The organism is Agrobacterium bohemicum, assembly GCF_002896715.1.
In the GTDB taxonomy this organism is placed as follows: Bacteria; Pseudomonadota; Alphaproteobacteria; order Rhizobiales; family Rhizobiaceae; genus Agrobacterium; species Agrobacterium bohemicum.
The window spans coordinates 57,672-288,357 of the sequence record NZ_PGEL01000022.1; the positions used below are offsets into that span (position 1 = coordinate 57,672).

Sequence of the window (230,686 nt, forward strand, 5' to 3'; positions counted from 1 at the left end):
CGGCAAGCTCGTTCCTTTGGACGTCAAGGCTGGCGACCGCGTTCTGTTCGGCAAGTGGTCCGGCACCGAAGTCAAGCTCGACGGCGAAGACCTTCTGATCATGAAGGAATCCGACATCATGGGCGTTATCGGCTGATCTGGCCGGTTCTTCTCACTTTTCCATGACAACCAATGGGCAATGAGCCCGGGAGTTTGCTACAATGGCAGCTAAAGAAATTAAATTCGGCCGCACAGCGCGCGAAAAGATGCTCCGTGGCGTCGATATTCTCGCAGACGCAGTGAAGGTAACGCTTGGTCCTAAGGGCCGTAACGTCATCATCGACAAGTCCTTCGGCGCACCTCGCATCACCAAGGACGGCGTTTCTGTCGCCAAGGAAATCGAACTTGAAGACAAGTTCGAAAACATGGGCGCACAGATGGTCCGCGAAGTTGCTTCGAAGACCAACGACATCGCCGGTGACGGCACCACGACTGCGACCGTTCTTGCACAGGCCATCGTTCGCGAAGGCAACAAGGCTGTTGCAGCCGGCATGAACCCGATGGACCTTAAGCGCGGTATCGACCTCGCAGTGACCGAAGTTGTGAAGGACCTTCAGGCCAAGGCCAAGAAGATCTCCACATCGGAAGAAGTTGCACAGGTTGGTACGATCTCTGCAAACGGCGACAAGCAGGTCGGTCTCGACATTGCTGAAGCCATGCAGAAGGTTGGCAACGAAGGCGTCATCACGGTTGAAGAAGCCAAGACCGCCGAAACCGAACTTGAAGTCGTTGAAGGCATGCAGTTCGACCGCGGTTACCTGTCGCCTTACTTCGTCACCAACCCTGNAAAGATGGTTGCTGACCTGGAAGACGCTTATATTCTTCTCCACGAGAAGAAGCTTTCGAACCTTCAGGCCATGCTGCCTGTTCTCGAAGCTGTCGTTCAGACCGGCAAGCCACTCGTCATCATCGCTGAAGACGTCGAAGGCGAAGCTCTTGCAACGCTCGTCGTCAACAAGCTGCGTGGCGGCCTGAAGATTGCTGCCGTCAAGGCTCCTGGCTTCGGCGATCGCCGCAAGGCAATGCTCGAAGACATCGCGATCCTGACCGGCGGTACCGTTATCTCCGAAGATATCGGCATCAAGCTTGAAAACGTCACGCTCGACATGCTCGGCAAGGCGAAGAAAGTTTCGATCACCAAAGNAAACACAACGATCGTTGACGGTTCGGGCCAGAAGTCCGACATCGAAGGCCGCGTTGCGCAGATCAAGGCCCAGATCGAAGAAACATCTTCCGATTACGACCGCGAAAAGCTGCAGGAACGTCTTGCCAAGCTCGCTGGCGGTGTTGCCGTTATCCGCGTTGGCGGCTCCACGGAAATCGAAGTGAAGGNAAAGAAGGACCGCATCGACGACGCTCTCAATGCGACGCGCGCTGCTGTTCAGGAAGGCATCGTCGCTGGCGGCGGTACTGCTCTTCTGCGCTCTTCCACGAAGATCACCGTAAAGGGTGCAAACGACGACCAGGAAGCTGGCATCAACATCGTTCGCCGCGCTCTTCAGTCGCTGGTTCGCCAGATTGCTGAAAACGCTGGTGACGAAGCTTCCATCGTTGTTGGCAAGATTCTCGACAAGAACGAAGAGAACTACGGCTACAACGCCCAGACTTCTGAATATGGCGACATGATCACCATGGGTATCGTTGACCCGGTCAAGGTTGTTCGTACAGCTTTGCAGAACGCAGCTTCGGTTGCTTCCCTGCTGATCACGACAGAAGCCATGATTGCTGAACTTCCTAAGAAGGAATCGGCAATGCCACAGATGCCTGGCGGCGGAATGGGCGGTATGGACTTCTAAGAAGTCCTATCTTCTGAAATACGGAAAGGCGGTCCTCACGGGCCGCCTTTTTTTGTTGTGGCTTTACAAGCAATGATGAAAACGCTCACTGTCTTCAAATAGTGAACAATTAGTCTCTACTTGTTCATCTATTCCGAGGCGGCAATTTGGCGCATATGTCGGGCATACATTCATGCCATCCGGCACCATCTTTGGAGACTTCCATGTCCAGCAGCCAGAACGCACTCGTGCTCATTGCACGCATCCTTCTTTCCTTCATCTTCATTCTCTCGGGCTTCGGCAAACTGACCGATCCTGCGGGCACTGCCGGTATGATCACCGGCGCTGGTTTGCCCGCGGCGACAGCTCTGGCCTATCTTGCAGGCGCGTTTGAGCTGGTCGCCGGTCTTGCCATCCTCGTTGGCTTCCAGACCAAGGTTGCCGCTTGGGCGCTTGCCGTCTTCTGCGTCTTCACCGGTCTCGTTTTCCACAGCGGCACGGTTGTTGTTCCAGGCTGGCCGGATGCGGCTCTCGGCTGGATCAACACGCTGAACGGCATCATGCTGATGAAGAACATCACGCTTGCCGGTGCTTACATCCTGCTCGCAACTTTCGGCGCAGGCGCTTACTCGCTCGACGCCCGCCGTGGCCTCAGCCTCGCTCGCGCATAAACTGATCTTCAATTCGTAAAAAAGGCCGCTGGATTGCTCCGGCGGCCTTTTTTCATCCCGTGTAGTCTTTTTCGTAACCCGGTAGATGCTCGATATCGGCTAACCAATCCACGGCGGAACGGGTCCATATCTGCGCCTTGGGGACCAGCGCGTTGCGCTCATTGATGCTGCCCCAGCGAATGCCCCATTCCTTTGCCTCATCACCCTCGCCGCTGGTGAACAGAGGCGAACCGCACTCCGGGCAAAAATGCTGGTTGCGCGGGCGGCCGTTATCGCCGGTTTTCCGATAGACCTTCGGCTGATGATTCCCGATTTTAAGGTCGGAGCGTTTGACCAGCAGCGTGACCCGAAAGGGCGAGCCGGTCAGCCGCTGGCAATCCGTACAATGGCAAATGCCAACGCGATTGGGATCGGCTTCTGCCTCAAACTGGATATGGCCGCACTGGCACTGGCCTGTAATATGCATCATGACACTCCTTCTCCAAGGAGACCATCATAAAGCAGCCCCTGAATAAACCAAGGATTAGACGGCGGATTGAACGCGCGCGATGATGTCTTGTACTACCGCGTCACCCTCATGTTCTGGCTTTCGCGCCCGCACGAAGCAGGCTTCCGAGCGCAGAATGATGCCATCGGTCAGGATTTTCAGGTGGTTTGCCTTGAGCGTCGAGCCTGTGGAGGTGATATCAACGATGATATCCGCCTGCCCTGCCGCCGGTGCACCTTCTGTCGCGCCAAGGCTTTCGACAATGCGGTAAAGCTGGATACCGTGCTGGCGGGAGAAGAACTGTTGCGTCAGCCGCCAGTATTTCGTGGCGATGGCAAGGCGGCGTCCGTGGCGGGCGCGAAATTCGGCGGCGACATCGCCCAGATCGGCCATGCTGTCCACATCCAGCCATATCTCAGGCACGGCCACGACGACATCGGCATGGCCAAAACCGAGGCGGGCGCAGAACTCGACGCGCTTATCCACATCACTCAAATCTTCACGCACGAGGTCTTCGCCGGTGACGCCGAAATCCACGGTGCCGTTGCCGATCTCGCGGGCGATTTCGGAGGCCGAGAGATAGGCGATCTCGATATCGTCGCGCCCTTCGATACGGCCGCGATAGGAGCGGTCATTGCCGATGGCAACGACCTTCAGCCCTGCGCGCTCCAGAATGGCGGAGGCGTCTTCCTTCATGCGACCCTTGGAGGGCAAGGCAATGGTGATGGTCATGGTTTGGCCCTCACGGCTTCGATACGATCCAGCCAGAGTGAAAAACCGACCGCCGGGATTTTGTCTTTTGCGCCGAGCAACGTCATCAGCCGGTCGAACCGACCGCCACCTGCCAGCACTGCCCCCTCACCTTGCACGCTCACTTCGAACACCAGACCGGTGTAGTAATCCAGCGGACGCCCGAAGGCTGCGCCATAGGTGATCGTATCCAGATCGACACCACCATTGGCAAGCGCTGCAACGCGGGCGTCGAAGGCAGACAATGCGGCCTGCAATTTCAGCTTGGCCTTGTCGGCAAACTCGGCAAGCGTCTGCGATGCCTGCGACAGCGGTGCCTGGAGGCTCAGAAACTGCTTTAGCAGCTCGAAACTTTCATCCGGCAGGCGCGTGGCGGCCAGCGCCAGCTTTTCGCGCAGACGGCGGGCGATTTCTTGCGGGGAGCGGCTGGCATTGGTGGAATAGCCGGTGTCTTCCATGACACTGTCGATATAGTCGACCAGCACCTTTTCCTCACCCGTGGCCAGCAGGCCCGCAACGCGCGCGTCAAGTCCTGTCATCGGCTTGGGGCTGACGAGGCTTTGCAGCAGCGCTTCCAGTTGCGCGATATCGCCAAACGCCTGCACCAGCCGCTTCTGCCAGCCGAGCGGCAGACCGAGGGCTGCCACAACGGCTTCGAACACCTGCTGATCGCCCAGCGTCACAGTTAACTTGCGTCCCGGAAGAAGGCGGGTCAGAATTCCGATAGCATCGCTAACGGCGCGAGCATCGGCGGCNGCGATATCCGTATCGCCCAAATCCTCGATCCCAGCCTGATAGAACTCGTTTGCACCTTCGCGACGCTGGCGGAACACTTCACCCAGATAGGAATAACGTTTCGGTGTGCCTGTTGCGGTTTCGATGTGACGCAGGCAGACCGGAATGGTGAATTCAGGGCGCAGGCACAGGCTTGCTCCCGTTTCGCTCTCCGTCAGGAAAATCCGGCGACGCAGGTCTTCCCCAGCCATATCCAGAAACGGTTCTGCGGGCTGGATGACCGGTGTGTTGACGCGGCTGGTGCGGCGCGCACGGAATTCATCCAGAAGCTCACCGGCAAAATCCGGCATGTCTATCATGGGCATGAGATGGCTCCTGTACGGCGAGTGACATANCCCCCTCTGCCCTGCCGGGCATCTCCCCCACAAGGAGGGAGATCGGCAAGACGCTTAGCCCCCGCTCTTCCCGCAGCGTTACCGATGGGCGAGAGGTTACCGCGATTCAATCTCCCCACCTGTGGGGGAGATGCCCGGCAGGGCAGAGGGGGGCGGGCTAGGCTCATCGGCTTAATTGCCTTGCGCCCGCAGCCGATCCTCGGCCTGAGCCGCCAGAATCTCTTTCACCTTGGCAACCAGTTCCGCTTCCGGCACCGTTTCCTGCGCCACGCGGGCCTCGCGCCATGCGGCGTTGTCCTCGATTTCGCCGGACAGACGCTTGCCTTCGATCAAATCCTTGATCTGCACAATCCCGGCGGCACGCTCGTCGCTGCCCTGAATGATCGCCAGCGGCGCGTCCATGCGGTCGGCATATTTCAGTTGGTTGCCGAATTTCTTCCAGTTGCCCTGGTACATTTCAGCACGAATGCCTTCATTGCGCAGCGCCTGCGTGAAGCGCTGATAACGCCCCATGCTCTCCACATCACCATCCATGACGGTGACGAGGACGGGCGCGAGCGGCTTTGTCTGGCCAAGCTTGCCGAGATTCTTCAGCGCCGTCATCAGGCGCGAAACGCCGATGGAGAAGCCAGTTGCCGGAACTGGCTGACCCATGAAGCGCGACACCAGACCATCATAACGACCACCGCCGCCGACAGAACCGAAGACGACCTTTTCGCCCTTTTCGTTGGTAACGTCGAAGGTGAGTTCAGCTTCGTAGACGGGGCCGGTGTAGTATTCGAGGCCTCGGACGCAGGACAGATCAATCTTGATTCGATCATTGCCGTAGCCAGCGGAGCTAACAAGTCCACTAATATCGAACAACGCAATTAGGGGGCTAAAATCGACGTCAGTGCCGTCAATAGGATCAGATAAAAGCATCATAATGGGCATCAGCCAATCGAACGCGCCTGACTGGACCTGTTCATCATCTAATATGGGCTTTCCGTCCCGACGGAAATCGGAGAAGAATTCTCTCCGTGATTTCGGCCAACTAACTGTCTCTTGGCCGATTGTAATTCTAAGTGGTTCGTCATCTCGACTATCAACGACAGGATTTGCGAAGAGCCTGTATAATGCTTTAGCTTGATCGCTCGATAGTCCGGCGCCTTTTGTGAAATCACCGCTTTCATCTTTACGGCCGGAAGTAAGCAGCTGAAAAACACCATCCCAACCGAACTTATCAAACTTATCCAAGCTTCTGAGAACGTTGACCTTCTGCGACTCGTTCACGCCTCTAGCGGCTAGAACAGAATCCAATAATGCTCGGTTGTTCACGCGGATCACGTAATCGCCGCGCTTGATGCCCAGAGCTTCCAGCGTATCCGCCATCATCATGCACATTTCAGCATCGGCCTGAACGCCGAACGCTCCAATGGTATCGGCATCGAACTGCATGAACTGGCGGAAGCGGCCGGGGCCGGGCTTTTCGTTGCGGAAGACATAGCCGGCGCGATAGGTGCGGTATGGTAGCTGTATCTCGTTGAAGTTTTCAGCGACATGGCGGGCGAGCGGTGCGGTGAGGTCGTAGCGCAGGCTCATCCACTGGTCGTCGTCATCGGTCAGCGAAAACACGCCTTCATTGGGGCGGTCGCTATCGGGCAGGAACTTGCCGAGTGCATCGGTATATTCGAACAGCGGCGTTTCAATGGGGTCGAAACCGTAGAGTTCGTAAACGCCACGGATTTTCTCGATCATTTCATTGGTGGCATGGATATCGGCAGCCGAACGGTCCGTGAAGCCGCGCGGCAGGCGGGCTTTCAGTTTCTGAGGCTTCTTCTGTTTTTCGCTCATGATTGCCGATCCGGTATTCTTGAAATTCAAGCCGCCGTATTAGAGGATGAAGCCCTGTGCGGCAAGGCCGCAGGCGCTGGTTTTGCTAGCGCAGCAACGGAAGCTGTGCTATCTGGGATACACGCATCCCAATCGCCTACGGGGACAACACAGCCATGAGCAAACAAACCGCCATCCGCCTGCCTGACGAAACATTCGACCGCCTGAAAGCGCTATCCGAGCGCACGGGCCGAACATCCGCCTATTATATCCGCGAGGCGATCGNAAAGCACATTGAGGATATGGAGGATTTGTATCTGGCAGAAGAGGCGACGCGCCGAATTCAGCGTGGTGAATCGAAGATGGTAAGCGCAGAGGCGATGTGGCGTGACCTGGAAAATTGAGTACCACTCGGATTTCCAGACNAAAGTCGGAGACATCGATCCAAGTCTTCGCCATCACATCCGCTCGTTTTTACATGAGCAGGTGGCGGTGTTAGACGACCCGCGCAAAATCGGCACAAATCTCGGCACCTACTGGCGATATCGGGAACGCGGCTTGCGGCTCATTTGCGACATCCAAGATCAAAAGCAGTCTATACTCGTCATCGAAATCGGCCACCTGCCCGAGAAGTCCATCGCTGAACCATGATCCTCGAAGCCATCAATTACGCCGCGACCTATGCGAAGACGCCGCCGGAATTTCGGCCCCATGTGCGCTATTCCATCAATCTCTGGGCGCGGGCGAACCGCTGTAAAAAAGCGTGGGCGGAACATGAGGAGAAAAGCAAACGCTTCATCCTCTCCACCGTCAACAAGCTAAAGCAGAGACGCACCGCCGTCGTGTTGGGCTCTGGCTTGTTGCGGGACGTGCCGCTTCAACAGTTGGCCGGGGCATTCGATACCGTGGTTCTGGTTGATCTGGTGCATCTGGCCAGCATCCGCGCCAGGCTTTACGCGCGCCACAGCAGAACGGTCGTTCTGAACCATCGAGACCTCTCAGGCTATGCCGATCTGGAGGCGGGACGACAGCCGGAACCCTTGGCATTCCTGCGGCTGGTCCCGTATCTAGACCTCGTCATCTCGGCCAATCTTCTGTCGCAGATCGGCACCGGCGTTCGCAACCGGCTGGAAAAACAACCTGACAATGGAATGCCTGATGATACGCTGCCGCGCCTCGTCCACGCGCATCTGGATGGGTTATCGGGCCTTCCCTGCAAGGCATGCCTTATCACCGACAGGTCGTTTGAGGTTATCGACAGAAACGGCAGCATACGCCAGCAGGAAGATTTGCTGCATGGCGTGGCGGTTCCCAAAATCGCCCGAGGTTGGGACTGGCCGGTGGCGCCATTTGGCGAGGAGAGCCGCGATTACCAGATCATTCACAAAGTTGTGGCCAGCGAACTGACATAAAGCCATTTTCCTGTCCGGTTTAAGGGGCTAAGCTCCGCGACATGCGCTTCATCATCCGCACATTGATGTTTATGGCCTGTATTCTGCAAAGCGCGATGCCCTTGCAGGCAGGGCTGGCGATGTCCGTGCCCGTGACAGCACAAATCCATGTCTCAGCCGGAAACGAAGCTGATCATGGCGATCACAGCATACCCGTGGCCGGGTCTGAAAGCACTGAAAGCGCCGATCCCTGCCCGCACCGGGGCACCATGATCCACGCGCCCCATTGTGCAGCCTGTCTCGTACTGATCCCCGAGCTGAACTTCGCGGAAAAAGGGCGCGCTCTTGACCCTTATCCCATCCCTGACCTGCAACAGGCTTTTCTGAGCAATGGTCTGGCACCACCCGTGCCACCTCCCCGCGCCTGAAAGGCGAGTTTTGCGACAATCCATCAAAATTCTGCAAGACAGAGGAAGGATAATCCATGTCTATGNAAACCATTTCCATCACCATGGCTCTCTTCAGTGCATTTCTGACATCAGCACATGCGCAAGACCACGGCGCTCACACGGGCCATGTGACCAAGAGCGAGGCAAGCGAAAGCGCCTCCACCAAGGCCTATCGAGAGGCCAGCAAGAAAATGCATGGCGATATGTCTGAAAACTATACCGGCGATGCCGATGTGGATTTCGTGCGGGGAATGATCCCGCATCATCAAGGTGCCATCGATATGGCAAGGGTACAGTTGCAGTATGGCAAGGACCCTGAAATCCGCAAGCTGGCCGAAGAGGTGATCAAAGCCCAGGAAACCGAAATTGCCACCATGAAAGCGTGGCTGGCGTCCAAGGGTCAATAACGTTTTAACAGGAGAGGCAGCTTATGGCTGCTTCTCCACTGTAATGGCGTAGTTTGCGCCAAGGCCGCGACGGGATGAGCTGAGCACGAGGATGGGGCGGATCAGCCATTCCGTATCCGCCTTCGGCGTCAGCACCGCCGTGTTCTTACCCGCATCGCTGAAGAAGATCGCGTCGTCTTCCGGCTTGGCGAAATCGAAAATGGCCATCACCACGAATTCGCTACGGCTGGCGAGTGTGACGTTCAGCGTCTCACCCGCCTTGACCTTGAGGCGGTAGACATCGCCCCTGCCCTGCCTCGTCCAGCCGTTCAGTACCAGCGGGCCGGATGCGGGCATGGCGGCGGGCTTCAAAGTCTCGCCATCATCCAGCCAGATGCCATCGACATTGCGGCTTTCCGCATGGGCGGGAGCCACCGCCGATAGGGTGAGAAGAGACGCCAGAAGAATGTTTGAAAATCTGGTCACGGGCGTGAAAACTCCAGCCTTCGCGTTTCAATGCGCGGGCGGCAATGGCAACCCTCGATGTGGTCATTGACCATGCCCATGGCCTGCATGAATGCGTAAATCGTTGTGGGCCCGACAAATGTCCAGCCGCGCTTTTTCAGGTCTTTCGACAGGCGCGTAGAGGCTGGCGTGATCGGATTGGCGCGCAGCGTCGCGTAATCGAAGACCAGCGGACGTTCGTTTTCCTTCGGTTCGAAGCTCCAGAAATAACGGGCGAGCGAGCCGAACTCGTCGCGCATTTCGATGGCACGGCGGGCGTTGTTGATGGTGGAAACGATTTTGCCGCGATGGCGGATGATGCCCTTATCTGTCACACAGCGCTCGATATCGGCCTCTCCAAATTGAGCAACCTTATCGAAATCGAAACCGCAGAATGCGGCGCGAAACGCCTCGCGCTTTCTCAGCACCGTCAGCCATGACAGGCCGGACTGGAAACCCTCCAGGCAAATCNTTTCGAACAGGCGCGTGTCATCCTTGACCGGACGACCCCATTCCTCATCGTGATACAGCGCGTAATCCGTCAGCCCCTGTTGCCAGGAGCAGCGGATAACGCCGTCGTCGCCTGTCGAAAGTCCGGTTTCACTCATGGCGTCAATGCCTTTTTTCGTCGTCTGCCGGTGATTACCATTGATTCACCCTGTTTCAAAACCGTGTGCTAACCTTATTAAAAGCTTTCGGCCAAATCGCGGCTTTTCATGAACTGCCATTTACCATTCGCTGTCGCGGAGGTGCGAACGTGACTGTCATGTTCCGGTGTCATGTAGAGAGTTCACCCGATGTCGATGAAATCCGTTTTTCTCGCGCTGAGCTTTGTCTCCGCGATGTCCATGCCAGCGCTTGCCAATGATCGATACCGGGAGCGCCCGCCTGTTGTCGTCAGCCCCGATTTGACGGCGCCTTGGGTCATGCAGCTTGGTGGTGCTCAGGTTCGCCCGGTTGTCTACCCGCAGCGGCCCGTTCGTCCCTCGCTGTTTCAACAGCCGCGTGCACGAGCCGTGGCCGTAAGACCAAATACGCCAAATATGCGGACGCCCCCGCAATTCCTGCCGCAGATGGTACAGTACCAGGGCAAGGAAGCACCGGGTACAATCGTCATCGATACGCCAAACCGCCTTCTTTATCTCGTCATGGCAAACGGAAAGGCGCGGCGTTACGGCGTTGGCGTCGGCAAGCCGGGCTTCGAATGGGCCGGTACGCATACGATTACACGTAAGAACGAGTGGCCGAGCTGGACGCCGCCGCAGGAAATGATCACCCGCGAAGCCGCAAAGGGCCATTACCTGCCGGCCTTCATGGAAGGCGGACCGCNAAACCCGATGGGCGCGCGCGCCATGTATCTCGGTTCCACGCTTTACCGCATTCACGGCACCAACCAGCCATGGACCATCGGCAGCAACAATTCCTCCGGTTGCATCCGCATGCGCAATGAAGATGTGACCGATCTTTACGAGCGCGTGAATGTCGGCACGCGTGTGATTGTGATCTGATAGCAACGCTAATATAAATCTTCACGCCGAAGAGTTGCAATCAGGCCCGAACGTGCTTGCTGGCTTGAATGAATGATCTAAGGTCCGGCCATATACTTTTGGCGGGGGACGCCAGGGGGCGGCAAGCACTTTTACGAGTGCCAACCGATGAGAGACGGGCGGTGATCAGACCGCCCGTTTTTTATTGCGTCATCGCGATTTTCTTTGGCCTGCTACCGCCATAAGCCCAATCCAGCAATTCGATCGTGTGGAGAATTGGCATCGCCGTGCCACTTGCGATCTGCGTCATGCAGCCGATATTGCCGGTGGCTATGATATCGGCCTTTGTCGCCTCGATATTCCTGACCTTACGCGCCTTCAACTCCGCCGAAATTTCCGGCTGGAGAATGTTGTAAGTTCCAGCCGAGCCGCAACAGAGATGCCCCTCTGCCGGATCACGCACTGTAAAACCTGCCGCCTTCAGCAGAAGTTTCGGCACGGTCGTGATCTTCTGACCATGCTGCATGGAACAGGCGGAATGATAGGCCACCGTCAGACCATTTCGCTCCAGAGACGGCAGATCAAGTCCGCCCAGATATTCGGTGATATCCTTCGCCAGCCCGGAAACAGTCCGCGCTTTTTCTGCGTAGGTGGCATCCAGCCGTAGCATATGGGCATAATCCTTGATGGTGGTGCCACAGCCCGATGCGGTGATGATGATGGCATCCAGACCACCCTTGTCGATCTCGCGCATCCACACATCGACATTGTGCCGCGCCGACGCTAGCGCCTGCTCTTCCCGACCCATATGGTGCACCAGCGCCCCGCAACAGCCCTCCCCTTCCGGCAGCACCACCTCGACGCCAAGCCGGGTGAGAAGCCGGATCGTTGCGTCGTTGATACCAGGATCGAGCACGGGTTGGGCGCACCCTGTGAGGATCGCGACACGTCCACGTTTTTCGACTTGAGGGACTTGGGTGCTGGGATTGGCAAAGGCCGACGGTGCCGGAGTGGTTTTCGGTGCCAAATCTAGCATTGATGCCAAAGGTTTCAGTGTTTTGATCTTGTGAAGCAATGGCGCAAATGGCTGACCGAGGCGGGCGAGCTTGAGAGCTACTCGAAACCGTTTCGGATAGGGCAGCACCAAGGCCAGCAGATCGCGGATGAGCCGATCCATCAGCGGCCGCCGGTAGGTGNTTTCGATGTGAATGCGGGCGTGGTCGACCAGATGCATATAGTCGACGCCCGAGGGACAGGTGGTCACGCAGGCCAGACAGGACAGGCAGCGGTCGATATGCGTCACCACTTGCGCATCCGCCGGGCGGTCGTTTTCCAGCATATCCTTGATGAGATAGATGCGTCCGCGCGGGCTATCCAGCTCATTGCCCAACGTCACATAGGTGGGACAGGTGGCCGTGCAGAAACCGCAATGCACGCATTTGCGCAGGATTTTCTCGGATTCGGCGACGTTTGGATCGGCGAGTTGCTGAGGCGTGAAGGAGGTTTGCATTAGTGGAGACCTCGGGCGTGGGTGCGGATGCGNCCCCCTCTGGCCTGCCGGACATCTCCCCCACAGGTGGGGAGATCGGCTGGGCGCAAGGACGTCGCTTCACCTTCGGCGTCAGAGATGGGCAGAAGGTCACCGCAAATCGATCTCCCTTCTTGTGGGGGAGATGTCCGGCAGGACAGAGGGGGGTGAGCCACGAATTCGACCATCATGATATTCCCATCTTCCCCGGATTAAAAATCCCCGCCGGATCAAGCTTCCCCCTAACCCGCCCAGAAAGCACAGCTTCCACCGGCGAGAGTGGCTCAAACGCCGCAATGACCTCCCGGACTTCCGAGCGTATTAATGTGGCATGACCACCACCGACCGCTTTGACGTAGTGCCGCAAAAGCTCCGCTTCCGGCTGAGCGTCCATCTGCATCCAGACCAAGCCACCCTGCCAATCGTAGAACGCATCGATGCCCGCTTCCAGCCGCAGCGCTGCCACCAGCTTGTGGCCTTGGGAGGGGGCGACCGAGACTCGCCAGAGCGGTTTTGCCGGATTGGCCGCGTAGGGCGTCACATCGCGGATTTGCTGCCACAGCGCCTTGCTTTCGTCCTCACCGAGAAACACCGAAGCGCCAAGTGCTGACAGGATCGTTTGCAGTTTCTGCGACCGCGCCTCAACCGAAGCACCGAGCCCTTCCAGCCGCAGCACGGTGGCTGCGCCATCGGGCAGCGATCCGTTGAGAAACCGGGATTTCACGCTCTCCGGCAGATGCGCGGCACCGGAGACCTCGACGCTGGTCGCCATGGCGGCGGCCATGGCATGGGTAGCGGCCTCGTCTTCGAGGCCGGATATAACGAGCGTGGTTTGTGCAGGCGGAACCGGCAGGATGCGGAAGGTGACTTCCGTCAAAAAACCGAGCGTTCCATAAGAGCCCGCCAACAGCTTGACCAGATCGAGCCCGGTGACATTCTTCATCACCCGTCCGCCCGCTTTTATGGCCTCGCCCCGACCATTGACGAAGCGGATGCCGAGCAGGCTGTCGCGCGCAGCACCTGCCACGTAACGGCGCGGGCCGGAGATATTGGCGGCAAAAACGCCGCCAATTGTCGGCTCACCCACAGTACCCATCACGGCGCGGTGGTCCATGGGTTCGAATGCCATCATCTGGTTGGCAGCAGACAGCGCCGCCTCCACCTCAACCACCGGCGTTCCGGCTTTCACCGTCATGACCATTTCAGCGGGGTTATAGGCCACGATGCCGCTGATTGATCGAGAGGAGAGCGCCGCTTCAGCCGCAACGCGATTGCCGAAGCCGGAGCGCGTATTGCCGCCAAAGATTGCCAACGCCCGGCGGGCATCCGCGTGATCGCGAATGATATCGGCAGCTTCAGTCTCGGNTTTAGGCAGATGCATGTCGTTCATGTCGCAGGCCGTCCGTCCAGCGGGAAGACCTTGGAGGGATTGAGTATCCAGTCTTCATCGAAGGCAGCGCGCACCGCCATTTGCTGGTTCAGATCGGCATCTGAATACTGGTGGCGCATCAGGTCGCGCTTTTCGATGCCGACGCCATGTTCTCCGGTCAGGCAACCACCCGCATCGACGCAGAGCCGCAGGATTTGATTGCCCGCCTCTTCAGCTTTCGCGGCCTCTTCTGGGTCGTTGGCGTTGAAGAGGATGAGCGGGTGCATGTTGCCATCGCCCGCGTGGAAAACATTGGCGACACGAAGCCCGAGGCTATCGACAATTTCGCTGGTCNTTTTCAACACATAGGACAGTTGGCTGAGCGGGACCGTGCCGTCCATACAGATATAATCCGAGATGCGACCTGTCGCACCGAATGCGGATTTGCGGCCTTTCCAGATGGCGGCGGCTTCCATGGCGGACTGACATTCACGCACGGTTTTGACGCCATGTTTTCGAGCGATGGCAACGATGTCGGTCAGCATGGCGTCCATCTCGTCTTCCGACCCCTCCACCTCGACAATCAGCAATGCGCCTACATCCAGCGGATATCCGGCCTTGGCAAAGGCCTCGCAAATCTCGATGGCCGGCTTGTCCATGAACTCGATGGCGACGGGAATGATGCCCGAGCCGATAATATCGGCAACGCAGGAGCCTGCCTCCTCGGAGGTTTCGAAACCGAACAGAACCGGCCGCGCGCCTTCCGGCTTGGCAATCAGTCGCACCGTGGCTTCGGTCACGATGCCAAGCTGGCCTTCCGAACCGCAGACGAGGCCGAGCAGGTCGTAACCGCCCGCGTCCAGATGCTTGCCGCCGATTTCCAGCACCGTGCCATCCACCAGAACCATCTTTACGCCGAGCAGATTGTTGGTGGTTACACCATATTTCAGGCAATGTGCCCCGCCGGAATTCATGCCGATATTGCCGCCGATGGTGCAAGCCAGTTGGGAGCTTGGGTCAGGCGCATAGAAAAACCCTTGCGAGCCTGCGACATCAGAGATCGACAGATTGGTGACACCTGCCTGCACGGTGGCGGTGCGGTTGAAGAAATCCATCTCGAGAATCTGTGCCATCTTCGAAAGGCCGATCACCACCGCATCCTCCTGCGGAATAGCACCGCCGGACAGAGATGTGCCCGCCCCGCGCGGCACGATGGGAATGCCGTAACGATGGCAATATTTCATGACGGCGGAAGCCTGTGCCGTCGTCTTCGGCAGCGCGACGGCCAGCGGCACTTTTCGGTAAGAAACGAAAGCATCCGTTTCGAATGGCACGAGCTCTCGCAACTCGTGGACAAAACATTCCGGCGGCAGCAGATCGGCAAGGTCGGCCACGATCCTTGCCCTGNTTTCAAGAACCGACAGGCGGGGTTTCAAAAACTCTATGGCTTGCGACATGATTGCTCCACACGCCTCCTCCTGCGATGCAGGCCATGATGTTACGAATATTTCGCCAATGGACGCAAGCGAGCTTGAAAAACATCGGCCCTACAATAAGTGCCACAACTGCGACGCCCGTGAGTAATTTTATCTCTTTTTAATGGAACTTTTTCCGCAAAGCGCACTTTCCCCTAGGTTGCCTGGAAATTTTTATTACGATGGGACGCTATGATTACCACGAGCGAAACTGAACGCTATCCACGGATAGCACTCATATCGACACATGGCTACGTAGCCGCACAGCCGCCATTGGGCGCCGCTGACACCGGAGGACAAGTCGTTTACGTGCTGGAACTGGCGCGCAAACTCGGCCAACTCGGATACACCGTCGATCTCTACACGCGCCGCTTCGAGGACCAGCCGGAAATCGATGACGTTGATGATCGCGTGCGGGTCGTTCGAATTCCTTGCGGTGGCAAGAACTTCATCCCGAAAGAATATCTGCATCGCCATATGATGGAGTGGTGTGAAAATGCACTTCGTTTCATCAAGAAGAATGATCTCAATTATACATTCATCAACAGTCACTACTGGGACGCGGGTGTCGCAGGCCAGCGTCTTTCGGAAGCATTGNAAATTCCGCATCTGCACACGCCACATTCCATCGGCATCTGGNAAAAACGTCAGATGGAGACTGACTACCCGGNAAAGACGGATACGTTCGAGTTGGAGTTCAATTTCAAGGAACGCATCCAGCATGAGCTGATCGTCTATCGCAGCTGCGACATGGTGATTGCAACCACGCCGGTGCAACTGGACGTACTGATCGAAGACTACGGCCTGAAGCGCAAGCACATCCACATGATTCCGCCTGGTTACGATGACAACCGGTTCTTCCCGGTGTCCGAGGGATCGCGGCAGATGCTGCGTCAGCGCTTCGGATTTGAAGGTAAGACGGTTCTTGCCCTGGGGCGCCTCGCGACGAACAAGGGCTACGACCTGTTGATCGATGGTTTCTCGGTGCTGGCGGAAAGAGAGCCTGAGGCCCGTCTTCACCTAGCTGTTGGCGGCGAGAACATGGACGAGCAGGAAACAAATATCCTCAACCAGCTGAAGGATCGGGTAAAATCCCTCAAACTGGACGATAAGGTCGTCTTTTCCGGTTACGTGGAAGACGAAGACCTGCCGGATATCTACCGTGCAGCGGATCTGTTTGTGCTGTCCAGCCGTTACGAGCCCTTCGGCATGACGGCTATCGAGGCGATGGCAAGCGGTACGCCAACGGTGGTCACTATTCATGGCGGACTGTTCCGCGCCATCAGTTACGGGCGACACGCCCTGTTTGCCGACCCGTTTGACAAGGAAGATCTCGGCATCACCATGATGAAGCCATTCAAGCATGACCGCCTTTACGGTCGGCTGTCGCGGATGGGCGCACACAAGGCACGCAGCCTGTTTACCTGGACCGGCATTGCGCAACAGCTTCTTGCCTTGGTCGAAGGGCGTACAATGATGCCTGTACTGGAAGAAGCCGATTGGGCCGAACCATGGAATGATGGCGATTGAAACCGATTCGTCTTTTCTCAACCGATCTTGATGGGACCGTCGTTGGCAACAACGACGCGACGGCCCGCTTCCGTGATTTCTGGCAATCCTTGCCACAAGAAACCCGTCCGCTGCTGGNTTTCAACAGCGGACGCCTTCTTGATGACCAGTTCGAATTGATGGAGGATGTGCCTCTCCCGAACCCCGACTACGTTATCGGCGGCGTGGGCACGCTTCTTTCCGGCCACGATCAGCCATCGCTAAAACAGGCCTACGCGGCGTCTCTCGGACAGGCATTCGACACACATAAAATCGTATCGGTGATGTCGTCCGTGTCCGGCGCAAGCGTTCAGCCTGCGCGATATCAACATGATCTGAAGTCTAGCTGGTATCTCCACGATGCAAGCGGTGCCGACATATCCGATATCGAACGGCGCCTCGTCGATAACGAAATCGATGCCCGCATCGTCTATTCCAGCAATCGCGATCTGGATATTCTCCCGCGCGCCGCCGACAAGGGTGCTGCCATCCAATGGTTGTGCATTCATCTCGACATCGGTCTCGATGAAGTCGTCGTCGCCGGGGATACGGGCAATGATCGCGCCATGTTTGAATTGCCAGGTGTTCGGGGTATCGTCGTGTCAAATGCCTTGCCGGAATTGAAGGGGTTGGCCGTGGACAAGGACCATGTCTTCTGCGCGCCAGACGCGGAGGCAGATGGGGTCATGTCGGGCTTGAGACATTGGCTGTCTTTGTAAAGACGTCGATTTTGATCACATAATATTATGTGTTGAACATCAAATATACTGTCGCTTTGGCTGTGAGCTTATTGACCTTGGTCACGAACAGCCGGACAATCGAACGAATCATCCCATATTATTGTGCGGCGATATGGCGTGACCAATCTGGTCATAACATTAGATTTTTCGTACATAACAAATTGCATTTGAAGGACATAAACTCATTGAACGTGCTCACCCGATTGGCAACTGACGTCTGCTTGATGCTGCGCCGCCCACCGCGCCAGCAATATGCGGCGCTTTGCTATCGCAGGAAAAAGGGTGCGCTGGAAGTTTTGCTGCTGACGAGCCGGGACACCGGCCGCTGGGTCATTCCCAAGGGCTGGCCGATGAACGGCAAGAAGGCACATGCCGTTGCCGCACAGGAAGCTTTCGAGGAGGCTGGTGTTCGCGGCAACGTTGNAAAGGACCATTTCGGCTTTTTCGATTACGACAAGAAACTGCGCAATGGCGTGAAAGTGGTCTGCCGTGTGCAGGTACATCTGCTCGAGGTTGTCGATCTCGTGAAAAACTTTCCAGAACGCGAAAGTCGGACACTTGAATGGGTGACTGCAGAGGAAGCATCGCGTCGCGTCAATGAGCCCGAATTGAAAGAACTTTTCCTTTCCTTCGACAAGCAAATGGCGCAAACTCAAAAGCGACCCATTCAAAAAGACGTCAATTTGTAAGACCCAGACAACGCCGCTCCAACGCCTGCACACGCGGCTAAAGCCGCAGATGAAAGCAGATCGATGGTGCGACCACCTTCCAACCGCATGAAGCCGACACTGGATAAGGATCTGGATCGGGTTACGCGTGTCGAGGAGGCGACGTTCCACATCACAGACCGTTTGACGGCACCCGGCATCGGTCTGCTTTTTCTGATCATGGCCGCCTTGCTGGCGAATGCCTTTGTCGGCGGCACACCGGGCGCGGTTATCGTCGTGGCTGCGGCGATTATCGGTGCCTACATGGCCCTGAACATCGGCGCTAAGGATGTGGCCAACAATGTCGGTCCGGCTGTTGGTGCCAAAGCCCTACCGATCGGCGCTGCACTGATAATGGCCGCTGTCTGCGAAGTGCTGGGGGCGTTGATCACCGGCGGCAACGTGGTGGAAACCATTTCGCGCGGCATTATCAGCGTCGAAACCATTCCTGATACCGCAATCTTCACGCTAGCCATGCTGGCCGCATTGATCACCGCGGGTCTGCTGGTGAACCTGTCGAACATCGTCAAGGCACCGGTTTCGACCACCCATACGATTGTCGGCGGCGTCGCGGGTGCCGGAACAGCAGCCTATGGGTTCGGCGCGGTCGACTGGNTTTCCCTGTCAAAAATCGCGCTGGCCTGGATGGTAACGCCCTTCATTAGCGCCTTTTTCGCCGTTGTTTTTCTTGCTTTCATCAAGGAATTCATCATCTACCGCGACGACAAGATCGAAGCAGCACGGTTGTGGGTTCCGGTTCTGATTGGCGTCATGAGTGGCGTTTTCACAGCCTATCTCATATGGGTCGGCCTTCACAATATCGTGTTCGTCTCACTTGGCACCGCAAGTCTGCTGGGTTTGGCTATTGGCCTTCTCAATTGGCGTCTCTGCGTTCCGCTCATCCGCAAACAATCGGAAGGGCTGGNAAATCGCAATCAGTCGCTGCGCAAGATGTTTCAGTGGCCTCTCATTCTGGCCGCCGGATTGATGTCTTTCGCCCACGGCGCCAATGATGTCTCCAATGCCATCGGCCCCGTCGTGGCGATTGTGCGTGCCACTCAGGGTCAATTCGTCGGCGATACCGCTCGTGCACCGGAATGGGTGATGTTGATCGGCGCCTTCGGCCTGTCCTGCGGCATCTTGCTGTTCGGTCCACGCCTCATCCGGCTGGTCGGAGAACAGATCACTAAGCTCAATCCGATGCGCGCCTTTTGCGTGTCGGTTTCCACTGCGCTCACCGTGCTGGTGGCGTCACGGTTGGGAATACCGGTCAGCACGACTCACACCGCTATTGGCGCCGTCTTCGGCGTTGGCTTCTTCCGTGAATGGTACACGCATCGCTCCCGGACACGCGTTGATGCCGCCCGCGCTGAAAGCGACGTTGTCAACCAGACAAGCAATGAGGACGATGAAAACTCCTCCGAGGTGCGCCGTCGCTACCTGGTGCGCCGTTCGCACTTCATGACAATCGTCGCTGCCTGGATTATTACCGTTCCCACCAGCGCCGCGCTGGCGGCAGCACTCTATGGAATTATGTATATTCTGTTTATCTAGGCTTGAGTGACGACGATCCAACCCAAAATCAAAGAGCAACATGCGCGCCAATTTTCGAATGCAACGGCTTTTCGTCAGCCAGCCCCTCAAATCGGGTGAAGCTGTCGAGGCCACCAGCGACCAGTATAACTATCTCGCCAATGTTTTGCGCATGACTGATGGCGCGGAAATTCTCGTGTTCAACGGGCGCGACGGTGAGTGGAGAACCACACTTTCCTTTCCCACCCGCNAAAAAATCCTGCTAACCGCCACCGAACAGACGAGAGCACAACCTCAAACGCCGGATCTGCACTATCTGTTTGCGCCTCTTAAAACCGGGCGCATGGATTATCTGGTGCAAAAGGCGGTTGAAATGGGCGCGGGCGTCCTCCAACCGGTCATGACGCAGCATGTTCAGGGCNAAATCACCAGTCTCGACAAGCTGCGGGCCAACGTCACCGAAGCCGCTGAACAGTGCGGCATTCTGGCCATCCCGCAGGTTCTGGAGCCTATAAAGCTCAGGGATTTGCTTGACAGTTGGGATGCCTCGCGGCGTATCANTTACTGCGACGAAGGTGACGAAGGTCAAAACCCTTTGCCGATACTGAGCCGTATCGAGGNAAAGCAGATCGCCCTTCTGGTAGGCCCGGAAGGTGGCTTTTCGGACGAGGAACGCCAATTGCTGCGTGACCACGCGGCTGTCACACCCATTCCACTGGGGCCGCGTATTCTGCGGGCCGATACAGCGGCCGTTGCTGCGCTTGCCGTTATTCAGGCAACTCTGGGTGATTGGAACTAGAGGTCTGCGAAGCACGGCGATGGAGCAAAACAATTGCCTTTGGCCATGCTTGAAAGAAATTCATTTGCCTAAGCCAGTGCCGCGCCCTATCAGCGAATTCAACAAGCCAAAAAGCCAAACATCGACCATAAGGTAACTCCATGGCCCGCGATACCACCGACCAGACTTCCATTTCCTCCGTACAGGATTTGACCGACTATCTGGCGGGTGGATGCAAACCCGTTGAGAAATTCCGCATTGGCACCGAGCACGAAAAGTTTGCCTTCTTCCGGGAAGACAACTCGCCGGTTCCCTATTTTGGCGATGCCAGCATTTCCGCTCTGCTGAAGGGCATGCAGGAAAAACTGGGCTGGGAACCGATCATCGACGAGGGTAACGTCATCGGTCTCAGCGAACAGAGCGGCATGGGCGCCATATCCATTGAGCCCGGCGGACAGTTCGAGCTTTCTGGCGCGCCGCTCGAAAACCTGCATGAAACCTGTAAGGAATCCAACCGGCATCTGGCGACCCTGCGCGAAGTCGCAGAACCCATGGGCATTCGCTTTCTGGGCATTGGCGGCAGCCCGCTGTGGACCTATGAAGAGACGCCGCAGATGCCGAAATCGCGCTACGCGATCATGACCCGCTACATGCCCAAGGTCGGCACACAGGGTCTCGATATGATGTACCGCACCTGCACGATCCAGGTTAATCTCGACTTTTCGTCGGAAGACGACATGCGCCGCAAGATGCGCGTTTCGATGAAGCTGCAATCGCTGGCGACGGCCCTGTTTGCCTCCTCGCCCTTCACAGAGGGAAAGCCGAACGGACTTCTTTCCTGGCGTGGCGATATCTGGCGCGATACCGACAATCGTCGCTCGGGCGTGTTGCCGTTTACCTTCGAGCCTGATTTCGGGTTCAAGGATTATGTGGAATGGGCGCTGGATGCGCCGATGTATTTCATCGTTCGCAATGATAAATATCGCGATTGTACCGACATCACCTTCCGCCAGTTCATGAACGGCGCGCTGAAAGGCCAGATTGCCGATTGGGAGCCCAACCTGGGCGACTGGACGAACCATCTTTCCACGCTGTTCCCTGACGTTCGCATGAAGCGTTTTCTGGAAATGCGTGGCGCGGACGGCGGCCCATGGCGCCGCATCTGTGCTCTGCCTGCTTTCTGGGTGGGGCTTCTCTATGATGACGCAGCGCTGAGCGCTGCTGACGAATTGACGAAGAACTGGACCGTCGAAGATGTCATCGCCATGCGTGACACGGTTCCGGCTTTGGGGCTTAAGGCCATGGTGGCTGGCCACGGACTGATGGATATCGCCCGCGAAACCGTATCGATCGCCCGCGATGGCTTGCGCAATCGCAAACGTCTGAACGATGACGGGCAGGACGAAAGCGTGTTCCTCAACCCGCTGGATGAAGTTCTGGCGAAGAAGGCCACCATGGCAGAGGATTTGCTGGCGCTTTACAACGGCCGCTGGGGCAAGTCGGTTCTGCCGGTTTTCGACGAATATCAATACTAAGGCGCATNAAAAAGCCCGGTGCAGCTTGAGGGCAGACACCGGGCAAAGGCAGGGTTTATTGGCAAATCACCCTGCGGGGAAATGATTTAAGGCTTGCGGACGCTTACAACGCCTTCGCTGCAGCCACTCTGGCCATGCGCGCAAGCCGGGTCGTCGGATCTTCCATGATGCCTGTGTCGAGGGCAGTCTTCAAATCGCGGCGCGTCAAACCAATGTCGGCAAGTTGATGGTCATCCATCTCAACAAGGCGATTGGCAGCGAGGCGATTGGAAATGCGGCGTAGAAACGTCACGAAACCTTTGCTCACGCCCGTCGCAACCTGTTCAAAGGTCGCCGTCCGTGGTGCGATCAAACCCAGTTCCATCTTCCGTTCTGCCGTGCGCATGACACTATCCCTTCATTTAGGCACGATGAGGCACCGCCTCCACACCCATGCGTGAAGGCCGCCGGTCTGGCCACCTGACGGGTGACAAATTGGTTATTTGCTGCTTCTGGCGTCAAAATGTCGCAAGACCATTGATCAGTCCAACGAATGTTTCTAATGTGAGCCATCAATCATTCTTATGGATGTTCTGCCCATGTCCGCACCTCTCGACATCGACCAGCTACACACATTTATCGCCATCATTGACGCTGGCAGCTTCACCAAGGCCGCAGACCGGGTTTTCAAGACGCAATCTGCTGTTTCCATGCAGATGCGGCGTCTTGAGGAGCGATTGGGAAAGCAGCTTTTTGCCAAGGATGGACGTGGCAACAGGCTGACGGCAGAGGGCGAAAAGCTGATGCATTATGCCCGCCGCATTATCCGTCTCAACAACGAAGCCGTCGCCGCCTTCGACGACAACCGGCTGGAAGGTACGCTGCGCATCGGCACGCCCGACGATTATGCCGACCGGTATATGCCTGAGATCATTGGCAGGTTTGCCAAGACGCATCCGAATGTCGAGCTCTACATCGTCTGTGAACCATCAGTCAGCCTTGCGGNAAAAATGGCACGTGGAGAGCTGGATATCGCTCTCGTTACTCATAATCCTCGTGCGCGCGCGTCCGACATTGTGCGCACCGAACCGCTCTGCTGGGTGGCGTCCGCCAACCATCCGCTGCGCGACGACGTGCCTGTACCGCTGGCGGTAGGACGTCGAGATTGCCTGTGGCGCCAACTGGCCACTTCGGCGCTGGATGCCGATGGCCGTGACTATCAGGTTCTGTTCACCAGTTGGTCATCCACCGTCATCGCCGCAGCCGTTCTGGCCGGGATGGCTGTCTCGGTTCTGCCGGAATCGACGCTGCGGACAGGCATGAAGGTGCTGACATCGGCAGATGGCTTCCCGCCCCTGNCCCCCGTGCAGATCGGCCTGATGAAGCGCCCCGGCCTTTCGCCGTCGCTCATCAACGCCATCACCGATCACATCACCGCCTGCCTCGACAACATATCGCTGGCATCCCCGCCCGATGAACTGGACGAGGATATCAAGGCGTTTCCAAGGCTTGCGCGGGTGCGGACAGGACAACTGGCACCGGGATGGTGAGGTAGTCGCCGGAGCGGAATAGACTGGCCCTCACCGGTGACGATTACCCCAAATTCTTGCGAAAGAACTCAATCGTCCGCCCCCAAGCGAGGTCTGCGGCGGCCTTGTCGTAACGGGCGCTCGATGTATCGTTGTTGAAGGCATGGTTGACGCCGTCATAGACGAAGATTTCAAACGACTTGCCGTTGGCTTCCAGAGCGTTGCGATACGCACCTATGCCAGCATTGATACGCTCGTCCAGACCGCCATAATGCATCAGCAGTGGGGCTTTGATGGCGGGCACATCGTCGCCCGGCGGCTGCGCACCGTAATAGGCGACGCCTGCGTTCAACCCTTGGGATTTCGTTGCAAAGCGGTTGACCAGACCGCCGCCCCAGCAGAACCCGACGGCGCCGACCTTGGTGTTTGAACCATCGCGTTTCGTCAGCCACACACGCGTGGCTTCCGCATCGGCAACGGTTGCCGCCATGTCCATGCCGGAAAACATCTGGCGTGCCTTCTCCTCATCTGCTGGCGTACCGCCTTGCGATGATAGNAAATCGGGTGCAAGCGCCACGAAACCTTCAAGCGCCGCCCGGCGGGCGACGTCACGAATATGGGCGTTGAGACCCCGGTTTTCGTGAATGACGATGACCGAACCAAAGGGTTTCGCGACATCCTTCGGCGCGACGAGATAGCCCTTCATTTCGCCGTTTGCGCCGGGATAGGTAACATCCTCCGTAATCAGACGGTCGTCTTTTTCGGCAACGATAGCGGCCTGCGCAGCGGTGGCACCCAGCATCGGCGCTATCGCGGCGGCGGCGGCACCCGACCCGGCCAGCAACGTCAGTTTTTCCATGAATTTGCGGCGGTCGAGGCTGAGATGCGTATACTCATCATAGGCATCGATCATCGCCTGTGTGATATCCGGCTTGTCTGTCATCATGCTCTCCATGTGGACGCTGCGTTGAACAATAACGCAAAGTGCGGAAAAGCGATGCAGGACGCGGATTTCAGCGAAACAACTTTTCGCGATCCCGACCTAGAGGTCAGCCGTTTTCCAGCGCCAGCCACACGATCATCCAGCCCCACATCAGCACAAGCGCTGCGAAACTAATGGCAAAGGCAGGGGCGCGGTAACGCAGCCTGTTGCTGGTCACATGCACATAGGAATGCGCGTAACGGCCAACCACGAATATCCAGGCAAGGATAATGGTGGCGATATTGTCGGCATCGGTGATGTAGAGAAGCAGACACACCGCATGAAACAGCATGGGCATTTCGAACTGGTTGGCGATGTTCTTGTTGACCAGCAGGCTTTGCTGCGCCTCTTCGCCCGCATCACGAAAGCGCTTGAAAGCATCCTTGTTCGTGAAGGTAAATTTCTTCCGACGAATGAAAAGCAGGACATAGAGACCAAAGACCAGAAACGCGTGGGCGATCATGGGCCAGAACATTGCGGTCGTCGGTGACATCGTCGTGCTTCCTTTCAACAAAACGCTCTCCGAACGTGGTGTTCGGAGAGCGTCCATGTATTGCCATGTTACCTGTCTGGACGAAAGATCAAACTGCGCCGGGATAGTTCGGGCTTTCGCGGGTGATCGTCACATCATNGGCGTGGCTTTCACGCAGGCCAGCGCCCGAAATGCGAACGAAGGTCGCGCGCTCCTGGAATTCCGGGATCGTGCCGCCGCCGACGTAGCCCATCGCAGCCTTCAGGCCGCCAGCGAGTTGGTGAAGAACGCCGGATACCGGGCCCTTATAGGGCACCTGACCTTCAATGCCTTCAGGCACCAGCTTCAGCGTGTCGCGCACCTCCGCCTGGAAATAACGGTCTGCCGAGCCGCGTGCCATGGCACCGACGGAACCCATGCCGCGGTACGCCTTGAAGGAGCGACCCTGGTAGAGGAACACCTCGCCCGGGCTTTCATCCGTGCCTGCCAGCAACGAGCCGATCATCACGGCAGATGCACCCGCAGCGATAGCCTTAGCGAAGTCGCCAGAGAACTTGATGCCACCGTCTGCGATGACCGGAATATCGGCATCACGGGCGGCTTCAACCGCAGACATGATAGCCGCAAGCTGCGGAACGCCCACACCGGCCACGATGCGTGTGGTGCAGATCGAACCGGGACCGATACCAACCTTGACGGCATCTGCACCGGCATCGATCAACGCCTTGGTGCCATCAGCCGTTGCGACATTGCCTGCGATGATGCGAACCGAGTTCGACATCTTCTTGACCTGCGTGACGGCATCGAGAACGCGCTGTGAATGGCCGTGGGCGGTGTCCACCACCAGGAGATCGACACCGGCTGCAATCAGACGCTCTGCGCGCTCGATGGCATCGGCACCCACGCTGATGGCGGCGGCGGCACGAAGACGGCCCTGCGCATCCTTCGTCGCGTTGGGGTTAAGCTGCGACTTTTCGATGTCCTTGACGGTGATGAGGCCAACGCAATTTCCAGCGGCATCGACAACCACCAGCTTTTCAATGCGGTGCTTGTGCAACAGGCGGCGGGCTTCCTGCTGATCAACGCTGCTTTCCTTGACCGTCACGAGATTTTCGCGGGTCATCAGTTCGTAAATCTTCTGGCTGGGATCAGACGCNAAACGTACGTCACGGTTTGTGAGAATGCCCACCAGACGTCCCGACTTATGACCTCCGGAACCGCCATTTTCGACAACCGGAATGCCGGAAATGCTGTAGGTCTTCATCAGCGCCTGCGCTTCGGCAAGCGTGGCATCCGGGCCGATCGTGACAGGGTTGACGACCATTCCGCTTTCGAACTTCTTGACCTGACGGACTTCTTCGGCCTGTTCGACCGGCGAAAGATTGCGGTGGATGACGCCGATGCCACCCGCCTGCGCCATGGCAATGGCAAGACGACCTTCGGTGACCGTATCCATCGCAGATGAAAGGATTGGCAGGTTCAGTTCGATATCGCGGGCAATGCGTGTGGCGATATTGGTCTGACCCGGCATGACTTCGGAGTGCCCGGGCTGAAGCAGCACATCATCGAATGTCAGAGCGTCAAGACCGGTAGGAGTCTGAATAATACGTGCCATGGCCAAATTCCTGTATTGAAAATGCAAGCCGTCCCGGAAGGAAAAGTCCACCGGCGGCCCTGCAAAGGATTGCTTGGAAGTTGGCGAGGGCTGGTAACACGTTCATGACAGGAAGGGAATAGAAAAAACCCGGAAACGCGTTCCGGGTCTTGTTGTTGCAGCTATGCAGCAGTGTCAAATGTCGAACTGGTACGACTTCGGCACGAAACGATAACCCTCACTCTGCTTCTCGGCATAGCCAACGGCCGGGAACGGCATGTGATAACCGAGAAAGGCCACGCGGTCGGTCGCGATCATGTCGAACACCTTCTTGCGGCTGGCGGCAGCAGCGGCCTTGTCCATGTCGAATTTCACTTCCCAGTCCGGGCGCTGAAGCGACAGCACGAAGTGGTTGGCGGTATCGGCTGTCAGAACCAGTTGTTTTCCTTCCGATTCGACGTGGAATGTCATATGACCCGGAGAATGGCCGAATGCGGCAGCGCTGGTAATGCCTGATACGACGGTTGCGCCGTCTCCGATGAAGGTTGCCTTTTCGGCGAGCGGCTTCACATTGGCAAGTACGCCTTTTTGGCCGCCTTCCGCAGGTGTGCCGACCCGTTTGGCGTCCGTCCAGAAATCATACTCCACCTGGCCCATGACATAACGGGCCTTGGNAAAGGCAGGAGCGCCCTTTTCCATCAAGCCGCCGATGTGGTCTCCGTGCATATGCGTCAGCACGACCACGGTTACGTCTTCCGACTTGTAACCGGCAGAGGCTAGACCTTCGAGCAGGCGACCGTTACCGGCTTCGCGACCGCTCTCACCAAAGCCTGTATCGAACAGCACGAGGTCCGAGCCTGTGTTGATCAACACAGGCGAAAAGCTGTTGACGAACTGGTCTTTCGGCAGAAAATTCTTGTCGAGCAATTCACCAACCGTCTCGGCGCTCTGGTTCATGCCAAATGTTTCATTCGGCTTGCCAGACGGTCGCGAACCGTCCTTGACGACCAGAACCTCGAATTTTCCAAGTTTGAAGCGGTTTGTTTCTGGTGGCATGGCGTGATCGACCTTCATGGATGTTTGTGGCTGGGTTGACTGTGCAAATGCAGTGCCGCGCAGGACGAAAGGTGCCGCAATGGCGCCCATCCCCGCAGTCACAAATAAACTGCGCCTATTCATCTTCAAAAAACTGCTCATGAAATCCTCCAGCATTATTGTCCTACACCCGAACGCAGTATCACCGGTAAAGTGCCGAGAATGTGTAGAAAAAATCGATCTCACACAGACGTGATGGAAAGCGTAAACTTGCCGAATGTTTAGTTGGCAAACTGCGCGCACGGGCGTAGTTAGGACTTATCGACTTTCTCAGGATGCGGCCCGCCGCAATCACCACATGAACCGCATCATTCCGCTGATACTCGCTGTCGCCCTCTTCATGGAGCAGATGGATTCAACCGTCATCGCGACATCCCTGCCCGCGATTGCCGCCGACCTGAATGTCGGCCCGATCACGTTGAAGCTGGCACTCACCTCCTACATGGTGGCGCTGGCGATCTTCATTCCCATCAGCGGCTGGATGGCCGATAAATTCGGCGCAAAGAAAATCTTCCGTATTGCCATTGCCATTTTCGTTATCGGCTCGATCTGCTGTGCGGTGTCTTCGTCCGTGGTCGAATTCGTCGTCTCGCGCTTCCTGCAAGGCATGGGCGGCGCGATGATGACGCCGGTGGGCAGGCTTGTTCTTTTGCGAACGACGAAGCGTACCGAACTCGTCTCCGCCATGGCTCTCTTAACGATTCCCGGCCTAGTGGGACCACTGACCGGCCCGCCCATCGGTGGCTTCATCACGACCTATTTCTCGTGGCACTGGANTTTCCTCATCAATGTGCCGATCGGCGTTATCGGCATATGGCTTGCGACGATCTTTCTACCGGAGATCGAGACCACCAATCCGCCACCGATGGATACGAAGGGCTTCATCCTTTCGGGCGTTGCCGCATCGGGCGTCGTCTTCGGCGTCTCGGTGGTCAGCCTGCCCGCCCTGCCACCCATTGTCGGCATCGCGGCGACCATCGTCGGTTTCATCTGCGGTTTCTGGTACTGGCATCACGCAAAACGCCATCCAGCGCCCATCCTCGACTTCAAGATTTTTCGCAATGCAACGTTCCGCGCGGCATCGGTTAGCGGAACGATCTTTCGTATTTCAACAGGTGCCATTCCCTTCCTCATGCCGCTGATGCTGCAGATCGGCTTCGGATTAAATCCGTTTCAATCCGGCATGATCACCTTTGCGGGCGCCATTGGCGCCATCACCACCAAATTCATGGCGCGTCGGGTTTTTGCGGCGACCGGCTTTAGAAGTATATTGATTGGTGCCGGCATCGTGGGTGCCTTTACCACGGCAGCCAACGCGCTTTTCACTCCGGATACGCCTTACCCGCTGATCATGANTTGCCTGGTGACAGCGGGTTTTGCCCGTTCATTCTTCTTCACCGGCGCCAATGCGCTCGGCTATTCGGACATCGAGGACTCCCAAGCCAGCCAGGCGACGTCGATGGCTTCAGTGCTTCAGCAGATCAGCCTAGCCTTGGGTGTGGCATTTGCAGCCACCATCCTCGAAGTCAGCAGCTACATGTCCGGGGCACATTTGCAGCTGTCTGATTTCCACACGGCGTTTACGGTCGTGGCCGCGGTATCGCTCATCGCCATCTTGCCGCTGATTGCCATGGATCGAAGTGCTGGAGCAGCGGTTTCCGGCCATCGTGGCAAGGCTTCGCAACCGGCGGAATAGAATATTTGCGTAGTATTCAGCNAAAAATTCTATTCCGTTCCACCTGTCTTATTCGATGTCTGAAGCAACGGGTTCAACCGGCTTGCGGCCCTTGAAGTGTTTGGCAAGCAAGAACATTTCCACCGATTCCGAGCGCGATGAAGCCGGTTTTATGTGGATGACCTGCTTGAAGTTTTGCTTCAGCATATCAAGCAGCGCTTTTTCCGTACCACCCTGGAAGGTCTTGGCCAGGAAGTGGCCACCTTCGGCCAGCACCTGCACGGCAAAATCCGCTGCGACCTCGCACAGATGCATCGTGCGGATATGGTCGGTTTTCTGGTGACCGGTCGTGGGCGCTGCCATATCCGACAGGACCAGATCCGGTGTCCCACCGACAGACTTGATCAGAAGGTCAGGTGCGGTGGGATCGAGGAAATCGAGGTGGAGAATCTTGACGCCGGGAATAGCCTCGATCTCAAGGAAGTCGATGGCCGCAACGCGGATATCGTCTTCGGTCGAGTCTGTGACCTTGGCGGCAATCTGCGACCAGCTTCCCGGTGCAGCACCCAGATCGATGATGCGGCGCGCATCCTTCAAAATCTGATGTTTGTCATTGATTTCCAGCAGCTTGAACGCCGCGCGGGCACGGTAGCCCTCCAGCTTCGCGCGCTGCACATAGGGGTCGTTGATGTGACGCTCGATCCAGCGGCGCGAAGACGGCTTCAACTTTGCCTTCTTTACCTTCTGGCCGATCTTGCGTCCGGTACGGTTGGTACTAATGGGCGCCTTGGTCATATCAAACTTTCCGTTCCGGTTTGCCTTGCATCTGTGCCCGGCGAATTCGTGTGCGACGCCATGCGCCATCATCTGCCATCATATCCGTCAAAAGCCCTTCGCGAAGCCCCCTATCGGCAACCCGCATGCGCCGTGACGGCCAGCGCTTGCGAATGGCTTCCAGAATGGCGCAACCCGCAAGCACCAGATCGGCGCGATCCGGCCCGATGCAGGCGTTCGCTGCACGCCCTGCAAAATCCCAGGCCAGCAACTTGTCCTGCATGGCAGTGACTTCATCATCCGAAAGCCAAAGGCCATCGACTTTTCTGCGGTCGTAACGGGGGAGGTCGAGATGCACGCCGGCAAGTGTCGTCACCGTCCCCGATGTGCCGATCAGATGAAAATCCTCAGTAGCGATCTCACCCAGAGGCGGGCAATGAAAGCCATCCAGCAGGCCTTCGACTTCGCCCACCATCGCTGCAAACACCGCGGGCGTCACGTCACGCCCGCCATGCCGTTCAGACAGCGTCACCACGCCGACCGGAAGCGATGTCCAGTGGGTGATGTGGTTGGCCAGCCGGTTGGAACGATTTTCGCCCACGTGAATGACGGCGATCTCCGAAGAGCCTCCGCCGATATCGAACAACACGACCGAACGCGCTTCACGACCGACAAGCGATGCGCAGCCAGAGACGGCCAGACGGGCTTCGGTCTCGCGGCTGATGATTTCGAGTTCGAGACCTGTTTCGCGTGTCACACGCTCCAGAAACTCTTCGCCGTTAACAGCCGCGCGGCAGGCTTCTGTCGCGATCAAGCGCATGCGGCGTATGGTGCGCCCCGAAAGTTTGGCGGCACAAACCCGAAGGGCCTCGACCGCACGGTCCATCGCATCATCAGAGAGACGACCGGTTGACACCAGCCCTTCCCCAAGGCGCACGATGCGCGAAAAAGCATCCACGACGCGAAATTGGCCAGGGCGCGTCGGCTGGGCAATCAGCAGTCGGCAATTGTTGGTGCCGAGATCGAGCGCGGCATACATGTCTGCGCTGCCATCAAAGCCTGAATCCCGATAAGGCGTTTGCGCTCGCGCGTGAACATGGCTCCTCTGATCGGCTGTGAGAGGCGGATGTGCAGGCGACGCCGCACCANTTTGTCTCGCAGCAGGCTTGGGCGCATGTGTCGGGACCAGCGGGCGACCTTGTGGTCCACGATGGTTACGCTTCCCACCACGGGCGCTACGCTTGCCCTGAGATGGCGGCGTGTGCGTTCCCTGTTCGANTTTTGCACTGACGGCGGGTGCAGCCTGACCGCCGCCCTGCCCGCGAGAACGCCTGCGGCGCTTGCGCTTGCGCGGCTCCGCATCTGGCTCAACACTACCAATGGATGAGGAATCTGGTGGGGAATCGGCACTGCGTAGATGTGACGGAGAAGCAGCGTTGCGGGGCTTCCCGTTACGCCTGCTCTTGCCACGACGGGAACGCTTCGCATCCCCTTTTTCCACCGCCGACGNCCCTGATTCCGACGGCGTTGTGCCGTTGCCGGGGTCAGTCACTGTTTTATCCATTCCGCCGCGCGAAAGCTGAAAGCGATGCTGCTGGCGTCCATAAGTTACGTTGACGCAATCATACCAGCGCCCGACATTTTAGCCAACCAGTTTTTGAAGACGAAGAAAGCGCGCGTAAATACACGCCCCATAGCAACATCTGCGGCGCAAGGATCAACGGTAAACAACTGGAGAATAAGTGTNAAATGGTACGGTTGGCTGGAATCGAACCAGCGACCTCAGGATCCACAAACCTGCGCTCTAACCAACTGAGCTACAACCGCACATCAAACGCCATGTCGGCGTCACGGGGGCTCACATACGGGGAGTTTTTCCGTTTTGCAAGTCCTTCGGTAATTTTTGCGAAAAAAGCTTTGGAAAGCAAGAGGGTTTTCCCAGGCGACGGTGATCGGCAAAAAGTCTTGGGATTGAGGTGCGCAAACAGACATTGACGATTGCAAAAAGCAGCTGATCAACCCACATTCGATGGTATGCGCAGATCTTGCTCGGGCGCTTGGTAAATTAACTGTAATTGGCATTTCCTGCCGCAGATGATGGACCTATCCACCCTGTGAAGTTATTTAAGATTCTGTTAACATCGAGCCGATGCAGGCTGTATGGCACCTCATGATGAGGTCTTGCGGTTGTTTGAGGTCAGGTCGTGCCCAGAATAGGTCCCCACATGCCCGCCGTTCAATATCCATTTATAGACATAGCAGTACATGAGCGCGTTCGAGACCATTTCGGTCGCGGCGAAGCCATGGCGCTGTTCTCGATGGACCTCAAAAGCGTGCTCTGGGCCAACGGTCGTGGTGCGGCTTTGTTCGGTACGCCGATGATCTACGACTTTCTGGAACGCGGGCCAAAACAACGGGATGTAACCTTTCGGCAGCTCTCTGCGACGGTTACGCGCCTGACGAAAACCGGTGACAGCGCCCAATTTACAATTCGCATTCATTCCGGCTTCAAAAGCGTGTCGATTGTCGCGACCGCTGAGATCATCGAAGCCGAACCGGGCCAGCCGGCTATTTTGTTCACGGCGCCTGTCGATCAGACAATGCCCTCCCTGGAAGAACGCTCCCGCCGCATGATCGAGGGTTTTGACGACCCTGATATTCACATGGCTGTGCTGGATGCCGACAGTAGGGTTTTGGCGGCATCGCCAGGNTTTGCGGCTCTCGGTATAACTCCGGTGACGACAAGAACGCTTATTTCGATGGCGTCGACGCAGCCGGGAAAACTGGTCAAGAGACCAGTGCCTGCGGGCAAGGGCTATCTGCCAGCCGCTGCCGGGCAATTGTCGCAAGAGCCTGAATTGAACCTGCTTTTTGTCGTAGAAACTATGATCGGCACTCTCGATCCATCCGCAGAGTTTACCCAGGCAAAGACGGAACCCCAGCCGGAGATCAGTCATCCCGTTGCGACTGCACAAGACGATCACGTAGAAACGGAGCGTCAGGAATTTACCACCGTACTCGAGTCGATTGCGGACATAGAAGAGGTTGTTGAACCGCAGAACGAGAGCGACGATATTGACATCGTTTCCGAAGCAGCCACGCTTCCTGACGTTCAGCCTGNAAAAGAAGATGAGCAGGTACCAGCGGAAGATCAGGACGAGATCGTCCTTGACGAGCCGGAGGCGCAGCAGGCCGAGACAGAACCCGCGCTGCCCTTGGTTACACAGCCTTCACCCATCGAGATCGAGCAGGTCGAACAGGTCGAACAGGTCGAACAGGTCGAACAGGTCGAACAGGTCGAACAGGTCGAACAGGCAACCACAACCGCTGGTGAAGACAAGTCTTTTGTTTTCGATCCGAATCGGCGCGCCTCTCGTTTCGTCTGGAAGATCGATGCCGCCGGTCGCTTCAGCTCCATTTCGCATGAATTTGCCGAAGCGGTCGGACCGAAAGCTGCCAATGTCGAAGGCATGAGCTTTGCCGACCTTGCAGCATTGTTCAGCCTTGACCCGGATGGAAAGATTGCTGAGCTTTTGAACCGGCGTGATACGTGGTCCGGCAAGACCATTCACTGGCCGGTCGAAGGCACATCGCTGACCGTGCCGATTGATCTGGCCGCGTTGCCGACCTATACGCGCTCACGCGAATTCGATGGTTTCCGCGGCTTCGGCATCGTGCGCATTGCCGATGCGGCGGAAGATCCGAATGCCGTTGGCCTGACACTGGCAGGTGAACCGCACGCGGCGTTGGAGACGGACGAAGAGGCGCATGTCGATGAAAAAGCGCTGTTGGTGCTTCCAGACCAAGAGGAAGCCAACGCCGAGGTTTCGCCGTCCGTTATTCCGGAAGCGATGAACGAAAACGTTGCAGAGGACGACAGGGGGCAGCTGGACGAGACCACCAGTTACGCTCCGCCTGAAACCGAAGTCCCGGTTCTGAAGATCACCGAAACGCCAAACCGGCGTCATTCCGACAAGGTGGTACAGCTTGAAGACCGCCGCAGCAAAGGCAGGGACCAGCTGAGCGCCAGCGAGCAGGCGGCATTCCAGGAGATTGCGCGCGCTCTAAAACCTGTCGTGGCGGATACGGTCGAGACGAAAGAAACCGAAGAGGCGGATACGCTGGAGATGGCCGACATTGCCCCTGCGCCTGAGGCTTTGGATGAACCGACGTCTGCGCCGGAAGAACTCGCTGTCGAAGACAGCCAACCCGCGATTTTCGCGACAGAAGACGACGATGANTTTGCCGATTATACACGTGGCGATGAAGTCGTAAGTTTCGTGGCGCCGCAAAATCCGGTTCGCATAGCCGACAGTGAAAGCTTGGCTGAAGCGATTTCCGAGGCGCCTCGTGCAAACGCCACGTTGAATGCAGAAACGCTTGACCAGATGCCGGTTGCACTTCTGATCCATAGTGGTGACCGGCTGATCCATGCCAATCCCGAGTTTCTGAGGCTTACCGGCTATGCGACGGTGGACGAGTTGGCGGAAGTCGGCGGTCTTGATGCGCTGTTGCAACGCGATGAACTCGACACTGTTTCTGAACGGTCCGGCGGCATGGTTGCTGTCAGTTTCGAGAACGAGCTGATCCCTGTCAAGGCAAGGCTGCAATCCGTTCGCTGGGACGAGGCTGGCGCATTGATGCTGTCGCTGATCCCCACCGCTGAGAGCATCGCGAGCCCCCTGCCCGCCAATGAAAATATGCAGACGGACATTGCGCAGAACGAAACGGATATCGAACTCGGCGCGCTCCAAGGACAGGTCGAGGAGCTGCATTCCATCTTGGAAACGGCGACAGACGGTGTTGTGCTGCTTGCCGAAGACGGTTCCATCCGCTCATTGAACCGTTCGGCCAGTGCGCNTTTCAATTATGACAATGACGAGATATCCGCCAAGCCCTTCGTTACGCTCTTCGCCCATGAAAGCCAGCGGGCCGTGCTGGATTACCTCTCTGGTCTTGCCAATAATGGCGTAGCAAGCGTTCTCAATGATGGCCGCGAAGTGATTGGCCGTGAGGCCTCGGGCGGTTTTCTGCCTCTGTTCATGACCATCGGCAAACTGAAGTCCTCCAATGGATATTGTGCCGTCATCCGCGACATCACCCAGTGGAAGCGGACCGAAGAGGATTTGCGTAACGCCAAGCGCGCGGCAGAAACGGCAAATGCGCACAAGACGGATTTCCTGGCACGCGTCAGCCATGAGATTCGCACGCCACTCAATGCCATTATTGGCTTTGGCGACATCATGGCCACGGAGCGCTTCGGGCCGATCGGACATACGCGTTACATTGAATATTCCAACGACATTGTGCGCTCTGGTCGCCACGTGCTGGATATCGTCAACGATCTCCTGGATATTTCGAAAATCGAAGCAGGACAGATGGATGTCGATTTCAGGGCGGTTGCCTTGAACGATACGATCGCGGAAGCGGTATCCATCGTGCAGCCGCAGGCGAACAATCAGCGCGTCATCGTGCGCACGGCGCTGTCGCAATCGGTGCCACAGATCGTTGCCGATCTTCGCTCGATCAAGCAGATCATGCTCAACATTCTGTCGAATGCCATCAAGTTCACGCCATCAGGCGGACAGATTGTGGTGTCCACGGCTTATGAGGCCAATGGTAGCGTGGTCCTGCGTATCAGAGACACAGGCATCGGCATGAACCGCGCGGAACTGGAACAGGCGATGAAGCCGTTCCGACAGGTTTCCGCTTCCAGCAACCGTGTCCGCGGCGATGGCACGGGCCTGGGCCTGCCGTTGACCAAGGCGATGGTGGATGCCAACCGTGCCAATTTCTCCATCACGTCGGCACCGAATGAGGGAACGCTGGTGGAAATCAGCTTCCCTTCGCAGCGCGTGCTTGCGAACTGAACACTTCCGGGATTAGCAATGTCCAAGGGCATAATCGCCCTTGGAGATTTTCGATCTACGCATCGGTCCCGCCGATGACGGAAGGATAGAGCATTGCCGCTGCCCCAAAACTCTGACGCCGCCTGGATCGTCCCCGGATCGAGGCCTTCGGGACTTTCCATCTGGACAGTTTTGCTGGCTTGCGCAGTTGCCATGCCCCTGATTGCGANTTTCTGTATCGCTGCCACCGGTGGAACGGATGGCTGGCGTCATCTTCTGGTCAACGTCTTGCCACGTGCGGGCGAGCAGACTGTGATGCTTATAGGCCTGACCGGATTGATGACCGCATGTTTTGGCATCCTCACGGCATGGCTGGTGAGCACTTTTCAATTCCCTCTGCGCCGCCTCCTGGCTTTTGCGCTGGTACTGCCGCTTGCCATTCCGTCCTATCTGGCAGCCTATGCNTTTGGCGAATTTCTCGATTTCACGGGGCCGGTTCAAACTGCTGTTCGCACCCTCTTCGGCTATCATACGGTGCATGATTACTGGTTCCCGGATGTCCGCTCGCTGGGTGGTGCGGTGCTGGTCTTGAGTTCCGTTCTCTACCCCTATGTCTACCTGTCCGTCAGAGCGGCTTTTGGGCTACAGGGACGCTTTGCAACCGAAGCTGCGAGAACACTGGGCGCCGGTTCTTTGCGAATATTCCTTTCCGTGCAATTGCCAATGGCCAGACCTGCCATCATCATTGGCCTTGCTCTCGTCATGATGGAAACCTTGAACGACATTGGTGCAGTCGAATATCTCGGCGTTCGCACACTGACGTTTGCCATCTACGAAACCTGGCTCAATCGCGGCAATCTGGCGGGCGCAACGCAGATCGCTTCTGTGCTGGTGATCATCGTCGCCGCTCTCATCATCATCGAGCGAAAGTCGCGCAGCCGACAACGTTTCACCGCCGCCAAATCCACGGCCATGACGCAGCGCTTTGGGCTGAAGCAACTGCCGGCCGGGCGTGGATGGGCCGCAACGGCATTCTGCTTGCTGCCTATCCTGTCTGGTTTCGCGATTCCGGTCTTGGTGCTTGGGGGTTACGCCTTCAAACGCATCGACGCGCTGTCTGATACCAAACTGCTCAAGGCGTTGGCGCACAGTCTGGAAGTGTCGATGTCGGCAGCACTCATAACGCTCGTCTGCGGTTTCATTTTCGCTTATGTGCAACGGGCCAACGCCTCGTCCGCATCGCGCTCCATCAGCCGCATCGGCTCGCTTGGTTACGGAATACCCGGCACGGTGCTGGCCATTGGTGTGCTATTGCCGCTATCAGCCTTCGACAACGCGCTGGACGGATTTCTGCGGCTTCATCTCAACTACTCGACCGGGCTGCTGCTTTCTGGAACTGCATTTGCCATTGTCTACGCCCACAGCGTGCGGTTCATGACGCTGTCAGAAGGGACAATCGACGCAGGTTTTCAGAAATTGTCGCCACATCTGGACATGGCAGCGAGAACGCTTGGACGTAACCGCCTTCAGACACTGGTCAACGTGCTGTTGCCGAATATTCGCCCGGCAGCGGTTACCGCAGCATTGCTGGTCTTCATCGAATCGCTGAAGGAACTGCCCGCCACTATCATGCTGCGTCCTTTCAATTTCAACACGCTTGCAACACTGGTCTATGAGGACGCTTCACGCTCCAAGGTGCAGGATGCCTCCATTCCCGCCCTGATCATTATCTTGGCAGGGCTTATTCCTGTCCTGCTCGTGTCGCGATCTCTCGACCATGACCACGCTCAAGAAAAAAGGCAGCCGAAGCTGCCTTGAAAGTTTGTGCTTATAACGAGAGTAGGAATAACAACATCATGTCTTTGGCCACCGGCCCAGTCACCCTCTCATTGAGTGCACTCACGTTGAGATATATGTGAAGCAGTGCCGTTTAATAAACAGTTAAGGCGGCACGACACCATTTAGGGGCGATAAATCCTAATCGATACCGTTGATTTCGGCGCAGTGACCCCACCCGATATCGATCAGCCCTTGGCAGCCGCGTGTTCATCGCGCATGCGCTGCAATTCGGTTCGCTTGGATGCGATGGAAGCACAGATGACGCCGACCGTGACCAGCGCAATCAGAATGGTGCAGATGGCGTTGATCTCGGGCGTTACGCCAAGGCGAACCTGCGAATAGATCTTGATCGGCAGCGTTGTTGCCCCNGGCCCNGTGGCGAAGCTGGCAATGACGAGATCGTCCAGCGACAGTGAAAAAGCCAGCATCCAGCCCGCAACCACGCCCGGCAGGATAAGCGGCAGGGTGATGCGGAAGAACGTCTTGACCGGTGGGCAACCGAGATCAAGTGCTGCCTCCTCCAGACTGCGATCAAAGGTCAGCAGGCGTGATTGCACAACGATCGCTACGTAGCACATGGTGAAGGTGGTGTGGGCTATGACCACCGTCCAGAAACCGCGGTCAACACCGATGGACACGAACAGGAGCAGCAGTGACAGGCCAGTGATGACTTCTGGCATAACCAGCGGCGCATAAATCATGCCGGNAAACAGCATGCGCCCCGGAAAGCGGGTAAAGCGCGTCAGCGACAAGGCTGCCAGCGTGCCGAGAATTGTGCCGATGGTAGCGCTCAACAAGGCTACCCTCACCGTGATCCACGCAGCATCCATCAGGCCCTCGTTGGACCAAAGGGAGCTGTACCAGTGCAGTGAAAAACCGCCCCAGACAGTGACGAGCTTCGACGCATTGAAGGAATAAACCACCAGAATGATAATCGGAATATAGAGAAACGCGAAGCACAGCGTGAGAATGGTCGTGTCGAANTTTCCACGCTTCATGGCTATGCCACCTTCTTCTGCTGGTTCTGGAAGATGGCAATGGGCACGACAAGCACCAGTAGCAGCAACACCGCGACGGCGGAAGCCAAGGGCCAGTCTCGGTTGCCGAAGAACTCCGTCCAGAGCGTCTTGCCGATCATCAGCGTCTGCGCACCGCCCAGAAGATCTGGGATGACGAATTCACCGGTGATGGGAATGAAGCAGATCATCGAGCCAGCGATGACGCCCGGCAGCGACAGCGGGAAGGTGATTTTCCAGAAGGCTTTCCACGGCGGGCAACCGAGATCGGCTGCTGCTTCAAGCAATGTGGCATCCAGTTTTTCCAAAGCGGCATAGAGCGGCAGCACCATGAAGGGCAGATAGGAATAAACCATGCCGATGAAGACGGACGTATCTGTACGGAAGATGTTGACCTGCTGGTCAGGCCCAAGAATGCCAATGGTCTGAAAAAGCACCGTCAGCAGCCCCTCCGGCTTCAAAATCCCGATCCAAGCGTAAACGCGGATCAGAAACGAAGTCCAGAACGGAAGAATAACCAGCATGACCAGCGTCGGGCGAATGGTGCTGGGCGCACGCGCCATGGCCAGCGCCATGGGATAACCGATCAGCAGCAGCAGACCTGTAGAGATTGCTGCTATGCGCAGGGAAGACAGATAGGCTTCGACGTAAAGCGGATCTTCTGTGAGGAAGATATAGTTCTCGAAGTCCAACTGAGAAAAGAAGTCGCCAATCCGACTGAAACCATCGAACACAGGCACGTATGGCGGCATTGCGATAGCGGTATCGGACAGCGAAATCTTGACGATGATCAGAAAGGGTGCCGCGAAAAACAGCGCCAGCCAGATATAAGGCACCGCAACCACCAGCCAACGCATAGGGCTTTGCCGGTTTTCAGGAGACGAAATCGCCATGTTCAACACTCCCTCAGCGTGTGAGAACCAGACCGGAATCGGCTTTCCAGTTCAACCAGACCATATCCCCGAAAGTGATGGGCCGATCTACGAGGCGTGACACATTGGCTTGCGCTGCGCGCATGGTTCTGCCATCCGCCATCTGAACGATGAAGACCGAGAAGTCGCCGAGATAGCCGATGTCCCAGACTTCGCCGTGTGCGACGTTGATCGAGGTATCGTCCGGCTGATCTAAGGAAATGCGGACCTTTTCCGGGCGGACAGCGAAGACCACCTTGTTACCGGCAATCGTTGCGCAATCCTGCTCCACCGCCACTTTCAATCCGTCGCAATCTAACAGCACCGTTGAGGGTTTGCCGTCTGCCGCTGTGTTGGATGTGATCTCCGCCTCAAAAATATTGATGTCGCCAATGAAATCCGCGACGTAGCGACTGTTGGGCGCTTCATAGATTTCCGCAGGCGTCGCCACCTGTACGACCATGCCCTTGTCCATGACGGCGATGCGGTCAGAAACCGTCATCGCCTCTTCCTGATCGTGGGTGACGATGAGAAACGTCAGACCGAGCTTCGTCTGAATGTCCATCAGTTCGAACTGCGTTTCCTCGCGCAGCTTCTTGTCCAATGCGCCTAGCGGCTCATCCAGCAGCAGAACTTTGGGACGTTTGGCGAGGGACCGGGCAAGCGCCACACGCTGACGCTGACCGCCGGATAGCTGGTTGGGCTTGCGTTTGGCAAACTGCTCCAGCTTGACCATCTGCAGCAGTTCTTCGACACGGGTCCTGATCTCCGCCTTGGGCAAGCCATCCTGTTCCAAGCCAAAGGCAATGTTCTTTTCCACCGACATGTGGGGGNAAAGCGCATAGGACTGAAACATCATGTTGGTGGGCCGCTTGTACGGCGGCACGCCCGAGATGTCCTTGCCCTGCAACAGAATGCGCCCCTCCGTCGGCTCCTCGAAACCGGCCAGCATGCGCATCAGCGTTGTCTTGCCGCAGCCGGATGGCCCGAGCAGCGAGAAGAACTCCCGCTCATATATATCCAGCGTCAGATTATCGACGGCGACGAAATCGCCAAATCTCTTGGTGACATTCTCGAAGCGAATGAACGGAGCCGACGCCGGATCTGTCCAGGGGGAGAATTTGCGTTTAACCGGGCCAAGAGATTTCGCCATGAACTGTCCCATTATTGAAGAAGAGGCCGAATGAGAAAGGGGCAGGCGTTTCCACCTGCCCCTTGTGNAAATCCGGTCAGCTGCCGGTTTTTATCTGGGTCCAAACGCGGTTGAGAACGCGCTGCTCCTTCGGTCCATAGGGCGAAATAGTGAAGAGCTTCTTCATCGTTTCGGCATCCGGGTAAACGCCCGGATTCTTGGAGACGGCTTCGTCCATCAGTGGTTGCGAGGCCAGATTGCCGTTGGCATATTGCACATAGTCGGACGCCTTGGCGGCAACATCAGGCTTCATCATGAAATTGATGAAGGCATGTGCGGCATCGACATTCTTGGCGTCTGCCGGAATGGCAAAGGAATCCATCCAGATATAGGTGCCTTCCTTCGGAATGACGTAGTTCACTTCAACGCCATTTTTGGCTTCTTCGGCGCGGGACTTTGCCTGAAGAATATCGCCGGACCAGCCGATGGTGATGCAGCTATCGCCATTGGCGAGTTCATCGATATAGGCAGACGAATTGAACGTCTTCACCGAAGGACGGATCGCCTTGTAAACATCGCCGCCTGCTTCCAGATCAGCGGTTTCCTTGCTATCCGGGTTCTTGCCGATGTAGTTCATGGCAATAGCGAAGGTTTCGTCGGACGCGTCGAGGATGTTGATGCCGCAGGACTTCAGCTTGGCTGCATTCTCCGGCTTGAAGAGAATATCCCAGCTATCGACTTTCACGTCACCCAGGGCAGCTTTGATCTTCGCCACGTTGTAGCCGATACCGGTGGTGCCCCACATGTAGTTGACGGCATATTCATTGCCCGGGTCATATTGCGAAAGGCGCGTGGTGATTTCCGGCCACATGTTCTTGAGGTTCGGTAGCTTGGACTTGTCCAGCTTCTGGTAGACGCCAGCCTGAATCTGACGTGCCAGGAACGGCGATGTCGGCGCGACCACATCATAACCAGAATTGCCAGCCAGCAGCTTGGTTTCCAGAACCTCGTTACCGTCATACACGTCATACACGACCTTGATGCCGGTTTCCTTGGTGAANTCTTCCAGAAGGGCGGGATCGATATAGTCGGACCAGTTATAGACGTGGACGACCTTTTCCTGCGCAAAGGCGGTGCCAGCACCAAGAACGGCTGCGGCGACGGCGAGGCTGAAACGAAGCGAACGATGTTTCATGATATCTCCTGTTTGAACGCGCTGTGGGAAGACGCGTGATCCCCTTGNTTTGCCAGAGACTAGAAAGGAAAAGTTGTGTCGGCAAGCGGGAAATGTGCGGCGCGGCAATTTCAAACAATTGTGTTGAAAGCCACTACTGNAAATCGAAAACGCTGAGACCCGTTACCATTTCATCCAGCCCCAGCGGACGCGTCAGCGGTGCCTCCGCCCGCGAAAGACAGCCTTGCCGCTCACACAGCCGACAGGATGGGCCGATGGCAATGCTGCCCGCCTTGATGCCCACCACATCACCATAGACAGTTTCCTTTGCCATCGCCGCATCGCAGGCCACCATGACAGCGGTGCGGCGAATGCGTTCTCCGAAACCCGCCTGTGGCCCATCCAGAGAGCGAGCGATGGTGAGATAAGCGCCGCCATCCGGCATCTCCACCTGTTCGGCCAGCACCTGCCCCGGCTGGGAAAAGGCGGCGTGAACGTTGAGCTTCACACACAGCCCGCCAAACTTCGCCTGCGGAAATCCTTGAGCGCCCGCCTTGCGAAAGCGGTTTCCGGCGCTATCGATTTCCATCAGGAAAAACGGAATACCTGAAACACCGGGACGCACCAGCGTGACGAGACGGTTGGCCGCCTGCTCGAAGGACACATTGAAACGCCCGCGAAGGATATCGATGTCATATCGCGCACGCTGGGCGGCGGCCAGATATGCGCCATAGGGCATCATCAGCGCATGGGCGGCATAGCGGGCAAGCTCGAAGCGGGCGATGCGCTTTGCCTCCTCACCCGACAGTGCAAGGGCTTGCAATTCCGTGCCGATTTCCTCCGTCAGCGCCAGAAGACAGGCTTCCATTGCCATTTCCCTCAACTGATCCTGCGGGGACAGGCGTTCGGAGAGAAACAGCCGCATGGAATGGCGGTCATAACGTCTGCGAAGGTTGGGCATGGCGTGAACGGGCATGGAGCGCACGACGATGCCGTGGTTTTTCTGAAGCCAGCTTTTCAGCGCCTGCGCCAGATCATCGCCCGGCTTGAGGACGGCATGAAACCCTTCAGCCGCCAAATCAAGCTGAGCAAAATGGGCGGGCCGCCGCTCAAAGATTTCCCGCACTTCATCAATCGGCAGGCGCGCGGAGGATAGCGTGGTTTGATGCCCTTCCCGTGCCAGAAGGTCTGATAGATCGCTCAGGCGCTGCGCCTGTTCCTTATAGGCCCGATAAAGCTTGGTGATGCCGCTTGCCGCATTGGGTGCCGCTTCCGCCACCTCGACTAGCTCCTGCCCCGAAGGCACCTCGCCCGCCAGCAGCGGATCGGCAAACACTTCGCGCAACTGGCTGGCAATGCCCCCGCTTTCGCCCTGCAAGTCATCCAGATCGATCTTATAGACGGAGCTGAGCTTCAGCAGCAGTTGCACAGTGAGCGGACGCTGGTTGCGCTCGATGAGATTGAGATAGGATGGCGAGATCGACAGCGCATCGGCCATGGNCGTCTGCGTCAGACCCAACCCGTTGCGTACGCGCCGCACCCGCGGCCCTGCAAATATCTTGGCCTCCACCAAATCTCCTCCCTTTACNAAATCCATACAAAATACGGCGTGTTCTTCNTTTACAAAATTTACAGTTTTACAACTCCACCCTGTCAAAGACGATACAGCATGACCTCTTTCAAGTCACTGATTTTCCTTTTTATCTGGCATAAAAATCATCGAAACTGTAAATTCAGTCACATCGGAGCACACATCATATTGTAGTATAGATGTGTGGAAGGATTTGCATTTCTGATACGGGAGAGAGACATGACTGATTTTTACAAACTGGTTCCAAACGCGCCACAGGGTCGGTTCGATGGTATCGAGCGCACCTATACGGCAGCCGATGTGGNAAAACTGCGTGGCTCCGTCATCATCCGGCACTCGCTGGCAGAAATGGGCGCGAACCGGTTGTGGAAGCTCATCAATGAAGAGAGCTATATCAACGCTCTAGGAGCGCTCTCCGGCAATCAGGCCATGCAGATGGTTCGGGCCGGTCTGAAGGCGATCTATCTGTCCGGCTGGCAGGTTGCGGCGGATGCCAACACCGCATCTTCGATGTACCCGGACCAATCGCTATACCCGGCCAATGCAGCACCGGAACTGGCAAAACGCATCAACAAGACCTTGCAGCGCGCCGACCAGATCGAAACCGCCGAAGGCAAGGGCCTGTCCGTCGATACATGGTTTGCACCCATCGTTGCCGATGCGGAAGCCGGTTTCGGTGGCCCGCTCAACGCCTTTGAGATCATGAAAGCCTTTATCGAGGCGGGGGCTGCGGGCGTTCATTACGAAGACCAACTGGCGTCTGAAAAGAAGTGCGGCCATCTGGGTGGGAAGGTTCTGATCCCGACAGCCGCTCACATCCGCAACCTGACAGCGGCGCGTCTTGCCGCAGACGTCATGGGAACGCCGACACTGGTCATCGCCCGCACGGATGCGGAAGCCGCCAAGCTTCTGACCTCTGACATCGATGAGCGCGACCAGCCCTTCGTGGATTACGATGCCGGACGCACGGTCGAGGGCTTCTATCAGGTGAAGAATGGACTGGAACCCTGCATCGCCCGCGCCAATGCCTATGCGCCATACTGCGATCTTATCTGGTGCGAGACATCCAAGCCGGATCTGGAGCAGGCGAAAAGGTTTGCAGAGGGTGTACACAAGGTGCATCCGGGTAAGAAGCTCGCCTATAATTGCTCGCCGTCCTTCAACTGGAAGAAACATCTTGATGACGCAACAATTGCCAAGTTCCAGCGCGAACTGGGTGCCATGGGCTACAAGTTCCAGTTCATCACCCTTGCCGGGTTCCACCAACTCAACTACGGCATGTTCGAACTGGCACGCGGCTACAAGGACCGGCAGATGGCCGCCTATTCGGAGCTTCAGGAAGCGGAATTCGCCGCCGAGATCAACGGCTACACTGCCACCAAGCACCAGCGCGAAGTTGGCACCGGCTATTTCGATGCGGTCTCCGTCGCCATTTCGGGTGGCACTTCATCCACCACGGCGATGAAGGAATCGACCGAACACGACCAGTTCCGCCCTGCTGCGGAATAAGAAACAACCCATTGAACGGAGGAAAAACAATGGCTTCGATTTCAAGAGTTAAAGAACGCAGCGAGGAGCAATCCTCATCTATGAGCCAGGATCAGCAAAGCGCCATCCGCATGCTGGCCAATGACTTGCACCGTCTCAACCAGGCGGTCATGAACGCCGTCGAGGCCGGTGTCTCGGTCGAACTCGTCCGCTCCGCCCGCCACCACGGCGGTGACGGGAACTGGGGAGATTTGCTGATCCCTGTTATCGTCGCACAGGGCAAGGCGGCGGCTTAAGAGCTGCCCATCAAACATCCGTCATGCCGGGCTTTATCCGGTATGGCGGAACGGGAATATTAGAACAGCAGCACCAGAAACGCAGCAATAGCGCCAGCCGAAATCAGGCTCAGGCGGAAGGCGTAAACGGCGTTGTCATTGGCGGTGCGAGCGATCGCGATGGCGCGGGGGCGNTTTTTGGACATCATCATGAGCGGCTTCCTGAACGAGAAACATAACCGATCGATGCCGGGTTCCGGCGTCCAGCTGGACATCATGTATCAACTTACGTTGTGCTGGCATTCGATCAGCATGACTCCGCGGCTCTTAATAAGGCATTAAGATGTCGAGGGTTCAAACAGATTCCCCGGCAGCGTGGCCGGATGCCCATGCCCATTGGAAATTATAGCCGCCGAGCCAGCCTGTCACATCCACGCATTCGCCTATGAAATAAAGGCCNGGGATGGTTTTCGCCTGCATGGATTTGGAGTCGAGATCGGTCGTGTCCACGCCGCCGAGCGTGACTTCGGCTGTGCGGTATCCTTCGGAACCGGAGGGCTTTATGGACCATTCCTGAACGGCGGCGGTCAGCGTAGACAGTGTCTTATCCGACATGTCGCCGAGATTGCCGGTAACGCCTGCCCGCTCCACCACATGCTGTGCCAGACGCTTCGGCAGGATTTCGCCAAGCGCGGTTTGGGGAGACTGGCGGCCGTTGGTCTTTTTTGCCGCCTTCAGATGGCCAAGAATATCCAGATCGGGCTCCATCTTGAGGCGAACCTCGTCACCCTCGCGCCAGTAGGATGAGATTTGCAGGATCGACGGGCCGCTCAATCCTCTGTGGGTGAAGAGCAGCGCTTCATTGAACGATGTCTTGCCGTGGGAAATTTCAGCTGGAACGGCGATGCCGGACAGCGCGGACAGCTTTTCCAACTGCGTCGGTTCGAGCGTCAGCGGCACGAGGCCCGGGCGGGTTTCGATAATGCCGAGGCCGAATTGCTCGGCAATGCGGTAGGCAAAGCCGGTCGCGCCCATTTTGGGAATGGACTTTCCACCGGTGGCCNAAACCAGACTGTCAGCCTCGATGACGTCCGCGGAAGTCGATACGCGGAAGCCGCCGGTTGGAATGGCTTCCACCAACGTAATGTCCGTTTGCAATTTGAGTTTTGCACCAACGGCCTGCATTTCGGCCAGCAACATGCGGATGATATCCTTGGCGCTGTCATCGCAGAACAATTGGCCGAGCGTCTTTTCGTGAAACGCAATGCGGTGCTTTTCGACAAGGACGATGAAATCGCGTGGCGTGTAACGGGCCAGCGCCGACTTGGCGAAATGGGGATTGTTGGAGAGATAGTTTTTCGGGGCCGCATGCACATTGGTGAAATTACAGCGCCCGCCGCCGGAAATGCGGATTTTTTCGCCCGGCGCCTTGGCGTGATCGAGGATAATGACGGAACGGCCGCGCTGACCGGCGCGTATGGCACACATCATGCCAGCGGCCCCCGCCCCCNAAATCAGCACGTTACATTTTTCCGTCATGGAGTTTCCCTAGTTTCGGTGTACTTCCTCTTTTAGAAGTCAGGTCCGTTGTCAATGGCGCCCCCCCTTTTGCCAAATGACAAAGTCTGGCTATGATAGTGTCAATCGAAACACAAAGCCGGTGATTTATGCCTCCCAAGAAAACCATGCTCCATCCGAAAAAACCGGCAAACATGGCGAAGAAAATACAAGTTGATGTCTCTCCGACACGCGGTTGCTCCACATGGCGTGAGGCCGCACAGTGGCTCAAGGCTCGCGGCATCGAAGACATCGAATGCATCACCCCGGATCTTGCGGGCGTTCCTCGCGGCAAGATGATGCCGACATCCAAATTCACCGGCGATACATCGCTGGCACTGCCGTCCGCGCTCTACCGTCATACGATTTCTGGCGAATACCCCGACGAAACTGCGAACTTCCGTTATGAGCCACGCGATAGCGACCTGAAGCTGGTGCCCGATCTTTCCACGCTCTGCGTCGTGCCGTGGGAAAGCGATCCCACCGCGCAGGTCATCTGCGATGTCGTGGATCAGGAAGGCAATTTCGTTCCCTACACGCCACGCAACGTGCTCAGAAACGTGCTCGACCTTTACAAGGAAAAAGGCTGGAAACCGGTCGTCGCCCCGGAAATCGAGTTCTATCTCGTCGCCATGAATGACGACCCGGATTACCCGTTGCATCCGCCAAAGGGCCGCTCGGGCCGCTCCATCGTCGGTGGGCAGAGCTATTCGATTGCCGGTATCAATGAATTCGACGAGCTGATCGACGATATCTACCACTTCTCGGAAAAGCAGGGTCTGGAGATCGATACCCTCATACACGAAGAAGGTCCGGCGCAGCTGGAAATCAACCTGCGCCACGGCGATCCCATCGAGCTTGCCGATCAGGTGTTCCTGTTCAAGCGCACGATCCGCGAAGCGGCGTTGAAGCATGGCATCTATGCCACCTTCATGGCCAAGCCCATGCAGGGCATGCCAGGTTCGGCCATGCATATTCACCAGTCGGTGGTGGATATCGAGACCGGCGACAATGTGNTTTCCAACAAGGATGGCAGCCCGTCCAAGGAATTCTTCGCCTTCGTCGGCGGCATGCAGCGTTATGTGCCGAATGCGTTGGTTATGCTGGCGCCTTACGTCAATTCCTACCGCCGCCTGACGCCTGACATGGCTTGCCCGGTCAACAATGCCTGGGGTTACGATAATCGCACGACGGCGTTTCGCGTGCCGATCTCCGGCCCTTCGGCGCGGCGTGTGGAAAACCGTCTGCCGAGTTCAGACGCCAACCCATATCTGGCGATTGCGGCCTCACTGGCCTGCGGCTGGCTTGGAATCGTCAACAATATCGAACCGACTGAGCCGACCTATGAGACGGCAAACGAAGGCTCAATCGAGTTGCCACGCGGGCTTTTGGAAGCAGTGGCTCTGCTAGAAGGCGAGCCGCAGCTGGAGCGTGNTTTCGGGCATGAATTCGTTGGCCTCTACGCCGGATTAAAGCGTGGCGAATTCGAGACCTTCATGCAGGTGATCAGCCCGTGGGAGCGGGAATTCCTGCTGTTGAACGTATGAGGGTTTGCACATGACATGGCAAAGCCCGATTGCGCCCGGCATGTCCTGGTATCAGGACAGTCTGAGCGAGCGGCCCGAATATGCCGCAATGGATGGTTCGCGCACGGTGGACGTAGCCGTGATCGGCGGCGGCTTCACCGGTTTGCAGGCGGCCTATAATCTTGCAAAGGCTGGCGTTTCGGTCGCGCTTGTCGAAGGTTATCGTTTCGGCGATGGCGCATCCGGTCGCAATGGCGGACAATTCGGAACCGGCCAGCGCGCATGGCCGGATGATCTGGNAAAGGACATAGGCTTGGAGCGCTCCAAGACGCTGTTCGATATCGCGGAACGTGCCAAGCACTATGTGCTGGATTTCGCCCGCGAACATGACATCGACATGGAGTTCCTGCCGGGCCAATTGAATGTGCTGCACAAGGCGTCTTACGAAAAAGACTATCGCAAAAGCGTCGAAGCCATGACAAGCCGCTACGGTTACAGCCACGTCTCCTTCATGGAAAAAGCTGAAACAGCGGAACGGTTGGGTTCAGATCATTACCATTTCGGCGTTCGCGACACCGGCACCGGCCACATCCAGCCGCTGAAGCTCATCGTCGGTCTGGCAAAAGCTGCACAAGCGGCAGGCGCACAAATCTTCGAGATGACGCCCGCCAAATCCATCCGCCAAACGGGTGGCAAGACGCTGATCGAAACGTCTTCCGGCACCATCACGGCTGACCGCGTGCTGATCGCCACCAATGCCCATATCGGCAATCTGGAGCCGGTAACGGCGGCGCATGTGATGCCGATCCGCTCCTTCATCGGCGCGACCGTGCCGCTGGACGATTTTCCGAACATCATTCCCGGGAAGGAAGCGGTTGCCGACAGCCGTTTCGTGGTGCGCTATTTCCGCAAGACGCCTGATAACCGATTGCTGTTTGGCGGGCGTGAGGCCTATACGGCGGATTCGCCGCGTGACATTTCCAAACACATCCGCAAGCAGATCGCGGAAATTTATCCCGCTTTGGNAAACATCGAGATGACCCATGCCTGGGGTGGGTCTGTCGGCATTACGCTCAACCGCCAGCCCTTCGTGCGTGAAGTGATGGCGGGCGTCATGTCCATTGGCGGTTATTCCGGTCATGGTGTGATGCTGTCCAACTATTGCGGCAAACTTTATGCGGATATGGTTGTCAACCGGGACAAGGCACTGGAGCAGTTTTCGTCTCTGGACGTACCATCGTTTCCTGGCGGCATGGCATTGCGTGCGCCACTGCTTTTCCTTGCACTTTCATGGTATGCTTTACGAGACAGGTTCTAATGAGACTGACGACCATAGGCAGCCATGCTTAAGGTTAGAAAAAACAATGCCTTATAAGCAAAATTCATAATTTTTTACAACATGTCTGGCATTTTTAAATCGATTAGATTATGGATGCCTTCAACACGGAAAGATCGAGAGAATCGGTATGAGCAGTCAAATCATTCCAGTAGAGCCCTTCGATTGCGTCGTCTTCGGCGGCACTGGCGATCTGGCCGAGCGCAAGCTTTTGCCTGCACTTTACCACCGTCAGGTCGAAAACCAGCTGACAGAACCGACCCGCATTATTGGTGCGTCGCGCTCGGTCATGACCCATGAAGAATACCGCAAATTCGCGCAGGATGCTCTGAAAGAGCATCTGNAAAAGGGTGAGTACGACGACGCGCAGGTCGCGAAGTTCTGCGCCCGCCTTTATTATATCCCTGTCGATGCGAAATCCGACGATGGTTGGGATAAGCTGAAAAAGCTGCTGGACGAAGGCAAGGACCGCATTCGGGCCTTTTATCTCGCCGTTGCGCCTGGCATCTTTGGCGATATTGCCTTCAAGATTCGCGACCACAAGCTGATTACCAAATCCACCCGCATCGTCGTGGAAAAGCCGATTGGCCGTGATCTGGCCTCTGCGCTGGAGCTCAACGACACGCTGGGTAACGTCTTCAAGGAAGAGCAGATCTTCCGTATCGACCACTATCTCGGCAAGGAAACCGTGCAGAACCTGATGGTGCTGCGCTTTGCCAATGCACTTTACGAACCGCTGTGGAACTCCGCGCATATCGACCATGTGCAGATCACCGTTGCCGAATCCGTCGGTCTCGAAGGCCGTGCCGGTTATTACGACAAGGCCGGTGCGCTGCGTGACATGGTGCAGAACCACATTCTCCAGCTGCTATGCCTTGTGGCTATGGAACCCCCCTCCTCCATGGATGCGGAAGCCGTGCGTGACGAGAAGGTAAAGGTTCTGCGTTCGCTGAAGCTGATCGACCAGTCCAATGTCGAAAAGCTGACAGTGCGCGGCCAGTACCGCGCCGGTGCGTCCGCTGGCGGCCCGGTCAAGGGCTATCTGGAAGAGCTGGAAGGTGGCGTTTCCAACACCGAGACCTTTGTTGCCATCAAGGCGGAAATCGCCAACTGGCGCTGGTCTGGTGTGCCCTTCTACATCCGCACCGGTAAGCGTCTTGCGACCCGCGTGTCCGAGATCGTCGTTACCTTCAAGCAGATCCCGCATTCGATCTTCGATGATGCGGCGGGCAAGGTCGAAGCCAACAAGCTGGTCATTCGCTTGCAACCGGATGAAGGCGTCAAACAGTCGCTTCTCATCAAGGACCCGGGTCCAGGCGGCATGCGCCTGCGTCAGGTTTCGCTTGATATGAGCTTTGCACAAGCCTTTAATGTGCGCAGCCCCGATGCGTATGAACGACTGTTGATGGATACCATCCGCTCCAATCAGGCCCTGTTCATGCGCCGCGACGAAGTCGAAGCGGCATGGAAATGGGTCGATCCTATCCTTAAAAGCTGGGAAACCGTGAGCCAGGGCGTTCAGGGTTACACGTCCGGCACATGGGGACCAAGCGGCTCTATTGCTTTGATCGAACGCGATGGCCGCACATGGCACGAAGCCGATTAAGGGGATATGCAGATGATTGGACAGGAGCATATCTTCGCAAATGGCGCCGAGCTGGCGGAAACGCTTGCAAAAAATGTTGCAGAACGCCTTGAACGGGGTGTTGCAGAGCGGGGGACGGCAAGTATCGCCGTTTCTGGCGGCTCAACGCCAAAGCTTTTCTTTCAGGCACTTTCCAAACATGAACTGGACTGGAAGAACATCAGCGTAACGCTGGTGGACGAGCGTTTCGTACCGCCGGAAAGCGACCGTTCCAACCATAAGCTGGTGGTCGACCACCTGCTGCAGAACGCAGCGACTTATGCCTATTTCGTGCCGCTCTATCAGTTTTTCGCAACGCCTGATGACGCTGCGACGCTGGCGACCGTTAAGACGGAAGCGATCTGCGATCCCTTCGATGTCGTCATCCTCGGCATGGGCACGGACGGTCATACCGCCTCGTTCTTCCCCGGTGGTGACAATCTCGAAGAAGCACTCGATCTGGATGAAGAACGCGCAGTGCTGCCGATGGCGGCCGAAACGGCTGGCGAAGAACGGCTGACGTTTAATCTCTCCGCGCTTCACGATGCCCGTTTTCTGGTGCTGCACATCGAAGGTGCCGTGAAGAAGGAAACGCTTGAAAAGGCCAAGTCCGATCTGGACGAAGAGGACATGCCCGTCCGGGCCGTTCTTAACCGTGCGGAATCACCCGTGCATATCTACTGGGCGCCATAGGCTTCTCCGCTTTGCGGGAGCCGCGCCCAGCGCTTGAAACAGCAACATGATCACCGGCCGACGTTCCCAAGCTCCCGGCCGATGGTCTTCAGAAGGACAGGATAACGCCCATGGCTGCCGACCCTCGTATTCAGGCTATCACGGCCCGTATCGTCGAGCGCTCGAAACCTTACCGCGAGATTTATCTCGAAAGGCTTCGGCTTCAGGTCACCAAGGGCGTACATCGTTCCGTCCTGTCCTGCGCCAATCTGGCGCACGGATTTGCGGTCTGTTCCCCCGCCGACAAGGATATCCTTGCCGGCGATCGGGTCGGCAATCTCGGCATCATAACTGCCTATAACGACATGCTCTCAGCCCATCAGCCCTTTGAGGTTTACCCGGCCATGATCCGGGATGCGGCCAAGCAAGCGGGCGGCATTGCGCAGGTTGCGGGTGCCGTTCCAGCCATGTGTGATGGCGTGACGCAGGGCCAGCCCGGCATGGAGCTGTCGCTGTTTTCGCGTGATGCGATTGCCATGGCGGCAGGCATCGGCCTGTCGCACAATATGTTCGATGCAGCTGTCTTTCTCGGCGTTTGCGACAAGATCGTGCCGGGTCTGGTGATTGCGGCTCTTTCCTTCGGCCATCTGCCATCCATCTTCATTCCAGCCGGACCGATGACCTCTGGCCTGCCGAATGACGAGAAGTCGCGCATTCGCCAGCTTTACGCCGAAGGCAAGGTCGGGCGCGCCGAGTTGCTGGAAGCCGAATCCAAATCCTACCACGGCCCCGGCACATGCACCTTCTACGGCACTGCCAATTCCAACCAGATGCTGATGGAAATCATGGGCTTCCATATGCCCGGGTCGTCCTTCATCAATCCCAACACGCCGCTTCGCGATGCGATGACGCGTGAAGCGACGAAGCGGGCGCTGGCAATTACTGCGCAGGGCAACGAGTTTACGCCTGCGGGCGAGATGATCGATGAACGTTCCGTGGTCAACGGCGTCGTCGGTCTGCATGCCACAGGCGGCTCCACCAACCACACGCTGCACCTCATCGCCATGGCGCGGGCAGCCGGCATCGTGCTGACATGGCAGGATATTTCTGATCTTTCGGATGTGGTGCCGCTTCTGGCGCGGGTCTACCCGAACGGTCTGGCAGACGTAAACCACTTCCACGCAGCTGGTGGCATGGGCTTCCTCATCAAACAACTTCTGAAACAGGGCTTCGTGCATGATGATGTGCGCACCGTGTTCGGGCATGGGCTAGAGGCCTATACGATTGAGCCGACACTGGATGAAAACGGTGCCGTGGCCCGCACATCCTCGCCGGAGGTAAGCCATGATCCAAAGGTTCTGGCCAGCGTCGAAACGCCGTTCCAGCCCACCGGCGGCCTGAAGATGCTGACCGGCAATCTCGGCAAGGCCGTCATCAAGATTTCTGCCGTGAAGCCTGAGCGCCACATCATCGAAGCGCCTGCGATCATTTTCCACGATCAGCAAAGCCTCCAGACTGCCTTCAAGGAAGGCAAGCTGAACCGCGACTTCGTAGCTGTGGTTCGTTTTCAGGGACCTAAGGCCAATGGCATGCCTGAACTACACCAACTCACACCACCGCTTGGCGTGTTGCAGGACCGTGGCTTCAAGGTGGCTTTGGTCACAGACGGCCGCATGTCCGGCGCATCCGGCAAGGTGCCTGCTGCCATCCATATGACGCCGGAGGCAGTCGATTGCGGTCCGATTTCTCGCATTCAGGACGGCGATATCATCAGGCTCGATGCGATCACCGGCACGATTCAGGTGCTGGTATCGGCCACGGAGCTTGCGGCCCGCGCACCCGCAACGGCAGATCTATCCGNAAATGAATGGGGCATGGGCCGCGAGCTGTTCGCGCCTTTCCGCCGCAGCGTCGGAGCGGCTGACCATGGCGCAAGCGTCTTTTCGAATTGAGTTTGGACATGAATCCGCAGGACGCAGCCTACCCTGTCCAGATGCAGTTGGAGGCGTATAACGCTCGCGATATCGATGCCTTCATGCCGTGGTGGGCAAGCGATTGCCAATATTACGTCTTTCCAGATCAACTCGTCGCCAAGAGCGCTGAGGAAATACGTGACAGACATATAGAGCGCTTTAGGGAGCCAAATCTGCACGGCAAGCTGCTGCACCGCATCGTGCTGGGCAACACTGTGGTTGACCACGAAACGGTAACGCGCACTTTCCCTGATGGACCAGGAGAGCTGGACGTTATCTGCGTCTATGAGATAGTGGATGGCAAAATCGCCAAGGCGTGGTTCAAGATCGGCACTGCCAGATTGTACAGCTGACGTTCCAGCCTACCAGGCCCTGATATCGAGCTTGCGGTCGCGGTGTTTCGGGTGGGTGCTGAACACGAAAATGCGATCCATGTCCTTCTTGCTAAGGATATGCAGGAATCGGACCTGAATGGTGTTGTTCGGATTGACCTTCATCAGTACGCAACCAATCTTGGTAATACGTGCGTCTGGAATATCGAGATAAAATTGTCTCGGCAGATTATATTGCGTCAGAAGCGCCAGTACGGCTTCGGACTGGGAAATTTTGAGGACATCGCACCGGCGCGAGGCCATGTTCATGACGGCTTTTTCGGTATATTCGATGCGTGCGGCATTCATCGTATCTTCCATCTTGAACCGCGCCTCGCGGTCATACATGAAAGATTCTTCCTTGCTGAGATAGGTGGGTTTACCGATGTCCGCCCGGGCGTTCACTGCCGCAATCCTCTTTGTTATTTTTCATTGATAAAGACTAGCCAGAAGTCATTAAGAATTCATCTCTGCGTTTCGATATGAAACACATGCCAATTCTGGCTGTGGATAACAACGCCCACTCACCACCAGCATACCCGCACTCACGCCAAACTATTGATCTNAAATCANTTTAGAGCATGTGAAATAATTATGACACAGCTGAACGGCTTCTTTTTATGTTTAATAAACCGTTGCAAAGACCCTTCTAGCGGCGGTAAGTCTGGCCTTCAGCGTCAAAGAGATGCAGCTTTTGGGACGGTGCGGAGAAGCGCAAAATCTGACCTTTTTTGGCCTGAGCGATTCCAGGGATTTTGACGATAATCGGGTCCTGTCCTGCGGGCGCTTCAAGATACAGCAGGGTGACTTCGCCCAACGCCTCCACGATGGAAACCTTGCCCTCGNAAAGATAGTCGTCACCGGTGACAACAGCAAGGTCTTCCGGACGCACGCCGAAGGATGCGGCCTTGCCCTCTTCTCCCGACGGGGTTGCTATATCGACGGACAGCGTCTTGCCGCCAACAAGTTCGATGGCCGTATGCGCGCCCGTTGCCTTGACCGTGGCTGCAATGATATTCATGGCCGGTGAGCCGATGAATTTGGCAACGAAGAGATTGCCGGGGTTCTCGTAAAGGTCCAGCGGTGCANCGACCTGCTCGACACGACCGCCGTTCAGCACGACAATGCGGTCGGCCAGTGTCATAGCCTCGACCTGATCGTGCGTGACGTAGATCATGGTCGTATCGGCCATCTGTTCACCGAGCTTGGCGATCTCGATACGGGTGGCGACACGAAGCGCGGCATCGAGGTTCGACAAGGGTTCATCGAACAGGAAGACCTTGGGGTTTCGGCAAATGGCACGGCCGATGGCAACGCGCTGGCGCTGACCGCCGGAGAGTGCCTTCGGCAGGCGTTCCAGATATTGCGTCAGTTGCAGAATATCGGCAGCGGCGCGCACACGACGGTCAATTTCCTGCTTGTTTTCCTTGGCGATCTTCATGCCGAAAGCCATGTTGTCGTAAACCGTCATATGCGGATAGAGCGCGTAGGACTGGAACACCATGGCGATGCCGCGCCGTGAGGGCGGGATTTCGTTGACCAGTTGGCCGTCGATATACATCTCACCGCCGGTGATCTCCTCGAGACCGGCAATCATGCGCAGCAACGTGGACTTGCCGCAGCCGGAGGGGCCGACGAACACGATGAACTCACCTTGCTTTATATCCAAGTCGATACCGTGCAGGACTTTGACCTGCCCGTAGGCTTTGCGGATATCCTTCAGAATAACGCCAGTCATGTGGTGTTCCTCCCTGTATTTTCAGGCGTAACGGGCGAAAAAAGCGCCCCAAGCCGGTAACTTGACCTCATTGCCACTCAACTCTGACGTAAAGCCGTGGCCGTCTAGAACCTCCCAATCACCGTCCGGCAATGTCGCGTGGGACGGCTCTGCTGAAAGGTTGAAGAGGCACAACACGGTTTCATTGCCAAGCGTGCGCGTGTAGCTGGAAACGGTGCCCTCTACAGGCTGGAACTTTATGCCGCCCTTGGCAAAGGCCGGATGGATCTTTCGAAAGGCGAGGAAGCGGCGGTAATGTTCCAGCACGGAGGTTTCATCGCCCTGCTGGGCGCTGACGGCGCGCTGCTTGTGCTCGGTCGGAATGGGAAGCCACGTCTTGTCAGATGTGGAAAAGCCTGCCTGCGCATGGCCCGCATCCCACACCATCGGCGTGCGGCAGCCGTCACGGCCCTTGAATTCCGGCCAGAACTGGATGCCGTAGGGGTCCTGCAAATCTTCAAAAGCGATATCGGCTTCCGTCAGGCCAAGCTCTTCGCCTTCATAGATGCAGACAGAACCGCGCTGCGTCATCAGAAGGGCCGAGAGAACCTTGGCAAAAGCGTCCTTGTCTTCCACCACATCGCCCCAGCGGCTGACATGCCTGGTGACATCGTGGTTGGAGAAGGCCCAGCAGGCCCAACCCTCGGGCGCCGCTTTGGCGAAATCCGCCTGCACATCGGCCACGCGTTGCGGCGTCAAGGCGTCAGGTGCCAGAAACTCGAAAGCGTAGCACATCTGCATCTTGTCATCGCCGGAGGTATATTCACCGACAATTTCGAGACCACGCTGGCTGTCGCCGACTTCACCGACTGCGGCAATATCAGGGAATTCATCCAATACTGCGCGGAAGCGTTTCAGAAACTCGATATTCTCAGGGCGGTTCTTGTCGTAGATGTGTTCCTGAAAATTATAGGGGTTCACAGCAGGCGCGGTGGACGCATTGCGGCGCTCCGGTGCGAGCGCCGGGTTGTTGCGCAGTTCCTTGTCGTGGAAATAGAAGTTGATGGTATCCAGACGGAAGCCATCGACACCGCGCTCCAGCCAGAAGCGGGTGATGTTCAGCAACTCCTGCTGCACGTCTTCATTGTGCAGGTTGAGATCCGGCTGTGAGGTGAGGAAGTTGTGCATGTAATATTGCATACGCGTCGGATCCCACTGCCAGCCGGAACCACCGAAGATGGACAGCCAATTGTTGGGCGGCGTGCCATCCGGCTTGCCGTCGCTCCACACATACCAATCACCCTTGGGGTTCTGGCGGCTCGAGCGGCTCTGCACGAACCATGGATGCTGGTCGGACGTGTGCGACAGGACGAGGTCGATCATGACGCGGATGCCGAGGCGATGCGCTTCGGCAATCAAGCCATCGAAATCGGCAAGTGTGCCGAACATCGGATCGACATCAACATAGTTGGAAACGTCGTAGCCGAAATCCTTCATCGGTGACGTGAAGAAGGGCGAAATCCAGATCGCGTCTGCGCCAAGTTTGGCAATGTGCTCCAGGCGGGAGGTGATGCCCTTGAGATCGCCGATGCCATCACCGTTCGAATCCTGATAGGAGCGTGGGTAGATCTGGTAGATCACGGCGCCACGCCACCAATCCTTATCGCGCACGAGGGCAGAAGACGTCATTGCAGTATCCTGTGTGGTATGGGCATTCATTGTGGATCAGCCTCCCTTGACCGAGCCTGTCAGCAGGCCGCGCACAAGGTAACGTTGGAGAGCGAAGAATACGCAGAGCGGCACGACGATGGTGACGAAGGCCGACGCGGTGAGGATTTCCCAGTTGCCGCCGCGCGAACCAAGCAGCGCATTCAGCGCTCCGGTCAGCACCAACTCGTCCTTCTGCGTACCGAGAAACACCATCGCGACCAGAAGATCGTTCCATGTCCAGAGGAACTGGAAGATCGAAAAAGAAGCGAGTGCAGGGAAAGACAAGGGCAGGACGATCTTGACGAAGATTTCGAAATCGCTGGCGCCATCGACACGTGCGCTTTCGATGATTTCTTTCGGCAGACCGGCGATGTAGTTGCGCAGCAGGTAGATGGCGAGCGGCAGGCCGAAAGCCGTATGCGCCAACCAGATGCCCGCATAGGTCTTGGATGGCACGCCGAAGACATTGCCGATCCAGTTATAAAGCTGCAGCAANGGGATAAGCGACATCTGCAACGGCACGACGATAAGGCCGACGACCATGGCGATGATGAGGGAGCGGCCTGTAAACTTCATCCATGACAGGGCGTAAGCAGCGAAGGCAGCGATCAGGATCGGGATAACAGTGGCAGGAATGGCAACCGTCAGCGAGTTGACGAAGGACTGGCCAATGCCTTCAGACGCCAGAACGGTGCGGTAGTTATCGAGCGTGAAGATTGGCGGGGTGGCGACGGCGAGATAGACACGTTTGGCACGGGACCCTTCGAAACTGGCGTTCTTGCTGTATTGATAGGTGCCGTCTTCGTTGATGACGAGGCTCTCACCATCACCCAGATCAGCGGCCTCTCCCGCCGGGAAGGCTTCAGGGTCCTGCACGCGGACACCGAAGGCGGAAACCTTGCCGCCGGCACCATTTTCAAAGACGTTGCCAGCGATGATGAAGCGGTCACCTTCCTGTTTTTGTGTCGCAGGATCAGCAAGGCGAAGCGCCTGCGTCTGGCTGGAGCTGGAAAAGGCCGTCCACCAGCCGGAAACGACGAGCTGGTCCTTGTCTCGTAGCGAGCTGACGAGAATGCCGAGCGTTGGCAAAAGCCAGAGCAGAACCACGAACAGCACGCTGATGTGAACGATAAGCCTTGGCAGGCCGACGCGGCGAATGCGGGTTGCAATGCTCATATCAGCGGCCCTCCATCTCACGGTTTGCCTGGCGAATGTTCCAGATCATGATCGGTGTTACCGCCGCCATGATGACGAGTGCGATGACGGCGCTTCGGCCGCTATCCCCACCGCCACGGAACATCCAGTCGAACATGAGGTTAGCGAGAACCATGGTGTTCCACTGACCGTTGGTCATGGTCAGGACGATATCGAAGACCTTGAGAACGAGAATGGTGATGGTCGTCCAGACGACTGCGATGGTGCCCCAAATCTGCGGCACGAGGANTTTCCAGAAAATCTGCCAGCCATTGGCGCCATCGATGACGGCGGCTTCGACGGTTTCTTCAGGAATGCCGCGCAGGGCGGCCGATAGGATGACCATGGCGAAGCCGGTCTGAATCCAGATGAGGATGATCATCAGGAAGAAGTTGTTCCAGAAGGGCATGGAAATCCACACCTCCGGAGTGCCGCCGAAGAATTCGACGATGGCATTCAACAAGCCGATCTGAATCTGGCCTTCGCCGCGATATTCGTAGACGAATTTCCAGATGACGGACGCACCGACGAAGGAAATGGCCATCGGCATGAATACGATGGACTTGGCGATGTTACCCCACCAGATGCGGTCGGTCATAACGGCGATAACGAGACCGAAGAAGGTACAGGCAGCAGGTACGACGGCGAGCCAAAGGATGTTGTTGAAAATGGACTGGCGGAAACCGGCATCGAAAAATGCCCACCGATAATTGTTGAGGCCGACGAAGTTGGCGCCGGTGCGGTCATAGAAAGAGAGGATAAAGGTAGCGACGACGGGGTAGACGAGATAGACGATCAGCAACAACAGTGCTGGGCCGACGAAGAGCCAGGGACGAACCGCAGCCCGTCTGTTCAGATTACGCGACGCATGGATGACATCGCCGTCCTTCAGTGGGAAGATGAATTGCAGCGCCTTGTCCGACAGCCAATAATAAGCGGCACAGGCGAAAACGCCGACGATCATTACGCCGAGCGCTGACACGATCTGGGTCATCACATTCCCTCCCCGTATTCCGTTCTTATATCCAGCCCGGCAGCGGGTATCCGACCGCCGGGCCAATTGGTTGTTTTACTTGAGGCCGTCCCAGGCCTTCTGGATATCGTCACCAACCTGCTGCGCAGATTTGCCGCCGACGAAATCAACCATACCGGTCCAGAACGCGCCGGCACCGATCTTGCCGGGCATAAGGTCGGAGCCATCAAAACCGAAGCTGGTGGCTGTGGTGAGAATTTCACCCTGACGCTTGGTCTGCTCGCTGGCGTAAGCGTCGAGGTTGACCTTCTTATAGGGCGTGAGGAAACCGGACTGTGCCATCCAGACCTCATGCGCAATAGGCGTCTTCAGGAACTCGACCAGTGCGCGAGCGGACTTCGAATCCTTGGTGATGGTGAAGAGCGTGCCAGCACCCAGAACCGGCTTGCCGAGGTCAGGCTTGGACGCGAATGTCGGCATATAGAAGAAATCGACGTCCGTTCCGACCTTGGTACCTTCAGGGAAGAAAGATGGAATGAACGATGCCTGACGATGCAGATAGCACTTCGGCGGAATATCGAAGAGGCCCTTGGGGCTATCGCGGAAGTCGGTTGACGCAACAGCTGCTGCGCCACCCGAGACATATTTGTCATTCTTGGCGAACTTACCAAATTCCTCGATGGCCGCAACAACGCGTGGATCGTTGAACTTCACTTCGTTCGTCGTCCACTTCTGGTAGACATCCAGTGGTTGGGTGCGCAGCATGAAGTCTTCAACCCAGTCAGTGCCGGGCCAACCCGTCGCACCGCCAGAACCGAGACCGATGCACCATNGCGTGCCGCCGTCTTTTACAATCTGGTCGCTGAGCTTGACGAGGTCTTCCAAGCTTTTGGGAACTTCGTAGCCTGCTTCCTCGAAGTTTTCAGGCACGTACCAGACCAGCGACTTCACGTCTGCCTTGAACGGGAAGGCGAAATAAGCCTTCTGGCCGTCCTTGCCGGAATACATGCCGAGATCGACCCAGGACTGGCCCGCGCCGTAATTGTCCTTGACCCAGTTCGCCGTCTCATNCCCCAGCGGCGTCAGAAGACCTTTTGCAGCAAGGTCGGCCAAAAGGCCTGGCTGGGGAAGAATGGCGACATTGGGAGGCGAGCCCGCCTGCGTGTCGATAACGATCTGCTGCTCGTAATTTTCCGAAGACGAATACCGAACGTTCACGCCGGTCGCATCGGNAAAATAGGCCAGAACGGACTGAAACAGTGCTTCGTCCTCACCGCGCCAAGGTCCGAAGATCGTCAGCGTTTCGCCTTTTAGGCTGGCATTGGCGGTTTTGAAGTCTTCGTAGCTCTTCCAGTTGAATTTCGCGTCTTCACCGGGCTTGAACTTCAGGTCTGCCGCAAGGGCTGCACCTGCAAAAAGCGTGGCCACGGCCACTGTCGTCAAGAAAGTCNTTTTCATGTGATTTTCCTCCCATCACATTGTCAGGCTATTACCCGCNAAAAATCTTCAAAGCGCTTTGGCTACCTATTCTTCTCACTGGGATGGAACCGGAGTCAAGTGCCAGACTCAACTTTAGCGCTTTAATAAATGCACTGCAGTGNAGCATGCAAGCTATGCATGAAGAAACCTCACCTTTCCAATTGTGGCTCGATCGAACTCTTGCTATCATCCAAAGCGGTTTGGACGTTTGGAGGAGCAACGCGTCAAACCGACACCTGAATCATGGAGGGCTGCGAAACATGAACTTGAAACAACTGTCGCAGCACCTCGGCATTTCCCAGACCACGATCAGCCGTGCGCTTAACGGCTACCCGGAAGTCAACGCCGAGACCCGTCGCAAGATCATCGATGCTGCGCAGAAGACCGGCTATCGGCCCAATGTCGCAGCCCAACGTCTGGCAACCGGCAAGATGGGCTCCATAGGTCTGGTGATGCCCACCGGCCCAGACTATCAATCCGACGTGCATTTCGGTGAATTCCTCAGCGGCTTGGGAGAGGCTTCGGCCCGCAACGGCTTTCACCTCGTCATCATGCCGACCGATCCGGCCAATGAGGAAAATGCGCTGAAGGAACTTGCCGTCAGCGGCAGCGTCGATGGCATCTATCTCGCCTATATGAAAAAGAACGACCCCCGCATCGAAATGATGAAAGGCCTTTCGATACCCTTCATGGTGCATGGCCGCTCCTGGGGCGTGGAGGCGGATTATCCCTTCCTGGATGTGGACAATGAGACTGCGTTTCACGATGCGACATCGCTTCTGTTGCAGTTGGGCCATCACAACATTGCACTTCTGAACGGCCCGGAAGGTTACGACTTCACCTTTCGTCGCCACCGTGGTGTCGAGGCTGCGCTGGGAGAGAGTGGATATACGCTACGTCAGGACAATGTCAGCCACAGCATCATGAATGATGAAGCGGGATTTCTAAAAATGGAACAACTGCTGTCGCGCGCCGATCGCCCGACGGCGATCATCTGTGCGTCGACAGCATTGGCGCTAGGTGCCGTCCGGTCGCTCAATCACCGAGGCCTGAAGCCGGGAAGAGATATTTCGCTGATTGCCCATGACGATGTCTTGCCACTGCTGAAGCCGGTCAATTTCTCGGTGCCATTGACGACGACGCGGTCTTCGCTAAGGGCCGCCGGGCTGAGAATTGCCGAGCGGCTGATCAAACAGATCAAATCCGGACAGCCTGACAACCAACAGGAATTATGGAAAGCGGAACTTGTCGTGCGCGGATCGACAGGCCCCGCCCGAGTGTAGATCCGTTAGAACTTAGGTGCGGGTTTTCCAACGGCGCGATGCGCGGCGATGACCGTATTTGCCATCAGCATTGCAATCGTCATAGGACCCACACCACCGGGAACTGGTGTGATGGCAGCGGCAACGGCGCTCGCCTCGTCATAGGCCACGTCGCCCACCAGACGAGACTTACCCTCGCCTTTTTCCGGTGCCGGAATGCGATTGATACCGACATCGATGACGGTTGCACCGGGCTTCACCCAATCACCCTTGACCATCTGCGGACGACCGACCGCAGCAACGAGGATATCAGCGGACTTGCAGACCGCAGCCAGATCTTTGGTACGCGAATGCGCCATGGTGACAGTCGCGTTGGCGTTTAAAAGCAGTTGCCCCATGGGTTTGCCGAACAGGTTCGAACGACCGATGACCACCGCGTTGAGGCCCGAGAGATCATCGCCATGAATGCTGCGCACCAAAAGCATGGAACCCGCTGGTGTGCAGGAGATCAACCCTGTCTCGAGGTCACCTGTCGCGAGCTTTCCAGCGTTGAGAACACTCAAGCCGTCTACATCTTTTTCCGGCAGAATGGACTGAATGACAGTATCTGAATTGAGATGTCCCGGCAGTGGCAACTGTACGAGAATGCCATGAAGGGAAGCATCGGCATTCAATGTCGCGACCAGGGCTTCCAGTTCGGCCTGTGTCGTTTCTTCCGGCAGAGTATGCTGAACAGACTTGAAGCCGCATTCCTTGGCCGTTTTGCTCTTGGAGTTTACATAAGCGTGGCTAGCCGGGTCGTTACCCACGATGACCACGGCAAGTCCGGGCTTCACACCCGCCTGTTGTGCAAGACCTTCCGCCGCCTTGCGAACGGTCTCGATTACAGATGCCGCTTTTGCTTTTCCGTCGATCACAACTGCCATATGCCTGCCTCCTGGAAACTAGATAGCTATCTAGCGTCGGAATGCGGCATAGCAAAGTGCATTTTGATTGAAAATCGACGCGTCACGCGCGATTGCGGTTCCGCTCTTCGCGCGCATGTTCGAGCAAACGTGTTCTGAGCACAGCAAGCTCCTGGCGCAATATCCGCAACTCCTCGGTCTCGGCTTGCGCATGGTCTGCGTGACCGGCCAGAGCCGCCGCCAGCAATGGCGGAAGCTTGAACCCTGGCGCCTCTTTTTCCCGCGGTTGAGAGGAAATGGCGTTTTGCATCAAAACCTGGCGTACCCGCTCGTCAAACGGCAAGTCGTTGGCAGCCTCATCATAGGCAGCCTCGGTTTCGATCTCAGCTTCATCTTCGACCTTTGACGAAGACACAGTCTCCAATGTCACCGGTTCTGGCGTCGTTGGANTTTCCACGGACATGTCATCGNAAATACCGGGCTCGATTTGAATCGTCTCGGCAGACGACATCTCATGGACGGACGTGTCTAAGGCCGTTTCAAGCTTGATGACGGTCGGCAACTCGGCAACGTCGCCTGCTTCCTCCTTGCGGCGGTAACTCAAGACGAAAAGGGCGATCAGCAGCCCGGTAGCTCCACCTGCGGCTGACATCGCATTTGCGGTAAAGCTGTCGTAATTGGCAACGCCCGGCTCAGCCGTCACCGCAAGGGCGGCGCTGATGCGCGGTGCGCTGGAGAATGTGCCTGCGGCGTCGCTTGAGATGATGTAATCCGTGCGTGCCTTCTCAAGGGCCGCTTCCAGCCTTGCGAGATCCGCGGGAGCATCCCCAAGGGCATTTAACTGGCTGTCGAGTTCGGCGCGGGTGTTCGCCCGCATTTCCAGTGCTTCCGTTGTGGTCGTTTGCTCTTGCTTCAAGGCTTCCAGCACACCGCGAAGGGTGGGCATGGCTGTCGCCCGCGCCGCATCTACTGTCGTCTGTGCGGCAATCGTGCGCGGATGTCTCGGTCCGTGATCGACGCTGACTTCGGCTAGCGCGAGCTTGGCGGCAGTATAATTCTGGCGGATCGTTTCCAGCGGCGCAAACGCGACCATCGCTGGCAGAGTTCTGTTGAGAACGTCATCCACTTTCATGGAGGCCGCGGCTGAAATGCCGTCCGCGAGTTCGCTGCTCTTGGCAATGAGAGTTGTGGTGGCGGCTTCGTCTTCACGAATTTTTTGCTGCAAGCCCTGAATACGGGAGACGGCGTCGTTACCATGCCGCATCTGGAAGCCCGTTAACGCCGCCTCGGCGCTATCAAGCGCGACACGCGCCTTCTCGACGGCCTGGAGTTCCGGGTCGCGTTGCTCGGCACCAATGTCTTTTACAATGCGAGCGGCGACATAATCCGCGATCTTCTGCGATGCCTCGGGCGTGGCGGCAGTGACATCGATTGTGATCTCATTGCTGGGAAGCGCAGACGAGATAGACACCGCATTTTTCAGCGTCGTTTCCGTTGCGCCCACCAGCGCATCACCATTGTTTCCTCCACCCGCAAGCAGGTCCAGAAAAACGGAGAGATGGCCTTGCGTCTGAATACCGGTGAGATCCTGAGGTTGGAGTTTCAAGTCTGAAACCATCAGGCCAAGCGTCATCGGCGACAGCAGATTTTCACGAAGCTGCGATGTGATGCGCTGCACGCCAGCGGCGTTGGCGTTTGGATTGGAGACTTTGACGCCGGCCTGGGAAACGTAACCTTTCAGGCCGGGCTCCAGAAGCATCGTCGGCAGAAAAAAGCCGGATGCCGTTAGGGAAAGCACTGTTGCGGCTGACAGCAGATATCGTCGCCACGGTGCAGCAACGAGTGTCTCACGAAGAGCGTCCCGATTCGGCATCACCAGTCTCTTGCTCTCAAAAACCATCTCAAACCCATAGGGTTACATACCGCGCAGACCGGAAAGCCCGCTGGTGTAAATATAAACGAAGTCTAAAGCGACAAGGCAAACAAAAGGTTAATACGAACACATTGGCATCTCCCGCCCCACCTCCTCGGCCGTTCGGCAGAAAGCGTCTTCCGCAAGTCCCGCGCAAGATTGTCACCCTNAAACAGGATCAAGTTAAACACGGAGAATTGTCATGCAGCCGATTCAGCTGTTTGCGTTGGCATCCCGGCAGGCCGAATGGCTTTCTGTCCGTCAGGAAGTCGTCGCCGGTAACATTGCAAATGCCAGCACCCCAAAATTCCGCGCAAAGGACGTCGTTCCTTTCGATGCGGAATTGCAGTCGGTCGGCATGCAGATGGCGCGCACCAATTCGGCACACATGGAATTGGCAGTTGCAGGCGGCGGCAAGGTTGCGCTCGAGGATGCTGACCTTACCAACGAAATCGGCGTTCAGGAGTCCGGCAACACGGTGTCCCTTTCCAAGGAAATGGCCAAGACAGGCGAAATCAAGGGGCAGTTCGAACTGAACGCGCAACTCGTTCGCTCTTTTCACAGCATGATGCTGACAGCGGTGGGCAAGTAAGATGGACCCTTTAAAGTCTTCGATGAAAATTGCGGGAAACGGAATGGAAGCTCAGGCCACGCGCCTGCGCATCGTTTCGGNAAACATCGCCAACTCTCGCACCACAGGCGATACGCCGGGTGCAGACCCTTATCGTCGCAAGACCATTACTTTTGCGAATGAGATGGATCGTGTTTCCCAGACAAATCTCGTCGAGGTCAAGAAGCTGGGCGTCGATCGCTCCGACTTCACCCAGGAATACGATCCCGACAGCCCTGCCGCAGACGAAAAAGGCATGGTCAAGCTTCCGAACGTCAACATGCTGATTGAGATGGCCGACCTTCGTGAGGCCAACCGCGGCTACGACGCCAATCTGCAAGTTATCAAGCAAACACGCGACATGGTTGCCTCAACCATCGACTTATTGAAGGGTCAGTGATGATCGACGCCATTAACAGCCTGAAATCACTGACGAACGATGCAACAGACGGACTGAAAGAAGTCACGTCCAGCCTCAGCACGCTTGCTGGAAGCGCCGTTTCAACGGCGGCGAGTGCCGCCACCGGCCCCACCTTTGCCAGCGTGCTGGGTGGTGTGGCAACGGATGCCATCGATTCCCTCAAGAAGAGTGAAGCGATGTCTTTTGCGGGCCTTCAGGGCAAGGCCAACACGCGTGAAGTGGTGGATGCCGTCATGCAGGCGGATCAGACGCTCAAGACCGCCGTAGCACTGCGCGACAAGATCGTCTCGGCCTATCTCGACATCGTGNAAATGCAGATTTGACGCTTAAGGATATAAAAAATGAGAGCACTAGCCATTGCAGCGACGGGCATGGATGCCCAGCAGACAAACCTTGAGGTCATCGCGAACAACATCGCGAACATCAACACGACTGCGTTCAAGCGCGGNCGCGCCGAATTTACTGACCTGCTTTACCAGACCGAGCGTGCACAGGGCGTTATGAACCGCGCCAACCAGTCCGTTGTGCCTGAAGGCGCCAATATCGGCCTCGGTGTTCAGACATCTGCGGTAAGAAAGCTTCACATTCAGGGCGAGATATCCCAGACCAGCAATGACCTCGACGTTGCAATCGTCGGCAAGGGCTGGCTTCAGGTCGATGGCCCCGATGGCAACACGCTCTACACGCGCGCCGGTGCCCTCAACAAGGATTCAACCGGACGTCTGGTCACGATCGACGGTTACGGTGTTCAGCCCAACATCGTCATTCCGACCGACGCGACAGAAGTTACCATCAGTAAGGATGGCATCATATCGGCGCGCATCGGAACCGCAAACAATCTAACCGAACTCGGCCAGCTGAACCTCAGCAACTTCGCCAACGAAGCCGGATTGAAGCCACTCGGCGACAACCTGTTTTCACAGACGGAAGCATCAGGCAACGCTGTAACAGCCGCGCCGCAGACTGAGGGATTCGGCTACATCAAGCAGGGCTACCTCGAAAGCTCGAACGTCGATTCCGTCAAGGAAATCACCGACCTCATTTCTGCGCAGCGCGCATATGAAATGAACTCCAAGGTCATCACCACAGCAGACGAAATGGCGACGATCGTCAGTCAGAACCTGAAGAGGTAGCGTAACATGAAGTTCCGCCCGAAAATCGTGCCTGGCAGTTTCTGCACAATGGCGCTGGCGCTCACGGTCAGCCTGGTGGCGCTTGCGCCACAGGCTGCCCTATCGCAGCAGAAACACGCCGTTGTTCCAACAGCCACTATTTTCCCGGGCGACGTCATCACGCGTGAGCGAGTGACGGAAGTTCTCGTCACCAACCCTAACCTCTCGCCTGGCTATGCAGACGCCGTACAAACGGTCGTCGGCAAGGTTTCCAAGCGCACTCTGATTGCCGGACGGACCATTCCCGTCGGCGACCTTCGTGACCCTTTTGCGGTCCAGCGTGGGGCCTCGATCAGGATCGTCTACAGCGTGGGCGGCATGAACCTTTCAGCATCCGGCACGGCCATTGAAGATGGCATGGCTGGTGAAGTCGTGCGTGTGCGCAATCGCGATACCGGCGTTACCGTTAGCGGAACGGCCAATCACGACGGAACCGTGGAGGNTTTCCAGAAATGAGTTTTCGTCGCGGCTTGATCGCTGTCACCGTAATCGTCGCGACGCTTTTCGCAACGACGCCGATTGCCTATTCCCAAGCCAACGCTCGTGTCAAAGATATCGCTTCGCTGCAGGCTGGCCGTGAAAACCAGCTGATCGGTTACGGTCTTGTCGTCGGCCTTCAAGGGTCCGGCGACAGCATGCGTTCTTCGCCCTTTACCGAACAGTCGATGCGGGCGATGTTGCAGAACCTCGGCATTTCCATGCAAGGCAACCAGACTGGCTCCAAAAACGTGGCCGCAGTTATGGTCACCGCCAATCTTCCGCCATTCGCAAGCCCCGGAAGCCGGCTCGACGTCAATGTCAGCTCGCTGGGCGATGCGTCGTCTTTGCGTGGCGGCACGCTCATCATGACATCCATGTCGGGTGCCGATGGCCAGATTTATGCGGTGGCTCAGGGTTCGGTCATCGTATCAGGCTTCAATGCCGAAGGTCAGGCCGCGCAGTTGACACAGGGTGTCACCACAGCCGGTCGCGTGCCGAGCGGCGCGATCATCGAGCGTGAGTTGCCCTCGCAGTTCAAGGATTCGGTCAATCTGGTCCTGCAACTGCGCAATCCGGATTTTTCGACATCCACGCGCATTGCCGACGCCATCAACGGCTATGCCAAGACCGCCTTTGGCGAACCGATTGCCGAGGCGCGCGACAGTCAGGTCGTCTTCATCCAGAAACCACGGTCGGCTGACCTGACCCGTCTGATGGCGAACATCGAAAATCTTGCCGTAGAGACGGATACACCAGCCAAGGTCGTCATCAACGAGCGGACGGGCACCATCGTGATCGGCGCCGATGTCAGGATTTCACAGGTCGCCGTCAGCTATGGCACGCTGACCGTTCAGGTTACCGAGACGCCGCAGGTCATCCAGCCTCAACCGTTCAGCCGGGGTGAAACCGCCATTCAGGAACAAACCGACATTGCGGCACAGCAGACCGGTGGCCCCGTTGCCATTCTCAACGGACCAAACCTGCGTTCGCTGGTGGCTGGACTGAACAATATCGGCGTCAAGCCGGACGGCATCATCGCTATCCTTCAGGGCATAAAATCAGCTGGCGCGCTGCAAGCAGAACTGGTGTTGCAATGATGGTCAAAATCTCTGAAATCTTCACACCTCGCCGTACGCTGCTTGCCATTTTCGTCATGGCCGCAGCGCTGCCATCCGCAAAAGCTCAAGAGCAGGTGCGGGTGACATCAGGGGATACGAGCGGCCAGGAAATCCAGCAATATTGCACCAATGTGATCGATCAGGCGCGTGACCAGCGTTACATCCTGCAAAAGCAGGATCTCGNAAAGCTGCAACAGGACGTCGACAACCGCATCGCCGTCATGGAAGCGCGCAAGGCCGAGTATGAAGACTGGTTGAAGCGCCGCAACGACTTCATGCGGCAGGCCGAGGCAAACCTCGTCAACGTCTACAAGACGATGAAGGCGGATGCAGCTGCTCCCCAGCTGGCAGAGGTCAACCCTGCCCTTGCCGCCGCGATCATCATGAAGCTGCCGCCTCGCCAGTCTGGCCTGATCCTCGCCGAGATGGACGCCAAAAAGGCAGCCATCGTCGCATCGATCATGTCCAGCGCGACCGACAAAACAACATCAAGAGATCCGTCATGAACAAAGCGCTCATTCTTGTCCTTTCCGCCGCAAGCGTTCTAACCGGCTGCTCCAGCATCACGCAGAACCAGACTCTGAAGGAAATAGGCAATGCGCCGGCCATGAGCCCGATCGGCAGTGGCCTGCAATTCAGCCAGGCGCCGCAACTGGCGTCCTACCCGAAGCAGCCATTGCATACCGCCAGCGGCTACTCACTGTGGAGTGACAGCAAGGCGGCCCTGTTCAAGGATGCCCGCGCGTTGAACATCGGTGACATTCTGACGGTCAACATCCAGATCAACGACAAGGCGACATTCGACAACGAGACTGATCGCACCAAAAAGAACAATCGTGAGACTGGCTGGAAGGCTGACGCCGAAATTCTCGGATGGAAACCGCAGGCCGATTCGTCGCTGAGCTTCGACAATACCAGCGAGTCCAACGGCAAGGGCTCCATTAGTCGTGCCGNAAAGCTGACGCTGCTCGTTGCTGCCGTCGTGACCGGCATTCTGGNAAACGGCAATCTGCTGATCAGCGGATCTCAGGAAGTGCGCGTCAACCACGAAGTCCGTATCCTCAACGTCGCGGGCATCGTGCGGCCGCAGGACGTCAATTCCCAGAACACGATTTCCTACGAAAAGATCGCGGAAGCCCGCATTTCCTATGGTGGCCGTGGCCGTATCACCGAAATCCAGCAGCCGCCGGTTGGCCAGCAGGTGGTGGATCTGTTCTCGCCGATTTGACATGAACCAAGCATACGGCCCGCCGCATCCCGCACGGGCTGTACTCCGAGACAGACGTAAGAAACGATCATGAGCCTCACGACAACCGAACCAGCTGCCCCGAAGAAGCCGTCGATCGTCGTGACCGCGGGTGCCATTGCTGTGCTCTCGCTGCTGGGCCTGGGCGGCGGCTGGTTCGTAGGCAACACATTGCTTGTGCCAGCATCACCCGCTGCCGCGACGCCAGTGCCGGCCCCTGCGGAACTTGCAGCGGCAGCAGTCGAGGGTGCCCACGGCGCACCGGCGGCTGGCGGTGAGCATGGCGCGGCCGGTGCCGCAGCGCCCAGCCTGATCGCGCTCGATCCGATTGTCACCAACCTAGGTTACCCTACAGATAAGTGGATACGGCTTGAACTTGCATTGCAGTTTACAGGCCCGGGCGATACTTCGCTCGCTCAGGATTTGCACCAGGAAATGCTGACCTATCTCAGAACTGTTTCCTTGCAGCAGCTTCAGGGACCACGCGGCTTTCAATATCTTAGGGATGACCTGAGAGAAATCGTTGACCTCAGATCAAAAGGGCGCGTATCCAAGGTTCTCTTCAGAACCTTTGTGATCGAATGATTCGAAAAATTATCCTTCTGCTTGTTCTAGTCCTCATCCCAGGACTGGCCTTCGCACAACAATCGCCGGCTGATTTGCTCAATCTGCCGCTGGATGGTTCTGCGGCTGCTTGGATCATTCGCACCTTCGGTCTGCTGACCATTCTGTCGATTGCTCCCGGCATCCTCATTATGGTGACCAGCTTTCCGCGGTTCATCATCGCTTTTTCTATCTTGCGTTCCGGCATGGGCCTGGGAACCACTCCATCCACCATGATCCTAACCAGTATGGCTATGTTCATGACCTTTTACGTCATGGCGCCTACCTTCGAACGGTCATGGCAGGATGGTATCCAGCCGCTGCTGCAGAGCCAGATCACCGAGGCGGTGGCTCTCGAGCGCGCCGCTGAACCGTTTCGCGGTTTCATGGTAAACAATACCCGCCCCAAGGACCTCGCCCTCTTCGTCGATCTCGCCAATGAACGGGGTCAGGAAACGATGAATGGCACGGTGCCGCAATATCGGGTTCTCATCCCGGCTTTCATGCTGTCGGAGATACGTCGCGGCTTTGAAATCGGCTTCCTAATCATTCTGCCATTTCTCGTCATCGACATGGTCGTGGCCACCATCACGATGGCGATGGGTATGATGATGCTGCCGCCGACCTCGATATCCCTGCCGTTCAAGATCCTGNTTTTCGTGCTGATCGACGGCTGGAACCTGCTGGTCGGCTCTCTGGTCAGATCGTTCTACTGAACGTTTCATTCTGACCGAAACAGATCACCCCACCTGCCGGCTTAAATTCATATTGTGATACCGCTGACGGTCTGAGCTGCCCACGTTACGCAAACGAAAACCGCCCGAACTTGGCAAAGTTCGAGCGGTCTGGATGGCATCAAATCTTCAGTGGCCGGAGCTTGCCGCAGCGGTTGATTTCGGCGGCGGCGGATCGGTATTGACGACAATCTGCTGAGGTTTCTTGTTGGGGTCTCTGGCCTCGATCTCTTCNTTTGAGATGAAATCCATTTGTTCGATAAGGACCTGCTTGACCATTGGCTTTTCAAGTCGGGCGTTCAGCCCATCCTTGATCTTGGCCTTGAAACCGTTCACATCGAATTTGTCGGCAGTCTTCACGTCAACCAGTTTATCGCCGACCAGCAACGTGTAAAGCTCGTCAGTGAGGNAAACGGGGACGGGAACATTGACCTCCTTCAGCGCATCTTCATCCACTTGAAGGCTGGCGCGAAGGATGAAGTAGCCGGACACCGTGCCATCCACCACGACGGGCAACGTCACGGTTTCGCTTTGAACGAAATGCGGTGGGTGAACGACTTCGGTAGCAGGGTTTGCACCCTTATTACCCAAAGTCACGGCGGCATAGACGCCGCCGAGTGTTACGACGAGAATCCATATCCCTGTCGCTACAAGCTTGATCATTGCGCCCCGCTTGCGAACTGTTCCAGCGAGTAGGTGCCGTCATCCTCGGCGCGTCTGGCAGCCGTCTTCAGAAGGTCGACCACTGCCCTGACGGCGTGAAGGTTGGCTTCGANCCGGCGGGTATTGATGGCCAGCTTGGCCTTGATATCAAGAATCTGACGTTTGTGAGCAGCGGCGATCTTGGCCCCGTCTACATCGCGAAGCAACATGCTGAGTTCATACAGGCAACGGCTCTTATGCGCGTTCGACAATTTGAAATCGAATTCCGGATCTTTTCCGATTCGCTGATTTTCGTTGTCGATGACCGTTTCGAGGCGGCCGAGAATGGCCTGGGTTCTGTAGTCGTTATTTACAATTTCCATCANTTTCAGCGCTCCGCCACTTAAGTTTCAGTCTTGTTGGTTTCGGCTACAGAAAAGATGCGCCGTTGGAAGTCCGTCACCATGCTGACTGCAAGGCTTTTACTGTCCTCGTTCGTCGCAGTGGGCGGTTCAGCATTGCGGACCCGTTGCATGGCCTGATTGTAGGCCTGTTCTGCAATGCCGATGCCACCGCGCTTGGAAACGGCATCCGCCATCTGCTCGGCCATCATGCTTTTCCAGAAATCGCCAGCTGAACCCTTGCCGTAAACCTCTTCGCNTTCCTTTGGCATCATATTCTGGAGCATTGTCGACAGAACACTGGCTTCGAATTTCCGATAGGTCTCGGGAATCTTTTCGTCGGTTTTCACGTGATGAATGTTACCTACACCGGCCTTGCCAGCTGCAGTATCGATACTGTTGATGGCAGATTCGAAGCCAGCGTTGCTGGCTGTCAACACCGATGCCTCTTTGGCCGCGCTCACCGAGCGCAGTTTTTCTCTTGCTGCCGTAACCTGTGTCGGGTCCGCTGCATTCACAACATCAAGCACAAGATCGCTTGGAGGAGAAATGGCCACGTCGTCATCCNTTTCCGTTTTTATCGGATGACGGTACCTGCCTAACCTTGCTGGAGGCTGGAGTCTTTCAAGCTCATATGAAGATCGATCAGTTCGTAGACGCTGTTATCCTCGCGGACACGGAGCTCATCTGCACGTGCTGCATCGCGCTTGTCTTCGAGACGTTCACCCTTCTTCGTCTCTTTCATGACCTGCTGCTCCTGCGCTTTCTCGATCGACTCGAGGCGAACATCGCGGGACATGAGTTTGCCATGGCGGGTGGCATAATGCTTGAGCATATGCTGGTGCATTGGGTCGAGCGACGTCAGATACCCGCTCAGCGAATCGATCTTTTCAGCAAGATCGTTGCGTTCCCGGGTGGTGATCGCCAGCTCGTTTTCAGCCATCTTCTTGAGATGCCCTTGAACCTTGGCCAGCCTGTTGAGCTTTTTAGATTTGGAATCGTCCATCCTCGCCCCTCACATATTTGCNAAAACGCGAAAAAAACCGTTCACGAACTGGTTCACCACCGCCGCGATGCCGAAGTAGAGCAACAGCAGCCCACCGCCCAGCGCGTACGGGGTCGATATGAAGTACACGGGTATCTGCGGGGCGAGCTTGTTGATCAGCCCGATCGCCACATTGAAGAGAAACCCGTAGAGAATAAACGGGCTGGCCACGCGAAGCGCAACATTCATGGAGGCAACCAGCGTGTCCGTCAGCGAGATCAGCATACGTTGCACGCTCATCGCGCCGCCCAGCGGGATGGTCGCGTAGGAATCCACGATGGCACGGNAAACCACGTGATGGAAATCGAGAATGAACAGCAACAGCAGTACGCCGTAGGATAACATGCTGGAGAGCTGATTTTCCGATGTGTCTTCGAGAGCGTCCTGCACGGGCGGACCGGTGAAGGAAATTGCCGTGCCCATGGCGGTGGCCGCGAACTGCATTCCCAGCACATAAAGATGGGCGATCATGCCGAAGGTCGCACCGACGAGCGATTCAAAGAAAATGAACTTGAGATAGGTGATCGTGTCGGTTCTCGCCATCGGGTAGATCGTGTCCCACAACAACGGCAAAATGGCCATCGAAAGGGCCATTGCAAGGAGCAACCGGATTTGCATGGGAAGGCGCGCCGAGGAAAAACCCGGCATCACCATCAAGCAGGCACCTATTCGGCAAAATGCCAGAAAGAGCGCCATAACCGTTCCCTGCGGGTCTGAGATCATGAGATCGAGCCGAGTATCTTTATTTCCGTGCCTTTGGCCAATTCGACATGTGACAGCACCGGCAGCGTGCTGAAGAGGCGTTCCGTAATCATACGGACATAAGACCGGGTTTCGGGCAAAGTAACAAGTACGAATGGTAGACCGACATCCATGAATTCACGGATTACTTTGCTCGCCTCGTTGGAGAATTCTTCCACCTGGCGCGGATCGATATCGAATTCGATCACTTCGCCCTTGGGATCGCGTTTGAGGGCCTGCTGGAACACCACATCCCACTTCGTTCCCAGTCTCAAGACGCGCAGGACACCGTTGTCCGAAAGATCGCCGCAGATTTGCTGCGCCATACGGATACGGACATGTTCGACGATCTGTTCGGTTCTGCGAAGATGAGGTGCAAGCTCGGCCACAGCTTCCAGAATGAGGTGGAGATTGCGGATGGAAACGCGCTCCGCCAGCAGCAGCTTCAAAATGGCCTGCAAGCCGGAATAGGACATGTGCGACGAGCAGATTTCGTCGGCCAGTTTCTTGTATTCCGGGTCGAGCCTGTCGATGAGAACCTTGACGTCCTTGTAGGACAGCAACATGGGTAGATTGTTGCGGATGACTTCGCTGACGTGCGTCAGCAAGGCCGAAATATTGTCGATGGGATGGAAGCCCTCGCGCTTGAGATCTTCCACGAAGTTTTCCAAAACCGAAACGGCTGGCATGCCAAACGCGGGTTCCCGCACATCGTCGCCGGGAACGGACGGTCTGCGACCCTTGCCGGTAATGACGAGAACTTCGCCAACCCGCAGCGTGCTGGCCGCAACCGTCGTGCCGTGAATTCTGATCTGATAGGACTTGTCGGGAATGGCGATATCGTCCGTAACCTTGATTTCCGGAACGACGAAACCGTACTGAGTAGCGAACTTCTTGCGCATCTTGCCCACCCGGAAACCAAGTTCCTGGTGCGCGCCAAGCAACCGTGGAGAAACCTGCTTGCCAAGGGCAAGTTCGATTTCAGTCGTGCGCAGGGAGTTTTTGACGGTGTCTTTTTCCGCTTCCTGCGCTTTGTCCGTCTGCTGCTGCTCGGCAGCGCGCTCCGCGTCCTTCACCTGTGCTAGCTGCCTTGGAATGAACCATGCGCCGAATGCGAGCGTCAAACCGAGGAACATGAACGGCACTAACGGCAGACCCGGAACGAGCGAGAGAACGAACATTAGGCCAGCAGCCACACCCAGAGCCTTGGGATATCCGCTCAACTGATTGATCACGGCTGTGTCGGTGGAGCCCTTTGCACCGCCGCGGGTAATGATAAGACCGGCTGCCAACGAGACGATCAGCGCTGGTACCTGCGAAACGATACCGTCACCAACGGAGAGCTTCACGAACACGTCCGCAGCTTCGCCAATCGGCATGCCATGACGGAAAACACCGATAATGATGCCACCGCAAATGTTGATAGCCGTGATCATCAGACCTGCGACCGCGTCCCCACGAACGAACTTGGAAGCACCGTCCATGGCACCGTAGAAAGCGCTTTCTTCCTCCAGCTCACGGCGTCGAAGCTGGGCTTCTTTTTCGTTGATGATACCAGCGGACAAGTCAGCGTCGATCGACATCTGCTTGCCGGGAATGGCATCGAGGGTGAAGCGCGCGCCGACTTCCGCGATACGCGTCGCACCCTTGGTGATGACGATGAAGTTCACCACGATGAGGATGAGGAAGACGATCAGACCGATGACGAAGTCGCCCGACATCACAAGTGTCGAGAAGCCCGCGATGACGCCACCGGCAGCTTCATGGCCCTGGTTACCGTGCGAAAGAATGACACGCGTCGTCGCAATGTTTAGCGCCAAACGGATCATGGTCGAAATCAGAAGAATGGTCGGGAAAGAAGAGAAATCCAGCGGTCGCTGAATCCACAAGGACACCATCAGGATAAGGACAGAAAAGGCAATCGAAAATGCCAGGCCCATATCGATCAGGAAGACCGGAATAGGCAGGAAGAGGATACAGAGGATGGACACGATGCCCACTGCAAACCCGACGTCGCGACCGCCTGGTGCGGCCTTTGGAAGGGGCAATATGCTCGGAGGCGTCGCCATTCTAACTCCATCTCTTCATGAGAAACTGCAGTAGCGTCCCGGCTTTCCGTCATGGAAAAGCCATGCCGACCGACTGGACACAGATCGACGTCGCAGCATTATTGGATCAAGCTTGCGCGAGAGTGGATAAAACAGGCGTTATTATCCCCGGCGGCTGTACCGATGAACGAGTCAAATATTAAGCTTTGGTTCAGATCGAAATTGTAATATATTGAGGAAGTTCTTCGCGCGATGATGGCGTGTATGCTGGCCATGTCTTCCCAAAGGCCAAACTATGCAAGGCTACGTTATGGCGTCGATTTCCACTTATACAAGCTATCTTACCGTCAACCGCGACATAAAGTCGTCGTTGTCAACGGTCGCCAGCCAGTCATCGGTTGCGAAAGATACTGCCTATTACAAGGAGAAAATCGGCGACGTGAAGACGGTCGATGAGTTCCTTGGGGACTATCGCCTCTACTCCTACGCCATGAAGGCCTATGGTCTTGAACAAATGACCTATGGCAAAGCCTTTATGCGCAAGGTTCTGGAAAGTGACCTCACCGACAAGACGAGTTTTGCAAACTCGCTGACCGACAAACGGTATTTGCAATTCGCCGAAACCTTCAACTTTCAGGGCGACAAGAAAACTGCGCAGAATACCGCGCAAGCGAGCGACGTGACGGACGCTTACAAGGCATCGTTTACCAATGAGCAAACAGCTATCAAGACCGAAGGCACCTATTTCGCTGCCCAGATCGGGAAAGTCACCGATATTGATAGCCTCCTCAATAACACCCGGCTTCGCACCTACATGCTGGACGCCGTAGGACTTGATTCCACATACACATCCAAGAGCTATCTCAAGCAGGTTCTGACGAGTGATCTTGATGATCCCGACAGCTTTGCCAATCAGGCCAAAAATCCTGCCTGGAAGGCGCTGACCGCAGCCTTCAATTTCAACACCGACGGCACTATCAACGGCAGCATTCAAACTGCCGACCAGACCGAAGACCTCAATCTGGACTACGTGTACAATAAATCGACATTTCCTTCAGACCTCCTGGCAGATGCCAATAAGCGGTATTGGGACAAGAATGTCGCGACGGCCACCGACGCAAAAGATCTCGTATCGGACAGCCGGATGGTGGAGTACATCAAGACGGCTTTCGATCTGAACCCGACGATTATGGCCAGCAGCGTTGCAAGCCTGATGTCGAGCGAGACTTTTGCGACGACCTACGGCAATACGAAATTGTTGGATTATTTCAATTTCGAAACGGATGGCTCACTGGCCAGCGGCAATACGGCACAGACCGCCACACAGACGGCTGATATCAACAAGCTTTACAGGACAGCTTTTTCCAAAGACCAGTCGACAGCCATCGATGAGGCGGTGACCAACTACGAAACGCGCGTCGTCGGCTTCACCAGTCTCGATGANTTTCTTGTTTCCAACAAAAAGGACGACGACAAGNAAAACGACGACGTCACCGAAGTCTGGGACGTGGCATTGAGAGCATTCNGGATCGATNCCGACGAGGTCAGCCAGTCGGAGCTCAAACGCATCTTGACAAGCGATCTGAGCGACAGAAAAAGTTACGTCAACTCGCTCAAGGACGATCGGTTCGTTGCGTTGAACAAGGCGTTCAACTTCACTTCGGATGGCCAGATCAAAGCGCCGGTTCTCGCACAGGCGGAAAGCGTCTCAGACAAATATGCGGCGGATTACGAAAGCTACAAGGTCAGATCGCTGACCGGATCGGCGAAAGACGCCGCTGTGNAAAAATCGGATGCGGAAGTCCAATATTACAAATCAAAGATGGAGTCCGTCACAGATGTGAAGGATCTGCTGTCTGACACGCGCGTGACCAATTTCATTCTTGAAGCCAACGGCATCGACCCGAAAAGTGTCGTGCCGGCCGACCTCAAGAAGATGTTCGAGTCCGACCTGTCTGACCCGAAGAGCTACGTCAACACGCTTGNAAATGACAAGTTTGCCCAGATCGTCGCCTCTTTCAATTTTGACGCAGAAGGAAAACTGACGGCTGATGCGGTCCGTGGCGGCCAGCAACGCGGTGAAGTTCTGGGAACGACCAACCAGTACGCCCGCCAAACATTGGAAGAGCAGCAGGGCGACAAAAATGCTGGCGTGCGCCTGGCTCTTTATTTTGAACGCATGGCCCCAACGATTTCAAGTCCCTATGGCTTCCTGAGCGATGACGCGCTGTTCCAATTTTTCAAGACCACTTTCAACCTGCCCAAATCCATCGCGAACATGGACGTCACCAAGCAAGCCGATCTGGTCAACTCCAACATCGACATATCCAAGCTTCAGGACCCGGAATATGTCTCCAAACTGCTGAAGCGGTTCACCGCGCTCTACGATGTTCAGAACAACGCTTCGCAGTCCCCTACCCTGTCCATTCTGACTGGTGGCGCCTCCATCAGCGCCGATACGTTGCTGGCAGTCGCCCAGTTGAAGTCAGGGCAGTAAGCACTCGGATCGATCACTGATCAAAAGACAAAGGCCCGAAAATCGAAACGATTTTCGGGCCTTTTCTATTCTCGGATAACGATTCCGGCGACAAATATGCTCAATACTCGTCGTCATCGGGGCGTCTTACGACACCGTCCTCATCCGCCTTGCTCTCATCATCCGCGACGGGAATGGCATAGGAGCCTTTCAGCCAACGCGAGAGGTCGAGCGAACGACAGCGGTCCGAACAGAAGGGATAATCTTCGCGCGTGGATGGTCGTTTACACTCAGGGCACGGCTGGGTTTTGCGCAGGTGTGTGACGGTGGATTTGTTAGGTTCATCTGTCATTACGTCAACCTTCCGGCCAGGCGGATGCCACTTCGAAACCCTCTCCGGTCAGAAGTGACACCGTTTCATAAAGCGGAAGACCCACCACATTTGTATAGGACCCCGTCAGCTTCTGAACGAAACATCCAGCTATGCCCTGAATACCATAGGCACCCGCTTTGCCGCGCCACTGACCCGAGGCGATATAGCTGTCGATCTCGTGCTGGGAGAGGCGTTTGAAGCGCACCTTGGTCTCTACGACCTTCTGGCGCACCTTCCCGCTCGGGGTGACGAGGCAGACGCCCGTATAGACCCAGTGGCTGCGACCCGACAGCAGGTGCAATGCCGCCGATGCATCTTCGATATATTCTGCCTTGCCGACGATGCGACGACCGACGGCCACGACGGTGTCGGAGCCCAGAACATAGGCGCCTTTCCAGGCAAGCTCGCCCTTCACCGCCTTGTAGGCAGCCTCGGCCTTCTGCAAGGACAGACGGCGACNAAGGGTACGCGGATGCTCCAGCCGGGCGGGCGTCTCGTCGATATCCATCGGCATCAGACGTGCGGGCTCGATGCCCACCTGATGCAACAGCTCAAGACGGCGTGGCGACCCGGAAGCCAGAATCAGCTTTTGTTTTGCGTCTGTCATGCTCTGCCAGTCGTCCGGTCTGCCGGGCGATTACTTGAAACGATAGGTGATGCGACCCTTGGTCAGGTCATAAGGCGTCATTTCGACCAACACCTTGTCACCGGCCAGAACGCGGATGCGGTTCTTGCGCATGCGGCCTGCGGTGTGAGCGATGATTTCATGTTCGNTTTCCAGCTTCACACGAAACGTCGCATTCGGCAAAAGTTCGATAACGACGCCCGGAAACTCAAGGACTTCTTCNTTTGTCATATAGTGTTTTTCTTCCTGTTGATAATGCCAGCCAGAACAGGCCGGGAAAATTGCGCGGAAACTACACAATCGCCGCACATTTGTGAACCTAAATTGTCGTTCGTTTTAAAGTGTCTCGGAAAACGGTCTGGCGCGTTGCGGCAGACGCTCCNAAATCAGCTTTGTCAGGTGCTCGCGCACCTCGCGGTAGGCTTCCAGAATCTGCTCCCGGGTACCGGTTGCGACCGTCGGATCCATTGTTGGCCAATAGACGACATCTAGAGAGTTGGATCTGGTCAATTCAAGTGCTTTGTGGTGCGCCTCGGGTGTCAAAGTGATGATGAGGTCGAAAAAGTCATCCTCTATCTCATCCATCGTGCGCGGTTTGTGTTTCCCCAGCGCCAGCCCGGCCTCATCCAGCACTGCATCCACGAAAGGGTCTCGCTCACCTGCGCGCACGCCTGCCGATTGGATATAGATGCCGGGAGCAACGAGCTGTTTAGCGATGACTTCTGCCATGGGGGAGCGGATGGCGTTCATGCCGCACATGAACAATATGGCGCGCGGTACCTTTTCTTTCAAGTCGATGGTTGTCGGGTCCTGCATACCTAGCCCCGCCAATACAACACACAGACAAGTGTGAAGAGACGCCGCGCCGTATCGAAGTCCACTTTCAGTTTCCCGGACAACCGGTCCATCAGAGTTTGCGAGCCATCATTGTGGATGCCGCGCCGTCCCATATCGATGGCCTCGATCTGGCTTGGTGTGGATGAGCGGATCGCTTCATAATAGCTCTCGCAGATCATGAAGTAGTCTTTGATGATGCGCCTGAAGGGCGTCAGCGACAGGATGTGGGTTGCGACTGCCTGCTCGTCTTCGGTCTTGATCGAGAACACCAACTTGGTGTCAACGAGAGAAATATTGAGCTTGTAAGGCCCGCCTGCGTGACCGATCGGCTCGAAACTGNTTTCCTCAATAAGGTCAAAGATGGCAACGGCCCGTTCATGCTCGACGTCAGGCGTGGACCGGCCGATGCTCTCGTCCAGAACCACATCACAGAGCCTGAAAGTGCTCGAACCCATCCCTCACCCTTCCAGATTGAGGCGGATGGCGACGGAGCGCGCATGCGCATCCAGCCCTTCGGAACGGGCAAGCGTAATGGCGGAGGGCGCAAGCTGGCGCAATTGCTCCGGCCCCAGCCGCAGGATGGACGTACGCTTGACGAAATCCAACACCGAGAGACCAGACGAGAAGCGAGCAGAACGCGCCGTCGGCAAAACGTGGTTGGAACCGCCGACGTAATCACCAATCACCTCGGGTGTGTGGCGGCCAACGAAGATAGCGCCCGCGTTGCGAACGCCTGCCATCAGTGCATCAGGGTCATCCACTGCCAGTTCCAGATGCTCGGCGGCGATCCGATTGGCCAGCGGCACAGATGCAGCAAGGTTTTCGACCAGTATGATAGCACCGAAATCGCGCCAGCTGGCCGTTGCAGTTTTAGAGCGTGACAATAGCTTCAACTGTCGCTCGACGGCTTGCTCTACCGCTTTGCCAAGATCGGCATCATCGGTAATCAGAATGGACTGCGCGCCCTCGTCATGCTCGGCCTGTGCCAGAAGATCGGCGGCCAGCCATTCGGGATCATTATTCTTGTCGGCAATGACAAGCACTTCCGATGGTCCGGCAATCATATCGATGCCAACGGTGCCGAAAACATGGCGCTTGGCTGCAGCCACGTAAGCATTACCGGGGCCGACTATCTTGGCAACCGGAGCAATCGTCTGCGTACCGTAGGCTAGCGCCGCGACGGCCTGAGCGCCGCCGATACGATAGATTTCCTCGACGCCAGCAATTCGCGCCGCAGCCAGCACTGCAGGGTTGATGATGCCTCCATTGGCGGGAACGACCATGACGATACGCTCTACCCCAGCAACCCTGGCCGGCACGGCATTCATCAGAACCGAACTTGGATAGCTTGCCGTACCGCCGGGAACATAAAGCCCGACCGCATCGATTGCAGTCCAACGAGAACCGAGGCCGACACCGATGTCATCTTCATAGATATCGTCTTTCGGCATCTGACGCGCGTGGTGCTTTTCGATTCGCGCTGAGGCAAACTTCAGGGCATCGAGAACGGCGGGATCGACCTGCGCAATCGCTGCATCGATTTCCTCTGCCGTGACGTGCATGGAGGTCTTGTTGAAATCCAGGCCGTCGAATTTGAGGGAATAATGCGCCAGCGCCTCATCGCCTCGGCTGCGGACATCATCGATGATATCGCGCACGACAATGTTGACGTCTTCGGACACTTCTCTCTTTGTCGTCAGGAATGCTGCGAAAGCCTGTTCAAAATCTTGAGACGCCTGTTCCAGCCAGATTGCCACGTCACTTACCCTCTTGCGGCCCCATTATGAAAACAGGGCTAAATGCTTTGCCTGCACGCTTTCGCATGCGCTCTTGGGTATGTGGCATAAATTAAAACAGGCGGGCAAGGCAATTCCCTGTCCGCCTGCTTTATAAGATCAGTCTTGCGGGTGGTGCGGTTTCGATGTCGTTTCCCAGCCACCGCTGACATCCGACAGCTGAGCTTCGATGCACTCGACATCGAGCGCGATAGCACCACCGCCGGAAAGGGTCAGCTCAACCGTTCCATCCGGGCCTTCCCCGTTTTGGTTGAACTGCACCGCTAGCAATGCGAGAACCTGTTCCTTGTTATCACGGTCAAAGCCGTAAGAGCGGACATTGCCCACTCGCTTCAGCGCCAGAACGCTTCGGCACCGCTCCTGCGGCTGGCCCTTTTTGCTGCCGTTTTCCCAAACAAAACGGTTGGACGACAGCAGAAACTGGCCGGATTTACGATCAAACGACGCGTCCTTCAATTTGAAAACGCTGTCCTGCATATGGGTCGAGATGACGGAGAGATCTTCGCTGTCCAGCGCCATCAATTTAAGGCCACTCATCGTGTCTATGTCCTCTTTGCGCGGACAACGCCGCTTATATCCAATTGTGACTTGGAGATAGGCAGTCGAAGCCCGCTCTACAACCGTCGGGCTTCGATGAGAGGGCAGTATTAGTCGCTGACGCGCTCAACCTGCGCACCGCAACGGTTGAGCTTTTCTTCCAAACGCTCGAAACCACGATCAAGGTGGTAGACGCGCGAGACCACCGTTTCACCTTCCGCCACAAGACCGGCGATGACCAGCGAAACGGATGCACGAAGATCGGTCGCCATGACAGGTGCACCCTTCAGGCGGGAAACACCTTCAATGCGAGCCATCTGGCCGGAAAGCGAGATTTTTGCACCCAGACGCGCCAGTTCCTGCACGTGCATGAAGCGANTTTCGNAAATCGTTTCAGTGATGTGCGAAACACCCTGTGCGCGCGTCATCAGTGCCATGAACTGCGCCTGAAGGTCGGTTGGAAAGCCTGGGAACGGTTCCGTCACGACGTCTACCGGATGAATGCCATTACCATTACGCACGACGCGTAGACCGGTTTCGGTTTCGGTAATCGTTGCGCCAGCAAGCTTCAGCGTGTCGAGCGCATTTTCGAGCAGCGAAGCACGCGTGCCCTCAAGCAGAACGTCGCCGCCCGTCATGGCGACCGCCATGGCATAGGTGCCGGTTTCGATACGGTCGGGAAGCACGCGGTGACGTGCGCCGGACAATGAGGTCACGCCTTCGATGGTAATCGTGGATGTACCCGCACCTTCGATTTTAGCACCCATTGCTGTCAGGCACTGTGCGAGGTCCACGACTTCAGGCTCGCGTGCAGCGTTATGAATGACCGTTGTCCCTCGAGCCAGAGATGCGGCCATCAACATGACATGCGTTGCACCAACCGAAACCTTCGGGAACGTATAGGTCGCACCGATCAAGCCACCAGAGGGCGCTGTTGCGTTGATGTAACCGCTATCGATTTCCATGGTGGCACCAAGTGCCTCCAGACCTTCGATGAAGAGATCCACCGGGCGCGTGCCGATGGCGCAGCCACCAGGCAAGGAGACACGGGCCTTGCCATCACGTGCCAGCAGCGGACCAATGACCCAGAAGCTTGCGCGCATCTTGGAGACGAGCTCATACGGTGCCGTCGTGTCCACAATGGTGCGGCAGGTAAAATGCACCGTGCGGGAATAACCTTCACCCTGGCTTTCCCGGCGACCGTTCACAGCAATATCGACGCCGTGATTGCCAAGAATGCGGATGAGTTGTTCGACGTCTGCCAGATGCGGCACGTTTTCAAGCGTCAGCGTATCGCTGGTCAACAACGACGCGATCATCAAAGGCAAAGCTGCGTTTTTTGCGCCTGAAATCGGGATGATGCCGTTGAGTTGATTGCCGCCGGTTATTCTGATGCGATCCATACGTCCCTACGGGCTGTGCGCCCGCCTTTCCTGAGTGCTTGCGAAGGATTGGCCTCTCCTGCCATTCCAGTCGATGATGTCCGGTCTTAAATTAGAATGGAGAGGTCCTGCCGCGTAATCCGTTAGGCTACGCAATAGAGGAAACTCCGCGCTATTTCAATTTTCTGATGAATGTTTCTTGTCAGCACGATTCGTCCGTTTTTGCGGCGGGCAGACCAATTGTTTCGTCCGCTTCGCCAGCACGTCGCGCGCGCGCCTGCTGTTTCCGCCGGGCAAGGTTCTCGCGCAGCTTCTTCGCCGCACGTGCCTTACGCTCAGCCTCTGCCCTCTTGGCCCTGTCGCCCGGGCCATTTTGCCCAGAGGAAGCGGCGCCATCATCCGCCNAAAGATCGTCGTCATCGTTCATAAGCGCATCATTAGCCGAAGTCCGGCCTTTTCAACAGCCCCCGCTGGTTTTTGCACGGTGGAACGCCGAAGTCGCAGATTGCTGCTTGCGCTCGTCATAAACCTATGGCAATAGGCCCCAACTTGATGTGAAGCAGATGCTTCGACATCGGATGCTGCGGTAGCTCAGTGGTAGAGCACTCCCTTGGTAAGGGAGAGGTCGAGAGTTCAATCCTCTTTCGCAGCACCANTTTTCCAAAAAATTCTAGCCGTTAAATTAGAGACTTCAGCTCGATCTCATGGTCGTGGTGCGTGGCGGATGTGCTCTTGACTATCATCGGCATTATGACAATTTCAGCGCGCATTTGAGTATTGGAGGGCGACGATGAAATTTGCGGTAGCGACTTTTGGTTTGCTTCTTATCGCCAGCGCTGCACAGGCAGCAACCTGTGAAAAGAACTTCAAAGTATCGGGCGTCCCTTTGATGTCAGCCATGAGCTATAAATCCTGGGAAGAGTTTCCAAAGGCAAAGGCGTCCACTGNTTTGCAGAAACTCGCACAGGCCGTTTCCGCGGAAGGGTTTTCCGGTGTGAAGGTCGACAAGGCCCTGTCATCCATCGATGCATTTCAGAAACGACAGGGTCAGGCAGAATCCAGACGCTGAGAGTTGTTGCCCGCCAGAAGGGCGCTGGTGTCAGGGTGGATATTGNTTTCAATATTCAGGCAGGCCAGGTCACGGACAAAGCCGTCGTGCGCGAAGGGATTTGCAACGTTCTGGCCGGAGCTCTCTGAGCAGATTATGNAAAAAAGTGAGCGTCAAGCGCCTCTAGAGATTTCGGCTAGATCGGTTTAAAAGCCCGACTGAACACGGGAAAAAACCATGTTGGTGAACATGCCGATCTGGGAACCAACGAATGGCGCCGAAAGACCGATTGCCACCATTACAGCAATGATCTTGGGGACGAATGTCAGCGTCGTTTCCTGAATTTGCGTCAGTGCCTGTATCAGCGCAATGATGATGCCGACCGCCATGGCAGCGGACACGGCAGGACCAGATGCAATCAGGACTGTCCAGATTGCATTTTGCATAATGTCGAGAGCGTCGGCCTCGTTCATCTCAGTACGCTCGATCCAATCGGCGTCACGAAGCCGAATTGAGAAATAAAAATTTCAGTGACGCCGTTTCCGTCTACACAGAGCGGTATATGATTCGAGCGATATGGTTAAGCCGGAGTGTTGGCGATTTTGATGCCCTCAGTGATCGCAATTGTGCCACCGGTCGTCGTCGTGGCTGTCAGGCCTTCCGACGTGACCTTTATCGAGGCAACGACACCGGTTGTCTTTTCATCGGCACTCGTCAATGTCTTGCCGATATAGGACGACGCGTTCGACAGAGAATTGACAGACAGCAGGCTTTCAAGATTGCTGTTCATCTTAACCGACTGCTCCACCTGAGAGAAGGTCGCAAGCTGCGCGACCTGCTGAGTGGCATCCATCGGGTCCGTCGGGTCCTGATTTTTCATCTGTGCGATCAAAAGCTGCAGGAAATTATCGTAATCCAGCGATGCTTTCTTTGCATCGGTTTTCGCAGCCGACGTTGTTTGTGAGGTCGCCGCGCTGGACGAGGTGCCAGAAATGCCGTCTACCATGGCGCAATTTCCCGTCTCAGTTCGTTGACCACCGCAGGGGTGATTTCGTGACTGTTGAGAATGATTTCTTCCTTCGCATAAAGGCCGCGAATGGTCTTCAGCGCGTCAAACGGGCGACCAGACGAAACCGTTGCATCGATCCGCTTCAATTCGGAACGAATTTCCTCGTTCTTGAACGTGGTCAGCAACATGGTAATCGATTTGCGGAACAGTGAAAGTGACTGTTCCTTGCCCTCCGGATTGATCAGCATCATCTGGACGATGAAATAAAGCTGCCGCAAAGGTGTCGTCGTATCTTCGAGTTGAAGAACGTGGTTTTCCAAAAGGAACGTCACGTCATTGAGGAACTCCAGAGACACCTTCCTGTCAACGCGCAGAACAGCGCCGTTGATGAAGANTTTTTCTCCGGACTTTAGAGAGATGCGCAGCGTACTTTTCATTTTAATCCATCCTTGATGATGGTTGTAACGTCGATTATGCCCTGGTAATTCGTAGATTTACGTTTGCGTATGTTCTCGCACTCTCTAAGAATCCAGATAGCGATGGAAATCAGGTTGGCTTTTAGTTCAACGGGAAGCGCATTCTCAGGCTGTTTAAGATCATCGATGAGACTGGTCCAAACGCGTCTCGTATAAAAAATTGCTTCTATCCCGTCTTTGCCGTAGTGATCGCGCTCTTTCGCGACAGCAAGAAGCTCAATCGATCTGTCTAGAACCTGTCTTTCTCTATCGCGGGCGATATTNGGGTCATCCTCCATTATCTCCGCATATGAAAACTGGAACATTCATCTTTCCTTCATGGTCTTAACGGCCACCCGTCATAGGCGTTTTCTGTTTTCTTTAGAGATAGTTAACCAGGCTTAGGCCCTGTATTTTCGACGTTATCGAGTAAGATGTCTCGACCTGATTGAGCAGCGTTGTCAGACGCGTGGAGGCCTCATAGGTATCGACGCCAACAAGGTTGGTCAGTTGGGTGTCGATGATCGTCTTCTGAGAGCTCATGTAGGTATTCGCCTTTTCCACTCTTTCCTGGGACAGGCCAATTTTCGAACGCTGGGTGTCTATGCCGGATATTGCGGAACCAGCGAGGCTCGTAGTAGCGTCATTGACGACGGCTAGCGCACTTGCGCTCAATCCTGAGTTTACCAGCTGCGACGATATCACACCCGCAAGCACAAGGCTTTTGAAACCGTCCGCATTAGCGGACACCGATGTAGATACGGTTTCCGAAGTACTAATACGGCTGCTCATGGTTGTATCGGACGCACCTGTCCAGGACGGCCAGTCGAAGCTGTCCTGGTAGTCCGCCAGGAACGTCTTCATATCGTCCGCCGTCACAGCGGAAGGATCAGGAAACTGGGTGGTGAACTGGGCGTTAAAGTCCGCGGCTATATCCGTAATGAACGTATCTGGCAGTGTCTGCGCATCCGTGTTGATGCCGGNAAAGAGATACTCGCCGTTCACGGCGGTGTTCGAATAGCTGACGAAATTTTCCAGTGTCGACATTGCCGTCGTCTTGGCAACGCTGAGGCTGCTTGCATCCGTGTTGCCACTCAGCGCAATGACCGAATTCAACAGGCTTTGCGCCGAGGCCGACATATTCTCCATGGCGAGCTGGGACGCATCCATGCGCTGCTCGGCAATGGAGTTGGCATCCATGATCGACTGAAGGCGGCTACTTTCACGCGTATAGTCCAGGCTCGTGGACGTGCGGGTTCCAAGCTCCAGCCCCACATCCGCGTAGGTGCCGGTGACTGCTTCAGTCTGCAACTTGGTGATTTCCGTCTGCGCGTTGGAGACGGTCAACTGCATTGCAGTGCTAATGGATTGAGAAGAAATGGGTGTGGTCTTCATATCAGTTCGCAGCCTCCATCAGTGTCTTCAAGAGATCATCGATTGTCGACATCAGTTTTGCCGCAGCCTTGTAGGATTGCTCGATATCCAGCATCTGAATGAGCTCTTCGTCGAGGTTGACGCCTGTGGAGTTGGAGTAGGCCTCGGTCGACTTGTTCAGCATCGCCGACGAGCTTTCCGCAGCCGTCGTAGCATTGCTGCGATATTCCTCGACCCAGCCGGCAGAATCCGTTGCGAAGCTCAGCAAGCTGGCATTGGTGGATATCCCAGCCGTCGGATCGAATTCGACCTGCGCGTTGAGATTAGCGGCGTACTTGTAAAGAAGATCGGAGTAACCAGTCGATCTATCGACGTTCGGGCTATCACCCGCAATATCGCCGTCACGAAGCTTGATGGGTGTAGCGGCCGCGTCAGCCGACACGCTGATGAGACCTGCCAGACCTGGAATGATCTCGGGGTTTGAAAAATCAACGTCCGAGCCGTCGTTCGTTGTGAAAAGTCCAGCGATTGCGTCGCCGTTTCCATCTGTTTCCGCAAAGGCACCCATAACACCGCGCGCAATCTCATCCAGTTGCGNCTGATAGCTCGGGTAGACCTGATCACGCAGTTGCAAAAGTGCTGGTAGGCTGCCCTTAGCCGTCGTGTTGCTGCCCGCACCCATCTTCACGGCAACGCCATCGATGTAAATATTGCTACCGGTGGCGTTGGCGTCATACGCAGCCATCGAATCGAACGAGACCTTTCTCGCCTTCGTTTCGAAAAGGGTCGTGCCATCGCTGGTGTAGATGACCATGTCGTTATTGGCGCGCGTGGATGTCGAAACGCCGACGATGCCGGAAATCTGCTTGAGTAAACCGTCACGCTGGTCGAGCGCATTGTTCGGATCGCCGCCCGTGGCCGTCGCAGCGCTCACGGCATTGTTCGCCTGCTCGAATTGGGAGAGCAGCAGGTTGAGCTTTTCGACAGTCTTCGATATCTCGCCGTCGGCATCGGATCTCAGCTTCTGGACCGACTGGGTCGAAGTGTTCAGGGAGTTGGCAACGTCACCAGCAGCACTCACCGCTGCAGATGCCAATGTCACGTCACTCGGCGAAGCCGCATAGGTCTGCAAGGCGTTTTGCAAAGTGGCCAGGTAAGTGGAAGGCGCTGCCGTGTACTCTTGACCGCCAAGAACGACGCTGAGCGAGTTCATGCCATCAAGAAATGTCTGCCGTCCTGCGTCATCGGATGTCGCAGCCAGCGCCTGCTTCAAAAGCGCGGTATCTTCGGTACGCTCGATCTTGACCACAATCGCACCGGTCGTTGCATTGGTGGTCGTGATCGCGGTGCGGCGATTATATTCCGTGGAGCTGGCATTCGAAATGTTGTTCGAAACGACACCAGTCTGAACAGCAGTGTTGCTCAGAGTTGCCTTTGTCGTATTAAGCGCCGAAGCAAGCGACATTCACCTGTCCTTTAAAGCTTTACCGTACCAGATTGATGAGAACGTCCATCAGATCGGAACCGGTCTGGAAGACTTTGGAGTTGGCCGTGTAGCTGCGTTGCGCCTGGATCATTTCAGTCAACTCGGTGGCGATATCCACGTTCGAAGACTCAAGCTGCTTGGAAGCGATCGAGCCAAACCCGGTCTGACCAGCAAAACCAAGCGTCACTACGCCGGATTCTGCACTGGTCTGGAATACGTTTCCTGAAAGGACTGATAAGTTGTCCGGGCTTGCGACATCGGCTAGCGGGATTTGGAAAAGTGCGCGAGCAGAAGACTTTGCATAGGTCGCGTAGACAGTGCCATCGGCTGTGATGGAGATAGACTGTACCTGCTCAGCCGGGTTACCGTTAACCTTGCCCTGCTCCATTGTAGAATTGGTCGCAGCAAATTGTGTCATGCTGGACAAATCGATCGTAATGCTCGTCTCATTGTTAGGGTCGTCGATGACCACATTTGACAGATCGAACGTCTTTGTGTCGGTGTCAAAAGACATCGGTTCACTTACGAGGGGACCCTCAGAATAAGGGAAGGAGCCGGTGCTGGATGCGTATGCCGCATCGTAGACGTTGACTTCCCACTCGTTGTCAGCTGTCTTGGAAAAATAGAAATCATATTTGATTTCGTTGCCGAGAGCGTCATAACCGGTGACTGACGTCTTCAAGGTGCTGATCTGATCGACAACCACGGTAGCATCTTTATCACTTGGGAGGTTCGCGGCATCCACGACCGGAGCGGAATCGCTGAGGTTGCCCGTCAGCGAACCGGAGGTCGAAGGCGTAGCCGTCATACCGTTGGCCGAAACATTGACGGGAACGAGGCCATCATAGCTGTTGATAACGGTCGTTGGCGTCGAGCCGGTATATTCATAGCCAAGAAGCGTGAAACCAGCACTGTTGACAAGGTTACCGTTGTCATCAGCAGTGAACGAGCCGGAACGCGTCAGAAAGACGTTACCCGCGGTATCCTGGACGACAAAGAAACCATCACCGTTGATAGCAAGGTCGGTTGAAGACTGCGTGGCGACGGCTGCACCCTGCTGGGAAATCGAATACCTGACCTGGGTGTCGACGCCGCCGGAATTGTAGTTGCCGCCGCTGGAGGACAAAACGAGCGAGGAAAAAGCAGTCGAGGCGCTTTTGTAACCTGTCGTGCTGGAATTCGCGATGTTGTCGCCGACGGTGCCCAGCTTGTTTGATTGCGCATTCATGCCGGACACGGCAGTTTTCATCGTTCCGAAAAGGCTCATCTCGAATCCTCTGTTCTTATCTGCACCAAAGTTAGGATGTGGGCCTTGCGTGAGGCTGTCTGNTTTTCTCTCTGTGGAATGACCTGACCNAAAAATTAANTTTTGTTCGGAACCATTTTCAGCACTCGCCGTTAGTCTTGAAAATTTAAAGCTTCCGTTGCTGCTTCCGCCCAGGCAGAAACAAATAACGCCGCACTCTTGGTGAGATGCGGCGCGGTACTTGTGGAGCTGATTTCGGAAGAGACTCGAAGATTTAGAGGCAGAAAGTCATGCCCAATCGATGCAGTAGCCAAGAAACCTTTTAGAGTCGATCGGGTCGAAACTCAGCTTCTTGCGGAGCTTCTTACGCAATTTGCTGATGTGGCTTTCGACAACATTTTCTTCGACTTCTTCATCGAAGATGCCGTAGATCGCGTTGAAAATCTGCGCTTTCGAAACGCGGCGTCCACGATTTGCAATTAAGTATTCTAGAATGCGGCGCTCGCGGCGCGGCAATGGAAACACTTCTCCGCTAACCTCTGGATCACGCCCATCCGAGAATACCCGGATAGGTCCAGCATCCGTAAAATGCGTGAGAACCGACAGGCGACGGCGAATAGCTGCCGCGCGAGCGAGGATTTCTCTTGGGTGAACCGGCTTGCGAACGACATCGTCCACACCGGAGTCAAAAAGCGCCAGTGTCGCATCCAAAGAATGATGATCGCTGACCGCAATCACAGGCGCCTGAGAACGATCCCGGATAGCCCGCGGCAACTCGTGAGTTGATTCCGCCTGACCAATCAGGAACGCTTCGATTGCCGCAATATCTGAGTCCGCCGCCGTATTTACCCATTCGCCAAATTCAGCTGGATCAAATCCAGTTGAGGGAATTCCCTCGCGCCCAAAAAGGGCTGTGTACCCGTCCTTAACAAGCTTCCGCTCATCAACTACCACGATCATTCGTCCGCCTCCGAATCAGTGTAGCCAATCTACATGCTAGGGTGTACGAATCGAGGGAATCTCTCACAACTACNAAAAAACACAGGCAAAAATTAATAATTGATTAACCATATTGTTCCGATTTGATCTATATATAGTAGGCATCTTCNAAAAATAGGATATTTTTTCGGGGGAAAAGTGCGAGTCAAGTCACTTAGGGCTTGCCTGCCNTTTTTTGTCAGAATCTCGCCGCATTTGTTTGGGGGCTATCCAGGAGACTTGAAGACCAACCCTTGGTTGTTCATCCCAGGCAGAAATTTCTCGCATTGGCGGTCCATTGACCGTAGCCAGTGGCGATGAGATTGCTGATCACCCTGCAGACATACCGTTGCTGGGCTGGGTCGTTGTTGGGTCCAGCATGGTATCGAGCGACCGCCATAGTCCATGTATCGTGACGATCATGGAGACGTTTCAGGAATTGGGCGGCATAGGCAACGTTCTTTGCGGGGTCGAACATTTCAGCGACGGAGCTGAATTCTGCACCGTGAAAATGGACGTTGATCTGCATGCAGCCTATATCGATCAGCTTCGCCCCGCCACGCTGGGCGTCGCCAACCAGCTTGTAAGCCTCCGGCAAATTTTCAGGGAAATACGCCTTGCCTTCAATGTTGATGGCATAANGGCTCAGCGAGCCCTTGCGTCCCGTCTCGGTCAATCCAACAGAATNAAGGATGCCTTCGGGTATGCCGTATCGATCTGCCGCTGCATGTATCTGCCGCTCACAATCAACTCTGGTGACGGGCTGCGAAGCCTCACAGGTAAACGTGGTCAGGACGAACGCTGGCAGCGCGAGCAGATATTTCAGGCTGTGAAATATTGTCATGGCTATTTGTCTCTTCTCTGGCGTTGCTTCCCGGGCGACGATAAAACTGTTCCTGTGGCNTTTCTTCCTGACCACGCTGCCCTTGCTGCGCGCTTTGCTGACCCGTATCTGCTGGCTGGCGGTTGTTCGTGCCGCTATCCTGGCGGTCCGTGCCGCTGGCCAATGTCACCGTCACATTCTCCACGCTGAAACCCTGAGACTTCAGTGCCTCCAGAATGCTGGAACTATCTTTCTGCAGCTCACTGTAGCCCTTGAGCGTATGCGCAGTCAGCTGCACGCTCAACTCGTCTCCTACCAGCTTCATGGCTGCGGTCACGTGCCCAAGATCAACTGGTGTCATCTGTATCTTCAAGACGTGGACCACCTGTCCGGTGCTTGAAATCATAGGAGACTTGCTTGTCTGGTCTGCCATNGCGCCTGCCCATTGCGGGTCAGTCGCCATCGCCGTCGTTATAGCTGCGGCGTTGGATGTTTGCGCAAGGCCCACAAAACGTCTGCTTTCAACGACTTGCACAACGTCGGAGACATCGCCTGCGGCCTTGGAGACGTCAACCTTCGTTGACCCGTCTTCATTGGTATCGAAATGAAGATCGAGCGCCGGCGCATCCTGCTTTTGCAGTCTCACGACAGTCGAGCCGGTGACAGCACCTTCGGCAAGCGGATCGCCACCAGTCACTGCTCCAGATGCGGTACCCAACACAGAATTTCCATCATCGGGTGACGGAGCAGCCTTCTGCTGAACGGATTGATCGACAGGCATCACGGTTGAAGCGAGCAGCGATAGCAAGTCATTGTCGCCGTTGGAGGTGTCTGTTAATGCAACGTCTGCATCGCCTTTATCTTCTCCGTTGTCGACGGCATCATCCGTCTCGGAGGTCGCCGTCGTGGAAGACAATTTGCTCAGGGCGGTCACGAGCTTCGCCAGATCGCTTATCACGGGCAGTGGCACTGTCTCAGCGGTGGCGTCGGGGAACTGCGTGGCACCGGGCGGAACAGGCTCCGCTGTTTTGGTGTTCTGAAGCCCGTTGAGTTGAGCAGTCAAAGTCGTTTGTGTCGTGGGCTGGCTCGGCGAAACCGCAGCCGCGTCGATAAAGATTGCCGTCGGAGCGATGGTTTTATTGGTTGCCGCAGCGGGCGCGGCACTGACTGGGGCTGCTGACACCTCGGGCTCGGGGACGTCAGCGGGCTGGTCAGCGGTTGCATTCGCATTTGCAGGCTTGCTGGATGCTGAGGGTTTGGGAGGAGCAGCCTTGTCGAGGGAGCCCAGAGTATCGGAAAAGCCCGATCCTNCCCGCTTCGAGGAGCTATCACGGTCTTGACGGCTTGTCTGATTGACGGTTTCGGCATTGCCGGGAACAATAGTCTTTAAGACGTTCATTCTATCTCTCCTCCTGCTCCAACAAAGAATCTATCTCGTTTAAACGAGCTCGGCTCTTGTCAAAGAACTCTCTCAATGGTGCTCCCGCGACGACCTGCCCGGACTGCTTTTGTGCATCGACATCATCATTGCTAGCCGAAAGGACAGTCTTGCCGTCGCCAGCCGGATCGTCGCCTTGACTTGGCGGAGAACCTGAGGCGGCTGGCACTCTCACAATTTGCTCGGCGATCGTTTTTGCCGCGTCGCGCAGTGCGATATCACGCGGCGACAGTTCGTCGTTGGGTATGCTTGCCAGTGTGTCTGTGGCGCTATGGACGGCGTCGCTTGGAACGCCTGCCAAGCCGGAATACAGCTTCGAGAGGGGCATGCGCGACGTATCGCCTGTCTTCGATGTCAGCCCTTCGGCTTCGTCTGTAGCAAAACGTGCCAATTCGACCTGACCGCGCAACGAAGCCTGACGCGCAATGCGCAGATAGATTTCTTCCGCGCGCTTAGGGTCCATCAGATCCGCGATCTCCACGATGTTCTCCTTGGAGACAGCACCAAAGCTTTCGACGACGAAACCAACGAAGAGGTCGGCAAATTGGGAGGCATAGGGCGAGTGCAGAAATCTGACCGCATATTTTCGGACATATTGAAGGGTTTTGTCGGGCTGCTTCATCTGGATCATCGCGATGATCGAACGTCGCAACGCTGCCTCTTCGATGATCGTGCCTGGCGCCGTCAGGCGTGCATCATCGAAGNAAACCAGTGACGCCGCNGGGTCTCTCGTCACGGCAATATTGNCCGCAATCAACATCAGATAAGGACCCAGAACCCCATTGCGGTATTCAGGGAGAATATCGGTGATGATCTTTTCGACCTGCACGCCACGCCCGTTGAAATATTTCTGCAAGATGTTGATGACGCGGGAATCGAAATGTCCCTGCACATCACGCGCAACGAGATAATCGAGCGTCTGCGGATTGCCGCCACTCATGATGTAGGCGAGCGCCGCATCAGCATTTCGGGAATCTTCAAAAATCGAAGCATCGGCCGTTCTCAGCGTCGTATCGATGGTTTCCAGAAGATACTTCTGCATGTNCCGCGCGGAATGATCTCCCATGACGACCGAGTCCTGAACGAACTGGAGGGAGCGCAGGATTTTGGCAGGTGGCAGATCGCTCTGCGCGTATCCGTAACTGGCGCTGGCCAGCCACGAAATGCCCAGAAACAAGACAGCAATGCGGGTCGCTTTCATCATCCGCTGCCTCAACTATCCTCTAGCAATATTTCGATGCGACGGTTTGCACCATTCAGCGGATCGTCGGAGGTTTGCAGACGCCTGTCGGCAAAACCCGACAATTGCTTGATCCGCGTCTCATCCAGACCGCCGCGCGACAACATGAAGTAAGCGGCGTGTGCGCGGTCCATCGACAGCGTCCAGTTGTCTTTTCCGTCACTGCTGTAGGGACGCGCATCCGTGTGACCACGAATGACAACGGCGCCTTTCTGCTTGCTGAGAACCTGACCAATCTTTTCCATCGCAAGAACGAGGTCCTTCTGCGGCACGGCAGAACCGATGCCGAACATGGCAGTGTTGGCCTTTTCAGAAATCGTGATCAACGTGCCACCCTCGGCGGGCGTAACGACAATGCCTTCCGCGAGCTTGCCAGCAACACCGGCAACCTGCTGGGCAATCTCGTCGCGTAGTTCGGCCGTCGTCTCTTCCTGTGCAGCATCTGCCTTGGATTTGGCGGCGGTATGCGCCTTGGCCGTCTTCGTCTTGCTTGGCTTAGAGGACGTTTCACCTATTTCATCGACGGCGCCCGGATCGACTTTCTGCGCCTTGATCTCTGTCGCCTGCAAAGTTGCTGGTGACTCGCTATCATTGATGACACTGGCCATGTCCTGTGGAACAGCAACCGCTTTCGGATCTGTCNTTTTCTGTGCCTTTTCAGGCAGAGCGGTATCCTGGATCGCTACCCCACTTTGATCGGGGCGGACATCGACCTGCTTGCTCCAGAAATCCGGATCGAACGGGTCGCGATAGGCCTCTCCGCCGGACGCGCCGGTTGATGGACCGGAATCGCTTGCACCACCCTCGCCTTTGGCGCTGACATTTGCCTGTTGTCCGACTTCCTGTGCGATTTCGGCCAGAACCGCGTAGGGGTTCTCGAAGAACGCCGCTTCGGAATAGGCCGTCTTGTCGCCGGAGGACGAGGTCATGTCGTCACCGCTTGCAGCAGCGGCAGCGTCATGCGTCTTTTCGGCTTTCGTATCGGACTTTTGCTGGGTCTGCTCGCCGTCGGCAGTTTTTGCGGGCTGCTTCATTCCCTTGTCGGCAGGCTTTTCGTCCGTCAACTTGATGGGATTGAAATAGCTGGCGACGGAAGCCTTCGTTTCCTCGTTTGCAGCATTTACCAGCCACATCACGAGGAAGAAGGCCATCATAGCGGTCATGAAGTCCGCGAAAGCGANTTTCCAGGCACCACCATGCGAGCCTTCGTGACCACCTTTATGGCGTTTAATGATGATGATTTCGTTTTTGCCGTGATGGTGATTTTCGCCTTCACTCATCCGCCAAACCCCGTGCGTTCTGGNAAAACTCTGCCAGTCTCGTCATTAAGACTGAGCTATCCATTTGTACTTTCACATCAATATCGGTCGAAACGTCGTAATCGACCTGATTGTCGACCGCACCCAGACCTTCGCGGATTTTGGACNAAAGATGCTCCGGGCCGGTTATCTTGATCGTACCGGCAAACCCGCCTTCGATCTCGCGGATGATTTGGGCAGAGATATCGGCTGCTGTATCTTTCGCAAGCTCCCGCTCCATGACAACAGAGAACAAACGAAAGCATGCGCTTTCGACATTGTCGGCAATCATCTGCTTCATTGAAATGACCGAGGTGGCGAGATGCGTTGCGATCTCTTCCTCATACCGGACACGCATCGCCTCCAGTTCCTCAACGTGAAGCGCACGCAATGCTTCCAGTGCAGTCTCCTGATTGACGAGCTGTTCCCGCTTGCCAGCCTCTTCCCCCTCGACAAAAGCCTTGCGCTTCTCTTCATCGACATCGATGGCGATTTCGGGTTCAGGCGACCAACTGCTGTCGAAGGCAGAAACCGACGTATCCAACTCAATAATGTCAGCTGCATCAGGCGGCGTGAACTGGCTGAAGTCCTTGAGATATTTTGCCAAAGCTCCGCTCATAGACGCACCCCGTCCGCTATCGTGCTTGTCTTTTCTATGGAGAAGAGAATCATGAAATAATCCGCAAGGCATTCAGAGAGGGCCAGCAGAGCGATTTCGCAGTCTTGATGAGAAAGCGAAAACCCGGCAGCAATTCAGTGTCCTAAAGTAGAGGTTCAAACTTGTGCGAGGATGAACCCCTACCCGACATCACGAAAAGAGAGTGGCAAGGCTCTTTCGGTGGTTGTTGGCAAGTGACACGACTTCGACTGCCAGATCGCGCTGCGTCTTGTAGGCCGTCAATTTGGTGGACTCTTCTTCCATGTCGGCATCAACCAAGCGGCTGACGCTTTTATCCATCGAGTCCTTGAGCGAACTGACGAAGGTGGTCTGCTGGTCCATCCGGTTCGACATCGTACCAATTGAACCACCAAGCTCGTTCAGCTTTTTCGACAATTGGCTGACGACATAGACCATATCATCGAGCTCATCTTTCGTCGTGGTATCGGAGACGGCGATTTCAGTGCCCGTGACCCCAGTCGCTGATCCCGCGTTCAGAAGATAATAATCCCGAGCCGGTGCAGCGGTATCGCCATCACGTGCGCTCGCGTCTACCGCTCCGGTCAGCAATCCGCGGCTTGCGTCACTGGTGTCCACCATCGTCGTTTGCGCCGTGTCGACAGTCAGATGCTGTAGGGAAATACCGCCGGATGCGTCTTTATGAAAGGCAAACGGTACCGATTTTGTTGCCGGAAGCTGCTCGGCCGTATTGTACAGCCAATTGTCGCCGGAGAAGCTGGCAGCCTGCGACACCGATTGCAGATTGNTTTTCAAGGCACTGATCGCACCATTGATCTGACTTCTGTCTGCGCCGGGCTCATATGCTGTCGTCAATTGCGTCATGATCTGATCGACAACGCCGATCAACGACGTCACGGCTTCGTAAGCAGTGTCCGCCTTGGATGCGCCAAGATTGAGGGCATCGCCCACGCTCGTCAACACGCTTGCGTCCGATTTCAGGTTGGTGGCCGTTGACCAATAACCTGAATTATCCGCCGCAGACGCAATCTTGTAGCCAGACGTTACGCGTTCCTGTGTCTTCGACAACGTGTCGTTGCTGAACAAAAGTGTCTGAAGTGCACTCTGCACGGAGCCGGAGGAAATAATCTTGGTCATGGTACCTGCATCGGGCGGAGAGTAATAGGACATGCCAGTTATCTGGCGAAAGCCGCACTCTCATCATGAAGAGGCAAGGATGCGAAGCGTTATGACCGCCGCATGGCTTAGGGTTAACGAAATGTGAACCTCGTTACAAGTCTTATACCCTGCCAAGCTATGGCGAAACTTGCGTGACGAGGTCCAGAGGTAAAGGTTTCTACGATTTCGTATCGACCCTTGTTGAAAACGAAAAAACCGCGCCTCCCTTTGAAGAGGCGCGGTCTTGTCATTGNAATGATGCGACTTACTGGCGGAAGAGCGACATGATGTTCTGAGCGCTGGAGTTTGCAATCGAGAGTGACTGGATGGCCAGCTGCTGCTGTGTCTGGAGCGCCGAAAGCTTGGCTGATTCCTCTTCCATGTCAGCATCGACCAGACGGCTGACGCCTGCTTCCATCGCATCCGACAACTTGGCGGAGTATGCATCCTGAAGGTCGATACGGGTCTGAAGTGCGCCGATGGCCGCAGCAGAGTCCGTCAATCCGCTCATAGCGGTTTCGACGATGGTCATGAATGCGTCGATGTCGCCTTGTGTGGAAACGCTTGTCAGGGCCACGCTCATGACGCTGCCGAGAATACCGCCAGATCCAACACCTGATGTAATCGACTCGAACATGGCATAAGATGCGATGTTAAANTTTGCGGTCGTAACGCTGACGCCGCCGCTTGCGTTACGGATGAAGCCATCGACAACACTTGCCTGAGTGGCGTCGCCGTAGACCATCCAGTTCTCACCGGAGAACGAGGCACCCTGTGCGATTGCGGACAGCTGTTCCTGAAGTTTGCCGATTTCAAGCTGAATCTGGCCCTTGTCGGTAGACTGTTCGCTGGCGGTAACCAGCTTTGCCTTGATCTCATCGACGGCGCTAATGGCGCTTTCCATCGCGGCATAGGCAGTATCAACCTTGGCTGCACCAACGCCCAGAGCGTCGGAAGCGGCATTCAACGCTTTGTTGTCGGAATTCATGGTGGTGGAAATGGACCAGTAGGCTACGTTATCTTTCGCCTGGCCAACCCGGAAACCGGACGATACGCGATCCTGTGTGTTGGAAAGGTCTGTATTGATTGAGCGCAGCGTCTGAAGAGCAGACATTGCAGAGGTGTTTGTCAAAATACTGGTCATCTTCAGGGCGCCCCTTTGGCAATTCTTTAAGAAGAGACATTCCGGTCAAAGCCGGGAAACGCAGCAGGCAGCTTCATGCTTACCGATCTTAAATTGTTCGGTGCGCTGTTTCGATGACCTCAGAAGACAGGTTTATGGTTAATAAAGCTTTAATCGTAGGGATTTTTTCATCTGTGTGAATGGAACATTAAGGCCCAGAGCACCCGTTAATGAAGAATAACTTATTGTTAATATTGCAGATTTTTCTTTTTTATCCCGTTAATTTTTCCCNAAAAAAAGCCGCGCAAATGCGCGGCTTTTCCGTCCGATTTGNAAATTATTAGCCTCTGAAGAGAGACATGATGTTCTGCGAAGAAGAGTTCGCAATCGACAGCGACTGGACAGCCAACTGCTGCTGGGTCTGTAGAGCCGAAAGACGTGCAGATTCTTCTTCCATGTCAGCGTCGACCAGACGGCTTACGCCGGCTTCAATCGCATCGCTCAACTTGCTGGAATAGTCGTCCTGCATGTCGATACGCGAAGACAGCGCACCGAGAGCTGCTGCACCGTTTGTCAGGCCATCAAGAGCGGTCTGCACAGTCGTCAGGAATGTGTCGATTTCGCCCTGTGTCGATACGCTGGTCAGAGCAACAGTCATCACGGCAGACAGGATACCGCCGCTGCCGACGCCGTCGGCAATTGTCGAAAACAGTGCGTAGGAACCGGAGTTGAACGTCGCTGTCGTAACCTTAACCGAGCCGGCAGAGTCACGGATGAAGCCATCAACAACCGTCGTCTGCGAGCCCAGGTCACCCTGAATGGCCCAGTTTTCACCGTTGAAGGACGCGGCCTGACCGATAGCTGTCAGCTGTTCCTGCAACTTGGTGATTTCGAGCTGAACCTGCTCTTTGTTGACAGATGTTTCGCTGGCAGTTGTCAGCTTGGCCTTGATTTCGTTAACGACGTCAATCGCGCTGTCCATGGCTGCATAAGCCGTGTCCACCTTGGCTGCACCAACGCCCAGAGCATCCGTCGCAGCATTAAGCGCTTTGTTGTCGGAGTTCATGGTGGTGGAGATCGACCAGTAAGCGACGTTATCGGCGGCTTTGCCGACCTTTTGACCGGACGAAACGCGATCCTGAGTCGTGGATAGGTCGGAGTTGATCGTGCGGAGAGTCTGCAGTGCAGACATGGCAGATGTGTTGGTCAAGATACTGGTCATAGTATTAATTGCCCCTTTGGCAAGTACATTTGAAGGGACATTCCGGGTTCACCGGTAAACAACGATCAGCATCATGCCTGCCGAATACTATAGTTAACTTTCGGCCGTCGTTTCGATAGACCGATCTAACATCATTAAGGTTAAGGACTTCCAAATATTATATAAAAATTTAGTTAATTTACNAAAAAAATAAGTAATACTTTGTTAACAAACCTAAACAAAAAAGGCCGGACCTTTCGGTCCGGCCTGATTTCTCGNTTTTGGGGTCGATCTTAACGGAACAGAGAGAGAATGCTCTGCGAAGAAGAGTTGGCAATCGACAGAGACTGGACAGCCAGCTGCTGCTGGGTCTGAAGAGACGCTAGACGTGCAGATTCTTCTTCCATGTCGGCATCGACCAAGCGGCTGATACCAGCGTCCATGGCGTCGCTGAGCTTGTTGGAATACTCGTCCTGAAGGTCGATGCGGGTCGAGAGAGCACCGAGAGCGGCTGCGCCCTTTGTGAGTTCGCTCAGCGCGCTTTCAACAGTCGTCAAGAATGTGTCGATCTCACCTTGAGTCGATACGCTGGTCAAAGCGATCGTCATAACAGCCGCTAGTACGCCGCCGCTACCAACGCCATCAGCAATGGTCGAGAACATGGCATAAGAACCAGAGTTGAAGGTGGCTGTCGTAACCTTGACCGCACCACCTGTGTCACGAATGAAACCATCGACGACAGTCGTCTTGGAAGTATCAGAAGACTGAACAGCCCAGTTTTCACCGTTGAACGAAGCGGCCTGACCGATAGCGGTCAGCTGTTCCTGCAACTTGGTGATTTCAAGCTGGACCTGATCCTTGTCGACAGATGTTTCGCTGGCGGTTGTCAGCTTGGCCTTGATTTCATTGACGACGTCAATCGCGCTGTCCATGGCGGCATAGGCTGTATCGACCTTGGCTGCACCGATGCCAAGGGCATCAGTCGCGGCGCCGAGAGCCTTGTTGTCGGACTTCATCGTGGTCGCGATGGACCAGTATGCAGCACCGTCAGAAGCGTCGCCGATTTTCAGGCCGGTGGAAACCCGATCCTGGGTCTTGCCGAGGTTGTTGTTGATGCTGCGCAAAGTCTGGAGAGCGGAGTTGGCGCTGGAATTGAAGTTAATGCTAGACATAAGTTGCCCCTTAAAACGCGGTACAAGAGAGGGACATGCCGGATTACAAGTACCGGCGCGAACGGTTCGGCATCATGCCACTCGGTTCCGTTTTCTTTGGACACCAAACCCGTCACGCAGGGTTCAAAATGCGCGGCAAGCATTTCCAAGTTCTTAATTTCAGCGCCATCGCCAGACCTGTCGATTTTGTTGGTTAACGTTGCGCAAATGGCTGAGAAGCGCGGTTAACCACAATGAAACAGGTGCGATGTGGCGAGACCTGTTTCAAGCAAGGTTCGCGCGGTAACCTCTGTCGAAATTCAAAATCGCCAAGACCTGCGTCCGTCACCGGCTGTCGTCCGGCAAGCAAGACGGCNAAAGGATGAACGAGAAAATGTTAAACGAAATCAGCTATTCCGCCGCATCGAAACACTTCAAAACGGGCCAATATACCGAAGCCCTTTCGACGCTGAACAGGCTGATCGACACCAAACGCGATGCGCGCACCTATGCTTTGCTGGCNAAAACATGCATCCGGATTGGAATGCCCGAGCAGGCCGCGACATCCTACGAGCTTGCATACCAGCAGGACGGTATTGATGCCGAAAGCTATCTCGTCGAAAGCATCAAGCTCTACTTCGACTGCGGGCAAAAGGACAAAGCGCTCGCACTGTCCAACAAGCTGATCCACAAGTTCCACAAGTACCCCGAGATCACCTACATCGTTGGGACGATCCTGCTGGAGCGCGGAGAGCCGAAGATTGCCCGGGCGCTGAAAAGCATCCTGATGAAGAGCGACACTGTCGAGCATATGAAGCTCGGCGCGCGCATCGCCATCACCACCTGGGATCTGTTCGACCCGAAAGACATCGAAACTGCGCGCCTGCTTCTGGCAAAATTGCCACGTCAGCAGGCTGTGCGCCTGATGTATCTGGTCTTCTGCCGGGAACACAGCAAGTTCGATGCGATTGNAAAGCATCAGCCCATGATCGATGCCGCCATTGCATCAGGAGATACGTCTTTCGTTTCGTTCGACGGTACCTTCTTCAACATTCACTGGACCGACGACGAACACATCAATCAGTTGGCACGCAGCAACACCCCGGCCTTTACACCAGAGATGACCGCCAGACGCCACCAGATGGCGCATCAATGGGGTCAGAAGATACGGATCGGCTATATTTCTTCCGACCTCTTCGACAAACATGCGACCATGAAACTGATCCGCCGCGTTCTCGAACTGCATGACCGTGACCGCTTCGAGGTCACGCTGTTTTGCCATTCAGACCCGGACCTGCTGAACACCAACGTCGCAGATCGCACCCTGTGGGGCGATGTCGTGACAATTCGCGACATGACCAACGAAGAAGCGCTTGCAGAAATCAGGGCGCGGAATATCGACATTCTTGTCGACCTGAAAGGACACACGGCAGGAAACCGCACGGCGATCTTCAACATGGGCGCGGCACCCGTTCAAGTCGCTTGGATCGGCTTTCCGGGTTCTACAGTCAATGTCGATCTGGATTACGTCATTGGCGACCATTATGTGCTTCCGGACAGTTCGAAGCCGCATTACTACGAGAAGTTCGTTCGCCTGCCGGAAACCTATCAGCCCAACGATCCCCTCAATCGTCCATTGGCNAAACAAATCACCCGTGCAGACGTTGGCTTGCCGGAGGACGCTTTCGTTTTTGCATCATTCAATGCGAACCGTAAGATTACACCGCGCACGGTGGAGCTGTGGTCCGAGATGCTCAAGCGTGCGCCGAACAGCGTGATCTGGATTCTGCACAACAGCCAAGAGAGCAAAGCAAATATCCTTGCCAAGTTCATGGCCATGGGAATCTCCGCAAAGCGTGTGNTTTTTATGGGCAAGCTGGAATTCGAGCTCCACCTTAACCGCATCACCGTCGCCGATCTTGGTCTCGATACTTTTCCGGTCAACGGCCACACGACAACGTCGGAACAGCTCTGGTCCGGGCTGCCAGTTTTGACGGTGAAGGGCAATAACTTCGCATCACGCGTCAGTGAAAGCCTTCTCCACGCCATCGGAGCACCAGAGTTGATTGCCGAAAATGAAGCAGCTTATGTCGATCAAGCCGTCGGCTATGCTCTCGATCCATCAACGATCCGCGATATTCGCGCACGTATCGATGCCAATAGGTTTACGAAGCCGCTTTTCGATGCGGAACGCTACTGCCGTCACCTCGAAGCTGCTTATGAAACGATGAGCAAACAGGCCAGAGCAGGCATCGCGCCCGATCACTTCGATGTAGCTGCTCTACCCGCCCGCACAGAGCCTTTCCACGGCAACTAAGCCGATCCATCGGCCTGAAAAGTCCTATCTGGTTTTCAGGCCGATATTATTGGATCGCCAAGCTGTCGTTGTTCAGTCTAATGGATATAGCCCATACGAATGGCCTTCGCGATCGNCTGGATGCGATTGACAGAATCGAGCTTGATGGTTGCCGAGCCCAGATAGGCATTCACGGTGTGAACCGAAAGGCCGAGCTTTACGGCAATTTCCTCACTGATACGACCGTCACCAGCGAGCTGGAGACAAGCGACCTCGCGTTCGCTCAACGACTCCGCAGGCGTCACCCGTCGCTCGTCCAAGGCTAGCAGATCGACCATGATCTCGGTGCACTTGATATGCTGCTCAAGGACCATCTCGTTGTCCAGCAGCAGATTTCCACCGCAAAACACCACATATCCATTGCCGATCATCCCCAGGCGAACCGGCAGCGCCAGTCCGGAATAGGAAAGGTCTTCGTTGGCAACTCTGACCATCAGGGCTGGCACGTCGGGTATTTCGGCAAACCCGGTTCCGTTTTCACTCTTCCATATCAATGGTAGCAGCGAGCGCTCCATGTGATCAAGCAACCGCTCTCCCATGGACTGGACAAGACGCAAGCTTTGATCGCTGGCATTGATGCCCCAGNTTTCTATCTCGCAGGACAGCTTCCGCTTGTTGGGCAGTCCTGATGCGATGGCGCGCATGACAACGAAGTTCTTGGCGCCCAGTATGCGCTGTATTGCCACCAGCTTGGGAAAAAGGTCCGACCGACTGGCCGAATTGCCTCGCGCGGAACCGGTATGCTCGGCGCTGGACGTCTCGGACTCCTTGTAATATCCCATCCCGCGCGCCCTCATACAAGATTATTTCGAACCGCATAGGCAATAGCCTCTGAGCGGGTTTTGGTTGCCGTCTTACGCATGACGCTGGTGATATAGTTGTTGATGGTGTTGCGGGAAATTCCCAGGATCGTTGCCATTTCGTCGCTGGTCTTGCCTTCAGCAATCCAGAAAAGGCACTCGAGTTCGCGCTCGGTCAGATCGATGTCGCGCTCGACACGGGATTCAGCAATAATGCCCGAACTTGCGAAATAACCTGCCAGCATGGCAGCTTCGCGCAAGCGGTCGTCTACCGGCACGCCGTCTTCCGCAAACAACAATAGCAGCGAAAAGCGGACGCGGCCGACACAGAAGGTCAACGCACAATATTTGCGATCAACGCCGTGTGGGATAACAGCGTCATCCGGCAGAAACAGCATGCGCGGGCTTAGCAGCGCCAGGCACTTCTCCATCTCGCTGACGCGGTTCTGGTTGTTCGTCAATTCCGCGCCCAACCGTCGCACGAGATCGAACGGCCAATCGGATGTGATTATAAAATTGAGACCTGCTTCCTGGAGCAGATCTTCGCGTGCAAGGAGGTAATGAGCAGCGCCGGCAAAAGACGCAAGCATTTCCACGGCGGCTGTAACGTTGCCGTCCATTGCCGCGACTGAAATATTTCGAATGAGTTGATCGCGCGGCAATGACTTTACCGACCTATCAAACGGCACGGCTGACAGCCTGCGAACATCAACATCCACCTTCAATAGCCTACGCCCTCTTGCTCTCCTTATCGGAGATTATTTAACCGGGATGGAAATCATTTCCATACAGAAACACAATCACAGTCCGTGGTTTGCATGTCTGGCGACCGAATCATTTGCATTTTAGGNAAAGCTACAGGGNAAACCAGAAGCAGTCGAAGGCATCCCCGTATTTATCTCCTGATCATACCACCGAAAGCATATTCATGTTATCGGCGTCGCACAGATTTGATTTCTACTATTCCAACGTAAATTGTCGTCTTGATGAACAAATTGTTAATTTCGTCTCAAATCAGACCATGTGCGCCAATGGGATGCAAGGGATAAAACGGAAGAAGGCCGGTTCGGGACCGGCCTTCTCGTTTCTAAGCTGCTTTTTCGATTGCCCATTTGCGAAGAATTTTGGCGGCGCGCTCTTCGCTGATTTCCACCATCCGCGACAGACGGCGTTCCGGTCCTTCGCGAACCCTGCGATTGAAATCGCCACTGTCGCCATCGCCAGAGAGAAGATCGTCGGTGCTGTCGAAGCCGAAGTCTGCGCCGAAGCCATCCATAAGGCCACCACCGGCACTTGCTCCACCCATGCCCGGAGAGAAGTCCGGCAGTTCGAGACCAGCCGCATCCTGACCAAGCTCCGCTGTCGAAGCAGCACTGCCGCCAGCCATGGAGCGGACGATTGGGCGGACACCGAGCCAGACAACGAGGAAGGCGACGACGACGAAAGCAAGAGAGTTGATGATGCCGGCGGAGTTGCGGCTCATAACTTCCATGAAGCCCGGACCAGCCACTGCCTGGTCGAGAAGCTGCGTTTCAAGGAAGTCCATGGCAGTGATCGTGACCACGTCACCACGATCTGTTGAGATACCTGCGGCAGATGCTACGATCTTCTGCATTTCGGCGAGGTATGCGTCGACNTTTGCCTGATCGGACGTTTCGCCGATCATTTTCGCAAGCCGTCCTTTATTGACGACGACAGCGATGGAAATCTTGTCGACCGTGTAGCCATTACGAACAGTGGCCGTCGTTTTCGAGTTGATTTCGTAGTTGGTCTGCTCTTCCTTCTTTGCCGTCTCGTCCGAAGACTTCGGACCGCCGCCGCCACCCTGTGGGGCCGCCTGCGGAACGTTCTGCTCAACCGTTGCAGCCGAGTCAGGCGTTGTTTCCTGAGACTTCTGATCTTCCTTGGTGGTGCGCACGGACCGTTCGACACGTGATTCGGGATCGAACACGGTCTCCTGAATCTGCTGGCTGTCTGTGTTCAGCTCCGCCGTAACAGTGGAGCGAAAGTTGTCCATGCCGAGAAACGGCGCAAGCGCCTTGTCGATCTTGGTTTCGAGTTCTTGCTGCACGTTCTGGGACAGTGTGAGCGAGCGGTTCAGCGCGCCGTTTCCAACATCGTCGCCGGAAGCCAGCAACTGACCGGTGGAATCGAGCAGCGTCACGTCATCGACCTCAAGGCCGGGAACAGCCGAGGCGACGAGGTGGCGAATGGAGGATGCGGCCTTGCGGCCGGCAGCAGCATTGGCGCGGATCATGACTGAAGCGGTGGGCTTCTGCTCTCCACGGCGAAAATTGCCGACATCCGGCATGACGATGTGTACGCGTGCTGCGGCGACACCATCGATCTGCTGGATGGAACGGCCGATTTCGNCCTCGANGGCGCGGACACGTGTCACTTCCTGCATGAAGGATGTAAGGCCAAGTGAACCGACATTGTCGAAGAGCTCGTAACCGGCATTGGCGCTATCAGGCAGGCCGCGTTCTGCAAGCAGAAGGCGGGCCTTGCTGGTCATACCGACCGGAACTTGAAGGCTCGTACCGTCGGCTCCGACCTGNAAATCAACATTCGACTCTGCAAGAGCGATACTGATCTTGTTCAGATCCATCGTTTCGAGGCCGACATAGAGCGTTTCGTAAGCAGGTTTATTCACGTAGAGCGCAGCTGCAAGAATGATCGCCATGGACAGAACGCCCACACCACCCAGCACCAAAAGCCGCGTCTGCCCGAGAGCCGCGATATTTTTTAAAACCTGAGGGAATTGATTTAACAGATTCATTCTGTCCCGCACCGTCGTTCAAAGAGTCGTGAGACCTTTTGGTCCCAATACCTCACTAGACGGCGAAGCTTGCGCGAGCGTTTCCCTGATGGCTTTTAAAGGGACGGCGCTCGCGCCGTTCATCAAGCGGCGATGTAAACCGAAATGATGGATGATACCTGGGCGGGTGTCAGCGAACCCATGTGGGTGTTCAACAGCGTGTCNATCTGCTGGCTGGACAGGCTGACGAGAGTATCCGTGGACAGACCGGCGACACCTGAGGAGCTGAAGGCAGCGATATCCGCCGTGGAGAATTTCGAAATATTCTCTTTCGAAATTGCCGCGACCTGGTTCGAGGTCAACGCAGCCACCTGTGCCGGCGTCAAGGCCTCGCTCTGGTCCGTCGTCAGAACTGCGATGACGCTTGTGGACAAGCCGGAGACCGCACTCGTGCCGAGAGCCACGATATCCTCCGCAGAGAACAATGCGATGTCTTCCGTTCCCAGTGCCGCAGCCTGAATGGCGTTGAGCGCGTTCAACTGCGTGGTCGACAGGGCGTCCACTTGAGCTGAGCTCAATGCGACGATCTGGTTGTAGCCCAGCGAACCCACCTGCCCAGGTGTCAGTACCTTGATGTCACCCGTCGTCAGTCCAGCGATGATAGCCGTCGACAGACCTCTGATGGAACCAGACGCGATTGCTGCGATATCGGCGGTCGAAAATGTTGACATACCCAGGGTCGTCAGACCCGCCAGACCGTCTGCGCTCAACGCGGCAATCTGGCTCGTCGTAAAGCTGTCGAGCTGGTCTTTGGTCAATGCGGCAACCTGCTTGCTCGTCAAACCGGAGATTCCACCCGTCCCCATAGCCGCCAGTTCGGTGGCTGAAAGAGCCGCGATGAAGTCTGTCGGCAAGCCACTGACAGCCGAGGAGCTGATTGCAGCAATCTGGCCCGAACTGAGTGTATCGAGTTCTTCCGCAGTCAGCCCGGAAACGGCGTCGGAGGTCAATGCAGCAACCTGCGTAGTCGACAGNTTTTGCAGTTGTTCAAGACTGAGAGCCATCACCTGACTGCTTTTAAGACCCGCGATACCGCCTGCGCTGATTGCGGCAATCTGGCTCGTTGAAAGAGACGCAATATCAATGGTTTCAAGCGCCGCAATTTGTTGTGAACTGAAGGCGGCAACCTGTGTGGGCGACAGAACGCTGATCTGATCGACAGTCAGCGACACGACTTGCGCCGTAGAGAGGCCAGAGACACCAAGAGAGCTCAGAGAATGAACGGTTTCGGTGGGAAGTGCGGCCAGGGTTGCCGTCGAAATTCCGACGATGGCGCCTGCAGTGATAGCGGCGAGGTCTGCTGTCGAAAAGGTCAGCAGGTCGTCCAGACCCAGCGCCGCCAGTTGCTTGGACCCAAGGGCTGCAACCTGATCGCTGGTGAACGCTTCCACTTGATCCGTGCTCAAAGCCGCAATCTGGCCGCTCGTCAGGCCGGAAATGCCTGACGGGCTCNAAATGGCAATCCTGCTTGTCGACATGGCGGCAATTGCCGAGGTGGACAGGCCCTGAATGACGTGAGACGGAAGCGCGGCAAGGTCATCGGTGGACAAGACGTCGATATCGTCATTGCCGAGCGCCGATAGTTGCGTCGAGGTCAATGCCGCGACCTGCGCCGGGGTTAGAGCTTCCACCTGGTCTGTCGAGAGAATGCCGACCTGCCCCGTGGATAGGCCCGCAATTGCCGCCGTATTCAGCGCCATGATCTGCGCAGTCGAAAGCACCGCAGCACCCGAGGTTCCAAGAGCCGCGATCTGTTTGGAGCCGAGAGCAGAAACCTGCGCTGTCGTCAGAGCCTCCAGTTGCGCCGTCGTCAGCGACGCAATCTGGGCCGTCGAGAGACCGGAGATGCTGTCCGTTCCAAGAATGGCGACGCGTTCTGTTGAAAGAGCGGCGATCGTGACGGTCGAAAGCCCTTGAATGGCGGTCGAAGACAAGGCCGCCAATTCGGCAGTCGAAAACGCGCCGAGATCATCGGCACCCAGTGCCGCAACCTGCGTGGAGGTAAGAACCGCCACTTGTGCCGTGTTGAGAGCTTCGATCTGCGAGGCTGACAATACGTCGATTTGCCCAGTCGAAAGTCCGGCGATGCCAGCTGTACTCAGGGCCGCAATCTGGCTGGTCGTCAGAGCCCCTGCCCCGACGGTTCCCAATGCGGCAACCTGCTTGGAGCCAAGCGAGGCGATCTGCGCAGTGGTCAGCGCGCCCACCTGAACCGCCGTCAAGGATGCAATCTGGCTGGTGGAGAGACCGGAGACGCTGGCAGTTCCGAGAACAGCTATGCGATCTGCCGAAAGCCCGGCCAGGGTCGAGGAGGAGAGACCGAGAATAGCGTTCGAACTGAGCGCAGCAAGTTCCGCGGTGGAGAATAGGCCGAGATCGGCGGCATCCAGTCCAGCGACCTGGGTGGAGGTCAAAACGGCGACCTGCGTGCTGTTCAACGCTTCGATCTGGCTGGTCGTCAATGCTGCAACTTGCGCCGAAGAAAGACCCGGCACCCCGACAGTGCCCAACGCTGCGACCTGGGCGGTGGACAGTGCGGCGACGCCAACCGTTCCCAATGCCGCGACCTGTTTGGAACCAAGTGCCGAAATTTGAGCCGTCGTCAGCGCACCGATTTGCGGCCCAGTCAAAGCAGCGATTTGCGTCGTTGAAAGTCCGGGAACGCTCGTCGTAGAGAGGGCAGCGATCGTTTGCGGGTCCAGAGCAGCGAGCGTGTCTGTCGAGAGGCCAGCAACCGCGCCACTGGAAAGCGCCATGATGTCCCTGCTGGNAAATACCTTTAGATCGTCAGTGCCCAACGCGCTGACCTGGAGAGAACTGAGCGCCGCGACCTGTGTCGTGGTCAATGCCTCGGCCTGCGCTGTGGTCAATGTAGCGACCTGGCTCGTCGATAAGCCGGCAATGCCGTCAGAGCCGAGGAATGCAACTTGATGACTTGTAAACGCCGCAATNCCTGCAGTTCCCAGAGCTGCCACTTGTCTCGATGTCAAAGACGAAACCTGAGCAGTCGAAAGAGATGCAACCTGACCGGCGGTCAGTGCTGCAACTTGGCTTGCGGATAAGCCAACGATCGCCTTTGTGTTGATGGCCGTTATCTGCGATGGCAAAAGCCCCGCAATCGTAGCGGAAGACAATCCGGAAATCGCTGTCGACGTGATTGCCGCCATAGCTGCGGTGGACAGCGTATTCAGATCATCCGTTCCAAATGCAGAGAGTTGCTGAGAGGTCAATGCCCCTATCTGTTTGGTCGATAGGGCAAATATCTGCCCGGTCTGCAACGCGGCAATCTGGCTGGTGGTCAGGCTCGCGACGGCATCCGTGCTCCAGTAGGCTATTTGCGCGGTCGTCAGGCTGGCAATGGTGCTTGTCGAAAGCGAACTCAATACTGCCGTACTCAGCGAACCAATTTCTTCCGCTGTAAAGGTGGCAATTCCCTCCGCCTTGATCGCAGAGAACTGTGCATAGCTGAGAGCCTCGACCTGTACCTTTGTCAGGGCTTTGGCCTGATCGGCGCTCAATACGGCTATCTGAGCCGTCGTCAAACCGGAGATCCCACCCGTACCAAGTGCCGCGACTTGCTCCGTCCTCAATCCCCTGANTTTATCAGTGCCCAGCACTGCCATCTGTTGGGCGGTGAGTGCTGAAACCTGTTTGGTCGTTAACGCGGAAATCTGATCGGAATTCAGCGATCCTATCTGAGCGGTGCTGAGGCCAGCCACACCCTCGGCGCTCAAGGCCGCAATGTTCCCGCTCGACAACAGTGACAGCACCGCCGTCGAAATGCCGGAAATCGAAGTCGATTTGATAGCTGAAATTTCTTTGGTGGAGAATTTCGCGATATCGTCTGCGCCAAACCCTTCGAATTGTTCGCCAGTCAGCATTGCGATCTGCGTGCTGCTCAGCGCTTCAGTCTGATCGGTCGTCAACGCTGCGATCTGCTTGCTGGACAGACCTGTAATGCCGGATGTGCTCAACGCCGTGATCTGGCCCGGAGTGAGGGCGGCGATCTGCGCTGTGCTCATTACAGAAATCTGCGTCGACGTGAATGCCGCGATCTGTGTTGTGGAAAGAACGGCAAGCTGCGAGGGCGTCAGTGCTGTTAGCTGTGGATCAGTCAGGCTCGTCACGGCGCTGGCGCGCATTGCTGCGATCTGGTCAGCCGAAAACGACGCGATGCTTGTTGGAGTGAGCACCGCGATCTGGGATGAGCTCAGCGCTGCAACCTGAGAGGTTGAAAGCGCCTGAAGTTGTGCAGAACTCAAAATGTCGATCTGATCCGTCGTCAAGCTTGCGACAGCAGCCGTGGAAAGGGCTTTGATCTTCTCTGCCGTCAGCGTCGCAACGATCGCTGTAGGGAGGCCGGCGGCGCCTTTTCCGCTTAGCGCGGCAATTTCCTCGACGGAGAAGGTCGCGAGATCGTCCGTTCCCAGTGCCGCGGTCTGCGTCGACTTGAGAGCCGCGATCTGACGTATCGTCAAGGCATCGACCTGCATCGTTGAAAGCGCCACGATCTGATCGGATGTTAAAGAGCCAACAGCGCCGATGCTCAAGGCCTTGATCTTGTCGCTTGGAAGAGCTGCGATAAAATCAGTCGACAGGCCAGACACACCGTTGGCGCTGATTGCCTGTATCAGGCTCACAGACATCGCAGCGACGTCCTCGGCTTTCATCCCCGCGAGCTGGGACGACGTTAGCGCGGCAACCTGCGAAGGGGTAAGGGAAGCGATCTGCGTAGAGGAAAGATCCGATATCTGATCAGCGTTCAGGCCTGATAGAGCCTTGGTGGCAAAAGCTGGCACCTGAAGCGTCGTCAACGCCGCGATGACGTCCGAAGACAAGGCGGCAATCTGTGTGGAGCCAAGAACTTTGATCTGCGCGGTTGTCAGCGCTGCAACCTGTGATGCCGTGAGTGCAGCGATCTGATCGCCGGTCAGCTTTGCGACCGAGTTGGGATTTAACGCGGCGACTTGCCCTACGCCCAGCGAAGCAATGGCGGCGGTCGAAAGCCCGGAAATGGCTCTGGTGCTGAGAGCGCCGACAGCCGAAGCCTTCAGTGCGGCGATATCGACAGCTTCCAGGGCAGCGACCTGCGCAGAGGTCAGTACCGATACCTGCGCTGAAGACAGTGTGCCGAGCTGGGATGATGTCAGGGCATCGACCTGATCTGTCGTCAACCCCGACACTGCACTGGTGCTGAGTGCCGCAATCTGCACAGATGTGAGGGACGCAACGGCTTTAGCGCTGAGACCCTGAACGGCTTTCGAGCCAATGGCGGCGATATCGTCCGTGGAAAATGTGGCAATGTCTTCCGTTTCCAGCACCGCCAACTGCAAAGAGGTAAGCGCCTTTACCTGCGCCGAGGTCAATGCTTCGAGCTGCGCAGTCGACAACACGCCAATCTGCGCCGTCGAAAGCCCGGCGATGGCTGAGGTGCTGAGAGAGGCGATCTGTTCCGGCGTGAGCGAGCCGAGATATTCCGTCGTCATGGATTTGATCTGTGCAGTCTTGATCGCACTCAACTGCTTGGGCGTCAGGGCCGCCAATTGGTCGCCTGTCAGCGCGCCGAACTGATCAGAGGAAAGAACCGCGACTGTTGCGGTGCTCATTGCTTTGATCTGGTCCGGGGTCAATACGGCTACGACCGCCGTGCTGAGGCCCGCAATGCCCTTGGTGGTGATTGCAGCAACTTCACCGGGAGTGAACGTCTTGATATCGTCCGCACTCAGAGCACCGATTTGCAGCGAGCTGAGCACCTTGATCTGGTTTGAGGTCATTGCCTCGACCTGGTCGGTGGAGAGCGCTGCGATCTGCTCCGTCGTCAGTTTGGCGATTGCACCAGTCGCAAGCGCAGTGATCTGGTCAGGCGTGAGTTCCGCAATGACGTCCAGTTGCAAACCCGAGATTGCCTTGCCTGACAGGGATGCGAAAGACGAGGATGAAAAGGCTACGATATCTGTCTTTGAGATGAGCGCTGCCTGAGCGGACGTCAGTGCCGCAAGCTGGGTCGATGTCAACGCCGCAGGTTGGCTGCTGATCAACGCTGTGAACTGTTCATCCGTCAGCTTGGAGAATGTGCTTGCGCTGATCGAGGAGACCTGCGCGGGGGTGAGTGATCCGATGATGTCAGCGCTTAGGCCTGCCGCAGCAGCACTCGTTATCGCAGCAATATCGGCCGTCGAAAACATTGCTATGTTGTCTGAACTGAGTTTTGCGATCTGCGTCGAAGTCAACGCTTTGACCTGAGCGGATGTCAGTGCCTCGGCCTGCGCTGTGGAGAATGCCTCGACCTGTTCTGCCGTAAGACCACCGATCGATCTCGTACTCAAGGCTGCAATCTGTGTGGCAGTGAGACCCGCAATACTCTCGGTCGGCAAGACTTCAATCTGTGAAGACCTGAGGGCACTGACCTGCTTGGTGGTCAAACCCGACAACTGGTCGTTCGACAGGACTGCAATCTGGGCTGTCGACAGGCTGGCAATTGCCGCCGTGCTGAGCCCGGCAATCGCGGCAGGAGATAGATTGGCAACATAGTCTGCACCGAGCGCACCGATCTGCACCGCCTTCAAGGCAGCGATCTGGGTGGACGTCAAAGCGCCGACCTGTGCCGAAGTCAAACTGCCGATCTGGTCCGTCGTCAATCTTGCAATGACACCTGTTCTCAAGGCCGCAAGCTGCTCGTCAGATAAAGAGGTCAGCGCATCCGTGCTCAAGCCCGGAATAGCCGAGGCGCTGAGGGCTGCGACCTGTTCGGCTGACAGAATAAGGATGGCTCCGGTTGAGAGGCCCGCTATGCCCTTACTGGAGATCGCAGCCATATCTAACGTTGAAAATGTCATCAGGTCATCAAAGTCGAGCGCGGCGATCTGATCGGAACTCATCGCTCCAATCTGTGCCGGCGTCAGGGCTTCGGCCTGATCCGTCGTCAGAAATTGCAGCTNGGAGGTCGTCAAAGCCGCCACCTGACCGGCACTGAAGCCAGCGACCGAAATCTTGTTCAGAACTTCGATCTGGTCCATGGACAAGCCGACGATCGCGCTTGTCGAAATCGCGCTCAGCTGTTTCGTCGACATTGCCTCGACATCTTCAGTTTCTAGCGCTGAGATTTGGTCCGACGAGAGAACGCTGATCTGTTTTGACGATAGAACTTTGACCTGCTCAGTCGAAAGCGCTGCCATATCCTCGGATGACCAACTTGAAACCTGAGCCGTCGAAAGTTTCGAAATTTGGCTGGCAGAGAGAGTAGGTATGATCGACGTCATTTGCAGGCCTTGATCGCGAGTTCAATGATCGNAAACGAATTCGTTGGAGCCAGAGCGCCCCACGCTTGCGGCCCTGGAATAGAAATCAGGGCAGCATTCGACATCGACAATCCTAGGTTTCGTTGCTTGCGCGAGGCTTTCAGTTATTTCGATATGAAAGCCGCCATGGCTCTGCGGCCACAGCAAAGCAGCTCCCTCCCGAAAACAGGAAAGGCTATTACCGGCCTCTTTCGATGTGGTTTGACCCTAATCGGGTTACAGCGGTGGGTTCAGGAATGAGGGCATCGTCTCATCCNTTTCTACCAACGAAAGGAAAAGGCGCGACGTATCGAGCGCTTCGCGGATCGTCACATCCATATCCAGATAACGATAGGTGCCGAGGCGACCGACAAAGGTCACAGCTTTCTCGTCATTGGCAAGCGAGACATATTGAGCGAGCTGCTCTTTTTCCTCGACGAGCCGGATAGGGTAATAAGGAACATCGTCAGGCCCGCATTCGCGTGAAAACTCCCGGTAGCAGACGGAGCTTTCGTGCTTTTCCCAAGGCGAGAAATGCTTATGTTCGGTAATACGGGTGTAGGGAATGGAGACTTCACCGTAATTCATGACCGCGCAACCCTGATAATCGCCATCATAGGTGAAACGTTCGAAATCGAGCGTGCGGTATCCCAGCCTTCCATTGGTGTAATCGAAGTAGCCATCAAGCGAGCCGGAGTAGAACGTATGATCGTAACCGCTTATGTCGGCACGTCCGAAATTGCTGCTCAGGTGAACGCGGATGCCGGGATGATCGAGAATACGTTCCACCATCGGCGTGTACCCGGTTTCCGGCATGCCCTGGAATTTGTGAAAGAAATAATCGTCGTCGTAGTTGAAACGCACAGGCAGGCGCTTGAGGATCGATGCTGGCAAAGCGGTTGGTGAGCAACCCCATTGCTTTTGCGTATAGCCCTGNAAAAATGCCTCATATAAATCGCGCCCCACAAAACGAAGCGCCTGCTCTTCAAAGGTCTGCGGGTCTTCAATGGTCTTGTCGGCCTGTTCATCGATGAAAGCCTTCGCTTCATCAGGGCGAAACGTCTTGTCGAAAAACTGGTTGATGGTGTGCAGATTGACGGGAAGCGAAAAAACTTGACCCCGGCTCGTGGTCTTCACCCGGTTCTTATACGGCATGAAGGTCTGAAACGTATTGACGTAATCCCAGACTTCTGCGTCGTCCGTGTGGNAAATATGCGGGCCGTAGACGTGAACCATCACGCCGGTTTCAGCGTCCCGTTCCGTATGGCAATTGCCCGCAATGTGGTCACGCCTGTCGAAAATATCGACCTGATGCCCCGCTTGTGCAAGCTCACGACCAATAACGGCTCCTGAAAGCCCTGCTCCGACAATTGCGATCNTTTTGGATTGAGACACTCGACCTGCCTTTATGAGGTGTTGGAGCGCTTCGGCTCATAGAGTGAAGCGCCCGGACCGGCTGAAATTGATTGCGCCGTATCAGAATTTAAGACGCAGCCGCGGCGGCGCTTGTCCACAGCCGGTTGTCGGACGGTATCGGAGAATAGTCGTGCCATTCGCGCAGTTTCTGAAGATACCGCTGGCGATAGGCCTGCTCATCGACAAATTCGAGATTTTCCAGCACGAGCTCCGCGCCGATTTCGTAATACACGTCCATATTTCTTAAATCGGGAACGGGCGTTTCTCCGCGCTCGGCTTCTGCCTGCATCTGCCAGAACAGCTCTTCCAGACGACGTGCCAGTGCCGGAATGTCGCGAAGCGCACTTGTGTCGCGGTTGGCCTGAATTTTGTCTCTTAGCGTCTTCAGGGTTGCCGGGTTGTTTGCATAGGAGATGGCCTTGGCAACATAATCGTCAGGGCCATCGCAAATCAATTCCGGCACACCCGTTGCAGCCACAACGCTGCTGCAGAAACGGGCGGCAAAGCTCTTTCCAGGAAATGTCAGAACGGGTAGCCCAACGGTCAGCGAATCCGCTGCGGTGGAATGCGCGCCATAGGGGAATGTATCGAGGAACAGGTCGGCCACGGCAATACGTGCCAGATGTTCGGCATTCTGAGCCTTGGGCGCAAAAAGAATGCGCTCGGCATCAACACCGGCCTCTACGGCCAACTGCCGCAAACGCTGGTCGGCTTTCTCGTTACCGCTGAGCAGCCACAGCACGCTACCGGGGGTCGCCGTCAGTATCTTCATCCATTGATCGAAAGTGCTGGCGTTGATCNTTTGCATGCCGTTGAAGCAGGCAAACACGAAGGCGTCTTTCGGCAGGCCCGCCTGCTCGCGTGTTGGCTTTGCGGCAATGATGCGCTTACGGTCGATTGGCTGATTACAGGCAATCCGCAGCACCTTTTCCGAATAGTAGATTTCGCTTTCCTCGGGCACAATCTGCTGATCGGCGATCATATACTGATGGAAAGGACCACCCATCGAACCCGGATAGCCACAGAAATTGACGATCACTGGAGCCGGACGATAGGCAAAAATCCCGGTTCTGGCATGTTTGGTGTAGCCGTTGACGTCGATGAGAATATCGATCTCATCGCTGGCAATCTGGCGCGCAGCCGCTTCGTCAGACAGCGCACCAAGTTCGTGCCAGGCATCGACCGCAGCTTTCATCCGGNTTTGCGTCGCATCGTTGGAAACCGCATCACCGCAATAATAGGCGTGAATTTCAACGCTGTTTTTGTCGTGTAGCTCGAGAACTTCACGAAGCGCAAAGCCGACCGCGTGGTCGCGCAGGTCAGACGAAACATAGCCGACGCGCAGGCGTGCGCCCGTACCCGATTTCTGCTTGACCTTTGCGCGCGGGAAACTCTTGATATCGAGACGACCAACGAAGCTCTTGCTGTACTGGTGGGCTTTGGCAAGCTGGAACATCGGGTCATCCGAATAGCAACCCAGCGTCAATGGCGATATGGAATCGACCATCTGGCGCGTTGTAATATGGCTGGATGGCATGATGATCGGCCATTTGCACTGGCGCTGACGGATTGCGGTCCAGTGCTGTCCCGACTCCGTCTTTTCGGGCCGCAGTTCCATCGCCTGCCAGAGCACAGCTTCGGCCTCATCGAGCAAGCCTGCGNTTTCCATGACACGGCCGATATGTTGCAATGCCATCAACCGGTAGGAAAGTCGGTCTGGCGTCGTTTCGGATGTACTGTCCACGAAACTCTGCCATTGCTGGATGGCTTGAGGAGCAGCGCCACCGTCTTCATAGGCGCGGCCCATGTTGATGTGGGCAGGACCGAAAAGTGGATCGATTTGCAGCGCGGCGCGAAGGGCGTTCATCGAACCGGGGAGATCGTTGGTCTGGCGCAGCGTCACGGAATAGTTGAAATAGACCATCTGTAGGCCGGGGTGGCCATCATTGAAGGCCAACCATGTCTTGTATAGCTCAACCGCCTCGCTTCTGCGGCCTTCCGCGCTGAAACCCTCGGCGAATTTGAACAGGTCCATCAAGGCGAGGCGTTGCGATTTCGCCAGCTCCAGCAGATTTGGGAAAAGCGAGCTGGNAAAACCACCGTTCGATACACTGTTCATCAATTAAGACCCCGGGACTGGCGCGTCGAACGGCAAAACCGCTCGCTGTTATAAACCGGTGTGCAGATTAATACTTTGAAGCTTGCGCGGCGCTTTACTTGCACNAAAATGGTGCTTCGCCGCTCATTATTTAACAGATTTTGTTTTATGCGGACTTCAGGCAACTGAAATGGTCTTCGGCCAGGGTCAATATTGCCTTGCTATCAGGCGCGGTCGGCGCTCGGTGTTCGACCTAAAACAAATCACAATCGCCGGAGGCCTTGTCCAAAGGTTGCGAATGTCCGTGGCGCAGGCCAGCACCCAGCGCCTTTTGCATTTCCGCAAGTTTGACGAGACTAAGCGCGGTGGACACGTCGACGGCCCAATCAAGCGGAATGGAGCCTGTGATCGTGTCAATGAATTCAGCGAGACCGCGTGTTTTCTGAACGGCAAGGTCGATGCCCTGCAACAACCGCATACCTTCGGTCGTGACAGCGCCATTGGTGGCCTCGAGCAGTTGCGGTTCAATCCGTTCGATAAGATAGGCCACGTCATGGAGTTCGGAAACAACCCGCATCAACACGTCGGGAAGTGCTTCTTCGAACGCTTGAAGTTCAGCGTACTCGGCGATCTGCATAACATACTCCGTGACCAGCGCGCCGAACTGAAACCCTAAAATGTTTTCGGTTCGATGCTGAAACAAAATGAACGAACAGCGAGGCAAACCTGCTTTTGTACGCTGCTTTAGNAAAACTCGATATCGTTGGCCACTGGCTTCGGAGCTGGGGCTGGACGCTTTTCCAGAGCAACCGTCGACTGCGTTTCCGCACCACTGAGAGGATGCTGGCGGGCACGGCCGGAAACCGGCCAGAACTCCACCTTGCGGCCTGAATCTCCTCCGGTTGACTGCCCGAGAAGACGAATACCTTCGTCTTTTAGAAACTGCACCGCGAATGCGGCGTTCTGCTCGCCAACATTCGAGAAGCTGGCAATGGTTTTCGCCCCACCGAAAATCTTTGCTTCTAGACGATCACGGCGTGCCCCCTGCTTGAGCAGGCCGTTGATCAACAATTCCATGAGATGCACCCCATAACGGGTCGCATCTCCANCCCCCGTACCCCCTGTCCCCGGCAGCAGNAAATGGTTCATGCCGCCGACGCCCGCAACAGGGTCTCTGAGACATGCAGCCACGCACGAACCGAGAATGGTCGTTAAAACCACCTCGGGATCATTGGCGANTTTATACTCGCCCTGAATAATATGTACGCGCTTGGCTGCGGTTTCGATCATTTCAAAGATCCAAATACGGCTTCGATTGCCGCCTTCATCTTGTCGATGGAGAATGGCTTGGCCAGAACGTTGTTGGCACCCAGCTGGGCGGCCTTCTGAACCAGCGCACGATCGCCCTGTGCCGTCAAAATAATGAAGGCCGCCTTCTTGGTGGTCGGGTTCGTGCGAANCGCCTGCAAGAAGCCAAGACCATCCATCTTCGGCATGTTGAAGTCGGAGATCACGAGATGATGGGGCTGCTGCTCCATGATCTTCATGCCCTGTTCGCCATCACCAGCAGAGGTGATCTGCTTGAAGCCCAGCTGCGTCAGTGCGTCACTGAGCAACAGACGACTGGTAACCTGATCGTCAACGATCAGAACTTTGANTTTTTCTGCAAGAGACATTAGTCGGAACCTTCTTTTCGGGCAGCAGTAAGTTTCAGAATTTCTTCGCCGATAGCGTTGAGCGGATATTGTTGTTCAACCGCACCAAGCTCATGAGCAACGCGCGGCATTCCATAAACGACGCAAGTTTTTTCGTTTTGGCCGATCGTACGCGCACCTGCATGGCGCATCTTCAGCAACCCGGCAGCACCATCACGACCCATCCCGGTCAGGATAACGCCAACAGCATTGCGTCCGGCGAGCTCGGCCACGGAATCGAACAGAACATCCACGGATGGACGATGGCCATTAACAGGTTCTTTTTCCAAAAGCCTGCAACTTGGTGCGGAATGATTAACGACCTGCAAATGGCGCTCTCCGCCCGGCGCCAGATAGATTTTACCCGTCTGGAGACGTGCGCCGTCCGTCGCTTCTTCCACCACTGGCGCGCATAAGCGATTGAGACGTTCTGCGAAGCTTTTCGTGAATGTCGAAGGCATGTGCTGCGTGATGACCGTAGGCGGGCAATTGGCAGGAAACTTCTGTAAAACCGATATCAACGCCTCAACGCCGCCGGTCGAAGAACCGATAGCGACGATCTTGCGGCCAACGCGGTAATCGCTGACCGCCATCGGTGCAGCAATCGCCGGTCTTTCGGTCGCCATGTTACGGTAAGTTTGATGCTGTGAACGCGCCGCAGCCTTTACCTTTTCAGCCAGATCGCCAAACGGCCTGCTGTCGCCCGGCGCGGGTTTCCCCACGCAGTCGAAAGCGCCGATCTCCAGTGCCGCAAGCGATGCGCCAGCACCACGATGCGTCAATGTCGAGACCATGATAACGGGCATGGGCCGAAGCCGCATGATCTTTTCCAGAAACTCGAGGCCGTTCATCTCCGGCATCTCGATATCAAGCGTCACCACATCCGGGTTGAGTTCCTTGATCGCTGCGCGCGCTTCCATAGCGTTGCCCGCCTGACCAACCACCTGAACATCAGGGTCGGCTTTCAGGACAGCAGAGATCAGGCCGCGCATCGTCGGTGAGTCATCGACCACAAGAACTCTAGCGGGTGCAGTCATGCTTTTCTCCCGCCGGGTTTGCCGATATAGCGATATGTCGTGATGCCGGTATTATCGAACAAAGCTTTCGGATCTCCCGAGACACGCTCGGAATGGCCGATGTAGAGATGTCCACCTTCCGGCAGAAGGCCCGCGAAACGCGACCAGATTTTCACCTGTGTCGGCTCATCGAAATAAATCACGACGTTACGGCAGAAAATAACATCGAAATTGCCCTTGAAGGGCCACTGCGTCATCAGGTTCAACTCGTTGAACGTGATCAGCNTTTTGACCTTGTCGCTGATCTGATGCTTACGGCGGCCACCGACTTCGACGTCCTGAAACCATTGCTTGCGCATGGCGGGGCTAACCGTTTCAAGCGCGTTCTCGTCGTAGACCCCGGCTCTGGCCTGCGCCAGAATCTTGGGATCGATATCCGTCGCCAGAATGCGGAAATCATGCTCGGCGGCATTGGGGAACATGCCGAGAACCGTCAATGCGATCGAGTACGGCTCCTGACCGTCGGAACAGGCAGCAGACCAGATACGCACACGACCACCGGACTTTGCCCGGTTGATCAGCCCCGGCAGAACTTCATCGCGCAAATGCTCGAAGTGGTGGTTTTCGCGGAAGAAGCGCGTGAAGTTCGTCGTCAGATGCGACAGCATCTCACGGCGGGCATGCGCGCCTTCCTGCGAGGAAACCAGAGTACAATATTCCCGAAAGCCGGAAATACCGAGATTGCGGATGTGTTTGGACAGTCGCGAATAAACGAGCGACGCCTTTGTGTCGTTCAGATAGATGCCAGCATCGGCATAGATCATCGCGGCGATTTCGGACAGATCTCGGCGTGTCAGCGGATATTCTCCGCTGGCAAGCACTTCGTCCGGGGATAGGCGTGTATCGTTAAACTTGAGCGCTGTCATTCATCACCACTTTTCAACCGACCGCCGCAAGAGACATCTCTTGCTTGAGCGACTGACCACGAGACGCGCCGACAACGGCATCCACATCGAGAATAAGCGCGACGCGGCCATCACCAAGGATGGTTGCGGCGGCAATGCCCGGAACGTGGGTGTAGTTGGCTTCCAGCGATTTGATCACGACCTGACGCTGCCCCTGGATGGCATCGACCATCAGAGCGCGCTGGCCACCACCTTCCGATTCCACCAGAAGCGCAACACCGTCGACCGGGTTTGCTTGGGTGGCGCGGAAGTTGAGGATACGACCCACGTCCACCAGCGGGCAGAAGGAGTTGCGGATGGAGATCAGGCGCTGATTGGAGCCGAAGGAGTGAATGTTCACGGCTTCCGGCTGCAATGTTTCGACAATCGCAGTCAAAGGCACGACGAGCGTCTGGCCGGCAACCGTCACCACCATGCCGTCGAGAACGGCGAGTGTCAGCGGAAGGCTCATAGTGAAGGTCGAGCCGAGGCCCGGACGCGAGGTGATGCTGATACGACCGCCGAGTGCCTGGATCGAGCGCTTGACCACGTCCATGCCAACGCCACGACCTGAGATATCAGAAATCTTGTCGGCGGTAGAGAAGCCTGGTGCGAAGATCAGGTTGTCGATTTCCTCGTCCGTCAGGTTTGCATCGGCAGCGATCAGATCGTTGTCGATAGCCTTCTGGCGAACGCGTTCGCGGTTGATACCTGCGCCATCGTCGGCGAGTTCGATCAGGATGCGTCCGGAACGATGTTTCGCCGTCAGCTTGACGGTGCCTTCAGGGTTCTTGCCAGCAGCTTCGCGCNTTTCAGGGGTTTCGATGCCGTGGTCGACGGCATTACGGATCATGTGTGTCAGCGGCTCTGCCAGCTTGTCGATGACCGTCTTGTCAACTTCGGTGTTTTCACCCTCGGTGATCAGACGGATCTGCTTGCCAATCATATCAGCCACTTCGCGGACGATACGCGACATGCGCTGGAAGACCGGCTTCACCGGCTGCGCGCGGATGGCCATGACGCTATCCTGGATTTCACGCGTCAGTTGCTGAAGTTCTTCAAGACCCATGTTGACGGCCGATGTGCCGGTCGCATCGTTCTCGATCACGCTTTGCGACAGCATCGCCTGATTGATGACAAGCTCGCCCACGAGGTTGATAAGGCGGTCGACGCGGTCGAGATCAACGCGGATCGTCTGACCGGCGCTTGCGTTTGCAGCGGCTGCGGCCGGTGCTTCCTTCTTTTCTGCGGCAGCAGAAACGGAGCGCGTGACTTCGGTCGCGGCAACGGCAGTCGCCACGGTCTTTGCAGGCACGCTCTCTTCTGCTTCAGCGGACTGAACGGCAGGCTCGTCGGCAACTTCGTCCAGAACCGACAAATCGAACGGCACCGGTATCATCGGCAGTTCTTCTTCGGCTGGCGCCTCGGATACGATCTCGGAAATTTCCAGATCGCAGTCCCATTCGGCAAATTCGAAGACGGTACGGATGCCAGCGGCGCCCTTGTCCGTCTTGATCGAGATATTCCAGAAGAAATAGGCAGCTTCTGGCTCGATGTTTTCGAGCGCCGGCAAGGTGCTCATGTCGCAGTTGATGCTCATCTCGCCAATGCGGGAAAGATCGCGCAGCAACAAGGCCGACTCGTTGCCCTTGGTGTAGAGCGATGTCTGCGGCTTGAAAACGACGTTGAAAGACGGCGTTTCCATCATCGGGACGGTGTCGTCCTCGAAGTCGCCAAAGGAGAAGGCAACCGGCTGAAAACCGCTGTCATCTGTCGGCGCAGGTGCTGCGACCTTTGCCACGACCGGCTCCGACGCTGACGAACCGGGGGCCGGCTTTTCGCCATTGGCCAGCGCTTCCAGCTCCTTGACCAGACCGCGTGTGCGGCCTTCCTCGACACTGCCGCCATCACGGGCCGCATTGGTCAGATCGGCCAGAACGTCGGCCGATTTCAGCATGACCTTCAGGACTTCCTGGTCAGGTTCGAGCTTGTTCGAACGTACGCAATCAAGCGTCGTTTCGAAAACGTGCGCGAAAGCCACGAGGTCGTCGAGGCCGAATGCGCCCGCTCCACCCTTGATGGAATGAACGGCACGAAACACAGCATTTACGGTTTCCGGATCACGGTCGCCGTCGTTCAATTTCAGAAGACCCGATTCCAGTTCAGCGAGTTGCTCTTCGCACTCCTGGAAGAAGATTTCTTTGATTTCGTTCATATCCATCGTGAGTAGTCCCGTATCAAGCAGTTACGCGTTCAATGGCATCGATCAGCTTCACAGGGTCGAACGGCTTGACGATCCATCCGGTAGCACCTGCTTGACGGGCACGATTTTTCTTCTCGGCATCGCTTTCGGTGGTCAGCACGAGAATAGGTATCGCGCGGTATTTCTCGTTGCGACGAACACCCTCGATAAAGCCGAAGCCATCGAGACGCGGCATGTTGATATCGGTGACGATAACGTCAGGCTCACAGCCCTCGAGAACTTCGAGCCCTTCGATGCCGTCTTCAGCCTGAATGGTCTCGAAACCGGCATTGTTCAGCGTGACCAGCAACATGTTGCGGATCGTTCTGGAGTCATCGACAGTCAGAACCTTCTTTTTCATTTCGAGGTCTCCTTCGGGAGCATATGATCGATGTCCACGCCGATCAGTTTAAGGGTTTTGTCAAAGGCATCGGATGCCTTGGAAAAAGTGAATGGCTTGCCATCGGCCTCCCAAGCCTTGATACCTGCCATCAAGACCTGGGCGCATTGCACGCCTATGCGCTCTACCTCGGAGGCATCCACCGCAAGCGGGGCACCCCTCATTTCCATCAGTTTTCCGTGCAAGACGGATGCCTGATTGAGGTCCAGCACGGGTGACAATTTCAATGCCGACTGCGCTGCTTTCCTGCCTGCCATCAAATCACTCCTTGGCGTCTGAATTGTTGGTGCTCGTAGCCATAATCCACGCTTTCCCCAGGCGTGGTAGCAACGTAGCCCTGATACTGTCTCGCAACCGGCTCGGGTGCCGTATGCTGTTGGCGCGCTATGCGGAATTCCCGCACCGTACGACCCAGTTCGAGAATAACGGTATGCAGATCGTCAGCTTCCTGGGCTGCCGATGTCATCTTTGCTGCGGATCTGTCCGTCTCAGCGCCGATGGAGCCAAGCTCCACCGCAACGGTCTGCAGACTGGCGACGTTTTCGCCTGTGCGACGGGCAACATCACCGATCATATCGCTGACCCCGGAGACCTGACGGACGACACCGCCAATGGCTTCCTGCGTGCGATTGACCATGCGAACGCCAGCATCCACCTGCGTCTTGGTGCCGTTGACGAGATTCTTGATTTCACGGGCGGCATCTGCCGACCGCTGTGCCAAGGCACGAACTTCCTGAGCAACGACAGCAAAGCCGCGACCGCTTTCTCCAGCGCGCGCCGCTTCTATCCCGGCATTCAATGCAAGCAGATTGGTCTGGAACGCGATCTCGTCGATGGAGCCGATGATGCGGCCGATCTGTTCGGCCGATTGTTCGATCCCGGCCATGGCGCTGATCGCCTCACCGACAGCCGTACCGCTTTCAGTCGCCGCATTGCGTGCCTGCGAGACAGCGCTTTCGGCAGCCGAGATACGCTCGCTGCTGTTGCGCACGACATCGATGACCGATCCTAGTGTATCGGAAGCATGGGTGAGCCGCTGTGCATGAGTGGATGAAGCAGACGCCATCATCCGGCCCTCACCCATCAACCGTTCGGTTGCTGCGTGTGCATCACGAATGCCCGCTTGCGCCGTGGACATCGAAGTACCGATCTTTTCCAGCGCAGCGTTGAAGGCGTCGGCCAGATCGCGGTAGGCTTCGGGAATGTCGCCGGTGATGCGTGCTGTGAGGTCGCCTGTCGCAAACGCATTCAAAGCATCGCCCAGAAGACGCTTGGCATCAGCCTGATCGTCTTCACGCTGCTTTGCCAGTTCCTGAGTATGGCGAATGCGCAATTCGTTGAAGCGGAGCGAGACGGCGATTTCCGTATCGACCATCACCAGACGCACGACAGCCCTGACGGTGTCGGCCAGTTCCTTCTGGCGCTTGCGTGCGCCGGGAAGAAGAGAGCGTGGCGATTGGTCGGCAATCAGACCGCCGAGAAGATTTTCCAGAACGACCGCATGACCGGCCACATGCCAGCGGGGGTCTAGCCCCATGCGGCTTTCGGTATCCGACAGAACCTTGATCCGCTCGGCGTAAACGGCGTCGAAACGCGCATCGGTCAAGACGCTCCAATGCGCGGTCTGGAGATCGTGCAGCCTATCGAGCTGGTTTTCGCTTTCGAAGGACGGTGAACAGTCCGGCATGGATTGGAAGCGAACCATCAGGTCACGCAGACCTGCCTTCACATGCGGTTCCAGCATTGTTCGATAGCGACGCAGCAGATCGCACTGGTCTTGATCAAGACCAGCGAATCGCAAACGGCCACCCAGGCTGCTGCCTGTGGCCTTTCGCGAATAATCTGTTGGCAAGTCCTGCCCCAAGCGACGTCCCCAAATGCTACACCGGCAATCACCGGCAGTTGACCGATTGAGAATGTCAGAATCCNGGGGGATATGTCACGAATATGCACACCAAAGATTGATGCCGCACCGACGCTGCTGAGCCTTCTGCAATCTAACGATAATACCGGATCAACCCGGTACGGCAGGGCGGCGTCATGCCTGGAAGAAGTTTGGTAAAACTCCATTCCGCCGTGAAATACGTCCAATCTTTATGGTTAATTCCTTGCTCGAAGGTTAAGAAACCACAGCTTCACCTATAAATGCTAAAATTTGTTATATAACCTATCTAATCTGACGGTTTATTGTATCGATACGGGATGCGACAAATTAGATTTTTGGAAAAGATTTCCGATTTTTAGCCGTGCTGCGCTGGACAAGCGCAACACCGTTCCCCTAAAACAAAACCACACAATATTCGCTTCCATGGTGATGNTTTAACGGAACACTGACGACGACTGAGGAGACATGANTTTGCCATGGACCGGGAAAAGCCACTGGAGCCCGCGCCATTCCAAAAGACTGATCGACGTCTTTGTCGCAGGCATGCTCGTTTTCATGGGCATTCAGGCCACAGCCAACGCGACCCCGGTTTTGAAAGCGCATCGTCTCGAGCGCTCGCATCTGCCTCAGCAAAACGCAGTTGCATCCCCTCAGGCTTCGGTCGCGCGCGCTCATCAGTGCTTTGCAGCACTTTACCAGCAATCGCCTGATCACGACTTTGTTTGTTCAAGTTTATCTGTATCTGCACTGGTAACGGACTATACGGCAACCCAGATCACGCTCGAAAACATGCCGCACGTCTTGCATGGCTTTCACCTCACCGGAACGGCGTCGCCTCGCGGCCCACCTTCAACGATATCATAGCCGTCGCGGCCAAATTATCCGTCTTTTTCGACGGAACTGGCGAAGCTGACGGGCACAAGAACCGCCAAATCTTAACGCCAGAGAAAACTGCCGCCCCGTATGAGTCTTGACGTTCTCCTACCCATTCTGATTGCCCTCCCCTTCATCGGCAGTGTTGCCACTGCCATGATGCCGAGAGACGGTGCTGCTCGTGCACCTGCATCCGTCGCAGGTGGCATCGCCCTGTTCAGCTTTGTGACGACCATATTTCTCTACACCAGCGTCGCTGGCGGTGCCGTCATCAAGTATGATGTGGAATGGCTGCCGCAACTCGGCTTGAACTTCACGCTTCGATTAGACGCATTTGCCTGGATGTTCCTGGTATTGATCACCGGCATCGGCTTTCTGGTGGTGCTCTACGCGCGTTATTACATGTCTGCGGATGATCCTATTCCGCGCTTTTTCGCGTTCTTTCTATCCTTCATGGGATCGATGCTCGGCATCGTGATGTCTGGCAACGTCATTCTTCTGTCGATCTTCTGGGAATTGACCAGCGTATTCTCGTTTCTTCTGATCGGTTACTGGCACCACAATGCGACGGNCCGTGATGGCGCGCGTATGGCTCTGACTGTGACGGGCATCGGCGGTTTCTGCCTGCTTGCCGGTCTTTTGATCCTTGGCCACATGGCTGGCAGCTATGATCTGGACGATATTCTGGCAAAGGGTGGAGATATCCGAGCGCATTCTCTCTACGTCCCGGCGCTCGTCCTTATTCTGATTGGCGCACTGACCAAGAGCGCGCAGTTCCCGTTCCACTTCTGGCTTCCCAATGCCATGGCGGCTCCGACGCCTGTCTCCGCCTATCTGCATTCGGCGACGATGGTAAAGGCCGGTGTGTTTCTGCTGGTGCGCCTATGGCCGGTGCTTGCGGGAACGCAGGAATGGTTCTGGCTGCTAGGANTTTGCGGTATCACCACCCTACTGATTGGCGCATACTTCGCCATGTTCCAGCAGGATCTGAAGGGGCTTCTCGCCTATTCCACCATCAGCCACCTTGGCCTCATCACCACGCTTTTGAGCCTTGGGAGCCCGCTGGCTGCGGTTGCTGCCATCTTCCACATGATGAACCACGCCACCTTCAAGGCGTCGCTGTTCATGGCGGCTGGCATCATCGATCATGAGACCGGCACCCGTGATATGCGGCGTTTGAGCGGGCTATACCGGTTCCTGCCTGCCACAGCCACGCTTGCAATGGCGGCCAGTGCGGCCATGGCGGGCGTCCCGCTGTTCAACGGCTTTCTGTCCAAGGAAATGTTCTTTGCCGAGTCGGTCGAGANCCACGCGGATTCGCTTCTGGACAAGGCGCTTCCCTATGTCGCAACACTGTCCGGTGCATTTGCCGTCGCCTATTCGCTGCGGTTCATCCATACCGTCTTCTTCGGCCCGCCGCCACACGATATTCCCAACCCGAAACCGCACGAACCGCCGCGCTGGATGCGTTTCCCTATCGAGTTTCTGGTTCTCGCCTGTCTCATCGTCGGCGTCGTGCCGAGCCTGTCCATCGGTCCGTTTCTCCACTCGGCGGTGATTTCGGTTCTGGGAACGCAAACACCGGTCTACAGCCTGTCGATCTGGCACGGGTTCAATCTTCCTCTGATGATGAGCCTTGTCGCCCTCATCGGCGGCATCGTGATCTATGCCGCACTGGGCGGATACTTCTCGCGTTGTGATGACGGGCCTCCCTTCTTTCGCCATCTGCGTGGACAGCGCATTTTCGAGCGCATCATCGTTACGGTTTCGTGGAAATGGGCGCGCTGGCTCGAAAGTACGCTTGGCACCCGCCGTCTGCAGCCGCAACTGCGGATGCTGATACTGGTTGCACTGATTGCCGGGTTCTCTCCGCTCGCATCGTCGGAATTTTCTCTAACGCTACCGGGCGTGACGACCTTCGATCCGANTTTTGCGATCCTGTGGGCGATCGGCATGATTGCGGCCATGGGTGCTGCGTGGCAGGCTAAATATCATCGCCTGGCAGCGCTCATCATGCTCGGCGTATCCGGTCTCGTCACCTGTCTTACTTTCGTGTGGTTATCGGCACCTGATCTGGCCATCACGCAATTGCTGGTCGAAATCGTTACCCTCGTCCTTATTCTGCTGGGTTTGCGCTGGTTGCCGAAGCGTATGGTGAAGGTCGATAACAACAACGAACTTCCGTCTCAGCTTCGCCGTGGACGTGACTTCCTGCTGGCGGTTGCCTGCGGCATTGGCATGACTGTGATCGCCTATGCGGTCATGACGCTTCCCGTTCCTAACACCATCGCCAATTATTTCCTCGATAAGGCCTACTCGGAAGGCGGCGGAACCAACGTCGTCAACGTCATTCTGGTGGATTTCCGCGGTTTCGACACGATGGGGGAAATCGCGGTGCTTGCCATCGTCGGTCTCACCGTCTTTGCCCNTTTGCGTCGTTTCCGTCCGGCGCAGGAAAGCATTGGCTTGCCGGAACAACAGTTGATCCAGAACGCATTCGATGCCGACAGCCCAGAGCGGAGCAAAGGCGAAACAGTGCGCGACTACCTGCTGGTGCCATCCGTCATCATGCAGTGGATGTTCCCGGTTATCGTTACGNTTTCGATCTTTCTGTTTATCCGTGGCCATGATCTTCCCGGTGGAGGCTTCTCCGCCGGCATAACCATGGCTGTAGCTTTCCTACTGCAATATCTGGCCGGTGGGACACGCTGGGCGGAAGATCGCATCCGCATCCTGCCGTTGCGCTGGATGGGTTTCGGCCTATTGATGGCGGCGGCAACCGGCATGGGTTCCTGGGCCTTTGGCTACCCGTTCCTCACATCCTATTTCCAGTATACGGACATCCCTTATATCGGGNAAATGCCGACAGCGACTGCCTTGCTTTTCGACCTTGGTGTCTTTTCTCTGGTCGTCGGGGCGACCGTTCTTATTCTTATAGCATTGGCGCACCAATCGCTGCGTAACTACAAGGTACGTACGCCCGACGCCGCAAAAGCGGAGGAAGCGTAATGGAGCTTATTCTTGCCATCGGCATCGGTGTCATGACGGGATCTGGCGTGTGGCTGATCCTACGTCCGCGTACCTATCAGGTCATCATCGGCCTTTCTCTCCTGTCCTACGCCGTCAATCTTTTCATCTTCGGCGTCGGCGGCATCAAGACAAATGCGCCACCTTTGCTGCTGGATGGTGTGATTACCTCGACGCTGACGGACCCTGTGCCGCAAGCTCTGGTGCTGACGGCCATCGTCATCGGCTTTGCAACGACCGCGCTGTTTCTGGTGGTGCTGCTGGCGGCGCGTGGCCTGACCGGCACTGACCATGTGGACGGGAGGGAGCGGAATTGAACTACTTCCCTGCTGACATCGTGGTTGCCCCTATCTTGGTGCCGCTGATTGCCGGTGCCATCCTGCTGTTCATCGATGAGCGAAAGCGTAACACCAAGGCTGTGGTCAGCGTCATCGCGACATTCGTTTCACTCGCCGTGGCCATTGGCCTGTTTCTGGAAGTGAACTCAACGGTCAATACGGAAGTCGCCGCCGTCATCTCGAATGGTGTCTACCTGCTTGGAAATTGGCCCGCGCCCTTCGGCATCGTTCTCGTCGCAGACCGGCTTTCAGGATTGATGGTGCTACTCGCCGCACTGCTGGCCATCCCTTCGCTGATTTATTCGCTGGCAAAATGGCATAAGGCCGGGTCGCATTTCCACTCGCTCTTCCATCTGATGCTGATGGGCGTCAATGGCGCGTTTCTGACCGGTGATCTGTTCAATCTCTTCGTGTTCTTCGAGGTTATGCTGGCGGCATCCTATGGCCTTCTGTTGCATGGCTCCGGGCAACTGCGTGTAAAAGCCGGGCTCCATTACATCGCGATAAACCTCGTTGCCGCCCTGTTCTTCCTCATTGGCGTCAGCCTGATCTACGGCGTGACCGGGACGCTCAACATGGGCGATCTCGCGCAGCGCATCGCCGGGCTCAACCCGGATCAGCGCATGTTGCTGGAAACCGGTGCCGCCGTGCTGGGCGTGGCGTTTCTCGTCAAAGCCGGCATGTGGCCGCTGAACTTCTGGCTACCGTCCGCTTACAGCGCAGCATCGGCACCCGTTGCCGCCATCTTCGCCATCATGAGCAAGGTCGGTATTTACGTGATCGCCAGACTGTCCTTCCTGCTCTTCGGAGAGACCGCGGGAGCATCTGCCGGTTTTGGTCACGACGCGCTTCTAGTGGGTGGTATTGCCACTATCGTCTTCGGCACAATTGGCGTTCTCGCCTCACAGGCGCTCGGCCGCCTGGCCGGGTTCTCCGTTCTCGTTTCTTCCGGAACCCTTCTCGCCGCCATGGGTACAGGCAATCCGACGGTTGCTGCCGGTGCGCTTTACTATCTGGTTTCCTCAACGCTGACGATCAGTGCCTTTTTCCTGCTGATCGAACTTGTTGAGCGTGGACAGGATGCCGGTGCCAACGTTCTTGCCGTGACGATGGAAGCCTATGGCGACGGCGACGAGGATGAGGCTGAAGATGAGGTCGGCGTCACGATGCCCGGAACGATGGCTGTACTGGGTGTCTGCTTTGCCGCCTGTGGCATTTTGCTGGCAGGCTTGCCGCCGCTTTCCGGCTTTATCGCCAAGTTTTCCATGCTGTCGGCCATTCTCAACCCATCGGGCCTTGGCGCGAACGACACCATTTCCACGCTGTCATGGTGGCTTGTGTTCCTCATCGTATTCTCCGGTCTTGCGTCACTGATTTCGATGACCCGAGCCGGAATTCGTACCTTCTGGGGTTCGCTCGAGGGAACGGTACCACGTGTCCTCGTCATCGAAATTGCTCCGATTCTTCTGCTTTTGGGAATGACGCTCGCCATGACGATCGCGGCAGGCCCGATCATGCGTTACATGCAGGAAACTGCCCGCATAGGCGGCCTTCCTGAAAGCTATATTCAGGGTGTTATCACAGCCCCACGGGTTGACAGAGGTTCGGAGGCAGCACCATGATCGGCCGCATTCTTCCCTACCCCTTGCTGACGATATCGCTTGCTGTTTTCTGGATGACGATCAACAGCTTTTCGCCGGGGCACCTGTTGCTCGGAACAGGTGTCGCGATGATCGCGTCCTGGGCCATGGCCTCGCTGCGTCCGCCAAAACCACGCATTCGCAACTGGCATTTGCTGATAAAGCTTATCGCGATCGTGATCTACGATATTGTACGCTCCAACATTGCCGTGGCCAGCATCATCCTGTTTCCGCGCAATCGAAAGACTCGCGCGGCCTTCATGACGGTGCCGCTCGATCTGCGTGATCCGATGGGCCTTGCGGTTCTTGCTGTCGTGTTGACCGCAACGCCCGGCAGCGCGTGGCTGGAATATAATTCGTCGCAAGGCACGTTGCTCATTCACGTTCTTGATGAAGTGAGCGAGGCGCATTGGCAAAACCTCATCAAAAGCCGATATGAAAAATTACTGATGGAGATATTCGAATGAGTTCGGTTATCCNTTTCTGGTCATTTTCGATTGCCCAGTTGTTCCTCGCATCCGCCATGGCAATTTCCGTCTATCGCATCGCCATCGGTCCACGCGCGCAAGACCGCGTGCTGGGTATGGACACGCTCTACGTCAATGCCATGCTGCTGGTCCTCGTCTTTGGACTTCGCACGGGCAATGATGTCTANTTTGCCGCGGCCCTGTTGATTGCGATCCTGGGATTTGTATCAACAGTCGCCCTTTCAAAATTCATGATGCGCGGAGAGGTCATAGAATGAGTGATGCTGCAGAATTTCCCCTTTGGGCCGCCATACTCGTTGCCTTCTTCGTTTTGCTCGGCTCGTCCCTGGCGCTGACTGGCACCATCGGCTTTGCAAGACTGCAAAGCTTTTATGAGCGCCTGCATGCGCCGACGCTCGGCACCAGTTGGGGAACAGGCGGCGTCGTCATGGCCTCGATCATATATTTTTCGGTCTCGGGCGAGCGTCCGGTCTTCCACGAAATCTTCATCGGCATTTTCATGACGATCACGACGCCTGTCTCGCTGATGTTGCTTGGCCGTGCTGCCCTTTACCGCGACCGCGCCGAACAGAACCCCAACAGCCGCCAAAGTCTCTGAGACGTAAGGTCGAAAAACCGGAGAGATCAGCACATGGCCAAACTGTGGCCGATTGGGGGCATCTGCTTTCCGCGGTCGCCGCAAAATACGACAGGCTGTNAAACAGATTTTATCGTTATGACCCAGATANTTTTGTAATACGATAATGATTTCCTATACTTGACGTCTGTCAAAGCGACCNAAAAGCTCAATCTAATCGGGCAGTTATCCCTCTCAATATTCCCGGAATTTTAACGCNTTTCCGCCATTAGTATGAAACTCAATATTTCTCGGGGACATATAATGGTGAGTTTCTTTTCGAGATCGATAGTGGTCCAGATGGTGTTTCTGACTATCGCGCTCATTTTTCTGGGCATTTTTGCTGTCGGCACTACCACATATCTCCGCTTGAAAGATGATGTCATGCAGAGCGCCATTATGGATACACGGCGCGNCGTCAGAAGCATGGCTATTCTCTATGAAATGAAGATTGGCGGTGCGACCGTTGCTATGGAAAACGGAGAACTCACGTCCGTTAACAGACCAAGCATTGGCACATTGCGGGATTTTGATCTAGTTGACCGTACCGGTCTGGCAAATGGTGGCGTCGCCACTGTGTTTCAGACACAGGGTACTGACTATGTCCGCATCTCCACCAACGTGAAGAACGAAAAGGGCGAACGTGCCGTCGGCACAAAACTGGCGCTCGAACATCCTGCCTATTCCAAAATGGCTAAGGGTGAATCCTATTTTGGCGAAGCAAAGCTGTTCGGCACGGATTACATGACGGGTTACGTTCCGGTTCTGTCCAAGTCGGGTGCTGCTGTCGGCATTCTCTTCGTCGGCGTACCGATGACTGTCTATCAGTCGCATATCGACGGCCTGCGCAACATCGTCCTGTGGTGCGGCCTTGGCGTCATGCTGGTGTTCGGCCTTCTCGGTTACTATCTCATCAACCGCACTTTGCGTCCCCTTGGTTTGTTGACGACGGCTGTCAAGTCCTTGTCCGAAGGCAAGCTGGAGACCGAAATCCCTTACACGCAGCGCAAGAACGAATTCGGCAATATCGCCCGTGCGCTGGAGGTGTTTCGTGAAAATGCCCATGAAAAGCTGCTCATCGAGAGCCGCAGTGCCGAGGAGCGTGCAGAAGCGGAATCAGAACGTGGTCGCAACGATGCTGNAAAGCGCGAAACCGATCGCCAGATCGACTATGCGGTCAGCCAGCTCGCTGGTGGCCTGGCCCGCCTTTCTCAAGGTGACCTGACGCAGACGATCGATACGCCGTTCTCCGGACGCCTCGAACAGCTGCGCACGGACTTCAACAACTCACTGTCCAACCTGAAAGACGTTCTTGCGCAAATTCGCGAGAGAACGCTGGTCATTCAGCACAACGGCATGGAAATGCGCGAATCCTCCAACGACCTGTCGCGCCGCACAGAATCTCAGGCTGCTTCGCTCGAGCAGACAGCCGCCGCCGTCGAAGAAATCACCGTTACCGTCAAGTCTTCCGCAGACCGCGCTCGCGAAGCCAATCAGGCTGTTCGCATTACGCAGAAATGCGCCGACAGCTCCGGCACGGTCGTCAAAAATGCCATCGACGCCATGGGCCGCATCGAAGATGCTTCCAAGAAGATCGAGCAAATCATCGAAACCATCGACGACATCGCTTTCCAGACCAATCTTCTGGCCTTGAATGCCGGCATCGAAGCTGCACGCGCCGGTGAAGCAGGCAAGGGTTTTGCGGTCGTTGCTCAGGAAGTACGTGAGCTTGCTCAGCGCTCGGCAGATGCCGCACGCGAAATCAAGACGCTGATCAATCAGTCGACCAACGAAGTCGGCACAGGCGCGCTTCTGGTTCAGGAAGCCGGGCAGGTTCTTTCCGACATCAGCACGCAGATCGTTGTTGTCAGCAAGCATGTCGAAACCATCGCGACTGCAACACAGGACCAGTCCTCAGCCCTTCAGGAAGTCAACGGCTCCGTCAACCAGATGGATCAGATGACCCAGCAGAACGCCGCCATGGCCGAAGAATCCAGCGCCGCAACCCAGATGCTGTCAGAGGAAGTCGAAGCTTTGCTCGGCTTGGTAGAACGCTTCCGCATCGGCCAGCCCGGTCAGCAGCAGGAACGCTACAACCGCGCTGCATAAGATCGATCTGATTTCGACCAAATGCAAAAAGGCCGCTCGATCCAATCGGGCGGCCTTTTTCTTTGGGTGTCAGTCAGGTTCATCGGCGAAACGTTCCCGCCACTATTCCGCAGCGGCGCGTGTCACGCTGAATATCTGATTGATATAGGCTCTCAGGGCCGCCGGACGGACTGGCTTGTGCTGCACGGCAATACCTTCCCTTTCCGCCTGCGCCCGTACCTCCGGCGTTCGATCTGCGGTGATGAGAAGCGCCGGAATATCCCCCTGATAGAAACGCCTGAGCTGCAACACGGCGTCGATGNCGTCGCCATCGTCCAGATGATAATCCACAACGATCATGTCCGGTGCGGCGATTGGAGCTTCCAGCATCCGCTCGAGCGCGGCAAGCGATGCCGCCTGACTGACCTCGCAGCCCCAGCCGGACATTNAAAGTGACATGCCTTCCAGTATCTTCGGCTCGTTGTCGATACACAGAATGCGAAAGCCCGGCATTTGATTGGCGATGGGTTGCGGCACGCTGCGCTCAGCCGCCCTGGCAGCGCGGCTATGTGCGACCTCGCGGGGCAGATGAACGCGAAAGGTCGTGCCTCTGCCTTGAACCGACGACAGGTGAACGGGGTGGTGCAAAATGCGTGAGAGCCTGTCTACGATGGACAGGCCCAATCCCAGCCCCGCCGCTGTCTTTGCCCCCTCGTCTAACCGCGCGAACTCCTTGAAGATCGTCCGAAACTTCGAGGACGGGATGCCGATGCCGGAATCTGTCACCTGAATGACCGCTTCCCTGCCGCGACGCCTGACGCCAACAACGACCTTGCCGGATATCGTGTATTTGATCGCATTGGAAACGAGGTTCTGAACGAGACGTCGAAGCAGATTGATGTCGGATTTCACGATGAGCGATGTGGGCATAACGATCAGCTCAAGATTTTTCTCCCGCGCCATCGGTGCAAAGTCCGTCTCTATCCGCTTGAACAGGTCATTGAGCGGCACGGACGCCAAGCGCGGCTTCATCGAGCCGGTATCGAGACGGGAAATATCAAGAACCGCTCCCAAGATCGATTCGACTGACTCCAATGCCGAATCGATGTTCTCGACCAGCGATCCGTTCTCCGACGTGCCCATGCGCTCCACGAGGGCGGAGGAATAAAGTCGTGCGGCATTCAACGGCTGGAGAATGTCGTGACCTGCGGCAGCGAAAAAACGTGTCTTGCCGATATTGGCTTCATCGGCCGCCGCGCGCGCTTCCGCCAATTCGTGGTTGACCNNGGTCAACTCCCCGGTGCGCTCTTCTACACGCTGTTCCAGTGTTTCATTGGCCTGCTTCAGCGCCTGATCGCTGGCAACGCGCTGGGTAATATCGGTAAAGGTGGCGACGATGCCCTTGTCCGGCATGGCATTGGAGCGCACCTCGATGATCCGCGCGCCCTGTGCCAGCACAAGCGAAAACGGTCTATCCATCGTCAGGAAAAGATCGATCGTCTGCTTTTGCTGACCGGCGACGATATCACCGCGCTCCTCCAGCATGGCGACAATCTCACTGAGCGGCAGGCCGACCCTGCCGAACTGTTCCGGCAGATCAAGCAGGGTGCGAAAGCGGCGGTTCCAGATGGTGAGTTGCTGTGAACTGTCGAAAACCGCGATGCCCTGATCCATCTGGGCCAGAGCGGTCTGCAGCATGTCCTGATTATATTGCAGTGCTTCACTTGCCTGATCCAGCAGCCAGACGGTGTCGGCGCTGGTATCCTCCGCCTTCTGCNAAATCAGTGAAAGGACCAGTCGCGCCGAAGAAGAACCGATGGCGCTTCCAAGCAATTGCTCCGAGAAATGAATAAGCGCCATGTCTGCTGGCTGGTCATCCTCTAGCTTTCGTCCAGCGGTTTTCTCATAGGCTGAAAGCGAGCGCAGCATCCGCTCTTCACCAAGATAGCGGGCAACCGCCGTTTTCATATCGCCGACACTAACCCGCGTTTTCCAGCCGCGCGTGGCGAATTGCGATTTTGAATGGCGCTTGACGAAAATACCGGACTGTATGCGTTCGACCGGACGTGGATTGCGCGACAGCGAGCCTAGCACGAAGGCCATGCAGTTGACCAAAAGGCTGAGTGTGACGGCATTGACGAGCGGATCGGCCTCCGGCCCACTGAAAAGCGTCGTGCCGGGCAGCAGAAAACTCAAGATCGTCGCGGCGATGTGCGAATTGTCCGGCCCGCCGAGGCTCGGCAAAAACAACAGATATCCCCAGATAATGAAACCTGAACTCAAGCCCGCTATGGCGCCCCGCGCATTAGCACGACGCCAGATGAGCCCGCCCAACAGGGATGGCGCCATTTGCGCGATGGCCGCGAAGGCCAGAAGGCCAATGGATGAAAGCCCTGATGCGCTGTCAGCAGCCCGGTAATAGGCATATCCCAGCAACAGGACAGCGAAGATTGCCGTGCGACGGATGTTAAGCAGCGTCTTGGCGAAATCATCGCGGTGCGCCGAGCGGTTCAGCAATTTCTGCCGGAGAAAAATCGGCATCACGATGTCGTTCGACACCATGATCGACAGCGCGACGGACGCAACGATGACCATGGCGGTGGCCGCCGAAAACCCGCCGATAAATGTGATGAGAGAAACCACCGACATCTGGTTGAGCAGCGGCAACTGCAGGACATAGAGGTCGGCATCGCCACTGCCACCAATCGTCAGCAGACCGGCAATGGCAATCGGCAGAACGAAGATATTGATGGCGATAAGATAAAGCGGAAACAACAGCCCCGCCATCCGCAACTCGTTCGGCGTGCGGTTCTCCACCACGGTCACATGGAACTGGCGGGGAAGCAGGATGATCGCGAAGGCCGACAGCAACGTCAGCACGATCCAGCGGCTGATCGGCGTCTGGTACGACATCGCCTGCATGACCTGTTCGTTCTCGGAGGCCAGCCGCCACAACTGCGACGGTCCATCGAACAGGAAAAATACGACGTAGACGCCCGCCGTGCAGATCGCCACCAGCTTGACCACAGATTCCATCGAGATGGCCAGAATCAAGCCATCCTGATGTTCGGTCGCATCGGTGTGGCGGGTGCCGAAAATAACCGCNAAACCAGCCATGACGATCGTCACCAGCAATGGCAGGTCAAGGAAATAAAGATTGCCGCTGCCAATCCCGTAATCGCTCGGATCGACCATGGCGGCCACGGAATTGGAGACGGCTTTCAGTTGGAGCGCGATGTANGGGATAGCGCCGACAAGGGCGATGATCGAGACGAGCGTAGCAACTGTCGGGTTCTTGCCGTAGCGGGCAGCGATAAAGTCAGCGACCGATGTCAGCTTTTCGGCTTTGGCCAGTTCCACGATCCGCCGCAGAATAGGCATACCAAGCGTGAAGGCCAGAATGGGGCCGGTATAAATCCCTAAAAATTCCAGACCGCGCTCGGATGCAAGGCCCACACCGCCAAAATAGGTCCATGAGGTGCAGTAGATCGCAAGGCTCAGCGCGTAGACGATCGGCCTGCCCTTGTTCGGGACGGGCTTCTGCCGACTTTTGCGGTCGCCATAACTCGCCACCGCAAACAGCAGCAGAATATAGGCGAATGCCGATCCGAATATGATCCACCCAGGAAGCACTTGGCTTTTCTCTCCCACCATCCTCGTCCACAAGCATAGGATAGTTCCGGGGAAATGAGAATTGGCCCGGAACTTGGCATAAAGTTTAAGATCGCGGAACCAATACGCTTTTTGCTTCGTATATCTGCACATTCGGAAATTGAATGGTATTGTGTGCCTGCTTTGCAAAATGCACAGGCTGAGAGAGGGCTTCAAAGAGGGACGTCTGGAATGCTCAACGAGTTCAAAACTTTTATCGCCCGCGGCAATGTCATGGACCTAGCGGTCGGTGTCATCATTGGTGCGGCCTTCAGCAAGATCGTCGATTCCGTGGTCAACGATCTGATCATGCCGATTGTCGGCGCACTATTCGGTGGCTTCGATTTCGCCAATTACTTCCTGCCGCTGTCTTCCCAGGTAACGGAAAACTCGCTTGCTGCGGCACGCGAACAGGGCGCAGTTTTCGCCTATGGTAACTTCCTGACCGTCGTCATTAATTTCGTCATTCTCGCCTGGATCATCNTTTTGATGGTCAAGGGCGTGAACAAGCTGCGCTCGTCCGTCGAACGTCAGAAGATCGAGGAAAAGAAAGAGCCAGCGCCACCACCGGAAGACGTGCGTCTCCTCATGGAAATTCGTGATCTGCTGAAAACCGCTGATACCAATCGCATCTGATCCATCAGAAAAATCCGTGATTTCTTCACGGAATATCATGCACGGCAGGCTTTTCATGCGCTAAGAAGGCACTCTCACTGGAGTGCCNTTTTTCATGTCGGTTCTGAAAAGTCTAAGTGCCCGCTCTCTGGCGACACCCGAAAGCGGTATCGTCGAGGTCAAGAAATACGCTCATGCCCGCGAAAACCTCTTGCCCCTATGGGTTGGTGAGGGTGATCTCCCCACGCCAGCCTTTATCGCACGGGCTGCGGCAGACGCGTTGACCGGAGGGGAAACCTTCTACACATGGCAGCGTGGCATTCCTGAACTTCGCGAAGCGATGAGCCGCTATTACCAGCGGCATTTCGCAGCCGATCTTTCGTCAGACCATTTTTATGTCACCGGCTCCGGCATGCAGGCCATCGTCCTTGCCGTGCAGGCCCTCACCTCACCGGGTGATGAGCTTGTATACCTCACGCCGACTTGGCCAAATATCGTCGCTGCGATCGGCGTGGCGGGTGCCAAGGCTGTNCCCGTCGGTATCGATTTCACCAACGGCAAGTGGGATATCGACGTCGGCAAGCTGGCACAGGCCATCACACCAAAGACCAAGGCATTGTTCATCAATACGCCATCCAATCCCACGGGCTGGACGGCAACGCATGATAATCTGCGTGAGATTCTGGCTCTGGCACGCAAGCACGATCTCTGGATCATCGCCGACGAGATTTACGCGCTCTATCACTACGCAGACACCCGTGCGCCGTCGTTTCTCGATATAATGGAGGAAGGCGACCGCATCATTTTTGCCAACTCCTTCTCCAAGAACTGGTCGATGACCGGCTGGAGAGTCGGCTGGCTGGTGGCCCCGCCCGAAATCGGTCAGGTCATCGAAAACCTCATCCAGTATTCCACGTCGGGCGTAGCGCAGTTCATGCAACGCGGAGCCATCGCAGCTCTTGACCACGGCGATGACTTCATCAAGCAGAATTTCGCCCGCGCTGCCAAATCCCGGGACATTCTTTGCGACGCCCTGATCGCGACCAATCGCGTCGAGACATTGAAGCCAGACGGCGCGCTTTACGCCTTCCTCAAGATCGATGGCGTGACGGACAGCCGTGCGGCAGCGTTCGACATCGTTGACAAGGTTGGCGTTGGCCTTGCACCTGGCAAAGCTTTCGGTGCTGGCGGAGAACTGTTCCTACGCGCCTGTTTCCTGCGCGACCCCGCGCAGATAAAGGACGCAGCAGACCGCCTCGCAAGCTATANTTTGCAGAAATGATACCAGAACCCGACCACCGAGGATCGGTAGCGATCTTCGGTGGCAAAGCTTTCGATATCATGGGNTTTGGAAGGACAGTGCGCGGACGCGTCGCTGTCTAGTGGGCCACGTTCATCGCGGTCACATCGGTATTCCGGTAAAACGCTGCATGGCGCAGACTGTCAGCCAGAAATGCCGTATTCTCGTTCGGATCGCTCGATGGATTCTGAAAATTGATGTAGTTGATGTTGACGCAGGCATGATCCTTGGCCAGCAACAGCTGCGCATAGATGGTGACGCCTTTTGGCTTGATTTCCAGATCCAGCGTGATGGATGGATAGGTGTCCCAATCCAGCTTGTAGTCGCCGCCGATACCGAAATAGACCGTTCCCGGATGGAAATAGAGCTCCGCAGCCGAATCCACCAGATCCGACAGGCTGCTATAGTATTCGAATTTCAATAGAGAGATCAGATCTCCCGCATCGATTAAACGAAGCTCGGCAGCCACAGGGCTGATTGCGCGAGCCAAGATTTCTTCTCGTTCAGCCGAATATGAGCANTTTTTCATATTGATCAGTTTACCCGTCTTTTGNTTTGGCGCGCCGCGTAAACCTTATGAATCAGTTCCGCGACGGCCTTATAAAATACTGACGGGATGACACTATCCACCGAGACTTGCGCAAACATGGAGCGGGCAAGCGGCGGATCTTCAAAAATCGGTATTCCGTTTTCCTTGGCAATTTCTCTGATTCTCAGAGCGATCAAATCCTGTCCCTTGGCAACGATGATCGGCGCGTCGCTTTCCTCTTTGACGTAGCGCAGCGCGATCGCATAGTGGGTCGGGTTGGTGATGACCAGGGTCGCTCTTGGAACACCATCCATCATTCTGCGACGCGCACGGTCGCGGGCGATGGAGCGCTGGCGTGCTTTCACCACAGGGTCGCCCTGCGATTGTTTGTATTCGTCCTTCACTTCCTGCTTGGTCATTTTCTGCTGGGTGTGCCAGCGGTGGTTGGCCCAGAAGTAGTCTGCAACGGCCAGAATGCCCGTTGAGAAAAGGACGACGGTCACCANTTTCTTCAATATCTCATAGCCGGTCGTCATGATGCTGTGCGGATCGGTAATCAGAGAATTCAGAAGGCGGTAATAGTCATTCTTCAGGACCACGACCATGATGATGGCGACGATGACGACCTTGNAAAGTGACTTTCCGAAGTTGACCAGGCCATCGACGCTATAGATCCGGGTAAAGCCGCCCACCGGCGATATTCTGGACGCTTTCGGCATTATTCTATCAAGCACGAATTGCGGCAGGTTCTGCGCAAAGGACTGCCCCAGGCCGAAAACGATGAACAGGATTGCGGCGGGCAAAAGAAACGCACCGATTTCCTTGGAAAGATGAAGCCCGAGCGACACCATATCCGCCGCGGTGTTCAGCCTCCACTGTTCAGGGCGCTCAACGATGTCTTTAAGCGTTTCGCCCAATCNTTTGATGCCATCGGGGACGNAAAAAACGAGATACAGATAGAACGCCAGCATAGACGTAAACAGCGACGCTTCATGGGACGAAGGAACATTTCCCTTCTCCTCCGCGTCGCGTAGTTTTTTCTCTGTTGGTTCTTCTGTTTTACTGTCTTTGTCTTCGCCGTCTGACAAGACACGTCCCCTGAACAAAAAAGGCCCGCCGGAATCGGCAGGCCGTTCTTGTCAGGGTATAGGCGCTGGCGGTGACCCGCAAGCCAGTCATGCCGACCACACACAGGCTTTATCGAGCATCGGCAGCGTCACGCTGCGGCAGACTGACCTTCGACGACGGCCTCTTTCAGCACTATCTGGCCGGAGTTGGCCAAGCGGATAGCTTCCTGGGCCACTGCGCGGCGGGCAATCGCCACTTCGCGTGTGTTGAGAGATGCCATCGGCACGGCGAGATCGGACTCGATCATGCGGCGTTGACGTGGACTGATGCTGGAAAGCACACATTCCTTGATCTCGTTGGTAGCACCGCGAAGCGCCATGGTAAGAATGTCTGCAGAAACGTCGTTGAGCAGCGAAACGCGGCTGCGCTGTGGCATGTGCAGAAGATCTTCGAACAGGAAGATCTTCGGCTTGACCTTGTTTGCGGACTCTTTGCTGAGCGTTTCGAGAGAGCTGAGCAGAGTATCGACCTGCGGCTTTTCGAGTTCGTTCATCAGGTCGGCAACCTTCGCCGAGCCAGCAGCATTGCGTTCAGTCTCAAGTTCGGCAATCAGTGCGATAACACGCTTTTCGATGATCTGGGCTGCGGCAGGGCTGACTTCCTTCATGTTGACCGTTCGGTTCATGATGTCGGCGCGCTGCTCGTCTGGAATGGTCAGAAGGACCTTCGCACCGAAGGAGGACGGCAACATGGAGAGGATGTAGGCGATGGTCTGAGGATGTTCACGCACCAGGAACTTGCCGATAAACTGCGGGTCCGCGTCCTGTAGCTGATCCCATATGGAGGCTTCATAAGCCTGGAATGCCGTACGGCGGCCAAGAAGACCGTCGACTTCCTCAGGCGTCAGACCTTCCTCGAGAATGCTTTCGATAGCCTTGGCGTTGTCCATGAGGCCGGTGCCTTCGGTGAACAGATCTTCGAATTCCGCCACGATCAGCGCAAGCTCGTCTGGCGGAATAACGCGAAGCGTCTGAGCCGAATTGATGATGGTTTGCAGCTCGGCCTGGGTGAAAAACTTAAGCAGTTTTCCAGCCACGCCTTTCCCCATCGCCAGCAGTACGGCGGCGGCCTTATCAGCCTGAGACAACGGTTTCCCTGCTAAAGGGTTACCGAAATCCTCAAAGTCCATCATGGTCTTTCCTCTCCGTCCCCACAGGGATTAGGCTTTCCGAGTACTCATTACTTCAATCAGCTTCACGCCGAAGCGTGTATCGTCGTCTTCCAATACAGTGATTTCACCGCGTGCAATGCAGCGGCCATTCACCATGATTTCCACAGGCTCGCCGATCTTACGCTCAAGAGCGATCGTCGCACCCTCTTCCAGTCCCATCAATCCCGATACCAGCATCCGGCTGGTTCCGAGAACGATCTGAACATCGATCGGGATTTCCATGATCAGGTCAAGGTTATCCGAAAGACCACTGCCCAAAGGTGAGGGCGTTGCGGCAAGCGGAGCGGCCGTCGAGCCGAAATCCGATACGCCAAAGCTGTCCATTCCACCACCGAACGCCGCAAGGTCGTCACTCGCGGGTTCAACCGCTGTCGACCCGAAGTCGCCAAAATCGCCAAAGTCTGACAGCGATCCTTCCGAATCACTTTTCAGTACACCGCGCAGATCACCTATTGCCTGGTCCAGATCGCCTGTATCATCAAGCGAAGGCAGCAAATCATCTTCGGTTTTTGGTGTCTTTCTCGTAGCCATGCGCTAATTATTCCCTTTGAAACTTGCGTCAAGCTGCCCATGCCCGCAACGGGGCATGCCCGGCATTCAACCCATCAAATGTCTAAGAATTTCGTCGTCCGTGCTGACGTTATTCTTCACGCGAACCGTGTATTTGTCGCCTGCGCGACCAAACTCGCAGTTGTACATATTTGCACCATTGGCGCTGACCTCGACGCAGATATCATCCTGGCGTATATCGCGGAAGGGAATGACATCCCCCGCCACAAGCCGGGAGATCGTTCTCAGCGTCAGGCTCTGTAACCGGATCTTGGCTTCCAGTGTCACCTGAGAGCGCTTCACCTGTTCGGAGATCATCTCCATCCACTCTTCTTGCTTCTTCAGCGCCTGGGCAGACGGCTTGGGCGCAACGATGGCAGTTTTCAGCAACGTGCGCTGCGGAATGACCATCGCAAATTCGGAAGCGACTTTGCCGATTTCGACCTTGAGGCGTATCAGCAAGCCGAATTGGGCGGAAATCGCCTCTTCAAAAATGGTTTTGCCATTGCCGTTGAACGGCGGATCGATGGTCGGTTCAAAACCGCCGGGCGCATTGACCGATGAGCGAAGCACTTCTCCGATACGCCCCATGACCAGCGATGCCAGATCGAGCTCTATATGAGACAAAGCCCGAACTTCCGGTTCCATGATCGTGTCGGGTGCGGCGCCCAGCATACGCTCCATCAATGCCATGATAAACGCCGTGCCGGTTGCCAGCAGAAAATTGGGTGCCCAGTTGCGCAGCGAGCAATCGGCAACGGCAAAGTCCTTGCCCAACTTCTGAACGAGGTCGGTCATCAGCCCCGATTCACAACCGAGATAGTCTACACCGATGGCGATGCCAGTTTCGCTGTGGAAGATGTCGGGCAGGAAGTTGCTGTAGATCTGGCCGATTTCGGCACCGATCTTGGCGAGTTTCTTGCCATCACCCAGGCCGCCTGTCAGCTTCGCGAGCAGCGCAGGGTCCATGGGGGTAACGTTCGATTGTGCAGCATTCGCCATCATCAAGCCGCCTTCTGGTCGCCACCCGGGTTCATCATTTCCTGCTCTACAGCGTCGATGGACGGACGCTCATAGTTGGAAATGGTCTTGCGTCCATATTCGAGAGCGACCTGCGGCACCGAGCCGTTCATGTAGGCCAGCAAGGTCTGTTTCACGATGATGTAAAGGCGGTGCTGCTTGGTGCGGACGATCTTTATCTGCGCTGATAGCGGGTTACAGATAGAGTAGGACAAGATGATGCCGAGCATGGTGCCGACGAGGGCCGCGCCGATAAGGCCACCGAGAATCTCAGGCGATTCGTTGATCTTGCCCATGGCTTTGATAACGCCGAGAACCGCGGCCACGATGCCGATGGCAGGGAAAGAGTCGCCCATCGCAGTCATCGCGTAGTAAGGTTTCATCTTGTCATGCAGGATGGTGTCGATTTCCTCGTCCATCAACGCTTCGATCTCATGGCTACGAGCATTGCCGATGATGATGAGACGCACATAATCGCAGATGAAAGACGTCAATTCCTTGTTTTTCAGAACCGATGGCGCGGTTTGAAAGATGGAAGATTCTTCCGGGTTGTCGATGTGAGCTTCGANTTCGTTGCGCGATTTGGTGCGCAGATCGCGCATGAGCGAATAGAGAACGCCCAGAACATCCAGATAGTGGCGCTCTTTCGGCACAGCGTACTTGAATGCTTCACCAAGCGCCTTGCCGCTGTCTTTCACAACTTTCATCGGGTTGGCCATGATAAAGCCGCCGATACCGGCACCGCCAATGATGACGAGCTCGAATGGCTGAAACAGAACGTCCAGATGACCGCCCATGGCCATGTAACCGCCGATAATACAGCCGAAAGTAATCACTAATCCGATAATAATGTTCATCTGAAGCTCGCGTCTGATGCCAATTTCGCACTTGAGGGATAGGCGACATGCCTTGTGCGAGGCTGGCTTGAAGGCAGGTGTTGCCGACTTTATCCCGCAAGGGTGGCAAGTCGCATCCAGCCCTCACGGCGATGTTCAGTCTCTTATATATGTCCGGGCTCAAAAGCTTCGCACAAGCAAGCATCCTTAGTTTCAGTGNAAACATGAGGGTTCTGCAGTGTCAGAGCGCGCCCTCGCTCTAGAATTCGGACAGGAGACCAACATGCAATCTGGTATTTACGTCGGCATTTCCTCCCAGATCGCCTTGGAACGTCGCCTCACCACTATCGCAGACAATATTGCCAACATGAATACGGTCGGCTTTCGCGGTACGGAAGTGAAGTTCGACCAGGTCATGAGCCAGACGCGGAACGATCTCAAGGCCGACATCGCCTTTGTTACACAGGGCAGCGATTATCTTTCCACCCGCAACGGTGAAATGATCCGGACCGGCAACTCCTTCGACTTTGCCGTCAAGGGTGACGGCTGGTTTGCGATCGACACGCCTGCCGGTCAGGTTATGACGCGTGACGGCCGCTTCTCCATGGCTGTAACGGGAGAGCTTGTCTCCACGCAGGGTTATCCGGTTCTGGATGCTGGCGGCGCGCCTATCCAGCTCAATCCCGCAGCGGGCGAGCCGACGGTTGGTTCCGATGGGCGTATTCTTCAAAACGGTGCAACAATTGCGCAGCTAGGCCTTTATACCGCAGACGCCAAAAAAGGATTCGTCCGCTACGAAAATAGCGGCGTGATTTTCTCGGAAGCACCGCAGCCCGTTGTTGATACGTCCGCAGTCGGGGTCATGCAGGGTTACGTCGAGCAGTCAAACGTCAACGCAATCAGCCAGATGACGCAGCTTGTCCAGGTAAACCGCGCGTTCGAAGGTATTTCTTCGCTGATGAAATCCACCGAGGATTCATTTTCCCAGGCCATCCGCACCCTTGGCGGCGGGCAGTAAGCGGCGTTTGATGTAGATGGAAACCCTGATCGAGACCCCTCCCCAGCCGCCGGTTCAACCGGCAACGAATGTCTTTTCCAAGCTGGATGCGCTGGCCCGCATGATGGAAGCGCAGGCTGCGTCCGGCACGCCAGTTTCGCGGGGCGGACGGGTAAGAACCATCGCAGCAGGCCACTACACCGTCAGCGGCCTCTCCGAGCATGTCCGTCTTTGCGAATTCGTGGTGCATAAGAGCACGACAGGACTGCATTTGGGAGAAGTGGTTCGCGTCGAGCCGGATTTGATCTACGTCTGCCCCATCGAACCGGGTGATCCAATCGGCGTCAATGACATAGTCCTGCGCGAAGGTGAATTTCGTGTGCAGCCGGATGACAGCTGGTGCGGTCGCACGATCAACTCCCTGTGCAAGCCCATCGACAATAAGGGCCCTTTGCTGAAGGGACCGAAAAATCGCTCCGTCAACACGCTGCCGCCGCCGTCCATGACGCGCAGCCGTGTGGTCACGGGTTTCCGCACTGGCGTGAAAGCCATCGACATTTTCACACCGCTTTGCTTCGGCCAGCGTCTGGGCATTTTTGCAGGATCCGGCGTGGGTAAATCGACGTTGCTGTCCATGCTCGCCCGAGCCGACGCCTTCGACAAGGTCGTCATTGCTCTGGTCGGCGAACGTGGTCGCGAAGTGCGCGAATTCATCGAGGATACACTCGGTGACAACATGNAAAAATCCATTGCAATTGTCGCCACAAGCGATGAAAGCCCGATGCTGCGAAAGATGGCTCCGCTCGTCGCCATGACGATTGCCGAACATTTTCGCGACAAGGGCGAAAACGTTCTTTTCATTGCCGACAGTATCACGCGATTTGCCCACGCCATTCGCGAGGTCGCGATTGCTGCTGGCGAGCCCCCGATTGCGCGTGGCTATCCGGCTTCGGTTTTCACCGAACTGCCTAAATTGCTTGAGCGCGCAGGGCCTGGCGCAGAGGGAACCGGAACGGTCACTGCGATCATCTCCATTCTGGTCGATGGTGACAACCATAACGACCCAATTGCCGACTCGACCCGCGGCATTCTCGACGGCCATATCGTTCTGGACCGCTCCCTTGCCGATGAGGGCAGATATCCGCCTATCAATCCACTGGCGTCGATTTCTCGGTTGTCTCACAAGGCGTGGACAGCGGATCAGCNAAAGCTAGTGTCTCGGTTGAAGTCATTGATTCACAACTATGAAGAAACCAAGGACCTGCGCCTGATCGGTGGTTATCGTCCCGGGGTCGACGCCGAACTCGACATGGCCGTCAAACAGGTGCCGTTCGTCTACGACGTGCTCAAGCAATCTCCCGGCGACCGCACGGTCATAGACGCCTACGCCGAACTGGCGAACGCATTGAGAAACGCACCGGGTAACAATCAGCCAGCGCCGGTCCAGCGACGGGGGCCATGACGATGAAATTCATGAAGCNAAAATCAGAACGCGACGCCGGNAAAAAGAGGTCCATCCGGGATTTCGACCGGATGCTGACGGGCAGCTTGATCGTTGTTGCTGCGACCGCAGCCGCCCTGCCGTGGTATGTTTTCTTCAACCCTGAAAAATTCGGTATCAGCGGCACCGGTTGGGAAGCGTTGAAAAACATGCCGCNAAAGGACGGTGGTGGCGTGATGGCTGTCGTTNCCCACGTCGATGANGGGGTGACCTCAGATGGGCGCACAGACGTGGCAAAACCGGATATCGACGCGCTGACGACTGCAACGGTACAGACGACGGGCGAAGCTCAGAACGCAAATACCGACGGCAAATCCCAACCGTTCCCCGGTGGCACGCGCTTTAAACTTCTCCACGTCTCAAACGGCCGCGCGCTCATCGAAGACAAATCAGGAATGTTCCTTGTCCAGATCGGCTCCGTGCTGCCCGACGAAAGCCGCCTTCTGTCCATGAGTAACGTCGAAGGCAAATGGCAGATCATTACCTCTGCTGGTGAACTATACGAAGAATGACAGCTAGGGAGCAGTAAGCGCCCAGACATTCAACAGCAGATTTTCTGCGACACAAATCGCCGACCCGCACACATCNTTTGTTTCAAACACAGAAACAACGGCGCATCTCAAGGCGATCCAACAACACGGTCGCAATCAGCCCGTTACTCAGGCGTGAGCCAAGGTACGCGACTCAATGAAGCGCCTCGTGTAAACATCGTGACCCTAGAAATAAAAATGGTGCCCGAAGGCGGATTTGAACCACCGACACGCGGATTTTCAATCCGCTGCTCTACCAACTGAGCTATTCGGGCACTGCAGGTCCATGTAGAACCTTCGCTTTTGGTAAGCGCCGGAGAAGCATTCTGCCCCGGAAGTGAGCGGGGTTATAACATCTTGTTCGGCCATGGCAAGCGCCCGCCGCAACTTTTTTGACAGNTTTTTGGCGGTACCTTTGGATGGTCNAAAGATGCGCCGTTTTGTTTCTAGATCGGGCGAGAAGCCCCGGCACAAGTGCCGGGTCGTATTTCATGTACGCCGACGGATGACTTTCTTACTTTGACCCTGCAGACAAACCCAGCGCGAAAGGGACTGCTGCAACAAGCAGCGCCATGATGGGCGAGGATGCAAAAATGCGACCCGCCAGTGAGGTTATCGCGACAGAGCGGACCACAGGAAGCCAGTTAGCGAAATCGGCGCTATGACGCTGATGGGATGAACCAAGCTGCGAGGCGCTGGAACGCGCGGCCTTTAGCTTTTCCACTTGCTTACGAATGGAATCCACTTCCCGCCGCAACTCGTCCACCTCTTTGCGTAGAGAGGCATCTATCTTGGATTTTTCCGGCGGCTTGGCACGGGCGGCGGGTTTGTTTGCTATTGCTTTCACGTCATCATCCAGTTGAGAAAGTTCGTCTTCAAGGTCTGACGGCTTGTCGAAACCGTGGGAACGTATTGGCGCCCTCATACAATTTTCCTCTTATTTGCGCGTCCGGTCGCAAAAGTTGCGGCCNGATGATAAATTGCAAACGCAGAAAGACGGAAAAGGATGCAGGGTTTTGCTCAACAGGACACAGCTGCGAATTAAGGCTTTAACTAAGCCCGACGTATGGCAACCAAAGTGACTACTTTGCTGGCTTCAACGACTGCAGAATGCCGACGAGTTCCTTATGGTGCGCATCCTGCGTGGCTTTCGTGCCCCAATAGGTCACGACCAGCATTTTGCCATCCTTCGGGGAGGCAAAGCCGAGAGAGACCTCCACAGGACCGTCTGCATCCTTGCCGTCGAACTCGATGCTACCGAACTTCATGCCGTTGATTTCGACATCCCCAGAGTCGGATTGCGAATTCGCATCAATCTCGACGCCATTGTCCGTAAGAAACTTGATGGCGTCGTCGATGACTTTGTCCATCGTCTTGTCGCTGGCAACATCGATGGNAAAGTAGATCGCGGCATCAGGCGATGTGGCGTCAATGCCGGATTCAGTTTCCTTCGGCTCCCAGTCATCAGGGANTTTTACTGATGCGATAGGCGCATCACTGGGAAACTTGAGTGTTTCGGCCTGAGCAAAAAACGGCGCCAGGACGATGGCCGCAGCCAGAATGGTTCTTTTCATTGGGAAGTCCTCTAGGGTCGAGGCGCGCACTATCGGGGTAGCAATGGTGCCTCACCCGTTGCCAAATTTGGTATAGAGGAAAAGTCGTTATTCTGTCACCCAAATAATCCCAAGTAATGAAGAATGCGATGACCAGAGTTAACAGGCCATACGCCGTTCATCCATGTAAAAATTTCTCGAATTATACATCGTCCAACAATTATCAATTATTGCGGAAATAAAGCATTNAAAAAACAGGCCACGGAGGGCCTGTTGTCGGTTTATTGATTTTGATCTCACGCAGCTTTTGCAGCAACCCCATAAGGATCGAACCTGCCGTAGAAGGTTTCACCCTTGGCGGCCATATCTTTGAGCAATGGTGTCGGTGCGAAGTGCGGGCCGTAGCTCTGGCTCAGTTTTTCCGCCAGTTCAACGAACGTCTTCACGCCCATGCCGTCGATGTAGGACAGCGCACCGCCGGTGTAGGGCGCAAAACCGAAGCCGAGGATGGAGCCGACATCGGCTTCGCGCGGATCGGTGACGATGCCTTCTTCGACCGTGCGGGCTGCCTCCAGAGCGATGGTGACGAGGAAGCGCTGTTTCAGTACGTCCATATCCACATCTTCAGGCTTCTTCTGCGGGTAGAGGTCTTTGAGGCCGGGCCAGAGAGACTTCTTCGCAGGCTTTGCCGGATAATCGTAAAAGCCCTTGGCGTTCTTGCGGCCAAAGCGGCCCTCGCCTTCCACCAGCTTCTTGACCAGTTCCATATGCCGCGGATCGACAGATTTCTCACCGAGATCGGCGACGGTGGCCTTGAGGATCTTGTAGGATAGGTCGATGGCGACTTCGTCGTTCAGCGCCAGTGGTCCCACCGGCATGCCGGCGAATTTCGCGGCATTTTCAATCATGGGCGCAGGCACGCCTTCGATCAGCATGTCATAGCTTTCGGCCATGTAGCGCAGTACGCAGCGATTGACGAAGAAGCCGCGCGTGTCGTTGACGACGATTGGTGTCTTCTTGATTTTCGCGACATAATCAAGCGCCACGGCCAGCGCCTTGTCACCCGTTTCCTCGCCGAGAATGACTTCCGTCAGCATCATCTTTTCGACTGGCGAGAAGAAGTGGATGCCGATGAAATCGGATGGGCGCTTGGAATTCTGCGCAAGACCGGTGATGGGCAAAGTGGAGGTGTTGGAGGCGAAGATGGCACCTTCGGGTAGCACGGCTTCGACAGCCTCGATCACGGCCTTCTTCACATCGCGGTCTTCGAACACGGCTTCGATGACGAGGTTTGCGGTTTTCAGCGAGGCATAATCGGAGCTTGGGGTGATGCGGGCGAGGATGGCGGCACCCTCTTCCTGCGTCATGCGGCCCTTGCCGACGCTGTCCTTGACCAGACCTTCGCAGGTGGTCTTGCCCTTGGCGGCGGCTTCGTCATCACGATCGATGAGGGTCACATCGAGACCAGCAACGGCGGTGACGTAAGCGATGGACGCGCCCATGAAGCCCGCTCCGACGATGCCGACATGTTTCAGATCACTCTTCGGCTGACCAGCCGGACGGCGGGCACCCTTGCCCAGTTCCTGCATGGAAATGAACAGCGAGCGGATCATCGCAAACGCTTCTTTCGAGCGAAGGATTTCCGTGAAATAGCGCTGCTCAACCTTCAGGGCGGTGTCGAAAGGCAATTGCAGGCCTTCGTAGACGCATTTGAGAATGGCGAGGGCTGCCGGATAATTGCCAGCGCTTTCGCGACGCAGGATTGCCGGGGCTGCGGGCCAAAGCTGGGCGGCAGCCGGTGTCCAGATGCCGCCGCCGGGGGCCTTGAAGCCCTTTTCATCCCAGGGGGCAACGGGTTTCAGGCCGTCCTTGATCATCTGCTTGGCGGCGGAGATCAGCTGATCCGGCTCCACCACCTGATGGACGAGGTTCATGGACTTGGCGCGACTGGCCGTCAGCGACTGGCCGGTCGTCATCATCTGAAGCGCGGATTGTGCATCTGTGAGGCGCGAAACGCGCTGCGTGCCACCGGCACCGGGGAAGATGCCGACCTTGATTTCCGGCAGCGCCAGCTTGACACTCTTTGCGTTGGAAGCCACACGGCCATGGCAAGCCAGAGACAGTTCCAGCGCGCCGCCCATGCAGGTGCCGTTGATGGCGGAAACCCAAGGCTTGCCGTTGGTCTCGATCTTGCGGAAAAGACCGTTCATCTTGCCGACGAGATCGAACAGCTTCTTGGACGCTTCATCCGGGTTCTTCGCTTTCTCTTCATTGTAGAAAGAGAACATGGACTTGATCATCGACAAATCCGCGCCGCCGGAAAAGCTGCTCTTGCCTGACGTGAAGACAACGCCCTTGACCACAGCATCCGCCACCGTCGCGTCAACAATAGCGTTCAGCTCTTCCATGACCTCCGCCGTAAAGACGTTCATGGATTTTTCCGGCATATCCCAAGTGACGAGGGCAATGCCGTCTGCGTCTGTTTNGATGGTAAAATTGGTGTAAGTGCTCATATTGGGATTCCTCTTCCCTGAATTTCTTGTGCTAACCGAAGACGCCGAGCAGGTAGCAAAGCAGAACGAAAAGCAGAGCAAGAACGATAATCAGTCCTCGCCCCTCTGCTTTCATCCGTGCGTGGCTTTCGGCAGGCGTAACGTGACCGGCTGCTTCAGCAGCCTCGGCCATGTCCTTGTCGAGTTGCCTCGTCTGGAAGTGGCGCTTCGTCTCGNTTTGATAGCCCGCCATGCTCGTCGCCTCAATCAAACCCGCTCGATAACCGTCGCCGTACCCATGCCTGCACCAATGCAGAGCGTGACCAGCGCGGTGTTGAGATCGCGGCGTTCCAGCTCGTCCAGAACCGTGCCAAGGATCATCGCGCCGGTGGCACCCAACGGGTGGCCCATGGCAATCGCGCCGCCATTGACGTTCATCTTGTCGTGGCTGATGTCGAAGGCCTGAAGGTAGCGCAGCACGACGGCGGCGAAGGCTTCGTTGAGTTCGAAGAGGTCGATATCGGCAATCGACATACCGGTCTTGGCCAGAAGCTTTTCGGTGACGTCCACGGGGCCGGTCAGCATTAGCGCCGGGTCGGAGCCGATATTGGCGAAGAAGCGGATGCGGGCGCGAGGTTTCAGGCCCATGCTCTCGCCGCCAGCCTTGGAGCCAACAAGTACGGCAGCGGCACCATCAACGATGCCGGATGAGTTGCCCGCATGGTGGACGTAATTGATGCGTTCAATCTCTGGATGCGCCATGATGCCGACGGCTTCGAAGCCGCCCATTTCGCCCGGCATCTGGAAGGATGCGTTGAGCGAGGCCAGCGCCTGCATATCCGTGCCGGGGCGCATATGTTCATCACGGTCAAGAATGGTGATACCGTTTTGGTCCTTTACCGGAATGACGGAATTCTTGAAGTAGCCGTTTTCCCAGGCGTGGGCGGCGCGCTTCTGGCTTTCGACAGCGAAGGCGTCCACGTCATCACGGGTAAAGCCGTATTTGGTGGCAATGAGGTCGGCAGATACGCCCTGCGGCATGAAATAGGCCGGGAAGCTGACGGACGGGTCCATGTACCATGCACCGCCGGACATGCCCATGCCAACGCGCGACATGCTTTCCACACCGCCAGCGATGACGATCTCATCAGCACCGGCTGCGATCTTTCCGGCTGCGAAATTGATGGCGTCCAAACCCGAGGCGCAGAAGCGAGAAATCTGCATGCCTGGTGCCTTGGTGGAATAACCGGCCTCGAAGGCGGCACCCTTGGCGATGACGGCACCGGCATCCATGACAGGATCGACGCAACCCATGATGATGTCGTCGACGGTTGCGGTATCAAGCCCATTGCGATCACGGATCGCTTCCAGCGTCTTGGCGGCCAAGCGAACGGACGGCACTTCGTGCAGCGAACCATCCTTCTTGCCGCGNCCGCGCNGGGTGCGGACGTGATCATAGATATAAACGTCAGTCATTTCTCATCTCCCTGTCGGCGTTTTGGCGCCTTGAAACTTTCGGGTGGCGCAAGGCGANCCCTCACTTGCGATTTCTGAAACTTAGCCTGCGGCTAAGATTTCGAAATCGCTTTCTCTCCCACAAGGGGAGAGATAAGGGTGCCGCGCCCGCTCCGGGTTACCTCTCCCCTTGTGGGAGAGGTAAGNAAATCACCATATTAGCTTTTGCTAAGTCGTAGATTTTCTAGGTGANGGGTTACCTCTTGCTGCGACATTAAAACGCTTCCGCAGCCAGTTCCATCATCGTATCGGCACCTGCTTCGATGCGGGTCTTGCGCAGTGCCGTCTCCGGCAGAATACGCTCCATGAAGAACTTGGCCGTGACCAGCTTGGTTTTGAGGTACTGCTCATCCGACGCACTACCCGAAGACAACGCAGCCTGTGCAGCCTTTGCCATGCGGGCCTGCATGTAACCCAGGACGACAAGGCCGAAGAGGTGCATGTAATCGGTCGAACCGGCACCGGCATTGTCAGGTTTGGCCATCGCATGCTGCATGAACCACATGGTCGCGGCCTGCAGGTCGTTCAGGCCTTTCTTGAGGCCCTTGGTGTAAAGCGTGAGGCTTTCATCGGCGCGATTTTCCTCGCAGAAATCACCGATTTCCTTGAAGAGTGCCATCACGGCACGACCACCATTGAGGCCCAGCTTGCGACCGACGAGATCCAGCGCCTGAATACCGTTGGCACCCTCATAGATCATGGTGATGCGGGCATCGCGAACATACTGACTCATGCCGTGTTCTTCGATATAGCCGTGGCCGCCGAAGACCTGCTGCGCCATGACGGCGTGGTCGAAGCCCTTGTCGGTCAGCACTCCCTTGAGGATTGGCGTGACGAGGCCGAGCAGATCGTTTGCTGCCTGACGTTCCTTCTCGTCGGTTGCGCGGTGGGCGATGTCCGATTGGAGCGCGGTCCAGAGAAGGAAGGCGCGGCCTGCTTCATTGTAGGCTTTGATGGTCATCAGCGTGCGACGGATATCCGGGTGCACGATGATCGGGTCCGCCTTCTTCTCAGGAGCCTTGGCGCCAGAGAGAGAACGGCCCTGAATGCGTTCGCGAGCATATTCCACGGCGTTCTGATAGGCGATTTCACCGACCGAGAGGCCTTGCAGGCCAACGCCGAGGCGGGCTTCGTTCATCATCACGAACATGGCCGAAAGGCCCTTGTTCTCCGCGCCGATGAGGTAGCCGGTTGCGTCATCGTAATTCATGACGCAGGTGGAGTTACCGTGAATGCCCATCTTGTGTTCGAGCGCGCCGCAGATAACGCCGTTGCGGGCGCCCACAGAACCATCGTCATTGACGAGAAACTTCGGCACGATGAACAGCGAAATTCCCTTGGTCCCCTCTGGTGCGCCTTCGATGCGGGCGAGAACCAGATGGATGATGTTGCTGGTCATGGAGTGTTCGCCAGCCGAGATGAAAATCTTCTGGCCGGAAATCTTATAGGAACCATCGCCCTGCGGCACGGCTTTGGTGCGCAGAAGACCAAGATCGGTGCCGCAATGTGGCTCGGTCAGGTTCATGGTGCCGGACCATGTTCCCTCAATCATATTCGGCAGATAGGTCTGCTTCTGCTCTTCGGAACCATGCGCCAGAACAGCGGCAATCGCGCCCTGCGTCAGGCCGGGATACATCATCAGCGACAGGTTGGCCGACGACATATATTCGCCGATGGCCGCGTGCAGCGTGTAGGGAAGCCCCTGCCCGCCATATTCCGGCGGTACGGCCAAGCCGGTCCAGCCGCCTTCGCAATAGGCGTCGTAAGCCTGCTTGAAACCATCCGGCACCGACACCGAACCGTCTTCGGCGCGCTTGCAGCCCTGTTGATCGCCAGACAGGTTCAGCGGGAACAGCTGTTCTTCGGCAAGCTTTGCCGCTTCGCCGGTGATCGCCTCGATCATATCGGGCGTTGCATCTTCGAAGCCGGGTAGATTGTTATAGCGCTCGATGCCGAGCACGTCATTCAGAATGAAAAGTGTGTCTTGTACTGGGGCCTTGTAAACAGGCATTACCGATGATCCTCCGCATCGTTTGCCGGACCGCTCCGGCTTTAACATGACGCCACAATATTTGACGTGCGCGTAAACGTCAAACGACATTTATCACGATTTTAACGTGTAGCGGGCAAGCCTCGCACAAGCTAAATATTAAAGAAAGTATTNAAACAGAAGTCGCTAATTAACTATTTGTTAACCACATTTGGTCAATTGTTCCTGTTCAGGGACCGCGTCGAATCGTGGAGTCACTATCAACACAGAAGACCTTTGCTTCACCAGACCATTTTGGTCCCCGGTGGAGCAAACAACCGGGCAACGATGAAGCGGGCAGGCAGATGAACGGATTGCGATCGAATTCCCATCGTCAAAACGACAGATCGTCTCTGGATGCGCTCAACCGCACCATCGAAGGTCTGGAAGCCCGGATCGAGGATTTGCTGGGTGCGAAACCTGCTCGGCCTGAAAATGGTCGCGGAGGCTCCGAAACTGCCCCCTTGAGACCTCCCCTCAAACCCCGTTTCGACCCCGTCAACGAAATTCGCCAACGTCAGCAGGCACTGGATGCCCGCTGGGAAAGACAACAGGCGGATGTACCGCGTGGCACAGACCTTGCTGCGGAACGCGAGATGGACCGCCGTTATGTCGAACGCGATTACCGCGCTTCGACCGCCATTCCTGCAGCCCGCCCCCGCCCGACAGCGCGCATCGAGCGCCCAGCCCCAGAACCCGTGCAAAGCGATGCTGCCTTGCGCGAAGTGGCCGAGGCGCTTGTCAGCCTGCGACAGGAACTGAAGCATGAGATTTCAGAAGGCGTTGCCCGCGAAATGCAGGGCGTGCGCTCTGAACTGCGCAACATCAGGTCCTTTGCTGAAGATCAGGANTTTGCCGAGGATATTCGCGAGGACGTGGCACGGCTTGCCGCCAGCATAGAGCGCATGGGTGGCGCCACGTCGCCCGACGCTGAAGCGCTACGCATCGAATTTGACGAATTGCGCAACCTGATGGATCAGGTTGCACGCGAAGACAGCATGCACCGTATGGAGCAGCGCTTCGACACCATGGACAATACGTTGCGCGGTTTCGACACGGCCCCGCTTCAGGAAGAAATCGTCGCGCTCGCTTACCGGCTGGACGACATCAAAGGCCAGCTTGGCTCCATGAGCGGCAACACGACCGTGCGTGCTCTCGAAGAAAAGCTGCTGACCATCGCCAGCGCTGTCGAGCATATGGGCAGGCACATGCAGCCCAATGATCAGGCTTACAGCGAGCATTTTTCAGGCCTAGATCAGCGTCTGGACGAAATCAGCCGCGCCATCGCTGCTGCCGGAAACCGCCCTGCCGCCTTCGATCCAGCACTCGGCGAGCGCTTGGAAAATCGCTTGAACACGCTCTCTGCGCAAATCGATACGTTGAAGGACGACGCCTCGGAAAAGCCGACGGATGCCCTGGGTGCGCGTCTGGATGCACTGACGAGCCGTATCGAAGAGCTTTCTGCGGAGCGTGGCGTGTCGCAACTCGGTGAACGCCTCGATCAGCTTTCGCTGCTGCTGGAGCGTTCCCAGCGCCCATCCAGCCAACCTGAACTGACATCGTTTCTCACCGATATCTCGCGCAAGATCGATGGACTCGGTACAGGCGCCGTCAACGACAAACTGGCCGAACGGCTGGAAAAAATCGCGCGTCGGATTGAAGAGATCGAAGCCAAGCCTGCAAAGGCTTTGTCATACGATACGGCTTTCAAGCGACTTGAAGACCGTTTGAGTGACATTGCCACAAAGCTGGATGAGACGAAGGCTCCAGTCGCGGCCGACAGTGTCGGCATGTCTCCGGAACTCGACCAGCGCATGTCCGCTATCGAAGAATACATGGCGTCAAGCGACGAATACATTATCGAAGCGGCCCGGCAGGCGGCGGAGGCCGTTCTCGAAGCGCATTCGCGCAACAACCTGGCGCAGACCGCAAACAGCGCCGACATGGTCATTCTGACTGAACTTGCTAATGATCTGCGTAAGCTCGAAGGTTTGAGCCGCAACACCGAAGAACGCACGCACCGCACGTTCGAAGCTCTGCACGAAACGCTGGTTCAGATTGCCGGACGTCTCGACAATCTGGATAGCCGCAACGGATCGCGCTCTTCGCAAACGCCGGATGCCGACCGTGAGTGGGCAGATTATGACAGTGGCGCCCGCATGCCCACGGCGACCTTTCCAGAAGGTGGATTGATCGCCAAGGACGAACATAGCGCTTTCGAAGGCGAGACAGGCCACCAATCCGGCACCGACATGCTTGTGCCACCGGAAGCCGAAAGACCTGCACCGCAGGAAAAACGTGGCCTTCTGTCTGGCCTGACACGTCGCTTCAAGTCCAGCGCCGCAAAGACCGAAGAGGCAAAAACGACCGAAGTCCAGGTACGGACGCAGGTCGATCCCGCGCCAGCGCTTGACCCTGTGGATGTGTTGCAGGGCGATATAGAAACAGAACTGCTGGAGCCCGGCTCCGGCGCGCCTGATATCAAGAAAATTCTGGAGCGGGTGCGCGCCAGCCAGACGACAGCGGCCCGTAGCGGTGCAGGCGAAAGCGACAACCGTGCCGATTTCATCGCCGCAGCACGCCGCGCGGCGCAGGCCGCAGCACAGGAAAGCGTGCCGGACAGAAGCTCTACCTCCCGCCCCCAGCGCAATAAAGCCGCCGCCGAACAGGAAGGCTCTGCGCTTTCCCGTTACCGCCGTCCGCTGCTGCTGGGTATTGGTGCCATTCTGCTGGCGATGATGGCGATGCCCGCCATCAAGTCCCTGGTCGGCGGCGAAACGACGCCTACTCCTGTCGTCGCAGAGCCTAAGAGCGCAGAGACATCCGCGCTACCGTCTCTGCCAGCAGAGCCAAAGCTGGCCAGCATCGAACCACCAGCGGTGACAATTCCGTCCGAAAGCCCGATCGACGAAAGTGCGAAGGCTGCCGGGGAACGCATGCAAGTGGATGCGGACAAGGGTGAACATTTGATCGACACCAGACCGATCGGTGGCGCCCGCCTTCCCCAGGAAACACCGACCATCGTTGCGCCAACTGCATCGCGGAGTTCTGGTGCCGCTGAACGTTTGCAGCCAGCAGCCTCACCCGCTGACGTCCAGGCGCCCGTATTTACCCAACAGGATTTGCGGGTGGCAGAGGCCATCACCGTTCCCGCCGGCATTGCACCGCCGTCATTGGCGGATGCAGCGGCCAAGGGTGACCGTCAGGCATTGTTTGAAATCGGCGCTCGCTACACCGATGGTCGCGGCGTTCCCGCCGACCGCACGGAAGCTGCCAAGTGGTACAAGCTGGCCGCAGACCGTGGCCTGGCACCCGCGCAATACCGTCTCGGCAACATGTACGAGAAAGCAAACGGCGTAGAGCGCAATCTTTCAGAAGCAAAACGCTACTATCAGATGGCTGCGGACCAGGGTAACGCTGGCGCCATGCACAATCTCGCCGTTCTGCTGGCTTCGGACGCTGCAGGCGCACCGGATTTCAAGGCGGCGGGCGACTGGTTCATCAAGGCATCGAACCTCGGCGTCCGTGACAGCCAGTTCAATCTTGCTATTCTTTACGCACGTGGCAGCGGCGTTTCGCAAAGCCTGGAAGAATCCTACAAGTGGTTTGCGATTGCCGCCCGGGACGGCGATGCTGATGCAGGCCAGAAGCGCGACGATGTGGCAAAGGCCATGCGGCCTGAACAACTGGCCAGCGCCAAGGCGAAGGTCGATGCATGGCAGGTTACGCCGCTGAATGACGAATCCAATTCCGTCAACACGCCAGCCGAATGGGCCGGCGGTGAAGAGGTCAAGACGTCTTCGGTCGACATGCAGAAGGCGATCCGCAACATTCAGGCCATTCTCAACAATAATGGCTTCAAAGCGGGTGAACCGGACGGCAAGCTTGGTCGCACGACGGTAGCAGCCATCAAGGACTTTCAGAAGTCCATCGGGCAGGCGCCGGATGGTCGCATTACCGACGAACTGGTCACCGCATTGCTCGCTCGCAACAAGTAAGTGGGTTCTTTGCCGATCTTTTCAAATTATCAACGTATTTGCCGTTGAGTAATTGACAGGTATGCCCACCACGGGCATGACCGATGAAGGTCGCAAGGCTTCCTGCCTTCGCCATTCAGACAGAGATACCACCCTTCGTGGCAAAAGCCCGCCTAACGGCGGTTTTGCCGTTTTGCACGGAACCATGCCCGAGGTCCTGATGTGACTGTCTATCTGCCCATCGCAGAACTTTCGGTGAATATTTTCATCATTCTCGGCATGGGCGCGGCTGTGGGCTTTTTGTCCGGCATGTTCGGCGTGGGTGGCGGTTTTCTCATCACGCCATTGTTGATCTTCTACAACATNCCCCCTGTCGTTGCCGTGGCAACTGGCGCAAACCAGGTTGTTGCCTCCTCCGTTTCCGGCTCCATCACCCACTTCAGGCGTGGCACTTTGGATGTGCGGCTCGGAGGGGTGCTGCTGATCGGTGGCCTGTGCGGGGCAACGGTTGGCGTTTGGCTGTTTACGCTCCTGCGCAGCATCGGCCAACTGGACCTGATCATCTCGTTGCTTTACGTGATCCTGCTTTCCACCGTGGGCGCACTGATGCTGAAGGAAAGCATTTCGGCTATCCGCCGCTCCGCACGAAATGAAACCGTGACGCTTCGCCGCCCTGGCCATCACAACTGGGTGCACCGTCTGCCACTGNAAATGCGCTTCAAGAAGTCGAAGCTCTATCTCAGCGTCATTCCGATCATCGCACTGGGCTTCGGCGTCGGCGTGCTCACTTCCATCATGGGTGTGGGTGGTGGCTTCATCATGGTTCCTGCCATGATCTACCTCTTGCGCGTTCCCACCAATGTCGTTGTCGGCACCTCGCTGTTCCAGATCATTTTCGTCACCGCCTACACGACCATCGTGCAGGCGGCGACGAACNTTTCGGTCGATATCGTGCTCGCCTTCATTCTGATGCTGGCGGGCGTGATCGGCGCACAATACGGCGTGCGCGTGGGCCAGAAGTTGCGCGGCGAACAGTTGCGAGCCTTGCTGGCGCTTCTGGTGCTGGCCGTCGGCATACGACTAGCCATCGGGCTGATCGTAAAACCGGAAGACCTGNTTTCAGTGGCAGTCGGAGGGTTGGGCTATTGATGCGCACAGCCTTCATTGCCACCGTCTTCGGCACCTGGTGCGGCACCGCACTGGCGCAAACGCCGCCACTGGCTATTTTACCAGATGCGAACGGCCAGACCCGCACCCTTCAGGAAAACATCGAGATCGGCGCATCGACGACCGAAATCTCCATTGCGTCCGATTTTCGCGGCGCGGATTTCACCATGTTCGGCGCGTTGAACAATGCCGACCAGTTGCTGCTGGCCATCGGACAGTACGACATCGTCGTGACGCTGGAAGGTCCAAACGACTATTCCACCGTGCGTAAGAAAAGTCGGGTCGGAGGTATCTGGATCAACACCAGCGCCATAACCTTTGCGCCGCTGCCGGAATCCTACTCCATGGCCAGCACCCGTAATATCGACAACATCGCCACGGCTGGAACGTTGAAGGCCATGGGTCTGGGGGTCGAACATCTACCGTTGCGCAGCGCCGTGTTTTCCGGCGTGCCCGACAATGTCTATGANTTTCAGGATGCCTATCGCCGACTGAAGCTTTCTAGCGGCATTTATCGCAACGACACGACGGGCGTTCGGCTGGAGCGCACGGGCCTGTTCTGGGCCACTCTTCGTCTGCCCGCCAATGTACCGAATGGCGTGCACACCGCCCGCGCCTTCCTCTTCAAAAGCGGCCTGCCGATTGCGCNAAAGGAACTGCGTCTTCGCGTCGTCNAAACCGGTATGGAACAGGCAATAACCGATGCAGCGCACCAGACGCCTGTGGTCTATGGCTTTTTATGCGTATTGCTGGCGGTCGTCACCGGCTNGGGCGCGAGCTTACTGTTCCGCAGGGATTAGTTAGCCGAGAAGATTGCTGAATCGTACCGAGTAAATCCGGTCACGACCCAGCAGGTGGGCAATCAGCGCCGGATGGTCGAACAGGCCATGCATCGCCTTGTGACGCAAATCCAGACCGCCGCTGAGCACGCCAAAGGCTGGCATCAACATGCGGGTGCCATCGGTTGCNAAACATGGGCGTCGCACCGATTTGTCGCGGCGTCTCACGGTGGCGGCGGGGTGGAGGTGGCCGGCGATTTCGCCCGGCGATGCGCCCGGTTTTGGTTCATGCCGGAAGGCGAGGTTGCCGTAGAACATTTCATCCGACGATGAGCCCGGCAAATCCACCGTGCCATCGGGATCGTGGTTGCCGTTGATCCAGATCCATTCGCGTCCCCGGGCCATTTCCTTGATGAGATCGCGCAAAGGCAACGGCAGATGCTGCGAGCCGATGCGATCATGNAAATTATCACCGAGGCTGACGACGATTTTAGGATCATAGCGGGTAATCAGAGAGGACAGGATTTTAAGCGTGGCGATGGTGTCGTAGGGCGGTAGCAGGCGGCCGCGGCGGGCGAAGGCGGCGCCCTTTTCCAGGTGCAAATCCGAGACGACCAGCAGCGACAGATCAGGCAGATAAAGTCCGCCCAGCGGATCGCACCAGCCAGCAACGCCGTTGATGGCGGTCTCCGAGCCGAGGCATTCGAAGCCGGTGGCAAATTTGTCGCTCAGGGCAAGTCGGCTCAGCACGTTTCGGTTTTGTCCTTCTTGTCCGGCGGGTCGATGCATCATGACATCGCATCCGCAATCAGTTCATCGGCGGCTTCGGCCAGCACATCGTCCATGGCCTGACCCGGCACCGTCTCGCGCCCGATTTCCATCATGACCGGTACGGCCAGCGGCGAGACATGCTCCAGAGCGCAATGGGTGGTGTGGCCCTTGATTCGCCTCAGCATATCGCCAAGACGGCCAATGTCCAAAAGCCCCGATGCGGCATCGCGCCGCGTGGCTTCCAGCAGGATGTGATCCGGCTCATGGCTGCGAAGAACGTCATAAATAAGATCGGCCGAGACAGTGACCTGCCGCCCGGTTTTTTCCTTGCCGGGATGGCGGCGCTCTATGAGGCCGGAAATGATTGCGCAGTTGCGGAAGGTGCGCTTCAGCATGAAGGATTCGTCCAGCCATGCTTCCAGATCATCGCCCAGCATATCCTCATCCAGCAAATCCGGCAGCGACAGACGGTCGGATTGCAGGCGCATGCCGATATCTTCCAGCGCCCAGATGGCTAGCGAATAATCGGTGGCGACGAAGCCCATTGGCTTGGCCCCTGCCCGCTCCAGACGCCGGGTCAAGAGCATGCCGAGCGTCTGGTGCGCCAAGCGACCCTCGAAGGGATACATGACCATGAAGAAGCGCTTGCGGAAGGGGAAGGTCTCGACCAGCAGCTCATCCCGTTTGGGGATGATGGATTTCTCCTTCTGGATGGCGAGCCAGTCTCGCACCTGATCCGGCAGGGCGTTCCAGCGGGCAGGATCGGCCAGCATGGAGCGCACCTGGTCTGCCAGATAGGTGGAGAGCGGAAACCTACCGCCCGCATAGGACGGGATTTTCGGGTCCATGGAAAACGCCTGGCTGACGAGGCATTCACTTTCGCGGATGCCTTCGAAGCGCAGCACCTTTCCAGCGAAGAGGAATGTATCGCCCTGCACCAGCTGTTCGAGGAAATACTCCTCGACCTTGCCGAGCGTCATGCCGCCGCGCCCGATGGTGCCCTTGGCATTGCGTTTGACCATACGGACATTGAGTTCCGCCGCCTCGACGATGGTGCCGAGGTTGAGGCGGTATTGCATGGCGACCTGCGGGTTGGAGACGCGCCACAGGCCATCCTTGGTCTGACGGATGCGGGCGTAACGCTCATAGGTGCGCAGGGCATAGCCGCCGGTGGCGGTGAAATCGACGATACGGTCGAAGGTTTCGCGCGGCAGGTCTGCGTAGGGTGAGGCGGTGGTGACTTCGCGATAGAGGTCATCCGCATCGAAGGGTTCGGCGCAGGCCATGCCGAGCACATGCTGGGCCAGCACATCCAGTGCTCCCTCGGCAATCGGCGGCGTATCCTGTGCGCCAACATAGTTGGCATCGAGCGCTGCGCGGCATTCCATGACCTCGAAACGGTTGGCGGGCACGAGGATGGCCTTGGAGGGCTCGTCCATGCGGTGATTGGCACGACCGATGCGCTGAGCAAGGCGGCTCGNCCCCTTCGGTGCANCGACATGCACGACGAGATCGACATCGCCCCAATCGATGCCGAGATCAAGCGTGGAGGTGGCAACGACAGCGCGCAGCTTGTTATCGGCCATCGCTGCTTCCACCTTGCGGCGTTGGCCCGCATCCAGCGAGCCGTGATGCAAAGCAATCGGCAGATTGTCGTCGTTGATGGTCCAGAGTTCCTGAAAGATGCGCTCTGCCTGAGAACGGGTGTTGACGAAGATGAGCGTCGTCTTGTGCGCTTTCAAAGCCGGGTAGAGATCCTGCATGGCATAGCGGGCTGAATGACCGGACCAGGGAATGCGCTCTTCCGTGCCGAGAATCGCAATATCGGGCTTTGCGCCGCCATCCACGGTGATGAGACCGGCGGTGGGTTCGCCTTGCGCCTGCGGGCTGAGATAGCGTTGCAAATCCATCGGGTCGGCCACGGTTGCAGACAGGCCGATGGTGCGCATGCCGGGAGCATGCTTGCGCACACGCGCCAAGGCCAGAGAGAACAGATGACCGCGCTTGGAGGTGACGAGCGAATGCAACTCGTCCAGCACCACATATTTCAAATCCTTGAAGAAGCGCTCGGCTTCCTTGTTGGCGAGCAGCAGCGAAACCTGCTCCGGCGTCGTCAGCAAGATATCCGGCGGTTTCAGTTTCTGGCGCTGGCGCTTGGATTGCGGCGTATCGCCAGTGCGGGTTTCCACCGAAATGGGCAGGCCCATCTCCGATACCGGCTTCATCAGGTTGCGCTCGATATCGACAGCCAGCGCTTTCAGCGGCGAGATGTAAAGCGTGTGGACACCGACGAAGGCCGAACCGGGTGGTACCTTGCCGCGTTCTGCGAGATCGGTGAGCGATGCCATGAAGCCACCGAGCGTCTTGCCCGCCCCGGTGGGCGCAATCAGCAGCATGTTTTCGCCAGATCTAGCGCGGGCGGATAATTCCAGCTGATGCGCGCGCGGGCTCCAGCCCTTTTCCCCAAACCATTTCTGGAAGGATAAAGGCAAGGTGCCGACGTCTATGCCGGAGATGGGGGGCTCTGTGTGTTTCACAACCCTNAAATAGGGAAAGCAGCCGGAAAAAGAAGGGCCTCACATCGCGATATAGCGGTCGTTTCGATGATTGACGGCGATGACGAGGTTCATGACGAGCGCGCCGAGGATGGAGCAGAGAATGATGAAGGGGGTGGCGACAAAGAATGCGCAGATGAGGACCGTACAATCGAACGCCAGTTGCGCCAGCCCGGCGCGGATGCCGAAACGGTCTTGCAGGTAAAGCGCCAAAATGCCGAAACCGCCGAGGCTTGCGCGGTGGCGAAACAGAGCCAGCATGCCAGCGGCGACCGTGAGCCCGCCGAAGAGGGCAGCAATGACNGGATTGACATTTTGCAGCACGATGAGGTGCGGCAGATATTCCGACAGGACCGATGTCAGTGCGACGGCGCAAAAGGTCTTGACTGTAAAGGCCAGGCCGAGGCGGCGCAGGGCGATGTAATAAAATGGCAGGTTGGCGAGGAAGAACAGAAGGCCGAAGCTGAGACCAGTCGCGTAATGCAGCAGAAAGGCGACGCCGACGACACCGCCGATCAGCAGGCCACCGCCGGACAGAAGCACGACGCCGAGCGATACGAGCATGCTGCCTGCGATGACGGCCTGCGCATCTTCCACGAGAGAATGCTTATCAGACGTCGATGCCCAAAACCTGTTGCGCTTGCGCTCTGCTATGTCGCTCATGATCGTCCCCGCGTTGCAGTCTAACTCTTTGCGCCGCGAAGGACAAAAATTCAAGCGTTCAGCGCACGACGATGTAGCGGTCGGAACGGTGATTGATAGCCAGGAACAGGTTGAGCACGAAGGCGCCGACGATGGAGTAGAGCACCGTTTCTGGATTGATGACGGCAAAGGCGGCGATCATGACGCAGCTATCAAAGGCAAGCTGGATGAGACCGGCGCGGATGCCGAAACGATCCTGAATATAGATAGCGAGAATGCCGATACCGCCGAGGCTGGCGCGGTGGCGGTACAGCGCCAGAAGGCCGTAGCCCAAGAGAAGACCGCCGAGCAGTGCCGCCCAGAGTGGGTTGATGCTTTCCACCACCATCCAGCGGCTTTCCAGTTCCGTCAGCACCGAAACAAAGCCGATAGCGATGAAGGTTTTGAGGGAGAAGGCAAGACCCAAGCGACGGAAGGACAGGTAATAGAAGGGCAGATTGACGAGAAAAAACAACAGGCCGAAGCTGATGCCGAAAGCGTAATGCAGGAGGAAGGCCACGCCTGCCGTGCCGCCGGTGAGCAGGCCGACTTTCGCTAGGAGGTAGAAACCGAGCGCCGAGACGATGCTGCCGGTGACGATGCCCTGAATGTCTTCCAGCGGCGCATGCTTGGCCGGATCAGCACTCCACATGCCATAAACGCTTCTCGTGAATGCCATGCGCGCTACCCCGAAATGGAACTGTCAATGCTGTGTGAATGTGCATCGCCGCATCACGCATCCGCCGGGATGGATCGCTCGATTGCGCCTANTTTGCACTGCAAAAGGCCAGGTTTCAACATCGATATGTAAGCAAGGCTGACCTATCGATCAAAAGGCAAGAAACGNAAAGATCAGGCGGGCTTTCTGGCAAGAAACAGAATGCCAGCGAGGGGTTTTCCAGCGTCTTTGCGAATGGTGGTTTTACGTATTTCCAGCATTTGCAGGCCGGATGCCTCCAACAAGGCGCGGACATAGGCTTCCGAATGGGCGTAGCGCAGGGATGGCAGGAGGATGAAGCCTCCCTCGTCACCTGCATCCTCCACCGNAAAGGCGAAGGTTCCACCCGGTGCCATCAGCGCCATGACAAGCGGCATGACGGTTTCGAGACTGCCGAGATACATCATGACATCGGCGGCTGCGACCAGATCGGCGCGGTGACGGGGAAGGTCATCGGCAAAGAGACCGGATGTTTCTGCTGGCATCGAAAGATCGGCTTGGGCCAGATGGTGGTAGATGGCCNTTTCCTGCGCCTTGGCCAGCATGTTGGTGGAAATGTCGAAGCCTTCAAGGCGGTGTGTCCAGCCGTGGATTTCCGCACCCAGCAAGCCAGTGCCGCAGCCGATATCGACCGTGCAGGTGAATTGGCCGGTGGCCGGTCTTGCGGTTTCGATCAGCGCTGCCAGCTTTTGCGGGACGCTGTATTCCAGCTTTTCCACCAGCGAGGTTTCGAAACGGTCGGCGTAATCATCGAACAGGCCTTCGACATAGGCGCTGGGCGGCTGTTCCGGCGTTTCGGCGGCGCCCAGCACCGCGAGTTTGAGGGGGGCAGCAAAAATTCCCTCCGGGTCCAGCCTGTTGACGGTCTCGTAGGCGGCTATGGCCTTCTCGGTCAGCCCCGCCTTGTCACAATAGTCTCCCAGCTGTACCCAGCCTGCGGCCCATGACGGCGTTAGCTCCAGCGCCTGCTCCATCAGTTCAGCGGCCGCCGCAGGATCTCCGCTCTCTGCCAGCATGCGGGCATAATCGGCGCGCCGGTCTGCGATGGCGTCGCCGGAAGNAAACTGGTGTGGGGCCATGCACGCTTTCCTGAAAGAGGTGGACTGTCTTTCATCAGGCCATNAAAAAACTCAACTCCTATTTCATGGCAGCGGCAAATATAGCGCTTAGAATGTGTCTTGGCTTGCATAGAGGCGCCATGCTTTCTATGTCTTGGCTGAATTTAGGAGATATGCTGATGGCGGGTGAGGTCGATAAGGTGCTGGGTGATAGTGTCGCGCGAACAATCGTCAAATTGCTTGTCGTGTCACTGATCGTCGGTTTCGTCATGGCTGTCTTCGGCTTGACGCCGTGGAACATCATCTATGGCATCAGAGATTTCGTGCTCGACATCTGGCACAGCGGTTTCCGCGCCTTGGGCAGCATCGGAGATTATTTGCTGGCGGGTGCGGTCATCGTCATCCCCGTCTTCATCATCCTTCGCCTGTTGAGCTTCCGCCGCTGATATGACTCAACATTCCCTGCTCACGTTTTCACGGCGCGGCTTCGTGCTGGTTTCTGCAAGTGCAGCACTTTCCGCCTGCGTTTCCACGCGCACCAACAAGGGTATCGCCTCCGGCACGCGCGATGAGACCGCATCAGCCCTTCCCATGGTCAACGAGCTTCGCCGCTCCAAGGGGCTCCCAACGCTGTCCGCCAACAGCGCCGCTCAACAGGCGGCCGCCTATCAGGCCAACCGCATGGTGAAAGCGCNAAAAATGGCGCATCTCATCGGCCTCACCGACAGNTTTCTCATTCGCATGAGGGACGGCGGCGTGCCTCTGCCTGCGGCTGAAAACGTGGCAGCTGGACAGGATACGGTCGAGCGCGTGGTAAAAGCCTGGATCAGTTCGCCACATCATCTGGAAAATATGCTGGGCAATTACGGCGGCCTGGGTGTGGCGGTTGCTTATGATGCAACGGCTAAGAATAGGCCTTATTGGGCGATGGTGCTTTGCAAGTGACGAGCTTGGGTAAAGGCCGCAGCCACAACTCTCCGTCACCCCCGCATCAAGTACAGGATGACAGACGTATATGAATCCGTTGCGACTTTAAATTTTACGCTCGGCCCAACGATCCACCGCGCTATCACGCAGTTCCCGAATATTGCCAACCTGCTCGCGTGCGACCAATGTGGAAAGCCCTCGCACGATGCGGCCGGGCAGAGCCGGCCCCTCATAGACCATGCAGGAATACAGCTGCACCAGATCAGCACCGGCACGGANTTTTTCCAGCGCGGTTTCGGCAGACGAGACGCCGCCGACGCCGATGATGGGCAGAGCGGGGCCGACGCGTTTGCGCATTTTGGCAAGCACGGTCGTGGAGAGATCAAAGAGCGGCTTGCCTGACAGGCCGCCCGTCTCGTTATTGTTCGGGCCGGGGCGCAGACCATCACGTGACAGTGTCGTGTTGGAGACGATCAGGCCATCAAGATTATGGGCCAGCACTTCGGCAGCGATATCATCCAGCCCCTCTTCCGTCAGATCGGGTGCGATCTTCAGGAATACCGGAATGAGGCGGTTCAGCTTCTGTGCCTCGGCATCGCGCTTTTCCAGCACGGCTTTCAACAGGGCTGACAGGCTCTCACGCGCCTGCAAATCGCGCAGGCCCGGCGTATTGGGCGAGGAGATGTTGGCAGTGAAATAAGACGCGACCGAAGCGAATGTTTCGATGCCCTTCACGTAATCCGAGATACGATCTTCGCTATCCTTGTTCGCACCGATATTGACGCCGACGAGGCCGCGCAGGCCAGCAGCGATAAGGCGCGCAAGCGCCACCGCATGACCTTCATTGTTGAACCCCAGACGGTTGATGACGGCGTCGNTTTCCAAGAGCCGGAAAATGCGTGGTTTCGGATTGCCCGATTGCGGGAGCGGCGTGACCGTGCCGATTTCGGTAAAACCGAAGCCCAGCTTCAGCAGCGGACCGGGCACTTCCGCATTTTTGTCGTAACCCGCTGCCATGCCGAGTGGGTTGGGGAAAACAAGGCCAGCCACCGTCTGTTGCAGGCGTGGATCGTGCGGCACCATGCAGGTGGGCATGAAACCACTGCGTAGCGCGGCGATCGACATGCCATGCGCCACTTCCGGGTCCATCAGAAACAGGCCGCGCCGACCGAGTGAGGNAAAAAATCCGCTCATCATGAAATCTCCGGAAACTGGTGTGCGCCGTCATCATCCATCGTCAAAGGTGTTTCCCACAAAACCGCGCTCAAGGGCAGGTGCGCATAGAGATGCGGGAACTGATCGCCGCCACGGGATGTTTCAAACACCAGCTTGTCTCCCAGCGCGCCACCATCGACGGCCACCAGCAGAAGATCGTCCTGACCGGCGAAATGCTTCTGTGCAGTTTCCTTGACTTGGGCTGCGGTTGAGAAATGGATGTAACCATCCGTAAGGTCGATGGCCGCGCCTTGGNAAATACCGGCGTCTCTAGCCCTTTGCCAAAGGGCTGTCGGGACAATCTTGTAGATGACGAGATTGTTGATGACGGGGGGCGTTTCACTCATGCGGCGTCTCCTTCACTGCGGGCGGTTTGCCGCAAATGCCGGTGCTTGTCCACCGCCTCACACAGATTTTTGCCCCAGGACGACACCCGCAAGGCATTACCTGCAATCTAAAGCTTGTATTGCAGCCGTATTCACGCAATCCTTATTTGGCGGATGCTTGACGTGAAGTTGAACTCCGCCAAAATGAGACGCACATGAAATGCTCTTGGGAGGGGGCGCTGCATGTCACAACTCACCATTATCATCGCAGATGACCATCCGTTGTTCCGCGGCGCTTTGCGCCAGGCGGTTACAGGGCTTGAAGGCGACAACACGATCATCGAGGCGGGTGACTTCGAAGCGGCGAAAACGGCCGCCGCTTACCAACCCGATGCCGATCTCATGCTGCTGGACCTCGCCATGCCCGGTGTCAGCGGTTTTTCAGGGCTGATGGCTTTACGGGCAGAGTTTTCCAGCCTGCCCATCGTCATCGTTTCAGCTACGGACGATCCGGCCACCATGCGCCGCGCCATCGAGCTTGGCGCCTCCGGCTTCATTTCCAAATCCTCAGGCATTGAAGATATGCGCGCCGGTATCCGCGCAGTGCTGGAGGGTGATGTCTGGATACCGGCATCCTGTCAGTCCGGCCAGGATCACGACCCGGATATGGCAGACCTCATCAACCGGCTGCGCACTCTGACACCGCAGCAAAACCGTGTGCTGGGCATGTTGGGCGAAGGCCTGCTCAACAAGCAGATTGCCTATGAACTCAGCGTTTCCGAAGCCACGATCAAGGCGCATGTTTCGGCAATATTGTTGAAACTGAAGGTGGATAGTCGCACCCAGGCCGTCATCCAGCTTTCCAAGATCAACATGTCCACATTGGTCGCATAATCAATAAGGATTTTATTCCNTTTTTACTTTACTCTTTCTTCGTGTTTGGCTAAATTTCGTCAGATACTGAAGCGAGCCGCGTGACGACGCCGCTCCATCCGGGCCGTAAATTATGCTATCACACGATAATATCTGGAGTGCGATCGATACTCTCGCGGACCGTAACCAGCTGACGCCTTCCGGTCTGGCACGGAAAGCGGGACTTGACCCGACATCGTTCAACAAATCCAAACGGGTAGGCCCTGATGGTCGCCAACGCTGGCCTTCCACCGAATCGGTGTCCAAAGTGCTGGATGCAACCGGGGCGACGATCGACCAGTTTTTCGGTTACGCCCTTGGCCATGCCAGCAAAAACACCTTACCCGACGGCAATTTTCCGCCACAGACGGGCGCCATTCCTCTGCTCGGCTTTGCCCAGGCGGGGTCAGGCGGCTTTTTTGATGATGGTGGTTTCCCCGCTGGCCAAGGTTGGGATGTCGTAGATTTTCCCGCCTCCCCCGCTAACAAGGCTGGTGTCTATGCATTGGAAGTGCAAGGCGACAGCATGATGCCGCTTTATCGCGATGGCGATATGCTGATCGTAGAGCCCGGTGCGCAGGTTCGTCGCGGGGACCGCGTTGTCGTCAAAAGCAAGGATGGAGAGGTCATGGCGAAAGTCTTGGCACGCCAAACCGCCAAGACTATCGAATTGTTCTCACTGAACCCGGAACATCCCAATCGCAGCTTTGATCTGGCGGACGTCGAGTGGGTGGCCCGCATCATCTGGGCCAGCCAATAATCCGATAGGTTCAAAACATTCCGTAAGGAAAATAGCGGCGATAGATTTCCTCCAGTCGGCCGTTACGTGACAGAGCGGCAAGGGCCTGATCGAAAGCAGGCACGAGCTTGTCTTCCGGATCGACCGTCATGATGGACAGACCCTCGCCTAGAAAACGATCGGACATATAGGGACCATCGAACATGGCGCAACAGCCATCGGATGCAGTTCCCGAGACCCAAAACGGCAAGCGTAAGCCATCGGCGAAGATGGCGTCGATCTTGCCGGTCCTCAGCGCTTCATACATCGGCTCGTAACCATCGAAGCCGTTGATGGCGACGGTCGGNAAAAATGCTTTCAGCATCGCCTGATGACGGGAATTGCTGATCACGCCCACTTTCTTGCCGGAAAGTGCGCTCGCTGACTGNCCCTCCAGCTTGGTTGTCTTGTTGATGGCAAAGCGGGCGGGCAGAAGTATATACGGCCTTGTAAAGCTGAAACTTTTCCGAAGGTCTGGGCTGGAGGCGATGCCCGACATGACGGCTTCGCCCTCACCCATTTCCACCGCGGCCTCCAGCTCATCGAAAGGAAGCGCCTGGACCTGGCATTTACTTTCGATTTTCAACTGAGCGCAAATCTCGCGAGCCAGATCAACATGGAACCCGACCAGCCGTCCGTTTTGATCGGTAAAATTGAATGGAGGAAAATCGACCGACATCAGAAACCGCACGCGCGAGACCGTCGAAAGGTCTGCACCCGGCAACCGCTCCTGCTTATCGAACAAAACAGGCAGTCCGCCATTTTCGACAAGATTTTCCGCACGGACTGGCTGCGACGCCNAAAAAATACTCGCGCAGACAAAATAACCTNAAATACCCATTAATTTGAAGGGTGCAACTAAAGGACGCATGTATATGATCCGCTGGGGAATTGTTGGGGCACCACCGGTTCGGTGGCTGGTATATGTATGTCGCGTATTGACGAGTATACACAAGAATCGCGAAAAGCGATGCTTGTACAGGGTGAAATCGTCTCATTCGATCCGCTCGAAGACGATCCATTTTCTTTCCTCGATAGCTCGGTGGCAGAGAGTGACGAAGCTGCTTTTCTCAAGACCCTCGGATTGGGNAAACCCTATATCGAGGAGTTTACGGCACGTGCGCTTCGCAACGGATCGACCTTCGAAGCGGAGCTTCTAGCGAGCGAAACCGTAACGGAAACCGCGTATTTTGGCGCTTTTGCCCGCTTTCTGCGGCTGCCATTCGTGGCTGAGCTGGATGGGGCCATCGTGGTCGATACACCGTCGCTTGATATCCAGCTCCTGGAAACGCGAATGGTCCGCCTCTCTCCAAAGGATACCAAACCCTATATAGCCATCGTTCCTGATATTAGCAGCATCGAAAGGCTGAAACATGCGCTGGAAAGCACGCCCGGCATTGCTGCAGATCTTGTTGTCACGACGCCATCGGCGCTTCGCACCGCCGTCTGGCAGGCAGGTGCGGAAAGGCGAACACGACAGACTGTGAATTCATTATTCGATGCGACACCGCTTTATTCGGCGCGCATTACCTTGCACGGAAAGCAGGGATTTCTGCTCGGCGTCGGNTTTACCATAATCATAGGCTCGATGCTTCTTTCGCCGTCGTTGACCTTTCATCTTCTGCATATCCTGACCGCTGCGCTCTACATGGCCGCCATCCTGTTTCGTCTTGTACCGTTGCGCTTAAAACCGGACCGGCGAACACTGGCACTGGTGGAGCAATCGAAGGAAGATCAGCTACCGGTCTATACCATTCTTGTCGCGCTCTACCGCGAAGAGGCAATCGTGGAGCAACTCGTCACCGCGCTGAACAGGCTCGACTGGCCGAAATCTAGGCTGGATATCAAGCTAGTTTGCGAGGCGGATGATGCATCGACTATCGTTGCAATCGAACGCCTTAACCCCGGCTCGCACTTCGAGATCGTTCATGTGCCGCCTTCCTTGCCGCGCACGAAACCGAAGGCTTTGACCTATGCGCTATACGGCGCGCGTGGAGAGTTCATCGCGGTATATGATGCCGAGGACAGGCCGCATCCCAAACAATTGCGCGAGGCCCATACTCGTTTTCGCAGTGGTTGTGAAAAACTGGCCTGCCTGCAAGCACCACTGATTATCAGCAATGCCAATATTTCTTGGATGACATCGTCTTTTTCGCTGGAATATTCCGCGCTGTTCAGGCGCATGTTGCCCATGCTGGCACGCATGCAAATGCCTCTTCCGCTGGGCGGCACATCAAACCATTTCCGCGCATCGATCCTGCGCCATGCCGGAGCCTGGGATCCCTACAACGTCACGGAAGATGCCGATCTTGGCATGCGCCTGTACCGGCTCGGCTACTACTCGGATGTCATCAGTTATCAGACATTGGAAGATGCCCCGACAGACATATTCGTCTGGCTTGCCCAGCGCAGCCGCTGGTTCAAAGGCTGGCTGCAAAGCTGGCTGGTGATGATGCGATCGNCAGTCAGTGTCGCAAAGGAAATGGGATGGAAAGCCTATCTGGTCTTCCACCTGTTGATCGGTGGCATGTTGCTTTCATCGCTGACTCATCCGCNTTTTATCGTCTACTTGATGGTCGTTGGTCACACAATCTGGACGGAAGGTCCAAGCGTATTTTCCACCACGCAACTCGCGCTTATCGGCATCGACACAGTTAATATTGTAGCGAGTTACGCCATCTTCCTGCTGATGGGGACTCGAGCGATGATCAAGCATGAGCGGGGTATGATCGGGNAAAGATGGCTCGCTACACCACTTTATTGGCTCTTGCTGTCTGCCGCCGCTTGGCGTGCCGTCTTTGAACTGCGCTATAAACCATTCGTCTGGAATAAAACGCCGCACAAACCGGTCTCAAAGAACAATTGAGTGAAANTTTAATTAAAACTCATGCTCTTCNAAATATAGGATGAAGAGCAGATAGGGTGTCATTCAATAAGGTGAGCGGCATTCCGTACGCGCGCCATGCTTGATTTGATACGTATTGTCGGTGGCGTGGTATGACGGGTAGTTCTGCGCGCACCATTTCACATGCAGGATTTCATGCGAAGACAGCGATAAACCACTTGAATTCCCGGCATCTGATGAGCCTCCGGTAAATGCGACCGGTGGGTGATCGTAGGTGCCTTGCGTGCCTGCCTGACCCTCGTATGCAGGAGCAATGATGCTAAGTGCATGGGCAGGAATCGAAGTAGTCGCAGATAAACCGACGCTGAGAACGACGAGAGAAATGAGTTTTACCATCCTAGACATTGGTAATTCCNTTTTTTCTATTCGGAAAACCAACGTGACTTGAGTAGCTTTTGTTCCAGAAAATACAAGATTGTTAAAATTTGGTGTTGACAACACCATCGGGTGTTGCAGCGCCNAAAAAATGAAAGACGGTCTCAGATTTTTGCTCTCCAAAAAATCCACCGAATTTCGGCGGTAGATTTGAGTTGTGTTTACGCTGAGCCGTTTTATCCTAAAGCACATTGGAAAGTAGCNAAAGATGACGTAACGTTAATTCGTAAGACCGAGGGTCGGCGCTATTCGCTTCATCAGGTGAAACTTCTACGCTTGATCACATTCTTGTTCTGAATGCCTGTCAGTTTCATTTTCCGGCATCGGTTCCCGACCATCAAAATTGCTGGATGTCACTGCATACTGTTGCACGTTTATACGCGCGCGTGAGGCGAAAACGCTGAAACATCAGCATTTATTTGACGTCATTGATCTTGTTGGAAAGGTCAATGGAGCGGGTGAAGGGAATCGAACCCTCGTATTCAGCTTGGGAAGCTGCTGCTCTGCCATTGAGCTACANCCGCGCGGAAATCAAAATCTGATAGTTGCGACAGACTGTCAAGCTTGGCGATAGGAGTTATTCCGGGCGGAAGTGNTTTGAAAGTTTCAAGCCCTGAGCCTGATAGTTGGATCCTAGTCCTGATCCATAGAGGCCTTCCGGCTTGGTCAGCATGTGCTCGTAGACCAGGCGACCGACGATTTGGCCGTGCTCCAGAATGAAGGGGACTTCGTGGCTTCTGACTTCGAGGACAGCGCGGCTGCCGGTGCCGCCGGCGCTGGCATGGCCGAAACCGGGGTCAAAGAAACCAGCGTAATGGACGCGAAATTCGCCGACCAGCGGATCGAACGGTGTCATCTCGGCAGCATAGAGAGGTGGGACGTGGACGGCCTCCTGCGAGACCAGGATGTAGAACTCGTCCGGGTCGAGGATGAGTTCGGCACGGCCCCTTGCGTAGATCGGCTCCCAGAAGTCCAGCACGTCGTGAGCGGCTTTCTGGTCGACATCGACCACCGCGGTATGATGTTTGCCGCGATAGCCGATCAGGCCCTTTTCACCAAAGCCTTGAAGATCGATCGATAATGCAATGCCACCGCCGGAGACATTGGGCGTTTCGCTCGCGACCAGCGTTTCCTTTTCGTGCAAAATCAGCATTTCAGCATCGGCAAGGACGGAGTGACCGATGCGAAAGCGAATTTGTGACAGGCGCGAACCCTGGCGCACGACGATGGGGAAAGTGCGCGGGCTGATCTCAAGATAGAGCGGGCCGTTATAGCCTGCGGGTATCTTGTCGAATTCCTGCGCATTGTCGGTGATGACGCGGGTAAAGATGTCGAGGCGACCCGTCGAGCTTTTCGGGTTGGCGGAAGCGGACATATCCACAGGCAGGGCAAGCGCCTCCATCAACGGAACGATGTAGACGCAACCGGTTTCAAGAACCGCACCTTCGCTCAGATCGATCTCGTGCAGGCTGAGACGCGTGAGCTTCTCGATGACTTTTGTCGATGGGCCGGGCATAAAGCTGGCGCGCACGCGGTAGGCTTTGGCACCCAGACGCAGGTCGAGGCTGGCTGGCTGAATCTGGTCCACATCCAGCGCGCGTTCGCTCTTTAACTGCCCAGAACCGAACAGCCCCCGGATTGCGCCATCCGCCAATATGCCCGTTGTTCTCGTCATCTTTTCATCATCCCNTTTCACGGCGACAAAACCMAAAGCAAGGCATTGACGCAAGTCGTTAACGGAGTTAAGGCAATCTTATCCCGTGGTGATTTGGCCGGTCGGCTTGCAGCCACGTTAAATAAGTGGCTAAAAAGACCGGGTGCGCTTGTAACCGGTCTGCTTTTTGCGACCGGNTTTTTTGTTTGTAAGGTGATGACATGAGCAAGAAATGGCGCCCGGCAACACAGCTGGTACATGGTGGAACACTACGGTCTGCGTACGGCGAAACGTCCGAGGCAATCTACCTTACGCAGGGCTTTGTCTATGACAGTTCTGAGGCGGCTGAAGCCCGCTTCAAAGGCGAAACGGAAGGCTTCATTTACGCCCGTTATGCAAGCCCGACCAATGACATGTTTGAAAAGCGCATGTGCCTGCTGGAAGGCGCCGAAGACGCGCGCGCTACGGCATCCGGCATGGCCGCTGTCAGCGCTGCCATTCTGTGCCAGTTGAAGGCAGGCGATCACATAGTTGCCGCCCGCGCTCTGTTTGGTTCCTGCCGTTGGGTTGTCGAGACGCTCGCTCCGAAATACGGCATCGAATGCACTTTGGTCGATGGCCGCGATCTCGCAAATTGGGAAAAGGCCATCCAGCCGAACACAAAGCTGTTCTTTCTTGAAAGCCCGACGAACCCGACGCTGGAAGTGGTGGATATCGCTGGCGTTGCCAAGCTTGCCAACCAGATCGGTGCGAAGCTGGTGGTCGATAACGTGTTTGCGACACCGCTTTTCCAGAAGCCGTTGGAACTGGGTGCGCATATCGTCGTCTATTCCGCGACCAAGCACATCGACGGTCAGGGCCGCTGCCTGGGCGGCGTCGTTCTCTCCGACAAGAAATGGATCGAGGAAGAGCTTCAGGATTACTTCCGTCATACGGGGCCCGCCATGTCGCCCTTCAACGCCTGGACGCTGCTGAAAGGCATAGAGACATTGCCGCTACGCGTGCGCCAGCAGACGGCCAACGCCGCCAGGATTGCCGATTTTCTTGCCGACCAAGGCAAGGTCGCCAAGGTGATCTATCCCGGCCGTGCCGACCATCCGCAGGCCGATATCATCGCCAAGCAGATGACGGGCGGCTCGACGCTGGTTTGCTTCGAGCTGAAGGGTGGCAAGGAAGCGGCATTCAAGCTGCAGAACGCGCTGGAGATCGTCAAGATTTCCAACAATCTCGGCGATGCCAAAAGCCTGATCACGCATCCCGGCACCACAACGCACAAGAACCTGACCGATGAGGCGCGTGCGGAACTGGGCATTTCCGGTGGTACGCTACGTCTCTCCTGCGGCATCGAAGATACTGACGATCTGCTGGAAGACTTTGCTGCTGCAGTGGCTAAAGTCTCGGCCTGATGAAACAGATGTGGCCCGATCACCCAGGCCACATTTAACGCCTCGCCTCGGCGTTGATTCCGGGTTCGTGGAACCAGAGTGACCGTCAGCTTTCAGAAATGCGCAAAGATCCGTGAACACCTGCTAATGTAAACGCGCTTTATTGACGATATACAGCGCTATTCGTGTATAGTGCCAAGAGAAGCAATACTTAGGGTCCCGTAATGTACCGTGCAATGACAAGAGATATCGAGGTCACAGTCGACCCCTATTATCTTGACGAGCAGTCCGACCCGGATGACAGCCGTTATGTCTGGGGCTACACGGTTGTCATCTCCAACAACTCCGACCTTGCCGTAACTCTGGTCAATCGCTATTGGCATATTACCGATGAAAACGGCCAGGTGGACGAGGTTTCCGGTCCTGGCGTGATCGGCGAACAGCCACATCTCAAGCCCGGCGATTCCTACGAATATTCTTCCGGCTGCCCGCTGGATACGCCATCGGGCCTGATGTTCGGTCATTATGAGATGCAGGCGGAAACCGGAGAAGTGTTCACGGTGGACATTCCGGCGTTTTCCTTAGATAGCCCGGGACTGCTGCGCGTCTTGAACTAAAGCAGGCGGGGCATCACCCCGCCCACGATATCAGCCCGCGACTGGCAACTCTTCGACCTGATAATGATAGGTCGTCGAGCAGAATTCGCAGGTAACGGAAACAACTTCGTTTTCCTGACTCTCGCGGATTTCCTCGGCGGAAAAACCGGAAAGCACGCCTTTGATCTTATCACGCGAGCAATTGCAGCGATCAAGGATCAATTGCGGTTCGTAGACGCGCACGCCCTGTTCGTGGAACAGACGATACAGCAGCTTCTCGGCTGGAACTTGTGGATCCGTCAGCTCATCCGTATCGACAGTGTCGATCAAGGCGACGGCTTCATTCCAGGCGTCGTCGTCCGCCACGTCGAGGCTATTTTCGTCACCGTCGCCGCCATGCAAATCCCGCTGACGGAGCCGTTCCGGCGCCTGCGGCAGAAACTGCGCGATAAGCCCACCGGCCCGCCAGCCATGGCGTGGTTTGCCGTCTTCGTCCCGGTCGAACAGTTCGGCAACGCCAAGCCGCACACGCGTGGGCAGTTGTTCCGACTGGCGAAAATAGACGCCCGCAATATCTTCCAGCGTGGAGCCATCCAGTGGCACGATGCCTTGATAGGGCTGCATGCCAACGCCTTGATCGATCGTAAAGGCCAGAATGCCAGCACCAAGCAACTGCTCTGGCGACGTGGTGCCGGCAGCCGTGGCTTCCGCCAACCGCTCCTCGTCGAAACGCGCATAGGCGCGCATATTCTCAGGCGCTGAAAAATCTGCGACCAGCAAATCCACGGGGCCGTCACTCTTGGTCTGAAGTGTCAATTTGCCGGAAAACTTGAGCGACGTGCCGATTAGCGCAGTCAGAACAACCGCTTCCGCCAGAAGGCGGGCGACAACCGGCGGATACTCGTGTCTTTCGAGAATAGCATTCAGCAGCGGCCCGACCTGCACGGCACGACCGCGCACGTCCAGTCCTTCTACCTGAAAAGGAATGACCTTGTCGTCACCTGCAAAATCGAGTGTGTCGAGATTTACCGTCACATCTGCCATCTCACTAACTCCTTGATGCCCGCCGTGCACGTTGCCGCGCCACATGATCTGCGCCGCAAGCAGCATTGATCGACGGGCCTGATATTCGTTCTCGCATAGATAAACCGGCGGAGGTGAAAACGGAACCACCGTCCGGGGAAGTATGCGGCGAATAGTTGATGAAAAGCCGCCATCAAATTGTATGGCAGCATCGACTTGGGCTACAAATGGGTAGCCCTGCCGAAAATTCAAGCGTTCGGTACGGCACGTTGCGTTAGCAACATGCCCCAGACGTCAGATGACGCCCATGCACCATGCGATGATGGACTTTTGCGCATGCAGGCGGTTTTCCGCCTCGTCAAAAACGACGGATTGTGGTCCGTCGATTACATCATCCGTCACTTCTTCACCGCGATGCGCAGGCAGGCAGTGCATGAACAGCGCGTCCTTGTTTGCCTTGGCCATCAAGCCAGCATTGACCTGGTAAGGCTGGAAGATATTGTGGCCACGCGCCTTGTGTTCCTGGTTCATGGACACCCAAGTGTCGGTTACCACGCAATCGGCACCTTCAACGGCACGTTCTGCATCGTGATACAGCATGACTTCGCCGCCATTGTTGCGCGCCCAGTTCAGGAACCGGTCATGCGGCTCGGACCCCATCGGCACCGCCATGTTCATGCGGTAACCGAAGCGTGCAGAACCTTCGACCAGCGAATGCAGCACATTGTTGCCATCCCCGGTCCAGGCAATCGTCTTGCCCTTGATCGGTCCGCGATGCTCTTCGAATGTCAGAATATCTGCCATGATCTGGCAAGGATGCGTATCATCCGTCAGGCCATTGATCACAGGCACGGTCGCGTGTTCTGCAAGCTCCAGCAGGCGTGAGTGGTCTGTCGTGCGGATCATGATTGCGTCCACATAACGCGACAGAACCTTGGCCGTATCGCCGATGGTTTCAGCACGGCCAAGCTGCATTTCCGTGCCTGATAAAAACAGCGTCTCGCCGCCGAGTTGGCGCATGCCGACATCGAAGGAGACGCGGGTGCGTGTAGACGGCNTTTCGNAAATCATCGCCAGCATCTTGCCAGCCAGTGGCTTTTCCGCTGTCCCGTTCTCGGTCGCAATCTTGCGTGCGCGGGCGTCGTCCATAATAACCCGCAGGTCATCCGAGCCAACGGCCGAAAGATCTAGNAAATGCTTTGCTGATGCCATTTCAATATAGTCCCATTGATGCAGGCCACGCGGCGCGCTGGCCTAACCATTGCGCGTTTAGGCGCTTTTTGCCATTTTCGTCGTGACGGCTTCCGCAGCTCTTTCAAGCCGCGCCAAGCCTTCGCGCGCTTCTTCTGCCGTTACAACAAGCGGCGGCAGCAAACGAATAACGTTATCACCTGCTGGAACACCCAGAAGATGCTCGGCACGGATGGCATGAAGCAGATCGGCGGAGGGAACCTTTGCCTTGACGCCGATCAGAAGACCTTCACCTCTGATCTCCTCGATCACATCGGGATAACGATCCTTCAGGGAAGCGAGGCCCTGGCGGAACACCAGTGTGACATCACGTACCTGCTGAAGAAATCCGTCGGCCAGAACGATATCCAGCACTGCATTGCCGCAGGCCATGGCCAGCGGATTGCCGCCATAGGTCGTCCCGTGAACGCCAGCCGTCATACCGGATGCGGCCTCTGCCGTTGCAAGGCAGGCGCCAAACGGAAAACCGCCACCAATACCCTTGGCCACCGCCATGATATCTGGCGTAACGCCCGACCATTCATAGGCAAAGAACTTGCCCGTACGGCCGACACCCGTTTGCACTTCGTCAAAAATCAACAGTAGGCCATGCTCTTCACAAAGGTCTCGAAGTGCGCGCAGAAATTCTGGTGCAACCGGACGAACGCCGCCCTCACCCTGAATAGGCTCTATGAGCAACGCCGCAGTTTCCGGAACGATTGCCGCTTTCAGCGCTTCCAGATCATTGAATGGTACCTGATCGAAACCTTCGACCTTCGGGCCGAAACCTTCGATGTATTTCGGCTGGCCACCGGCAGCAATGGTGGCCAGTGTGCGCCCGTGAAACGCGCCTTCAAAGGTAATGATACGGAACTTCTCCGGGTTGCCGTGGGTATAATGGTAACGACGCGCCGTTTTGATCGCGCATTCCAAGGCCTCAGCACCCGAATTGGTNAAAAACACCTTATCCGCAAAAGTTGCATCGGTCAGCCGCTTGGCCAGCGTTTCCTGACCCGGCACTTCATAAAGATTGGAGAGATGCCAGACCTTCTCGGCCTGGCCTTTGAGAGCCTCCACCATATGCGGATGGCTGTGGCCGACCGAGGTCACCGCAACGCCTGCGCCGAAATCCAGATATCGCTCGCCGCTTTCCGTCACGAGCCATACACCCTCACCGCGCTCGAAGCGCAAAGGGGCTCTGGAAAACGTATCGAACAATGGCGTGGTGTCGGCCATGGCTGCAGCACTCCCGCGCAAACGCGCTATCAATAGGGCTTATCGGTCATCCCGTGCCTGNAAATCAAAAATGCCGCCTCGCGGCGGCTTGGGATATTCTCGGTAGGTCGAGCGCACTATTGTCACTTCCCTTGACGATGTCAACAAATGTCCACATATGCTGGCTTTCTCAAGCGATGGTAGAATCGTTTTATCAACCTACAAAGTGTTGCCTTTCTGACTCAGAAACGAAGCAAGTTGGGGNAAACCGGGAAATCGATTCCAGATGATTCCCCCGACTCTTGTCACGGAGTCTGCCGACGATTAGGTTAACTCTCAATTACTAGACTGCAAGCGGCGGAACTAGTCACCTACAATCTGGCGGATACTCTGCGCGTGGTTCACTCCACGGCATCGGGGATGATTCTGCCTGCGCTACGAGCGGAGAAACGGCATGAACTGGACTGATGAACGAGTCGAAAGACTGAAACGCCTGTGGTCCGAAGGACTGAGCGCCAGCCAGATCGCAGCGCAGCTCGGTGGCGTCAGCCGCAACGCCGTCATCGGTAAAGTGCACCGTTTGAATCTCCCAGGCCGTGCGAAAGCTGGCGGGACAGTAGCAACCACACGTCCAGCAGCCAAGCGCCCAGCAGCCTCGACAGCTCCGCGTCCAGCAAATTTTCAGGCACGTCCAACCGCTGCCCGCCCTAACGTCCGCACTGCAGGTTCGACCGCGTTGAAAGACGACATGGACACCGATACAGCGCGGGTTCTTGAGTATGTTCCCGTCAGCAACGCATCGCTGCCAACCTCTCTTCGTCTGACCTTGACTGAGCTAACGGAGCGCACATGCAAGTGGCCAGTGGGCGATCCGCTAAAGGATGATTTTCACTTCTGCGGTTGCGAGTCCCACGAGTCCTCGCCTTACTGCAAGTTCCACGCCAAGATGGCCTACCAGCCAGTGAGCGAGCGTCGCAGAGCCTAAAAGGCCGCACGCACATTGCTGAATATAAAAAAGCGGGTCATTGGCCCGCTTTTTTGTTGCCTGGAATTTTCGGAATGGTCGACACCGCAGTTCAGCGCACCAACAGCACCTACATCTCTGCGCTCGGCTAAACGCACGCCCCGCCGTTCACATCTTGATTGCAAAAGCTCTCATAAACATTGGATGCTTTGCGAATGGTTCGGACCACTTATGGAGGGAAATTTCTGCGCAACACCAATACGATTTGCGCAAGGCGCAAGCCTGCTTGCTGATACTCAGCCGCGGGCGTCACGTGCTTTGGAGGCACGATTTTGGATTATATCCATCTCGCCAGATCGCAGCCCTTCGATTGAACGGCTGCTGGATCTTGGCGAATGGATCAGCCTTGGCGGGCTTTGCGGTTGGCATAACGACGATCGCGTTCTGCCTTGCGGGCCGCTTCGTCTTCGACAACGCGAGCAATACGANTTTTTTCAGCCGCCTTGCGGGCGTCTTCTTCAGCGTTTGCGGCAGCTTCGAGTTCGGCTTCGCGTTGCGCAGCTTCAGCTTCGAGGCGAAGTTTTTCTTCACGCTTCTGCGCATCTCTTTCGGCCTGACGCGCTCTGCGTGCTTCGGCAACAGCAATCTGCTCTGCCTGCTTGGCTTCGAGTGTCGGTGCGGCAGCTTCCTTTGCTTCACGATAGGCCTTCAAAAGAGCGGCCTTCGCGTCGGCCGCGGCGCCGCGACGTTCGGAAACTTCGTTGTTCTTGATATTTCTAGTGTTTCTCAAATCTCTATTCCAGTTGATGCGTCATGCCGACCGGGGTCAGGATTTTTTGGCGCGTTTCGTTGGGATGACTGCGGGTTTCATGCTGTCGTCAAGTTCTTTCGCAAGGCGCGCTTCACGCAGCCTGATGGTCTTTTCGTCGCGAGCCTGGGCAATGGAGTTGAGTTCATCAACCGCACGACCGCGTGCNAAAAACTGCGATTGCGTAGCGCCGAAAGCGATTTCGGCCTGCTTGCGAGATTTGCTGTGAGCGTCAGACATGGAGTTCCCTTCCTATCGCATCGCACTGAAAATCGGAATCGATTTTTTNAAAAGGACGATACGCAGATTTATTGCTCGAAGCGTATTCGTGCATCTCGACGATGCAATACGTTCAAGCGTTTGGCCGTCGAGCGGCACNAAAAAAGGCCAGGCAACCTGCCTGACCTCGATTGGTCTCATGCTTTCAACAATGCCAGTACATCCGTGGTCAATGGAAAGCAGAGTCCGTATTATACAGCCTGCAGGTTGCAAGCAGACATTTTGCCCGACTTGTTGTCGCGCTCAAGGTCGTAGCTCAGCTTCTGGCCTTCAACGATTTCGCGCATACCTGCACGCTCTACAGCGGAGATGTGTACGAATGCGTCTGTGCCGCCGTTGTCAGGCTGAATGAAGCCGAAGCCCTTGGTGGAGTTAAACCATTTTACTGTGCCTGTGGTCATAATGAACCCTTTCAAAGCATAAGAGATAGATCGCAGAACTTGCGTCCCGCGTGCGATTATAGCGANTTTTTTGAAGGAAAGGGTTAGTTCAAAACGCGGTGCTAATCGCGCGGCAACCAAAGCTCAGCAAGCAAAATATCGATATGACATTGATAGACGTTTATCGTCGGATAGTCAAACTTTAANTTTGAGATAATGACATCGACTACCGATGGCGCTGCTCGAAGGGTACGTTTGGTGCATGCTGGCAGTTGGCTTTTATATCAGAAAGAGGTGNCCCTGGACCCAATCGACGTCTTGGNAAAATATATCTCAGACATATGGTCCAAAGTTATTGAAGCTCCTTTTCTATCCATCTCCCGTCGGTCTTGTGGAGATGGAAGGGTATACGTTGAGTGGGCCAATAATCACTATTGGCTCATCTGTGAAGAGCGCGGCAAGGAATACTGGCGCAGGGAAGCCGAGGACATCGATGATGCCGCATTCGAGTTGAATTCGACAGAACTTATGATGCACGCAATCAAAAAGGAGCGCTCTTTACGTCCCGCAAAAGTGTCCTACCATCTCGTTGGAACTGGATGTACCTGGACATCGAAATGATGGGCGCGATGAAAACGAGTTATGGAATTCGAGCAAAACAGCGCTACGTCGAAGTTTTGCAGCGCGCGCGCCTGAGCCAAGAAGAAAGACTTTACGCGCGCTACCCAATCAATCTGGAAGTCTGATATCTATCAGGCTTCCATAGAGTATCCCGCGCCGCGCACGGTGCGGATAACATCCTGCATATTGGAGAAGTTGAGCGCCTTGCGCAGGCGGCCGACGTGGACGTCCACGGTGCGTTCATCCACATAGATGTCGTGACCCCAGACGCCGTCGAGAAGCTGAGAGCGCGAGAAAACACGACCGGGAGACACCATCAGGAATTCCAGCAGGCGGAATTCGGTTGGTCCGAGCCGCACTTCACGGGTCTTGCGGTGAACCCGGTGGGTTTCCCGGTCCAACTCGATATCCCCGCATTTCAGCACCGAAGACAGGACTTCGGGACGAGCGCGGCGCAGCATGGCCTTGACGCGGGCCATCAGTTCCGGCGTTGAAAATGGCTTGACCACATAGTCGTCGGCACCGGTGGCCAGACCACGCACACGTTCGCTTTCCTCACCACGTGCCGTCAACATGATGATCGGGAGGCGTTCGGTTTCAGGACGCATTCTCAGACGGCGGCAAAGCTCGATGCCGGAAACGCCCGGCAGCATCCAGTCCAGGATCAAAAGATCCGGCGTGCGCTCCTGCAAGCGGATTTCCGCTTCGTCGCCACGCGGGATCGTGTCCACGTCGTAACCTTCGGATTCCAGATTGTAGCGAAGAAGAACGCTCAACGCCTCTTCATCTTCGACAACTGCTATTTTCGGCACCATGGCTAAGGGACTCCGCCAGTCTTATAGGGAATTCACTCGGTTACTGCACCGAGCGTGTTGGAACTGTCGTCCTTGGGACGCTCGCCTTCCGGCTGGCTACCGGTGGCCATGTAGTAGATGGTCTCCGCGATGTTCGTGGCATGATCGCCAACACGCTCTATGTTCTTGGCACAGAACAGAAGATGCGTGCAGGTGGTAATGTTGCGCGGATCTTCCATCATATATGTCAGCAACTCGCGAAACAGCGAGGTGTACATCGCGTCGATTTCCTCGTCGCGCTCGCGGATGGTCTGTGCCTTTTCCGCCGAACGGGTGGAATAGACGTCCAGAACGTCTTTCAGCTGCACCAGCGCCAGTTCGGACAGATGCTCGAGACCGCGCGCCAGCTTGCGAGGAACGCCGGTTCCGGCAACCGCTATAACGCGCTTGGCCGTGTTCTTGCCGAGGTCGCCGACGCGCTCCAGATCGGCAGCGATGCGCAGCGAGCCAATGATTTCGCGAAGGTCGGCTGCCATAGGCTGGCGCTTGGCAATGGTGACGATGGCCTTGTCGCCGATTTCGCGTTCGGCGTTGTCAAGGATCGTGTCATCCGAGATGACCTTCTGGGCCAGGGCTGCGTCGGAATTGACGAGGGCGCGCACGGCATCCGCGCACATCTGCTCCGCCAGACCGCCCATTTCGGCGATACGGCGGGTCAGGAACTTCAGCTCTTCATCGTAAGCGGACATGATATGCGAGTGGGTCGGCATGTTCTACTCTCCAGTTTCGGTGCGATTCCGCAAGCCCAGCCGGGCTCAAGCGGTTTGCGCTGATGTTGTGAACCAACGGCAGATCAGCCGAAGCGGCCCATGATGTAGTCCTGCGTACGCTGGTCATCCGGGTTGGTGAACATCTTGTCGGTGTCANTTTCTTCCACCAGATGGCCGAGGTGGAACATGGCCGTGCGCTGAGATACGCGGGCGGCCTGCTGCATAGAGTGCGTCACGATAACGATCGTATAGTTGGCGCGCAGCTCGTGGATCAATTCCTCGANCTTGGCAGTCGCAATCGGGTCCAGCGCCGAGCATGGCTCATCCATCAGGATGACTTCAGGCGAAACGGCAATGGCGCGGGCGATGCAAAGACGTTGCTGCTGGCCACCGGAAAGACCGGTACCGGATTCGTGCAGGCGATCCTTTGCTTCGTTCCACAGGCCGGCCTTTTGCAGGCTGGCTTCGACGATCTGGTCCATATCAGCCTTGCTGCGGGCAAGACCGTGGATGCGTGGGCCGTAGGCGATGNTTTCATAGATCGTCTTCGGGAATGGGTTCGGCTTCTGGAACACCATGCCGACGCGCGCGCGCAACTCAACTACGTCGATCGCGGGATCGTAGACATCGTCCTCATCGAGCGTGATCTTGCCGGTGACGCGGCAACCGTCGATCGTGTCGTTCATGCGGTTCAGCGTCCGCAGGAAAGTAGACTTTCCACAACCGGATGGCCCGATCAAAGCTGTTACCGTGTTTTCGCGAACGTTGAGGTTCACATCGTAAAGGGCGCGTTTCTCGCTATAATAGACAGAAACGTCCTTGCCGATCATCTTGTACGAAACTTCATTCATTTTCTTGTCCAGCGCCTTTTCAACTGCTGCTTCCGACAACATGTTCATAGCTTTCAAGCTCCTCTACCAGCGCCGTTCAAAGCGGCGACGCAACAGAATTGCGCCAACATTCATGACGATGAGGAACATAAGCAGGATGATAATAGCGCCGGATGTTCTTTCGACAAAGGCACGTTCTGCTTCGTTCGCCCACATGTAAATCTGCACCGGCAGGGCCGTAGACGGGTCCATGGGTGTTGTCGGATAGTTCGTGACGAAGGCGACCATGCCGATCAGAAGCAATGGCGCGGTTTCACCGAGAGCATGCGCCAGGCCGATGATCGTGCCGGTCAGAATGCCGGGCATGGCAAGCGGCAGGACATGGTGGAAAATGGTCTGCATTTTCGACGCGCCAAGGCCAAGAGCCGCGGCACGGATGGAGGGTGGCACTGCCTTCAGCGCCGCGCNGGTGGCGATGATGATGGTTGGCAGAGTCATCAGGGTCAGAACCAGACCGCCAACCAGCGAGGCCGAGCGTGGAAAGCCCATGAAGTTGATGAAGACCGACAGACCAAGCAGACCGTAAACAATCGAGGGAACGGCAGCCAGGTTGTTGATGTTGACCTCGATGAGATCCGTCAGGCGGTTCTTTGGCGCAAACTCTTCCAGATAGATGGACGCTGCGACACCGATGGGCAGAGACAGAACCAGCACGATCAGCATCATGTAGAACGAGCCGATGAGAGCAACGCCAACGCCAGAGGCTTCCGGACGGCTGGATGCGCCGTTGAAGAAGATGCCGGTGTTGAACTGCTTGGCAATCTGGCCAGCATCGGTGAGTTGCTTGACCCAGGCGAGTTGCTGATCGGATATCCGACGGTTCTGTTCATTGACAGTCAGATCGACCTGGCCCTTGAAGGCGCTGTCGAGATCGCCCGACGCCAGAAGGGAGACGGTGCGTGTTGTGCCGATGATGCTTGGATCATTGACGACGACATCCCGGAGCTGAACGCGGATACCATCCGAAATCATCGCAGAGACACCGCGCAGAGCCGTGCGGTCATCCAGCGAAACGCCAAGTGCCTTGGCCACCGCATTGCGGGCCACGAGAGGATAGTTGGCCGTAACGAGCTTGGCCGGGTTCTGAGCACGCACATTATCCGGATCGATGATCTGTTCAGAAAACTCGACCGGGACGGTAATCATGGTCTGCTGGAACGCTGTGTAACCCTTGCCAACGACCGACCAGAGCAGAAGAAACAGGAACAGCAAACCAAAGGTGATGGCTGCGAGACCGTAGGCGCGGAAGCGGCGCTCGGAGGCGTAGCGGCGTTTGATGCCGATATCGCGCCGGACCTTCTTCGTTGCGGCTGGGGCAATAGTGCCCGGAGTAACGACGTCGGTCATTCGTACTGCTCCCGGTATTTGCGCACTATGTAGAGCGCGTAGATATTGAGGCAAAGCGTGATGGCAAAGAGGGTAATGCCAAGCGCGAAGGCAACCAGTGTCTGCGGCGAGGTGAACTCAAGGTCACCGGTCAACTGGCTGACGATCTTGACGGTGACGGTGGTCATCGGCTCGAACGGGTTGAGTTGCAGGCGTGCTGCCACACCTGCGGCCAGCACGACGATCATGGTTTCACCGATCGCACGCGAGGCCGTCATCAGGATCGCACCGACAATGCCCGGAAGGGCTGCCGGAAGGATGACCTTCTTGACCGTTTCAGAACGGGTGGCGCCCAGGCCGAGTGAACCGTCACGCATTGTGCCGGGTACTGCGGTAATGATGTCATCCGACAGCGAAGACACATAGGGGATCAGCATGATGCCCATGACGAAGCCAGCGGTGATGACGCTCTGCGCCTGGATGAAGTTCGTGTAGTCGCCAGTCGCCAGTCCGTTGATCTGCGAGGAAATGTCGCGCAGGAACGGGCCGACGGTTGTCAGCGCGAAGAAGCCGTAGACGATGGTAGGGATACCCGCCAGCACTTCCAGAAGCGGCTTTGCGACCGAGCGGAAACGAGGGCTTGCATATTCGGCCATGTAGATGGCTGNAAACAAACCGACCGGGACCGCAACCAGCATGGCGACGAAGCCGATATAGAGCGTGCCGGCCAGAAGGGGAATAAGGCCGAATTGACCTGCACTATCGGTAGAACCGGCAGCGGCAAAACGTGGGTCCCACACCGTTCCGAAGAAGAACTGATGGGCGGGCACCATGTTGAAGAACTGAATGGCTTCCGTCAGCATCGACAAGACAATGCCGATGGTTGTGAGAATGGCGATGGACGACGCCAGCACCAGAGCGGCAAGAATGACCTTCTCGACATTGTTACGCGCCCTGAACCGTGGAGCAATGCCGCGCATGGCGTAGACTGCACCGCCAATCGCCACGACGAGCACGACGAGAACCATGCCGACCTGACTGGCCGCGGACATGGTATTCAGCGTTTCAGCTGCTTCGACCATGTAAGGCTGCGGATCTCCGGCAATGGCAACGCCCTTTGACCCCAGCAGCGGCCGCAATGTGGCCGGATCGGCCTTGGCCGCAGCAAATTCTTCCGGTGTCAGGCGCTCGAGGCCACGCGCAATTGAGCCGACCATGCCGTAATTGAGGCTCTGCTGAGCTTCCGATTGCGCCCGGATATCTTCTGGAAACGCGGCGCGCACCGAAGAGGTGATAACGAAGGGGCTGATAACCAGCCAAAGCGCGAGAATGAACGCTGCAGGAAGAACCGCCCAGACGAGAACATAGGAGCCGTGATAACCCGGCCGCGAATGCATCTTTGTGGCGCTGGCGCCCACCATTGCGACTGCGCGACGTGTGCCAAGCAAATAGCTGGCTGTGCCGATCAGCGCCAATATAAGCAAAAGTATGGATGTGTTCATGGAGACTTTCCTCGGCGCATCAGAAAAGTGGATGCGGTATCAGGCAGCTTTGTAATTTGCACATCGGATCGTCCGAAGACCGGACTGACCTTGAGGTCGTACGGTTTCGTGACAGGCGCTGTATCCCCTGCTCGGCTTCGACTTTCCAGATTGATAGATCCTATTCATCGGGTCTGAGCGTCCGGTAAATAGGGCCTGTCAGCCCATGGGTGNCTTGGCAGACAGATAGATGAAAGGCGCGGCAGTGGTGCCGCGCCTTCCGTCAGGATTTACATGACCTTACCGGTTTCGAACTGGGCGCGGATTTCCTTGCGTTCTGCTTCAGGAGCAGCAACCAGGCCGTAGTTTGCCAGAGGAGATTCTGGACCGATCATCTCGTCAGAAACGAAGAACTCAACATATTCCTTGAGGCCAGGAATAACGCCGAGGTGGGCCTTCTTGACGTAGAAGTACAGTGGACGAGACACTGGATACTTGCCGCTTGCAACGGATTCCGTGGTCGGAACGATGCCGCCGACGGTTGCAACCTTCAGCTTGTCCATGTTGTTTTCGTAGAATGCGAGGCCGAATACGCCAACGCCGGTCTTGTTTGCAGCGATGCGAGCCAGCGTTTCCGTGTAGTCGCCGTCGATATCGACAGCAGCGCCGTCTTTACGAACTGCGATGCACTTTGCAGCAGCCTGCTTGGCGTCGGGAACGAGGGTCTTGAGAGCGTCAGTTGCTTTAGCTTCCTTGCAGCCATCAGCCATGATCTTCTCTTCGAAGACTTCGCGTGTGCCGTGCTTGGAGCCAGGAATGTAAGCGGCGATCGCTACGTCTGGCAGCTCCTTGTTGACTTCCGACCACTTCTTGTAAGGATTGGCAACGAGCTTGCCGTCCTTGACGATTTCAGCGGCCAGAGCGAGGTACACGTCCTTTGCCTCAAGCTTGACGTCGGCGTTGGACTTGTCCATCGCAAAGACGATACCATCGTAACCGATCTTCACTTCCTGAACGTCGGTAACGCCAGCAGCCTTACAAGCTGCAAGTTCGTCAGCCTTGATAGCGCGCGAAGCGTTGGCAATGTCGATTGTGCCTTCACCAACGCCAGAGCAGAATGCCTTCAGACCACCGCCTGTGCCGCCGGACTCAACAACTGGAGCCTTGAAGTCAGGGAATGTTTCGGAGAAGGATTCAGCAACGATCTTTGCGTAAGGCAGAACGGTGGACGAACCAGCAACCTGGATCTGGTCGCGAGCAGAGGCGGCGCCTGCGAAGGCAACTGAAGCCACCAAGGCTGCTGCGGACAATTTAACGATATTCATGTGAATCTCCCGTAGGGTGCCCGCGGTGGGCATTTGTGGACGCTGCCGGCAGGAGTTTTACCCTCTTGCCCAACTATGGGCTGCCCCGGCGACCTCTTCATAACCAGTCTTGCCACACCCNTTTATGTCACTTCGATGAAGTATTTGTGACAATCTAAATATCTGATTATTATAAANTTTTTTTCTTCATAGAATCCGCGATATGCGTTTTATGTCAAAATCTCACGGTGAAGTCGGTTCCGACATCCAGTTCCGACCGGATAATCAACCTGGCGCGGTGGCGGGTGAGGATGTGCTTGACGATGGCAAGCCCGAGACCCGTGCCTTTTTTCGAGCGGCTATCGGCCACGCTGACACGGTAAAATCTTTCCGTAAGGCGTGGGACATGTTCCGCCGGAATTCCCGGCCCCTTATCCACAACGCCGACCTCAACGGGNTTTCCAGGATTGGCACGCNAAAACACGTCCACCACCTTGCCATCCTGACCGTATTTGCAGGCATTTTCGACAAGGTTCTGAAACACCTGAACCAACTCGTCACGGTCGCCGATGACCTCGACCTTTTCCGCAGGCATATGAAGATTGATTTCGATGTCGAGATCTTGCGCCAATGGAAGCAGCGAGTCCCTGACATGACCCAGCAACGGCACCAGATCAACCTTTTGATCGGGTGCGATATTGGCGCGCAACTCCAGCCGCGACAGCGACATCAGGTCATCCACAAGGCGGCTCATGCGTGTGGCCTGATCCAGCATGATGCCCAGAAACCGCTCCCGCGCCTTTGGATCGTCACGGGCCGGGCCCTGCATGGTTTCGATAAAGCCTCGAAGCGATGCCAGTGGGGTGCGCAGTTCATGGCTGGCATTGGCGACGAAGTCGCTCCGCATCCGGTCTATCCGGCGCAATTCCGAAACATCCCGGAAAGACAGAATGTAAAGCGGCGCACTTGCCTGCCCCTGCATTTCAGCCAGCGCAATGCGGACGATGAAGACACGCTCGGAAGGCAATCGCTCCGAATGCTCGACCTGATTGGGCTGTCCTGTGGCGATGGTTTCGCGAATGACATCCAGCAGACCCGGAGAGCGCAGTCGTCCGGAAATGTGCGAGCCGACAGCAAGTGTTCCGAACGCCTTTTCTGCGGCGCTGTTTTCGAAGAGAACGCTGGCATTACGGTCCAGAATGAAAACCGGGGTGTCGAGAACCGCAAGCCCGGAACGAACACCGGCAATCAGGCTTTCGCTGACACCTTGTTCCTCTTCTCTTTCTGCCTCGGCGGTATTTTCCCNGGGCAATCTTGCGACAACACCAGAGCTGATCGCCAGAATGGCCAAGACCGCCCCCAACCAGAGTGCTAGCGGGACATAGGGCGAGCGCAACTCCGACAGGGCGACCGCGGCGAGCAAGGTGACGACAATAATGGGTAGCCAGCTTCTGCGAAGCTTCTGCAAATATCGCCCCACTGCGTCTCCACCTTCCATGATTGCCATAGTCTTCCACTTTTCTTCTACGCCGAAATCGGCGCATCGAAACCTCTTATCCCTCTTTCATGACAAAGATTCATCACTATGTCNTTTCCACAGCCTGTATCAACGCAATGACAAGACGCCGACCTCAAACATCACATCCAGGGAGCCATGATGAGCGAAAACGCCAAGGACCGTTCGGTTGAACTTCAAATCGAAGGCAAAACCCGAATCTTCAACATCGACGATCCCGTTCTGCCGGAGTGGGTCGAAGATAAAAAACTTTCCGCCGGTGGGTTCCCCTACGACAAGAAGATGAACCGCGACGAGTATGACAAGACGCTGGAAGCGCTACAGATCGAGCTAGTGAAAGTTCAAAACTGGTTGCAGGCCACCGGCCAGCGCGTGATGTCGGNTTTCGAAGGGCGCGATGCCGCCGGAAAAGGCGGGGTCATTTCGGTCATCAAGGAATATCTCAACCCCCGAACTGCGCGCGTCGTTGCGCTTACCAAACCAACGGAAACCGAACGCGGACAGTGGTATTTCCAGCGCTACATCTCGCATTTTCCAACCGCTGGAGAATTCGTGATGTTCGACCGTTCCTGGTATAACCGCGCAGGCGTCGAACCTATCATGGGTTTCTGTACTCCGGAGGAACACAAGCGCTTCCTCAAGGAAACGCCGCGCCTCGAAAAGATGGTGGTCCATGAAGGCACCTACCTGTTCAAGTTCTGGCTGGACACGGGCCGGGAAACCCAGCTTGACCGCTTTCACGATCGACGTCATAGCCCATTGAAATCCTGGAAATTGTCCGACATGGACATCGCCGCTCTGACCAAGTGGGACGACTACACGGCCATGCGTGACCTGATGCTCGNAAAAACCCATAATGATGAAGCGCCATGGACGGTCATCCGTGCCAATGACAAGCGCCGCGCCCGCATTAACCTGATCAAACACATCCTGGCGTCGCTGGACTATGACGGCAAGGACAAGAAGGCGATTGGCGATATCGACGGCAAGATTCTGGGGTTTGGTCCGGATTTCTTGAAGTAGAAAGCACCTCGCATCACTCGCCCGGCAGAATCCTGACAGAGTAGAGATTGACCGGGCGACCGTTGCCATCGACATCGCTGTTGATGACAATGCGGCCCGGACTGTTGGGAGCAAGCGTCCGGTCGAACGTCACATTGATCAGCATGTCCGCACGCTCAGGCGTTGCCGTGAAACGGTGGCGGGCGCAATTTCCAAGGCTACCGAAATCACAGCTGATGGACAGCTGCGTCTGGCGGTCGCTGGAGGATTGTAGTGTTATGGCAATGGTCGAGGATTTACCGGCCATCTCGCGCAGCACTTCTGTCGGCACGGCAATGCTGACGTTACCATCAGCCTCCGCCACGCGTGATGTCAGCCGCACGGCTTTTCCAGCAGGTGTAGAGATGTCCTCGATGGCGGCGAGAGAACCTGCTTGAAGACCTGAATTGCCACGATCAGCATTGAAAATCTCGTTCCAGGCATCAGAAAATCCACGCCCTGCTTCAAGGCTCGGCTCCGGCTTGGTCTCCGTGCCCGTGAAATCTTCCGACTGCACTTCCGGCGGCGGATTTGGGACGCTGGTGTCACGTTCGGCAGGGCTAAGCAGCAGGCCGGAACTGTAGACCCACCATGCGCCNAAACCCAGGAATGCCAACAGGGTNAAATAAATGAACAACCGCGCGACCAGCCGCTTTTTACGGCGCGCTTTTGCGGCGCGCTGTGGCGTGAATGCTAGAGACCCCATATCCGAATCCGATGCAGACCTGGCATCTGGCGCGACCACGCCGCGCTCGGCACGAAAATCCTCTATATCGTGACCCGCGGGATCGGCATTCGGAGTTTCACCCCTCACCTCCGCATCGACCGGCAGGTCGTTTGCTTCCTCTTCCCACTGCGCAGGCGAGACAGATGGCGTGACCGAAGGAACCTGTGGCGCAGCAGCAGGCGCCCTGGCTGCTTCACGCCGAACATGATCTTCCACGACATTGAGCAGCCGGTTGCGTTCTTCACTCTCGATAGCATGGACCAGCATTTCAAGCCGCTGGCGCTGCTGCGCCACCACATCGGGGTCTTCTATGCCCTGCTTGCGCAAACCCGCTTCCAGCGCTTGCCGCGACGACTGGTAGATCCGCGCGCGCACTTCGGCGCTTGATCTGTCCGANTTTTCGAGGGCATTCCTAATTGCCGTTTCCAGTCCGCTCACGACCCGTCCTTACCTTGCCATGCAAAAGGCGTCTGCGGCCTTGCGCCATGTTGTTTACGATTCGGTAACGACTAGCTTGCGCAATCGCAAGCGATGTATTTCACAAACAGCGCAATGGCTTGGGGAAAAGCACTCGAAATGGCTCGTAATGCAGCCTTTTCCGTCTTCTCGGCTCCTACCCCTGATAGCCGGCTGTGGAATGCACAGGGTGATCTTACGATAGCATTTTGCATTCTTTTTCGCTTTTCAGACCGCGTTAGCTTCGCTACATCTTACGTGTGCGTAAACGTAATTCGTGGGAGGAAACATGCTGCCGGCCGTACTCAACGATAATCTTCGACTGCCGGTGATTGCCTCGCCGCTGTTCATAATCTCCCATCCCGAATTGACGCTGGCGCAATGTAAGGCTGGCGTCGTCGGCGCATTTCCAGCTTTGAACGCCCGCCCGGAAAGCCAGCTTGACGAATGGCTGGCGATGATGACCGACGACCTTGCCAGCTATAACGCGGCAAACCCCGAGAGACCGGCGGCGCCCTTTGCGGTGAACCAGATTGTTCACACCTCAAACAAGCGTCTGGAGCATGATCTCGGTCTGTGCGTCAAATACAAGGTGCCGATCGTCATCTCATCGCTGGGAGCCGTGCCTGAAGTCAACGCCGCCATTCATTCCTACGGCGGTATCGTGCTGCATGACGTGATCAACAACCGCCACGCCAGTTCCGCCATTCGCAAGGGAGCTGACGGCCTGATTGCCGTTGCGACAGGTGCAGGCGGCCACGCAGGCACGCTCTCCCCCTTCGCACTGGTTCAGGAAATCCGCGAATGGTTCGACGGCCCCCTGCTTCTGGCAGGCGCAATCGCCAATGGCGGAGCAATCCTTGCCGCCCAGGCCATGGGCGCTGACATGGCCTATGTCGGCTCCCCCTTCATCGCCACGACCGAAGCGAGGGCAAGCGATGCGTACAAACAGGCCATCGTCGACGCCCAGGCCAGCGACATCGTGTATTCCAACTATTTCACCGGCATTCACGGCAACTACATGAAAGCCTCGATCATTGCCGCTGGCATGGACCCCGATAATCTGCCAGTGGCCGACCCGTCAAAGATGGATTTCGGAGTGGCGACGAGCGGCGCAAAAGCATGGAAAGACATCTGGGGGGCTGGCCAAGGCGTGGGCGCCGTCAAAGCCATCGAACCAGTCTCCGCTCTGGTCGACCGCCTCGCCTCCGAATACACCGCAGCCAAGGCGCGGCTTTGCAACTGACATTGACGAAGGCGGTGCGAACCGTTGCGGATTTTTAAGTCAAGCGACATTCAAGACTTGAAATCCGGGTTCAATGCTTGTATCAGCCCGCCATATCCCACGGCGCCGGAACTATCGGCGNCTGGTAAGCCGCTTTAGCTCAGGTGGTAGAGCACATCATTCGTAATGATGGGGTCGCAGGTTCGAGTCCTGCAAGCGGCACCANTTTCCCGTGTTGTTCAATTGGATACTGCGAGATTGATTGCGGTTAGGCACCTTCCATATTTGGCAGGCATCTACACCATTTATTCATTCACCGCTCCCAGAACCGCNAAAAACTTTCACATGCGAGTGAAATCATTGCTGAGGCTGGGTGGTCGTCCTGGGTATCAACGTCCCGTCCTGGCTTTGCGGTGAAAGCTGCCTATCGCCGTTGAGGAATGCGATGCTCAGCACGATGCCCACGAGCACTAGTAAAAGCGCTACGAAAATCAGGCCTGATTTGTCTATTGGTTGCTTCATGCGTCCCTAACATAAACGTGAATGTGAAGATGATGGGGCGGAAAACACATTTCTTTAACGCTGGACATATTTGGTTACAAATAAATGAAGGCACGCCGTCGCGTGCCTTCATTTATTAGTGNTTGCGGCTCTCGAGAATGGCGTCAAATGATGCCGCCGCTGCCGCTTCTGGATTCCGGGCGTTCGGCTGCCACCTTGGCGCGGTAGCCACTGGCGCGGTACGTGGCGATGGGGTCGAGGGCACCGCTAGATCTTCTGCGCGCTTCAGCCAGAATGGGTTCCACATCCGTGCGGTAGGCTCGCTTCAGTGTGTCGGATGCCATAAGCGCGTCGTTCTCCTGTTGGAAACCATCGAGTGCCGTGCGGTCCACAAGCAGCGCCTGCGCATAGGAACGACGGATTTCGTTGGCGCTGGAGATGAGGCTTTCGATAGGATCGGTCACATTGTGCGACTGGTCGATCATATGGGCCGGGTGGAAGTCTTTGACGCCGCGATGGTCGGCATCAACCAGTTCGTTGAAGACGAGGAAGAGGCGGTAGGGATCGATAGAGCCTGCATCCAGATCGTCATCGCCATATTTGCTGTCGTTGAAATGGAAGCCGCCGAGCTTGCCGAACTGGATGAGGCGAGCGACGATCATTTCGATGTTGGTGTTGGGCGCATGGTGGCCGAGATCCACAAGGCAGAAGGCCTTTTCGCCCAGAGTGTTGGCGATGAGGTAGTTCGTGCCCCAGTCCTGCACCACTGTGGAATAGAAGGCCGGCTCGTACATCTTGTGTTCGGNAAAGATGCGCCAGTCATCCGGCAGAGCCTTATAAATCTCCGCCATAGCGGAGAGATAGCGCTCGAAGCTCTTGGTGAAATTGCTCTGGCCGGGGAAGTTGGAGCCATCGCCCACCCACACCGTCAGCGCTTTGGAGCCGAGGGCATTACCGATTTCGATGCATTCGATGTTGTGGTCCACCGCCTGTTGCCGGGTTGCTGCGTCTGCATGGCTCAGCGAGCCGTATTTGTAGGAATGCTGCTGTCCCTCGGCATCCGAAAACGTATTGGAGTTCATCGCATCGAAGCCGAGGCCAAGAGCATCGGCATGGGCTTTCAGCATTTTTGGGTCTTGGCTGTCCCATGGAATGTGCAGGGAAACATTGGGGGTAGCAGCTGTCAGCTGGTTGATGACGGCGCAATCGTCCAGCTTGTCGAAGATGCCACGCGGCTCTCCCTTCCCGGGNAAGCGGGCAAAGCGCGTGCCACCGGTACCGACGCCCCAGGAAGGAACAGCGACGAAGAATTTAGACACCTGCGCGGTGATGGCCTCGATATCGATGTCGCGACGCGCTAGATTAGTACCCAGCGCCTCGTAATCCGCATGATGGGCGCTCGCGCGCTTTTCATTTTCGCCGTCAACGATCTCTGCCGCTANTTTCAGTTCGGTCATGCTGTCCTCCCGTTCCTCGCCTCCCGCAATTGAACCAATTCCGTGCTCCCCACGTTATGTGCTTGGAAACAAACAGACGGGATATTCAATCGTGGACATTGTTCGTATTATTCTTGCCATCTTCCTGCCGCCAGTCGGCGTCTTTCTTCAGGTCGGCCTTGGGCTTCAGTTCTGGCTCAATATTCTTTTGACGCTCTGCGGTTACATCCCTGGCATCATTCACGCCATATGGGTCATCCTGCGCAGATAAACGTTATTTCACCCGCGCCTAGCGGGTGAAACTCTGCGCGTTACCAGCGTCGACATTGATGATGTTGCCAGTCGATTTTGCCGAGGCATCCGAAGTGAGAAAGTAAATCGCTTCGGCAATGTCCTCAGGCAAAACATTCAGTTTGAGCATTGAGCGCTTGCGATAATGTTCTTCCAGATCGGTGACTTCGATCTTGGAAGACGCTGCACGCTGCTCACGCCATTCGCCATTCCAGATTTTCGAACCACGAAGCACGGCATCCGGGTTGACCGTATTGACGCGGATTCCGGCGTCGGCACCTTCAAGCGCCAAGCAACGAGCCAGATGGATTTCCGCGGCCTTCGCCGTGCAATAGGCCGATGCATTGGGCGATGAGGCGAGGCCGTTCTTGGAGGCGACGAAGACGACGTTGCCGCCGATATTCTGGCGACGGAACAGACGGAAGGCTTCCCGCGAGACGAGGAAATAGCCGGTCGCAAGAATGTCGATATTCTTGTTCCACATGGCGAGCGTCGTTTCTTCGACGGGTGCGGAGGACGCGATGCCCGCATTCGACACCAGAATATCGACACCGCCAAATTCGACGCTGGCCTGCGTGAAGGCCGAGAGAACTGTGTCTTCCTTCGTCACATCCAGCTTGACACTACGCACGGCATCCGCGCTGAAACGCTTTTCGAAATCGCCTTTTGTGACTTCCAACGCAGCTTCATCGATATCCGCCAGCACGACGCAGGCACCTTCATTTGCCAAGCGCTCCGCTGTGGCACGGCCAATACCGCCCGCGCCGCCGGTGATGAAGGCCACACGGCCCGCCAAGCTCTTTGGCTTTGGCATGCGCTGTAGCTTTGCCTCTTCCAAAAGCCAGTATTCGATATCGAAAGCTTCCTGCTCCGGCAGGCCCTGATATTCGGAAACCGTGGAAGCGCCGCGCATGACATTGATGGCGTTGACGTAAAACTCACCGGCAATGCGCGCCGTCGCCTTATCCTTGGCAAAGGACAGCAGACCGACGCCGGGAATGAGGAAAATCACCGGATTGGGGTCTCTGANTTTCGGTGAATTATCGTGCTTGCAGGCTTCGTAATACCGGACGTAATCAGCGCGGTAATCGGCAAGCGCCTGATCAAGCCCGGCAAGCAGCGCATCCACATCAGGATTTGCGGTGTCTAGATCGAGGATCAGCGGGCGGATTTTGGTGCGCAGGAAATGGTCGGGGCAAGACGTGCCGAGCGCGCCCAGCGGCTTTAAATCCTTGGAATTGACGAATTCGAGCACGGCTTCCTGATCATCGAAATGGCCGAGCTTGCGCTCATCGCGACCGATATGACCACGAATTTCCGGCATCAGACGGGCAGCGATGGCGCGGCGCTCTTCAACGGACAGGCTTTTGGCGATAGCGCCACCGAAAATTGTCTTGCCCTCGGTTTCCTTGGCAAACCAGGTGATGGCCTTGTTGATAATCTCCAGCGTCAGCTCGTAGCAGGCCTTGGCATCATTATCCCAGGTAAACAGACCATGGCTTTCCAGCACGACGCCCTTGGCCGTGGGGTTGGCCTTGACGAAGGCTTCAAGGTCCAGACCGAGCTGAAAGCCGGGCCGGCGCCATGGCAGCCAGCCGATATCAGCCCCGAAAATCTGTTGCGTCAGCTCTTTGGAATTCTTGGAAGCCGCAATGGCGATGATAGCATCTGGGTGCATGTGATCGACATGATCGAACGGCACGAAACCATGCAGGGGTGTATCGATGGAGGCGGCGCGCGGGTTGAGATTGAAGGTGCAATGGGGCAGGAAACCGACCATGCGGTCTTCGTCTTCCACACCCTTATAGATGCTTTTCAGCGCTTCCAGCTTGTCGAGATAAAGCGTGGCAAAGCCATCCAGCTTGATGGTGCCGACATCTCCGCCCGAACCCTTGACCCACATGACGCGGACTTTTTCGCCCGTCAGCGGGTCGGTTTCCAGCACTTTTGCGGAGGTGTTGCCGCCGCCGTAGTTGGTGATGCGCTTGTCTGCACCCNAAAGATTGGAGCGATACAGCAGCTTGCCCGGCTCATCGAGTGTTGCCGCATAGGCATCATCCCAGCGGTTGTCGAGAAGACCCGTCTGGCCCATCGCAATATCCTCCCATGTCGTTTATCTGCAGGCCATCGAACCGGCCCGCCTCCCGATGCAGGCAGGTATCGCGCATTCAAAACGGCAATGTCAATCACAAACGATCATATANTTTCATGCTGCATTCGCACCATTGTTTATTTTGATTGAACTTGATTGACAACGTCAGATCTTTACGAATAACTGACCATCAGGAGGACCCCATGCACGAAAGCGAACGCCATCGCATCATCTTGAGCGCTATACAGGAAAAGCCTGTGGTGACGGTGCAGGATATTGCCGAGTTGACGGACGCTTCCGAAGCGACCATCCGGCGCGATATCGCCTCTCTGCACGTTCAGGGAAAGTTGCGGCGGGTGCGCGGCGGGGCTGAGGCGGTGCATCCACCACAGCTGGGCAACCTGGCAGCGCGGCCGTTTCGCGTGTCTGAATCGGTCAATATCGACAAGAAACGCGCAATTGCGCGCAAGGCGGTGGATCTCTGTGAAGAAGGTGACGCCATCATCATCAATGGCGGCACCACGACCTTTCAGATGGTCCATTATCTCTCGGCACGACGTTTGCAGGTCATGACGAATTCCTTTGCGATTGCCGAGCATCTGGTCAAGCATTCCAAGTGCAATGTCAGTGTGCCCGGCGGCGCGATCTACCGCGACCAGAGCCTGATATTGTCGCCCTTCGAAAATGACGCGATTCGCAANTTTTATGCGCGCAGAATTTTCATCGGCGCGCAGGGTGTTGGCGCGCTCGGCATCATGGAATCGGATGCGCTGGTCATTCAGAGCGAACAGAAATTGATGCGGCAAGCGGAAGAGCTGATCGTGATGATCGACTCGTCCAAATTCCGCAAACGTTCGAGCCTCATTCTCTGCCCGCTGGAAAATGTCTCCACCATCATTACCGATGAGGGCATTTCCGATGAGGCGGCACGGATGGTGGAGGCAGCGGGCGTGACGTTGATCGTGGCTGGAACGGCTGCAGCGCAGACGCGACCACCGGACGAGGAGGATTCCGTTTCGGTCGCTTGAAGAGCACCGCCGCGGGAATAAGGTTTAATCGGGAGGAGAACCAACATGAAACTGACACGCAGAAAACTCAGCCAGGCATTGGCCCTTAGCGTCGCCATCGGCGTTGCCGGATTTGGCGGTATGGCGCAGGCCAAAGACATCAAGATCGCGCTGGTCGTGAAATCGCTCGGAAACGGCTTCTTTGAAGCCGCCAATAAGGGTGCGCAGGAAGCGGCCAAGGAACTCGGCGGTGTCGAGATCATCTATACCGGCCCTACGACGACCACGGCTGAAGGCCAGATCGAAGTCATCAACTCGCTGATCGCGCAGGGCGTGGATGCGATCGCCATTTCCGCCAACGATCCTGACGCGGTGGTGCCAGCCCTCAAGAAGGCAGCACAGCGCGGCATCAAGGTTATCTCCTGGGATAGCGGTGTTGCACCGGCAGGCCGTATTCTCCAGCTGAATCCATCATCCAACGCGCTGATCGGCAAGATGTGCCTGCAGCTGGCTGCGGCCCATCTGGATGGCGGCAAGGGCGACTTCGCTATCCTCTCTGCCACCACCACCTCCACGAACCAGAACATCTGGATCGACGAGATGAAGAAGCAGTTGAAGGACTTCCCCGGCCTCAACCTCGTCACCACAGTCTACGGTGACGATCTGGCCGACAAGAGCTACCGCGAAGCTCAGGGCCTCCTCACATCGCAGCCGAATGTGAAGGTCATCGTCGCCCCGACTACGGTCGGCGTGCTGGCCGCATCGCAGGCGGTGAAGGATGCAGGCAAGATCGGCCAGGTCTTCGTGACAGGCCTTGGCCTTCCATCCGAAATGGCAGGTGCCATCAAGTCCGGTGCCACCAAGGAATTCGCCATCTGGAACCCCATCGACCTCGGCTATTCCGCCACCCAAATCGCCTATCACCTTGTGAAGGGTGATGCGGATGGCAAGCCAGGCACAGAGATCGAAGCCGGACGCATGGGCAAGATCAAGGTTGGTGAGAATAGTGAGGCTGCGATGGCCGATCCGTTTGTGTACAACTCGTCCAATATCGATCAGTTCTCGAAGATTTTCTGATCTTTAATGATTCTCCCGGCGGCATTGGTCGATGATCGCTGCCGGGGATTTCAAGTCGCATCCACACCCTCGACGTCATCCTCGGGCTTGTCCCGAGGATCTGCGACGTCTCGGACTTTCAACGTGGTTAGATCCTCGGGACAAGCCCGAGGATGACGTCGAGGGTGTGGGTCGCCCCTGCTCCACAAGGAGCGTTCGGACTTCTGACAATGACAATGGCTGTAGAGNAAATCACCGACGCGACAGCGTCACACGCACAAGCCATGGGAAGTTCAGCTCCCATTCTCGAAATGCGCGGCATCAGCCAGATATTCCCCGGCGTCAAAGCCTTGGATGGCGTCAACATTGCGCTCTACCCCGGCAAGGTTACCGCCCTCATCGGTGAGAACGGTGCGGGTAAATCGACGCTCGTTAAAATCCTGACCGGCATCTACCGCCCCAACGAAGGCGAAATCCTGCTGGATAGCCAGCCCGTCACCTTCCAAAGCGCGCAGGATGCCATCGATGCGGGCGTCACGGCAATTCATCAAGAAACCGTGCTGTTTGATGAGCTGTCGGTGGGTGNAAACATCTTTCTCGGCCACGCACCAAANGGGCGTTTTTGGCTGATCGACTGGAAAACGATCAATGAACAATCGCGCACGCTGCTGGAGCGGCTGGAAAGCAAGATTGATCCGACCATTCGGCTGAAAGACCTGTCGATTGCGCAGCGGCATCTGGTGGCGATTGCGCGGGCGCTTTCCGTCGAAGCCCGCATCGTCATCATGGACGAGCCGACGGCGGCTTTGTCGCGCAAGGAAATTGATGACCTCTTCCGCATCGTGGAAAACCTGAAACGGCAGGGAAAAGCCATCCTGTTCATCAGCCACAAATTCGATGAGGTCTACGAAATCGCCGAAAGCTATGCGGTGTTCCGCGATGGCAAGATGGTCGGTTCAGGCGATCTGGCACAGACACCGCAGGATGAAATCGTGCGTCTGATGGTGGGGCGCGATGTGAAGGATGCATTCCCGAAACAGGCGGTCAACATTGGCGAAACCACACTTTCGGTACAGCGCTATTGCCACGATACCGAATTTCGCGACATTTCCTTCGATCTGCGCAAGGGCGAAATTCTTGGCCTTTACGGCTTGATCGGCGCGGGGCGCTCGGAGCTGTGCCAATCCCTGTTCGGCATCACCCGCCCCGCCTCCGGCACACTCATGCTCAATGGCAAGCCGCTCTCCATCCGCTCGCCGGAAGACGCGATCCGCTCTGGCATCGTCTATGTACCGGAAGAACGCGGGCGGCACGGGCTGGCGCTCGATTTGCCGATCTATCAGAACATGTCGCTGCCATCTCTGTCACGCACATCGCGCAAGGGCTTTTTGGCGGCGGCCAATGAATTTGCACTGGCCCGCAAATATGCGTCGCGGCTGGATTTGCGCGCCGCTGCGCTCTCCGTGCCGGTCGGCACGCTCTCGGGCGGCAATCAGCAGAAGGTGGTCATCGGCAAATGGCTGGCAACACAGCCAAAGGTCATCATTTTGGACGAGCCGACCAAGGGTATCGATATAGGTTCCAAGGCCGCCGTGCACGGTTTCATCAGCGAGCTGGCGGCCGAGGGCCTGTCGATCATCATGATTTCATCCGAACTGCCCGAGATTCTCGGCATGTCCGACCGCGCCATCGTCATGCGGGAAGGACTGATGGCTGGCACCTTNGAGCGCTCGGAANTTTCAGCCGAAAAGCTGGTGCGCGCCGCCACAGGTAATGCGTGAGAGGAGCCACACCATGAAAAGACTGCTCAAAAACCGCGAATGGCTGCTAGCAGGCATTATCATCCTGTTGATCGCAGGTTTCTCGCTGCGCTCCCCTGGCTTCGAGCGCCCGGCCAATCTCGTCAACATCTTCAATGACACGTCGATCCTGATCATTCTGGCGCTGGGCCAGATGGCGGTGATCCTGACGAAATCTATCGACCTCTCGGTCGCTGCCAATCTCGCCTTCACAGGCATGGCGGTGGCCATGATCAATGCGGCCTTTCCCGGTATTCCCCTGCCCTTCCTCATTGCGATGGCAGTCGTGATCGGCGCGTTTCTGGGCTCGATCAACGGCATTCTCGTCTGGTGGCTTGGTCTGCCTTCCATCGTGGTCACATTGGGAACGCTGACGATTTATCGCGGTATGGCCTTTGTTCTCTCGGGTGGGGCATGGATCAACGCGCATCAGATGTCATCGACGTTTCTCAACGTTCCACGCACGCCCGTCCTGGGCATGCCGGTTTTGTCCTGGGTCGCGATCCTGATCATTGCAGGCGCATGGCTGGTCTTGACGCGCACCTCCTTCGGACGTTCCGCCTATGCCTCCGGCGGCAATCCGGGCGNCGCGGTTTACGCGGGGATTGATGTCGGACGCACCCGCTTTCTGGCCTTCGTGCTATCANGGGCTCTGGCNGGGCTGGCGAGTTATCTCTGGGTGTCGCGCTATGCCGTCGCTTATGTTGATATAGCCTCGGGTTTCGAACTGGACAGCGTTGCGGCCAATGTCATCGGCGGCATTTCGATTGCCGGTGGCATCGGTTCGGTGGCAGGGGCTGTGCTGGGGGCGCTGTTTCTAGGCGTCATCAAGAACGCGCTGCCCGTCATCGGCATCTCGCCCTTCGCGCAGATGGCGATTTCTGGCGTCGTCATCGTTCTCGCAGTGGTCTTCAACGCCCGCGNCGAAGCCAAGAAGGGCCGCATCATCCTGCGTGACAGGGCCAAGACCGAAATTACCAAGGAGGCTTCGGCATGAGCGCGACCGTACCCGAAACCCGCGTCATTCCAGACAAGCTCGGCACGCCGTTCAAACGCATCATTGCCAGCTGGGAAGTGTTGCTTTTAGGCGTTGCGATCCTCATCTTCATCGTCAATTCCTTTGCGTCACCCTATTTCCTCGATGCCTATAACCTCTCCGACGCCACCTTCAATTTTACCGAAAAGGCGATGATCGCATTCGCCATGGCGCTTCTCATCATCGCCGGTGAAATCGATCTTTCTGTTGCCGCGATCATCGCGCTCGCCTCCACCGCCATGGGCTATGCGGTGCAGATGGGCGTCGGCACGCCTGTTATCGTTGCCATCGGCATCGGCACCGGTCTTGTTTGCGGTGCTTTCAACGGCTTTCTGGTCGCTGGGCTGAAACTGCCCTCCATCGTCGTCACCATCGGCACAATGAGCCTGTTTCGCGGTATCTCCTATCTGGTTTTGGGCGATCAGGCCTTTGGTAAATATCCTGAAAGCTTTGCCTATTTCGGACAGGGCTATGTGTTCTGGGTCATCTCGTTTGAATTCGTATTGTTCGTGGTCATGGCCGTCATCTTCGCCATTCTGCTGCATGCGACGAATTTCGGCCGCCAGGTCTTCGTTATCGGCACAAANCCCTTTGCCGCGCGCTTCTCCGGCATCCCGGTCGAGCNGGTGAAGTTCATCCTGTTTCTGCTGACCGGCCTGATGAGCGGTATCGCCGCCGTCTGCCTCACCTCGCGCCTCGGCTCCACCCGCCCCTCCATCGCGCAAGGCTGGGAGCTGGAAGTGGTGACCATGGTGGTGCTGGGCGGTGTTTCCATTCTGGGCGGCTCCGGCACCATTGGCGGCGTGGTGATTGCGGCTTTCGTCATGGGCCTCGTCACCTTCGGGCTTGGCCTTCTCAACGTGCCCGGCATCGTCATGTCGANTTTCGTTGGCCTTCTCCTGATCATCACCATTGCCATTCCCATCGTCGTGCGCCGTCTGCGAGCCATGAGGTAGACCATGCCAGAACTCGAAAAACACGCCTTCAAGATGAAGCTCTTTCCGGGCATGGAGGCCGAATACCGGAAGCGCCACGATGAAATCTGGCCGGAGCTGGTCGCGCTGCTGCACAAGGCAGGCATCAGCGATTATTCCATTCATCTCGACCCTGAAACCAACATTCTCTTCGGCGTTCTGACCCGCCCGAAAACACACGGCATAGCATCGCTACCTGACCACCCGGTGATGAAACGCTGGTGGGCGCATATGGCCGACATGATGGATACCAACCCGGATGACTCCCCGGTTGCGACCGACCTCATCACATTGTTTCATCTGCCATGACCATCAAGAATGTCGCCGTCATCGATATCGGCNAAACCCATGCGAAGCTGATCGTGGTCGATGGCGAGAGCGGCGAGGAAATTGCGTCGCGGAAGATTGCCAACAGGGTTTTGGCCNGGGCGNCCTACCCTCACTACGATATCGAGACGCTGTGGAGTTTCATCATCGAGGGGCTGGCGGCATTTCGTGAGCAGCCCGGATATCAGGCCATTTCCATCACCACTCACGGGGCGAGTGCCGCGCTTCTGAACGGCCAAGGTGATCTAGCGCTGCCGGTTCTGGATTACGAACACAGCTATCCCGAGGACATTCAAAAAGCCTATGCCGCTCTGCGTCCGCCTTTCGAGGAAACCTTTTCGCCTGCTCTGCCCATGGGGCTGAATGTCGGGGCGCAACTGCATTATCAGAAGACTGCTTTCCCAGAGGCCTTCGTTGATGTCACCGACATCATAACCTATCCGCAATATTGGGCCTTCCGGCTGACGGGCGTAAAGGCGAACGAGGCAACATCGCTGGGCTGTCACACCGATCTCTGGCAACCGGGCAAAGCTACAGTCTCGAGCCTACCGGAAGCACTCGGCATCGCTGGAATCCTCTCGCCGGTGCGCTCCGCCTTCGATGCGCTGGGACCGGTCCTGCCTGATATCGCAGCCAAAATCGGTGTCGATGGCGACATGCCGGTCTATTGCGGTCTGCATGATTCCAATGCGTCGCTGCTCCCGCATCTGATGTTGCGCAAGGGACCGTTTTCCGTCGTCTCCAGTGGCACATGGATCATCTGTTTCGGCGTCGGCGCACAGCTGGAAACGCTCGACGCTACGCGTGATACACTGGTCAATGTCGATGCCTTCGGAAAGCCGGTTCCCTCGGCGCGCTTCATGGGTGGGCGGGAATTTGAAATGTTGACGGCAGGCATAAAGCCGCCGACCGGCGCTGAGCTTGAGGTGGCGCTGAATAACGTTTTGGCTGAGGAAATTCTTTATCTGCCAAATGCGGTGGATGGGTCCGGCCCGTACCCCGGTCGCAAAGGTCACTGGCTGAACGAACCGCGCAGTGACACGGAACGTCATGTTGCCGCAAGCCTCTATGCTGCGATGATGACGGCCTCCTGCCTCTCGCTGGTCGGTAACGCCAAAACAACCATCGTGGAGGGTCCGTTCGGCAGCAACGGCATCTACACCCAGGCCCTGGCCGCAATCACCGGCTCGGATGTGCTGGTCACCGATAGCAACAGCCCTTCAGGCACGGCCCTTGGCGCGGCACTGCTCGCCATCCGCAACGCGCCTCGTCAATCCTATCACACCGTGCAAGCGCTGAACGGCATCTCTGATTACGACGACAAATGGCGGCAGATCGTTGACACCGATTAAGAGATGGCCTGAACCAGCCAGAGACCGCCGACGGCAGCGATGCCCGTCAGAAAGGTTCCCCAAAGGATATCGACCACACATATGCGCCACGACCAGCCCTTCAGCGTGGAGAGATTGGTCATGTCATAGGTGGCATAAGCTATGAAGCCGAGGACTGCACCGGACGTTAACGCCTCATGCCAATCGCCACCATTGAAGGCCGGGAGGACGGCGAAATAGACGATACCGGCAACATNAAATAGATAGAAAATGCCAGCTGCGACGAAATTGGGTTTTGGCAACAAGAGCGGGCCGATCTCGCGCTTGTAAAAGCCTGCCGCCTTCGACAACCAGATGAAATCCAGACCGAAAAAGACGATGGCCGTGCCGATATAGGCGGTTATCACTTCCATCGTCTCATTTCCTTAAATACCGAGAACCGGCTGCAACAGGCGAACCAACCAGCTTTTGAACTTGAGGGGCGCGTCGGTCACGGCAAGACAAATGCAGTCTTCACCCTCACCCGCAATCGGTTGATGTGTGATGTCTTCATCTGTCTCTTCGAAATCGCCACGACGAAACACGTCCTTGCCATCCATGAAGCATCCGGCCAGAACGACCGTCAGCTCCCGCCCGCCATGGCTGTGTTCCGGCACCGGCTTTCCGGCCGGTATACGCAGCAACCGGACGATGGCTTCACCATCATTGGTGCGGATCGGGAACTGGTAAGCGCCGGGGCCGAGTTGCTTCCACTTAATGTCATCCACATCGCCACCGGCGTAGGAGCGCAATGGTTCCGGCAACACAGCTTTCAGAGACGGCCTCGCTGCGGCTTCAGGCGGTGAAACCTGCGCGCCGGGCTGCAGCAGTGCTCGTATCTTCTGCCAATCAGCGCCAGACGTATCCTGCATCGGCTCGATATCATTTAAAAGGGCGCCACCTGCCATTTCCATAGCGGAAAGTCGCCGGCGGCTCTCGGGACAAAGAGCCAGATGGGTCGAAACAGCGAGGCTCCAACTTTCGCCAAGGCTTCCCGAAGCGTAATCCAGCAGCAATTCATCGCTAACCTGGTGCCGTACACTCATGTGCGTGACTCCAGAGCCGCGCGCAACTTGGCGAAGGCGAGCCGAATGCGCGATTTAACGGTACCCACGGGGAGACCAAGCTGCTGGGCAATCGCGCTGTGGGACACTTCATCGAAGAAAGACCGCTTCAGCAGATCAAGCTGTTCCTGCGGCAATTGCGCCAAGGCGCGGTGAAGACGCTCGGCATCCTGAATTTCTTCCAGCTGCAAATCGGCGGCGGGTGCATCGTCCTTAACGAATGCCGGATCGTTGAAATCGAATTCCGGACGCTTGTTCTTACGGTGTGCGTCTATGCGCAGATTTCTGGCAATTCTGAATATCCACGCCGAAACATTGCCTCGGGCGGGATCGAACAAGGCAGCCTTGTTCCAGACCGTTATCATGGTTTCCTGCATCAGTTCCTCGGCGGCCTGTGCATCGCGCACCTGCCGTAACATATAGGTCCGCACGCGCGGTCCGTAATAACGGAAAAGCGTCTCGAAAGCCTCGACGCTTCGCTCAGAAGCAACTGCCCTGATCAGGGCCGGACATTCGCTTTCGATAGTGTTCCTGTCGACGTCATTCATGCGGATCGGCTTCACTCCGCTTCCAAATAGCTTGCCCGCAACCGGACTGTTCCGCTTGCTTGTCATATATTGCCATGCAGGGGCAGCTATGGAAACGTTTATTGTCATGAAACGGATTACGCCATCGGCTCATGAGCGGATCACCGCGAACNAAAAAATGCGAGATCAGCAATCCACTGCCCCGCACCGCTCGTATTGACTAACATAATAAATGCGGAACCGACATTATGGATTTCACGACAGTTGCCAGCAACAAGCCTGCAAGACGCCGGATTGCCGTCATCGGTTCGGGCATCTCCGGCCTCTCGGCGGCGTGGCTGCTGGACAAGTCGGCAGATGTCACGCTGTTTGAAGCAGAGGGCCGGCTTGGCGGCCATGCCAACACTGCGTTCGTGGAACAGCCGGGCGAGGCAACAATTGCCGTCGATACCGGCTTTATCGTCTATAACGAGCGCAATTATCCAAACCTCGTCGCGCTGCTGGATCACCTCGGCGTCGAGACTTCCGCGTCAGACATGTCCTTCGCCGCGTCCCTGCGCGGTGGGCAACTGGAATATTCCGGCACCAGCATCAATGGTCTTTTTGGCCAACGGTCCAACCTTCTTCGCCCGCGCTTCTGGCACATGGTGCGTGATGTCATGCGGTTTTACNAAAAAGNCCCCGACCNTTTGGACGATCCTTCGCTACAGACGATCAGCCTTGGTGAATATCTCGACGCGAACGGCTATTCGCTGAGCTTCGTTGACGACCATCTGTTACCGATGGGTGCAGCAATCTGGTCTACGACGGCAGCCGACATGCGCGCCTATCCGTTGCAGGCTTTCATCCGGTTTTTCGTCAACCACGGTCTTGTCCAATTGGCAGATCGCCCGCAATGGCGCACGGTCAAGGGTGGAAGTCGCGAATATGTTTCGCGGCTGATGTCGCAGTTCAAAGGTACCGNTGTCCTGAACAGCCAGATAGCGGGCCTGCAACGCAGCGAAGACGGCGTGAAGGTTCTGGACCGTTCAGGTCAGCTTTCGGGCTTCGACGATATTGTCATCGCGACCCATGCCGATCAGGCTTTGACTTTGCTGTCGGATGCTGATGTGCAGGAGCGCTCGCTGCTGGGTGCTTTTGAATATACCCGCAACGCTGCTGTGCTGCATTCCGACGCCAGCCTGATGCCGAAGCGCCACAATGTCTGGTCAAGCTGGAACTACCTCAGCGAACCGAACTCGACCGGCGCCGAACAGTTGTGCGTGACCTACTGGATGAACCGGCTGCAGAACATCGACGAGAAGACACCGTTGTTCGTCACGCTCAATCCGTCTCGCGCCATTGATCCGGCCAAGCTGATCCGCGCTTTCGATTATGCCCACCCGCTGTTCGACACCAAAGCACTCGACGCGCAAAAGCAACTGTGGAGCTTGCAGGGTCGGCGAAACACGTGGTTCTGCGGCGCGCATTTCGGCAGCGGTTTCCACGAAGATGGTTTGCAATCGGGTCTCGCGGTAGCGGAAGCGCTGGGCGGGATAAAGCGCCCTTGGAACGTTCAACAGGAATCCGGTCGTATTTTCCTTGCCCCTGAAAAGGCGCTGGCTCCATGACCTTCCGCTCCTCGATCTATGCCGGACATGTCGTGCATGCGCGACACCGTCCGCATGCCCACAAGATGCGCTATCGTGTATTCTCGCTGCTGCTGGATCTGGACGAACTGCCGCTCCTGGACAAGGGTCTGCGATTTTTCGGCCACAACCGCAGGGCGCTATTCAGCTTTCACGATACCGATCACGGGGTTGGCGAAAAGGGTGGCTTGAAAGACTGGGTATCAAAGCACCTGTCAGACGCGGATATCGAGGTCCCCAAGGGTGGTTTGCGTGTTGATATGCTCTGTTACCCGCGCATTTTCGGCTACGTCTTCAACCCGCTGACCGTCTATTTCTGCCATGATGGCGACCGCTTGGTGGCCATTCTCTACGAGGTCAGAAACACCTTTCACGAGCGCCATACCTACATCATTCCGACTGGTCAGAGCTTAGACAATACGATCCGTCATTCCTGCGCGAAAGAGATGTATGTTTCACCCTTCGTCCCGATGGAATGCACCTATGATTTCCGCATTCTGCCACCTTCCGAAAAGGTTCTGGTCGCCATCAACGAGCGCGATCAACAGGGCGATTTGCTGTTTGCTTCCTTTGCCGGAGAGCGCCGTCCCTTGACCAGCGGCGCACTCATGCGCGCACTTTTATCTTACCCGCTGATGACGCTCAAAATCATGGGCGCCATTCACTGGGAAGCACTTTTGCTGTGGGCAAAAGGCAACCCAATTTATCGCCATAAGGCTGCGAAAAACCGCGTTGCCAGCTCGATAGCTGCGCAAAACGGTGGAACCATGGGAGACCTGNAAAATGAGCCACGCTGAGCAGGAGACGACGCCGTTTCCCATGAAAGATGCACCTCTCTGGCAGCGTATGATCTGCCGCCGTCTAAACAACATCACGCAGGGCCGCCTGACCGTCATTTTTCCGGGTGGCTACGAATACGTCGTCAAGGGACAGGAGCCTGGTGCGCACGGTGTGATATCGCTCAACCGTGGCCGCGTCGTGCGCCGGTTGTTGATGGGCGGAAGCCTCGGTTTTGCACAGGCCTATATCGATGGCGACTGGGATACTCCCGATATCGCGGCGCTTCTTGAAGTCGCCATCGCCAATGAGAAGAACTGGTCGTCGGTGTCGGAGCCATCCAAGCTATTTTCCGCATTCGCCTATCTTCGCCACCGCCTGCGGCGCAATTCGAAATCCGGCAGCCGCCGCAACATTTCCTTTCATTACGATCTGGGAAACAATTTTTACTCGGCTTGGCTGGACGAAACGATGACCTACTCCTCGGCTCTTTTCGAGACGCCGGGTCAGAGCCTCGCAGATGCGCAAAATGCCAAATATGACCGTATCGTAGAGCAGTTGAAGATCGGTCCTGACGATCACGTGCTTGAAATCGGCTGTGGCTGGGGCGGCTTTGCCGAATATGCCGTGCGTAAGACGGGTTGCCGCGTGACGGGCCTCACGCTTTCGCGCGAACAGGCGGACTTCGCCAAGGCGCGCCTGTCCAACGCCGGCATGACAGATCGAACCGACATTCGTCTCGAGGACTACCGCGATTGCGCGGGTCCCTACTCCAAGATCGTCTCGATCGAAATGTTCGAGGCCGTGGGTGAGGAAAACTGGCCGACATACTTCCGCCGTGTGCGTGAATTGCTCGNCCCCGGCGGTGATGCCATGGTGCAGGTCATCACCATCGATGAAACGCGTTTCGAAGATTATCGTCGCAACGCCGACTTCATCCAGACATACATTTTCCCTGGCGGAATGCTGCCAACCGTCACCGCGTTTCGCAAGGCGGCGGCCGTCGAGGGCTTCACGGTTCCAGACATGCTGCGCTTTGGAAAAGACTATGATCGCACGCTGATGCTGTGGGACCGCGCCTTTATCAACAACTGGCAGCGCATAGAGCCACTTGGCTTCGACGAGCGCTTCCGCAGGATGTGGCAATATTATCTGCACTACTGCGCTGCGGGNTTTCGGGAGGGTACAATCGATGTCGTGCAGTTTCAGTTGAAAGCATCTTGACGGCAGTATCTGGCACCGCCCGGAGCACGCAATATGCTCGTGCACAACGAAAAATAGAAGGTTCATGGAACTTCGGAAAGATACTCACGTTACGGTGAGTGTCTTTTATCAAAGCATTGCGCTCTACCGAGACAATTTCTCGGTAAGCTCGAGCGCGTAACGCGGAGAATATTCCCATGAACCAGATTATCTACATTGTTGGCCTCGTCGTTATCGTCCTGGCCATTCTCTCTTTCTTCGGCTTCCGCTAATAACAACTTTAACGTTGTAATTTTACGAAAGTGAAATATCCTCCCTAACGGGAACCATGTCGATGTTTAGAACGTTGACGTGGGCTGTTAGGGAGGCGTCCGATGAAACTGACAAGATGGACAGAGCCAGTCGAAGTGAATTTCGACACGACGAACAAGAACGTCATTGCCGGGCCTTTCGATGCCTTGGCATTGTTGACCGAAGACTGGCCGCATACGCGCGGGCTTAACTTCGTCCGTGCTCGCAGCGCATGCCGCGCAGCACTTGACGGACGTAAGTCACCCGAAGAGGCGCGCAAGTGCTTCGAGGATGCGGTGTCGGAAGCACGGCGTCAAAAGCCACATTAAATCCAAAACGATTTAGATATTGAGTGTAGAGAATGGCCCCATACGGGGCCGTTTGTTGTGGTATGTCAGCGTCTTGTCGAGAACACTATCTACAACCCCAGTGCGCGTCACCAAACGCAATGATGGCCCCAAAAGGGGCCATCTTGCATTATCTCTTACATCCAATATGGCGGGACACCGTAATAATCGTAGATTTTCCGGTCGTCGTTTCCAAACAAGCTGTCATCGTCGCGGTTGGCATATTTCGGGCCATTTTCGATCTGCTCTTTCGTCAGGTCGATGCGGTAACCGTCCAGTTCTTCGTCATAGTGCAGTTTTTCCCATGGTAGTGGGTAGTAATCGTCACCGATTCCCAAGAAACCGCCGAAGCTTAGAACTGCGTAGGCAACGCGGCCGCCGCGCTTTTCGAGAATGATGCGCTGGACGGAGCCAATCTTTTTGCTATCGGCGCCGTACACACTGGTGCCCTCAACCTTATCACTTGCAATGAAGCTTGGGGTATCCTTGACATAAGGGTCCTGGCCAGCCTGGGGTGCATGATGTACCATCGGATAATTCCTCCTTGGGTTTTTATTGGTTGTGGTTAGTAAACCCAGAGGTCAAAAAATCGTTCCGATAAAATCTGTCCGCGCCTATGCCCTGATACGCCCCACACGGGCAAGAACCACCACAGGCAATACGCCAATCAGCACGATAGCAAGTGCTGCGAGGGAAGCTTCTTCATAGGTTCCGCGTGCCGCCTCTCCATAAAGATGGGTGGCGAAAGTTTCAAAATTCATCGGGCGCAGCAGCAGCGTTGCGGGTAGCTCCTTAACACAATCCACGAAAACCAGCAGCGCCGCGGCGGCCATTGTCGCCTTTGACAACGGCAGGTGGACGGCGCGAAATGTCTCCGTCGGTGTGCGACCTAGCGTGCGGGATGCCTGATCGAAGGAGAGCGGGATACGGCTTAAACCAGCATCGATGCCACCGCCCGCAATGGTGAGGAAGCGCGCCACATAGGCAAAGACCAAGGCCGATCCACTGCCGATCAGCAACAGGCCCGTCGACAGACCGAACCATTGCTGCATCGTCTGGTCGAGAAACCGGTCGAAACCACCCAGCACGATCAACACGCCGATAGCGATGACCGTTCCCGGTGCAGCATACCCCATCGTCGCCAGACGAAACGACCATAGTGAAGCCTTGCCCGGCAAAAGGCGTAGGGCGTAAGCGACGACCAACCCAGCGCCAACGGTGGCAAGCGTGGCAATTCCGGCAAAGGTAATCGTGTTGAGGGCTTCACCTGCAAAGCGCGATGACAGTCCGCTGAACTGAAATCGTTTCCAAGCCTCAACAACCAGATAGATGGCAGGTGCGACNAAACCAATCAGGATTGGAACGACCCCAAGCCCGAACGCCAGCTCCCCGCGCCACCCACGCATCCGAAGCGGGACCATAACTGAACTTTTCTGGGCTGACGTGGAATAGCGTTGCCTGCGGCGCGCCCATCGCTCCATCGCAACAAGTGCGACGACCAGAAGTAGCATGCACAGGGCAATCTGCGATGCCCCCGGCAAATCCGATTTCGTGACCCAGGTGGTATAGATGGAGACCGTCAGCGTGCGGACGCCCAGAAACTCCGAGGCACCGATATCGTTCAGCGCCTCCATCAACGCCAGGCTCACACCCACAGCGATAGCAGGCCTGGCAAGCGGTACTGCGACCTTTACAAAAAGCCCGTGTCTCGAAGTTCCAAGCATGCGCGCGGCATCCAGCAGACTTCCTGCCTGCGTCAGAAACATGGCCCTGACAGGGATATAGACGTAAGGGTAAAGCACGAAGCCGAGCAGAATGATGCAGCCTGTCATTGAGCGGATATCTGGCAGACGAAATTCGCGGGGGCTGGAGTAGCCGAGGGCAAAGCGCACCGCCCCCTGCACCGGACCCAGAGGATGCAGAATATCGAGATAGGCGTAAGCGACGATGTAGGTCGGCATGGCCAGCGGAAGCAGCAACGCCCATTCCAAAAGCCTGCGACCATGNAAATCATAAGCGCTGACCAGCCATGCGCTCGTCGTACCGAGGATGCCTGCCAGCAGACCGACGCCAAGCAACNAAATCAATGTTTCAGGAAGGGCCGAGGCCAGAACAGTGTCACGCAAATGCGCCCACAACCCTTCAGACCCTTGAACCGCCTGCGACAGCAACGCCAGAACCGGCAACATGGCCAGCAGCGCAACCACGCAGGATGCCACCAGCCACCAGAATGCCGGGTTGATCCGCAGCCTTGGTTTTAGAAGAGTTGCGGTAGCGATGCTGGATACCATGCTGATCTTGAGGTTTTGACCGATTGACAATACGGGGCTCTGGAAACAGTCAAGGCACCCGCTCGAAAACGGGTGCCTGAGATGGCGTAAGCCACTTGGCAGGAAACGTCCTGCTCCATCATTCCGACTTCGAGCGGAGGTGACGGAATGTGAGGAACCGTATCCTCACAGGCAAGCGTCCTTAGTTGTCGAAGCCGACTTTATCGACCAGTTGGCTTGCTTCCTTGCGATGGGAAACGATTTCCGTCAGCGGCTTGCTGTCGATTTTCAGATCACCNAAAGATGCCACGATCTTGTCAAGGCCAGCGCCCTGCTTGACGGGGTATTCATAGTTGGCTTCGGCATAAATCTTCTGCGCTTCATCGGAAACCAGATATTCGAGAAGCTTTACCGCTTCGGCCTTGTTAGGTGCGTTCTTGGCGACGGCCGCGCCGGAGACGTTCACCTGCGTGCCGCCATCCTTGAAGGTCGGCAGAACGACCTTGATTGCCTCACCCCATTTGACCTGATCTTCGCCACCCTTGCCGGAACGCATCAGGCCGACATAATAGGAGTTCGCGATACCGATATCGCAAATGCCGCCGAGGATGTCCTTGGCAACATCACGGTCGCCACCGCCAGCCTTGCGCGCCAGATTATCCTTCACGCCTGCCAACCACTTTTCGGTTGCCTCAGCGCCATGGTGGGCGATGTAATCGGCAAAAAGAGCCGTGTTGTAGGGATGCTGGCCAGCGCGAATGCAGACCTTGCCCTTCCACTTGGCGTCAGCGAGATCCTCGTAATTGAACGAAGAAACGTCCACGTCCTTCGCAGCGTAGAGAACGCGCGCGCGCATGGACAGAGCAAACCAGTTGCCCTTGGCATCACGAAGGCTGGCTGGAATAGCCTTGGTCAAAACTTCGGATTCGATGGGCTGCGTGACACCCNTTTCAGCCAGATCGACCAGATTGCCAGCATCCACTGTCATCAAGACATCAGCAGGCGAGCTTGCGCCTTCGCTCAGAACGCGTTCAGCCAGACCGTCCTTCAGGAACACGGTGTTGACCTTGACGCCGCTTTCCTTGGTGAAAGCTTCGAGCAGGGGCTGGATCAGCGCAGGTTCGCGCGTTGTGTAGATGCTCAGTTCTGCGGCATTTGCAGCGCCAGCGGCAAATGCCGCAGTGCTGGAAAAAAGTGCGATTTTGGTAAAGGTCGATATTGTCATGTCTATNCCCCGGTAACGTGNAAACAATATCCGGATGCATGATCATACATGACGCAACAAATCAAGTTATACTGACTTAGTTTTTAGAGCAAAGGCCTCACTTTGAGTTGAACAATGGGCCATTTTTAAGCAGAAAATTCTAATATTCAATCAAGGGTAAATATCAGAACACGATCAGGAGCGACCAAAAGGCGTACGTCCTGCATGTCTGCAGAGCTGCGCCGCATGCTGCGAACGCGCAGGTCCTGTGCAAGACCTACAACACTGACAGAAACCTGTTCAATCTCGCCCATGAACATCCTGCTCGTAATGCGTCCGGCGATATGAGCACCTGAGTCAGCCTCGCAAAGCGTTATCGCACTGGGGCGGATATAAGCCAAAGCCCTCGACCCTTCACGAAGATCGCCTTCGTGCGGAAACGTGCCGATCGGTGTTTCCAGATGTCCGTTTTTAACCGTACCTTCGACCTTGTTGAAGGCACAGAAAAAATCTGCCGCATAACGACTGACGGGGTTGTCGTGCACGTCATAGCCAGTGCCGCTCTGCACGACACGACCATTTTGCATGAGAACCACGCGGTCACCCGCCGAGAGCGCTTCTTCCGGGTCATGCGTCACCATGATGGCAGTGGNTTTCAAGCCTCTCAGCAGGTGCAGCGTTTCCTCGCGCACACTGTCGCGAAGGCCGCGATCCAGATTGGAGAAGGGCTCATCCATCAGAAGAATGTCCGGTTTGGGCGCCAGCGCCCGCGCCAGTGCCACGCGCTGCTGCTCTCCGCCCGAAAGCGTGTGCGGATAGCGAGTTGCAAGTTCCGCCAGACGCACATGCTGGATCATGTCTGCCACCCGTGCTTTCGCCTCGGCTCTCGGCAATCCTTTCAGACCGAACAGTACGTTTTGCTCGACCGTCAGATGCGGAAACAGCGCGTAATCCTGAAACACGAAACCAATGCGTCGCTTTTCCGGCTCCATGAAAGTCGTCGGCCCTGCGATTTCGCGACCATTCATCATGACAGCACCGGCATCCGGCGTTTCGACACCCGCGATGATCCGCAGCAGCGTGGATTTGCCACAGCCGGAACGACCGACCAGACATATGATTTCACCAGGCATGACCGTCAGCTGGATATCCGTCAGCACGTCCACGTCACCGAAGCGCTTTCCGATCGAGTTCAGCTGTAGTGCGGCGATACCAGACATTGTCATTTCCATANTTTTTTGGTGCGGTTTGTTGATTGCTCAATTCAGGATTAAAGTCAAAAGCCAATCTTTTTGGCGGCAATCCGCGCGGATAAGCGACGATGCGAGATTTGAATCGCGATAGTTGACGTTTACGTCAAAGTTAAATACGCTGATGTGAGTAGGTGGTTTTGGAGGCTTCATCTACGATTGCAAAATTCGTAAATGCATGACTGTTTGGCTGAGGAGCTGGCAGATAGGATTGCAGAGTTGTGCAAATGCCGGCATGGGAGGATACAATGAGCGACATGAATTTGGGCCGTGAGGAAACGCGCGTGCAGCGACCATGGCTTGCATCCTACCCGCAGGGTGTCCCTGCGGAGCTTCCCGATCTCGGTTACTCCTCCCTCGCAGAGCTTCTGGAAAAAAGCTGCTCGCTTTACGCGGATCGCAAAGCCTTCTCCAGCATGGGCAAGTCGCTGACCTATCGCCAGCTTGAGGAGCAGACACGCAAGGTAGGCGCTTGGCTTCAACAGATCGGACTGGTAAAAGGTGACCGCGTTGCGGTCATGATGCCGAACATTCTGCAAAACCCGGTTGCGACCTATGCCATCCTTCGGGCAGGGCTGACGGTGGTCAACGTCAACCCGCTCTACACACCGCGAGAGCTTGCGCATCAGCTCAAGGATTCCGGTGCCAAGGCGCTGTTCGTGCTGGAAAATTTTGCAAATGTGGTTCAGCAGACCCTGCCGCATACAGATGTCAAGCACGTGGTGGTCGCCACGATGGGCGATCTGCTTGGACTGAAGGGTCACATCGTCAACCTTGTGGTGCGCAAGGTCAAAAAGATGGTTCCGGCATACTCACTGCCGCAGGCCGTCAGCTTCAAGGACGTGCTCAAGCAATCCCGTGATCTCCAACTGAAGCCGATGCAGATCGGCCGGGAAGATATAGCCTTTCTGCAATACACCGGCGGCACGACAGGCATTTCCAAAGGTGCGATTCTGACCCACGCCAACCTCCTGGCCAACAAGCAGCAAATCTCGCTCTGGATGGACGCCGCCTTCCTGAACAAAAAACGGCCGGAAGTGCTCAATTTCGTTTGCGCGCTACCGCTGTACCATATCTTCGCGTTGACTGTGAATTCGCTGATGGGCATCGCGCTTGGAGGCCACAATCTGCTTATCGCAAACCCGCGTGATATTCCGGGCTTCGTCAAAGAACTGTCCGGCTACACGCCGCATGTTTTCCCCGCCATCAACACTCTGTTCAACGCGCTGTTGAACAATGAGGATTTTCGCAAACTGGACCTCTCCTCCCTGGTTCTGGTCATGGGCGGCGGCATGTCCGTGCAGCGCCCCGTTGCAGAGCGTTGGGCATCGGTGACAGGCACACACATTTGCGAGGGTTATGGTCTTTCGGAAACCTCGCCCGTCGCCACGGTGAACCCTCTGGGCCGGAGCGATTTCAGCGGCACCATCGGCTTGCCCGTGCCCTCGACCGACATCGAAATTCGTGACGATGACGGCAACAGCCTACCCCTCGGTGAAGTCGGCGAAATTTGTATTCGCGGACCGCAGGTCATGCCGGGTTACTGGCAGCGCCCCGACGAAACCGCCAAGGTGATGACGCCAGACGGCTTCTTCCGATCCGGCGATATGGGGCTCATGGATGAAGCCGGTTATACCAAGATCGTGGACCGGAAGAAGGACATGATCCTGGTATCGGGCTTCAACGTCTACCCCAACGAAATCGAAGAAGTGGCGGCTGGCCACCCCGGTGTGCAGGAATGTGCGGCCGTTGGCGTAGCAGATGAGCATTCCGGCGAAGCGGTAAAGCTTTACGTGGTGNAAAAAGACCCCGCACTGACCGCCGAAGATCTGAAAGCCTTCTGTGCCATAAGCCTCACGAACTACAAGCGCCCCAAGCATATCGAGTTCATCGCGGAATTGCCCAAGACCAATGTCGGTAAGATCCTGCGCCGTGAGCTTCGAAAGCCGACTAACTGATTGGTGTAATTTGCGATAATTCAATCGCTTTGACGAACGCGCCTTGATTTAGCCTGATGAAAAAGAATAGTTTCCTCATCCTTTCCCGGAGCATGAGGAGCATTCCATGCAGGCCATCGTCGAAAACCTGAAATCCACGGCAGCGAGGACCGCTGCCACCGACCTTCGCGCCGCTTTTGCCGCCGACGATAACCGTTTCGAGCGTTTCAGCGCCCGCTTCGACGATCTGGTGATGGATTATTCCAAATGCGCGGTAAATGAAGAGGTGCTTGCGCTTCTCGAAAAGCTGGCCATCGAGGGCGGCGTCGAAACGAAGCGCGAGGAGATGTTCTCCGGCAAGGAGATCAACTTTACCGAAGGACGTGCCGTGCTGCATACGGCGCTGCGCAACCGCTCCAACACGCCTGTCATGGTCGATGGCAAGGATGTCATGCCTGACGTCAATGGCGTACTTACCGCCATGGGCAAGNTTTCCGATGCCATTCGCTCCGGCGCGCTTAAGGGTGCGACGGGCAAAAAGATCACCGACATCGTCAATATTGGCATTGGCGGCTCCGATCTTGGCCCCGTCATGGCAACGCTGGCGCTGGCTCCCTTTCATGACGGTCCGCGTGCGCACTTCGTTTCCAACATCGATGGCGCCCACATTGCCGATACGTTGAAGCTGGTCGATGCGGAAACCACGCTTTTCATCATCGCATCCAAGACCTTCACCACCATTGAAACCATGACGAATGCCGCAACGGCGCGTAAATTCATTGCCGACAAGCTCGGTGAAGACGCCGTCAAGCACCATTTCTGTGCCGTTTCCACCGCTCTCGACAAGGTTGCAAGCTTCGGTATCGACAGCGAGCGCGTTTTCGGTTTCTGGGATTGGGTGGGTGGACGTTACTCCATCTGGTCGGCCATCGGCCTGCCACTGATGCTGGCCATAGGCCCCGACAATTTTGGCAAGTTCCTGGATGGCGCTCACGCCATGGATACGCATTTCCGCCAGGCACCGGTTCGCCAGAACCTGCCCATGCTGCTCGGCCTCATCGGCTTTTATCACCGCAACGTACTGGATTATTCGACCCGCGCCATTCTCCCCTACGATCAGCGACTTTCGCGCTTCCCGGCCTATCTGCAACAGCTGGATATGGAATCGAACGGCAAGGGCGTCACCATCGATGGCACACCTGTCGAAGGTCAGTCCGGCCCGGTCGTGTGGGGCGAGNCCGGCACCAACGGTCAGCATGCCTTTTACCAGCTGATCCATCAGGGCACGAGCGTCATCCCTGCAGAGTTCATGATTGCCGCCAACGGTTTCGAGCCGGAATTGCGCCACCAACATCAGTTGCTGATCGCCAATTGCCTCGCGCAATCGGAAGCCTTGATGAAGGGCCGCACATTGGCGGAAGCGAAAGAACAGCTGACATCCAAGGGCATGGAGGACAAAAAGGCCGACTTCATCGCCCCTCACCGCGTCTTCACCGGTAACCGCTCGTCGATCACCTTCGTCTACGACACGCTGACGCCGTTCGCGCTGGGCCGCCTGATCGCCCTTTACGAACATCGTGTCTTTGTAGAAGGCGTTCTGTTCCGCATCAACTCCTTCGACCAATGGGGCGTGGAACTGGGCAAGGAACTGGCAACCGGCCTGCTGCCTGTCGTGGAAGGCAAGGAAAGCGCTGAAGGTCATGACAGCTCGACGCAGGGCCTTGTAAAAACATTGGCTGGACTGGCGAAGCACGGCTAGTTTTCACCGTCGGAGCGCAGTCACGGATCATGACAGCGCCTAACTGAAACCAACCCTGCCGATGTCCTCGGCTGGGTTGCTCGTTAAGCCGACCCATGTGCACAGCATTTGAAAATCGAGCGGAAAACCCTAATATCGCTTGGAATTGCGGCTTTGCACCGATATGAAATCAAAGGCCCTCGCATCGACAGGAACCGGCCCGGTGTTTTCGACCGTCATAAACAGGACAGACCGTCAGGATGCGGACGCGCACAGCGAAGCGCCCGGCTTGACACAAGGCCTGTCCGGTCGGCTGCTGTTGCTGACAGTCATTTTCGTGATGATCGCCGAAGTCCTGATTTTCGTGCCGTCCGTCGCCAATATGCGCCTGTCATGGCTGCGTGACCGGCTGAACACGGCAGCGGCAGCTGGCATCGTCATCGATGGCTTGCAGACCGAACTGCCCAGAACCGTTCAGAACGACACGCTGCTGGCGACGGGCGCAAAGCTCATCGCTCTTAAAAAGGACGGGACGTCCACGCTTCTTGCCGCCACGGAAGTGCCACCCAGCGTCGATGAACAATATGACCTGTCGGACGTGTCCCAACTCGCGGCGGTGCGCGATGCGTTTTCCGTTCTTCTATTCGGCGGCAACCGAGTCATCCGCGTGTTCGATGTCATCGACGACAGCAATATGATCATCGAGATCGTCATCGGCGAGCATAAGCTACGCGCGGCGATGATCGCCTATGCGGGCAACGTCCTCTTGATTTCAGTGGCGCTGTCATTGATCACGGCCAGCCTGATTTTCGTGTCGATCAACCGCATCCTCATCCGCCCCATCCGCCGCCTGACCCTTGGCATGCGGGGANTTTCCGAGCAACCGGATGACCCCTCGCGTGTGTTCAAGCCGGAAGACGGCAGCGATGAACTGGCCGTGGCCGGTCGACATCTGGCCGATATGCAGACGCAACTGCNAAAAACATTGAAGCAGCAGAAAAACCTTGCCGATCTGGGCCTCGCCGTTTCCAAGATCAACCACGATATGCGCAACATCCTGTCATCCGCTCAGTTGATGTCCGACCGCCTTGTAGACGTCGAAGACCCGATGGTGCGCAGTTTCGCGCCAAAACTGCTTCGTACGATAGACCGCGCTGTCGGCTATACCAGCGAGGTTCTTGCCTACGGGCAAGCAACCGAGGGTGCACCGAAACGACGCCTGATCGAACTGGATGAACTGGTACAGGACGTAAAGGATGTCCTCGCTATCGATCCCGCGAGCGGCATAGAATTCATAGATACCGTTCCAACAGATTTGCGCATCGACGCCGACGCGGAACAACTGTTCAGAGTCCTCTACAATCTCTGTCGAAACGCCGTGCAGGCGCTGCAGCAGGCGACCGGCGATGACTATGCCCATAAACGGCTGACGATCGCCGCTCAGCGCAATGCAGACGTTGTCAGTGTCGTCATTGACGATAACGGACCGGGCATGCCGCAGAGGGCCAGAGAAAATCTGTTCTCTGCCTTCAAAGGCTCCGCTCGCTCTGGCGGCACCGGGCTCGGTCTCGTCATCGCCCGTGAACTGGTCCTTTCCCACAAGGGCACGATTGCGCTAGTGGAAAAGTCCGGCCAGGGAACGCAATTCCGCATCGAAATCGCCGACCGGCCAGCCACCGAGCCTCGTCAACAAAACGGCGCATAAGCATCGCTTAAATATGCGCCTCTGTTTTGACCGGGTCNAAAAACGAGTTAATTCAACGGCCTGGAAAATTCATTGCAGGAAAATGACAATTTCTCAGCGAAATCGCTTGCATTCAAACTGAGGACGTTTTAGAGGATCGCCACGCCAACGGAACATGTTTCTGCGGCACGCACCCGTAGCTCAGCTGGATAGAGCACCAGACTACGAATCTGGGGGTCAGGAGTTCGAATCTCTTCGGGTGCGCCATTCCATCTCTTTGATGGACAACAATAATCTGANTTTGCTGATTAGTTTCCTGCTGCTTTTGATACACAAAGGTAGCACACATGGTCCTTTCTATGCCCTCCCCATATAAACATCCTGCGACCGGCGTTTATTGGTATCGGCAGCGCGTACCTGCCCGACTCAAATCACTCGCGAAGGGGAAGGCGGTCACGGTCACCATTGACGGATATGTTTCCTGCCCGACCATTGGGGACGATATCAAGGTATCGCTCAGGACCAAGCTACCAGCAGACGCGAAGAGGTTGGCCCCGGAGGTGCAAGCGGAGTTTGACCGCGTTTGGTTGAGCTTCGAAAAAGGCCCGGTGACCCTTACACTGCGGCAAATCGTTGGCCTAGCCGGTGAAATGTACCATACCATCCGCAAGGCCCTCGAAGACGACCCGAAGGAAGCAGGAGAGTGGGCCGAGCGCCGCCGCCAGTGGGAGACTAACGACCGTGCGTTACAGCGGTCAGAGCGCTATGGGTTGATGATCAAACCTCTGCCAGACCTCCGCAGCCGATTGGGTTCGTGGGTTGACGGTGCGCTTGCCCAACATCATCTCTCGGTCACTCAGGACACCTACGAGCGCCTCCTACAAGAATTCGACCGTGCGGCCTCGGACATTGCGAACCTTTTGGAAAAACGTGCCAAAGGCGATTTCAGCCCTGATACAACGGGCTCTCGGTTTCCTACGTTCGACATGGGCGATGCTCAATCTAAGGTCGATGAAAGCGGAAAGACCAAAATCACCGGCCTCCTTTCCACATGGTCGGGACGTCTGAAGCAACCAAAGCCGCAGACGGTGACCCGCTACACCGGCATCATAACGCAGCTTGTGACTTATCTCGGTCACGATGACGCTGACCGCTTGACTGATGCGGATATCGTTAGATGGCACAGTGAGCTTATCGAAGCGGGTACGGTTTCGCATGACACATTCATNAAAGCGTACAGGGCTGCGATTAGCACCGTCTATGCCTATGGGATGACCGCGCAGGGCGGGAAACTTGTGGCACATAACCCGGCTGCAAAGCTCTTGCTAGAAGGTCCTCGGAAAAAGCAGAGCCGCCCCAAGAGCTTTTATGTTGAGGAAGCCCATAGCATCCTACGTTGTGCGCTCGATGCGTTGACCGCAGAGAACAGCTATTCCGAAATCAATCGTTCGGCCATGCGCTGGGTGCCTTGGATAGCGCCTGAAAAAGCGCGGCGGTCGATTACCACCCACCATAGATCACGTCATCTGTCGTGCGCTCCCAACACCATCAATCAGGAAATCCAAATGTCCGCCGAAGCCACCATGACCATTCTTAACATCCTCACGGCTGTCATCAATGATGCCCACGAGAAAGTCATCAGACGCACTCAGGAAGAGACGCTGCATGCCATATGGAACTGCTGATTGAGAGACGGAAGCCAACCGAGCGAGCGCATGGGCTGCAAACCCTGAGCAGGCGTATAGAGGTGTTGAGGGAGTTTCGGGCTAATATGCCCATACAGATGGTCTCTGTCTTTCTGGCAGTGGCCATGAAGCCGGGTGTTCGCCAATGCGATCTTGCAGAGATTACCGGCCTTAGTCAGTCTTCCGTGTCGCGAAACATTCACGCTCTCGGTAAGTTTGATCGACATGGGAAGCCGGGGCTGGACCTTATACAGCAGCGGAGTGGTATAGCAGGCTCTAAGTCGCCTGAGATACGTCTCACCAAGGCTGGCAAGGAATTGGCTCAACGGCTCATACTGCCTAGATAATGGCTGTGTCCCATAAGGTATACCCACATCGGACGATCTAAACGAATTGAATTATGTCCGATATGGATTGACTTTCAAATTATGAGACACTATTTCGATTTAATCTTAGACCTTATCGGACAAAAAGGTGTCTCATGAAAATCGGCTATGCTCGCGTATCCTCCACCGGCCAGAACGAAACCGCTCAGGTGGATATCTTGACCCGCCACGGTGTCGAAGAGGTATTCATCGATAAAGCCAGCGGGACCACTCGCGAAGGCCGCACAAAGCTTGCTGAGGCCATCCGGTTCGCACGTAAGGGCGATGCCATAGTTGTGACTCGTCTAGACCGCCTAGCGCGTTCTGTGCCTGATCTACACGCGATCTCTCAGGAGCTACAGGCAAAGGGCGTGGACCTTATCGCCACGGAGCAAAACATCGACACCACGACACCCACTGGACGCCTCATGTTCAACATGCTGGGTGCCATTGCCGAGTTCGAGACTGACCTCAGGAAAGAGCGGCAACTTGAGGGTATCGCGAAGGCGAAAGAGGAGGGTCGATATAAGGGCCGTCCGGTGACCGTTGACGGTGACAAAATAAGGGCCGCGTTAGCCGATGGCCGCAAGCCGGTGGAGGTTGCGAAAAGCTTTGGAGTAGCTCGATCTACTGTCTACCGATTTGCAACTAATAAATAGGGATGAAAGTCAAGTCCGTGTACTTNGGGGGACGTCTGCNTTTTTTAGACCCACTGAATAAAACTCTTGATCGATATCTTTTTGGCTGGCTGAGCTTGTGGTTGAATGACCGCCTACGCTGATTCGATGATGCTAATAAATAATAAGCGAAATCAGAGTCATAAGTTATTAGATTATGGGGCGGGGGAACATGACAAAAACTATTCCAGACGAATTGATTTCTGCGGTTAGGGAGGGACGAGCCGCTTTGTTCATGGGTTCTGGAGCTTCAAGAGGGGCTACAGGCTTCGAAAGTGGGAACGTTCCTGATGGCCAAGGCCTTGCGGACATCCTAGCTGAGCGTCNTTTGCCGCCACAGTATAAGGGTTTGAACCTCNAAAGAGTGTATGACCTCTGCTGTAATCAGAGAGACGTCCGTACCGTACNAAAGATACTCTTTGACCTATTTGACCCATTGCAGCCAGCAGAGTTTCATCGACTGATTGCCACGTTTCCTTGGGCGGGACTTCTTGGCACGAATTACGATCAGGTGATCGAGAAGGCATACGAACAGGAACCCAAAGCCATCAAGCGGGTAGAAGTTAATACCAAGGACGGAGACGGCGCGACGGACCGTGTGGGCACAGACGGAATTCTTTATGTCAAGTTACACGGATGTATCAGTAGGCATTCCGAAACGAAACCACCTATGATAGCAAGTACCGAACAGTATATTCGTTACAATGATGGCAGGTTAGGACAATTCGGTACTTTCCTTGAGTGGGCGAAATCAAAAACTATAATATTTGCCGGGTACAGTTTCGACGATAGCAACTTACGTGGCCTCCTTGAGGATATAATCGCAGAAGGCGATAATCGTCCTAGGCACTACATAGTTAACAAGGGCGTCCTTGAACTCGAGGCCGACTATTGGAGGGAGCGGAGAGTCATCGCAATCGACTCCACCTTCGAGAATCTTCTCAAAACTCTAGATGTCAGTATTCCTTATGAACTAAGAAAATTGGGAACTTTAACAGAATCCTCCGGAACGAGCTTTCGCCGCTTCGTCACAGACCCTGTCAAGCGAGAAAGTGAATCTCTCCAGCGATACCTTAGCACTTTGATCGAACATGTTCCGCCCGAATTAGATGCTCCGAGTGTTGACCCTAAGAGTTTCTACAGTGGTTTCGATCTAGGTTGGGGGCCAATTGCTGCGGACCTTGATGTCCAGCTACCTTTGGTCGACCAAATCTTAAAAGCCGAAATCATTTCTTCTGTAAAGCGATCTTCACAGCC

At 56.3% G+C, this 230,686-nt stretch carries 198 protein-coding genes, 6 tRNA genes, 4 pseudogenes and 1 riboswitch (2 of these 209 only partly in view); of the genes and pseudogenes, 87 read left to right on the forward strand and 121 right to left on the reverse strand.

Annotated elements, in window-relative coordinates:
- The 3 genes from groES to CUC55_RS07915 all read left to right on the forward strand — a co-directional run.
- On the forward strand, positions 1–136 hold the end of the coding sequence (groES, locus tag CUC55_RS07905) for a co-chaperone GroES (protein ID WP_045229730.1). The gene continues 161 nt to the left of window position 1, outside the view; the window shows 136 of its 297 coding nt (coding positions 162–297); its start codon lies beyond the left edge, outside the window; the stop codon is at positions 134–136.
- A gap of 64 nt (positions 137–200) precedes the next feature.
- Positions 201–1,835 (forward strand): chaperonin GroEL, encoded by a 1,635-nt coding sequence (gene groL / locus CUC55_RS07910; protein ID WP_103087487.1) that lies wholly within the window; start codon positions 201–203, stop codon positions 1,833–1,835.
- Between the two features lie 203 nt (positions 1,836–2,038).
- Complete coding sequence (locus CUC55_RS07915; protein WP_067648472.1) at positions 2,039–2,485, forward strand: DoxX family protein; 447 nt, start codon at positions 2,039–2,041, stop codon at positions 2,483–2,485.
- Positions 2,486–2,537: 52 nt separating this feature from the next.
- Here CUC55_RS07915 and CUC55_RS07920 read toward each other — a convergent pair whose 3' ends face one another.
- From CUC55_RS07920 to CUC55_RS07940, 4 genes are all read right to left on the reverse strand, one after another.
- Entirely contained in the window at positions 2,538–2,951 is a 414-nt protein-coding gene (locus CUC55_RS07920) for a GFA family protein (RefSeq protein WP_067649039.1), read from the reverse strand.
- 57 nt (positions 2,952–3,008) lie between these two features.
- Positions 3,009–3,704: an ATP phosphoribosyltransferase gene (hisG, locus tag CUC55_RS07925; protein WP_067648475.1), complete on the reverse strand. Its 696-nt coding sequence runs from the start codon at positions 3,702–3,704 to the stop codon at positions 3,009–3,011.
- Positions 3,701–4,822: an ATP phosphoribosyltransferase regulatory subunit gene (locus tag CUC55_RS07930; RefSeq protein ID WP_067648478.1), complete on the reverse strand. Its 1,122-nt coding sequence runs from the start codon at positions 4,820–4,822 to the stop codon at positions 3,701–3,703. The genes hisG and CUC55_RS07930 overlap by 4 nt, the downstream gene beginning before the upstream one ends.
- A 201-nt stretch (positions 4,823–5,023) precedes the next feature.
- The gene (locus CUC55_RS07940) at positions 5,024–6,685 is read right to left on the reverse strand and encodes a histidine--tRNA ligase (protein ID WP_067648481.1); all 1,662 of its coding nucleotides are present in this window, start codon (positions 6,683–6,685) and stop codon (positions 5,024–5,026) included.
- 155 nt (positions 6,686–6,840) lie between these two features.
- On the opposite strand from CUC55_RS07940, the gene relB reads away from it, so the two are divergent.
- The 5 genes from relB to copM all read left to right on the forward strand — a co-directional run bounded on the left by relB (position 6,841) and on the right by copM (position 8,911).
- A complete protein-coding gene (gene relB, locus CUC55_RS07945; protein WP_103087488.1) occupies positions 6,841–7,068 on the forward strand; it encodes a type II toxin-antitoxin system RelB family antitoxin in 228 nt (75 codons plus the stop codon).
- Positions 7,052–7,315, forward strand: coding sequence for a type II toxin-antitoxin system RelE family toxin (locus CUC55_RS07950; RefSeq protein ID WP_067648487.1), 264 nt, complete (start codon positions 7,052–7,054; stop codon positions 7,313–7,315). Before relB ends, CUC55_RS07950 begins: the two co-directional genes overlap by 17 nt.
- The gene (locus tag CUC55_RS07955) at positions 7,312–8,076 is read left to right on the forward strand and encodes a hypothetical protein (RefSeq protein ID WP_067648490.1); all 765 of its coding nucleotides are present in this window, start codon (positions 7,312–7,314) and stop codon (positions 8,074–8,076) included. The genes CUC55_RS07950 and CUC55_RS07955 overlap by 4 nt, the downstream gene beginning before the upstream one ends.
- A 41-nt stretch (positions 8,077–8,117) precedes the next feature.
- Complete coding sequence (locus tag CUC55_RS07960; protein ID WP_103087489.1) at positions 8,118–8,483, forward strand: hypothetical protein; 366 nt, start codon at positions 8,118–8,120, stop codon at positions 8,481–8,483.
- Positions 8,484–8,539: 56 nt separating this feature from the next.
- A complete protein-coding gene (gene copM / locus CUC55_RS07965) occupies positions 8,540–8,911 on the forward strand; it encodes a CopM family metallochaperone (RefSeq protein WP_103087490.1) in 372 nt (123 codons plus the stop codon).
- Between the two features lie 21 nt (positions 8,912–8,932).
- Here copM and CUC55_RS07970 read toward each other — a convergent pair whose 3' ends face one another.
- Entirely contained in the window at positions 8,933–9,376 is a 444-nt protein-coding gene (locus CUC55_RS07970) for a hypothetical protein (protein WP_067648499.1), read from the reverse strand.
- Positions 9,373–10,002 (reverse strand): DNA-3-methyladenine glycosylase I, encoded by a 630-nt coding sequence (locus tag CUC55_RS07975; protein WP_103087491.1) that lies wholly within the window; start codon positions 10,000–10,002, stop codon positions 9,373–9,375. Before CUC55_RS07975 ends, CUC55_RS07970 begins: the two co-directional genes overlap by 4 nt.
- 189 nt (positions 10,003–10,191) lie before the next feature.
- Here CUC55_RS07975 and CUC55_RS07980 point away from each other — a divergent pair, with 189 nt between their 5' ends.
- A complete protein-coding gene (locus CUC55_RS07980; RefSeq protein ID WP_103087492.1) occupies positions 10,192–10,902 on the forward strand; it encodes a L,D-transpeptidase in 711 nt (236 codons plus the stop codon).
- A 181-nt stretch (positions 10,903–11,083) separates the two neighbouring features.
- Here CUC55_RS07980 and glcF read toward each other — a convergent pair whose 3' ends face one another.
- The 3 genes from glcF to CUC55_RS07995 all read right to left on the reverse strand — a co-directional run bounded on the left by glcF (position 11,084) and on the right by CUC55_RS07995 (position 15,235).
- Entirely contained in the window at positions 11,084–12,391 is a 1,308-nt protein-coding gene (gene glcF / locus CUC55_RS07985) for a glycolate oxidase subunit GlcF (protein WP_103087493.1), read from the reverse strand.
- A gap of 205 nt (positions 12,392–12,596) precedes the next feature.
- On the reverse strand, positions 12,597–13,790 hold the full coding sequence (locus tag CUC55_RS07990) for an FAD-binding protein (protein WP_425352796.1): 1,194 nt from the start codon (positions 13,788–13,790) through the stop codon (positions 12,597–12,599).
- A gap of 5 nt (positions 13,791–13,795) precedes the next feature.
- Complete coding sequence (locus CUC55_RS07995) at positions 13,796–15,235, reverse strand: FAD-linked oxidase C-terminal domain-containing protein (protein WP_103087495.1); 1,440 nt, start codon at positions 15,233–15,235, stop codon at positions 13,796–13,798.
- 210 nt (positions 15,236–15,445) lie between these two features.
- Between CUC55_RS07995 and CUC55_RS08000 the strand changes: the two genes are divergently transcribed.
- The 6 genes from CUC55_RS08000 to CUC55_RS08025 all read left to right on the forward strand — a co-directional run bounded on the left by CUC55_RS08000 (position 15,446) and on the right by CUC55_RS08025 (position 22,094).
- On the forward strand, positions 15,446–16,783 hold the full coding sequence (locus tag CUC55_RS08000) for a glycosyltransferase family 4 protein (protein ID WP_103087496.1): 1,338 nt from the start codon (positions 15,446–15,448) through the stop codon (positions 16,781–16,783).
- Positions 16,780–17,520: an HAD-IIB family hydrolase gene (locus tag CUC55_RS08005; protein WP_103087497.1), complete on the forward strand. Its 741-nt coding sequence runs from the start codon at positions 16,780–16,782 to the stop codon at positions 17,518–17,520. The genes CUC55_RS08000 and CUC55_RS08005 overlap by 4 nt, the downstream gene beginning before the upstream one ends.
- 245 nt (positions 17,521–17,765) lie before the next feature.
- Positions 17,766–18,230 (forward strand): NUDIX hydrolase, encoded by a 465-nt coding sequence (locus tag CUC55_RS08010; protein ID WP_103087498.1) that lies wholly within the window; start codon positions 17,766–17,768, stop codon positions 18,228–18,230.
- 87 nt (positions 18,231–18,317) lie between these two features.
- Positions 18,318–19,802: an inorganic phosphate transporter gene (locus CUC55_RS08015; RefSeq protein ID WP_103087615.1), complete on the forward strand. Its 1,485-nt coding sequence runs from the start codon at positions 18,318–18,320 to the stop codon at positions 19,800–19,802.
- Positions 19,803–19,842: 40 nt separating this feature from the next.
- Positions 19,843–20,580, forward strand: a complete 738-nt coding sequence (locus tag CUC55_RS08020; protein WP_103087499.1) for a 16S rRNA (uracil(1498)-N(3))-methyltransferase — start codon at positions 19,843–19,845, stop codon at positions 20,578–20,580.
- Between the two features lie 140 nt (positions 20,581–20,720).
- Positions 20,721–22,094, forward strand: coding sequence for a glutamate--cysteine ligase (locus CUC55_RS08025; RefSeq protein WP_067648525.1), 1,374 nt, complete (start codon positions 20,721–20,723; stop codon positions 22,092–22,094).
- 103 nt (positions 22,095–22,197) lie between these two features.
- Here CUC55_RS08025 and CUC55_RS08030 read toward each other — a convergent pair whose 3' ends face one another.
- Positions 22,198–22,479 carry a YjiS-like domain-containing protein gene (locus CUC55_RS08030; protein WP_067648528.1) on the reverse strand — a complete coding sequence of 94 codons (282 nt, stop codon included), beginning with the start codon at positions 22,477–22,479 and terminating at the stop codon, positions 22,198–22,200.
- 193 nt (positions 22,480–22,672) lie between these two features.
- Between CUC55_RS08030 and CUC55_RS08035 the strand changes: the two genes are divergently transcribed.
- Positions 22,673–23,623, forward strand: a complete 951-nt coding sequence (locus CUC55_RS08035; RefSeq protein ID WP_103087616.1) for a LysR substrate-binding domain-containing protein — start codon at positions 22,673–22,675, stop codon at positions 23,621–23,623.
- A gap of 43 nt (positions 23,624–23,666) precedes the next feature.
- Here the strand turns inward: CUC55_RS08035 and CUC55_RS08040 are convergent, their stop codons facing one another.
- From CUC55_RS08040 to CUC55_RS08060, 4 genes are all read right to left on the reverse strand, one after another.
- Positions 23,667–24,545 carry a dienelactone hydrolase family protein gene (locus CUC55_RS08040; protein WP_103087500.1) on the reverse strand — a complete coding sequence of 293 codons (879 nt, stop codon included), beginning with the start codon at positions 24,543–24,545 and terminating at the stop codon, positions 23,667–23,669.
- Positions 24,546–24,651: 106 nt separating this feature from the next.
- Entirely contained in the window at positions 24,652–25,077 is a 426-nt protein-coding gene (locus tag CUC55_RS08045) for an MAPEG family protein (protein ID WP_103087501.1), read from the reverse strand.
- A gap of 88 nt (positions 25,078–25,165) precedes the next feature.
- On the reverse strand, positions 25,166–26,671 hold the full coding sequence (gene guaB / locus CUC55_RS08050) for an IMP dehydrogenase (RefSeq protein WP_103087502.1): 1,506 nt from the start codon (positions 26,669–26,671) through the stop codon (positions 25,166–25,168).
- A 174-nt stretch (positions 26,672–26,845) separates the two neighbouring features.
- On the reverse strand, positions 26,846–27,829 hold the full coding sequence (locus CUC55_RS08060) for an MBL fold metallo-hydrolase (protein ID WP_103087617.1): 984 nt from the start codon (positions 27,827–27,829) through the stop codon (positions 26,846–26,848).
- 214 nt (positions 27,830–28,043) lie between these two features.
- Between CUC55_RS08060 and CUC55_RS08065 the strand changes: the two genes are divergently transcribed.
- Positions 28,044–29,441: an MFS transporter gene (locus CUC55_RS08065; protein ID WP_103087504.1), complete on the forward strand. Its 1,398-nt coding sequence runs from the start codon at positions 28,044–28,046 to the stop codon at positions 29,439–29,441.
- A 48-nt stretch (positions 29,442–29,489) separates the two neighbouring features.
- Here the strand turns inward: CUC55_RS08065 and CUC55_RS08070 are convergent, their stop codons facing one another.
- From CUC55_RS08070 to CUC55_RS08080, 3 genes and pseudogenes are all read right to left on the reverse strand, one after another.
- On the reverse strand, positions 29,490–30,215 hold the full coding sequence (locus CUC55_RS08070) for an RlmE family RNA methyltransferase (protein WP_067648541.1): 726 nt from the start codon (positions 30,213–30,215) through the stop codon (positions 29,490–29,492).
- Positions 30,212–31,245 (reverse strand): annotated as a pseudogene (locus tag CUC55_RS23410) (Ppx/GppA phosphatase family protein); the annotation flags it as partial. The gene CUC55_RS08070 and the pseudogene CUC55_RS23410, both read right to left, overlap by 4 nt.
- 699 nt (positions 31,246–31,944) lie before the next feature.
- A tRNA-His gene (locus CUC55_RS08080) sits at positions 31,945–32,021 on the reverse strand.
- A 398-nt stretch (positions 32,022–32,419) separates the two neighbouring features.
- On the opposite strand from CUC55_RS08080, the gene CUC55_RS08085 reads away from it, so the two are divergent.
- Positions 32,420–36,064 (forward strand): ATP-binding protein, encoded by a 3,645-nt coding sequence (locus CUC55_RS08085; RefSeq protein WP_103087506.1) that lies wholly within the window; start codon positions 32,420–32,422, stop codon positions 36,062–36,064.
- 192 nt (positions 36,065–36,256) lie between these two features.
- The gene (locus tag CUC55_RS08090; RefSeq protein ID WP_103087618.1) at positions 36,257–37,861 is read left to right on the forward strand and encodes an ABC transporter permease; all 1,605 of its coding nucleotides are present in this window, start codon (positions 36,257–36,259) and stop codon (positions 37,859–37,861) included.
- Positions 37,862–38,067: 206 nt separating this feature from the next.
- On the opposite strand, the gene CUC55_RS08095 is transcribed toward CUC55_RS08090, so the two are convergent.
- The 5 genes from CUC55_RS08095 to CUC55_RS08115 all read right to left on the reverse strand — a co-directional run bounded on the left by CUC55_RS08095 (position 38,068) and on the right by CUC55_RS08115 (position 43,688).
- Complete coding sequence (locus CUC55_RS08095; protein ID WP_103087507.1) at positions 38,068–38,880, reverse strand: ABC transporter permease; 813 nt, start codon at positions 38,878–38,880, stop codon at positions 38,068–38,070.
- 2 nt (positions 38,881–38,882) lie between these two features.
- Positions 38,883–39,791, reverse strand: a complete 909-nt coding sequence (locus CUC55_RS08100) for an ABC transporter permease subunit (RefSeq protein WP_067648552.1) — start codon at positions 39,789–39,791, stop codon at positions 38,883–38,885.
- A 13-nt stretch (positions 39,792–39,804) separates the two neighbouring features.
- Positions 39,805–40,962: an ABC transporter ATP-binding protein gene (locus CUC55_RS08105; RefSeq protein WP_103087508.1), complete on the reverse strand. Its 1,158-nt coding sequence runs from the start codon at positions 40,960–40,962 to the stop codon at positions 39,805–39,807.
- Between the two features lie 76 nt (positions 40,963–41,038).
- Positions 41,039–42,136 (reverse strand): polyamine ABC transporter substrate-binding protein, encoded by a 1,098-nt coding sequence (locus CUC55_RS08110; RefSeq protein WP_103087509.1) that lies wholly within the window; start codon positions 42,134–42,136, stop codon positions 41,039–41,041.
- Between the two features lie 133 nt (positions 42,137–42,269).
- Positions 42,270–43,688: a helix-turn-helix domain-containing protein gene (locus tag CUC55_RS08115; RefSeq protein WP_103087619.1), complete on the reverse strand. Its 1,419-nt coding sequence runs from the start codon at positions 43,686–43,688 to the stop codon at positions 42,270–42,272.
- Positions 43,689–43,925: 237 nt separating this feature from the next.
- Between CUC55_RS08115 and aceA the strand changes: the two genes are divergently transcribed.
- On the forward strand, positions 43,926–45,215 hold the full coding sequence (gene aceA, locus CUC55_RS08120; RefSeq protein ID WP_103087510.1) for an isocitrate lyase: 1,290 nt from the start codon (positions 43,926–43,928) through the stop codon (positions 45,213–45,215).
- A gap of 29 nt (positions 45,216–45,244) precedes the next feature.
- Positions 45,245–45,490 (forward strand): SMc00767 family acetate metabolism repressor, encoded by a 246-nt coding sequence (locus tag CUC55_RS08125; protein ID WP_042619072.1) that lies wholly within the window; start codon positions 45,245–45,247, stop codon positions 45,488–45,490.
- A gap of 333 nt (positions 45,491–45,823) precedes the next feature.
- Here the strand turns inward: CUC55_RS08125 and CUC55_RS08130 are convergent, their stop codons facing one another.
- Positions 45,824–47,008, reverse strand: coding sequence for a BaiN/RdsA family NAD(P)/FAD-dependent oxidoreductase (locus CUC55_RS08130; protein ID WP_103087511.1), 1,185 nt, complete (start codon positions 47,006–47,008; stop codon positions 45,824–45,826).
- Between the two features lie 128 nt (positions 47,009–47,136).
- Here CUC55_RS08130 and CUC55_RS08135 point away from each other — a divergent pair, with 128 nt between their 5' ends.
- The 6 genes from CUC55_RS08135 to CUC55_RS08160 all read left to right on the forward strand — a co-directional run bounded on the left by CUC55_RS08135 (position 47,137) and on the right by CUC55_RS08160 (position 54,510).
- Entirely contained in the window at positions 47,137–48,573 is a 1,437-nt protein-coding gene (locus CUC55_RS08135) for a glutamine synthetase family protein (protein WP_103087512.1), read from the forward strand.
- 10 nt (positions 48,574–48,583) lie between these two features.
- Positions 48,584–49,870, forward strand: coding sequence for an NAD(P)/FAD-dependent oxidoreductase (locus CUC55_RS08140; protein WP_103087513.1), 1,287 nt, complete (start codon positions 48,584–48,586; stop codon positions 49,868–49,870).
- Between the two features lie 148 nt (positions 49,871–50,018).
- Positions 50,019–51,494 carry a glucose-6-phosphate dehydrogenase gene (gene zwf / locus CUC55_RS08145; RefSeq protein WP_103087514.1) on the forward strand — a complete coding sequence of 492 codons (1,476 nt, stop codon included), beginning with the start codon at positions 50,019–50,021 and terminating at the stop codon, positions 51,492–51,494.
- A 12-nt stretch (positions 51,495–51,506) separates the two neighbouring features.
- Positions 51,507–52,205, forward strand: coding sequence for a 6-phosphogluconolactonase (pgl, locus tag CUC55_RS08150; protein WP_067648580.1), 699 nt, complete (start codon positions 51,507–51,509; stop codon positions 52,203–52,205).
- Between the two features lie 110 nt (positions 52,206–52,315).
- The gene (edd, locus tag CUC55_RS08155) at positions 52,316–54,136 is read left to right on the forward strand and encodes a phosphogluconate dehydratase (RefSeq protein ID WP_103087515.1); all 1,821 of its coding nucleotides are present in this window, start codon (positions 52,316–52,318) and stop codon (positions 54,134–54,136) included.
- A gap of 8 nt (positions 54,137–54,144) precedes the next feature.
- A complete protein-coding gene (locus CUC55_RS08160; protein ID WP_067649059.1) occupies positions 54,145–54,510 on the forward strand; it encodes a nuclear transport factor 2 family protein in 366 nt (121 codons plus the stop codon).
- Between the two features lie 9 nt (positions 54,511–54,519).
- On the opposite strand, the gene CUC55_RS08165 is transcribed toward CUC55_RS08160, so the two are convergent.
- The 6 genes from CUC55_RS08165 to CUC55_RS08190 all read right to left on the reverse strand — a co-directional run bounded on the left by CUC55_RS08165 (position 54,520) and on the right by CUC55_RS08190 (position 61,580).
- Positions 54,520–54,876 carry a hypothetical protein gene (locus CUC55_RS08165; protein WP_067649062.1) on the reverse strand — a complete coding sequence of 119 codons (357 nt, stop codon included), beginning with the start codon at positions 54,874–54,876 and terminating at the stop codon, positions 54,520–54,522.
- Between the two features lie 301 nt (positions 54,877–55,177).
- Positions 55,178–56,266: an ABC transporter ATP-binding protein gene (locus CUC55_RS08170; RefSeq protein ID WP_103087516.1), complete on the reverse strand. Its 1,089-nt coding sequence runs from the start codon at positions 56,264–56,266 to the stop codon at positions 55,178–55,180.
- Between the two features lie 21 nt (positions 56,267–56,287).
- Positions 56,288–57,964 (reverse strand): beta-galactosidase BglA, encoded by a 1,677-nt coding sequence (gene bglA, locus CUC55_RS08175; protein ID WP_067648589.1) that lies wholly within the window; start codon positions 57,962–57,964, stop codon positions 56,288–56,290.
- Positions 57,965–57,970: 6 nt separating this feature from the next.
- Positions 57,971–59,131 carry a carbohydrate ABC transporter permease gene (locus CUC55_RS08180; protein WP_067648592.1) on the reverse strand — a complete coding sequence of 387 codons (1,161 nt, stop codon included), beginning with the start codon at positions 59,129–59,131 and terminating at the stop codon, positions 57,971–57,973.
- A gap of 1 nt (position 59,132) precedes the next feature.
- Complete coding sequence (locus tag CUC55_RS08185) at positions 59,133–60,146, reverse strand: carbohydrate ABC transporter permease (RefSeq protein ID WP_103087517.1); 1,014 nt, start codon at positions 60,144–60,146, stop codon at positions 59,133–59,135.
- A gap of 72 nt (positions 60,147–60,218) precedes the next feature.
- Positions 60,219–61,580, reverse strand: coding sequence for an ABC transporter substrate-binding protein (locus CUC55_RS08190; protein ID WP_103087518.1), 1,362 nt, complete (start codon positions 61,578–61,580; stop codon positions 60,219–60,221).
- A gap of 281 nt (positions 61,581–61,861) precedes the next feature.
- Here CUC55_RS08190 and CUC55_RS08195 point away from each other — a divergent pair, with 281 nt between their 5' ends.
- Positions 61,862–62,884 carry a LacI family DNA-binding transcriptional regulator gene (locus CUC55_RS08195; RefSeq protein ID WP_067648602.1) on the forward strand — a complete coding sequence of 341 codons (1,023 nt, stop codon included), beginning with the start codon at positions 61,862–61,864 and terminating at the stop codon, positions 62,882–62,884.
- A gap of 5 nt (positions 62,885–62,889) precedes the next feature.
- On the opposite strand, the gene folD is transcribed toward CUC55_RS08195, so the two are convergent.
- The gene (gene folD, locus CUC55_RS08200) at positions 62,890–63,789 is read right to left on the reverse strand and encodes a bifunctional methylenetetrahydrofolate dehydrogenase/methenyltetrahydrofolate cyclohydrolase FolD (RefSeq protein ID WP_067648605.1); all 900 of its coding nucleotides are present in this window, start codon (positions 63,787–63,789) and stop codon (positions 62,890–62,892) included.
- A 2,093-nt stretch (positions 63,790–65,882) separates the two neighbouring features.
- Here folD and flgB point away from each other — a divergent pair.
- From flgB to fliP, 10 genes are all read left to right on the forward strand, one after another.
- Complete coding sequence (gene flgB / locus CUC55_RS08210) at positions 65,883–66,272, forward strand: flagellar basal body rod protein FlgB (RefSeq protein ID WP_067648611.1); 390 nt, start codon at positions 65,883–65,885, stop codon at positions 66,270–66,272.
- A gap of 1 nt (position 66,273) precedes the next feature.
- Positions 66,274–66,690: a flagellar basal body rod protein FlgC gene (gene flgC / locus CUC55_RS08215; RefSeq protein WP_103087520.1), complete on the forward strand. Its 417-nt coding sequence runs from the start codon at positions 66,274–66,276 to the stop codon at positions 66,688–66,690.
- Positions 66,690–67,034 carry a flagellar hook-basal body complex protein FliE gene (gene fliE / locus CUC55_RS08220; RefSeq protein WP_103087521.1) on the forward strand — a complete coding sequence of 115 codons (345 nt, stop codon included), beginning with the start codon at positions 66,690–66,692 and terminating at the stop codon, positions 67,032–67,034. The genes flgC and fliE overlap by 1 nt, the downstream gene beginning before the upstream one ends.
- 18 nt (positions 67,035–67,052) lie before the next feature.
- Positions 67,053–67,844: a flagellar basal-body rod protein FlgG gene (flgG, locus tag CUC55_RS08225; RefSeq protein WP_067648621.1), complete on the forward strand. Its 792-nt coding sequence runs from the start codon at positions 67,053–67,055 to the stop codon at positions 67,842–67,844.
- Between the two features lie 48 nt (positions 67,845–67,892).
- Positions 67,893–68,339 carry a flagellar basal body P-ring formation chaperone FlgA gene (flgA, locus tag CUC55_RS08230; RefSeq protein ID WP_103087621.1) on the forward strand — a complete coding sequence of 149 codons (447 nt, stop codon included), beginning with the start codon at positions 67,893–67,895 and terminating at the stop codon, positions 68,337–68,339.
- Positions 68,336–69,460, forward strand: a complete 1,125-nt coding sequence (locus CUC55_RS08235; RefSeq protein ID WP_082760237.1) for a flagellar basal body P-ring protein FlgI — start codon at positions 68,336–68,338, stop codon at positions 69,458–69,460. Before flgA ends, CUC55_RS08235 begins: the two co-directional genes overlap by 4 nt.
- The gene (locus CUC55_RS08240) at positions 69,457–69,987 is read left to right on the forward strand and encodes a MotE family protein (protein WP_103087522.1); all 531 of its coding nucleotides are present in this window, start codon (positions 69,457–69,459) and stop codon (positions 69,985–69,987) included. Before CUC55_RS08235 ends, CUC55_RS08240 begins: the two co-directional genes overlap by 4 nt.
- On the forward strand, positions 69,984–70,709 hold the full coding sequence (gene flgH / locus CUC55_RS08245) for a flagellar basal body L-ring protein FlgH (RefSeq protein WP_103087523.1): 726 nt from the start codon (positions 69,984–69,986) through the stop codon (positions 70,707–70,709). Before CUC55_RS08240 ends, flgH begins: the two co-directional genes overlap by 4 nt.
- Before the next feature lie 69 nt (positions 70,710–70,778).
- Positions 70,779–71,312 (forward strand): flagellar basal body-associated FliL family protein, encoded by a 534-nt coding sequence (locus tag CUC55_RS08250; protein ID WP_067648627.1) that lies wholly within the window; start codon positions 70,779–70,781, stop codon positions 71,310–71,312.
- Positions 71,309–72,046, forward strand: coding sequence for a flagellar type III secretion system pore protein FliP (gene fliP / locus CUC55_RS08255; RefSeq protein ID WP_103087524.1), 738 nt, complete (start codon positions 71,309–71,311; stop codon positions 72,044–72,046). Before CUC55_RS08250 ends, fliP begins: the two co-directional genes overlap by 4 nt.
- A 677-nt stretch (positions 72,047–72,723) precedes the next feature.
- On the opposite strand, the gene CUC55_RS08265 is transcribed toward fliP, so the two are convergent.
- From CUC55_RS08265 to flhA, 5 genes are all read right to left on the reverse strand, one after another.
- A complete protein-coding gene (locus CUC55_RS08265) occupies positions 72,724–73,089 on the reverse strand; it encodes a hypothetical protein (RefSeq protein ID WP_103087526.1) in 366 nt (121 codons plus the stop codon).
- A 20-nt stretch (positions 73,090–73,109) separates the two neighbouring features.
- Positions 73,110–73,394 carry a rod-binding protein gene (locus tag CUC55_RS23605; protein ID WP_425352797.1) on the reverse strand — a complete coding sequence of 95 codons (285 nt, stop codon included), beginning with the start codon at positions 73,392–73,394 and terminating at the stop codon, positions 73,110–73,112.
- 311 nt (positions 73,395–73,705) lie between these two features.
- Complete coding sequence (locus tag CUC55_RS08275) at positions 73,706–74,113, reverse strand: hypothetical protein (RefSeq protein ID WP_082760238.1); 408 nt, start codon at positions 74,111–74,113, stop codon at positions 73,706–73,708.
- 9 nt (positions 74,114–74,122) lie between these two features.
- Complete coding sequence (gene fliR, locus CUC55_RS08280; protein WP_103087528.1) at positions 74,123–74,875, reverse strand: flagellar biosynthetic protein FliR; 753 nt, start codon at positions 74,873–74,875, stop codon at positions 74,123–74,125.
- Positions 74,872–76,962, reverse strand: a complete 2,091-nt coding sequence (flhA, locus tag CUC55_RS08285; protein WP_067648646.1) for a flagellar biosynthesis protein FlhA — start codon at positions 76,960–76,962, stop codon at positions 74,872–74,874. Before flhA ends, fliR begins: the two co-directional genes overlap by 4 nt.
- Before the next feature lie 469 nt (positions 76,963–77,431).
- On the opposite strand from flhA, the gene CUC55_RS08290 reads away from it, so the two are divergent.
- Positions 77,432–79,438, forward strand: a complete 2,007-nt coding sequence (locus CUC55_RS08290) for a DUF1217 domain-containing protein (protein ID WP_425352798.1) — start codon at positions 77,432–77,434, stop codon at positions 79,436–79,438.
- Positions 79,439–79,538: 100 nt separating this feature from the next.
- Here CUC55_RS08290 and yacG read toward each other — a convergent pair whose 3' ends face one another.
- The 9 genes from yacG to CUC55_RS08335 form a co-directional block, all read right to left on the reverse strand.
- Positions 79,539–79,769 carry a DNA gyrase inhibitor YacG gene (gene yacG, locus CUC55_RS08295; protein ID WP_067648651.1) on the reverse strand — a complete coding sequence of 77 codons (231 nt, stop codon included), beginning with the start codon at positions 79,767–79,769 and terminating at the stop codon, positions 79,539–79,541.
- Between the two features lie 4 nt (positions 79,770–79,773).
- On the reverse strand, positions 79,774–80,397 hold the full coding sequence (locus CUC55_RS08300; protein ID WP_103087530.1) for a Maf-like protein: 624 nt from the start codon (positions 80,395–80,397) through the stop codon (positions 79,774–79,776).
- Between the two features lie 30 nt (positions 80,398–80,427).
- Positions 80,428–80,646 carry a translation initiation factor IF-1 gene (gene infA, locus CUC55_RS08305; protein ID WP_103087531.1) on the reverse strand — a complete coding sequence of 73 codons (219 nt, stop codon included), beginning with the start codon at positions 80,644–80,646 and terminating at the stop codon, positions 80,428–80,430.
- Between the two features lie 105 nt (positions 80,647–80,751).
- Positions 80,752–81,174, reverse strand: a complete 423-nt coding sequence (locus tag CUC55_RS08310; protein ID WP_103087622.1) for an arsenate-mycothiol transferase ArsC — start codon at positions 81,172–81,174, stop codon at positions 80,752–80,754.
- A gap of 59 nt (positions 81,175–81,233) precedes the next feature.
- The gene (locus CUC55_RS08315; protein ID WP_103087532.1) at positions 81,234–81,707 is read right to left on the reverse strand and encodes a UPF0262 family protein; all 474 of its coding nucleotides are present in this window, start codon (positions 81,705–81,707) and stop codon (positions 81,234–81,236) included.
- Between the two features lie 3 nt (positions 81,708–81,710).
- The gene (gene hisD / locus CUC55_RS08320) at positions 81,711–83,009 is read right to left on the reverse strand and encodes a histidinol dehydrogenase (RefSeq protein WP_067648666.1); all 1,299 of its coding nucleotides are present in this window, start codon (positions 83,007–83,009) and stop codon (positions 81,711–81,713) included.
- A gap of 138 nt (positions 83,010–83,147) precedes the next feature.
- Positions 83,148–83,585 (reverse strand): DUF2948 family protein, encoded by a 438-nt coding sequence (locus CUC55_RS08325; protein ID WP_067648670.1) that lies wholly within the window; start codon positions 83,583–83,585, stop codon positions 83,148–83,150.
- A 110-nt stretch (positions 83,586–83,695) separates the two neighbouring features.
- Positions 83,696–84,988 (reverse strand): UDP-N-acetylglucosamine 1-carboxyvinyltransferase, encoded by a 1,293-nt coding sequence (gene murA / locus CUC55_RS08330; protein ID WP_103087533.1) that lies wholly within the window; start codon positions 84,986–84,988, stop codon positions 83,696–83,698.
- A gap of 181 nt (positions 84,989–85,169) precedes the next feature.
- Entirely contained in the window at positions 85,170–85,394 is a 225-nt protein-coding gene (locus tag CUC55_RS08335) for a hypothetical protein (protein ID WP_103087534.1), read from the reverse strand.
- A gap of 153 nt (positions 85,395–85,547) precedes the next feature.
- Here CUC55_RS08335 and CUC55_RS08340 point away from each other — a divergent pair.
- Positions 85,548–85,622: transfer RNA gene (locus CUC55_RS08340), tRNA-Thr, on the forward strand.
- A 135-nt stretch (positions 85,623–85,757) separates the two neighbouring features.
- Positions 85,758–86,164 (forward strand): annotated as a pseudogene (locus CUC55_RS08345) (hypothetical protein).
- A 57-nt stretch (positions 86,165–86,221) separates the two neighbouring features.
- Here CUC55_RS08345 and fliQ read toward each other — a convergent pair.
- From fliQ to CUC55_RS08430, 15 genes are all read right to left on the reverse strand, one after another.
- A complete protein-coding gene (gene fliQ / locus CUC55_RS08350) occupies positions 86,222–86,488 on the reverse strand; it encodes a flagellar biosynthesis protein FliQ (protein ID WP_067648679.1) in 267 nt (88 codons plus the stop codon).
- Between the two features lie 107 nt (positions 86,489–86,595).
- Positions 86,596–87,021, reverse strand: a complete 426-nt coding sequence (gene flgD / locus CUC55_RS08355) for a flagellar hook assembly protein FlgD (protein WP_067648682.1) — start codon at positions 87,019–87,021, stop codon at positions 86,596–86,598.
- Positions 87,015–87,461: a flagellar biosynthesis repressor FlbT gene (gene flbT, locus CUC55_RS08360; protein WP_103087535.1), complete on the reverse strand. Its 447-nt coding sequence runs from the start codon at positions 87,459–87,461 to the stop codon at positions 87,015–87,017. Before flbT ends, flgD begins: the two co-directional genes overlap by 7 nt.
- On the reverse strand, positions 87,458–87,805 hold the full coding sequence (gene flaF / locus CUC55_RS08365) for a flagellar biosynthesis regulator FlaF (RefSeq protein WP_067648688.1): 348 nt from the start codon (positions 87,803–87,805) through the stop codon (positions 87,458–87,460). The genes flbT and flaF overlap by 4 nt, the downstream gene beginning before the upstream one ends.
- A gap of 55 nt (positions 87,806–87,860) precedes the next feature.
- On the reverse strand, positions 87,861–88,874 hold the full coding sequence (locus CUC55_RS08370) for a flagellar hook-associated family protein (RefSeq protein ID WP_103087536.1): 1,014 nt from the start codon (positions 88,872–88,874) through the stop codon (positions 87,861–87,863).
- A 1-nt stretch (position 88,875) separates the two neighbouring features.
- The gene (gene flgK, locus CUC55_RS08375) at positions 88,876–90,318 is read right to left on the reverse strand and encodes a flagellar hook-associated protein FlgK (RefSeq protein WP_103087537.1); all 1,443 of its coding nucleotides are present in this window, start codon (positions 90,316–90,318) and stop codon (positions 88,876–88,878) included.
- Between the two features lie 19 nt (positions 90,319–90,337).
- Positions 90,338–91,606: a flagellar hook protein FlgE gene (locus tag CUC55_RS08380; RefSeq protein ID WP_067648697.1), complete on the reverse strand. Its 1,269-nt coding sequence runs from the start codon at positions 91,604–91,606 to the stop codon at positions 90,338–90,340.
- Between the two features lie 267 nt (positions 91,607–91,873).
- Entirely contained in the window at positions 91,874–92,545 is a 672-nt protein-coding gene (locus tag CUC55_RS08385; RefSeq protein WP_067648700.1) for a response regulator transcription factor, read from the reverse strand.
- 280 nt (positions 92,546–92,825) lie between these two features.
- Complete coding sequence (locus tag CUC55_RS08390) at positions 92,826–93,407, reverse strand: transglycosylase SLT domain-containing protein (RefSeq protein ID WP_103087538.1); 582 nt, start codon at positions 93,405–93,407, stop codon at positions 92,826–92,828.
- A complete protein-coding gene (locus CUC55_RS08395) occupies positions 93,337–94,785 on the reverse strand; it encodes a flagellar hook-length control protein FliK (RefSeq protein ID WP_103087539.1) in 1,449 nt (482 codons plus the stop codon). The genes CUC55_RS08390 and CUC55_RS08395 overlap by 71 nt, the downstream gene beginning before the upstream one ends.
- A gap of 1,251 nt (positions 94,786–96,036) precedes the next feature.
- Positions 96,037–97,344, reverse strand: a complete 1,308-nt coding sequence (locus CUC55_RS08405; protein ID WP_103087541.1) for a MotB family protein — start codon at positions 97,342–97,344, stop codon at positions 96,037–96,039.
- An 826-nt stretch (positions 97,345–98,170) separates the two neighbouring features.
- Complete coding sequence (locus tag CUC55_RS08415) at positions 98,171–99,169, reverse strand: flagellin N-terminal helical domain-containing protein (protein ID WP_103087543.1); 999 nt, start codon at positions 99,167–99,169, stop codon at positions 98,171–98,173.
- Between the two features lie 253 nt (positions 99,170–99,422).
- Entirely contained in the window at positions 99,423–100,301 is an 879-nt protein-coding gene (locus CUC55_RS08420) for a flagellin N-terminal helical domain-containing protein (protein ID WP_103087544.1), read from the reverse strand.
- Positions 100,302–100,620: 319 nt separating this feature from the next.
- Positions 100,621–101,502: a flagellin N-terminal helical domain-containing protein gene (locus CUC55_RS08425; RefSeq protein ID WP_067648723.1), complete on the reverse strand. Its 882-nt coding sequence runs from the start codon at positions 101,500–101,502 to the stop codon at positions 100,621–100,623.
- A 272-nt stretch (positions 101,503–101,774) separates the two neighbouring features.
- Positions 101,775–102,653, reverse strand: coding sequence for a flagellin N-terminal helical domain-containing protein (locus CUC55_RS08430; RefSeq protein ID WP_067648726.1), 879 nt, complete (start codon positions 102,651–102,653; stop codon positions 101,775–101,777).
- Positions 102,654–102,688: 35 nt separating this feature from the next.
- On the opposite strand from CUC55_RS08430, the gene CUC55_RS22710 reads away from it, so the two are divergent.
- Together CUC55_RS22710 and CUC55_RS23610 are read left to right on the forward strand one after the other, a co-directional pair.
- Complete coding sequence (locus tag CUC55_RS22710; protein ID WP_157940935.1) at positions 102,689–102,850, forward strand: hypothetical protein; 162 nt, start codon at positions 102,689–102,691, stop codon at positions 102,848–102,850.
- Between the two features lie 923 nt (positions 102,851–103,773).
- The gene (locus CUC55_RS23610; protein ID WP_425352799.1) at positions 103,774–104,949 is read left to right on the forward strand and encodes an O-linked N-acetylglucosamine transferase, SPINDLY family protein; all 1,176 of its coding nucleotides are present in this window, start codon (positions 103,774–103,776) and stop codon (positions 104,947–104,949) included.
- Positions 104,950–105,026: 77 nt separating this feature from the next.
- Here CUC55_RS23610 and visR read toward each other — a convergent pair whose 3' ends face one another.
- The 15 genes from visR to CUC55_RS08510 form a co-directional block, all read right to left on the reverse strand.
- The gene (gene visR / locus CUC55_RS08440) at positions 105,027–105,770 is read right to left on the reverse strand and encodes a transcriptional regulator VisR (protein WP_103087545.1); all 744 of its coding nucleotides are present in this window, start codon (positions 105,768–105,770) and stop codon (positions 105,027–105,029) included.
- 11 nt (positions 105,771–105,781) lie between these two features.
- The gene (visN, locus tag CUC55_RS08445; protein WP_067648732.1) at positions 105,782–106,513 is read right to left on the reverse strand and encodes a transcriptional regulator VisN; all 732 of its coding nucleotides are present in this window, start codon (positions 106,511–106,513) and stop codon (positions 105,782–105,784) included.
- 362 nt (positions 106,514–106,875) lie between these two features.
- Positions 106,876–108,567 (reverse strand): flagellar basal-body MS-ring/collar protein FliF, encoded by a 1,692-nt coding sequence (gene fliF / locus CUC55_RS08450; RefSeq protein ID WP_103087546.1) that lies wholly within the window; start codon positions 108,565–108,567, stop codon positions 106,876–106,878.
- A 122-nt stretch (positions 108,568–108,689) separates the two neighbouring features.
- A complete protein-coding gene (locus tag CUC55_RS08455) occupies positions 108,690–115,865 on the reverse strand; it encodes a beta strand repeat-containing protein (RefSeq protein ID WP_103087547.1) in 7,176 nt (2,391 codons plus the stop codon).
- A 255-nt stretch (positions 115,866–116,120) separates the two neighbouring features.
- Entirely contained in the window at positions 116,121–117,278 is a 1,158-nt protein-coding gene (locus CUC55_RS08460) for a UDP-galactopyranose/dTDP-fucopyranose mutase family protein (RefSeq protein ID WP_103087548.1), read from the reverse strand.
- Between the two features lie 88 nt (positions 117,279–117,366).
- A complete protein-coding gene (locus CUC55_RS08465; RefSeq protein WP_103087549.1) occupies positions 117,367–119,418 on the reverse strand; it encodes an O-linked N-acetylglucosamine transferase, SPINDLY family protein in 2,052 nt (683 codons plus the stop codon).
- Positions 119,419–119,650: 232 nt separating this feature from the next.
- Positions 119,651–120,034, reverse strand: a complete 384-nt coding sequence (cheT, locus tag CUC55_RS08470; RefSeq protein WP_067648747.1) for a chemotaxis protein CheT — start codon at positions 120,032–120,034, stop codon at positions 119,651–119,653.
- A 107-nt stretch (positions 120,035–120,141) separates the two neighbouring features.
- On the reverse strand, positions 120,142–120,687 hold the full coding sequence (gene cheD, locus CUC55_RS08475; protein ID WP_103087550.1) for a chemoreceptor glutamine deamidase CheD: 546 nt from the start codon (positions 120,685–120,687) through the stop codon (positions 120,142–120,144).
- Complete coding sequence (cheY2, locus tag CUC55_RS08480; RefSeq protein ID WP_103087551.1) at positions 120,684–121,073, reverse strand: chemotaxis response regulator CheY2; 390 nt, start codon at positions 121,071–121,073, stop codon at positions 120,684–120,686. The genes cheD and cheY2 overlap by 4 nt, the downstream gene beginning before the upstream one ends.
- The gene (gene cheB, locus CUC55_RS08485) at positions 121,073–122,128 is read right to left on the reverse strand and encodes a protein-glutamate O-methylesterase CheB (protein ID WP_067648754.1); all 1,056 of its coding nucleotides are present in this window, start codon (positions 122,126–122,128) and stop codon (positions 121,073–121,075) included. The genes cheY2 and cheB overlap by 1 nt, the downstream gene beginning before the upstream one ends.
- Positions 122,125–123,033, reverse strand: a complete 909-nt coding sequence (gene cheR / locus CUC55_RS08490; RefSeq protein WP_103087552.1) for a protein-glutamate O-methyltransferase CheR — start codon at positions 123,031–123,033, stop codon at positions 122,125–122,127. The genes cheB and cheR overlap by 4 nt, the downstream gene beginning before the upstream one ends.
- Positions 123,034–123,046: 13 nt before the next feature.
- Entirely contained in the window at positions 123,047–125,272 is a 2,226-nt protein-coding gene (locus CUC55_RS08495; RefSeq protein WP_103087553.1) for a chemotaxis protein CheA, read from the reverse strand.
- A 16-nt stretch (positions 125,273–125,288) separates the two neighbouring features.
- Positions 125,289–125,654: a chemotaxis response regulator CheY1 gene (gene cheY1 / locus CUC55_RS08500; protein WP_045229833.1), complete on the reverse strand. Its 366-nt coding sequence runs from the start codon at positions 125,652–125,654 to the stop codon at positions 125,289–125,291.
- The gene (locus tag CUC55_RS08505; protein WP_067648763.1) at positions 125,651–125,950 is read right to left on the reverse strand and encodes an STAS domain-containing protein; all 300 of its coding nucleotides are present in this window, start codon (positions 125,948–125,950) and stop codon (positions 125,651–125,653) included. The genes cheY1 and CUC55_RS08505 overlap by 4 nt, the downstream gene beginning before the upstream one ends.
- Positions 125,950–127,557: a methyl-accepting chemotaxis protein gene (locus tag CUC55_RS08510; RefSeq protein ID WP_082760241.1), complete on the reverse strand. Its 1,608-nt coding sequence runs from the start codon at positions 127,555–127,557 to the stop codon at positions 125,950–125,952. Before CUC55_RS08510 ends, CUC55_RS08505 begins: the two co-directional genes overlap by 1 nt.
- A gap of 984 nt (positions 127,558–128,541) precedes the next feature.
- Between CUC55_RS08510 and CUC55_RS08520 the strand changes: the two genes are divergently transcribed.
- The 7 genes from CUC55_RS08520 to CUC55_RS08550 all read left to right on the forward strand — a co-directional run bounded on the left by CUC55_RS08520 (position 128,542) and on the right by CUC55_RS08550 (position 136,669).
- Positions 128,542–131,460, forward strand: coding sequence for a monovalent cation/H+ antiporter subunit A (locus tag CUC55_RS08520; protein ID WP_103087555.1), 2,919 nt, complete (start codon positions 128,542–128,544; stop codon positions 131,458–131,460).
- The gene (locus tag CUC55_RS08525; protein ID WP_067648772.1) at positions 131,460–131,795 is read left to right on the forward strand and encodes a Na+/H+ antiporter subunit C; all 336 of its coding nucleotides are present in this window, start codon (positions 131,460–131,462) and stop codon (positions 131,793–131,795) included. Before CUC55_RS08520 ends, CUC55_RS08525 begins: the two co-directional genes overlap by 1 nt.
- Positions 131,792–133,438, forward strand: a complete 1,647-nt coding sequence (locus CUC55_RS08530) for a monovalent cation/H+ antiporter subunit D (protein WP_067648776.1) — start codon at positions 131,792–131,794, stop codon at positions 133,436–133,438. The genes CUC55_RS08525 and CUC55_RS08530 overlap by 4 nt, the downstream gene beginning before the upstream one ends.
- Positions 133,435–133,923, forward strand: coding sequence for a Na+/H+ antiporter subunit E (locus CUC55_RS08535; protein WP_067648779.1), 489 nt, complete (start codon positions 133,435–133,437; stop codon positions 133,921–133,923). The genes CUC55_RS08530 and CUC55_RS08535 overlap by 4 nt, the downstream gene beginning before the upstream one ends.
- Positions 133,920–134,201 (forward strand): K+/H+ antiporter subunit F, encoded by a 282-nt coding sequence (locus CUC55_RS08540; protein WP_103087556.1) that lies wholly within the window; start codon positions 133,920–133,922, stop codon positions 134,199–134,201. The genes CUC55_RS08535 and CUC55_RS08540 overlap by 4 nt, the downstream gene beginning before the upstream one ends.
- Entirely contained in the window at positions 134,198–134,542 is a 345-nt protein-coding gene (mnhG, locus tag CUC55_RS08545) for a monovalent cation/H(+) antiporter subunit G (RefSeq protein WP_067648785.1), read from the forward strand. Before CUC55_RS08540 ends, mnhG begins: the two co-directional genes overlap by 4 nt.
- 282 nt (positions 134,543–134,824) lie before the next feature.
- Positions 134,825–136,669, forward strand: coding sequence for a methyl-accepting chemotaxis protein (locus CUC55_RS08550; protein WP_103087557.1), 1,845 nt, complete (start codon positions 134,825–134,827; stop codon positions 136,667–136,669).
- A 102-nt stretch (positions 136,670–136,771) separates the two neighbouring features.
- Here the strand turns inward: CUC55_RS08550 and CUC55_RS23615 are convergent.
- Positions 136,772–137,155 (reverse strand): annotated as a pseudogene (locus CUC55_RS23615) (response regulator); the annotation flags it as partial.
- A gap of 80 nt (positions 137,156–137,235) precedes the next feature.
- Positions 137,236–140,281: pseudogene (locus tag CUC55_RS08555) on the reverse strand (PAS-domain containing protein); the annotation flags it as partial.
- Between the two features lie 210 nt (positions 140,282–140,491).
- On the opposite strand from CUC55_RS08555, the gene mscL reads away from it, so the two are divergent.
- The gene (gene mscL, locus CUC55_RS08560) at positions 140,492–140,935 is read left to right on the forward strand and encodes a large conductance mechanosensitive channel protein MscL (protein WP_103087559.1); all 444 of its coding nucleotides are present in this window, start codon (positions 140,492–140,494) and stop codon (positions 140,933–140,935) included.
- Positions 140,936–141,029: 94 nt separating this feature from the next.
- Complete coding sequence (locus CUC55_RS08565) at positions 141,030–142,196, forward strand: pyridoxal phosphate-dependent aminotransferase (protein ID WP_103087560.1); 1,167 nt, start codon at positions 141,030–141,032, stop codon at positions 142,194–142,196.
- 97 nt (positions 142,197–142,293) lie between these two features.
- Here CUC55_RS08565 and CUC55_RS08570 read toward each other — a convergent pair whose 3' ends face one another.
- The 6 genes from CUC55_RS08570 to motA form a co-directional block, all read right to left on the reverse strand.
- Positions 142,294–142,743, reverse strand: coding sequence for a hypothetical protein (locus tag CUC55_RS08570; protein WP_103087561.1), 450 nt, complete (start codon positions 142,741–142,743; stop codon positions 142,294–142,296).
- Positions 142,744–142,748: 5 nt separating this feature from the next.
- Positions 142,749–143,831 carry a flagellar biosynthesis protein FlhB gene (gene flhB, locus CUC55_RS08575; RefSeq protein WP_103087562.1) on the reverse strand — a complete coding sequence of 361 codons (1,083 nt, stop codon included), beginning with the start codon at positions 143,829–143,831 and terminating at the stop codon, positions 142,749–142,751.
- A 128-nt stretch (positions 143,832–143,959) separates the two neighbouring features.
- A complete protein-coding gene (gene fliG, locus CUC55_RS08580) occupies positions 143,960–145,003 on the reverse strand; it encodes a flagellar motor switch protein FliG (protein WP_067648806.1) in 1,044 nt (347 codons plus the stop codon).
- A 27-nt stretch (positions 145,004–145,030) separates the two neighbouring features.
- Positions 145,031–145,573: a flagellar motor switch protein FliN gene (gene fliN, locus CUC55_RS08585; RefSeq protein ID WP_067648809.1), complete on the reverse strand. Its 543-nt coding sequence runs from the start codon at positions 145,571–145,573 to the stop codon at positions 145,031–145,033.
- Positions 145,574–145,639: 66 nt separating this feature from the next.
- Positions 145,640–146,596 carry a FliM/FliN family flagellar motor switch protein gene (locus CUC55_RS08590; protein WP_067648812.1) on the reverse strand — a complete coding sequence of 319 codons (957 nt, stop codon included), beginning with the start codon at positions 146,594–146,596 and terminating at the stop codon, positions 145,640–145,642.
- A complete protein-coding gene (gene motA / locus CUC55_RS08595) occupies positions 146,596–147,468 on the reverse strand; it encodes a flagellar motor stator protein MotA (protein ID WP_103087563.1) in 873 nt (290 codons plus the stop codon). The genes CUC55_RS08590 and motA overlap by 1 nt, the downstream gene beginning before the upstream one ends.
- A 262-nt stretch (positions 147,469–147,730) precedes the next feature.
- Here motA and flgF point away from each other — a divergent pair, with 262 nt between their 5' ends.
- Both flgF and fliI read left to right on the forward strand, forming a co-directional pair.
- Positions 147,731–148,465: a flagellar basal-body rod protein FlgF gene (gene flgF, locus CUC55_RS08600; RefSeq protein WP_067648818.1), complete on the forward strand. Its 735-nt coding sequence runs from the start codon at positions 147,731–147,733 to the stop codon at positions 148,463–148,465.
- A 100-nt stretch (positions 148,466–148,565) separates the two neighbouring features.
- Positions 148,566–149,906 (forward strand): flagellar protein export ATPase FliI, encoded by a 1,341-nt coding sequence (gene fliI / locus CUC55_RS08605; RefSeq protein WP_245417729.1) that lies wholly within the window; start codon positions 148,566–148,568, stop codon positions 149,904–149,906.
- Positions 149,907–150,674: 768 nt separating this feature from the next.
- On the opposite strand, the gene CUC55_RS08615 is transcribed toward fliI, so the two are convergent.
- From CUC55_RS08615 to CUC55_RS08645, 5 genes are all read right to left on the reverse strand, one after another.
- Positions 150,675–150,750: transfer RNA gene (locus CUC55_RS08615), tRNA-Phe, on the reverse strand.
- Between the two features lie 239 nt (positions 150,751–150,989).
- Complete coding sequence (locus tag CUC55_RS08620) at positions 150,990–151,400, reverse strand: coiled-coil domain-containing protein (protein WP_067648824.1); 411 nt, start codon at positions 151,398–151,400, stop codon at positions 150,990–150,992.
- A 924-nt stretch (positions 151,401–152,324) separates the two neighbouring features.
- Entirely contained in the window at positions 152,325–154,541 is a 2,217-nt protein-coding gene (locus CUC55_RS08630) for an FAD-dependent oxidoreductase (protein ID WP_103087567.1), read from the reverse strand.
- A gap of 246 nt (positions 154,542–154,787) precedes the next feature.
- Positions 154,788–155,996 (reverse strand): acetyl-CoA C-acetyltransferase, encoded by a 1,209-nt coding sequence (locus CUC55_RS08640; protein ID WP_103087569.1) that lies wholly within the window; start codon positions 155,994–155,996, stop codon positions 154,788–154,790.
- 253 nt (positions 155,997–156,249) lie between these two features.
- A complete protein-coding gene (locus tag CUC55_RS08645) occupies positions 156,250–158,046 on the reverse strand; it encodes an acyl-CoA dehydrogenase C-terminal domain-containing protein (RefSeq protein ID WP_067648831.1) in 1,797 nt (598 codons plus the stop codon).
- A gap of 323 nt (positions 158,047–158,369) precedes the next feature.
- On the opposite strand from CUC55_RS08645, the gene CUC55_RS08650 reads away from it, so the two are divergent.
- The 3 genes from CUC55_RS08650 to CUC55_RS08660 all read left to right on the forward strand — a co-directional run bounded on the left by CUC55_RS08650 (position 158,370) and on the right by CUC55_RS08660 (position 164,008).
- Positions 158,370–162,062: a peptidoglycan-binding protein gene (locus tag CUC55_RS08650; protein ID WP_103087570.1), complete on the forward strand. Its 3,693-nt coding sequence runs from the start codon at positions 158,370–158,372 to the stop codon at positions 162,060–162,062.
- A gap of 201 nt (positions 162,063–162,263) precedes the next feature.
- Complete coding sequence (locus CUC55_RS08655) at positions 162,264–163,190, forward strand: sulfite exporter TauE/SafE family protein (protein ID WP_103087571.1); 927 nt, start codon at positions 162,264–162,266, stop codon at positions 163,188–163,190.
- Positions 163,190–164,008 carry a TIGR02186 family protein gene (locus tag CUC55_RS08660; protein WP_103087572.1) on the forward strand — a complete coding sequence of 273 codons (819 nt, stop codon included), beginning with the start codon at positions 163,190–163,192 and terminating at the stop codon, positions 164,006–164,008. The genes CUC55_RS08655 and CUC55_RS08660 overlap by 1 nt, the downstream gene beginning before the upstream one ends.
- Here CUC55_RS08660 and pdeM read toward each other — a convergent pair whose 3' ends face one another.
- The 5 genes from pdeM to CUC55_RS08685 form a co-directional block, all read right to left on the reverse strand.
- Entirely contained in the window at positions 164,009–164,737 is a 729-nt protein-coding gene (gene pdeM / locus CUC55_RS08665) for a ligase-associated DNA damage response endonuclease PdeM (protein ID WP_103087626.1), read from the reverse strand.
- A 38-nt stretch (positions 164,738–164,775) separates the two neighbouring features.
- The gene (locus CUC55_RS08670; protein WP_103087573.1) at positions 164,776–167,295 is read right to left on the reverse strand and encodes a ligase-associated DNA damage response DEXH box helicase; all 2,520 of its coding nucleotides are present in this window, start codon (positions 167,293–167,295) and stop codon (positions 164,776–164,778) included.
- 39 nt (positions 167,296–167,334) lie between these two features.
- Positions 167,335–167,976 carry a YitT family protein gene (locus tag CUC55_RS08675; RefSeq protein ID WP_067648846.1) on the reverse strand — a complete coding sequence of 214 codons (642 nt, stop codon included), beginning with the start codon at positions 167,974–167,976 and terminating at the stop codon, positions 167,335–167,337.
- Positions 167,977–168,034: 58 nt separating this feature from the next.
- Complete coding sequence (locus tag CUC55_RS08680) at positions 168,035–168,646, reverse strand: YitT family protein (protein WP_062450943.1); 612 nt, start codon at positions 168,644–168,646, stop codon at positions 168,035–168,037.
- Positions 168,647–168,846: 200 nt separating this feature from the next.
- On the reverse strand, positions 168,847–169,791 hold the full coding sequence (locus tag CUC55_RS08685) for a class I SAM-dependent DNA methyltransferase (RefSeq protein WP_103087574.1): 945 nt from the start codon (positions 169,789–169,791) through the stop codon (positions 168,847–168,849).
- Positions 169,792–169,949: 158 nt separating this feature from the next.
- Here CUC55_RS08685 and CUC55_RS08690 point away from each other — a divergent pair, with 158 nt between their 5' ends.
- Together CUC55_RS08690 and CUC55_RS08695 are read left to right on the forward strand one after the other, a co-directional pair.
- Positions 169,950–170,216 (forward strand): DUF6460 domain-containing protein, encoded by a 267-nt coding sequence (locus tag CUC55_RS08690; protein WP_067649085.1) that lies wholly within the window; start codon positions 169,950–169,952, stop codon positions 170,214–170,216.
- Between the two features lies 1 nt (position 170,217).
- The gene (locus CUC55_RS08695; RefSeq protein ID WP_103087575.1) at positions 170,218–170,715 is read left to right on the forward strand and encodes a CAP domain-containing protein; all 498 of its coding nucleotides are present in this window, start codon (positions 170,218–170,220) and stop codon (positions 170,713–170,715) included.
- 87 nt (positions 170,716–170,802) lie between these two features.
- Here CUC55_RS08695 and CUC55_RS08700 read toward each other — a convergent pair whose 3' ends face one another.
- Together CUC55_RS08700 and CUC55_RS08705 are read right to left on the reverse strand one after the other, a co-directional pair.
- A complete protein-coding gene (locus CUC55_RS08700; RefSeq protein WP_103087576.1) occupies positions 170,803–171,891 on the reverse strand; it encodes a quinone-dependent dihydroorotate dehydrogenase in 1,089 nt (362 codons plus the stop codon).
- The gene (locus CUC55_RS08705) at positions 171,891–172,259 is read right to left on the reverse strand and encodes a DUF952 domain-containing protein (protein WP_103087577.1); all 369 of its coding nucleotides are present in this window, start codon (positions 172,257–172,259) and stop codon (positions 171,891–171,893) included. The genes CUC55_RS08700 and CUC55_RS08705 overlap by 1 nt, the downstream gene beginning before the upstream one ends.
- A 222-nt stretch (positions 172,260–172,481) precedes the next feature.
- On the opposite strand from CUC55_RS08705, the gene CUC55_RS08710 reads away from it, so the two are divergent.
- Complete coding sequence (locus CUC55_RS08710; RefSeq protein WP_067648861.1) at positions 172,482–173,132, forward strand: response regulator transcription factor; 651 nt, start codon at positions 172,482–172,484, stop codon at positions 173,130–173,132.
- A 112-nt stretch (positions 173,133–173,244) separates the two neighbouring features.
- The gene (locus tag CUC55_RS08715) at positions 173,245–173,910 is read left to right on the forward strand and encodes a S24 family peptidase (protein ID WP_067648864.1); all 666 of its coding nucleotides are present in this window, start codon (positions 173,245–173,247) and stop codon (positions 173,908–173,910) included.
- A 10-nt stretch (positions 173,911–173,920) separates the two neighbouring features.
- Here CUC55_RS08715 and CUC55_RS08720 read toward each other — a convergent pair whose 3' ends face one another.
- The gene (locus tag CUC55_RS08720; protein WP_103087627.1) at positions 173,921–174,682 is read right to left on the reverse strand and encodes a transporter substrate-binding domain-containing protein; all 762 of its coding nucleotides are present in this window, start codon (positions 174,680–174,682) and stop codon (positions 173,921–173,923) included.
- Between the two features lie 894 nt (positions 174,683–175,576).
- Here CUC55_RS08720 and CUC55_RS23620 point away from each other — a divergent pair.
- Positions 175,577–176,794, forward strand: a complete 1,218-nt coding sequence (locus CUC55_RS23620; protein ID WP_425352800.1) for a glycosyltransferase family 2 protein — start codon at positions 175,577–175,579, stop codon at positions 176,792–176,794.
- Between the two features lie 63 nt (positions 176,795–176,857).
- Here CUC55_RS23620 and CUC55_RS08730 read toward each other — a convergent pair whose 3' ends face one another.
- The 3 genes from CUC55_RS08730 to CUC55_RS08740 all read right to left on the reverse strand — a co-directional run bounded on the left by CUC55_RS08730 (position 176,858) and on the right by CUC55_RS08740 (position 178,883).
- Positions 176,858–177,400 carry a BA14K family protein gene (locus CUC55_RS08730; protein ID WP_425352795.1) on the reverse strand — a complete coding sequence of 181 codons (543 nt, stop codon included), beginning with the start codon at positions 177,398–177,400 and terminating at the stop codon, positions 176,858–176,860.
- A gap of 258 nt (positions 177,401–177,658) precedes the next feature.
- Positions 177,659–177,732, reverse strand: a tRNA-Gly gene (locus CUC55_RS08735).
- A gap of 53 nt (positions 177,733–177,785) precedes the next feature.
- Entirely contained in the window at positions 177,786–178,883 is a 1,098-nt protein-coding gene (locus tag CUC55_RS08740) for a 2'-deoxycytidine 5'-triphosphate deaminase (protein ID WP_103087628.1), read from the reverse strand.
- Between the two features lie 75 nt (positions 178,884–178,958).
- Positions 178,959–179,037: riboswitch (SAM riboswitch) on the forward strand.
- Between the two features lie 46 nt (positions 179,038–179,083).
- Between CUC55_RS08740 and CUC55_RS08745 the strand changes: the two genes are divergently transcribed.
- Both CUC55_RS08745 and apaG read left to right on the forward strand, forming a co-directional pair.
- Entirely contained in the window at positions 179,084–180,268 is a 1,185-nt protein-coding gene (locus CUC55_RS08745) for an O-succinylhomoserine sulfhydrylase (protein WP_067648871.1), read from the forward strand.
- Positions 180,269–180,471: 203 nt separating this feature from the next.
- Complete coding sequence (gene apaG, locus CUC55_RS08750) at positions 180,472–180,864, forward strand: Co2+/Mg2+ efflux protein ApaG (RefSeq protein ID WP_067648874.1); 393 nt, start codon at positions 180,472–180,474, stop codon at positions 180,862–180,864.
- 30 nt (positions 180,865–180,894) lie between these two features.
- On the opposite strand, the gene CUC55_RS08755 is transcribed toward apaG, so the two are convergent.
- The 3 genes from CUC55_RS08755 to CUC55_RS08765 all read right to left on the reverse strand — a co-directional run bounded on the left by CUC55_RS08755 (position 180,895) and on the right by CUC55_RS08765 (position 184,332).
- Positions 180,895–181,887, reverse strand: a complete 993-nt coding sequence (locus CUC55_RS08755) for an Hsp33 family molecular chaperone (protein ID WP_067649094.1) — start codon at positions 181,885–181,887, stop codon at positions 180,895–180,897.
- 273 nt (positions 181,888–182,160) lie between these two features.
- On the reverse strand, positions 182,161–183,078 hold the full coding sequence (gene argF, locus CUC55_RS08760) for an ornithine carbamoyltransferase (RefSeq protein ID WP_103087579.1): 918 nt from the start codon (positions 183,076–183,078) through the stop codon (positions 182,161–182,163).
- A gap of 57 nt (positions 183,079–183,135) precedes the next feature.
- Positions 183,136–184,332: an aspartate aminotransferase family protein gene (locus tag CUC55_RS08765; RefSeq protein ID WP_103087580.1), complete on the reverse strand. Its 1,197-nt coding sequence runs from the start codon at positions 184,330–184,332 to the stop codon at positions 183,136–183,138.
- Positions 184,333–184,765: 433 nt separating this feature from the next.
- Here CUC55_RS08765 and CUC55_RS08775 point away from each other — a divergent pair, with 433 nt between their 5' ends.
- Positions 184,766–185,296: a GcrA family cell cycle regulator gene (locus tag CUC55_RS08775; RefSeq protein WP_067648883.1), complete on the forward strand. Its 531-nt coding sequence runs from the start codon at positions 184,766–184,768 to the stop codon at positions 185,294–185,296.
- Between the two features lie 379 nt (positions 185,297–185,675).
- On the opposite strand, the gene CUC55_RS08780 is transcribed toward CUC55_RS08775, so the two are convergent.
- From CUC55_RS08780 to CUC55_RS08790, 3 genes are all read right to left on the reverse strand, one after another.
- A complete protein-coding gene (locus tag CUC55_RS08780) occupies positions 185,676–186,065 on the reverse strand; it encodes a DUF6481 family protein (protein WP_103087581.1) in 390 nt (129 codons plus the stop codon).
- 36 nt (positions 186,066–186,101) lie between these two features.
- A complete protein-coding gene (locus tag CUC55_RS08785; protein WP_103087582.1) occupies positions 186,102–186,323 on the reverse strand; it encodes a hypothetical protein in 222 nt (73 codons plus the stop codon).
- 230 nt (positions 186,324–186,553) lie between these two features.
- Positions 186,554–186,763, reverse strand: a complete 210-nt coding sequence (locus CUC55_RS08790; protein WP_067648892.1) for a cold-shock protein — start codon at positions 186,761–186,763, stop codon at positions 186,554–186,556.
- A 578-nt stretch (positions 186,764–187,341) separates the two neighbouring features.
- Here CUC55_RS08790 and CUC55_RS22715 point away from each other — a divergent pair.
- A complete protein-coding gene (locus CUC55_RS22715; RefSeq protein WP_157940937.1) occupies positions 187,342–187,488 on the forward strand; it encodes a hypothetical protein in 147 nt (48 codons plus the stop codon).
- Between the two features lie 6 nt (positions 187,489–187,494).
- Here the strand turns inward: CUC55_RS22715 and phoB are convergent, their stop codons facing one another.
- The 7 genes from phoB to phoR form a co-directional block, all read right to left on the reverse strand.
- Complete coding sequence (gene phoB / locus CUC55_RS08795) at positions 187,495–188,178, reverse strand: phosphate regulon transcriptional regulator PhoB (RefSeq protein WP_045229896.1); 684 nt, start codon at positions 188,176–188,178, stop codon at positions 187,495–187,497.
- Between the two features lie 32 nt (positions 188,179–188,210).
- Positions 188,211–188,927 (reverse strand): phosphate signaling complex protein PhoU, encoded by a 717-nt coding sequence (gene phoU / locus CUC55_RS08800; RefSeq protein WP_067648894.1) that lies wholly within the window; start codon positions 188,925–188,927, stop codon positions 188,211–188,213.
- Positions 188,928–189,010: 83 nt separating this feature from the next.
- Positions 189,011–189,826 carry a phosphate ABC transporter ATP-binding protein PstB gene (gene pstB, locus CUC55_RS08805; RefSeq protein ID WP_103087583.1) on the reverse strand — a complete coding sequence of 272 codons (816 nt, stop codon included), beginning with the start codon at positions 189,824–189,826 and terminating at the stop codon, positions 189,011–189,013.
- A 15-nt stretch (positions 189,827–189,841) separates the two neighbouring features.
- Positions 189,842–191,164 carry a phosphate ABC transporter permease PstA gene (gene pstA / locus CUC55_RS08810; RefSeq protein ID WP_103087584.1) on the reverse strand — a complete coding sequence of 441 codons (1,323 nt, stop codon included), beginning with the start codon at positions 191,162–191,164 and terminating at the stop codon, positions 189,842–189,844.
- Positions 191,161–192,645, reverse strand: coding sequence for a phosphate ABC transporter permease subunit PstC (gene pstC / locus CUC55_RS08815; RefSeq protein WP_103087585.1), 1,485 nt, complete (start codon positions 192,643–192,645; stop codon positions 191,161–191,163). Before pstC ends, pstA begins: the two co-directional genes overlap by 4 nt.
- 269 nt (positions 192,646–192,914) lie before the next feature.
- Positions 192,915–193,949: a substrate-binding domain-containing protein gene (locus CUC55_RS08820; RefSeq protein ID WP_067648906.1), complete on the reverse strand. Its 1,035-nt coding sequence runs from the start codon at positions 193,947–193,949 to the stop codon at positions 192,915–192,917.
- Between the two features lie 214 nt (positions 193,950–194,163).
- Positions 194,164–195,435: a phosphate regulon sensor histidine kinase PhoR gene (gene phoR / locus CUC55_RS08825; RefSeq protein ID WP_103087586.1), complete on the reverse strand. Its 1,272-nt coding sequence runs from the start codon at positions 195,433–195,435 to the stop codon at positions 194,164–194,166.
- 150 nt (positions 195,436–195,585) lie between these two features.
- Between phoR and ppk2 the strand changes: the two genes are divergently transcribed.
- On the forward strand, positions 195,586–196,467 hold the full coding sequence (ppk2, locus tag CUC55_RS08830; RefSeq protein ID WP_103087587.1) for a polyphosphate kinase 2: 882 nt from the start codon (positions 195,586–195,588) through the stop codon (positions 196,465–196,467).
- A gap of 13 nt (positions 196,468–196,480) precedes the next feature.
- On the opposite strand, the gene CUC55_RS08835 is transcribed toward ppk2, so the two are convergent.
- Positions 196,481–197,650: a hypothetical protein gene (locus tag CUC55_RS08835; protein ID WP_103087588.1), complete on the reverse strand. Its 1,170-nt coding sequence runs from the start codon at positions 197,648–197,650 to the stop codon at positions 196,481–196,483.
- 307 nt (positions 197,651–197,957) lie between these two features.
- On the opposite strand from CUC55_RS08835, the gene CUC55_RS08840 reads away from it, so the two are divergent.
- Complete coding sequence (locus CUC55_RS08840; protein ID WP_067648920.1) at positions 197,958–198,914, forward strand: NAD(P)H-dependent flavin oxidoreductase; 957 nt, start codon at positions 197,958–197,960, stop codon at positions 198,912–198,914.
- A 128-nt stretch (positions 198,915–199,042) separates the two neighbouring features.
- Positions 199,043–199,118: transfer RNA gene (locus CUC55_RS08845), tRNA-Thr, on the forward strand.
- A gap of 440 nt (positions 199,119–199,558) precedes the next feature.
- On the opposite strand, the gene rhaI is transcribed toward CUC55_RS08845, so the two are convergent.
- Positions 199,559–200,851 (reverse strand): L-rhamnose catabolism isomerase, encoded by a 1,293-nt coding sequence (rhaI, locus tag CUC55_RS08850; protein WP_103087589.1) that lies wholly within the window; start codon positions 200,849–200,851, stop codon positions 199,559–199,561.
- Between the two features lie 91 nt (positions 200,852–200,942).
- Between rhaI and CUC55_RS08855 the strand changes: the two genes are divergently transcribed.
- A complete protein-coding gene (locus tag CUC55_RS08855; RefSeq protein WP_082760245.1) occupies positions 200,943–201,101 on the forward strand; it encodes a YqaE/Pmp3 family membrane protein in 159 nt (52 codons plus the stop codon).
- An 18-nt stretch (positions 201,102–201,119) separates the two neighbouring features.
- Here the strand turns inward: CUC55_RS08855 and CUC55_RS08860 are convergent, their stop codons facing one another.
- Positions 201,120–203,213: a bifunctional rhamnulose-1-phosphate aldolase/short-chain dehydrogenase gene (locus tag CUC55_RS08860; protein WP_103087590.1), complete on the reverse strand. Its 2,094-nt coding sequence runs from the start codon at positions 203,211–203,213 to the stop codon at positions 201,120–201,122.
- 203 nt (positions 203,214–203,416) lie between these two features.
- Here CUC55_RS08860 and CUC55_RS08865 point away from each other — a divergent pair, with 203 nt between their 5' ends.
- From CUC55_RS08865 to CUC55_RS08895, 7 genes are all read left to right on the forward strand, one after another.
- Complete coding sequence (locus tag CUC55_RS08865) at positions 203,417–204,241, forward strand: DeoR/GlpR family DNA-binding transcription regulator (RefSeq protein ID WP_103087591.1); 825 nt, start codon at positions 203,417–203,419, stop codon at positions 204,239–204,241.
- A gap of 45 nt (positions 204,242–204,286) precedes the next feature.
- Positions 204,287–205,297 (forward strand): rhamnose ABC transporter substrate-binding protein, encoded by a 1,011-nt coding sequence (rhaS, locus tag CUC55_RS08870; protein ID WP_067648932.1) that lies wholly within the window; start codon positions 204,287–204,289, stop codon positions 205,295–205,297.
- 263 nt (positions 205,298–205,560) lie between these two features.
- A complete protein-coding gene (locus CUC55_RS08875) occupies positions 205,561–207,057 on the forward strand; it encodes a sugar ABC transporter ATP-binding protein (protein ID WP_103087592.1) in 1,497 nt (498 codons plus the stop codon).
- A gap of 13 nt (positions 207,058–207,070) precedes the next feature.
- Entirely contained in the window at positions 207,071–208,072 is a 1,002-nt protein-coding gene (locus CUC55_RS08880; protein WP_103087593.1) for an ABC transporter permease, read from the forward strand.
- Positions 208,069–209,067 carry an ABC transporter permease gene (locus CUC55_RS08885; protein ID WP_103087594.1) on the forward strand — a complete coding sequence of 333 codons (999 nt, stop codon included), beginning with the start codon at positions 208,069–208,071 and terminating at the stop codon, positions 209,065–209,067. The genes CUC55_RS08880 and CUC55_RS08885 overlap by 4 nt, the downstream gene beginning before the upstream one ends.
- Before the next feature lie 3 nt (positions 209,068–209,070).
- On the forward strand, positions 209,071–209,394 hold the full coding sequence (gene rhaM, locus CUC55_RS08890; protein WP_067648941.1) for an L-rhamnose mutarotase: 324 nt from the start codon (positions 209,071–209,073) through the stop codon (positions 209,392–209,394).
- Complete coding sequence (locus CUC55_RS08895; protein ID WP_103087595.1) at positions 209,391–210,764, forward strand: FGGY-family carbohydrate kinase; 1,374 nt, start codon at positions 209,391–209,393, stop codon at positions 210,762–210,764. The genes rhaM and CUC55_RS08895 overlap by 4 nt, the downstream gene beginning before the upstream one ends.
- On the opposite strand, the gene CUC55_RS08900 is transcribed toward CUC55_RS08895, so the two are convergent.
- Genes CUC55_RS08900 through CUC55_RS08910 form a run of 3 tightly spaced genes read right to left on the reverse strand, consistent with a single transcriptional unit; the run spans position 210,761 to position 212,460 of the window.
- The gene (locus tag CUC55_RS08900) at positions 210,761–211,156 is read right to left on the reverse strand and encodes a DUF2177 family protein (protein WP_103087596.1); all 396 of its coding nucleotides are present in this window, start codon (positions 211,154–211,156) and stop codon (positions 210,761–210,763) included. The genes CUC55_RS08895 and CUC55_RS08900 overlap by 4 nt on opposite strands.
- Before the next feature lie 12 nt (positions 211,157–211,168).
- Entirely contained in the window at positions 211,169–211,828 is a 660-nt protein-coding gene (locus CUC55_RS08905) for a ChrR family anti-sigma-E factor (protein WP_067648951.1), read from the reverse strand.
- The gene (locus CUC55_RS08910) at positions 211,825–212,460 is read right to left on the reverse strand and encodes a sigma-70 family RNA polymerase sigma factor (RefSeq protein WP_342585715.1); all 636 of its coding nucleotides are present in this window, start codon (positions 212,458–212,460) and stop codon (positions 211,825–211,827) included. The genes CUC55_RS08905 and CUC55_RS08910 overlap by 4 nt, the downstream gene beginning before the upstream one ends.
- Positions 212,461–212,621: 161 nt before the next feature.
- Between CUC55_RS08910 and CUC55_RS08915 the strand changes: the two genes are divergently transcribed.
- From CUC55_RS08915 to CUC55_RS08930, 4 genes are all read left to right on the forward strand, one after another.
- Positions 212,622–213,983: an NAD(P)/FAD-dependent oxidoreductase gene (locus CUC55_RS08915; protein WP_103087597.1), complete on the forward strand. Its 1,362-nt coding sequence runs from the start codon at positions 212,622–212,624 to the stop codon at positions 213,981–213,983.
- On the forward strand, positions 213,980–214,798 hold the full coding sequence (locus CUC55_RS08920) for a DUF1365 domain-containing protein (protein ID WP_103087598.1): 819 nt from the start codon (positions 213,980–213,982) through the stop codon (positions 214,796–214,798). The genes CUC55_RS08915 and CUC55_RS08920 overlap by 4 nt, the downstream gene beginning before the upstream one ends.
- 196 nt (positions 214,799–214,994) lie before the next feature.
- Positions 214,995–216,002, forward strand: a complete 1,008-nt coding sequence (locus tag CUC55_RS08925; protein WP_425352801.1) for a class I SAM-dependent methyltransferase — start codon at positions 214,995–214,997, stop codon at positions 216,000–216,002.
- Positions 216,003–216,355: 353 nt separating this feature from the next.
- Positions 216,356–216,601 carry a DUF982 domain-containing protein gene (locus tag CUC55_RS08930; RefSeq protein ID WP_067648964.1) on the forward strand — a complete coding sequence of 82 codons (246 nt, stop codon included), beginning with the start codon at positions 216,356–216,358 and terminating at the stop codon, positions 216,599–216,601.
- 155 nt (positions 216,602–216,756) lie between these two features.
- On the opposite strand, the gene CUC55_RS08935 is transcribed toward CUC55_RS08930, so the two are convergent.
- From CUC55_RS08935 to CUC55_RS08950, 4 genes are all read right to left on the reverse strand, one after another.
- Positions 216,757–217,149, reverse strand: a complete 393-nt coding sequence (locus CUC55_RS08935; protein WP_067648967.1) for a PRC-barrel domain-containing protein — start codon at positions 217,147–217,149, stop codon at positions 216,757–216,759.
- Positions 217,150–217,233: 84 nt separating this feature from the next.
- Positions 217,234–218,808 carry an ABC transporter permease gene (locus CUC55_RS08940; RefSeq protein ID WP_103087629.1) on the reverse strand — a complete coding sequence of 525 codons (1,575 nt, stop codon included), beginning with the start codon at positions 218,806–218,808 and terminating at the stop codon, positions 217,234–217,236.
- Positions 218,809–219,091: 283 nt separating this feature from the next.
- Complete coding sequence (locus tag CUC55_RS08945; RefSeq protein ID WP_210200672.1) at positions 219,092–220,114, reverse strand: Fe(3+) ABC transporter substrate-binding protein; 1,023 nt, start codon at positions 220,112–220,114, stop codon at positions 219,092–219,094.
- Positions 220,115–220,260: 146 nt separating this feature from the next.
- Positions 220,261–221,313 (reverse strand): ABC transporter ATP-binding protein, encoded by a 1,053-nt coding sequence (locus tag CUC55_RS08950; RefSeq protein WP_103087600.1) that lies wholly within the window; start codon positions 221,311–221,313, stop codon positions 220,261–220,263.
- Between the two features lie 278 nt (positions 221,314–221,591).
- Between CUC55_RS08950 and CUC55_RS08955 the strand changes: the two genes are divergently transcribed.
- The 6 genes from CUC55_RS08955 to CUC55_RS08990 form a co-directional block, all read left to right on the forward strand.
- On the forward strand, positions 221,592–223,301 hold the full coding sequence (locus CUC55_RS08955; RefSeq protein WP_103087601.1) for a long-chain-fatty-acid--CoA ligase: 1,710 nt from the start codon (positions 221,592–221,594) through the stop codon (positions 223,299–223,301).
- 106 nt (positions 223,302–223,407) lie between these two features.
- On the forward strand, positions 223,408–225,039 hold the full coding sequence (gene pgi / locus CUC55_RS08960) for a glucose-6-phosphate isomerase (protein WP_103087602.1): 1,632 nt from the start codon (positions 223,408–223,410) through the stop codon (positions 225,037–225,039).
- Positions 225,040–225,358: 319 nt separating this feature from the next.
- On the forward strand, positions 225,359–226,723 hold the full coding sequence (locus CUC55_RS08965; protein ID WP_245417730.1) for a sensor histidine kinase: 1,365 nt from the start codon (positions 225,359–225,361) through the stop codon (positions 226,721–226,723).
- A gap of 169 nt (positions 226,724–226,892) precedes the next feature.
- Positions 226,893–226,969, forward strand: a tRNA-Arg gene (locus CUC55_RS08970).
- A 1,899-nt stretch (positions 226,970–228,868) separates the two neighbouring features.
- Entirely contained in the window at positions 228,869–229,411 is a 543-nt protein-coding gene (locus CUC55_RS08985; protein ID WP_067648986.1) for a recombinase family protein, read from the forward strand.
- 253 nt (positions 229,412–229,664) lie between these two features.
- A protein-coding gene (locus tag CUC55_RS08990) for a P-loop NTPase (RefSeq protein WP_425352802.1) crosses the window boundary here: on the forward strand, positions 229,665–230,686 show its beginning. Its footprint extends 2,047 nt past the window's final position; 1,022 of the gene's 3,069 nt are visible here — the first part of the coding sequence; it begins with the start codon at positions 229,665–229,667; its stop codon lies beyond the right edge, outside the window.

What these genes read in the sequence shown, in the direction of transcription:
- CUC55_RS07915 (WP_067648472.1), top strand. Translation starts at nt 2,039, where the DNA reads ATGTCCAGCAGCCAGAACGCACTCGTGCTCATTGCACGCATCCTTCTT.
- CUC55_RS07920 (WP_067649039.1), bottom strand. Translation starts at nt 2,951, where the DNA reads ATGCATATTACAGGCCAGTGCCAGTGCGGCCATATCCAGTTTGAGGCA.
- hisG (WP_067648475.1), bottom strand. Translation starts at nt 3,704, where the DNA reads ATGACCATCACCATTGCCTTGCCCTCCAAGGGTCGCATGAAGGAAGAC.
- CUC55_RS07940 (WP_067648481.1), bottom strand. Translation starts at nt 6,685, where the DNA reads ATGAGCGAAAAACAGAAGAAGCCTCAGAAACTGAAAGCCCGCCTGCCG.
- CUC55_RS07955 (WP_067648490.1), top strand. Translation starts at nt 7,312, where the DNA reads ATGATCCTCGAAGCCATCAATTACGCCGCGACCTATGCGAAGACGCCG.
- CUC55_RS07960 (WP_103087489.1), top strand. Translation starts at nt 8,118, where the DNA reads ATGCGCTTCATCATCCGCACATTGATGTTTATGGCCTGTATTCTGCAA.
- CUC55_RS08025 (WP_067648525.1), top strand. Translation starts at nt 20,721, where the DNA reads ATGGCCCGCGATACCACCGACCAGACTTCCATTTCCTCCGTACAGGAT.
- CUC55_RS08030 (WP_067648528.1), bottom strand. Translation starts at nt 22,479, where the DNA reads ATGCGCACGGCAGAACGGAAGATGGAACTGGGTTTGATCGCACCACGG.
- CUC55_RS08045 (WP_103087501.1), bottom strand. Translation starts at nt 25,077, where the DNA reads ATGTCACCGACGACCGCAATGTTCTGGCCCATGATCGCCCACGCGTTT.
- CUC55_RS08070 (WP_067648541.1), bottom strand. Translation starts at nt 30,215, where the DNA reads ATGACCAAGGCGCCCATTAGTACCAACCGTACCGGACGCAAGATCGGC.
- CUC55_RS08100 (WP_067648552.1), bottom strand. Translation starts at nt 39,791, where the DNA reads ATGGCGATTTCGTCTCCTGAAAACCGGCAAAGCCCTATGCGTTGGCTG.
- CUC55_RS08125 (WP_042619072.1), top strand. Translation starts at nt 45,245, where the DNA reads ATGGCTTCGATTTCAAGAGTTAAAGAACGCAGCGAGGAGCAATCCTCA.
- pgl (WP_067648580.1), top strand. Translation starts at nt 51,507, where the DNA reads ATGATTGGACAGGAGCATATCTTCGCAAATGGCGCCGAGCTGGCGGAA.
- CUC55_RS08160 (WP_067649059.1), top strand. Translation starts at nt 54,145, where the DNA reads ATGAATCCGCAGGACGCAGCCTACCCTGTCCAGATGCAGTTGGAGGCG.
- CUC55_RS08165 (WP_067649062.1), bottom strand. Translation starts at nt 54,876, where the DNA reads ATGTATGACCGCGAGGCGCGGTTCAAGATGGAAGATACGATGAATGCC.
- bglA (WP_067648589.1), bottom strand. Translation starts at nt 57,964, where the DNA reads ATGAATGCCCATACCACACAGGATACTGCAATGACGTCTTCTGCCCTC.
- CUC55_RS08195 (WP_067648602.1), top strand. Translation starts at nt 61,862, where the DNA reads ATGAACTTGAAACAACTGTCGCAGCACCTCGGCATTTCCCAGACCACG.
- folD (WP_067648605.1), bottom strand. Translation starts at nt 63,789, where the DNA reads ATGGCAGTTGTGATCGACGGAAAAGCAAAAGCGGCATCTGTAATCGAG.
- flgB (WP_067648611.1), top strand. Translation starts at nt 65,883, where the DNA reads ATGCAGCCGATTCAGCTGTTTGCGTTGGCATCCCGGCAGGCCGAATGG.
- CUC55_RS08235 (WP_082760237.1), top strand. Translation starts at nt 68,336, where the DNA reads ATGAGTTTTCGTCGCGGCTTGATCGCTGTCACCGTAATCGTCGCGACG.
- CUC55_RS08250 (WP_067648627.1), top strand. Translation starts at nt 70,779, where the DNA reads ATGAGCCTCACGACAACCGAACCAGCTGCCCCGAAGAAGCCGTCGATC.
- CUC55_RS08275 (WP_082760238.1), bottom strand. Translation starts at nt 74,113, where the DNA reads ATGGACGATTCCAAATCTAAAAAGCTCAACAGGCTGGCCAAGGTTCAA.
- flhA (WP_067648646.1), bottom strand. Translation starts at nt 76,962, where the DNA reads ATGGCGACGCCTCCGAGCATATTGCCCCTTCCAAAGGCCGCACCAGGC.
- yacG (WP_067648651.1), bottom strand. Translation starts at nt 79,769, where the DNA reads ATGACAGATGAACCTAACAAATCCACCGTCACACACCTGCGCAAAACC.
- CUC55_RS08325 (WP_067648670.1), bottom strand. Translation starts at nt 83,585, where the DNA reads ATGAGTGGCCTTAAATTGATGGCGCTGGACAGCGAAGATCTCTCCGTC.
- fliQ (WP_067648679.1), bottom strand. Translation starts at nt 86,488, where the DNA reads ATGAACGAGGCCGACGCTCTCGACATTATGCAAAATGCAATCTGGACA.
- flgD (WP_067648682.1), bottom strand. Translation starts at nt 87,021, where the DNA reads ATGGTAGACGGCATTTCTGGCACCTCGTCCAGCGCGGCGACCTCACAA.
- CUC55_RS08380 (WP_067648697.1), bottom strand. Translation starts at nt 91,606, where the DNA reads ATGAGCCTTTTCGGAACGATGAAAACTGCCGTGTCCGGCATGAATGCG.
- CUC55_RS08385 (WP_067648700.1), bottom strand. Translation starts at nt 92,545, where the DNA reads ATGATCGTGGTAGTTGATGAGCGGAAGCTTGTTAAGGACGGGTACACA.
- CUC55_RS08425 (WP_067648723.1), bottom strand. Translation starts at nt 101,502, where the DNA reads ATGACCAGTATCTTGACCAACACATCTGCCATGTCTGCACTGCAGACT.
- CUC55_RS08430 (WP_067648726.1), bottom strand. Translation starts at nt 102,653, where the DNA reads ATGTCTAGCATTAACTTCAATTCCAGCGCCAACTCCGCTCTCCAGACT.
- CUC55_RS22710 (WP_157940935.1), top strand. Translation starts at nt 102,689, where the DNA reads ATGCCGGATTACAAGTACCGGCGCGAACGGTTCGGCATCATGCCACTC.
- cheT (WP_067648747.1), bottom strand. Translation starts at nt 120,034, where the DNA reads ATGCAGATCGCCGAGTACGCTGAACTTCAAGCGTTCGAAGAAGCACTT.
- cheB (WP_067648754.1), bottom strand. Translation starts at nt 122,128, where the DNA reads ATGACTGCACCCGCTAGAGTTCTTGTGGTCGATGACTCACCGACGATG.
- cheY1 (WP_045229833.1), bottom strand. Translation starts at nt 125,654, where the DNA reads ATGAAAAAGAAGGTTCTGACTGTCGATGACTCCAGAACGATCCGCAAC.
- CUC55_RS08505 (WP_067648763.1), bottom strand. Translation starts at nt 125,950, where the DNA reads ATGGCAGGCAGGAAAGCAGCGCAGTCGGCATTGAAATTGTCACCCGTG.
- CUC55_RS08525 (WP_067648772.1), top strand. Translation starts at nt 131,460, where the DNA reads ATGGAGCTTATTCTTGCCATCGGCATCGGTGTCATGACGGGATCTGGC.
- CUC55_RS08535 (WP_067648779.1), top strand. Translation starts at nt 133,435, where the DNA reads ATGATCGGCCGCATTCTTCCCTACCCCTTGCTGACGATATCGCTTGCT.
- mnhG (WP_067648785.1), top strand. Translation starts at nt 134,198, where the DNA reads ATGAGTGATGCTGCAGAATTTCCCCTTTGGGCCGCCATACTCGTTGCC.
- fliG (WP_067648806.1), bottom strand. Translation starts at nt 145,003, where the DNA reads ATGATGGACTTTGAGGATTTCGGTAACCCTTTAGCAGGGAAACCGTTG.
- fliN (WP_067648809.1), bottom strand. Translation starts at nt 145,573, where the DNA reads ATGGCTACGAGAAAGACACCAAAAACCGAAGATGATTTGCTGCCTTCG.
- CUC55_RS08590 (WP_067648812.1), bottom strand. Translation starts at nt 146,596, where the DNA reads ATGATGGCGAATGCTGCACAATCGAACGTTACCCCCATGGACCCTGCG.
- flgF (WP_067648818.1), top strand. Translation starts at nt 147,731, where the DNA reads ATGCAATCTGGTATTTACGTCGGCATTTCCTCCCAGATCGCCTTGGAA.
- CUC55_RS08620 (WP_067648824.1), bottom strand. Translation starts at nt 151,400, where the DNA reads ATGAGGGCGCCAATACGTTCCCACGGTTTCGACAAGCCGTCAGACCTT.
- CUC55_RS08645 (WP_067648831.1), bottom strand. Translation starts at nt 158,046, where the DNA reads ATGCCTGTTTACAAGGCCCCAGTACAAGACACACTTTTCATTCTGAAT.
- CUC55_RS08680 (WP_062450943.1), bottom strand. Translation starts at nt 168,646, where the DNA reads ATGTGGAGTGCTGATCCGGCCAAGCATGCGCCGCTGGAAGACATTCAG.
- CUC55_RS08690 (WP_067649085.1), top strand. Translation starts at nt 169,950, where the DNA reads ATGGCGGGTGAGGTCGATAAGGTGCTGGGTGATAGTGTCGCGCGAACA.
- CUC55_RS08710 (WP_067648861.1), top strand. Translation starts at nt 172,482, where the DNA reads ATGTCACAACTCACCATTATCATCGCAGATGACCATCCGTTGTTCCGC.
- CUC55_RS08715 (WP_067648864.1), top strand. Translation starts at nt 173,245, where the DNA reads ATGCTATCACACGATAATATCTGGAGTGCGATCGATACTCTCGCGGAC.
- CUC55_RS08745 (WP_067648871.1), top strand. Translation starts at nt 179,084, where the DNA reads ATGAGCAAGAAATGGCGCCCGGCAACACAGCTGGTACATGGTGGAACA.
- apaG (WP_067648874.1), top strand. Translation starts at nt 180,472, where the DNA reads ATGTACCGTGCAATGACAAGAGATATCGAGGTCACAGTCGACCCCTAT.
- CUC55_RS08755 (WP_067649094.1), bottom strand. Translation starts at nt 181,887, where the DNA reads ATGGCAGATGTGACGGTAAATCTCGACACACTCGATTTTGCAGGTGAC.
- CUC55_RS08775 (WP_067648883.1), top strand. Translation starts at nt 184,766, where the DNA reads ATGAACTGGACTGATGAACGAGTCGAAAGACTGAAACGCCTGTGGTCC.
- CUC55_RS08790 (WP_067648892.1), bottom strand. Translation starts at nt 186,763, where the DNA reads ATGACCACAGGCACAGTAAAATGGTTTAACTCCACCAAGGGCTTCGGC.
- CUC55_RS22715 (WP_157940937.1), top strand. Translation starts at nt 187,342, where the DNA reads ATGTACCTGGACATCGAAATGATGGGCGCGATGAAAACGAGTTATGGA.
- phoB (WP_045229896.1), bottom strand. Translation starts at nt 188,178, where the DNA reads ATGGTGCCGAAAATAGCAGTTGTCGAAGATGAAGAGGCGTTGAGCGTT.
- phoU (WP_067648894.1), bottom strand. Translation starts at nt 188,927, where the DNA reads ATGCCGACCCACTCGCATATCATGTCCGCTTACGATGAAGAGCTGAAG.
- CUC55_RS08820 (WP_067648906.1), bottom strand. Translation starts at nt 193,949, where the DNA reads ATGAATATCGTTAAATTGTCCGCAGCAGCCTTGGTGGCTTCAGTTGCC.
- CUC55_RS08840 (WP_067648920.1), top strand. Translation starts at nt 197,958, where the DNA reads ATGCTGCCGGCCGTACTCAACGATAATCTTCGACTGCCGGTGATTGCC.
- rhaS (WP_067648932.1), top strand. Translation starts at nt 204,287, where the DNA reads ATGAAACTGACACGCAGAAAACTCAGCCAGGCATTGGCCCTTAGCGTC.
- rhaM (WP_067648941.1), top strand. Translation starts at nt 209,071, where the DNA reads ATGCCAGAACTCGAAAAACACGCCTTCAAGATGAAGCTCTTTCCGGGC.
- CUC55_RS08905 (WP_067648951.1), bottom strand. Translation starts at nt 211,828, where the DNA reads ATGAGTGTACGGCACCAGGTTAGCGATGAATTGCTGCTGGATTACGCT.
- CUC55_RS08910 (WP_342585715.1), bottom strand. Translation starts at nt 212,460, where the DNA reads ATGACAAGCAAGCGGAACAGTCCGGTTGCGGGCAAGCTATTTGGAAGC.
- CUC55_RS08930 (WP_067648964.1), top strand. Translation starts at nt 216,356, where the DNA reads ATGAAACTGACAAGATGGACAGAGCCAGTCGAAGTGAATTTCGACACG.
- CUC55_RS08935 (WP_067648967.1), bottom strand. Translation starts at nt 217,149, where the DNA reads ATGGTACATCATGCACCCCAGGCTGGCCAGGACCCTTATGTCAAGGAT.
- CUC55_RS08985 (WP_067648986.1), top strand. Translation starts at nt 228,869, where the DNA reads ATGAAAATCGGCTATGCTCGCGTATCCTCCACCGGCCAGAACGAAACC.